A 230686-nucleotide genomic window follows, 5' to 3' on the forward strand; every position below is an offset into this window, starting at 1 on the left:
CTCAACTTTAACCGATTTGGCCTCATCCTTCTACTTTTTTCTTCCTCTTTTGTCCAACATGTATTGTACTCCTACACAGTCATATTTTCTGATTTGAGAAAATAGGTTGACAAGGGCGGCTGTTTTGTGGTACACTGGCACCCAACGTAAGGGAGTAGCCGGTGCGCCTGGCGTACGGCCCGGTCAACACACTGGAAGGGACACCCCTCCTGGCCGGGCCTGAAACGACGAGACTTACCTGTCCATGGGACGGGTGGGTCTTTTTTCTTATCTTCACACAATTTGGGAGGACTTGTTATGCGGCTGTATGAGCTTTTTATTATCGCGGTCAGCCTGTCCATGGACGCCTTTGCCGTGTCTATCTGTAAGGGGCTGTCTACAAAACGTCCCAGGCTGGGGCAATGTCTGGCCTGCGGCGGATGGTTTGGAGGTTTTCAGGCCCTGATGCCCTTTATTGGCTGGCTGCTGGGGGTGCGCTTTCAGCAAATGATTGTCTCTATCGACCACTGGATTGCCTTTTTCCTGCTGGGGCTCATCGGCTTTAACATGGTGCGGGAGTCCCGAAGCGGCCAGGCGGAGGAGCTGGACTGTTCCTTTGGCCCGGCGGCCATGCTGCCTCTGGCGGTGGCCACCTCCATTGACGCCCTGGCCGTGGGGGTCACCTTTGCCTTTCTCAAGGTAGACATTGTACCCGCCGTCCTGTTTATCGGCGTGACCACCTTTGTTCTGTCTGCCGCAGGCGTGAAGGCGGGCTCCGTCTTCGGGGCCCGGTATAAGAGCCGTGCTGAGCTGGCGGGGGGACTGATCCTCATTGGGATGGGCGTTAAAATTCTTGCGGAACACACCCTGCTGGCCTGAGCGGTTGCTTTTTCTGCCAGGATGTGCTAATATAGTCAAAGTACTACAAAAGAATCAAAATGATTCTTTGCGGGTTTGTGTGCCGCAACAAGGGAAAGGAGAAAACTATGAAAAAATCTGACAATCTGCCTCTGAAACTGCTGGTGGGGATCATCGTCGGCATTATTGCCGGCCTGCTCCTGCCAGAAAAGGCCATGACCATTGTGGTCACGCTGAAGTATGTGCTCAATCAGCTCATCATGTTCTGCGTGCCCCTGATTGTGATCGGCTTTATCGCTCCCTCTATCACAAAAATGGGGTCCAATGCCACCCGGATGCTGGGGGTGGCCATTGTTATCGCCTATGTCAGCACCGTGCTGGCCACCCTGATGTCCATGGCTGCGGGCTATATTCTGGTTCCCCATCTGCCCATTGCCTCCACCATGGACGGCCTGAAAGAGCTGCCCGGCGTAGCCTTCCAGCTGGATATTCCCCAGATCATGCCTGTGATGAGCGCTCTGGTCTTTTCCATCCTTGTGGGTCTGGCCGCCGTATGGACCAAGGCCAAGACTGTTATTGCCATTCTGGACGAATTCCAGAACATTGTTCTGTCCGTGGTGAAAAAGGTGGTAATCCCTGTACTGCCTTTCTTCATTGCCCTTACCTTCTGCGGCCTTAGCTATGATGGCACCATCACCAAGCAGTTCCCCGCCTTCCTGCTGGCCATTGTGATTGTAATGGCGGGCCACTACATCTGGCTGGCTGTCCTCTACGGCTTTGCCGGGGCCTACTCCGGCCGCAGCGCCATTGACGTGGTCAAGTACTACGGCCCGGCCTATCTCACTGCCGTGGGCACCATGTCCTCCGCCGCCACCTTGGCCGTGGCCCTGGACGGAGCCCGGAAGAGCCCCTCCCTCCGCCCTGACATGGTGGAGTTCGGCATCCCCCTGTTCGCCAATATCCACCTGTGCGGCTCTGCGCTGACTGAGACATTTTTTGTCATGATCGTCTCCAAGGTTCTCTTCGGCAGGCTGCCCAGTGTGGGCTCCATGATTTTGTTTATCCTGCTGCTGGGCATCTTCGCCATTGGTGCTCCTGGCGTCCCCGGCGGCACAGTGATGGCCTCTCTGGGCCTGATTACCGGCATCCTGTTTACCGACCCCGCCACCTCCGGTGACGCCACCGCATTGATGCTGGCCATCTTCGCCCTTCAGGACAGCTTTGGCACCGCCTGCAACGTCACTGGCGACGGAGCACTTACCCTGATTCTCACCGGCTACGCCGAAAAACACGGCATCAAGGAAGCATAAAAAAGCGGCCCGAAGCTGATCGCTTCGGGCCGCTATTTTAGTCCGCGCCAAATTCCAGATCGACGCTGTCCACCGGGGGAGCGGGGGGGTCGGGCACAAAGGTCCGCTCCGGGGCGGCCAGCATCTTGCTGCTGCCGTCCAGACGACCGTTCTCCACCACCAGGGAGCAGGTGGATACGTCGCCATGGATGCTGCCGGTGCGCTCCAGACACAGATTGTCCCGGGCGGTAATGCTGCCCTGGACCTCGCCTGCCACCCGAACTGAGTCGGCGGTGATGGGGCCTTTGACCTCGCCGGTAGTGGTGATGGTAACCGAGCCTTTCAGCTTGATCTCACCCTCCACACGGCCCTCAATCTGAACAATACCCTCGCCCTCTACTGTACCGATAAAGGTGATCCCCTTGGCAATAATGGTATTGTCCTGGGGCTGAGGCAATTTGGGCAGGGAATCGAAAGCGTCCTCAAAGGTCTCCTCCTCAAAGGAGGGGGTGGTCATAGGCTCCTGCCTGGTCTGTCCTCCGAAAAAACCCATAGTCGATCGCTCCTTACATACTTGATTTCATTGCGCCGCGCAGCCCTTGCCGGACCGTCACGCCGAAGACTACTTGAATTATAACAAACTTCGTCCTTGGGCGCAAGTATAAAAAAGACTGAAATATAAGGCGGAATAAAAAGAAATGACAAATCCAAAAAAAGGCGTATAATGGAGACAGCACTATTTTGGATAAGGAGGATCGATCCATGTCAAACATCGCTTCCACTCCGGCGAAGGGCTCTGTAGAGATGGCCCTTCCCCGCACCATCCATCTGGTCCCACTGAACCGAATCGCCGGCTTTGATGTCCGGCCGGGCTTCTACGAGATCAACGGCGCCACCGCTATCCCCGGCGGCGTTAACTTCACGGTCCACTCCCATGGGGCCACCTCTATCGAGCTGCTCCTGTTCCACCGGGAACAGGACGAGCCCTTTGCTGTTCTCCCTTTCCCGGAGCATTACCGCATTGGCAATGTCTACTCCATGATTGTATTCAAACTGAACATTGAGGAATTTGAATACGCCTACCGGGTGGACGGCCCCTACGACCCCCAGAAGGGCCTGATTTTTGACCGGAGCAAATACCTGCTGGACCCCTACGCCAAGGCGGTCACCGGCCAGAGCCAGTGGGGCTCCAAGGCCCCCTTCGGCCAGCACTACAAAGCCCGGGTGGTGAAGGACGACTTCGACTGGGCGGACATGCCCCAGCCCCTCATCCCCATGGAGGATCTGATTATCTATGAGCTCCATGTCCGAGGCTTTACCAAGGACCCCTCCTCCGGTGTGGCCCATCCGGGTACCTTTGCCGGGCTGATGGAAAAGCTGGACTATTTACAGGACCTGGGCGTCAACGCCATTGAGCTGATGCCCATTTATGAGTTTGACGAGATGCAGGACTACCGGGAGGTGGACGGCAATACCCTGTACAACTACTGGGGCTACAGTACCGTCAGCTTTTTCGCCCCCAACACCAGCTACACCGCCTCCACCGAGTACAACCGGGAGGGCAACGAGCTCAAGCAGCTCATCCAGGCCTGCAACCAGCGGGGGATTGAGGTCTATCTGGACGTGGTCTTCAACCACACCGCCGAGGGAAACGAGAAGGGCCCCTTCTTCTCCTTTAAGGGGTTTGACAACAACATCTACTATCTGCTCACCCCCGACGGACACTATTATAACTTTTCCGGCTGCGGCAACACCATGAACTGCAACCACCCCATTGTCCGCCAGATGATTCTGGACTGCCTGCGCTACTGGGTCACCACCTACCGGGTGGACGGCTTCCGCTTTGATCTGGCCTCCATTCTGGGCCGCAGTGAGGACGGCTCCCCCATGGGGGCGCCCCCTCTGCTCCAGGCCCTGGCCTTTGACCCCATCCTGGGTAATGTGAAGCTCATTGCCGAGGCCTGGGACGCCGGCGGGCTGTATCAGGTGGGCAGCTTCCCCGCTTGGAACCGCTGGGCGGAGTGGAACGGCCGCTACCGGGACGACATCCGCCGCTATTTGAAAGGGGATGAGGGCTGCGCCCAGGGGGCCGCCCTGCGCATTGCCGGTTCGGAGGATATGTACGCCAACCAGGGCCGGGCAAACGCCTCGGTGAACTTTATCACCTGCCACGACGGCTTCCCCCTGTGGGACCTGTACTGCTACAACGAAAAGCACAACCTGTCCAACGGCTGGAACAACACCGACGGCGCCAACGACAACAACAGCTGGAACTGCGGCGCGGAAGGGGAGACGGACAACCCGGAGATCAACGCATTGCGCCGCCGGATGTGCCGCAACGCCTTTGCCCTGCTCATGTGCAGCCGGGGCATCCCCATGTTCCTGGCCGGGGACGAGTTCTGCAATACCCAGATGGGCAACAACAACGCCTACTGCCAGGACAACATTATCTCCTGGCTGGACTGGAACCGGCTGGAGCGCAACCGGGACATGTTTGAATTTTTCCGATATATGACCGGCTTCCGCAAGCGGTGGCGGGTCCTCCGCACCCGGACCGGGGACGGCTCCTGCGGTTTCCCGGAGGTGAGCTTCCATGGGGTCACGCCCTGGCGGGACCGGCCCTTTGACGGCCACGACCGCTATATCGGCGTCATGTTCAGCGGCTGGGAGCGGGATACCGGGCCCCAGGTGGTCTATGTGGCCTCCAACGCCTGGTGGGAGGACCTGAGCATTACTCTGCCTCAGCTGCCCGCCTCCATGTACTGGGAGAAGGCTGTGGACACCTGGCAGGCGGAGCAGTCACCCGAACCCGTCTCCGGAAACCAGACCGTCATACGGGGACGGAGCGTCATGGTCTTTGTGGCGCGGTAGACATCACAAAAAAATGGAAGGGCCCCTCCCGGACGAAACCGGGGGGCCCTTCGCAGCTTTCAGGGGCAAATCAATAGAGAGGATTGTGGGGATAGATGGGGGCGTCTACGCAGGTGCTGATATACTCCAGCAGCTGGTTCATGCCGAACACCGGCACCTGGGCAATCTGCTGAATCATGTGAGTAAAGGGGGCGTAATTGGCGCACTCTAAAACCAGGGCGCCGGTGTCGGGGTACTGCTCCATGTGCTTTTCGGTCATCTCGCGGATGCAGGCGGCCATGGGCTCCCAGTTGCCCTCCGGATTGTCGGCGATAATCATCTGGGAGAAGGCGGAGTCGGCCTCCAGCCCGCTGACATGGACGGGGATATTCTTGGAGGACCAGCCCGCCTGGTTGAAGTACTGCTCGTTCATGCCCTGGGCGTACTCCGACAGGATGCCGATAGAGCGCTTGCGGCTCAGGGCGGTGTAAATCATGGGGACCAGAATCAGGGGGGAGGTAAACACGGGGATATTGACCGCGTCGGCCAGCTGGCGCTGGAAGCCGGCCAAAAAGCCGCAGCTGGTGGCGATGGCCTTGCAGCCCTCGGCCTCAAGCTGGCGGGCGGCCTCAATAAAGGGGGCCAGCAGGCGGCTGTCCGCGTTCTTCTCCGTCATATTGAGGGGGTCCACATCCACAATCTGATACCGGACCGGCATGGAGAAGGTCCTGGCGTTGCCAATATCCCCCACCAGTCGTGGGAAAACGGTGCGCATCATGAGAATGCCGATATCCTGTCCATAATTGGTATAACCACCCTTAATTGCTGTCATATGTGATCTTCCTTTCTTCATTTCAGACCTGGAGAGTTCCTTTGCGGTGAATCTTCGACTATATTTTTAGCAAACTCTTCAAAAAAAGTCAAAGCATAATTGGCCGCATGGTACACTTTGTCGAAAAAACAAAGAATTTTGATACACTTTGTAAGGCGGCTCAGTAGACAAAGTAGTCGTGCAGCAGCAAAGAGATGGACATGTGGAGGCGGCTGTAGTAGTCATCCAGCCGCAGGTCGCTGATCTCCTCAATCTTCTCCAGCCGGTTAATCAGAGTGTGCCGGTGGAGAAAGAGCTGACGGGCTGTCTGGGTCATGTTGCAGTTGTTGGAGAGATAGACCCGGAGGGTTTGCACATAGTTGGTTCTGTTGACCCGGTCGTAGTTCAGTAAAATTTGCAGGTGCTGGTTGTCCAGCACGATAGAGCTCTCCTTGCGGTGAATCTGGCCGAATATCTTTAAAAATTCAATGTGTCCGTAGAAGCAGACTCCCCGCCGGGCCTTAATCAGCTGGAGGGTGGCCAGCGCCTCCACCGCGTGGCTGATGGCGGCCAAGGGGCTGGCGTCCCGGCGCAGCTCCTCCGCCCCCAGGTAGTAGTTGGCCCCAAAATCCTCCGACAAAAGGGTGAATTTAATGCTGAGCCGGTAAAACATGGACAAAAAGCTGCTGAGGGTGGGGTGGGAGATCAGAAACACGCACCGGTTCTGTGACAGCTTCTCCCCCACAAAGAAGCTGCTGTTGGCCTGGATAAAGGACCAGATTTCCATCTGACATTTCTGCCACACCGCCGCCTCCGCCTGGGTGTAGTTGACGGGCTCCAGCAGCAGCACCTGAATGCTCTGCTGCTCCTCCTCTGTGGCCGACTTGTTCAGCACATCAGGCAGGCTGGAGAGCAGCAGGGCGTGAGCCTGCTCCAGGATGGCGTCGGTCCAGTCCCGCTTGGGCTTGTGGTCGATCATGCGGATCATTGTGTGGAGAAACTCCGAGAAGGTCAGCTTTTTAGGCACCAGCAGCACAGGGAAGTCCAGCTCGTCCGCCTGGTCCAGGATATAAGGGGGGATGGCATCGATATAGTACCCCGCCTGGATGGCGATTCCGCACACGCCCCGTTTGGCCAGCTCGGGAATGAAATCCTTATACAGGCATTCATTGTCCAGGCCGTAGCCGGTGGTAAGCAGCAGCTCACCGGGCTGCACCGTTTTGGGGGTATCCGGTATCTCCATGATATTGATCCAGAGAATCTCGTTCCGGATTCCCCTGCTTCCGGCTACCACCGCAACCCCAGGGAAAATTTTCTGCTGAAGAAGATCTTGAATGGTAATAGACATACCGGCATCCTTTCCCCCGTTTCATGTTTGTACAGTGTTAATAATTATAGCACATTTTCCCTCCATTTCAAATGGTTAGAACAGACAAAGTGTTGACCATGACCACAAAATTATACACACTTTGTCCATTGTCGATTTCTTGTGATATTTATAGAATATTAACGAAAGGAGGGGATAGTATCATGAGTTATCGGGTACTAATCACCGAAGCAGTAAATGACAAAGGGCTGGATTTTCTGCGGGAACAGGGCTATGAGCTGGTCATGGGCACTGGTCCCTCAGAGGAGACCCTCTTAGAGGAATGCAAGGATTGCGACGGGGCGCTGACCCGGAACGGAAAGTTCTCCGCCCGGGTGTTTGACGGCTGTCCCAAGCTGAAGGTGGTATCCATGCACGGCATCGGCGTAGACGGCATTGACGTGGACGCCGCCACCGCCCGGGGCATCCAGATCTGCAACGCCGCCGAGTCCAATCAGCGCTCCGTGGCCGAATATGCCATTGGACTGATCCTCATGCTGGCCAAGCAGTCCGTCACCTATAACAACGGACTGAAAAACGGCCAGATGACCTCTGTGCGCCAGGTCTACGGCAACGACGTCAGCGGCAAGACCCTGAGCATTATTGGCATGGGCAATATCGGCACCCAGGTGGCCCGCATGGCGGCCCACGGTCTGGGTATGAAGGTAATCGGCTACAGCCGCCGCATCACCAAAGACCAGGAGATGGACTTCGGCCTTTTGACCCCCGATATGAAAAAGGTCATCTCCAGCGCCGACTATCTGTCTCTTCATCTGCCTGGCACCGGCTCCACCGCCAAGCTGCTGGATGAGGAGAAGCTGTCCTGGCTCAAGCCCAGCGCCTTCCTCATCAACACCGGCCGGGGCGAGGTTATTGACGAGAGCGCCCTGATCCGTATGCTCCAGGAGGGCCGCCTGCGGGGCGCCGCTCTGGACGTGTTCGAGGGCAACCTGCCCAAGGAGGACAACCCCCTGCTGTCCATGGACAACGTGATCGTCACCCCCCATACCGCCGCCTTCACCACCGAGGCCCTGGAGCGTATGAGCTATCAGGCCGCTCTGGGCATTGTAGAGACACTGGAGCACCGCCCCATTACCTATGCGGTGAACAAGCTGTCAGACAACTTTGAGGAGAACAAGGACATTGCCGCCGTGATGGATTTCTTCCGCCACGAGTTCAACTATAAATAATAAAAAAGAGGTTAAAGCATGAAAGTACGCGTGTACGGAGCTCAGCCCGACGAGCTGAGGCTCTATGATGAGGCGGAGAAGCAGGGCGGCCTCACCTTCGATTTCGCCAAGGCCCCGCTGAACGAGAGCAATGTGGACGAGGTTCAGGACTGCGAGGCCATCATTGTGATGACCAACTGCCAGGTCAATGAGAAGGTGGTGGAGATGCTGGCCAAAAAGGGCGTAAAGTATATAGCCACCCGCTCCGCCGGCAGCGACCATGTGGACTACGCCGCCGTGAAGAAGTACGGCATGCACTGCTGCAACGTCCCCTTCTACGCCCCTGAGGCCATTTCGGAGCACACCATTCTCATGGCCCTGCGGGTGCTGCGCCATGAGAAGAAGTGCAGCGCCAAGCTGGCCGCCGGGGACTACACCCTGGAGGGCCTGAAGGGCCGTCAGCTGGGTCAGCTCACCGCAGGCGTGCTGGGCACTGGCCGCATTGGCCGCACCACCATGACCCTGCTCAATGGGTTCGGCACCAGGGTGCTGGGTTGGGACCCCTATCCCAATGAGCCCGCCGCCAAGCTGTGCACCTATGTGGAGCGGGACCAGCTGCTCCGTGAGAGCGACATCATCTTCCTCCACTGCCCCCTCACCCCCGACAGCTACCACGTGATTGGCAAGGAGACCCTGTCCATGATGCGTGACGGCGCTGTGCTCATCAACACCGCCCGGGGCGGCCTGGTGGACCACGCCGCCGTGCTGGAGGCCCTGAAGAGCGGCAAGCTCAGCGGCTTTGGCTTTGACGTCTATGAGGATGAGGCCGCCTTTGTGCGCAAAAAGAAGACCCTGGACGAGATCGGCGACCCTGTGTTTGAGGCCCTGCTGGCCTGTGAGGACGCCATCTACAGCCCCCATGTGGCCTTCTACACCGACGGCGCCATCTACAGCATGATTGAGGTCACCCTGGACAATCTGCGCCAGTATCAGGCCACCGGCGAGTGCCGCAACGAAATCAAGGAGGAGGCCGGACCGGTATGAGAAACATGGTATCTCAGGGCGCGCAGCGGCTGGAGCCCTCCCTGATCCGCACTGTGCTGGACCGGGCGGCCGCCCTCCGGAGCGAGGGCCACAGGGTAATCCCCTTCAGCGCCGGTGAACCCAACTTCAACACCCCCAGCCCCATCAAGGCCGCCGCCCAAAAGGCTATTGAGGAGAATTTTACCCATTATACCTCCAACCGCGGCCTTCCCGGCCTGCGGACCATCATTGCCAAGATGATGGAGCAGACCACCGGCACGGCCTATGATCCCGAAACCGAGATTATTGTCACCTCCAGCGGCGCCGAGGCCCTGAACAACGCTATCCACGCCTTTGTGGGCCAGGGCGACGAGGTCATTATCCCCACCCCCGCCTTTGTCTCCTACAAGAACCTGGTGAAGTTCACCGGGGCTGAGGTGGTAGAGGTTCCCCTGTCTCCCAAGGAGTGCTTCCGTCTGGATGCCAAGGCCATCCAGGCCAAGATCACCCCCAAAACCAAGATGATTATCCTGAACAACCCCAACAACCCCAGCGGTGCCGTCTACACCCGGGAGGACCTGGAGGCGGTGGCCAAGCTGGCGGTGGAGCACGACCTGCTGGTCCTCTCCGACGAGATGTACAGCCGGCTGGTCTACGACGGGGCGGAGTTCGTCTCGGTCACCTCCCTGCCCGGCATGCGGGAGCGGGCCATTGTGGTCAGCGGCTTCTCCAAGTCCTACGCCATGACCGGCTGGCGGCTGGGCTACCTGATTGCTGACAAGGCCCTGGTCTCCACCATGCTCAAGGTCCACCAGTACTCCACCACCTGCTCCCCCACCTTTATTCAGAAGGGACTGGTGGACTCTCTGGAGGACCTCCAGACCGAGAAGGAGGTTCAGGACATGCTGGCCGCCTTCGCCCAGCGCCGCAAGGCCATTCTGGCCGGCCTGGAGAAGATCCCCGGCCTGACCCCCATCACCCCAAGGGGCGCCTTCTACGTGACAGTGGATGTGTCCGCCACCGGGATGAACGGCATGGACTTTGCCACCAGGCTGCTGGAGGAGAAGTATGTGGCCACAGTGCCCGCCGCCGCTTTCGACGGCGACACCGCCAACCTCATCCGCATCTCCTACGCCGCCTCTGACGAGGATATTCAGGAGGGCCTGAAGCGGCTGGAGGACTTTGTCAAGGGACTGAAATAACCCTGGCCAGACTTGAAAAGGAGAATATTCCATGAGCTTTGCTTTGATCGGATCAGGAAAACTGGGGCGGGTGCTGTTTCAGGCCGCTGCGGGACCCCGGCTGGTGATTGATATGCGCCCGGAAAACCTGGAGCCCTTCCGGGCTCAGGCCGAGCTGGGCGTCACCACCCGGCTGGCCGACGCCGCCCAGTGCCAGGTAACGGCGGCGGCTGTCCCCGCCGGGGCCTGTGAAGAGGTGTTTGCCGCCCTGTGTCCCCAGCTGCCTGAGGGGCACATCTTCCTCAACTTCTCCACCAACTGGGATATCCCCCAGGAGCTGGCGGAGCAGTACCCCCATCTCCACCTGCTGAATGTCAAGCTGGTGGGCTCCGCCATTGGCATCTCCCACGGCCTGAAAGGGCTGGCGGTTGTGGCTCAGGCCCCCGGCCAGGTGCTGGAGCAGATCCAGAAGAGCCTGCCCGGCCTGGAGACGATGGCCGGTGACCCCATTGCTGTGCGGGATATCAATACCCGCGCCACCCGGGCGGCCCTGGCTGCTGCGGTGGCTCTGGAGAAGGAGCTGGCCGGTCTGGATGTCCCCGCGCCCATGATCCGGGCGGCGGCGGGCTGCCTGATGCCCGGAGTGATAATCGCCTACCAGAACAATGAGCTGGGTGGTTTTGCCCAAAAGATTGTGGACGAGCTGCGCTGAGCGGCTGTCCACAGGGGAATAATCGAGAGCACAAACAGGGAACACCTCCCTGTCCCTGTAAATATAAGGCAGAAGAAAGGAAAAAAGACATGAAGGTTATCATCGTAGGCGGTGGCTGGGCCGGTTCCGGCGCCGCTATCGCCGCCCGCAACGCAGGCGCCGAGGTCACTGTTCTGGAGCGTACCGACATGCTGCTGGGTACTGGTCTGGTGGGTGGCATCATGCGCAACAACGGCCGTTTCACCGCCACAGAGGAGATGATCGCTCTGGGCGGAAACGAGATTTTTGAGACCATTGACGCAAATTGCCGCCACAAAAATATCGAGTTCCCCGGCCACAAGCATGCCAGCCTGTATGACATCGCCCTCATTGAGCCCGCCATCCGCAATCTTCTGGTGAGCAAGGGCATTGAGGTCCGCCTCCAGGCCCGGATGAAGGACGTGGAGATGGACGGCGAGAAGATCACCGCCGTCATCCTGGACGACGACGAGAAGATTACCGGTGATGTGTTCATTGACGCCACCGGCAGCGCCGGTCCTATGGGCAACTGCGGCAAGTACGGCAACGGCTGTGCCATGTGCGTGCTGCGCTGCCCCTCCTACGGCGGCCGTGTGAGCCTGGTGGGCAAGGCCGGCGTCCCCGAGAAGCAGGGCAAAAAGGCCGACGGCACCATTGGCGCTATGAGCGGCTCCTGCAAGCTGTTTAAGGAGTCTCTCAGCAAGGAGATTGTGGACATGCTGAACAACACCGGCGTGGCTGTCATCCCCCTGCCTGAGGAGCTGCGCAAGGGCGAGGGTGCCCTGGCCAAGAAGGCCTGCCAGCAGTACGCGCTGAAGGAGTTCAACGAGAACATCATCCTGCTGGACACCGGCCACGCCAAGCTGATGACCCCCTACTACCCCCTGGAGCAGCTGCACCAGGTTCCCGGTTTTGAGAACGCCCGGTATGAGGACCCCTACGCCGGCGGCAAGGGCAACTCCATGCGCTACATGGCGCTGGCTCCCCGGGACGACGCTTTGAAGGTTAAGGGCCTGGACAACGTGTTCTGCGGCGGTGAGAAGGCCGGACTGCTGGTCGGCCACACCGAGGCCATTGTCACCGGTACTCTGGCCGGCCACAATGCGGTGCGCTATGCCCTGGGTCAGGAGTTGCTGGTCCTGCCCGAAACTCTGACCGTGGGCGACGCCATCTCCTATGTCCGCCAGGTGATGGACACCGAGGAGGGCATGACCAAAAAGTACACCTTCTCCGGCTCCGTCTACTTCAACCGGATGCAGGAGCAGGGCCTGTACACCACCGATATCGCTACCATCAAGGACAAGGTAGACAAGACCGGTCTGACCGGTGTGTTCTCCAAAAAACTGGCTTGATTTATGTTAGGAGATACATGAAAACAAATTCACTGACTATAATTTAAGGGAGATGTGGCCTACGTGATAGAGCTAACTTATATGCATTATATTTACCTGGCGGTCATTGTGGTTGTCATTGCGCTGATGATTATGAAGCACGACGTAGTGGTGCCCTGTATCGTCGGACTGTTTGTACTGGGCTTCTGCTACAGCGGTTTCAGCCTGATCGGCGGCGCCCAGGCCGTGTTCAACGGCATGATGGCGGCGGGCGGAGACCTGTTTGATATCATGCTGATTATCGCGCTGATGGTGGCTATGCTGAAAGCCATGGAGGCCATAGGGGCGGACCGAATGATGATTGCCCCGGCCACCAAGCTGATTAAAAGCCCCACAATGGCCTTCTTCGTGATTGCCGTTGTGATGTATATCTGCGCCTCCTTCTTCTGGCCCACCCCCGCCACCGCTCTGGTTGGCACGATTCTGATCCCCATTGCCATGAAGGCGGGCCTGGCCCCCATGATGGCCTGTATCGCCATGAATATCGCCGGCCACGGCATGGCCCTGTCCGGTGACCTGGTGCTCCAGGGCGCTCCCGCCCTGTCCGCCGGCGCCTCCAACGCCGACCTGCCCACCGTTGTGGCCAATGGCGGCATTCTGGCCACCATCACCGGCGTGGTAGTAATCGTGATCACTGTGGTCATGTACCGCAAGGAGATTACTACCCGCTACGTCCCCGCGGAGGGCGAGCAGGCCCAGCAGGCTGCTGAGGTGGCCAATCCCCCCAAGTGCGCCAAGGCGTTTGCCGTAATCGTCCCTATTGTGTTCTTTATCATTGTACTGCGCATTATTGCCGGCGCCGCCATCCCCAGCATGTCCAAAATTTTCGGCGGCGACGCCACCGCCCTGCTGGGCGGCGCGGCCTCCATGCTGCTCATCCTGATCTGCCTGTTTACCGACCGCAAAACCTTCCTGGAGAAGATTGGCGACTATCTGCGCACCGGTATGCTGTTCTCCATCAAGATCTTCGCCGTGGTGATTCCCATTGCCGCCTTCTTCTTCCTGGGCAATCCGGAAACCGCCCCCGGCATCCTGGGCGAGGGAGCTCCCGGTTTCCTGTTTGATCTGGGCAACGCCATGCAGAATGTTCTGCCTCTGAACCCCATCACCCTGTCCATTGGTATTGCCATCATTGGCGGCATCACCGGTCTGGACGGCTCCGGCTTCTCCGGTGTGCCTCTGGTGGCCGGACTGGCGGCCGCTCTGGGCGGCCCTCTGGGCTATGATGTGGCCATGCTGGCCGCTCTGGGCCAGGTATCTGCCATCTGGGTTGGCGGCGGCTGTCTGAGCGCCTGGGCCTTTGGCGCTGTGGCCAGCGCAGGCGTGGCGGGAGTATCTCCCGCGGAGCTGGTCCGGAAAAACTTTATCCCCGTTATCACCGGTCTGGCCGTTGCCAGTATTGTAACCGCGTTTATGCTGTAAATAACGCCTTTTAGCTATTGCAGAGCTTCACGGGCCGCCGCACCTCCGCATCAGCGAAGGGGAGCGGCGGCCCGTCCTCATGTTTATCTGATTAAGAAGGGACTGTTTGCTGATCCATGGATTTTGAAAATATCCTCTATGAGGTAGAGGACGGTATTTTGTATCTGACCCTGAACCGCCCCGACGTGCGCAACGCCCTGAGCCCCGCCATGTGGCGGGATATCCAGGGCGCGGTCCAGCGGGCGGGGAGCGACCCGGAGGTCCAGGTGGTTATCATCTCGGGCAAGGGCGGCAAGGCCCTGGCCAGCGGAGCGGATATCCGGGAGATTCATGACCGGGACTACCTCAAGCAGATGGAGGGCACCGCCACCATCTGCCTGAAAATGGTGGAGGACCTGTACAAGCCCACCATCTGCGCCATCAACGGCTACGCCCTGGGGGGCGGCTGTGAGCTGGCCATGTCCTGTGACATCCGGGTGGCCACCAAGCGCTCCAAGTTCGGCCAGCCCGAGACGGGCCTGGGCATCATGCCCGGCGCCGGCGGCACTCAGCGTCTGGCCCGGCTGGTGGGCCTGGGCCGGGCCAAGGAGCTGATCTTCACCGGACGCATTATTTCCGCCGAGGAGGCCGCCTCCATTGGCCTGGTGAACCACGTGACTGAAGACACCGAGGAGGAGTTGATGGCCTGCGCCAAGGATCTGGCCGCTCAGATCATGAAAAAGGGCCCCATGGCCACCAATCTGGCCAAGCTGTGCATCAATCTGGGCTATGAGACCGACATCAACACCGGCCTGATGATCGAGCGGCTGGCCCAGACTATCGCCTTCAGCACCGAGGACCGGAAAGAGGGTACCGCCGCTTTCCTGGAGAAGCGGGCCGCCCAGTTTACAGGAAAATAATTTAGTAAGAGGGGATCATTATGAAACCATTTGAAGGAATTAAAGTTGTGGAGCTGTCCACCATGCTGGCAGCCTCCATGACAGGCCGTATCCTGGCCGAGTGGGGAGCCGACGTCATCAAGGTGGAGTCTATGAACGGCGACGCCTGGCGCAAGCAGGCGGGCACCACCATGTCCCCCTGCACCCCCGACGCCAACCCCAACTTTGATATGCAGAATCTGAACAAGCGCTTTGTGGGCCTGAACATGCGCACCCCCGAGGGCCATGCGGCCATGATTAAGCTGCTGGAGGGGGCAGACATCCTAGTAACCAACTACCGGGTCCAGGCCCTGGAGGGCATGGGTCTGGCCTATGAACAGTTGAAGGACCGCTTCCCCAAGCTGATTCACGCCTCCGTGCTGGGCTACGGCGACAAGGGCCCGGACAAGGACCGCCCCGGCTATGACTACACCGCCTTTTTCTCCCGCTCCGGCCTGATGGCCGACCTGCCTCCCGCCGGCGCCGGACCCCTGGTGCCCATTGGCGGCGTGGGCGACCACAGCGTGGCTGTGGCCCTGGCCGGCGGTATCGCCGCCGCCATGTTCCGCCGGGAGCGCACCGGTTTGGGCGATAAAGTGGACGTCTCTCTGCTCCAGATCGGCTCCTTTATCGGCAGCACCGGCATCCTCAACGGCTTCAACGGCCGCAAACTCCCCCGTGACCGCTACGACTGCGGCCACGCCGGCAGCAACACCTACCAGGGCTCCGACGGCGAGTGGCTCTACCTGGCCGTTATTGACTACCGCCGCTTCCCCGAGTTCTGTGAGCTGATTGGCATGCCTGAGATCGCCACCGACCCCAAGTACTCCACCTCTGAGGCCTACTATAAGAACAAGGCCGAGCTGACCCGTATCTTCGACGGCGTCTTCGCCCAGCACCCCGTGGACTACTGGGACAAGATTCTGGAGGAGCACGACCTGCCCCACGAGGTTCTGCGCCACTTCAAGGACGTACCCAACGACCCCCAGGCCATTGCCAACCACTACGTCCATAACTATGAGTATCCCGACGGCACCAAAACCGTCTTTGTCAACGGCCCTGTCCACTTTGGCAGTGTGGACCCCGAGCAGTTCAGCTATCAGACCTCCGGCCCTATCGGACGGGACACCGCCCAGGTGCTCAAGGAGCTGGGCTACTCTGATGAAAAGATTGCCGAGATGTATGAGGCCAAAGAAATCCGCTAATTTTCTTGAAAGAAGGCAGACGCAATTATGAGTGAACCTGTTGTCAATCCCGGGACGGAGCAGACCGCGCCCCCTCCCAAGCCCAAACGGCCCAAGCCTAAGTCCATGCTGATGATCGGTGAGCAGACCACAGCCCTGTTTGAAAACGCCCGCCTGGCCAAGGAGCGGGGAGAGAAGGTGGGCTGGTCCGCCTCCATCTTCCCCCAGGAGATTGCCGAGACCCTGGGGCTGAATGTCCTCTACCCTGAAAACCACGCCGCCGGTATCGCCGCCCGGCACCAGGCCGACCCCTTCCTCCAGGAGTGCGAGGGCCCTCTGGGCTACTCCAACGACCTGTGTGCTTACGCCAAGCTGAATCTGGCCTACGCCGCCGTTCTCAACGACGAGAGCGAGATTGAGCTGCCCGACGGCGGCAAGATGGTCAAGCCCGACTTTCTGCTGCTGACCAACAACATCTGCAACCAGCTGACCAAGTGGTATGAGAACCTGGCCCGCCAGATGAATATTCCCATCTTCTTTATCGACACCTGCTACAACCCCTTCGACTATGTCACCGAGACACGGGTGCGCTATGTCCGAGCCCAGATTGACCAGCTGATTCAGGACCTGTGCGCTTTTACCGGCAAGACTTGGGATGAGGAGCGCTTCAAGGAGGTCATGGCCATCTCCCAGCGCAACAGCTACCTGTGGGAGCGGGCCAACGGCCTGCTGGACCACAAGCCCGCCCCCATTGGCGGCTTTGAGCTGTTCAACTACATGTCCGCCATGGTGTGCAACCGGGGCAAGACATCCACCACCGCCATTATGGAGCAGCTCAACGCTGAGATGGAGGAGCACATTAAAAACGGCACCTCCACCTTCCCCGTGGAGCAGGAGTTCCGGGTGTCCTGGGACGGTATCGCCTGCTGGCCCTACCTGAGCCACAATCTGCGCACCCTGAAAAAGTACGGCATCAACATGGTGGCCTCCAGCTACGGCAAGGCCTGGGCCATTGAGTATGAGGACCTGGACGGCATGGCCCGCGCCTACTGCTTTGCCTCCACCAACGGAGACAACGCCACCACCATGATCTCCCGCCGCCTGGAGGCCCTGAAACAGTTTGGCTGTGAGGGCACCATCTACCACGTGAACCGCAGCTGCAAAGTGATGGACTGCCAGATGATGGAGGTCCAGCGCCAGCTGTCCGAACAGGCGGGAGTCCCCTTCACCTCCTTCGACGGCGATCAGGCGGACTATCGCAACTACAGCGAGGCCCAGTTTGAAACCCGCATCCAGGGCCTGGTGGAAGTAATGAAGCAGAACAAGGAGGCGAAGACCAATGGCTGAACTGCGTGAAAATCTGGCCCGTCTTCAGGCGGCCTGTGACAACCCCAGGCAGCAGCTGGACTACTACTTAAAGCAGGGCAAAAAGGTGGTGGGCTGCTTCGCCCCCTACACCCCTGAGGAGCTGGTCCACGCCTCCGGTATGGTCCCCATGGGCCTGTGGGGCGGCCAGACCGAATTCCAGAAGGTGACCAGCTACCTGCCCGCCTTCGCCTGCCCCATTATGCAGGCCAACCTGGAGTTTGGACTGAACGGGGTCTATGAGGGGCTGTCGGCGGTCATCATCCCCGCCATCTGCGACACGCTGCGGTGCATGACCCAGAATTGGCGCTTCGGCGTGACCTCCATCCCCATGATCCCCATTGTCTATCCCCAGAACCGCACCTCTCCCGCCAGCGTGGACTACCTGGTCAGCGAGTATGAGACAGTGCTCACCATGCTGTGCACCATTACCGGCCAGATGATGAACGAAAAAGCCCTGTGCCGCACCATTGAGGTGTACAACGAACACAACGCCGCCATGCGGGAGTTTGCCCAGACGGCCAACGACCACCTGGATGTCATTACCCCCCGTGTGCGCCACACCGTATTTAAAAGCGCCTTCTTCTTTGAGAAGGGGGAGCACACCGCCATTGTGAAGGAAATCACCGCCGCTTTGAAGGAGCAGCCCGTCCACAACTGGACCGGCAAAAAGGTTTTGCTCACCGGCATTGCCTTTGAGCCCGGCGAGGTGCTGGACATTCTGGCCGACAACGATCTGGCCGTGGTGGGGGACGACCTGGCCCAGGAGAGCCGCCAGTACCGCACCGACACCCCCCTCAAGGGCGGCGGCGGGCTGAAGCGGCTGGCCCTTCAGTGGAACGTCCGGTACGGGTGCAGCCTGATTCATGAGCTGGACAAGCCCAGAGGGAAGATGCTGGCCAAAATGTGCCAGGAGACCGGGGCTCAGGGTGTCCTCACCGGCCTGATGAAGTTCTGCGACCCGGAGGAGTACGACCTGCCCTTCCTGGAAAACGACCTGCGACAGGCCGGGGTGCACTGCACCACCGTCAGCATTGACCAGCAGAGCTCCAGCGTGGAGCAGCTGCGCACCCGTATCCAGACCTTCGCTGAGCTGCTGTAATTCCCCATTTTTTGAAAGGAAGTCTGTTCCATGGAAAATGTATACATTATGGGGGGCGTACGCACCGCCATTGGCAAATACGGCGGCTCGCTGAAAAGCGTCCCCGCCCACACGCTGGGCGCCCTGGTCATCCGTGAGGCCCTCACCCGCTCCGGCGTGTCTGACGACATGGTGGATGAGGTCATCCTGGGTGAGGTTCGCCAGAGCACCGAGGCCTCCAATATCGCCCGCTGCGCCCTGCTGGAGGCGGGACTGCCTGAGTCCGTCCCCGGCTACACCGTAAACCGGCTGTGCGCCTCTGCCATGCAGGCGGTGTTCAGCGGCTGCCAGGAGATCTGGCTGGACGAGGCGGACACCATTGTGGCCGGCGGCACCGAAAACATGAGCCGCGCCCCCGTCTTCCTGCGCAACGCCCGCTGGGGAGGCAATAAGCCCGCCGTTGTGGACTCCAACATTGAGGCCGGCACTACCGCTCAGCCTGCGTCTATCTACGGCACTCAGCTGAGCATGCCCCGGACGGCGGAGAACGTGGCGGAGCGCTTTGGCATTACCGCCCAGCAGCAAAACGAGTTTGCCGCCGAGAGCCAGCGCCGGGCTGCCGCCGCTATCGCTGCGGGTCATTTTAAAAAGGAGATCGTCCCCGTTGAAGTGAAGGAGAAGAAGAATGCCTTTACCTTTGACACCGACGAGTTCCCCCGTCCCGGCACCACGCTGGAGGTGCTCTCCAAGCTGAAGCCCATTGTGAAGCCGGACGGCACCGTCACCGCCGGCAACTCCTGCGGCCTGAACGACGGTGCCTCCGCCCTGGTTCTGATGTCGGAAAAGAAGGTGGAGCAGACCGGTTTAAAGCCCTGGGCCAAAATCCTGGGCATCACCCGGGTGGCTCTGGACCCCGCTATCATGGGCTACGGGCCGGTTCCCGCCACCCAAAAGCTGCTGGACAAACTGGGCATGACCATTGACCAGATCGACCTGGTGGAGCTGAACGAGGCCTTTGCCGCCCAGTCGGTGGCCTGTGTCCGTGACCTGGGCCTGGACCCCGGCAAGGTCAACATCAGCGGCGGCGCAATCGCCCTGGGCCACCCCCTGGGCTGCACCGGCACCCGGCTGATTGTCACCCTGCTGCACAATTTGCAGCGCACCGGCGGCAAAATCGGCCTTGCCACCCTGTGCATTGGCGGCGGCCAGTCCATGGCCATCATGATTGAGCGGGTAGGCGACAAATAAGCGGAATTCTGCAATAAATTGGAAAGCTGGGATTGCTATGAAAATTGAAGATGTCAAACATGTAACTGTGATCGGTGCTGGAGCCATGGGCCGCCAGATTGCCATGAACACCGCCCTCAACGGCCGCAAAGAGGGCTATCAGGTGTTGCTGACCGACTCCTTTGAGAAGGCTGTGGACAGCGCCAAGGACTGGGCCGCCGGTTATCTGAAGGGCCGGGTGGACAAGGGCCGCATCACTCAGGAGGAGGCCGACCTGGTGTCCTCCCGCCTGACCTTTACCACCGACGTGGACGCGGGGGTGAAGGAGGCCGACCTGGTGGTGGAGGCCATCATTGAGGACCTGGAGATTAAGAAGGAGCTGTTTGGCCGCATCAGCAAAATTGTCAAGGCGGACACCATTCTGGCTACCAACAGCTCCAACCTGGTCAGCTCCAAGCTGGCCGGCGTTACCCAGAACCCCGAGCGGCTGATGAACCTGCACTACTTCAATCCCGCCCTGGTGATGAAGCTGGTGGAGGTGGTCAAGGGCCCCCACACCAGCGACGAGGCCGTGGAGTGCGCCCGGGCCTTTGGAGAGAAGACAGGCAAGTCCCCCATTGTCATCCAGAAGGAGATTGCCGGCTTTGTGGCCAACCGCATCAACGCCGCTGTCACCCGTGAGGCATGCCTGCTGCTGGAAAAGGGCATTGCCTCGGTGGAGGATATCGACACCGCCTGCGAAAAGGGCCTGGGCTACCCCATGGGCCCCTTCAAGCTGATGGATATGACCGGTCTGGATGTGAACTACTATGTCCGCCGGGACCGTTTCGCCGAGAGCGGCGACCCCAACGACGCCCCCAGCCCCCTGGTGATCGACAAGGTTATCAAGGGCGAGTTTGGCCGCAAGACCGGCAAGGGCTGGTATACCTACGAATAAAGTGCTTTCTTAGGCCGGTTCTCCGAAAGAGCGGCGGGGAACCGGCCGCTTTGCAGCATCAAAATGAATGAAGGAGACCAAAATATTTCATGCAAAAATAATTATGACGGAATTCCTTTGCAAAAAGAAAATTATTCCAAGATAGCCGCTATTTATTTTCTGTCACCGTATTAGCGCCTGAAATTTATTCGATTTCCCCATGCATACCACTTATTTTTAGGAAGGATGGTTATTTTGAGCCGATTATCCATTGAAACCTTAAGCGGCGCCCAGGCGATACTCAATCATCTCAACCAGGATATGGAACGGCGGATCAACGCCAGCCAGCCGGGGCTGTGCCCGGTGGACATGTCACTGAACTTTCTTCGCCTGTGCCACGCCCAGACCTGCGGCAAATGCGTCCCCTGCCGGGTGGGCCTGAACCAGCTGGCCGTTCTCATTGAACAGGTGCTGGACCGGAAGGCTACGCTGGAGACCATTGACCTGATCGAGGAGACCGCCCAGGTGATCGCCGACTCCGCCGACTGTGCCATTGGCTATGAGGCGGCCCACATGGTGCTCAAGGGTGTCCGGGGCTTCCGGGAGGACTATGAGGAGCACATCCTCCATGGCCGCTGTATCTGCGGGCTGAGCCACCCGGTGCCCTGCGTATCCACCTGCCCCGCCCATGTGGACATCCCGGGCTATGTGGCCCTGGTGCGGGAGGGCCGGTTTGACGATGCCGTGCGCCTGATCCGGAAGGACAACCCCTTCGTCTCTGCCTGCGCCTACGTCTGCGAGCACCCCTGCGAGGGCCAGTGCCGCCGGCGGATGGTGGACGACGCCGTGAATATCTGCGGCCTGAAGCGCTTTGCCGTGGACAACGCCGCCCCCGCCCCCATAGCCCGGAAGGCGGAGCCCACCGGCAAGACAGTGGCCGTGATCGGCGGCGGACCAGGCGGCCTGACCGCAGCCTACTACCTGTCCCTCATGGGCCACGAGGTCACCGTCTATGAGCAGCGGCCCAAGCTGGGCGGCATGCTGCGCTACGGCATCCCCGACTACCGCCTGCCCCAGGATGTGCTGGACCGGGACATTGCCCACATCCTCACCGCCGGAGTGCAGGTACATACCGGCGTGTCTATCGGCAAAGACCTGACCATGGAGGACATCCAGAACAGCTTTGACGCGGTGTATATCGCCATTGGCGCACACAACGACAAAAAGCTGGGCCTGGAAGGGGAGGACGCCCAGAATGTCATCAGCGCCGTGGCCCTGCTCCGCGGCATTGGCGAGGGGAACATCCCCGACTTCACCGGCAAGAGGGTGTGCGTAATCGGCGGCGGCAACGTGTCAATGGACGCCTCCCGTACCGCCCGGCGTCTGGGCGCGGAGAGCGTCACCTGTGTCTACCGCCGCCGGGTGGCCGACATGACCGCCCTGCCTGAGGAGATTGAGGAGGCCATGCGGGAGGACTGTCAGATCCTGCCCCTCCAGGCCCCCGCCCGCATTGAGGTGGACGAGGAGGGCAAGGTGGCCGCCCTGTGGACCCGCCCTCAGGTTATCGGTGCCTACGACCGGAACTACCGGCCCAAGCCCCGCAACGCAGACGCCAAGGAGTTCCGCATCCCCTGCGACTATGTGATTGTGGCCATTGGCCAGGCCATTGAGGCCCAGGCCTTTGAGCAGGTGGGCGTTACCACCAGCCGGGGGGCTATCCAGGCCGATTTGACCAGCTCCGTCCCCGGCGTGGACAATGTCTTCGCCGGCGGCGACGCGGTGTCCGGCCCTGCTACCGTCATCCGGGCTGTGGCCGCCGGCAAGGTGGCCGCCGCCAATATCGATAACTACCTGGGCTTTGACCACAAGATCAGCTGCGACGTGGAGGTGCCGCCCGCCCACTTCACCAACGCCCCGCCCTGCGGCCGAGTGAATCTGAGAAGCCACGCCCAGCCCCAGTGCAAGGGAGACTTCTCCCTGGTGGTGGACGGCATGACCCCGGAGGAGGCCCAGCAGGAGTCCAGCCGCTGCCTGCGATGCGACCACTTCGGCTATGGTAGCTTTAAGGGAGGGAGGAACACAGAATGGTAAGACTGCGTATTGACAATCTGAGCGTTCAGGTTCCGGAGGGAACCACAATCCTTGCCGCCGCCCAGAGCGCCGGCGTCCACATCCCCCACCTGTGCTATTTGAAGGGGATCAACGAGATTGCCGCCTGCCGGGTGTGCTGCGTGGAGGTGGAGGGCGAGCGGGCCATGGTCACCGCCTGCAACAGCCCTGTAAAGGAGGGCATGGTGGTCCATACCAATTCCCCCCGCGCCCGTCAGACCCGGCGGACCAATGTGGAGCTGATTTTGTCTCAGCACGACTGCAGGTGCGCCGCCTGCGCCCGCAGCGGAAATTGCCAGCTCCAGACCATTGCCAACGATTTGGGCATCCTAACCGTCCCCTACAAGACCCAGCTGCCTGAGGGACTGCGGGGAGCCTGGACCACTACCTTCCCCCTGTACCACGACTACAACAAGTGCATCAAGTGTATGCGCTGTATCCAGATCTGTGACAAGGTCCAGTCCCTGAGCATCTGGGATGTGGCGGGCACTGGCGGACGCACTGTGGTGGATGTGTCCAACAACCGGGTGATTAAAGATTCCGACTGCGCCCTGTGCGGCCAGTGTATCACCCACTGCCCTGTGGGCGGCCTGCGGGAGCGGGATGACACCCAGAAGGCCTTTGCCGCCCTGGCCAACCCGGACAAGATTACCGTGGTCCAGGTGGCCCCCGCCGTCCGCACCGCCTGGGGCGAGTACTTCGGGCTCAGCCGGGAGGAGGCCACCATGGAGCGCATGGCCGCCTGCCTGCGCCGCCTGGGTTTCCGCTATGTCTTCGATACCAATTTCACCGCCGACCTGACTATCATGGAGGAGGGCAACGAGTTCCTCCACCGGCTGAAATCCGGCGGGCTGACCCGCTGGCCCATGTTTACCAGCTGCTGTCCCGGCTGGGTGCGCTTCCTCAAGGGCCAGTACCCGGAGCTCACCGGCCAGTTGTCCAGCGCCAAGTCCCCTCAGCAGATGTTTGGCAGCGTAACCAAGAGCTGGTTCGCTGAAAAGCTGGGGGTAGAGCCAGAGAAGATTTTCTGTGTGTCCATTATGCCCTGCGTGGCCAAAAAGGCGGAGTGCGAGCTGCCCACTATGGCCACTGAGCACGGCCCGGACGTGGATCTGGTGCTCACCACCCGTGAGCTGGTTCGGATGCTCCGGGCGGACAAGCTGGACCCGGCCGCCATTCCGGAGGAACCCCTGGACAGCCCCCTGGGTACCCACACCGGCGCAGGTGTTATCTTCGGAGCCACCGGCGGCGTGATGGAGGCCGCCCTGCGTACCGCCTCCTATGTCCTCACCGGCGAAAATCCGGAGCCGGATGCCTTCGCGGACGTCCGTACAGGCCCCGGTCTGCGGGAGGTCACCTATGAGATCGCCGGCGTCCCCGTGCGGTGCGCCGTGGTCAGCGGGCTGGGCAATGCCCGGCAGCTCATTGAACAGCTGAAGGCCAACAAGGTCCATTACGACTTTGTGGAGGTCATGGCCTGCCCCGGCGGCTGCGTGGGCGGCGGCGGACAGCCTATCTCGGTGGAGGATGAGGAGCGCTACGGCATCCGGGGCCAGCGGCTGTATCAGCTGGACCGGGAGAACCCCATACGTTTCTCCCACGAGAACCCGGACGTGCAGAAGCTGTACAGCGAATTCCTGGGTGCCCCCCTCAGCGAAAAGGCGGAGGAATTGCTCCACACCGACCACAAGGCCTGGAAGATGCCCAATCAACCCTGAGGAGGAAGGTTTTAATTCCACACAAGCCAAGGAAGGATTTCATATCTCTTACATCCATACTGGTCAAGGTGTTCTCTATTTATCTATAATTCGAGCCCTCTATGATAACAGTATTGCAGCCTACAAAACGTCAAAATCTCAGTTAGATATGTGAATTATTTAAAATGTTTACTGTTACTGATACATCGGAGTGTCCCATAAGCTTCTTTGCAACGTTTAGCGGGACCCCGGCTCGTTGGAGGTCGGTGCAGAAGGTATGCCTCAGACAGTATGAATGAGTTTTAATAGAAACACTGTAATATCAAGGCTTTTCGGAGCCTACACCCACAAAAAAATATTATTTGAGCTATCACATTACGCAGAAAGCCGTCCGGCATGAAAAAACGGGCGGCTTTTTTGCGTGGATAGCCGGGAGGGAGGCGAAAAAATAGTAACTAACTTTTAGCGCAAGATTTGTGCAACATTCACGAAATTAAAAAAGGAGGTAACGAATGGCAGACGAAAAATTAAACGTGAGCCCGGAGGAAAATCCCCAGCCCAGCTTGTTCGATGCCGGCCCGGAGGGTGCTCCTGCCCAGGACGCTCCCGCCCCCGAGCCCCCGGCCCCGGAGAACGCCCCCGAGCAGACTGGCGGCGAACCACCCGTCCAGGATGCCCCGGCTGGGGTCCCCGGCGCGGTGAATGTCTCCGCTGACCAGATTGAAAAGCTGATGACAACTTTGCAGAAGCCGTTGAAAGTATACATGATATGTTCCTTGTATGCTTCTGTGCAAGGCATAAATGATTCCCCCTTTCTCCCACATAGGGCGGTGCATGGTTTACAAGTTGCATTTATAAATCATAGGGACGACTGCGCTTAGGCTGTCGCCCTTTGATTATTGATTACAAAAAAGAACCGATAACCGCATTTCTTTACTTCTGCGTGTTATCGGCTCTGCGTCTGTGCGTCTGGCTCTTTGATAACCGAAATATCCTTTTCGCTAAAATTTTAATGCTGTTGCCCTGTTCCAAATACAAGTGAAATTTACAAGATACACTTTCAAATGTGCCGTTTCTTACGTTTTTAAACCCTTGATTTTGTCCGTCATGCTTTGACAGCCTTATACTGTAAATAACTTGAGGACAGGTTCGTCTTTCTAACCAACCGCACAAAATTCTATGGTTTGCAGTTCGGCAGACCGACAGGCACCGACAATTACGATACTATCATAGTCACTGTGAAACGGCAAAAATTCTGCTGATTTTTTAAGGTCAACTCCCTATTCTTGCCACCATCAGTGCATACTGGCCGTGACCATATTTTGCCCATGAAGAACTGCTCCGCCTGCTGCGAACCGAATACGGCCTGCGGTGTGAACGGCGGCCCGATATGCATCCCTATCCCTTCGTCCCCATACTGATATGAGCAATGACCACGCGACTGATTTTGAGCCATTCCCCATTTTGAAAAATTGAACTTTTCACCAGAGTCGCATTACAACAGTTCAGGTGATTTTGGAGCGTATTTTTATGATCTCTTCCTCCAAAGACCTCATCTGATCTAAATAGGGGTTTGTTTCCCGGCTCAGTTCCTTCAAACGCTCGATTTCCCTCAGACATTCGTCCCGCTGTTCTCCGATGCGCTTGGGAAGTTCGTGAAACCATTTCAAAAAATTCAACACACGGCGTGCGTTCCCGGTAGTGGATGGTCCCATGTCGATGGGATAGTCCGCCCCATTGCGGGACAGAACAATATAGGGCTTTTTGGCGTTCTGCTGCTCGACTCCCGGGATTGCAATTCCGAACCCCAAGACCGACAGTTCCGGGGGAGAAGCTGTTCTGCCCAAAATCACATCCTCAGTCAGTACCCCCTTCACATTTTGGTAAGCGGTCTGAAAGTCGTCCTCAGAAATGCCGCCCACATAGCTGATATTCCGTTCGGTAGCCGCAAGCCTCTCTTTGAGAATGGTCAGCTGTTTCTCCTGCTCAGTGATAGTTTGTCGATGGGCTTCCTGTGTGTGAACATAGTTGTTGGAGAGCAGCCGCAAGCGGCGCAGTTCATTTTCTTTCTCAGCCAGCACCTTCATCAGCGGCTGGGAGATGGCCAGGGCCTTGACCTGCGCGTAGGTCAATACATTTTCCTCCAGGTCGGAGGCGGAACGCTGGTATTCCGAGCCGCTCAAAAATTGGGAAATAAACCGCTGTTTGGTCTCCAGCAGCTGCCAGGAGTAGGAATCGAAGCTTCCCTCGGCGATATAGCGGAAAATCTTGATTTCCTGGTACTGGTTTCCTCTCCTGAGGATGCGGCCCTCCCGCTGTACCATGTCGGAGGGCCGCCAGGGTACGTCCAGGTGATGGATGGCCTTGAGCCGGGTCTGCACGTTGGCGCCGATGCCCAGCTTGAAGGTGGAACCCAGCAGGACGCGTACCGCGCCGCGGTTCACCTCTTCAAAGAGCCGCACCTTTTCTGCCTCGGAGCGGCAGCTGTGAATGAAGGCAATTTCTTTGGATGGAACGCCTTGCCTCATCAATTCCTGTTTCAGTTCGTCGTATATATTGAACTTCTCTGTCTTAGGCGTGGAGTAGTCGCAAAATATGATCTGGCTGCACCCGTCGTGCTCCTTGTAAGTCTCCACAACCTGCTGAACGCAGCGCCAGACCTTGGAGCTCTCTCGAGCGGGCTGATTCTGTCTCACCAGACGCAGGTCCAGCGCCGCCTTTCTGCCGTCGGTACTCACTTTAAGCATATTGTCTACAGTCCTGTCCACCTTCCGCGCGCGTATTTTTTCCGAACGCTGGCACAACTGGTCCATGTAGCTCTGCAGCGCTGAATTGCGGGACAGGATCACATCGCTGTAGCGCTCCAACCGAGGAACCCCTTCCTTGTCGTCCACCGCATGAAAGGCGGCAATCTGGGAAAACAGCCTGGAAAGCTCCGGCAGATTGAAAAACCGCGCGAACCGCAGGACAAATCGATATTTGGACGTATCCACATCAATCGCGCATACCCGCTCAGGCTTGGCAAAGGATTTCACCCAGTTGTCAAAGCGGTCCAGGTGCGTTTCCTTCATCTTGTCATATTGCAGGTACATCTGCATGGCATAAGTGTCTGAGATCGAATTGCACAGCGGCGTGCCGGTAGCAAAGACTACGCCCCGGCCCTGATTGCTCTCCTGGACGTACCGCGCCTTGTGGAGCATTTCCAGGCACTTTTGGGAGCCGGTGATATTGATGCCGGAAATTTTCCTTAGATTGCTCCGCAGGGGGATATTCTTGAAGTTGTGGGCCTCATCCACAAACAGCGTGTTGATCTCCAGCTGGTCAAAGGTGAGGGGGACGGTCTCTGTATAGCCCTCCAGCGTGCTGATCAGGTCGAAAATCTGCTTTTTGATATAGACCTTCTCTCGTTCCAGCGCCCTACCGATCCCCGGTGAATAACGTATCTCTCGCAATGAAGCGTCCAACTCCCCCAGCTTCCACTCCAGTTGTTCCATCAGACACTCCTCCGACAGCGGGATCATCTCAAAGCAGCTGTACGCCATGATGATGCCGTCATAATCCCCGCGCTGGATCTGCCCCAGCACCTTCTGCCGGAGCTGAGGCCGAAAGGCCGCGGGGTCCACCGACAGCACCTTGGCCGCAGGATACATCTGCTTGAAGATCAGCTCCCACTGGCCCACGATATGGTTGGGCACCACAAACAGGTTTTTCCGAGACTTCCCCTCCTGGCGCATTTTCATAGCGGCAGCGATCATAATGTAGGTCTTCCCCGCCCCCACGTCAAAAGCCAGCAGCGTGTTTTTTTCCGAGATCACCCGCATGACGGCGTCCTTTTGGTAGTCAAACAGCGTGACATCCGGGCTCATTTCCGGGAAGTTCAGTTCCCGGCCGCTGTATTCTTTGGCCCGGCAGCCCTGAAAGAGCTTGTTGTATGCCTCCTCGATTTCCCAGCGGCGGTCCTCGTCCTGCCAGACCCACTCCTTGAACAGCTTTTCGATGGCCTCCTGCTTTTCCAGCGCCGCCACCGTCTTCTCCTCCGTCTCCCGCCGGATCTCCCGGAGATTCAGCGCGGCTTCCAGAATATACAGCGCATTGTAGTCCGGCAGGCCATAGGTGCTCCTGACCCGCGTCTTGTCCGCGTTCCGGTATGTACACTGCTTGTCCTCCACATGCCAGTATCCGGTCAGGGGCTCGTAGCTGACATACTTGCGGGCCGAGTCATCCTTGCCCGCAAACGCCTCATTTCCCGTGCGGAGAAAATAAGTGAAGTCGTTGATGATCCCTTCCCTGACCCAAGGCACGCCCAGCGAGACCTCAATCTCCGTATAGGGGATGTCGTGGGGCGTCCGCGGAGCCGCCTGCGCCTGCACGAGGCAACGTTCCTCCTTCTCCTTGCTTCTTTGCAGCTCCTTTGCCTGGGCATACAGCGCGATCCACTGGTCCAGGGTCATCTGTCCGAAATTCTGTTCGGACAGGGCATCCACGATCTCCGCCGCTGGCAGGCCGTTCACCGTGATGGGACTGCCCCCGGTCCCCTTCGCTCCGCCGAAATGGAGCGAATAGTCTTTCGCGTCAAACTGCGCATAGTCCCGGCACATCAGCTCATAGGCCACATGCCGCTTAATCTCCGCATGGTCCACGAGCTGTACGATCTGGTCGATGATGTACTGCTTGCTTTTATAAGTGTACAGCGGGAGGCCGGTTTTGATCAGCAGGTTGGTCAGCTCCAGCTTCCAGAGGGCGCCCAGCTGGCTGGCGCAGTCCGGGTTCCCAGCGTGGGCGGGGCGGTTGACAATGACATGGTCGCTTTGAATGGTGATGATCCCCCAGTTGCTGGGCACCTTCCGCTCCGCCGATTGGAGGTGGCGGCCGCCGACGACGATATAGCATTGCTCAAAAAAGCGGTCGTAGGCCTTTATTTGACGACCCAGCCGTTGGTAATTGTCCAAATCGCTTTTGATCTCGTAGCCCGTCAGGCAGTCTGTCACCGACATCAGGTCGCACACCGCGTCGCCGATGCTTTTTTCCTGATAGATCCGGATCTCACGGTTGGTTGCCCTCAGATAGGCAATCAGGATATTCTTGATTTCTTGAGCGTTCATACCGGCCTCCCCCACAATGGTTCCTTCATCAATCTGTAAATCTCAGCTGCTCCAGTAGATCCTCCCGGCCGGTATCGCAGACTCGGGCTCTGTGCGGGCGCAAAAATACCCGAAACAGGTTGAGAAAATCCTCAGCACGCCCATAAGGGATCCGATATCCGCTGCCAGCCTTTGACAAGGGCATCCAGTTTCGCAGCTCTGCGGCATCGGGGACGAAAATCCTTCTGTAAGAGCGGGAAGGTTTTTGATCCCATCCGCCCCGGTTCTCACAGGATACCGCCATGCCCTTGGGGAATATTTGAGAGAAGATCGTAATGACATCTTTCCAGCATTCCTTCCAGCATACTTCTGGAACACTCAAGATGAGTTCCAACGGCGCACCAACCCCCTCATCCCAATCCAGGATTGCCGTGTGTACAGTTCCTGTTGTCACGCCCAGCAGGTATGGGGCATGTGTATATGCGTGAAAAAAGGAACAGTTGTGGGCGATGGTTTGAATTGAATACCCTTTCCCCTGAAGCCCCTGTACCAAACGGCGGCTAATCAGGAAGGCCGAGCAGAGTAATTCATTGTTTTGCAGCATAGCGAGCTCATACTCGATCTGCTCCCGCGCTGTCTCAGGAATGGCACCGCCATACCGCGTTTGGAGCTGCTCACGGCAGAGCTCGGATACGGTCAGAAACGCGTTGGGCAGGATGGGCTGAAGACACCGTATATCCTCTGGGAAAATCCGGACCTCGCTGCATCGGTTCGCCAGACAGTTGGGCGCATGGATCACGATTTTTTCCGCCAGTTCTTTTCCCAGGAAAGAGAAGGCGTCCAGCATCTCCCCTATATAGAGAAGATCTGGCAGGGGCGCATCTAAATCCCCCTCCTCATCCTTTTGAATGCCATAAGCAATGCTGCTCCTGAACATCCCCCAATCCTGATCTGCCGTGCGCACATTTCCTGCTGCGGCCACCGGCCTGCCTGACCGTTTGCCGATGGCAATGGTTTTGAGGATCAAGTCTTTCGTTCCAAGGGCTTCGCGGCCCGGAGCGTGTTCCCGTGTGGACAGCAGTCCGTAATGCTGCGGCGGCAGAACCGACAGATAATCGTAGAACCCGGCGATTTCCTCCAAACAGGCGTCATCCAGATTGTTCAGGATCCCACGATAGACTTCTCCCTCCTCCCCGGGACAGCCCACCAGCAGCCCGGTCCGATGCTCACTGACTTCCGCTTTGCGCAGAAATGGCCGCTCCTCCCGTCCCTGCCAGGCAATTTCCAACAGCCGGTAAAGCTGCGCCAAACCCTCTTGACGCCGCACCAGAAGATGAACAGGGCACCCGTCCTCCAGCACAGTCTCCAGGCCGTAAAGCATTTTGAAGTCAAGCTCTCCCGGCCCCGCTTCCCTACGCAATTTCTCTACAGCCTGTGCCGCCTCCTTAAAACCCTCTACACCTTGAAAATCCGTAATCGCAATTGCCCGGACGCCGGCTCCACGGGCAATGTCAATCCACTCCCGGGGAGAGAGGAGGCCGTCCATTTTGCCAAAGCATGTGCGGCAGCTCAACTCAGCTCTTTCCACAGGTTTCATGCGCATAAAATTTCTTCTGAAATATGCGCGGCAAATCGACAGAACCCCTTTCATTCGTTTCTTACACATAGAATTCCTCCATGGTATCCAAGCACAAACACCCAAGCCGTCCGCCAGAATAGACACAGCCGCAGTCGAGCCCGATCATTGTGCCGCGATGGAAAATCCGATCAGGCTGTTCCGGCTCCCCAATCTGTCTGTGGAGCAGACGTGTGGGAGTGTGTCCAAAAACCAGGGTTTTGTCGGGAAAATAAGTGGTGTCCAGGTCCGGACGGCAAAACAGGAAGTCTTCCAGGTCATACTCCTCCAGGGGGCGGGCAGGGGAAAAGTGCTCCAGCCCGGCGTGAACCAGGACAAATTGCCGTCCCTGTACCATGATTTCCTTATAGGCGGACAGTTTCGGCATATACTTGCACACGGTCTCCGTTTCTTCCCCGCTGAGTTGGAGGAATTGCAGAATCGACGGCTTTCCTCCATTTTGAATCCATTTCTGCATCTGTTCCTGTTCCGTTTTGCTCAATGGCTGTTCCTCTCCCTGCCGCATAGTACGCAAAAGCGAGGGCAGCGCCGCGGCAGCCAACAGCTCATGGTTCCCCAGAAGCCCGACTACGTTGGGCCGCGCCGCCATATCCAGCAAGATTTTGAACCCGTCCGGTCCCCGGTCCAGTACATCCCCCAGCACATAGAGGGTGTCGTCTGCCGCGAACTTGATGGTTTCCAGCATATCCCGGTATTTTTCATAACAGCCGTGAATATCTGACATGGCATAAATCATTGCGTTTCCTCCCGTTCTTCTTTGATGGATTTGCCGCAAGTTTAGCACACCCCCCTGTACCAAAACAAGTACAGGGGGGTGGTTGCAATCTGCGCCGCAGAATGATACAATGGCTTATAAAAAAGAAGGTGCCGCTGTGTCCGTAAACATTCTTCCCTTCCGAGTATATCAGATCCTTTTAGCGCATACAGATGGGGACCACGCCCTGCCTATGGGGGGGCTGCTCCGCCTGCTGCGGACAGAATACGGCCTGCGCTGTGACCGGCGGGCGGTGTACGCCGCCCTGGACAAGCTGCGAGCCGTGGGCTGCCACATCCCGGAGTATCAGGATGATGGCGAGGGCTACCGGCTGCTGTCCCGCCTCCTGGAGCCGTCGGAGGTCCGGCTGCTGTCGGATGCCGTATCCGCCTTTCCCGGCATCTCCCAGCGCCAGTGTGAGCGGCTTCTGGAAAAGCTGGGACGGGGCCTGAGCCGCTGGCAGCGGGAGCAGTGCCGTCCGCTTGTCACTCGAACGCCCTGGCGAGGCGCAAACCAGGAAACGTTCCTGTCCATTGAGGTACTTGAGGAAGCCGTTTCCCGCCGCTGTCAGGTGGAGTTTCAGTATATGGAATACGGCATGGACAAGCGACTTCACCCCCGCCGGGAGCGCCCCTACCGGGTGTCGCCCTACGGCCTGTGCTTCGCCAACGGGAACTACTACCTGATTTGCCGCTACCAGGGAGCGGAGGACATCAGCCACTACCGGGTGGATCGGATCCAGTCGCCGGTTCTGTTAGAGGATCAGCCCATTGAGCCTCTAACAACCGGGTTGGATTTGGCGCGCTATGTCCGGGAGCGGGTGTACCCGTTTCCCGGCGAGACCGTCCGGGCGGTACTGCGCTGTGAGGAGGACTTGCTCGGCGATGTGCTGGACCGCTTCGGCATGGAGACCCAGCTCCGGGACAACGGAGACGGTACATTTGATGCCACGGTCTTCACCGGGGCCGCAGGGCTGAAATTCTGGGCGCTGCAATATGTGACGGTATGCCAGGTGCTGGAACCGCTTGGGCTGCGGCGGGAGATTGGCGAAATTCTGCGGAATGGATGGGAGAGGTATGAAACGATGTCAGAAACTGTTACTGATGTTAGGATAAAATAAAAGAATACAAGATATAATTGGAGGTTCTCAATATGTATCACGGCGTATATGAGGGAGCTGCCGCAGATGCGCAGGAGAAAAAAATCTTGATCCTGGGGGAGTCCCACCATGATCTGGACTCGTCCATAACTACCCAGGAGGTCGTGGAGGACTATTTGTCTCCAGAGAATACCACAAAGCAGAGTCTCCAATTCTTCCACAAGATTGCGCTGGCTTTTGGTGTTGATACCGGGAAGGTCGAGGAAAAGGCGCAGCTCTGGGACAAGGTCTTTTTTGGAAATTATATTAATAAGTCCCTGGATGGCCCCAGTGGGGAGGGGGATGAAACCGCCCAAACGCTGATTGCCGCTAACAAGGATCGTTACAATCAAGATTTGGTGGACTTCATCAAGGCCCATGCGATTGAAACCGTGTTCTGTTTCAGCAATAGGGTATTTGACGCTCTGCCAAACGAGGAAGGCCATGGGTCTTGGACCTTGTTCCAGGATGTGAAGTGCGGCAAAGCTGATTTATGGTTTGGCCGCGGCTATGGGCCGGATTCTCCATTTTGTCGGGAACTCAAAGTTTACGGAGTCCCTCATCCACGGTATTGGAATTGCGCAGGCATAAAGCCGGAAGAACTCGCACAATACATAAGGCCCATTTTTGAAGACTGCTGCGGATAATCTGGCAGGGAAGGAGTTTACAGCGGGGCGGCAGACCAATTGGAAAACCCAAGGCGTCCGCGAGTCGCGGTCGTTTGTTCAGCATTCAGCGTAAAAGCGCAGCTTTTGCGTCAGGCTGTGCCTGCCGCAACGAAGCTTTGCTTCTATGTTCTTTTGTGCCGCCCCGCTGTGCTCATATATGAAAATACAGGGAGATACCATATTTCTGCATCCGTGGGACATGGAAATTATTGTGCAGTATGGCGGCCTAAAGGGGTTCCTGGATGCGGAAAAATCCCATAGGGAACAGACAGCTATGCCGCTTCTGCCGTCCGTTCATCAGGCCGTTGATGTGCTGTGTTCAGAAAATGAAGAACAGGTTTCCTATCTTCGCCACAATTTGAGGCTGCAATTCCTGTATAAGCTGTCTAATTCCTCCACCTTTTGCTACCGTACGGCTGTTATTTCAAAGCGTGACAAAACCAGCCGGATTCTGCACATTCCAGAATATAATCTAATGAGGATTCAGAAGCGCATTTTATCGGAGATTCTCTCTTACGCAAAGCTTCCCGCCTGTGCTACGGCCTATCAGGCGGGGGCAAATCCGAGAGCGGGGACCGCTCCCCATGTGGGGAAGCCTGTGCTTCTGAAAATGGATATTTCCAATTTCTTTGACAGCATAACCTTTCAAATGGTGCTTTCCCGCGCCTTTCCGTCCCAATATTTCCCCAAGCCGGTGGGCGTGCTGCTGGCGAAGCTGTGCTGCTATTGCGACCGCCTGCCCCAAGGCGCGCCCACTTCTCCGGCCCTGTCCAACATTGTCATGGCACCCTTTGACGAGTATATGTCTTCCTACTGCGAAAAACGAGGGATCGCGTATACCCGCTACTGCGATGACATGAGCTTTTCGGGGGACTTCAAGCCGGGACCGTTGATCGAAAAGGTCAGGCGCTTTTTGAATGCCATGGGGTTTGCTGTAAATGAGAAAAAGACGAAGGTGCTCCGGCAGGGGCAGCGGCAGACTGTAACCGGTATTGTTGTCGATCAGAAACAGCAGACGCCGGCCTCTTACCGCCGCCAAATCCGGCAGGAAATGTATTATTGTAAAAAATACGGGGTACGTTCCCACATTATCCGGACAGGGCAGGCGGAGTACATTGCTGACAGTTCAAAATCGCGCGACGGGAAATGGGTCTTTCAGCGGCGGTTTGTGCAGCATCTGCTTGGGAAGATCACTTACGCGCTCTATATAAACCCGGAAGATGCCAAGCTGCACGCTTACCGGGAGGACTGTATGCGCTGGCTGGACCGTTCGTAAGGTGACTCATTTGAGAAAGAAAAAGAATCTGATGGTGTTTGGAGCCTCCGGTGTGGTTGGTGTTATTTCCCATTATATATTCTGAAGCAGTTCATCTGCCCATATAGCGGCAGACGAACTGCTTTTTGAAATTAACCCTTGACAAAAGTTCTCTGAGGACAGCGTGACCGGGCGCATATCGGACGAGCGTTTCACGGAGCTTTCGGCAGACTACGAAGCCGAGCAAAAGGAACTGAAAGAACGTGCCGCTGTTCTGCAGGGCGAGCTTTCACGGACGCTGGAAGCCATGGCAAACGCTGAAAAGTTTATGAAAGTGGTACGCAAGTACACCAGCTTTGAGGAACTCACCCCCACCCTGTTGCGGGAGTTTGTGGAGAAAATCGTAATCCACGAATCGGAAGCCCTTGACGGGAAACGCCGGGGGAAGCTCCGCAGACAGGAAATCGAAATCTATTACTCTTTTGTCGGCAAGGTAGAATTGCCCGACTAAAGCCCGACCCGTCCGGCAGTCAGCCGGACAGGGAACGGCAAAATTTTTTACACTTCTTTTACTTCTTTGTCTCACATGAGCAAAGTCGCAGGGCATCAAGCACTTGACCCCCAAATTGATGTAAAGAAAAACGAGAACAAATGCGTTGTGTATGCCGCAGTTTTTGGAGAAGAATTGCAAGACTGCATTGTGTTTTCTCAACAGAGGCGGTATAATGGTTGATAGACCATAGTGCCAGGGCCGCTACTGCTGACCCTGGCTCTGGAAAGGTGAGAATGACTATGAAAATCAGCTATAAGCCGCTGTGGAAAACACTGATCGACAAGAATCTGACCAAGAAAGATTTACGGCTACAAGCGCATTTGACAACAAATCACATTGCCAATATGGGCAAGGGAGAACATATCTCCATGCAGACCCTTATCAAGATTTGCGAAACTCTGAACTGTGACATTGCCGATGTGATTGCGCTGGTGCCGGACGACGACCCGTAAGGGAGAAAGGGTATCACAATGGAAAACGGATTGACCTATATTCGAGTTGGAGACTACTACATCCCCAATCTGGCATTAGACCCCGAACTGGAGGAACCAGCCAGGGACATTGGCAAATATGGCCGCATGAGATTGACCTATTTGAAGCAGCACCAGCGCAAGCTGTACCGGGAACTGGTATCCACTGGCAAACTCCAGACACACCTGCTGGAGATTAACGACACCGCCAATGACTGGCTGAACAGGATGATGCCGCAGATGGCAAAGGCGGCGGGAGCTACCGAGGAGCTGAAAGCCCGCGATCAGATGGCGTGGGTCGGACTGATGAATAGCTGCGAGGCGCGGGTAGAGGAAATTATTTTTTCGGATTTGATATACTGCTGATTGCTAATAGGCCAGATGGACATATACCCCATCTGGCCTATTATAAATTATCATGGCAATTCGTTCGCAAGGGTTAAGATAGTGATAACGCCTTGATTTAGACTGTTTTTTATCTCCACCGTACCATTGTGTGCCTCTACGATCTGCCTTACCAGCAGTAGTCCCAGCCCATGGCGCAAGTCCAGCCGTTCATCGGTGCTTTCCATATAGTGCGGTTTTTCTTCCAGTTCCCGCAATTTTTCAGCGGATATACCTACGCCATTGTCCGCAACCGTGATAAAAACGTTTTCCGATGAACAATCAAGGGACAGGAAAATATCACACCCCTGCGGATTGTGGTTGATGCTGTTCTGCACCAAGTTATTGATAGCCCTTGAAATCAATCGGGCATCACATTCTTCAACTACGAGTTCCGCTTCGGGAGAAATTTCAACCTCGACGGAATGTTTCTCACCGATACCCGCGTTGAGCAAATCCGCCGCATAGGAGCGCAGTAATTTGGACAGGCGTACCGGCTCTTTATGGAGCGGCTGCATTTCATATTCTAACTGCGATACCAAATTCAGGTCCTGCACCAAGTCTTTGATTTTTGCGCTCTGCGCCCGGATAATCTCTGCCTCCTGCTGAATATTTCCGTTGGCCCCGTGATCTCCGGCAATCCGCTGGGCATACCCCATAATCATAGAAAGTGGTGTGCGGATGTCGTGAGAAACGCCGCTAATCCAGTTGGCGCGGGCCTGGTTTTGTCTGCTCAACACCTGGGACGCCTGACTGACGCTGTCCGCAATTTCCGATAACTCGCCTCGAATGGACAAATCAACAGGTTTTCCCGTGGACAGTGTTTTGATAGAAGCCATAATCGGCTCCGTATTTTTGGAGATTTTTCTTTTAGAGAGATAGTAGACCAAAAACAGAAGCACTATGTCTATTGCCAAAATGCCGGTTATAAAAAGCGGGAAAATCCTAATCGCCCGTATTGGGAAATAGTTTCCTGTCAGCTTCATAAAGCTGTCTTTTGGGTAGCCCAACACCAACAGACCATTATCTGTGTTCCGTACAAAAACAGGGTAGTCTTGCAGATAGCCTTTCGAGAACACGGCCACATCCTGAATGGTGTACTGTGTCGGTATTTCCTCCGGTAAAGATGCCTCCCAAATACAGTGTCCGCTTGCATCTAATAGCATAGCCCAAATCTGATTACGGTTTAACTCTTGCAGCCTTTCTTCCGATACGCCGGATGCTGACAGATCAGCGGCCACGGCCTCTAACATATTTGCCGGTGATACCGAACCGTATTCCCTGAATACGATACCCCCGAATGTCAAGGCAAACGCAAGAATATTGATAAGCAGGAGAACCAGCGCAAAGGCAAAAAAGGAAAGAAGATATTTTGAGATATATTTTCCAAATGCTTTCATCGGTTATTTCCTCGCCAGCAGCTTATAGCCCAGCCCTTTGACTGTCAGCAGGGAAACAGGCTTTGACGGGTCAGCCTCAATCTTCTCCCGGACGCGCCGCACATGGGCGTTCAAGCTGTTTTCATAGCCAAAAGGATTGTCGCCCCATAGGGCCTCACAAAGCGTATCCACTGTCACAATACGGCCCTCATTCTTCGCAAGAGTTTCCAGCAGCCTATGCTCCATCGCTGTCAAGGGAAGTATCTCACCGCCCTTATCCACTTCGGCCCGGCTGAAATCCACCGTACAGCTATCCAGTTTCAAAACCGCTGCGTCCCCTTTGTAACACCGGCGCAGAACGGCGTAAACCCGCAGTAGAAATTCCTGGGGCAGAAAGGGTTTTGCGATATAATCGTCCGCTCCAAGGCCCAGCCCCGCCAGCTTGTCTGCCGCTTCGTCACGGGCCGTCAGAAAAATCACGGGAATATCCGTCCATGCGCGTATCTGCTCCATCAGGGAAAAGCCGTCACCGTCCGGGAGCATCACATCCAAAATCGCCAGATCAGGCTTTTCCACTTTAGCGGCAGCAATTCCCTCTTTCATATTGGCGGCGGTCACAAGGCGCTGAAAGCCCTCGTCCGTTAAAATAGCTGATACCATTTTCAAAAGCTCCGGCTCGTCATCGACCAGCAGGAGTTTTTTGCTGTGTAAAAATGAATTGTCCATCGTGACACCTCCTGTCCGCCCCCATTATAACATACTCATTCAACTTTATGGATAGCCCTTTGAAAAAGTAAGGTAAAAGTAAGGACGAGAGAATGTAGAAGTCAGGTTGATGCTGTACCATAGGGGCAGAAAGGAGATGTGTCTATGGACTATATCATCGCCACAGAGCAGTTGACGAAGAAATACAAAAATTTTACCTCCGTCAACAATGTTTCTCTCCATGTCCGCAGGGGCAGTATTTACGGCTTTCTCGGCCCCAATGGAGCAGGCAAATCCACCACCATGAAGATGCTCCTGGGGCTGACCGCCCCCACAAAGGGCCGGTTCATTATTGACGGGAAGCAGTTTCCCAACGACCGGCTGAAAATCCTGCGGGAGATCGGCTCTTTCATTGAGGCCCCCTCGTTCTATGCCAACCTGACGGGCCGGGAAAATCTGGATGTGATACGCCGGATTTTGGGCCTGCGGAAAAACACTGTGGAGGATGCCTTGGAGCTGGTAGGGCTGTCCGAATTTGGAGATCGCCTCGCAAAGAAGTATTCCCTTGGCATGAAACAGCGGCTTGGCCTTGCCGGGGCGCTGCTGGGCCGTCCGCCTATCCTCATTCTGGACGAACCGACCAACGGCCTTGACCCCTCCGGCATCCATGAAATTCGCAATCTGGTAAAATCCCTGCCTGATCTGTACGACTGCACCATCCTCATTTCCTCTCATATGCTGTCGGAAATTGAGCTGATGGCGGACGACATCGGCATCCTCAATCATGGGCGGCTGCTGTTTGAGGGCAGCTTGGATGATCTGCGGCACAGCGCAAGGCAGGCGGGAATGTCCGCCGATAACCTGGAAGATGTGTTCCTCTCCATCGTGGAGCAGGACAACGCCGCAAGAAAGCAGAGGGCAAAGCTATGAGGGCGCTTGTGATCGAACTGCGGAAAGAGAAGCGGACAGGGGTGATCCCGGTGCTGCTGGCTGTCGGTATTTTAGGCGCGGCCTATGCCTTTGTCAACTTCCTTGTCCGAAAAGATGCGCTGCTCAATCTTCCGCTGGCCCCGATGGACGTACTGCTGACCCAGCTTTACGGCATGATTATGATACTGAACCTGTTCGGTATCGTTGTCGCCTCCTGCATGGTCTACAACATGGAGTTTAAGGGCAGCGCAATCAAAAAGATGTATATGCTTCCCATGAGCGTACCGGGGATGTATCTTTGCAAATTCCTGATCTTGACCGTCATGCTCTTTGTGGCGGTAGCTCTGGAAAAACTGGCGCTAATGAAAATCGGAATGAGCGATCTGCCGCAGGGGACATTTGAAATGGGAACGCTGTTCCGCTTTACGGCCTATTCATTCATCACGTCCATGCCGGTGCTGTCCTTTATGGTGCTGATTTCCTCCCGCTTTGAAAATATGTGGGTTCCCCTTGGTGTAGGAGTTGCCGGTTTTTTAAGCGGGATGGCCCTGGCATCGTCAGCCGCAGCGGTCTTGATGGTGCATCCGTTCATTGTGATGTTCAAGCCTGCGGTGGCTATGAGCGCACAGCCCGATATGCTGGTGGTGCTGTTTGCTCTGGTCGAAACGCTCCTTTTCCTTGGCATTGGGCTGTGGATGGCAAAAAATCTACGCTATGAGTAAAGGAGGAGCCGCATGAACTTTTTGGATTTGCTCGGCATTGAGTTTATGAAAGTGAAACGCTCAAAGATCGTTCCGCTGATTTTTATTGCCCCGCTGCTGGTAGTGGCCTCCGGGGTGGCGGCGTTAAGCCGGTATTTCACGCCGGAGTACACCAACGCATGGCCCGCTATGTTCATTCAAAGCGCCCTGGTCTACGCCTACTATCTGCTGCCGTTCAGCATGATCGTGGTATGCGTGATGATTGCGGGGAGGGAAACACAGAACAATGGTATCCTGAAAATGCTGGCCCTGCCGGTGAGCCGGAAAGCCCTTTCCCTGGCAAAATTTTGTGTCCTGATGTTCTATCTATTTATGGAAATGGTTGTCTTTCTGGCGGTGTTCGTAGTTGCCGGTATGCTGGCTACTTCGACAATGGGTATTACGGAAACATTGCCTGTTCTCTATCTTCTGAAATGGTGCGTGGGGCTTTTTTTGACAATGCTCCCATGCTTGGCGGCGATGTGGGCTATCACGGTATTATTTGAAAAGCCTTTGCTTTCCGTGGGGCTAAACCTGCTGCTGGTTATCCCCGGTATTCTGGTTGCCAACACGCCGCTCTGGATTGCTTATCCCTACTGTTACAGCGGCTACCTGGTGTCCTGTTCTCTGCACGATTTTACGGCGGAAACCTCTGATGCCGCATTTGCGTTGATGCCGTTCCTGCCCTGTGCAATCACTGTATTCGCTGTGCTGCTTGCCCTGTCGGTAAAACAATTTGGAAAAAAGGAAATGAGGTAATCATATGGAAATCACAAAAAAACTTCAAAAGCTCAGTTTGACGGCGCTTATTGTCAGTCTGCTGCCGCTGGCAACACTTGTCCCGGTGTTTCTGAAAATCACTTTGCCGGATGGTGTTCGCATGATTTGGGCGATCTGCAACATCGTCCTTGCGCTGGCGGGTCTCCTGCTCTCCGTGATCTGCGTAAAGAGCGAGGAAAGCCGGAGCATTGTCAATATCATGTCCACGTTAGTCAGTGTGGCGCTGGTGCTGATGATGCTGGGAATTGTCGCCCTTGCCCTGGTTCTCAATTTCTTACAGTAATACCATTTTCATGAACACACCTATATACCCACACATCAAAGAGAGCCTCAAAACAGCAATTCTGACCGGGCGCATTATGCCCGGTCAGAGATTACCATCTACGCGAAAGCTGGCAGAGCAATTCCAGACAACCCCTAACACAGTACAACGTGCAACGACCGAACTGTGCAAAACCGGGTTAGTTACACGTCAGCTTGGTCAGCCTATGATTGTAATCTCAAATGTAGAACAAATCGAAGCAAGCAGGCAGAAAAAAGCGATTATCGTGATACAAGAGTGCATCAGAACATTAAAAAATCTAAATTACCAGGAGGAAGAAATTATAAATTTGATTTCATTATCAGTAGATCAAGAATTAACGGGATAATACGCAAAACAACAAATTACGGTTGCACCAATTATTGAGGAGTTCTATTCAGGAAATCTAAACAGGGAATTATATCTGCCGCACGACGGCAAAAGAAAAAAAGCCGTCGTGCAGGAGACGTATTGTCATGCACATAGGTGGCGGCTTTGAGAGATCAGAGCCGCCATTTTTATGACTATCTGGCGGCACATAGGGGGATGCCGCTGTGCAATTACAGATAAATGGGTACTTATCAAAAAAAGCCTACTCCACGCAGCGGTGGTTATTGCCCGCGATTGCGAAAATAGTCGTTTCCTGTCGGCTCATAATGTTATTCCTAGCGCCCGAATAGTTTCGCACTATCCGGGCGCTTTTGTATTTCCACGACACCGGCCCCGCTGCCGCTCCCCGCCCCCTCCGTTCAGACCCCAAAAATCTGAACGGAGGAAAACACGATGGAGATCACCATCAAAATCAACGGGCGCATGGTGTCTGTTGAGGTCAGCGCCGATGTTGCTGGTTATCTGGAACAAGCCAAGCGGAGCAATCGGAAGCTCTACCGGGAGCGTCAGCGGTATTGGGACGGGCGCGAATATGACGAGTACATAATTGCCACGGAGGGCCGCTTGCCCTACCGGCCAGCAGGAAACGCTGGATGAAATTCTGGCGGTGTTGGCGCTCTGCACCGATACCCAGCGGGAACGGTTTTTGTAGACCGTTTCCCCAAGGACACCGAGCTTTATACCCTGCTCACTACCAAGCCGGAGGACAAGGCCAATGAGCGAAAGAACGAGTAACCCCGCCGGGGCCGCTTCTGGAACGGGAACCCCGCGCAAGCCCAGCAAAGCGGGTTGCGCGGGGAGAGGAGGAGCAAGGGAGCGAACGGAGTTTTCGCCGCAAGGTGGAAACGGAGTAGAGCGGACTTTGCGACGACGAGGCCAGAAGCAGGAAAAATCCAAATTCCGCATGGAGAGCCAGCAGGAGCGTACCGCCAAGGCCAAGCTCCAGATGGAGAAGCGGTGGGACAAGCTGGAAACGGCCCGGAACCGTCTGGCGAACCAGAAGCCCCCCAAGAAGCGCGGCCCCCTCCGGCGGGTGGGCGGGGCCGCCGGGCATGGGGTACACGGCTTTGTGCATGGCAAGCTCTACGAGGTGGAGCATGAGAATGTGGGAACCGAGGGCGCTCACCGCTCCGAGCTGGCGGGCGAGGTGGTAGGTGGGAAAATGGTGCGCTTTGCCAGAAAGCGCATCCGAACCCGCCCGGCCAGGGCCGCCGCCCGCGCCGAGTCCCAATATATCAAGGCACAAGCGGACTATCAGGCCCGAAAGCTGGCCCAGGAACAGCCGGAGGCGTTCAAGAGCGCCGCCGCCCGGCTGTGGCACAGGGAGAAGCTGAAACGGCAGTATCGGAAACAGGCGCGGGAGGCCGCCAAGCAGGGGGCCAGGGCCGCCGAAAAAACCGCCGTCACTTCGGAGAAGCTGGCGGAAAAGGCGGTGGGCGCGGTGCGGCGGCATCCTGTGGGAGCGCTGCTGCTGGCGGCCTGTGTTCTGCTCCTGGTGGTGATGCAGTCGTGTATGTCCTCCCTGGTATCGGTGGGGAATGGGACGGTGGGGGCGGTGGCCGCCAGCACCTACCCCGCCCTGGATGGGGATATGCTGGGGGCCGAGGCCGCCTACTGCGCGTTGGAGGCGGAGCTTCAAAACTACCTGGACACCTACACCAGCACCCACAGCTACGATGAATACCACTTCAATTTGGATGACATCGAGCATGACCCCTATGTGCTGATCTCTATTCTCTCCGCGCTCCATGAGGGGGAATGGACGCTGGCCCAGGTAGAGGGGACGCTCCAGACCCTTTTTGACCGCCAGTATATCCTGACGGAAAATGTTGTGGTGGAGGTGCGCTATCGGACGGAAACCCGGACGGCCCCGGACGGCGGCTCCTACACGGTGCAAGTCCCCTACAATTACTATATCTGCACCGTGACCCTGGAAAACTTCAACCTTTCCCATCTGCCTATTCACATCATGGGCGAGGGCCAGCTCTCCCGGTACGCCCTGTTCATGGCGACCCTGGGGAACCGTCCAGACCTGTTCCCCGGCTCCGGCTATATCGGGAAATATGTCACCAACGGCCCCACCCTCCATGACGTGCCGGAGGCGTACCTGTCCGATCCCACCTTTGCCGCCCTGCTCACCGAGGCGGAAAAGTACATCGGTTATCCCTATGTGTGGGGCGGCCACAGCCCCAGCACGTCCTTTGACTGCTCCGGCTACCTGTCCTATGTGCTGAACCAGTGCGGCTGGGACATCGGGCGGCTGGGGGCGCAGGGGCTTTACAACTACTGCACCAGAACCAGCTCCCCACGGCCCGGCGACCTGGTATTTTTCAAAAACACCTACGCCGCCCCCGACCCCAACGGCGTGACCCACTGTGGCCTGTATGTGGGGGATGGCTGGATGCTCCACTGTGGCGATCCCATCGGATATGCTAACCTGAACAGCAGCTATTGGCAGTCCCACTTCTACGCCTACGGGCGTTTACCATGATTGGAGGTATCTATGGCGACAACGAAAAGCGCGAAAATTTGGGCTGAGATGGAAAAGGTCAAGGCCAAGATCAGCGACCAGCAGACCCGGCTGAAAGAGCTGGAGCAGAAGCACAAGGAGGCCGAAAACGAGGAAATCGTTGACATTGTGCGGGGTATGAGCATCCCCCTGGACGAGCTGCCCCTCCTGCTCCAGAAGCTCCGCGGCACTTCTGGCCAGGCTGGCCAGAAGTCCGCCCCGGCGGAAACGGGGGTGGCGGAATGAGAAAGCCCCGTTTTCTGGCGTCCCTGCTGTGCGCCGTCCTGATGGTGGGGGTACTCACCGTTCCGGCCTACGCCGGGGGCGGTGACGAGTCCGAGGATGGTGTGGGCGAGTACATCCCCTGGGAGGGGCTGGAACCCGCCGAGCCGCTCCCCACGGAGCCGAACCCGTTCACCCCGGACGGGACAGGGACGGTGGTGGACAACGCCACCGATCAGGACGGCAAGGAATTTTTCACCATTACTACGGCAGAGGAGGCAGTGTTCTATTTGGTGATTGACCGCCAGCGGGAGACGGAAAATGTGTACTTTCTGAACGCTGTGACTGTTGCCGACCTGATGGCCCTGGCGGAGTCCTCCGGGGAACCCGCCGCCCCGGAACCCACGCCAGAGCCTGACCCGGACCCCGATCCCACCCCGGAGTCGGAGCCTGTGCCGGAGAAAAAGGGCGGGGCGGGGCCGCTCCTGCTGGCCCTGGCCGTGGTGGTCATCGGCGGCGGGGCCGGGTGGTACTTCAAGATTTACCGCCCCAAGCTCCAGAAAGCGGCGGAGCCGGAGGAGGACTACGGCGGCGATCCCTATGACGGCCCGGAGGACTATGACGGCGAGGCCCCCTGGGATGAAGATGACGGGGAGCCGGAGGAATGAGCCGGGAACTGACCCGCGAGGAAAAGGCGGCCATCCGCGCCCTGGTGGTGAAGTGGTGCGCCAACTATGACCGGGAGTACGGATGCTTGCCTTTGGATTGCGAGTGCTATATGCTGGGGAAGTGCTGGACTTCAAGCTACTGCCGCTACTTCCGGGAGGCCGTCCTCCCCCTTGACCCAATGCTGGAGGCCGCCCTGTCCAGCCAGGGGCCAGCCCCGGAAACCCAGCCCTGCCCTGTCTGCGGGCGGCCCGCCCTCCTGGACGGGCGGCGGCGCTACTGCTCCGAGGCTTGCGCCCGCGCCGCGCTTCGGGAACAGAAGCGGGATTATATGCGAAAACGGCGGGGCTGGTGAGTGGAAAATTAGGCCCCAGGAAACCCGCCTGTATCAAGGCTTTGCCGGGGCCGTTTGGGGGCGGGGCGTATCATTTCACGTCCTGCCCCTGTTTCCGGCTGATACATTCCACATTTTACAGTTTGAGAGGAGGCTACTATGGACGAAAATCAAGGCTATGTCATCCGGCAGTCCATTTTGTTTGACAATGGGCGAGGGATTGCCCTGGGGGAGCATCCCAGGGAGGGCTTTGTGACGTGGCAATTCACCGAGGAGCAGGGCCGCCGGGACTACTACTGGGGCCATTACTACGATGACGGGGCCGCTGCGGAAAAGGACTACGCTGACCGCGCCGCCGACTACCAACGCCGCTTTCGGGTGCGGGCAGTCAAGCGGCCTATCGCCCAGCAGATGCGCGAGGCGGCGGAACAGGCTGGGGAGCGTCCGGCCCCGCCCAGGCGGGAGGCCCCTGACCGGGGCGACAGGTAGCATGGCCGGGAAGAAGCGCGTCCGGGATGTGCCGCTCTATGTATGGGTGCGGCCTGACGAGCTGGAGGCTATCCGGGGGCGCATGGAGGAGGCGGGCATCCGCAATATGAGCGCCTATGTCCGCAAAATGGCCCTCAACGGCTATATCCTCCATGTTGACCTTTCCCCCGTCCAGAAGCTGGTGTCTCTCCAGCGGCGGTGTGCAAATAATCTCAATCAGGTGGCGACCCATGCTAACAGCTACGGGGTGTACCAGGAAGAGATCAAATCTCTGCAAAAGGACTATGCCGATCTGTGGGGGCCGCTGTCCGACCTGCTCCAGAAGCTCTCCGAGGTGGTGCGCCTGTGACAAAAGGGAGCGGTCCCGCGCCGCTCCCTTTTGCTCCAGCTTCTGGTCAGTGTGGCCAGAAGTGAGAAGATTCCATGAAGAAAACACATACGTCTATAATTAAAATCTATAATTAAAAACTGTTCGCTGACTACAAGCCGTATTTTAGTATGGAAATTTTGATAACCTCTTTAGACAAGCCCGGATGTTGGTATCAGACATATTCGCCTTTTTTAATATTAACATATAGGTTATTGCACGAAGCAATTCAGTATCTTTGAACATTAAAGAGGTCAACTGATATGTGTGATTTCCATGATCCAAAGCATTTCTGGTATCTTTTATTCTTTTAGGCATTGTTCTATATTCGGGAGAAAAATCAAAGCAAATATCATCTTCACCATATATTCTAATAAATTCATCAAGGGCAATCTGTAACCTTTTTTGCAAGGTGTCATTGAAATTTTTTAGCCCATTTAATATTGCATCAAAATAAACAGCCTCCGTATCATCATACTCTGTTCGATGTGAGGCAAGGTGATTGACCATTTTCTTTTTTATGTCGCTCTGCGTTTTATCCTTAAATTTGGGTTCGAGAATATCAAATTGTGCCTCAAATGCCGCACAGATATTCATAATATCATAAGTACGAATTATAGCGTCATTTTCATTAAACAAAGATCGAAAATATATTTGATTTCCACTTATTTGATCAAAAATATTCCCTATACACTCCTTAATATCTTTATATTTCAGAACTCGTTCTCTATTGGAAATTGATACATTTTGTTCTGGGCGCATATAGAGCCAAGCGTTATATGGATTTTCAGAGGACATGAAATCAAGTGATACTTCATCCAAATTTATAGTCCGACTTTGAGAAATTAGCTGTAAGAACAGTTTTACAATATTTGCAATCTGCCAAACATCATTAACACCCTGTATATTGGCGTTGTCGATAAAAATAGCATTAAATACATGAAATGGAAAGGGCGCATCGTATTTATACTGACAATAGGTTGGGAAATGGATTTGATACTCTGTTCCGGATAAGGAGAACTTGTGAGTGTGACGATCTGTGCGCGTATCATATGTTCTTGCATCATCGCTCCAACTGCTGAACAAACTTACTATACGTTGTATGTATTCATTGTCACAATCAAAGAGAAAATCAATAACAGGGTGCTTAAACAATAAATTGTGACATGTAAACGGACTATTTCGCTCTGATTTTCTATCAAGATAAAACAATCTAACATATCCAGATATGGCGTAACCATATTCCCCTGGGGATAGATACATTGGGCGTTCAACGCGAAGATATAATTCATTTTGACTTAAATCCCAAATATGAATCCAGCCATCATTTATTATCTGATTACACTGTTCCCATCCTATATGTTGCCCAGGCCTATCACCTGCATGAATTGAAAGAACAAAATCAGAAAAAGTATATGAATATTTTGTCCCATCAATATCAACATAACCATTGAATATATATTTCATAAAAAACTCCATCCAACAAAACCATTTTGAATATTAGTTTATTACGAGAAGGGCTTTTCGTCAATAACATAATTGTAGGATTTGCAACGGGAGGTGAATTTACGGCCACAACCTACATCAAACCCCACAAACAGGCCGCCAAGCGGACGGCCATTCAAAGCCTGAAAGACCGCTTTGACTACGGCCTGAACCCGGAGAAGCTGGGGGCGGTGTCCTCCTACCTCTGCGACCCGGAAACCGCCCACGCTGAGTTTATGCTGGTAAAGGGCCAGTATCAGGCGGAAACGGGCCGGACGGCGGAGCAGGGGGCGCTGTGCTACCAGATCCGCCAAGCCTTTCCCCAGGGGGAAGTTACCCCGGAGGAGGCCAACAGGATCGGCTATGAAACGGCGATGCGGTGGACAAAGGGCAAGTATCAGTTTTTTGTCTGCACCCATACCGACAAAGGCCATATTCACAACCACATTTACTACAATTCCACGGCCTATGACCGCTCCAGGAAATTCCGAAACTTCATCGGCTCCAGCTTCGCCCTGCGGCGGCTGTCTGACCGGGTGTGCCTGGAACACGCGCTGTCCGTGGTAGAGCGGCCCAAGCTCCACAGCAAGGGCCGCTTTCTCCATTATGGACAGTGGCAGGGCGAGGCCCGGCCCCCGTCCCAAAAGGAACAGATACGCTGGGCCATAGACGAGGCCCTGTCCGACCGTCCCGCCGACTTCGCTGATTTCCTCCGGCGCATGGAGGCGGCGGGCTTTCGGGTGGTGCATGGACGGGGCGGGGTGATCTCGTTCCGCGCCCCCGGCCATGACCGGGCGGCCCGGCTCCGGGCATCCACCCTGGGGGCGGGCTATGGGCAGGAAGATATTCAAGCCGTGATTGACGGCAAGGCCCCCACGCGCCAGCCTAAACAGGCGCGGCCCCGGCCCAAGCCCCAGCGCGTCAATCTGCTGATTGACATTCAAGAGAAAATGCGCCAGGGCAAAGGCCCGGCCTATGAGCGGTGGGCCAAGGTCTACAACCTGAAACAGATGGCCGCCGCCCTCCAATTCCTCCAGGAGAACGGCCTGACCGACTATGACGCGCTGGCGGAGCAGACCACGGCGGCGGTGGATCGCTTTCATGCCCTGGCTGGGGAGATACAGTCCACCGAGGCCCGGCTCTCCCAAACCTCCGAGCTGATGGCCGCCGTGGTGAGCTACGCTAAGACCCGGCCCGTGTTCGATGGGTACAAGGCGGCCAAGTATTCAAAAAAGTATCTGGCCCAGCATGAGGCGGAGCTGGCCGACTACCGGGCGGCCAAGGCTGCGATCAATGACATTTTGGGCGGGGCCAAGCTCCCCAAAATGGACGCGCTCAAAAAGGAGCGCCGGGAACTGGCCGACAAGAAAAAGGCCCTCTATGCCGAGTATCGGGAGGCCCAGCGGCAGATGCGTGAGCTGGTGGCCGTCAAGGGCGGTGTGGATCATCTGCTCGGCCTGACGGACGGGCGGGAAAATAAGGCCCAGGAGCGGTGAGCGACAGGGCCGCAACAAGGGAGCTTCTGGCCACACTGGCCAGAAGCTCCAACGGGTTTGGGGGAACCCCAACAAGCATTTTCGCGGCGCGAAAATCGCAAGTGTCTATACACTTGCCTTGCTTGCCGTTTACCGTTTACCGTTTAGCATCATGGCCTAAACACCCCTTTTCTATTGGGCAGTATATGCAGGGAAAAATTTTAATCTTGATAAGCGACCGGTGGTCGCTATATAATTAAAAATAACAAACGACCAATGGTCGCTACAAGGAGGTTTTGTCAGATGCCAAAAGGAATTACACTTACACCAGAACAACAAGCAACACGCCGAGACGAAATAGTTGATATTGCGTTGTGCCTTATTGCTAAAAATGGGTTTCAAAAAACATCTATGCGGGAAATTGCAGATTTAGCGAAAATGGGAAAATCCAGTCTATACGATTTTTTCAAAACAAAAGACGAGATTGCTATATATGCAATGGAGAAAAAATTTGAAGAAGTTATAGAGCAGGTTCACAGAATTATTGACAATGAACCTTTGCCGGAACGATGCCTTAGAAAAATCATGCACAATCAGCTTAAAGTGCCACATCAGTATAGGACTGTACTAATGTGGCTTCATGCCGAATCTGACTACTTAGAAGAAGAGTATCAGAAGCGTCTGAAAACAATACGTTACGAATACCACAATATTATTAAAACCGTGATCGAAAGCGGAGTGGCCGGAGGTGTTTTTCGCAAAACAGATGCTGACCTTATGGTGCGCTTGTTGATTAACTCCATGCTTTCCATTGTCTATACTTCCCGGCCATCAGCCAGTGAGGAAAAGATGCTGGACGAAACAATCAATATATTTCTACACGGAATTATGAATGATGGAGGTGAATTATTATGATTTATTATACTCTACCCTTGTTGCATAAACAGGCAACCCTTGAAATGGTCGGCGGAAAAGGTATGTCTTTATCAAAGCTATTGACAGCGGGTATCCCTGTGCCGGACGGTTTTCATGTTACAACTGCTTCATACCGACTTTTTGTTGAAACGAACCAAATTCAGCCTTACATTAAAGCATTACTAGAGGGCATAGATTCCAACAGTACCAATCAACTTGAAGATATATCCAAACAGATTGGTCAACTTTTTCATAATGGAAAAATGCCGCCGGAAGTGTCGGTGGCAATAAAAACCGCTTATGCCGGATTAGGAAATGTTTCGGTGGCTGTCCGATCCTCCGCGACCGCCGAGGATTTACCCGATGCTTCTTTTGCGGGCCAGCAGGACACTTATCTCAATATACAAGGTGAGAACGAAATCCTTGAAGCTGTAAAGCGGTGCTGGGCATCCCTGTGGACAGCTCGTGCGATTGCTTACCGTATAAAGAATAATATCAAGCAGGAGCTTGTGGCCCTTGCCGTAGTCATACAAAAGTTGGCGTTTTCTGATGCTTCTGGTGTTATGTTTACAATTAACCCCATGAACGGCAGACGTAACGAAATGATTATAAACGCCGCATGGGGACTTGGTGAAGCGGTGGTTTCCAGCTTAGTCACCCCTGATACAATCGTTACGGATAAGAGCACTACCCGAATCGTGTCATATGAAGTGGCAAACAAAGAGATTATGACGGCTCGCACCTTAGACGGAACGGAAGAAATCTCTGTCCCCGAACGGCTCCGTAAAAAACCTGCCCTTACCCGCAATCAAGTCATGCGGCTGACGCAGCTTGGAAATAAAATTGAGAAATATTATCGAATGCCTATGGATATAGAATGGGCGCTGGAAAAAGATAAATTGTATATTGTTCAGGCTCGCCCCATTACTGTCTTACCGCCGGAGTGGGTATTGCCGGAAAAGAATGTAGTTTACACAAAGGGCAGTTTGGCAGAACACCTGCCAAACCCAGTCACACCCCTGTTCGCCACTCTTGGCCTTGAATTAGTCAACCATGCATCGGCGCTTTTATGGGTGGATATGTTTGATACAAGCGCAAAAAAGCTACTGCCAGACAACGGGGCATACACGATAATCAATGGTTATGTCTATCTTTCCGCTAAGGCAAAGCCTCTTCTAATTGCTGTAAAATCTCTTTCCCCCCGCTCTTTGCGCCGGACGCTTACGAACAGCATTATGCGCTTTGAAGCGGCAAGAAAAGAATTTGAAGATGTGGTGAAGCAGTGGGATGAAACGTCCCTGCGTACGTTAAGCGCCCAGCAAATTATGGAGGGCATTCAAGCCGTATTTTACGCCGCATGTATTTATTTCACAAGGATTCAGCTTACATTGCCCGCCGCATCTATCAGCGAAACGTTATTCACAAAATTCTTTCAGGGTACGGCCCGCCGTGCTGGTATAACAGACACTTCCGTTTTCTTGCTTGGGTTTGATACGATTGCGCTACAATCGGAAAAGAACCTGTGGGACCTTTCGGAATGGGCAAAGCAAAATAACACTTTAAGCGTCTATCTGAAAAGCAATCCTGCAACAAAGATAGCAGAAGATTTCAAGTCCTCCATTTTGCCTGCGGAAGTTTCGCAGGAGGTGTGGATAGAGTGGAAAAGTCGAATTAACGCCTATTTCAAAGAATTTGGCTGTACTGCGTATGAATTTGATTTTGCATATGCCACACCACAGGAGATGCTTACTCCAACTTTTGAATCCATAAAAGCATATTTGGAGGAAAAAGGGGAAAATCCGTATTCGCGCCAAATCACATTTGAAAGGCGCAGGAAACAAGCCGAAAAAGAGATTTTGCAACAGATAGGCGGCCACCGAAAAAAGCTGTTTTTGAAGCTGCTCCATTGGGCACAAAATACTGCCCCCATGCGTGAAAACGCTATTTACTTGATGGGGATGGGGCACCCGCTGATTCGCCGTATGTTACAAGAAATTTCTGAACGTCTCTTAACTGGTGGAGCCATTTCACATCTGGACGATATTTACTGGCTCACAAAAACAGAATTGGAAACGCTCATAACACAGCTTGATAAAAATATACCCCTATCCAATCTGAGTGAGGCAATTCCTGCCAGGCAAGCGGAGCATGATACATTCCGAGGTTATGTGGCGCCTTCCATGTTGCCGGAAAAAAGCAAAAAAGCCGTATCACATGCAACCCCAATACAGAAAGATGGGAAAATTGTATTGACGGGCATAGGAACCAGCCCAGGCGTTGTTACGGCTCCCGCCTGTGTACTGAACAGCCCGGCAGATTTTGAGAAATTCCAGCCGGGAAGTATCTTGATTGCCGTTACCACAACTCCTGCATGGACGCAGTTGTTTGCCTCCGCAAGTGCGATTGTAACAGACATTGGCGGCCCTCTTAGCCATTCAAGCATTGTTGCCCGTGAATATGGTATTCCCGCTGTTATGGCAACACACACCGCTACGCGAACCATACAAAACGGACAAATGATAACAGTGGACGGTACGACAGGGGAGGTGACACTCAATGAATAAAAACTCAATGAATAAAACTCCTATTTTTGCCTTGAAGCTTGCAACTTTTGTAATTGCGTTAGGATATAGCATGATCATTCCGGTTATGCCGTTTTACATGAAAAACCTCGGAGCGGGTGGCAAAGAACTTGGCTGGCTCACGGCCATATATGCGCTGACACAAACACTGTGCGCCCCATTTTGGGGAGTGCTGTCCGACCGAATCGGCAGAAAGCCGATTATCAGCATTGGCATGTTAGGCTATACAATTAGCTTATTACTGTTTGGCTTGGCCTCCTCCTTTTGGACACTGTTTATCGCCCGTGCTTTATCCGGTGTTTTGTCATCTGCTACGTCAGTTGCGTCCTTGGCCTATGTGGGTGATTCCAGCACAGAGGACGAACGAAGCAAGAATATGGGCCAGCTTGGAGCTGCAATGAGTGTAGGTGTTATGTTAGGGCCATTGTTTGGCGGTATTCTGGCTGGCTATTCACTTGCACTGCCATTCTTTACAGGAGCCGGAATTTCATTTATTGCATTTTTACTCATTGCAACAGTTCTGCCAGAGTCCATAGAGAGGTCAGGTTATCCGCACAAAAAAGATTCTTTTGATTTTTTAGCCCTGAAAAGCATGCTGTTTGGCTCCGCAGGAATTATTCTGATCCTTATTTTTATCGTAAACTTCTGTCAAACCGGTTTGCAGGGTATTACGGGGCTGTATGTCGTTGATAAGTTTGGATTTACCACCGGGCAAGTTGGTGTTGTTTGGATGGTGGTAGCAGGGGTTTTAATTGTAGTACAGGGGTTTTTTACCGGCCCTTTGGAAAATAAGACGGGCGATAAGCTACTAATACTGATAGGCATATTTTGTAAAGCACTGGTTGCCTTTGCCATGGCATTAACATCTGGCTTTATCAGTGTACTTGTTGTTTTCGGTCTATTTGCAGTATCTTCCGCTTTAACAGTACCCACACTAAACGCAAGCCTTTCCAAGGCGGACAATCAGCGCAAAGGAATACTCATGGGCTTTGCCAGCACCGCCGGAAATCTTAGCAAAGTCATTGCCCCCCTGCTGGCTGGGTATCTGTATGAGCGTAGTATTGAATTGCCTTATATCACCATGGGAGCGATAGCGCTAATTGGAACAATTATATGTTTTATCTGGAAAAAGACTGTGAGGTGAGCTAATATTTTAATGAAAGAAGAATGGTTATTGTGCCCAATCTGCAACGACAAAACAAGATTAAAAGTGCGGTTAGATACAGTGCTTGAAAACTTTCCCCTCTTTTGTCCGAAGTGTAAAAAGGAAATGGCAACTTGGTGTTTTTCTAACAACTCGTTTAGTATTGTGGAGCAAGGGAAAAAGTATATATCGCTCGCTGTATATAGCATCTATACAAAATGATGGAGAACCATATATCAAAAATAAGCCGCTGGGTTTTATGTCCCGCCTGTGGAAGTAAGACCCGTGACAGAATAAGAGCGGACACCATCTTGAAAAACTATCCTCTTTATTGCCCAAAGTGTAAAAAAGAAACCTTAATTGATGCAAAGAATTTGCAAATAACAGTTATCAAGGAGCCAGACGCATAGACGCAGGGCCGATAACACGCAGACTAAAAATGCGGTTATCGGCCTTTCTATTTGAAAGATTCGGCAACCGTTCAAGGAGGTAACGCCGTGTCTTTCCTTTTTGTTCATCCCCCTAACTTGTTAAAAAAAGTTTAGTACCTTTGAGGGGATGCCCCACAGTCAACTGCGAAAATTGTCTTTTCCTGTTGGCCCCTCCGTATAGCTTCACACCTGAAACCAGCCAGTACCTAAATAAGAATAATGCCGTACCTGTCCGCGTGGCTTTGCGCCATGCGGACATTTTTATACCCCACTTCTGGCCATCGTGGCCAGAGGATGTGCGGAACTGCTCCCCCGGATGCCGCTCCCCGCCGCCCCTCCATTTCGATCTGCCGACCCGTCAACCGCCCAACATCGAAATGGAGGCAACTATGAAAACCATTATTCTGAACCACTACTACCCCCACCTGACCGAGCGCGTCATGCTGGAGGTGTCTGACGAGATCGCCGTGACCCTCTCCATTGGCGGCCGCCTGTGCGACAGCTACAAGCGCCGCAAGCGGGAGCATGACGAGTGTTCCCTGGACAGCACCCCCGGCTTTGAGGCGGACGTGACCTTTCCGCCGCTGACCCCGGAGCAGGTGATGGAAACCACGGAAAACCGGGCCGCCCTCTATACGGCCATTGACCAGCTCCCGCCCGTCCAGGCCCGGCGCGTCTACGCCCACTACATACTCGGCATCAGCAGGGCCGACCTTGTGCGGGCCGAGGGCGTGGGGATCAGCCGGATCAGCGGCTCCATTGACCGGGGCTTGCTGAACCTGAAAAATATTTTGGAAAATTCCATTTAGGAGAGAGGACTTTCCCCCAATTTTCCGCCTGATAGGTGAGGAGGGACAAGCCCCTCCCGCTGACAACTGAATACACAGTATTTCAGATACAAAACCCGCGTGATAGCGGCAAAAGGCGCGCCGCCAGGATGGAACGCTCTGAGGAGGTGAAATGGGAGCTGACCGAGCGATCAACGCAAGCCTTTGACCCGGCTGTGGCAAGCCGGGCGCGAGGACAGCGCGGGGGATAATGAAACTTGCTCACGCCCTCCCACAGACTTGAGGGGGAGTCCCTGCGGTATGCGGCAATCGGTACAGTGGGGCTATGCAGCCGAGGCCATCGGCGGTCTGGAATACTCCCCGCACCGGGGATGCGTGGCAAATACGGCGCAGTTATAGATGCAATCGAGGGGGCCGCCCCAGCCGGGGCGTTCTGTCTTGCGACAGCCCAAATTAGCCCGGCGGGGCGGCCCCTGACCTTTGCAGATTGAAATGGAATACAGTCCCCCTCCGCTTCTGGCCATCCTGGCCAGAGGTGGGGGGAGGTCAAAGGGCGGCAGTTTTTCTGCCGCCTTTTGACCTCCCCCCACAGGACAGCGGGAAACTGTATGCAACCGTTCACCGATTTGTAAAGGAGGCTCCGATGGCAGAAACAAGAATTACTTATCACAAAGAGGTCAAGACGGCTTCTTTTCAGGGCAAACCCATCACGCTGGAAAACCTGACCCCCATCCTGTCCCCCAAGGCGCAGGACAAGCGCAAGCGGGAAATTGAAAGCTGTCTTTTCGAGGTCTTTATCAAGTACGCGCCGGGCCGGGCGCAGGTGGTGTAATGCGAGGCATCCTTGTGGAATAGGGCTACCAGAGGTATAATATGAGTGTAAGGTTTGGTAGCTCCTGAAACGGAAAGGAGTACCAAATGAACATTCGGGAAGATGCAATTTACGGACGGCAATCGGTAGACCGCAAGGACAGTATCAGCATTGAAAGTCAAATCGAGTTTTGCAAGTACGAGCTGAGAGGGGGTAACTTCCGCCAGTACACCGACGGGCCTGTTAAAATAGGACTAAATCAGAAACACCCCACAGCAAGGGGCGCTCTGGTTTAGTCCTGTTTTTATTCTATGAACATAGAAGGAGGCCAAAATGAGCAAAACAGCCAAAATTACGGCAATCTGTAACCAGAAAGGCGGAGTTGGCAAGACTGTAACAACGGTCAATTTGGGAATCGGACTGGCACGGGAAGGCAAGAAGGTCCTCCTGGTGGACGTAGACCCGCAGGGTTCGCTTACCGCCAGCCTGGGCTATCAGCAGCCGGACCAACTTGAAGAGACCCTTGCCGATGTGCTGGGATTTATCATTACGGATAAGCCTGTGTCCCCCGGAATGGGTATTATCCATCAGGCGGAGGGTGTTGATCTGCTGCCCGCTAACATTGAGCTGTCCGGTCTGGAGGTCACGCTGGTGAACACCATGAGCCGTGAGACAATCCTGCGGGAGTATCTGAACAGTGTCCGCGAACAGTACGATGTGATTCTGCTGGACTGCTGCCCGTCCCTGGGTATGCTGACCATCAATGCCTTAGCCGCTGCTGACGAAGTAGTAATTCCCATGCAGGCACACTACCTCTCCATCAAGGGCCTTGAACAGCTTATCCATACCATATCAAAAGTGAAGCTGAAAATCAACCCCTGCTTGGATATTGCGGGTATTCTCATAACCATGGCGGATATGCGGACCAACTACTCCCGCGAGATTGTGGAGCTGCTGAGAAGCGCCTATGGTAGCGGTGTGCGGATATTTGACAGCATTATTCCGCTGTCCATCCGAGCGGCAGAAACCAGTGCAGAGGGCCGGAGTATCTACCTCCATGACCCTGCGGGTAAAGTCTCCGCCGCATACGCAGCGTTGACGCGGGAGGTGCTGGCATGAAAAGCAGTGCCAGCAAGATACAGTTGACCGATTATGACGCTTTGTTTCAGACAAGTGATCCGGTAAAGGCCAACGGTGATCTGGTGCAGGAGATTCCGCTGTCAGAACTGTTTCCCTTCAAAAATCATCCCTTTCAGGTGCGGGATGATGAAGCGATGCAGAAAACGGTGGAGAGTATCGCAAGAAGCGGTGTTCTCTCCCCTGGTATCGTTCGCCCCCGGCAAGAGGGCGGCTATGAGATCATAGCGGGCCACCGGCGCAAGCGGGGAAGTGAACTGGCTGGCAAATCCACTATGCCGGTACTCATTCGGACTCTGGACGATGATGAAGCGACTATTATCATGGTCGATTCCAACCTACAGCGCGAGAAAATCCTGCCCAGTGAGAAAGCCTTTGCCTACAAGATGAAACTGGAAGCCTTGAAGCATCAGGGTAAGCGGTGGGACCTAACTTCTGCACCGACGGTGCAGAAGTTGACCACACGGGATAAGATCGCCCAAGATGCCGGGGAAAAATCCGGTATGACTGTTGCTCGGTATATCGCTCTTACCAAGCTAGTTCCTCCATTGCTGGTATTGGTAGACGAGGATAAACTGGCGGTTAGCACTGCCGCTGACTACATTTCCGATCTGACAAAACAGGAACAAACCGATCTTGTATCGGTGATGGACAAGCTGAATGTGATTCCAGGGAGAGGCCAACTAACAAAAATCAAGCAACATAGCAAAGATGGCACCCTGACTATCACCGTTATTGAAACTCTTTTGAAAGCGGAGCATCCCGCCGCTGTGCAGGTGGTTCTCAAACAAGCGAGACTTCATCAATATTTTCCGCAGACCTACACCGCCCAACAGATGGAAGAAGTCATTGTGTCCTTGCTGGAAGCGTGGAGTGTCCAACATTTATAGAGAGGAGAGATTGTATATGGCGATCACGGTTAGCAATATCACCGTAGATGCTCTGCCGGGAATGGTGCGGCAGTACGGAGAGGGGCTTATCATCCAGGACTGTGACATGAACCCCCATGAAGCGGCAAATGTGGTCAATCAGACATTTGCACATGGAGGTATCCTGTTGGAGAGGAGCGAGTTCCAGAAGGTCATGGTTTTCCAGAATGATGGCCGGACCAATCTGTTGTTTCCTTTCTTCAAGGTTAAATTGGAAATGGGGAAACTCGTCATATGGCAGTTTTTCACCTATCAGACCTGTCACAGCGTATTTCTGACCGATTACATCCGAGGTAAGAGAAGCATTTTAGGCGAAAAGTGGTAACAACATCCCAAAACCCGCCCTCAATTGACCAATTATCAGTTGGGGGCGGGTTTTTTGCGTTTACGGACAAACCAACAAGCGGCAGGAGCATGAGCGCCCCGGTGACTATCAACAGTCACCGGGGCGCTTTTTCTGTTTCTCCGCACATCACAAAGGAGGCAATCACCATGCCGTCAAATCTGAATCTGGACTACTACTACGGCAACGAAGCGGAACAGTACAGCTTTTACCGTATTCCCAAGACCCTGCTTACCGACCCTCGCTACAAGAGCGTTTCCATCGAGGCCAAGGTCCTTTACGGCCTCCTGCTGGACCGGATGGGGCTGTCGGTGAAAAACGGCTGGATGGACAGCGATAAGCGCGTCTACATCTACTTCACTCAGGAAGACGCTATGAACCTCATGGGCTGCGGCAAGGACAAGGCCACGAAGCTGTTCCGGGAGCTGGACAAGGACGGCATCGGCCTGATCGAACGCAAGAAGCAGGGCCAGGGACGGCCCACGCGGATTTACGTCAAAAACTTCATCCTGCCCCCGGAACCCGGCCAGCCCCAGCAGCCGGAACAGGCACCGCCGCCCCCGGCTTCTCAGACTGCGGAAAATCAGCAGTCAAGACCGCTGGATCGTGCCGCACTCTTGACTGCGGAAAAACCGCAGTCTGCACCGCTGGAAACGCGCGGTCTTGACGGCGGCTTTTCCGCCCCTAATAAGACTGAAAAGAAAAATACTGATCTGAACGATACTGACCCATCCATCCTTCCCCCTACCCCCGCGCCTCCTGCTTCTCCCCCTGCCGGTCGACCCAAGAGCCGGATGAGGATGGATGAGATGGATAGATACCGAGAGCTGATAAAAGAAAATATCGACTTTGACCTCCTGCTCCAAGAGCATCCCTACGATGAGGAAACGCTGGAGGGCTATGTGGAACTTATGGTGGAGGTCTGCTGTTCCCGGCGGGACTTCATCCGCATTGCTGGTGAGGAAATGGCTGCTGGTGTAGTCAAAAGCCGGTTCCTAAAGCTGAACCATGAGCATATCGCCTACGTTCTGGACAGTCTGAGCCAGAATACCACGCTGGTGAAGAACATCAAGGCATACACCCTGGCGGCGCTCTACAACGCGCCCACAACCATCAGCCAGTATTACGCATCCCTGGTCAGTCATGATCTGGCCCAGGACGCCGCTGGAATATAACAACTGGACAAACGAAGGAGGATTTTCTGTATGGCAAACAAAATCGACATTCTGGTGGTAGAACCCTGCGAGGCTCCCCGCCCCATCCAGGTTGAGGATACGCTGGAAGCCTTTCAGCAGATTGTGGGCGGACCTATCGAGGCCGGGTGCTATCTGCCCCAGCGGGTTATGCTGATCTGCAACGGCGAGGGCAAGAACATGAAACTCATGCCCAACCGGGAAAATCCCACGGACAGCGGGGACTTCATCGCCGGGACGTTCCTGCTGTGCGGCTTTGAGGGGGAACACTTCACCTCCCTGACCCCTGCCCAGCAGCGGGAATTTGAAGCCTACTTCGCCACGTCCGGGCCGGAGGGAGGCGATAAGGATTGACCCACCGCCATCTGCTCCGCCGCCTGCTGGTCCCGCCTTAGTACATAGCACACCCCGGAAAATCCAAAATCTGAAAGGAGGACGCATGAGCATCAAATTTCCCAATCTAAAGCGATTCTTTTCTCTGTTCCTGGCGGCGGTCATGATGGTTAGTCTTTTAGCAGTCAACGCCCATGCCGCCAATGCCAACAAGATCACCGACTACGGTGACGCCTACGGTCATTGGGCCTATGAAGCCCTGACGTGGGCGGTGGACAACGGTGTGTTGGTGGGTACGTCCGAGGACAGGCTGAACCCAGACGGCTATCTTACCCGCGCACAGATGGCCGCTATGATAGACCGGCTGTTTGGCGCCTACAAGAGCGCCGACATTTCCCGCTTCACGGATGTGCCCCGTGGGAGCTGGTACCATGACTACATCGCCCAGGCGGTCCACATGGGGACCTTTGCCGGGTACTCCAACAGCCGTATGGGGCCGGATGAAAATATCACCCGCGAACAGGCCATGGTGGTGCTGGCCCGGACGGTCTGCCTGCCCTCTGCCGGTAACTCCGTTCTGGCCCGGTTCCCAGACCGGAACCAGGTAGGCGCGTGGGCGGCGGACGCTGTTTCCGCCATGGTAGAGCGGGGCTACGTCAGCGGTTACAACGATGGCCGTCTGAACCCCAAGGGCCAGATCACCCGTGCGGAGATGGTGCAGATCATGAGCAATATCTTCCAGAGTGTCCACGATTCCGGTGATCTCACCGGCACCTACCGGGACACGGTTCTGGTGCGGGGCGCGGTAAGCATCAAGGACGCTGTGTTTGAAAGCGACCTGATTCTCGCCAACGGCCTGGGGGAGAAGGCCCTGGACCTCAATAACATCACCGTCAAGGGGCGGCTGGTGGTGTGGGGCGGCTCCGCCGTCAACATCACCGGCAAATCCGCCGTGGCGGGCGTGGTCACGCCCCGGAATGACGGCCCGGTGCAGGTGGTCTTTGACGCTGCGGCCACGGAGCTGTCCGAGAAGGGCTGCTCCATCGTCTACCCCAGCGGCATGGACAAGGGCAATCGGGTGATCTTCACCGACAAGGCCGACAAGCCCACAATCGCCTTTGACCTTCCGGCGTATCGGTATGTGGGGGATTCCGTCTCCGTGAAAACCACGCTCACCGGCGCGGAGGCCGTCACCTGGGAGCTGACCCGTGACGGGAAATCTATCGCCATGCCGGAGGGGTTCACCAAGGACGGCGGTATCTGCTACTTCATGGAGGCTGGGCGGTATGTGCTGCGCGGCACCGTGGAGAACAGCGGCGGCAAAGCCTACTGCGAGAAGGCTGTGGAGGTACTGCCCATCGGGGACATTGCCTTTTCCCTGCCGGAGTACGGCTACACCGACCGGGCGGAGGATGTGAAGCTGCTGACCAAGAATGACCTGACCGGCTCCGTGGTCTGGACGCTGATGAAGGACGGCGCAAACCAGCCCCTCGCCAGCTTCACCAAGGAGGGCGGCACTCTGGCTCTGACCGAGACGGGCAAGTACACCCTGACGGCTACCCTCACGGACGCCGCCGGGAAGCAGTACACCGCCAGCCAGTCCATCACCATCCTGCCGGTGATCGTCCCCACCGTGACCGCCAGCACGGAGAAGGTGCATGACGGCGAGACGGCGGAGATCGGCCTGACGGTGGAGGGCGGCAAGCCCGAATCCGTCCGCTGGACACTGACCAGGGACGGCAAGGAGGTTCCCGTGACCCTCTCCGCCAACGGCGGGACGCTCACCTTTGACGGCGCTGGGGACCACATCCTCACCGCTATCGCCAAGGATTCCCAGGGGCGGGAATTTTCTTCTGAGCCTGTGACAATCCGGGTTATCCCGAACCTGCCCCTTTCCCTGACCTCCGACCAGGAAAAACTGCATGAGGACGAAGCGGCAGAAATCAGCCTGACCGTGGAGCATGGCACACCCTCGACTGTCCAATGGGCCTTGACCCGTGACGGCGAGGGTGTTGCCGTTTCTCTGGACGATAACGGCGGTACGCTCACCTTTGACGGGGCCGGGGCATACGTCCTCACCGCCACCATCACGGATGAGCTGGGGAAGGAATACACCGCCGCCCTGCCGTTGGAGGTCTGGCCGGTGATTGTCCTGACCCTGGACGCGCCGGAGACAGCCCACATAGACCAGCCCGCCGCCGTCAGCCTCTCCGGGACTGACCTGGATGTAGTGTGGGAAGTTGCTTCCGAAGATGGGGCGGCTATCGACAATTCTCTGACCAACAGCGGCGGCGAGATCACCTTCCCCTCTGCGGGTAACTACACCGTAACCGCCAGCGTTACGGATGACCTGGGCCGGACATTCACCGCCAGCGCCACCATCGCCGTATGGGACACCATGAGCCTGTCCTTCAAGCTCCCGGAGTTCGCCCACCCGGACGAGACGGTGAAGGTGAAAATGACCTCCGAGAATGTGGGGGACAGCAAAATTGCGTGGTCCCTGGCCGTGGACGGCCAGCCCGTTTCTCTCCCTGCCGGTATCACCGGGACCCTCGACAACGCTGGGGGTAACGTGAAATTCCTTCAGACCGGCACAAATATCCTGACCGCCTCCGTGACGGACAGCCTGGGTCGTGCGTTCACCTATGAGCAGACCATCGAGGTCTATCCCGTTCTTTCCCTGGGCCTGACGGCGGATGCCGCCACTCATACGGACGAGCAGATCAGCGTCACGCTGGAGAAGGACACCGCTCTGCCTGTGGCGTGGAGCGTAACCCCCTCCAATGACCCCGGCACTCCCGCCACCTACTCCGGCGAGTTGTCCGATACCGGCGGCACCATCCAGATCACCAGCGCCGGGGCCTATGATATTGCCGCCAGCGTGACCGACGCTACCGGGCGGGTGTTCGCCGCTCCCGCTGTCACTGTGGCGGTCTACCCTGTGGCGGGCCTGGACTTCACCCTCCCTGCCGCCGCGTGGACGGACAGCAGCACTCCCGTGGACCTCCTGACCTCCGATTTGCAGGGTCGGAATGTGACGTGGACGCTGACGAAGGACGACGCGTCGGTTTCCCTGACTGGCTCCATGCTGGGCGACCTGGGCAACCTGGGCGGCAAGGTCCGGTTCCCCGAAGTAGGGACCTACACCCTGACCGCCTCCGCTGTGGACGCGCTGGACCGGGAGTATAGCTGTTCGCAGACAATCAAGATTTACCCTGTTGTCGGCCTGAGCGTTTCCGCCAACGATATGAGCCACACCGATACTGCGGAGGATGTGCGGCTGACCACCGAGAATCTGGGCAGCAACGAAGTGGTCTGGACAGTCCTGCGGGACGGCAAGGAGATCGTACCGCCCTTTGACCTGACCGCCAGAGGCGGGCATGGCTTCTTCTCCGAAGCGGGCCTTTATACCTTCACCGCCAGCGTGACGGATGAGCTGGGCCGCGTGACCACCGCCAGCGATTCCATCCAGATTTACCCCGTGGGCGTGTCCGGCTTCTATCTGCCCAAAATGTTCCACACCGATTCTGTTGTCACGCTGGTGACAGGCTTTGAGGAATTGGGCGAGAACCCCCTGCGCTGGTCCCTGACCCGGAACGGCGAGAATGTCCCTGTCTCCGACTATGTGACCGGGGAACTGACCGCTGACGGCGGGAAAGTCCAATTCAAGCAGGCGGGCGAGTATAAGCTGACCGCCAGTTTCAAGGACGCGGGAGGCCGCAGCTATTCCTATGAGCAGGCGTTCACCGTCTATCCCATTCCCACCGTGGCCTGGACGATGCCCAACTACGCCCACACGGACAGCACCTTTACCGTGGCCGTTGAATCCAAGAACGTGGTGGAGGATGCCGCCGTCAAGTGGCACATTGATGACACCTACGGCCTCCGTCAGAATTGGGGGACCTACGTTGCCGGAAACCTGACCACCAATCCCGGCGACATTCGTATCAAACACGCGGGCGTGTTCACCCTCGGCTGTGAGATCACCGACCCCACCGGGCGGGTGTTCTCCTTTGACGGTCCCAGCATTGAGGTTCTGGCCGATCAGGAATTGCAGGTGGATATGGTGGAGCGGCAGGTCTACACCGGCGAGACGGTACAGGTGCGGACCCTGGGCAATAACATTGAGCTGCCTGTGGAGTGGTCCTTGGAGAAGGACGGCAAGCCCGCAGACCTCTCCACCTACGTTACTGGCGATTTGAACAACCTGGGCGGGGCGATTCAGTTCACCCAAGGCGGAGAGTTCCGGCTGATCGGCACTCTGCGGGACGGCCTGGGCCGGACCTTCACCGCCAGCGACACCATTACTGTTCTGCCCGTTGGCTCCCTGCAATTCTCCATGGCGGATATGGAGTATGTGGGCAACCGGGTCCCCGTGGTCATGGATAAGCTCTTTAACCCGGACGGGGCGGTTATCGCATGGTCCGCTCAGAAGGATGGAGCGGCCTGCCTGATTGACCTCTCCAACCTGGACAATGACGGCGGCACTGTGATCTTCCCCGAACCCGGCGAGTACACCCTGACCGCCACCCTCCGGGACAGCAATGGCAAGACCGCCACCGCCAGCCAGAGCATTACCATCATTTTCAAAGCCGCCCTGACCGTCACCGCTCCCGATTCCATCCATATCGGAACCAAGTTCCCCGTGGGCATCAGCGGAGCGGGCAGTCTGCCCGTAAGCTGGGGCGTGAAGCTGGGCGGCAGGCCCGTCACCCTGGACAGCAACACCGGCTTCCTTTCCAATGACGGCGGTGATCTGGCCCTCTATGCCGAAGGAACCTACACCATCACCGCCACAGTGCGGGATGACGCGGGCAACCTGACCAGTGCCTTTGCCAACATCACCGTGACCAACACCGCCCCTGTGATCGAGAGCTTCACCGCCAACGCCACCCGGAACATGAAGGATGGCCGTTTCTATGCTGACCTGAGCGCCGTGGCCTCTGACCCGGACGGGGACGCTGTGCATCTGGAATGGAGCAGCGAGTACCAGCAGGACGGCTATTATGAGGTGGGCACCCATACCATCCGCGTCCGGGCTGTGGATGAGTGGGGCGCGGCCTCCGCCTGGGAGAGCCGGACGATTGAGTTCATCAACAACGCTCCTGTTATCACCAGCTTCACCGCCAGCGTAACCCGGCAGACCAGCGGCAATAACTTCTTTGCCAATGTCTCCGCTACGGCCAGTGACCCGGACGGCGATACGGTCCGGCTGGAATGGGGCGGGGACTACGTTTCCTCCGGCTGGTATTCCCGAAATGGCTCCCATACCATTCGGGTGCGGGCGGTGGATTCCTACGGTGCGGCCTCTCCCTGGCAGGAGAAAACCATTGAATTTGTCAATCAGGCTCCCAGCAAGCCGGTTATCACCAGAAATCCCGCCAACGGCGTGGTGCGGCCCAGCCAAGCGGTGACGATCACCGCCAGCTCCACCGACCCTGAAGGGGACGCTATTACTTATGAATGGGACGGCAGGGACAAGGAAACCACCACCTATGGCTACGGAAAGCATCTGGTGAAGTGCAGAGCTGTTGACGCTTACGGGGCCGCTTCTCCCTGGTCCGCTATCGTGTTCTTTGTGGCGGATGATGTGGGCGGCGGCATGACCCTGACCTCCGCCAACTCCTTCATTGAGGAAACCGGCATCAATTTCCAGGACAATGGGGAGACGATCTACGGTTACATCACCGAGTACACCTTTGATGTTCCCGCCGTCAGCGGTCACAACGGCAGCGACTACGGCAGGGTCGAAGCCTATAACATTCGCACCGGCCAATGGGATGAGATTGCCTATAAGACTACGAATAACGGCGTGACCCTCTCCGGCAAGCTGCCCACCGGCACCTATACGCAGATGCGGTTCTATTACTATACGAACCACGACTGTATGTATAACAAGAGCAACATCACCTATTCCATTGTATTTGACTTTTAAGATAAGGAGATTTGCCTATGCGAAAAACGAAAAACCTTTCCCGCGTAATGAGCATGATCCTGGCGTTCTGTCTGAGTGTGGCCCTGCTGCCTGCCCAGGCGTTTGCCGCCACCACAGATGACGACCCCGCCACATGGCCCGCGCCGGATTCCCACTACACGGCCCCGGACAAGAACCCCGTCTATCTCATGGTGGACTTCACCGATGAGGACAACGGCGGTGTTGCGGCTGCTCACCGCTGTCTCTCCGGCGCGGAGCTGAACCCGGATATTGTCAAGGCCACCGCCTCCACTGGCGGGCGGGTCAAGTACACCTGCGACACCTGTGGAAGCTGGGCGCAGATCAACGTCCCCGCCCTGACCCTGAGCGCGTTTACCCTGGACCCGGCCTATCTTTCCGCCACTACCACGGGCGTGGAGTACAGCGGGAACGCCTACACGGTAGTCTACAACGTGGCCCCGGCTTTCCACCGCTATGTGGGCACTACGCTGGACAACCATGTGTCCGTCACCGCTCCCGGCTCCTATGGCATTATCATCACCGTGGACAGCGCCATCTATGACAATGTGGAGCTGCGGACGGCGGAGCGGCTGCTGGTCTATCCCAAGGCCGTCCCCTGGACGGCTGAATTTGACAGCAAAATCTATGACGGGAACAGTCTGCTGGATGGCAAAGCCGTCACCTATCTGGACGTGAACGGCGTTTCCGTTCCTGCCGCCCTCTCCGCCTGTCAGGTGAAGGTGGAGGGCGGGGAGCTGACGGTGGACACCGCCGCCCCCGTCACCCGGCCCGTGGCCGCTGGTCCCTATGCCATCGGTGCGACCATCACGGATGACAACTACGTCTGGCAGACCGAGGACGGCAAATATAACACTGTCTACTCTCTGGCCTGGATTTTTCCCGCCACCAATCGGATTTATGTGGGCGATACCGTCCAGGCGGTGAGGCTGACCACCGGCAGCAGCCTGTATCCCTCCCCCTACACCTGGACCATTGACCCCAGCTATGCCGGGTTCAATTCCAGCAAGCCCGGAACCACTGAGGTCCAGGCAGTTATTACCAAGGGCGGCACGTCCTTTGGCCGTGTCACCATCCCCGTGACCGTCGTTCCCCGGCCCATTCTCAGCGTGGAGGAAGTGGTGCGGACCGCCCCCATGGGGACGGCGTTCAATAAGCTGGGCCTGCCCACTTCCGTCTCCGTTGTGGCTGAGGGCGGCACGGGCAACGCCCAGACCGTCACCGGCGTTCCCGTCACATGGAGCAGTACCGGCTATGACCCCTATACCCTGACGCAGACGGTCCGTGGAACGCTGAACCTCTCCCGGTTCCCCCAACTCTCCGGCGACAATATCCCCGCTGTCACCGCCACGGTCAATCTGACCTACGGCACGGTGGAGGCCCCCACCGTCAGCGACTACGCCAAGACCTATGATGGGCAGTCCACCGCCCTGCCCATGCCCGGACTGCCGGACGGCATCCGGTCCGTGGCAATTTCCTACAAGGGGACCACGAACAGCGGTCGGCCTTACAGCAGCGCCTCCGCCCCGGTGAATGCGGGCAGCTACACCGCTACTGTCTCCTTTGTTATGGAGCCGGGTTATCCCCAGCTCTCCGGCTTGACTGTCAGCTATACCATTGAAAAGGCGGCGCAGACCTGTCCCGCCCCCACGCTGGCGGCGGCAGCTACCAACTCCCTGACGCTGAACACGGTGGAGAACGCCGAGTACAGCATGGACGGGCAGGTGTGGCAGGACAGCCCCGTGTTCAAGAATCTGGATGCTGGCACCGCCTACACCCTCTACCAGCGGTTGAAGGCCACCGAGGACGGCAACTATGACGCTTCTCCCACCGTCTCCGCGCAGTTCTCCACTGAGTACACCACCGTGGACCCCGGAGATCTGAGCGCGGTCCTTCAGCCGCAGACCCACCCCTATACCGGCAATCCCATTGCCTATCAGGTCCCGGCCATTTCCCACGTTACCAAATCCACCGTGACCTATACCGTGGACGGCCAGACCACCACCGCCGCCCCCACCAACGCGGGGACCTACCCCGTGACGGTCAGCTTCACCATGCAGGCGGGGACCGCTCCCCTGGACCCGGTGACTTCCACGCTGACCATCACGAAGGTGGAGCAGAACGCCCCCGCCGCTCCCCGCGCCAGCAATACCGCTACCAACAGCATTACGATCACCGCCATTCCTGGGGCGGTGTTTTCTATTGACGGCGGCAAAACATGGCAGGCCAGCACCATTTTTGACGGCCTGACCCCCGACACCGCCTACACCATCCAGGCCAAGTACCCCGGCGACCGCAACCATGAGGAAAGCCCGACTTCCTCTGCCATCATCCGCACCACCCGGCAGAACGCTTCCGCCGGTACGGTCCAGTCCGCCGTCTATACCTATGACGGTACGCCCAAGTCCCTTGTGGCGGACGTTCCCGCCGGATGCACCGAAGTGGTCCAGACCTTCACCGGGACCAATGGGACCTCCTACGGCCCCACCACCGAGCCGCCTGTGAACCCCGGCGTTTACAATGTCAAAGTCAGCTATACCATGCAGAGCGGCTACGCGGAGTTGCAGCCGCAGTACGCCACCCTGACCATCAACAAGGCCACCCCCGCGCGGCCCCTGGCCCCTGTGGTCACTGGCGTGACGGATTCCTCCATCACCATTGAAGTGGTGGACGGCATGGCCTATTCCATTGACGGCGGCGTAACGTGGCAGACCACCGGCACCTTCACCGGCCTGACCCGCGACACCACCTATGAGATCAAGGTCAAGGCGGTGGAGACGGCCTGTTACAAGGAGTTGGAGGGTCCCTCCACCATGCAGGCCACCGAGAAAACCACCGTCACCTTTGAGCGGTTCGCGGATCAGACGGTGGAGTACAACGGCCACGCGCAGACGTACACCCTGCCCAAGTCCAACCCCGGCATTGCCTCCATGACTATCACCGGCTATGACGGCATTGCCACCCCGCCCGTTACCGTGGGCGATTATGTGGTCAACATCGACTTTGTAGCAGCGGACGGCTATATGCTCCCCGAAACGCTCCCCGCCCCGGTGCTGCACATCACCCGCGCCTCCGGCGAGGCCGGGACTGTCCGGCCCGTGCTGAAGGATGAGACTGTCACCTACACCGGCGCTCCCCAGCGTTACCACGGTGCGGACGGCATTGAGGGTATTTCCTCCGTTGCCCTGACCTACACCGGCGCGGACGGCGTGGAGAGTACCACCGCTCCCACCAACGCTGGAGTTTACCATGTGACCGCTATTTTCTCCCCGGACGCCAATCATACTCTGGCGGCTGGTGACTACACCGCTACCCTGACCATCCGCAAGGCTGGGCAGGACACCCCCATGGCTGTCCTGGAAAGCAGTTCTTCTCATTCTCTGACTGTCTCCGCCATTCCCGGCGCGGAGTACAGCATTGACGGCGGGACCACTTGGCAGACCAGTAACACCTTTGGAGGACTGGAACCTGACAAGAGCTACACCATCCTGGTCCGTATGGCTGAGGACGAAAATCACACCGTCTCCGGCTCCCGGCCCGTTTCCGGCAGAACCACCGACACGCCGGTGGACATTCTGGATGCGGATATGCCCGCCTATAACACCATTTATAATGGCAACCGCCAGCCCTATCCCTACACCAGTCTGTTGACTGATATGGAGGGTGTGAAGTCCGTCAGTGTTATGTACGTTGGCACTCTGGCCAGCGGCAAGCCCTATGAGACTTCCGAGGCCCCCGTGGACGCTGGTACTTATAAGGTCCGCTTCTACTTGGTTGCCGAGGACGGCTACGATCTGACCGCCGAGCAGGTCTACGCGGATATGACCATCTCCAAGGCCCCGCAGACCATGACCAACCCTCCCACCATTGCCCGCCGCACGACCACCACTATCGCGCTGAACCCCGTTCCCGGCGCGGAGTATAGCATGGACGGCGGCAAGACGTGGCAGGACAGCCCCAAGTTTACCGGCCTGACCCCCGATACCTCCTATACTTTCACCCAGCGGATGAAGGAGACGGACAACCTCACCGCCTCTGACAGCCAGAGCGTGGAGGGCCGGACCGTGGCCGACACGGGGCTGAACTATGAGATTGACTACCGGAAGGAGATCATCACCTTTGACCCCGATGTGGTGGAGGCCGGGAAGGACTACACCCTGACCGATGATCTGTCCAACGGCGGCGAGATCATCCCCGGCTCGACTATCTATGTCCGTCTGGTAGATGATGGCACCGGCAACCCCGGACCCGTGGTCATGGAGGTTCTGCCGGAGCGTCCCACCGCCCCGGACGTGAAGGTGAATCCTTTCGACTTCACCATGAATACCACCACCGGCATGGAGTATTCCGATGACGGCGGCGAAACCTGGAAACCCTGCACCGATAATCAGGACGTGGAGGACCGGCAGGGCGGGACGCTGCTGGTTCGCATCGCTGCCACGGACGATTCCTTTAAGAGCGACCCCACCACCGTGACCGTCCCCGTCCGGGGCGTGGCTCCCGTGCTGACTATTGACAATGCCACTGAGCGTATGGACAGCACCGCCGCTATGGAGTATTCCAAAGACAACGGCGCAAGCTGGATTCCCTGCCTGGACAACATGGACCTGTCCGAGCTGACCAACGCCACATTGCTGGTGCGCTATGCCTGTGACGGCACCAACCCCGCCAGCAACACCGCCACCCTGACCGTCCCCAGCCGGAACGCCGCCCCCACCGCCGACATTGACCGTGTGGCGGAGCTGCTGACCGTCTCCGGCACCGCGCCGGAGTATCGGACGGAGAATGGCTGGACGGCGGTTCCCGCTGCTGGGCTGGATGTGTCCAGCTTCTACGGCGCGGAGTTGACGGTCCGGGAGAAGTACGATTCCGAGCATTTTGCCAGCCTGCCCGTGCTGGTGAAGGTCCCGCAGAAGGGCGCAAAGCCCGACCTGACCATTGACCGGGACAAGCAGACGGTGAACACCACTGCCGCTATGGAGTATCCCACGAACGGCGGCAAAACCTGGACCAAGTGTGACCCAGATATGGATGTTTCCAACCTGACCGGCCAGACCATCCTCGTCCGGGAGGCGGCGACCGAGGATAAATTCGCCAGCGATGCCACCGAACTGCGGATTCCTAACCGTACAGAGAATCCCGTGGTGGAGCTGGACACCGTTACCGAGACAGTGAACACCACCACGGATATGGACTGCTCCATTGACAGCGGCTTGACCTGGAACCCCTGCACCAAGCCCCTGGACGTGTCCAATCTGACCGGGCAGACAATTATCATCCGCAATCACGGGAACAGCGATTCCTTCCCCAGCAGCGGTGTAACCATCCAGATTCCCACTCGCCGGGATGCCCCCAAGGTGGAGGTGGACAGCAAGGCCCAGACCGTCAGCTCCGACAAGGGCGTGGAGTTTTCCGCTGACGGCGGCAAAACATGGGCCGCTCTGGAAAAGCCACTGAACACCGCTGACTACCTGGGCAAGACGGTCCTGTTCCGGTTCCCCGCCACCAAAACGGATTTTGCCAGCCGGACCGTCACCGTGGTGATCTCCAAGCACCCCGGCGCTCCTGTGCTGGTCTTTGACCCTGACAATGAGACGCTGAACACCACGCCGGATATGGAGTACAGCACGGACGGCGGCAAGACCTGGAAGCCCTGCCCGAACCCTCTGGACGTGTCCGATCTGGCCGGGAAGGATGTTCTTATCCGCTACCCCGGCAAGGGTGACGGCCTGCCCGGTGAGACGGTCACGGTGAAGATTCCCGACCGCCGCAAGGCTCCCAGCGTGGGCCACACCGATGAAACCCGGCAGGGCCGGAATGACGGCACTCTCACCAAGACGGATAAGACCATGGAATACCGGCTCCTGCCTGACGGCAAGTGGACCGCTATCGCGGGGAACACCGTGAGGGGACTGGCTCCCGGCACATACGAGGTGCGCTATGCGGCCACCGCCTCTGAAATGGCCTCCCAGGTCCAGAAGGTCACGATTGCCAAGGGCGGCAGCACGGGCGGCATTGGTGATCTGACCACTCCCGGCTCCAAGCTCTCCCTGCTGAACCGAAAGGACCATATCGCTTATATCGCCGGACGGACCAACACCCAGGCCGCCCCCAATGCCGACATTACCCGCGCCGAGGTTGCGGCCATCCTCTACCGGCTGCTGACCCCGGAGGCCAAAGCCGCCTACGGCACCAACATCAACCGCTTTAAGGACGTTCCCGCCGGAGCGTGGTACGGCACCGCCGTCTCCACCCTCTGCAACATGGGCGTGATTACCGGCTACCAGGACGGCACATTCGGTCCCCAGCGGAATATCACCCGTGCGGAGCTGGCAACGATCCTTGCCCGGTTCTGTGACAGCAGCGGCAATAACACCGTTCTGGACCGCTTCACCGATATTTCCCATTGCTGGGCGCGGAAGTACATCAATCTGGCGGCGGAAAACGGTCTGGTCTACGGCTACACGGACGGCACGTTCCGGCCTGACCAGAATATCACCCGCGCTGAGACAATCGTGATGGTCAACCGTATCCTGGGCCGCAGCGCCAGCGCCGACACCGTGGTGAAGGGCTACAAGACCTTCTCCGATGTTCCCACCAGCGCGTGGTACTATTGGGACATTGTTGAAGCGTCCAACGGGCACAGCTTCAGCATGAACGGCTCCACGGAACAGTGGACCGCCCTGGGATAATCCCATAACACTTTCAGCCCCGGAAGGACTTCGCTCCTTCCGGGGCTTATTTTGCGTTTAAGGAGGTATATTTGACGAAAACAAGCGGAAATGAAAACTTTTATCACGCTGTCAGCCTGAGCGGAGGGAAGGACAGTTCTGCGCTCCTGCTGCTGATGATCGAAAAGGGTATGCCGATTGACGCGGTTATCAGCGCCGACACGGGCATGGAGTTCCCGGAGATGTACAACCATCTGGCGAAGCTGGATGATCTTCTCTACCGGGAGCGCGGCATCCATATCACTACCCTGCGCCATCCCCACGGCTTTGAGTGGCTGATGTTTGACGAACCGAAACAGAAGTCAAGCTGCTTGGAAAACCGGGCACGGCTGGGTATCCCGCCCTATGGCAATGGTTGGCCTGGTATTAAGGTGCGTTGGTGTACCGGTCAGCTCAAAACGCACCTGATCTCCAAGGAGGTCAACCGGCTCAAAAAGGAAAAGAATGCCCTGCACTATGTTGGCATTGCTGCTGATGAAGCGTGGCGGTGCAAGGACGAACAGTATCCGTTGGTGGACTGGAAGATCACCGAGGCCCAGGCATTGCAGATTTGTTACAGCCGGGGTTTTGACTTTGGCGGGCTGTATGAGATTTACCGCCGAGCTTCCTGCTGGTGCTGTCCCCTGCAACGCATTGACGAATTGAGGAAGCTGCGGACACACCACCCGGAGCTGTGGGCGCGGCTGCGGGAGATGGACAACCGGGCACGGGCCATGTTCGGTCCCGGCCCTCTGGGACAGTTCAAGAAGGATTGGAGCGTGGAGCGGCTGGAGGAACGCTTTGCCAGAGAAGAAAAAGCACTGTCTGAAGGAACAGGGAAAGCGAATGGGCTATGACCTGATTTACAGTGACCCTCCATGGCCGCAGCAGAAAGGAAATGTTCGGAAGTCCCGCCCCAACCAAGGTAGGCGGCTTGACTATCCAACTATGTCCGTAGAGGACTGTTTTAAGATGCAGGACCCATTTTTTGAGCAGGCGAATGAGCAGCACAATATCTTCATTTGGACAATAGATAAGTTTTTGCTGGAAACATCGGCCCAAATGGAAATGCGTGGGTATAAGCTCCATGCCCGGTTTATCTGGGATAAAGGAAATGGGGTTGCTCCCGCGTTCACTGTCAGATTCAGCCATGAGTATCTGCTGTGGTTTTACAGGCCAAATAAAATCCTGATGCCAAGACGGGAGTGCTTCGGTAAGTACACAACGGTCATGCGGGAACCGGCCACATATCATAGCCGCAAGCCGGTATGTGCCTATGAAATGCTGGAAGATATGTTTCCAGATACCAATAAAATTGAATTATTTGCCCGCAATATAAGGCCCGGTTGGCTCGTATGGGGCAACGAAATTGAGGAAGGGTTCAGCAGCGGCGAGGCCCGCTGAACCCGCCTATAGAAAGGAGGCAGATCATCATGCAGGACGAAGTGCGGGATAAATCCGTAGCCTTGGCAATCAAGGTGGGCAAGACTGGCGGCAGGCTGACCGCCGATCTGCTCAAATGGGCTATTCGGAAGTATCTGGCGCAGTCCCATAATCCGAAAATCCACCACGGTAAACAGAGTGTGAAGCAGCTTGTGGGCCAGGGCGTTGGCGTTAAAAACATTGAGATCAATGAGAAGAACATCAAGAGCTTTGAGAACGTGGCGAAAAAATACGGCGTGGATTTTGCTCTGAAAAAGAACCCGGATAAGGGCGAATACTACGTTTTTTTCAAAGCGCGGGATGACGACGCTATGCAAGCCGCCTTTGCCGAATACGCCGCTAAAACCATGAAACGCAAAGCCCCGGAGAAGCCGTCTGTACGGCAGGCGCTCTCCCACTTCAAGGAGGTTGCACGGAGTATGACCCAGGATACCGTCAAGGACCGGGACAGGGGGGAGCGTGGACTGTGAAATTTGATTTGAAAAAATTCCTGATTCTCAATTTCCCTTATGTGTTCATCTTCTGGTTCTTCAACCGCGTGGGCGAGGGCTACCGGCTGGCCGCTGGCGCGGATATGGTGGCAAAGGGCATGGGGGCAATTTCCAGCCTGGGGGCGATCATTTCCGGCAATCCCCTCCCCAGCTTCCACCCCCAGGACCTTCTTGTTGGGCTGATCGGCGCGGCCTGCATCCGGGCGGCGGTCTATATCAAGGCCAAGAATGCCAAGAAGTACCGCCACGGGGTCGAGTACGGTAGTGCCCGTTGGGGAAATTCCGACGATATTAAGCCTTTCATCAATCCCCAATTCGACCAGAACATTCTCCTGACGCAGACAGAGCGCGTCATGGTGGGGAGGAACAAAATCCCCAAGTACAATATCAACAAAAATGTGCTGGTGATCGGCGGTTCCGGCTCCGGCAAGACCCGCTTCCACATTAAGCCCAACCTCATGCAGATGAACGCTTCGTATATTGTCACTGACCCGAAAGGCACCGTGGTCGAGGAATGTGGTAAGATGCTCCAACGTGGTGGATATGAGATAAAAATACTCAATACTATCAATTTTAAGCAATCCATGAGGTATAACCCCTTCAAATATATCTACTGTGAAAATGATATTTTGAAGCTGGTCAACTGCATCATGGAAAACACCAAGGGAGAGGACAGCAAGGGCGGGGAAGATTTCTGGTCCAAGGCCGAAGCCTTGTACTATCAGGCGTTGATTGCCTATATCTGGTACGAAGCCCCAGAGGAAGAAAAGAACATGACCACGTTGTTGGAAATGTTAAACGCCTCGGAAGTGCGTGAAGATGACGAAAACTTCAAAAATGCCGTTGATTTGATGTTTGAACAGTTGCAACAGCGTGACCCCGAACATTTTGCCGTCCGGCAGTATGTCAAATACAAAATGGCTGCGGGCAAAACAGCTAAATCTATACTTATTAGCTGCGGCGCTCGGATGGCTCCCTTTGATATTAAAGAGGTCCGTCAGCTCATGGAGGGCGACGACCTGGAGCTGGACAAGATCGGGGACCGAAAAACGGCCCTGTTCTGTATCGTCTCCGATACGGATATGACCTTCAATTTCATCTCAGCCATGGTCTACACGCAGATGTTCAACGTCCTGTGCGACAAGGCTTTAGAGAACGGCGGCGCATTGAAAACCCACGTCACCTGCCTTCTGGACGAGTTCGCCAACCAGAAGATTCCCAACTTCCAGCACCTCATCAGCGTGATTCGCTCCCGCGAGATTTCCGCGCACATTGTTGTGCAGACGCAGAGCCAGCTCAAAGCGGTCTACAAGGACCATGCGGAGACAATTATCGGCAACTGCTCCTGCGTTTTGTTCCTCGGAGGTAAGGAAAGAAGCACCTTAAAGGAGATTTCCGAAACTTTAGGGAAGGAAACAATCGACCTCTACAACACCTCTGACACCAGAGGGAGCCAGCGAAGCATGGGCGTCAATTACCAAAAACTTGGTAAAGAATTGATGTCCACCGACGAGCTGGCAGTGATGGATGGCGGCAAGTGCATCTTGCAGGTGCAGGGCGTAAGGCCGTTTTTCTCCGATAAGTTTGACATTACCAAGCACCCGCAGTACAAGTATCTGCTGGATTCCAGCAAGAAGAATTACTTTGATATTGCGAAGTTCCTGGTCCGCAGGCTGACAGTGAAGCCGGATGATGTTTTCGAGTGCTACGAGATGGAAGCTCCGTCCTCCGGGGATTCCCCCTCCTGACGGGGCGGCTCCGCTTTCTCCAATGCTGCCGCCTTTAGCTGGCTGACCCGCTTTGTATCAACGAAGTGCGTGGCATACCAGCGTTCAATTTCTGGATTGCCGTTCTTGCTGAACCGAAGGGGGATTACCGGCTTATGGCCCTGACCCCCCTTTTTCTTTACGCCCCACCGTTTGTAGCAGCAGAAAGACGGCTTTAACCCCGCCTTTTTCGCATACACCCGCATCTGGTGCATGACGGTGGACAGCTTGCTTAAATTGGCCGTACAGACGCGCTCCAAGTAGGAGACGCGCCCATACCGCCAGTTTTCATAGTCCTTTTTGGACAAATAGCCTATCTCCATCAGCACATCCACCGGAGCCGCAAAGCCCCGGTCCCGGCATTGCCGGTACATGGCTGAATTTACCTTGTCAGTCAAATCTCTATTGTTCATGGAGAACCCCATTTATCTGTGTTATCTGCATTATACGGCAGAAACCGGCATTTGTAAAGGCTGGCACAATCTTTGACCGTCTGGCCGGACAAGCTGCTTTTGATAGCTGTTACTCAAAAGCTACGTTCCCGGCCCGGTAGCACCGCCGACTGACACGTTCAGTTGGCGGTGTTTCATATTTCCGGGGAGGATTCCCTGTCACATTCAAAATCAATATTTTACAACATTATGGAGGTATTTTAATGGAATTTTTCACTTCTGCTATCGACACTTTGAAGGTTCTGGTAATTGCCCTCGGCGCTGGCCTGGGCGTGTGGGGCGTCATTAACCTGCTGGAAGGCTACGGCAACGACAACCCCGGCGCGAAGTCGCAGGGCATGAAGCACTTGACCCCCAAATTGATGTAAAGAAAAACGAGAACAAATGCGTTGTGTATGCCGCAGTTTTTGGAGAAGAATTGCAAGACCGCATTGTGTTTTCTCAACAGAGGCGGTATAATGGTTAATAGACCATAGTGCCGGGGCCGCTACTGCTGACCCTGGCACTGGAAAGGTGAGAATGACTATGAAAATCAGCTATAAGCCGCTGTGGAAAACATTGATCGACAAAAATCTGACCAAGAAAGATTTACGGCTCCAGGCGCATTTGACAACAAATCACATCGCCAACATGGGCAAGGGAGAACATATCTCCATGCAGACCCTTATCAAGATTTGCGAAACGCTGAACTGCGATATTGCCGATGTGATTGCGCTGGTGCCAGATAACGACCCGTAAGGGAGAAAGGGCATCACAATGGAAAACGGATTGACCTATATTCGCGTTGGAGACTACTATATCCCCAATCTGGCATTAGACCCCGAACCAGAGGAACCGGTCAGGGATATTGGCAAATATGGTCGCATGAGGTTGACCTACTTGAAGCAGCACCGGCGCAAGCTGTACCGGGAGCTGGTGGACACAGGCAAACTCCAGGCACATCTACTGGACATCAACGACACCGCCAATGACTGGCTGGACAGGATGATGCCGCAGATGGCAAAGGCGGCGGAGGCCACCGAGGAATTGAAAGCCCGCGATCAAATGGCGTGGGTCGGACTGATGAATAGCTGCAAAGCACAAGTTGAGGAAATTATCTTTGCGGAACTGGTATACTGTTGATTAGCTGAAGGCCAGAGGGTGTATCCTTCTGGCCTTTTCTGCGAATAAGCATCTATTTTGATTTCCGCGAACCGATTTAAGGATTCTTTAATAACTCCTATGCTACAATAGGTCCACAAAGCGAAAGGAGCAGTGGAAATGTATTTACGAATACTGAAAAAAGACCTGAAACGAAAAAAGGCGATGAACGTGATCTTGCTTGTATTTATCATACTTGCGTCAATGTTCGTGTCGTCGGGCGTGAATAACATCATAAGCGTTACAACGGCGCTGGACGATTATTTTGAAATGGCGGACGCACCCGACTACATTGCGATGACAAGGAACAAATCAGGTGCGGTCGATGTTGACGGGATTTTAAATTCTGCCGCTTCGGTGGAAAGTTTCGGCAAGGAAAAAATACTGTATATGGAGTCCGCCAATGTCACCTTTGAGGATGAAAGCAAAACTGCATCAAACTTAAGCTATATTTTTCTTCAGAGTGACGAGGATATGTCCATGAATTATATTCTTGACGACGGCAGCATTCTGAAATCGGTAAAGAGAGGCGAGTTTTATACGACGGCGGGCATGGCGGAGGATATTGGACTTGAGGTCGGAGATAAAATGACTGTAAAGCTCGGCGGCATAAGCTGTATATTTACGTTCGCGGGTGGTGTCAAGGATGCGGTTCTTGGCTCAAAGGGAATATCAATACAGCGTTATATCATAAGCACCGAGGATTTTGAAAAATTCATATCTGCGGAAAATGTTGAGAAATTTTACGGCGGCGAGCTGGTTTACATACGTACCTCGGATATGGAAAAAATGCTCTCTGAAGTCAAACCGCTTATCAACGATGCCCTTTTGGCAGGGGACAAGGCGACTATCAAACTTTCTTATGCTTTTGATATGCTGGCGGTCGAGACCCTCCTTATGGTAAGCCTTATTTTTGTAGCCGTCGCGTTTGTGATCCTGCGGTTTACCATTGCGTTCACGCTTTCCGAGGAGTTCCGCGAGATTGGCGTTATGAAAGCAATCGGTATCCGCAATCTGAAGATTAGGAGTCTGTACCTTGTGAAATACGCGGCCCTTTCCGTTATCGGCGCGGTGGCCGGCCTTGCGCTCAGCTTTCCTTTCGGTGAAATGCTGATGAGCGTTGTCCCTAGCTCCATTATCATAAACAATCAGAACGCGGCGCTTTCCAACGTCATTTGCGCGGTGTGCATGGTTGGCGTCATCATGCTGTTCTGCTACGGCTGTACGGGCAAGGTCGGGAAAATGTCCCCCATTGACGCTGTGCGAAACGGTCAGACGGGCGAGCGCTTCCGCAAAAAGAGCATGATGAGCCTTGGGAGATCTAGGCTTCCCGAAACAGTGTTTCTCGCACTGAACGATATCGTAAGCAGTCCGAAACGCTTCAGTATCATAACCTTCGCATTCTTCCTCTGCCTGTCGCTTCTGCTTGTCCTTTCGACAACGGTTTCCACGGCGAAAAGCGGTGTGCTCTTCAACCTTTTCGACCTTGCGGACTTCGACATATCCGCCAAAGGCGAGGTAACGGAGTTTATGACGGAGAACGGCCACGAAAAGCTGGAAGAATACCTTTCGGATATGGAGGAAAATCTCGCCCAAAACGGTATGCCCGCGCTCTGTATGCAGGAAATGATGTTCAAGCTACCTGTGTCACACGATGAAAACGAGAGCAGCATTACAATATATCAGGGCACAGGAACGACTGCGGATATGTATGAGTACATTGAGGGCACGCCGCCGCAGTCTGTCGGTGAGGCTGCGCTGTCCCATCTTTCTGCGGACAAACTGAAAGCGGATATCGGTGATACGATTACAATAAAGACCATCGATGGCGACAAGGAATTGATAATAACAGCAATTTTTCAGTCCATGAACAATATAGGCGAGAGCGTGCGGGTTCACGAGGACGAGAAGATTAATTACATACAAGCGCAGAAAGCACTCTTCACACAGATCAAATTCACCGATGAACCCGATGAAACGGAAACAGCCCGCCGTATGGAAAAAATCCAGAAGCTTTATCCCGAACTCGACGAGGTCAAAAATCGCGGCGAAACTATATCGGATCTGCTCAAAGTTGTGGATACTTTTGATACGACAAAGCAAATGGTCGTTGTTCTCACGTTCATTTTAGCGGTGCTGATTACTGTGCTTATGGAGCGTTCCTTTATCGCTAAGGAGTTGGGCGAAATTGCGTTTATGAAAGCAATCGGCACACGAAACGGAAAAATCTATGCTTACCATACCCTGCGATTTGTTTTCGTCGGATGTATGACGGTAATCGCAGCGGAACTTTTTGCCCTGCCGCTTACGCATCTCTTCATTGATCCGTTTTTCAAGATGATGGGTATGGCGCTTGCTGTTGATTATGTGATAAACCCGTTTGAAATGATCCTTGTTTTCCCGCTGGTTATTCTTGCCGCTACAGCGGCAAGCGCGTTCTTCGCCTCGCTGTATACCAAAACGATAACGGCCTTGGACACGGCTAATATAGAATAAGAAAGGAAATCTGATATGAATATTCTCGAAGTAAAAGATCTCTGCAAAACATATATCGTAAACAAACGGCAGAATAATGTACTGAAAAACGTAAATTTTATGATTGATGAGGGAGAAATGGTCGCCGTTATGGGGCCGTCAGGCTCTGGAAAATCCACGCTGCTGTACGCAGTTTCGGGCATGGATGATCTTACCGCAGGGGAGGTGAACTTCTGTGGAAAAAATATCGCAGGGATGAGCGAAAGAGAACTTGCAGACCTGCGCCTTGACGAAATGGGTTTTATCTTTCAGCAAATGTATATGCTGAAAAACCTCACCATATTGGATAATATCATACTTCCTGCAACGCAATCCAAAAAGCAGCGTGAACCCCGCAGGGAAACGGCGCGGCGCGGCCAGGATTTCATGCGCAGGCTCGGCATTATCGACATTGCCGACAACGACATCAACGAGGTTTCGGGCGGCCAGCTTCAACGGGCGTGTATCTGCCGCAGTATGATGAACAATCCGAAAATGATTTTTGCCGACGAGCCGACAGGGGCTTTGAACCGCACTTACTCCGACGAGGTAATGGAGGAACTTGTAAAATTAAATTCTGAGGGAACAACAATCATGCTCGTTACCCACGATGTTAAGGTTGCGGCAAAATGTACAAGGGTCATGTACATTGTTGACGGGAACATAAAGGGAGAGTACGACTTAAGCGGCTGTTCCACACAGATAAGAGAGCGGGAGCGCGCATTAAATAACTGGCTTCTGGAATTAGGGTGGTAATATGGATATTCTCATTGTTGAGGACAACAAGGAGCTTGCCGATCTGCTGTATGATTTTCTCCGTGCGGAAAATTACACAGTATCGGCGGTTCAAACAGCCGAAGAAGCCTTGCTGCTGTACGAAAGATACGGCGCAAGGCTTGTCGTGCTTGATATCATGCTGCCCGACAGGGACGGGTTTTATGTTCTGGAAAAAATCCGTACAGAAAGCAACACGCCCGTACTGATTGTAAGTGCGAAAACGGAAAAAGAGGACAAGCTGAACGGACTGAATCTCGGCGCAGACGACTACATTGAAAAGCCCTATGATATTGATATCATGCTCGCAAAAATAAGCGGAATTTTTAAACGCCGTTACGCTCTTGATGAAATTACTGATGGCAATATACGCATAAATAAGGCGAGCCGTACCGTTTACAAAAACGGAAAAGAGCTGGAAATGACCACGAAGGAATTTGAACTGCTCCTGCTTTTGATGGAGAATATGGGCAGGGCTTTAAGTAAGGAATACATTTTCGGGCAGGTCTGGGGCAGCGACAGCTTTTCGGAACAGCAGACACTGACGGTACACATAAAATGGCTGCGGCAGAAAATAGAGGACATCCCCAAAAAACCAAAAAGAATAGTGACTGTATGGGGGGTGGGCTATAAATATGAAAGCGTTTAACAGAATTTTCTCGGTAGTTGCGGTTGCCGTGATACTATTGTTTGCTGTCGTGAATTTAATTCTTGCCGCCGACAAGACCAATAACGGCAGACTGTACCGCGTAGAGATAAACCGCCTTGTTCGAGAAATAGAAGCGAACGGTTCTGCCGACATTTCCGAATGTGAGTATGTAACAAATATTGAACGATACGGAAAAGACTTTTACAGCGCGGACAGCGACTATGTTATCCGTGAAATAAACGGAGAACTGTATCGTTTCGATTACCGTGCAAATGGTTATTCCAACAAAGCACATCTTGTAGGAATTGTAAACGCAGTTCTCGGTACTATGGCGATTTTATTTATCGCAGTTATGCTTTACATAAAATTTGCAATTCTTGCGCCCTTTGAACGCTTGAGCAGTATCCCCTACGAACTTTCAAAGGGTAATCTCACCGCGCCAATAAAGGAAACGAAAAACCGCTTTTTCGGAAAATTTCTTTGGGGAATTGATATTCTCCGTGAAAATATAGAGCAGCAAAAGCAGCACGAATTGGAAATGCAGAAAGAAAAGAAAACTCTGCTGCTATCGCTTTCGCATGATATTAAAACGCCACTTTCCGCGATAAAACTGTACTCGGCTGCACTATCGAAAAATTTGTATTCAGACGCAGAAAAACAGCACAAAATCGCTGAAAACATCAATGAAAAAGCGGACGAGATTGAGAGGTATGTTTCGCAGATTGTAACAGCTTCAAGAGAAGATTTCCTGAGCCTTGAAGTGAATATGGGCGAATTTTATCTTTCGGAGCTTGTTGAAAAGATCACAGGATATTATAGGGAAAAATTGGCGCTTATCAAAATTGATTTTACCGTAGGGAGATATAAAAATTGTCTGCTTTCAGGGGATTTAAGCAGGAGCGTTGAAGTGTTGCAAAACATAATGGAAAATGCTCTTAAATACGGCGATGGTCGGCACGTGGCATTGATTTTTCCCGAAGACGACGAATGCGTTCAGATTGCGATCACGAATGGAGGTTGTACGCTCAGCAAGGACGATTTGCCGCATATTTTCGAGAGCTTTTGGCGCGGCGCTAATGCAGAAAACATTCGCGGCAGCGGGCTGGGGCTTTACATTTGCAAACAGCTTATGCGCAAGATGAACGGCGAGATTTATGCGGAGATCAATAATGACATCATCACTGTTACTGCGGTTTTCGCAAGAGTGTAATTGCTGATTTTAGGATGAGAATGAAGTAAACCTGGGAAGGTAGCAATTCTGATCGCATGAAGCTCGTGTTGCAACCCACAGATTGTTACACGGCAACGGAACGTACTATCTTTTCCGCAAACTGCTAAAAGTAACTCAACACCATATCCCATCTGCCCAGCGGCAGAAAAGAAAAAAACCGCTGCTGGGCAGAACGATTATCCATGTCTAAAAGTTGTTTTCAGCGGCGGTTTTGACTTTTCAAAGCCGCCGCTTTTTTATGACCAGTAGGCGGCATATAGGAGGATGCCGCCATGCGATTAAAGGTAGATAGGTACTTGTCAAAAAAAGCCTGGCTCCCGTAGCGGTGTACTCCACCCAGGTTTGCGAAAATAGTCGTTTTCTGACGGCTCATAATGTTGTTCCCAGCGCCCGAATAGTTTCGCACTATCCGGGCGCTTTTGTATTTTCGGGGGAGCGGCACCGGCCCCGCTGCCGCTCCCCGCCCCTCTCGTTCAGACCAGACCCCGACATAAAAATCTGAACGAGAGGATAATGCACGATGGAAATTACCATCAGGAAGCATAGGCGTAATCTGTCTTATGAAGATGCCGCCACCCTAGCCGAGTTTTGGGTGCTGGCTGAACACTTTGACCGGAGCCTTTACCGCGAGTGGAAAGACCACTGGGACGAGCGAGGCTATGACGAGTACATAGTTGTCACCGAGGGCCGTCTGCCCTACTGCGAATCGCCGGAGCAGTATGTGTGCCGCATGGAAACCCGCAGGGAAATCTTGGCGGTGTTGGCCCTCTGTACCGAGAAACAGCGGGAGCGGTTTTTGCTCCACGCTCTCTATGATCTCAGCTATGAGGAAGTCGGAAAGATTTGCAGCTGCTCCAAAAGCTCAGTCCAAGCGTCTATTGATGCTGTCCGAAAGATTTTTCAAAAATTTTGGAAATAGACACATACGATAGGCGGTTCAAAATGGCTATAAGGTGAGGGGCATCACGCTCCATCACCGGGAGGGACAAGCTGTGGCTTGTCCCTCTTGCTATCTGGAGGAGGTCACTATGGCAATCATCAACCTGAGACGCTACTACCCACACTACCCGAAAGACAAATTTCTGGAAGTGCCGGACGAGGTAGCGGACGCGCTGGAAGAAGGTCGGCGCATGGAACACCGGCAGGACAATCGGCAGAGCTACTACCATGTCTATTCCATGGATTGCACCCCCGCTATCGAGAACCATGCCATGTTCCTGGTGCTGTCCCCGGAGGAACTGCTGATCCAGGACGAGGACGAAGCTGCGGCGGAGTTGGTACTGGCAAATCTGGCCGCTGCCATGACCCTGCTCTCCCCTACCCAGGCGCGGCGGCTCCATGCCCGGTACGCGCTAAAAAAGAAATTCCGGGAGATAGCGGCGGACGAGGGGATCAGCGACAGTTGCGCCGCCGCATCCGTCACCGGCGCGATCACAAAGCTGCAAAAGTTTTTCATCAAAAATGGCTGGATGCCAAAGGAGGCTTGATAGCAAATGGACAAAGCATCATTGGAGGCTGAAAAGGCTCACGCAGAGAAAGAAATCTCTCAGCTTGAGAGCCGCCAGAAGATTTTACTGAACCGAATCCGCAAAGAGGAACGCAACGCCAGGACAAGCCGCCTGTGCCGCCATGGGGCAATTCTGGAGGGCGTGTTCCCTGCCGTCCTTGACGCTGACGGCGAGGCGATCAAGGAGTTTCTGATTGCCCTTTCCCGCCTGCCGGGAGCGGGGGAGGTTGCAGAAAAAACGCTGAGCGCCGAGGACGCTGGGTAAGTCACTTCGGAGAAGTGCGCACTTATACACCGTTCCGGTGTCGTGCGCCCTGCCGGGGGCTGTTGCGTCCTTCGGACGCGATGGGGAGCTACGCTCCCCAAACCCCTTGTGCGCCAAGGAAAACAGAACATCCGCTTTGCGTCTGTTCCGTTTTCCCCGGCCTTTATCCCACCGCCGTCAACACGCCGAAAGGAGGTAAAACCGCATAGCTATTTTTCATTGTCCCATTCAGATCATCAAGCGGAGCATCGGCAAATCTGCCGTAGCCGCTGCCGCCTATCGGAGCGGCGAACGACTGGTGAATGAGTGGGACGGCATGACCCATGACTACACGCATAAGGGCGGCATTGTCCATACGGAGATCATGCTGCCAGCCCACGCCCCGCCAGAGTTTCAAGACCGCTCCACTCTCTGGAACTCTGTCGAGCAGATCGAGAAAGCCAGCGATGCCCAGCTTGCCCGCGAGATTGAAGTTGCCCTTCCTGTGGAATTGTCACCGGCTGCACAGTTAGCCCTTGTCCGGTCATTCGTCAAAGACAATTTTGTGGATGCCGGGATGTGCGCTGATTTTGCCATCCATGACAAGGGAACGGGCAATCCTCACGCTCATATTCTGCTGACCATTCGCCCGCTGAAATCGGATGGACGCTGGGGGCCGAAGTGTCGGAAAGTTTATGATCTTGATAGCCAGGGCAACCGCATCCCTGATGGTAAAGGCGGCTGGAAGAATCATCGGGAGGACACCACCGATTGGAATGACCGGGGCAATGCGGAGAAGTGGCGGGCGGCATGGGCCGTTTACGCCAATCGTGTATTGGAGACGGCGGGCCGACCAGAGCGCATCAACCACCGTAGCTACAAAAGGCAAGGTGTTGATAAAATCCCCAGCGTCCACATGGGGCCTGCCGCCTCGCAGATGGAGCGGAGGGGCATCGCCACCGAGAAAGGCAACATCAACCGGGAGATCGCCGCTGACAATAAGCTGCTGAAGGAGATCAAAGCCCGTATCACCCGGCTCTATAACTGGTCAAAGGAGCAGGCCGAGGCCGCGCCTGTCCAGGGCAGGGAGAGCATCATCGCCCAGCTATGGCAGGCCCGTATGGACACCGCCGCCCCCTCCACCCGTTCGGGTAAAATCCGAAAACTCCAGGAGGACGCGAAGCTGTTCAATTTGTTGCAGAAAAACGGCATCACGTCCATGGAGCAGCTACACGAAAAAGTTGCCGCCATGAACAAGGATTATTACGATCTGCGCGGCAAAATTGTCAAGGCTGAACGCCGCCTCGCCGTCCTGGATGAACGCATGGAAATGTGGGCGCAGTACGAAAAGTACAAGCCTATCCGCCAAAAGCTGGACAAGGTGAAACCAGGCAGGCGGGAGAAGTACCAGCAGGAGCATAGGGCAGAACTCGCCGCCTTTGATACTGCCGCTGATTTTCTGAAAGGGCTGAAAGAATCCGGCGAGAAGATCACGCCCAAAGCGTGGCGGGCCGAGGCCGCAAGGCTGACCGCACAAAAGGATTTCGATTATCAGAAAATGCGGGATATACGGGAGGACATCAAGGCTGTTGAAAATCTCCGCAAAACCGCTGACCGGCTGGCCCGCGAGGGACAGCGCCAGCAGAGGGGAACTGAACGTTGACACATCAATTTTATGAAAGGATTTTTGAATTATGGATATGAACCCATGGGAGCGCCGCCAGAAGATTTTGGAGGCTCTGTGCCTCCGGCGGCACGACACTTACGGCAATCTGGCGCATGAGTTTAACGTCAGCACTGGGACAATCCGCCGCGACATTGTGGTGCTGACCTGTTCCTATCCCATCGAGACGGTGAAGGGCGGTCACGGCGGCGTCAGGGTGGCTGAGTGGTTTCACTTGGATCGCCGTTCGCTGAACTCTGCGGAGATCACTTTTCTCCGCAGACTGGGGGAATCGCTGGACGGCCCTGATCTGGAAATGCTCAACCGGATCATTGCCACCTTTTCGCATTGAGGGAGGGCCGGTATGCGTATCAAAATTAGCAGTATCAAAATCAACCCTGGGCGGCGGGAGGCTGAACCCAAGGCCGTGGAGGAACTGGCCCGGAGCATCACCGCCGTGGGTCTGATGAACCCCGTCACCCTCGACCAGAACAACACCCTCGTTGCCGGTCTGCACCGGCTGGAAGCGGCAAAACTGCTGGGCTGGACGGAGATCGAGTGTACCACTATCGGAATGGACAGCGTACAGGCGGAGCTTGCCGAGATTGACGAGAACATTGTCCGCACCAAACTGAACCGGCAGGAGTTGTGCGAACAGCTTTTGCGCCGGAAGGAGATTTATGAGACGCTCCACCCGGAGACACGCCACGGCATGAGGAACGGGCAGACCTCTAAAAATGCCAATTTGGCAACTTTAGAAACGAAATCCTTTGCCGAGGACACCGCAGAGAAAACCGGCATGAGCAAGCGGGCGGTCAGCCGCCTCCTTCAGATCGCCAACAATCTGACCAGGGATGCCCGGAGAATCGTTGAGGCCCACAGCATGACCCAGGACACCGCTCTGAAGCTGTCCCGGCTCCACTACGATGAACAAGTTGAAGCCGCCACCATGCTGGCAGAGGGGACTATGCAATCGGTGGAGCAGTACCAGGAGTACCAGCGGGAGCGGCGAAAGGCAATCGCGTTGTCCCGCCCTCTGTCTGATGAGCCGCCTGTTGATACCCGGACGGAGGAAGAGAAGGAGCGGCAGAAAAAGGAATCCCTGGACGGCCTTGTGCGGGAATTTTCCCGGTTTATTGAACAATTCCTTGACCGGATGAAGATGTACCAGGGCTATGCTGACGATTTTGCAGAAATGTCCCAGTTGCAGATCAGTCAGGTGTGGGACAGCGCCGCCGCCGTGGATATGGCGATCATCGCTTTCTCCAAGGAAGTGAAAGCGTTGCAGGCGGAGAATGAAAACGGAGGACACGACAATGAAAACTGATTACATCACCAGCGACCCCACCCTGCCGCCCTACCTGGTTCTTCCCCAGTTCCTGCTGAACCTGGATGTTCGGTTCACGGCGAAAGAGGTCTATGCGATCCTGCTGGATATGGTGCTGAACTCCGAGGTCGCGCAGACCGACCAGCAGGGGCGGCGGTATCTGGCGTTCTACAACAAGATCATTGCGGAGATCATCGACCGCACTCCCAGCACAGTGGCGCAGTCACTTCGGGAGTTGGAGGACGTTGGGCTGGTGGAGAAGAAGCTGATAGCCCTCCATACCCCCTATCACATCTACATCAAGCTACCTATTGTGGAGAATGAGCCGTGATCCAGCACATGAACTACCAGCAGTACCGGACGGCCCGGAGGCTGGTACATAGCTGCTGCAATTATGATTGCGGGAATTGTCTGCTTCTGGACGATAGCGAGGAATGTGTCTGCCCGCAGAGCATCACATATTCGCTGGTATGTCGCTGGTTCTGCGTTGCCGTTCTGCCCCTGGACGCTGGCCTGTGTGCCGCCCTACTCCATCGGGCAGACAGAAAGAAATGTGTCCTCTGTGGCGGTTACTATCTGCCGAAATCCAACCGGGCGAAATACTGCCCGGAGTGCGCTACTGCGGCCCGCCGGAAGAAGGAGGCAGAGCGCCAGCGCAGACGCTACTACGATTCTACGCATTTAGGGCCTAAAAAGCCCTGATTTTGCAAGGCTTTCCGAGGGCGGCTCGATAGGGGCCTGATACATTCCCTATCCAGCACCCCGGAAGGCCCTCTAGCGGCCCGCAGAGGCCATTCTACAAAGGAGTTTTCCCTATGACCGAGAACAGGCGCTATTACTACCTCAAACTGAAAGAATATTTCTTCAACAGCGAGACGATGATGATTTTGGAGAGTATGCAGGACGGTCTTCTATACTCCAATCTGCTGCTGAAGATGTACCTTATGTCGCTGAAAAGCGGCGGCATCCTCCTGTTGGGAGATCACTTCCCCCACACGCCACAGACCATCGCCACCTGCACCCGGCATCAGATCGGCACAGTGGAGCGCGGTTTGAAAATCTTCTTGCAGTTGGGGCTTATCGAAATCCTGACTGACGGCGCGTACTACATGACCGACATTCAACTGCTGATTGGTCAGTCCTCCACGGAGGGCGAGAGGAAGAAGCGGGAGCGGAGCCGGTTACAGCGTCAAAAGCTGCTGCCCTCTGGTGGAATGGACATTTGTCCACCCAATAGGCGGGTGGACAAATGTCCGCCTATATTAGAGAAAGAGAAAGATATAGAGTTAGAGATAGATAGAGAGATAGAGGGGGGAGAAATCGCCCCCGCCGTTTTGGGCCGCTATCAAAATGTTTTTCTGTCTGCTGGTGAACTGTCCGAACTGCAAAACGACTTCCCCGCCGTCTGGCAGGAGTATATCGAGAGGTTATCCGAGTACATGGCCTCCACCGGCAAACAGTACCGGAGCCACACCGCCACCATTCGTCGCTGGATAGCGGATGACCGCCGCAAGGCCGCTCCCCCTGCCCGTGACCGGGATTACAGCGTGAAGGACGGTGATACCGTATGACGGAGATCCGCGAGGACGAATATCTTGACCCCGCTGACGGTCTTATTCATTGCCGGAAGTGCAGAGGCCCCCGGCAGGCGGTTATCCCCGACCCGTTCAAGGGCGGCAGTTTCAAGCCCAGGTGTGTCTGTTCCTGCCAACAGGAGGCGGAGCGCCGCCGTAAGGAGGCCGAGGAACGCCGCCAGCGCATGGAGCGCATCAGGCGGCGCAAGGCCCAGGGACTGCAAGACCGATACCTCTACGGCTACACCTTCGCCAACGACAACAGCAAGAACCCGGTCATGGAGAAAGCCCACGCCTATGTCGATCACTGGCCCCAGGCGTTCAAGCGGAACATCGGACTACTGCTGTTCGGAGACGTAGGGACTGGCAAATCCTTCGTAGCCGGGTGCATTGCTAACGCTCTGCTTGACCGGGATGTACCTGTACTCATGACCAACTTTCCCACCATCCTGGCCCGCCTGTGCGGGACGTTCGGTGAGGACAGGACGGACTTTCTGGACAGCCTGGGAGACTATGACCTGTTAATCATAGACGATTTAGGCGCGGAACGCAACACCGAATATGCCCTTGAGCAGATGTTCAGCATCATTGACAGCCGCTATCGCTGTAACAAGCCGCTGATCGTGACCACCAATCTGAAGCTGGACGAGTTAAAGCGCCCACCCGACCTCGCCCACGCCCGTATCTATGACCGGATTTTAGAACGCTGCGCCCCCATTCTCTTTGCCGGAAAGAACTTCCGGGAGGACAACGCCGCCAGCACCAAGGCGGCGGCGCGGCGCATCGTATCACCAGAATAATTTTGAAAATTGGAAAGGAGCCGCCTATGGCAAAAGCGAAGGAGCCTGTTATTACCGTCAGCACCGTGTTCGCCGGGAGGCAGACCGACAGGCAAGCCTTTATTGATTTGATTATACAGAAAAAAGAGATTGCTAAATCGCAAGTTGCGCTTGACATTACCGCTCCCACGCGGTATAATGAAATCACTCCAAACTGCGGCATACACAGCAGGACGGAGGTCATAAATGAGGACTAACACTGTGTATGCCAATTCTTACCCGCAGGAGGTGAGAGCCGCTATCTACTGCCGTCTTTCCAAAGACGATGATCTCAGCGGACCCAGCGCCAGCATCCAGAACCAGCGCGAACTTCTGTGCAGCTATTGTGAGGAACAGGGCTGGCGTGTGGCAGGGATTTTCCAGGACGACGGGTACACCGGGCTGAACATGGACCGCCCCGACTTCCAGCGGATGCTGGGTGCGGTGGAGCGTGGGATGTTCGATGTGATCCTGACGAAAGACCTGTCCCGCCTGGGCCGGAACTACTTGCAGACCGGACAGTTGATCGAAGAATTTTTCCCCAGGAACAAGGTGCGCTATATCGCACTCAATGACGCTGTTGACAGCAATATCGAGAACGATATAACCCCGTTCCGCAACATTCTGAACGAAATGTATAGCCGGGATGTAAGTAAGAAAGTCCATTCGTCCTACTTGACGAAAGCCAAGTCCGGCAAGTTTACCGGATGCCTCGCCCCCTTCGGCTACCGTAAAGACCCGGAGGACAAAAACCGCCTTATCATTGACGAGGACACCGCATGGATTGTCCGAAAAATCTATGATTATGCCCGCAACGGCAGCGGCCCGAACCGCATCCGGCGCAGGCTGGAGGACGAGGAAATCCCCTGCCCCGCGTGGTGGAACCGTCAGAAGGGCTTGCGCGATCACGTCACCAAGTTTGAGCGCGAGAACCCGGAGCGCGGACGGTTTATCTGGGACTTCACTACCATCAAGGAAATCCTGTCTAATCCTGTTTACATCGGCGCTATCGCCTCCCAAAAGGTCAACTACCGTTTCAAGATCGGCTGGATGGGGGATAAGCGGCGCGAGGAATGGATTATCGTTGAGGGGATGCACGAGGCGATTATTGACCGGGACACCTACGACATTGTGCAGGAGAAAGTCAAGAGCCGGAAACGGGCGGACGCCTGGGGGAATTTCAGTCTGTTCGCTGGGCTGGTGAAGTGTGGGCAGTGCGGCAGCACCATGAACATCCGCCGCGCCAATCAGAAGGGCAACGACCGCATCTACACCTGTTCCCGGTACAACAAGTATGGAGTGGCCCACTGTACCCAGCACCGCATCAAGTATGACACGCTTTACAATATCGTGCTGGAACAAATTAGGGCCTGTGCGAGAAAGGCCCTCTCTGATGAACAGGAGGCAGCCGCCCAGCTTCGGGAGAACTGCCAAGCGGACGAGCAGGCCGAGCGCGAGGCCATCCAGCGGAGCATTGACGAGGATACCGAGCGCATCACCGCCCTGGAACGCATCATCAGCCGGGTCTATGAGGATATGATCGCCCAGCGCATCAGCGAGGACAATTTTAACCGCATCCTGGAGAACAGCCAGACCGAACAGGCCACGTTAAAGAACCGTGTCACGCTGAACCGGGAGCGACTGTCCCAGCAGACCCAGGAGCAGGAGGACAACACCCGCTGGCTGGAGATCATCAAGGACTACGCTGACATTCAGGAGCTGGACGCTGTGACGCTGAACCGGCTGGTGCAGAAGATTGTCATTCATGAGGACAAGGACGGCGATACCGTCCGGCAGACGGTAGAAATTCACTTTAACTTCAACAATCAGGCGGATAAGCGCAGACTTATCCGAGAACTGTAACAAAATAGAGCCTATCAATCTGGACAGCAGGGGGATCAGGGTGTACCTAACGGGGCCATGCCGCCGCCAGCCGTGGGCTGTTTCACCAATTTTGGAATGAAACAGCTCATGGCGGGCGGCGGCGTGGCCCTGATTGGTATGCAGCTCATCCCCCTGCTGGCGAACCTGTTCGGCTAAGAGGGCGTAGCCAATGCTGAACATCCTCGACATAATCACAGACTGGATCAAGGGCATCCTCCGGGACTGCATTATGGGCAACCTGGACGGGATGTTTGACCAGATCAACAGCGAAGTCGGGGAAGTTGCGGCAAACGTGGGGACGACCCCGGCGGCATGGAACGCCGGGGTTTTCTCCATGATCCGCAATCTGAGTGATAACGTGGTGGTTCCGATAGCCGGGATGATTATTACCTTTGTCCTGTGCTACGAGCTTATCAGTATGCTCATGGAGAAAAATAACTTCCACGACTTTGAAACTTACGCCATTTATAAATGGGTGCTGAAAGCGTTCATTGCCGTTTACCTCGTCACCCACACCTTTGATATTACCATGGCAATCTTTGAGATGGGGCAGAACGTGGTACAACAGAGCGCCGGAATTATCACCGGCACCACCAGCCTTGACTTTGCCACGGTCATAGGGGACGTGTCCGCGCAGTTGGAGGCCATGGAGCTGGGAGAGCTGTTCGGTCTGCTGGTGGAGACGATGCTGCTGAAAATCACCATGCCCATTCTGTCCTTCTGCGTGATGATTGTGCTGGTGGGGCGGATGATTGAAATTTACATCTACTGCTCTATCGGCGCAATTCCCTTCGCCACCATGACCAACCGGGAATGGGGGCAGATGGGGCAAAACTACCTGCGCGGCCTTGTGGCTCTTGGTCTGCAAGGCTTTTTCATTATGATCTGCGTGGCGATTTATGCCGTGCTGATTGGGCAGATCACCAGCGGAACCAACCTTCATATTGCTATCTGGCAATGCGCCGGGTACACGGTACTGCTGTGCTTCTCCCTGTTCAAAACCGGCTCGGTCAGCCGGTCTATTTTCAACGCACATTAAAATGAGAAGGAGGATTGCAATTTGAGTGAGAATAGAGCGCCGGAAACCGGCGCAGAGGTCCCTGCCGTCCCCGGCGTGGACGTGAAAATCTATCTCCCCAAGGACCCGGATAAGGACCATGGCAAGCTGATGGGCTTTGCCAGTGTGAGCCTGGGCGGCGTATTCGCCGTCAACAACATCCGCATTTACAATACGGAGAATGGGCCGTATGTCTCCATGCCCAGCACCAAGGGGCAGGACGGCAAATATCACGACATCTGCTGCCCCACCACCAAGGAAATGCGGCAGGCGCTGAACGCCGCTGTTTTGAGCGCATATGAGAAAGCGGTGGAGCAGGAGCGTCCCCCTTCCGTGCGCGGCGCACTCAAGAGCGCGGCGAAAGAGACGGGGGTGCGAGAAGCGGCGGCTCCTGCCCAGGAGCGGAATACGGACAAAGGGGCGCGGTGATATGCTCACCTTAACCCCGGTATCACTGAAAGAGGCCAACGCTTTTGTAGCTGCCCACCACCGCCACCACAAGCCCACCATAGGCCACAAGTTTTCCATTGGGTGTGCGGCGGAGGGGCGGCTGGTGGGCGTTGCCATTGTGGGCCGTCCCGTGAGCCGCTATCTGGACAATGGCCTGACGCTGGAAGTGACCCGGCTCTGTACCACGGGCGAGAAAAACGCTTGCAGTATGCTGTACTCTGCGGCGGCGCGGGCGGCAAAGGCTATCGGCTACCGCAAGATCATCACCTACACGTTGGACACGGAGGCCGGAGCCAGTATCCGGGCAGCGGGCTGGACGTGTATGGGGCAGGCAGGGGGAAAACGCTGGACCGGCAAACGCTGTCCCGTTGTGGACCTCTGCCCGCCGCAGATGAAATTGCGGTATGAGAAATTATTATAATGGAAGGAGACGTTCATGGACACAGAAAAATTGAATCAGGCACTATATGACAAAATGGCGGCGGAACAGGAGCAGTTCAAGCACGGGCTGTTGGGCATGACAGCGGAGGAAGCCCTGAACCATGCCTATGAGTACGTCATGCGGGAGGATATTCTGATGTCGATGGAGGTGCTGAATCTCCCCGCACCCCAGGCGGAGGCGCTGCTGGAATCCCCCTGCCCTCTGGCGGATATTTACAAGGACTTCCGGGACATGGAGACAGGTCACATGGACAATATCCGGGAGTGCATTGAGGGCAGGGCCGAAAGTTTGATGGAGGCCCAGCGGGAAACTGCCCCCATTATCCCGATTTATCCGCACACCGGCGAATATGCCAGAGAGCATGGAGAGTTGGACGCTTTCCTCGCCTCCCTGGAAACGAATGTTGCCTGCCGGGATGCTATTGAGACGGCAATTAGGGAGGGCTTTGATGGAATGAGTCTCCATGCTGACACAAAGGGCGTACTGGCGGCGTTTGGTGCGGAGCGTGTAAGTCATGTACTGGCTGCTACCCTTCAAGGTATAAGGAGCGATCCCCGTGTTTCCAGCGGCAATCGGGCGTGGGCGGCAACTGTCCCCATGTTTGATACTGCGGGCCGTCACCGAGACTATCTCATCACAAGCCATCCTGGTGTTCTAAGCATCTTCGTTACACAGACACGGAAGGAAATGGACGCTATGCAGAAACAGACGGAGAAGAAGCCCTCCATTAAGGCTCAGCTTGCGGCGAAGCCCGTCCCCGGTGGCCAGCCCGCCGCAAAACCGAAAGGTCAGGAGGTGAGATGAGCTAAGGCGACGCTCTATTCATCATCCCATCCTTCAAGATTGGTTTCTTCAATTTGAATACCATCTTCGTTGTAGATATACCCAACTCTGGAGGAAATTTTATAAAACATTTCCAGTGTGGTCAGACGGTTATAACGATAATCACACTTGCTTAGCATCCAAAAGATTTCTATGTCTGTTTCCCGAATCAGCCGGTAGCTTTTTATATATCTAACAGGTGCAGTATGGACAGTGTAAAGTCGAAAAGTCTCGCCAGCGCAGCGAAGGTCAAGTAATATTTCCAATGCCAACAAACCGATGGGCTTGGAATAATTGACAACAAACACATTGATACCATGAGAAATTGCCCAGGTATATGCTTTTTTAATCTCGGCACGGTAGTGGTCTGCGTTCAAAAAATTCACTCTTTTCTTGTTGCGGCCTCCCCCAAAATACATAGTATTTTGAGGAATTAGGACTGGTTCTGAACGGATATGTTCTTCATACTCTTGTTGTAACCGTTTGTCCAGTTCTCTGAATTCTTCAATTTCTTCTACGGTAGCAGCCAGGTCGTTTGCACTCTCCAAAATTTTATTCAAGGAGAACGGGAAGAGTTTACTTCGCAAAGAGGACGCTGTCCTTCTCATATGAAAGCAAAGCCGGTAAAACTGTTCATTCATGGTATTATTAACTCCTTTGTGTACTTGTTTGGATTTCCCTCATTATATATAACGTAGCACGCTGGCAATTTTGGACACTACAATAAAAATTTTTTGAGTACGCAATCGGAAAATATGAATATGTGAGGTGAGGCAACTTATTTCCCCCAAAAATCCAATTAACATTTCCGTCCCGTGTGTGGCCTATATCATGCAGGGCATCCGGGATGTGCTGCGAAAGGAGGTGTAACCATGCCCTTTGTCCCTGTCCCGAAAGACCTCGCTAAAGTAAAGACGAAGGTTGCGTTCAACCTGACCGCGCGCCAGCTCATTTGCTTCGGTGCGGGCGGTCTGATTGGCGTACCCGCCTATATGCTCACCCGGAACAGTCTCGGCAACGAGGCGGCGGCTCTGCTGATGATCGGCCTTATGCTGCCCTTCTTCCTGTTCGGCATCTACGAAAAGGACGGCCAGCCCTTAGAGAAGGTGCTGGGCCACTTCATCCGGGCGCAGTTCCTCGCCCCCAAGGTCCGTCCCTACCAGACCGACAATCTCTACGCCGCTATGGAGCGGCTGAACCACCACGAAAAGGAGGTACACGCGATTGCAAAAACAGCAGGCAAAGCAGGTAAAAAATCTGCAAGCCGCAAAAAGACAGCACAAAAAAGATAAGGCTGATCTGCGGGACACCATCCGCCTGACCCCGAACGCCAAACTCACCAGCCGCCAGAAGCGGCGGCTGTCCGCTTCCGTCCAGAAGGCCAAGCGGGACGGTAAAATCCCCCGGACTGCCCAGCAGACCATTCCCTACCGGGAGATGTGCCGGGACGGTATCTGCGTGGTGTCGGAGCGTTACTACACCAAGCAGGTGCAATTCTACGACATCAATTACCAGTTGGCGCAGAACGAGGACAAGAACCTGATCTTTGAGAATTGGTGCGATTTCCTCAATTATTTTGATTCCTCCATTCAGGTCCAATTCTCTTTCCTCAACCAGCCCGCCGATATGGAGGAACAGCGCCAGTCCATCCATATCCCCGATCAGGCGGACGCCTTCAACTCCATCCGGGAGGAATACTCGGATATGCTGAAAGGCCAGCTCTCCAAGGGAAACAACGGCCTGACCAAGACCAAGTACATCACCTTCGGCGTGGAGGCGGACAGTCTGAAGGAGGCCAAGCCCCGGCTGGAGCGTATCGAGGCGGACGTGCTGGCTAACTTCAAGACCCTGGGGGTGCGGGCGCACTCCCTCAATGGCTATGAGCGGCTGGCCGTCCTCCATAAGATGTTCCACCCAGCGGACAACCAGAAATTCCGGTTCGCCTGGGACGCGATCTGCAAGACCGGCCTTTCCAGCAAGGACTTCATCGCCCCGGACAGCTTCACCTTCAAGAATGGCCGGATGTTCCAGATCGGCAGGACCTACGGGGCAATGTCCTTCCTGCAAATCCTGGCCCCGGAGCTGACCGACCGGATGTTGGCGGACTTCCTGGACCTGGAAAGCAGCATGGTGGTCACGCTCCATATCCAGTCCATTGACCAGAGCGCCGCTATTAAAAATGTGAAGCGGAAGATCACCGACTTGCAGAAAATGACCATTGAGGAACAGAAAAAGGCAGTCAGATCCGGATACGATATGGACATCATCCCCTCTGATCTCGCCACCTATGGCGCGGAGGCCAAGACGCTTTTGGAGGACCTGCAATCCCGGAATGAGCGGATGTTCCTGGTGACGATGCTGGTGATGAATACGGCGGAGACGCGGCAGAAGCTGGAAAACAACGTATTCCAGGCGGCGGGCATTGCCCAAAAGTACAACTGCGCCCTGCGGCGGCTGGACTACCAGCAGGAGCAGGGGCTTATGTCCTCGCTCCCCCTGGGCCTCAACCAGATCGCCATTCAGCGGGGCCTCACCACCAGCAGTACCGCCATATTCGTGCCCTTTACCACCCAGGAGCTTTTTATGCAGGGTGAAGCCCTCTACTACGGCCTGAACGCTCTTTCCAATAACCTGATTCTGGCCGACCGCAAGCGTTTGAAAAACCCCAACGGGTTAATCCTCGGAACCCCTGGTTCCGGCAAATCCTTCTCCGCCAAGCGGGAGATCACCAACGCTTTCCTTATTACCACGGACGATATTGCCATCATCGACCCGGAGGACGAATATTCGCCCCTGGTCCGGCGGCTGGGTGGGCAGGTGATCGACATTTCCCCCACCTCCGACCAGTACATCAACCCCATGGACATAACCCTCAACTACTCGGAGGATGATAACCCCTTGACGCTGAAAAGCGATTTCATCCTCTCTCTCATGGAGCTGATTGTGGGCGGCAAGGCCGGGTTGGAGCCGGTGGAGAAAACGGTGGTGGACCGCTGCGTCCATATGGTCTACCGGGAGTACCTGCAAGACCCCCGGCCTGAGAAAATGCCGGTGCTGGGGGACCTCCACGCGCTTCTCTGCCAGCAGCCGGAGCCGGAGGCCCAGCGGCTTGCCACGGCGCTGGAAATTTACGTTTCCGGCAGTCTGAACGTATTTAACCACCGGACCAACGTAAAAATCAACAGCCGGATCGTGTGCTATGTGATTAAGAAGCTGGGGAAACAGCTTAAAAAGTTCGGTATGCAGGTAGTCCAGGACCAGGTGTGGGGCCGGGTCAGTGAGAACCGAGAGGCCCACAAGTCCACCCGCCTCTACATTGACGAAATGCACCTGCTTCTCCGCGAGGAACAGACCGCCGCCTACACGGTGGAGATTTGGAAGCGGTTCAGAAAATGGGGCGGTATCCCCACTGGAATTACCCAAAACGTCAAGGATTTGCTTTCTTCCCGCGAAATTGAGAACATTTTCGAGAACTCTGATTTTGTGTATATGCTCAATCAGGCGGGCGGCGACCGGCAAATCCTGGCGAAGCAGCTCAATATTTCCCCTCACCAGCTTGGCTATGTGACCAACTCCAACGCTGGCGAGGGGCTTTTGTTCTTCGGGAGTGTCATTATCCCCTTTGTGGACCATTTCCCGAAGGATACGGAACTCTATGAAATCATGACCACCCGCTTGGAGGACCTTGCGGCGCAGTAAAGGAGGTGCTGACCCATAGACCCATTGCAGAGTAATGAGACGATTCAGCAGTTTATGAAGCTGCTGGAGGAAAACAACCGGCAGGGGCAGGCGCAGGATTTGTCTCTCCTGATGTTCTACATGGACGGCATGACCCGGCAATTCGAGGCCGTATCCCAGGAATTGCAGGAGGTCCGCCAGCAGCTTGCCCAGGCCCAGGAATCCCCGGCGAAAAAGGCCATTGGCCGAATGGTGGAAGCCCTGGGGCACAAGGTAGAGAAGGCGCGGGAGGCTCTGGATAATCTGCGGGAGAAAATCATGGATTGCGCCAAAAATGCCGTGGAGAATTTCAAGGAGGCGGGCGTGTCGGCGCTGGATAAAGCCGTGTCCGCCATTGGCGCGAAAAACGCGCTGGAATCCTTGCAGGAGAAGATCAGCGGCATGATCGCTGATACGAAACAGAACATTGAAAAGGTGGAGAACATCGGCCATGAGCTGCGGAGCGTGGGCGGTCATTTGAAGAACGCCGGACGCGCCATGACCGGCAAGGATACGCAGACGGTGGACGGCGGGCAGGAGGGGCGTTTTCAGTCCGTGGTTTTGGCACCCATGCGGGCCACAAAAAGTCTGCTGTCCAGCATGAACAACGCCACCCTCGCCGCTATCGGCGGGATGGAGAGTTTGGAGCTGTCAGCGGAGGCTGCACGGGAGGCGCGGGCGGAGCGTCAGGCTGAGAAAAAGCCCTCCATCCGGCAGGCATTGGCGGAGAAACGGGCGGAAGCCGCTGCCCAGCCCGCCCCCGCGCCGGATAAAGAGCATAAGACCCCGGAGGCGGCTCTATGAGCGGCAAACGGTTCCAAGCCAGGGCGAAAACGGTGCAGAAGCTGGGCCGGGACGGTCTGGTGGAGCAGAACATGGCTACCGGCGAGGAAAAGCGGGTCAGTCAGCGCACGGCGGATATATCCTTCGGTCCGGCCCGTCCCCAGGAACAGGCGGCGGGCCACCGTGCGGCCCAGCGCGGCGGCGGCGACCCCGCCGCTCCTGCCAAGAAGCGGCGGAAACAGCCCCGGCCCGTCCAGCAGACAGCGGAGGAAGCGGCCTATGCCGCCCAGGAGCCGGTCAGCGTACCGGATGCCCCGGAGGTTTCCTCCATGCGGATGGCGGCGGACGCGCCCATGATGGCCGCTCCCGTCAGTAGCGGGGACCCGCCGCCCCCGCCGCCAACCTCCCGGAAGCGCCGCAAACGGAACAATCGCAAAAAATCCAAACAGCGGCAGGCGACAAAACACACCCCGTCCGCCGCCCGATCTCTGGACGGCCAGCCCATGCGCGGCGCTGGTGACGCTCCCATGCAGAACCGGCCTCCCGGCAAGGGGCCGAAGCCCCCGGCGAAGCGTCCGCCCCGTCCGGTAGAGGGGGGCGGACGGCTGCAATTCAAGGCGGCAGAGGGTGAACAGCTCCCTTCTGACAGCAAGGCCCCCGCTGATGGCAGGGCGAAGATGAAGAAGCGGCAGGCACAGCGGTTTACCCCGGATTCCGCCCGTCCTGCGGACGAACCCCAGCCCTCCCGCCTGATACCTGATGGCGGCAGTCGGCTTCATTTTGAGGGTTCGGAGGTCCCGGCCCCTGACGCAGAAGCACCCGTTGATGAAAGACGGGCGGTGATGAAGCGGCAGGTCACGGACCACGCCGCCCAGCCGGAGCAGTCAGAGGGTGGGGGCGACACCCACCAGCGGGACAGTCCCCCGGCAGGATCGCCGTCCCCCGCGCCGGATGACCGGGCGTATCAGAAGCGGCAGGCGGCAAAGTTCGCTGCCCACTCCGCTGCTGGCAAGGCGGATCGGCCACGGCTGCAATTTGAGGAACCGCCCTCTGCGGCGGACAGCGCCCCCACCCCTGCGCCAAAGGAGGACTCCCAGCCGCCCAGCCGGAACTATCAAAAGGCCGTGCGCCGGGTAAAACGTGCGGAGGGTCAGGTGGAACAGGCGCGGGAGCATCTTCCCACCAAGCGCCGGTTATCCTTCCAGCCGGAGGTGGAGGTTGAGACGGGCAGGACCCGCCGCCGTCTCCACTTTGAGCAGGAGGTTTTGCCGGAATATAGACCACCCTCTCTGCCCGCCCGCGCCGGTGGTATGGTGAAAACGGCGGCAGTGATGAAGCTCCACGGCAAGATACATGAATCCGAGCGGCAGAATGTGGCGGTGGAGGCCACCCACAAAAGCGAATTATTTATGGAGCAGGGTGTGGGCCGTGCCCTGCGCTGGCAGAGAAACCGCCGCCGCTCCAAGCCCTACCGCGCCCTGCGCCAAGCGGAGCAGCGGGCGGCAAAGGAAAATGTCAAACTGGCATGGCAGACTGCCCTCCGGGACAACCCGGAGCTGCGGCGCAAAAATGCCCTCGCCAAGTGGATACAAAAGCAGAAAATCAAGCGGAAGTATGCCCAGGCCGCGCATGAGGCCAAGCAGACGGCGCACTTCACCCAAAACGTGGTACACGCCACCGGGCAGATCGTCCGGGCGGTCCAGCAATACATAGCGGCACGAAAATCTCTGCTGCTGGTTGTGGCAATGCTGGCTATGGTGGTGGTGTTCTTTGCCTCTGGCATGACCTCCTGTACCGCCATGCTCTCCGGTTTCCAGTCCTCCTATATCTCCGCGTCCTATATGGCGAATGAGCAGGACATTTGCAATTCGGACCTCTACTACACGGAAATGGAAACGGATTTGCAGATGGACATTGACCAGACTGAGGAAAATTACTCCGGCTATGACGAGTACCGCTACAACATCGGGGAGATCAGCCACAACCCCTATGAGCTGATGGGCTACCTCTCCACCGTGTTCAACGCCTTCACCTTTGAACAGGTCCAGGCGGAGCTTGCGCGGCTGTTCGGGGAGCAGTACTCCCTCACGCGGGAGGTCATTGTGGAAACCCGCTATGACAGCGACGGCGATCCCTACGATTGGTATGTCCTGCAAACCACGCTGACGGTAACACCGCTGTCCACGATCATTTCCGGTACGCTGTCCCCTGGTGAGCAGACGGACCGCTACAACGTGTATCAGCAGACCCTTGGCAACCGGCAGGCGTATGGGAACCCCTTTGATTTTCCATGGCTGGGCTATGTGTCCAGCAGCTACGGCTACCGGGTCCATCCCATCAGCGGGGAGAAGAACCTGCACCGGGGTGTGGACATTGCCGTGGCGCAGGGTACGCCTATCCGGGCAATCCATGACGGGCGGGTGGTTTCTGCCGGGGACGCTGGCAGCTACGGGTTGTGCGTGGTGATCGAGGACGAAAAGGGCTATCAATCCCGGTACGCCCATTGCTCCAGCCTCTCCGTCAGCGCGGGCCAGGAGGTCAAGCGGGGGGACGTGATTGCCGCCGTGGGCAGTACCGGCAACAGCACCGGGCCGCACCTCCACCTGGAAATCATGCTGAACGGCGAGTACCTGAACCCCTACTATTTCGTGGACACCGGCTATGACGGTTCAACCGCTGGGGCCATTCCCGGCACACCGGGCGGCGTGGAGATACCCGCCTACCCTGGGGAGCCGGTCACGGACGAAACCTACGCCACCATGCTGGAAGAAGCGCAGAAGTACCTCGGTTATCCCTACGTTTGGGGCGGCAGTTCCCCCTCCACCTCTTTTGACTGTTCCGGCTTTGTAAGCTGGGTTATCAATCACAGCGGATGGAACGTGGGACGGCTGGGGGCGCAGGGCCTTTATAACATCTGCACCCCCGTATCCATGGCGAACGCCCAACCGGGTGATCTCATTTTCTTCTGGCACACCTACGACGCGCCGAACCCCAACGGTGTGACCCATGTGGGCATCTATGTGGGCAACGGGCAAATGATTCACTGTGGAAATCCCATCTCCTACGCCAACATCAACAGCAACTATTGGCAGCAACATTATTATGGAATGGGGCGTTTGCCCTAATTTTTATAACTTTTTTGAAGGAGCGTGATATATGAGAATCGGTTTATGCGATATTGATTCCCATAACTGGCCGAACCTGTGCCTGATGAAGCTCTCCGCCTACCATAAGGCGCGGGGCGATCATGTGGAGTGGTGGAGGCCGGAGGGCCGGTATGACCGGGTTTACAAGAGCCGGGTGTTCACCGATACCTACTCCCAGGACACGATCACCGTCACCAACGCTGGCGAGGTGGTCTGCGGCGGCACAGGCTACGGCCCCGGTCCCAACCTCCCGGACGAGGTGGAGCATACCTATCCCGATTACAGCATTTATCCGCAGTTTTCTGGCATTGCCTACGGCTTTCTCAGCCGGGGCTGTCCGCGAAACTGCGGATTTTGTTTGGTGTCAGACAAGGAGGGACGGCGGAGCATCCAGGTGGCCGACCTCGCTGAGTTTTGGAACGGCCAGAAGGAGGTCAAGCTGCTGGACGCCAACCTTCTGGCCTGTCCCGACCATGAAAAGCTGATTTTGCAGCTTGCGGAGAGCCGCGCCTATGTGGACTTCTCACAGGGGTTGGACATTCGGCTCATCACCCCGGACAACGTGGCCCTGCTGAATCGGGTGAGAACCAAGACGGTGCATTTCGCCTGGGATAACCCTGATATGGACTTAACCCCATACTTCCGCCGTTTTTTGGAGCTGACCGCGATCAAGAATTTCCGCAAACGGAAGGTCTATGTGCTGACCAACTACGGCAGCACCCATGAGCAGGACCTCTACCGGGTGGAAACCCTGCGGCACATGGGCTATGACCCCTATGTGATGGTCTACGACCGCCCCAGCGCCCCGCCCATTACCCGCCAGCTCCAACGCTGGGTGAATAACAAGAGAATTTTCCATACGGTCCCCAGCTTTGCCGACTACATCCCCGGCAGGATGGGAGGTGTTCGCCATGCGTAAGCCGAAGGAGACGAAACTTGATAACCTGAAAGCTGACTTGGTTCGGGCGAAAGAGAAGGCAAGCGAGTGGCAGGCCCGTGTCCGGGACATTGAGCGGCAGATCACAGAGCAGGAAAACCTTGAAATCATCCAGGCGGTGCGCGGCATGATCTCCGCACCGGAGGACCTGCGGGCCGTACTGGATATGATCCGGGCGGTAAATGCGCCGTCCACAACCAATTCTGGAAAGGAGATTTGAGCCTATGACAAAAAGAAAACCCTTGCAGCGCACGGCGGCTCTGCTGCTGTGTGTATTTCTGTGCCTGGGGGCGGCATTTTCCATGATGGGCGCGGCCCATGCCGCCGATGTGGAGCCGTCCGGCATTACCATTGAAATCATGCTGCCCCCCGATTGGGCCAGCACCAGCACCGCCGCCAAGGTCTGCGTCACGGACGGGACGGGCGGCGGCTTCGCTTCGGCAGAGGTCCGCATTGACCGGAGCGGCAGTTGGAGAAACATCACCGCCAGTCTGGAACAGCGGGACAGCCGCTACTATGGCACGGTGGACATTACCGCCAACTGCACCATCTATGTCCGCGTCACCGGCCACGATGGGGAGGTCTACGAAAACTCCCGCTACATGGAGTGCTTTGACACCACCCCGCCCACCCTGCGGGCCAGTGTCAGCGGGGATGTGCTGCGGGTGGAGGCTACGGATGATCTCTCCGGCGTGGCGCATATCACCGTAAATGGAACGTGCTATCCCAACCTGACCGGCAATGCGGTGGATGTGCCCCTGAAAGACCTGGGGACTTCTGAGCAGATCACTGTCCAGGCGGCGGACAAGGCTGGGAACTATTCGCGGACATATCAGGTGAAGAACCCCAACTACAACGCCCTGGCCACCAGCCAGCCCAACCAGGACCAGAAGCCCACGGTTACACCTCCGGCAGCTACTACGCCGGTGAAGCCCCCGGCCACCAATACCACCACGCCGTCCAAGACGGACCCCTCCACGACTACACCGCCCTCTGGATCGGCCAGCGTGACCACGGGCACGGAGCAGACGGCCAAGCCGCTGACCCCGGACGGCCAGGGCACGGTGGTGGACAATGTGACCGACCAGGACAGCAAGGAGTTTTTCACCTTCACCACTCCCAGCGAGAACACCTTTTATCTAGTGATTGACAAGCAGCGGGAGAGCGAGAATGTCTATTTCCTCAACGCTGTCACAGAATCCGACCTTCTGGCTCTGGCGGAGAAGGACAAGGAACCGGAGGACAGCAACGTGTCCGCTGTTCCTGACCCTGAGCCGGTCTGCGTCTGCAAGGACAAGTGCGCCCCAGGCGAGGTCAACACCGATTGCCCCGTCTGCGTCCTCTCGCTGAAAGACTGCACCGGCAAGGTCCCCGCCGTTGACCCGGATACCGACCAGGAGCCGGAAAAACCGGAGAAAGGCGGCAGCAGTACCATGATTTTAGTGGTAATCGCCGCCCTGGCCGTTGGCGGCGCGGGGTACTACCTGAAAATCTGGAAGCCCAAGCACGACCTGGACGACGCGGAGGACTTTGACGAGCTGACAGGCGGGGACGAGGAAACCGTCAACGAGGACGATCTGGACCCCACCCCCCGGCGTGTCCCCCGTGACGAACCGGAGGAACCGGACTACCCGGAGGGCTACGGCTACGAGGAACCGGAGGACGATGAATGACCCGTTTCACCGACAGCCCCTATGAGAAAATGATGCAGCAGGTTCCCACGGAGCGGCGGGAGGTCCACGGACCTCCCGCCCTTCCGCCCACTCACCCCTGCCACGGCTGTCCCTACCGCCGGGACGCGCCCTGTCTGGGGATTTGCTACCGAAAACTGATGAAAAGGAGTGATTCACACGCAGTTAGTGATTGCTGAGAAACCAAGTGTGGCAATGTCTCTGTCAAAGGTGCTGGGGGCCAGGAGCCGGAAAGACGGCTATGTGGAGGGTAACGGCTGGCTGGTAAGCTGGTGTGTGGGGCATCTGGTGGAACTGGCCCCGGCTGACGCCTACGACCCCCGCTACTCCAAGTGGGCCTATGACGATCTCCCCATCATCCCCCAGCCGTGGCAGTTCCAAGTGCTGCCGGATACCAGGAAGCAGTTCAACATCCTGCGCCAGCTTATGAGCCGGGATGATGTGGACACGGTGATCTGTGCCACCGACGCGGGGCGGGAGGGAGAACTGATTTTCCGGCTGACCTATGACCTCTGCCAATGCACAAAACCTGTCAAGCGGCTGTGGATTTCCTCTATGGAGGAATCCGCTATCCGCAAGGGCTTTGACAATCTGGTGGACGGTCAGAAGTACAACAACCTCTACGCCGCCGCCCTCTGCCGCGCCAAGGCGGATTGGCTCATCGGTATCAACGGCACTCGCCTTTTTACTACATTATATAAAGGTAAGACGCTGAACGTGGGCCGGGTGCTGACCCCCACACTCACGCTGCTAGCGGAACGGGAAGCGGCGATTGAGCATTTCAAGAAGGAAAAATTTTACACCGTGGAGCTGGACGCACAGGGCATCCGGGCCTCCAGCGGCAAATTCAATTCCAAGACGGACGCGGAAAAGCTGCGCTCCGCCTGCCTGGGCAAGACCGCCGTGGTCCAGTCCGTCACCAGGAAGGACAAGACTGAGCGGCCACCGAAGCTCTACGACCTGACCACCCTTCAGCGGGAGGCCAACCGCCTTTTTGACTACACCGCCCAGCAGACCCTTGACTACCTCCAATCCCTCTACGAAAAGCGGCTGGCAACCTATCCCCGGACGGACAGCCGCTATCTGACCGAGGATATGGCGGAGGGCCTGCCCGCTCTCTGCGCCACCGTGGCCGGTGCGCTGTCTTTCATGGCGGGCCAGCCCCTCCCGGTACACGCTGCCCAGGTGGTAGACAGCAGCAAAGTGACCGACCACCACGCCGTCATTCCCACGGCGGAGATCGCCGGTGCTGACCTTGCCGCCCTGCCCACCGGGGAGCGGAACATCCTCTACATGATTGCCGTCCGGCTGCTGTGCGCCGTGGGCGAACCCCATACCTATGCGGAGACTGCCGTCACGTTGGACTGTGGCGGCGCTTCTTTTATGACCAAGGGCCGCACAGTGGCGGCGGCGGGCTGGAAGGGGACCGAAAAGGCGTTTCTTTCCACGTTGAAGAAGAAAGCCGAGGAACCGGCCCCATCTCTCCCGGTGCTGTCCGATGGTCAGCGGTTGGAGGGTGCGGACGCTCTGTTGAAGCAGGGCACTACATCTCCCCCGGCACGATTCACCGAGGACACTCTGCTCTCCGCCATGGAACACGCCAGCGCAGAGGACTTTGCTGCCTTGGAATCCGTGGAACGGACCGGCCTGGGTACACCCGCCACCCGTGCGGCTATCATTGAAAAGCTGGTGAAATCCGGCTTTGTGGAGCGGAAGAAAAAGCAGCTTCTTCCCACGGAGAAGGGACTGGCGCTGTCCTGGGCCATGCCCGACCAGCTCAAATCCGCTAAACTGACAGCGGAGTGGGAGGACCGGCTGGGTGCTGTGGAGCGGGGCGAGCTGTCCCCGGAGGAATTCATGGCCAGGATCACCGCCATGCTCACCAATCTGGTCCGGTCCTACCGGAACGTGAAGCTGGAATCCACCGCCCTCTCCGATTCTGGGCGGGCAAGGATCGGCAAATGCCCCCGTTGCGGCAAAAACGTGGTGGAGGGTAAAAAGAGCTTCTACTGCGAGGGCTACCACGATACCCCCTCCTGCGGCTTTGCTCTGTGGAAGAATGACCGCTTCTTTACCAGTAAGCGCAAGGAGCTGACTAAGAAAATCGCCGCTTCTCTCTTGAAAACCGGGCGCGCGGCTGTCACCGGCCTGTTTTCCGAGAAGAAGGGCGTTTTCTATGACGCCACGGTGGTCCTGGATGATGATGGCGGCAAATTTGTCCGCTTCAAGCTGGAATTTGACAACAAATCTACGAGAAAGGAAGGGAAATGAATATGAATCATAACAACAATATTTTTGACCGCCGTTTGAGAGGGCTGCTGTCTGCCAGCGGTGTGGAGCGCGGGGAGCTGGCCCGTCACCTGGGCGTGTCCGTGCCCACGGTCAACCGCTGGCTCAACGGTATCAGCACCCCCAACGCCTACCAGCTCCGGGAGATCACCCACTACTTCGGTATGCCCTACGACTGGTTCCTGGAAGCGGACGGCGGCGTCCCCAATGCGGATGATCTGGCCGTCAAGCTGGGTCTGTCCCCGGAGACGGTGGAGGCCCTGCTGGAGCTGGCTGGCTCCGAGAGTGAGGAAGTGCTGACGGCGGTGGACGATGCCGTCTGCGCCGTGATCTCCACCATCAACGCCGTGTACGGCGATCTGCTGGCGATTGCCGAGAACAGCGGGGGTTGAGCCTATGCGTGATGTAGAACAGGTTATTGCGGGGCTGAAAAGTGAGGCGATCCGCGAGATTACCAAGGAAAACGCCCGCCCCGAAGCTCAGTTGGCATGGTATTGGACCTATATTGGTTCCCTGGATATGGCCCAGCAGTTAGGGCTTATCAATGACGCGCGCCGTCAGGCGCTTTACAGGGAGGTGGAGCAATTCAAGCCCGCATATGAAGTAAAGGTCCCCCAGGAGGTGAAGCCGAACCATTTGGCGGCGGCTGAAATGAGCGTGGAGGGCAACTACAACCAGATTGACAGCATCATCAACAATGAAGCCCCCAAGCCGCCCTCTGTCCTGGATAATCTGCGCCAGTGCCAGGAGGAAGCCGGGAAGTCCCAGGGCGGGGCCGCTCCCCCCAGCCGGGACCCGGAGAGGTGACGCCATGCGGCTGACCAACATCGAGAAGGAGACGGTTATCAATTTCAACGAGGCGGAGCGCACAGCCAGTATCTACACCCACAACGAGGCTTTGAAGCATCAGCTTTTGGAGCTGTGCCAGTCCCACCCGGAGCAGGTGCGCCAGACCGCCGCTAACGCCTGGGGCGGGCTGACGTTTGAACTGCCGAAGAAGTGGCTGAAGGTGACGCTGCCCCGTGTCCTCTCTCCAGCGCAGAGGGCTGTGCTGGACAGGATGAACCAGAACAAGCAGACCCCCCTGATTCCTAACAATCATTGACAGGGCCGCGCTTGGCAGGTTATAATTGTTTCGTAGGAAGTAACCGCATCGTATCGAAGGGAGGAACCACTATGAAGCGAATATTTGCCAGCGCGGACGAATTTATCAGGCGGAGTGACTGGAAGGATTTGGCTATTGTCAAGTTCTGTCTGTTTTCCATCGGTCTGCTGGTGGGTCTGCAAATAACGGAGAAGTGCAAGAAGGGTGTGCGGATTGCCGCTTCGGTGGTGTTTACCCTCACATATATTCCCCTGATGGTCAAGTATTTGGGGATTCTCACAGGAAAAGGCGAAAAAGCCTGACCACACAATTTATAAGGCCCGGAGGGGAACAGTCTGACCGCTGTTCCCCTCCGGGCTTTTCTATTCTGAAATAAGGAGGTTTTCATGGCAAGCAAACTACAATTTGTATCCGAGCTGGCAAGCCACACCGCCCAAACCGTCACGCGGGATGTGGACGGCTGGAAGCAGTATTTAACTACCGCCAGCCGCCTTTATAAATACCGCTTTGATGAACAGCTTTTGATCTATGCCCAGCGCCCGGATGCCACCGCCTGCGCCAGCATGGAGCTGTGGAACGACACCATGCGGCGGTGGGTGAAACCCCGCTCCAAGGGCATTGCCCTGATTCGGAAGGACAAGCGGGGCAAGTCTCATCTGGAATATGTCTTTGACGTAGCTGACACCCGCCCCGTCCGTGGGGCGCGTGAGCCGTATCTGTGGGAAATGACGGCGGAGAAATCCGGTGCAGTGGCAGAGGCGTTGGAGCGGCAGTACGGCCCCAGCGAGGAAACGGACATCGGCTGGCAGATCATGGAACAGGCCAAGCGCGCCGTAAGCGAGGTCTACCGGGACCCGCTGGAGGACCTGCGCTATGATGTGCGGGACAGCCTTTTGGAAGAACTGGACGATCTCAATCTGGAGGTACGCTATAAAAACCTCCTGACCGCCAGCGTCCAGTTTACCATCCTGACCCGCTGCGGCCTGGACCCCAGCGAGTATTTGGAGGACGAGGACCTTGCGGGCATTACCGAGTTCTCCACACCCGCCGTCCTGCACCATCTGGGCCGCGCTGCCAGCCAGGTTTCCATGGACCTTCTCAACGAAATTGGCCGCGCCGTCAAAACCTATGACCGGGAACAGGCGAAAAATAAAGAAAAAAATATTGAAAAACCTCTTGCAAAATCGCCCGTGATGGACTATACTAAGGTCAAGGAAGAATTTAACACTGTAAAGCGTGAAAGTGAAGAAAGGAGCGTCAATCATGACGAAGGAGCTGACCTACAAACAGGCGGGCGATTACCTGATTCCCGACCTGACACTGGACGGAGCGGAGGAATTGGAGGAAATGCCCCTGGGCAAGTACGGAATGCTGCGGGAGACGTTTCTGGAAGAACGACACCCAGGGACGTACACCTCCATGCTGCTGACGGGGCGGCTGTACCCCCACCTGCGGGAGATCGACCGGCAGGCGCGGGAGCAGGTGGACCGGATGGTGGCCGAGTTGAAGAAGCAGAACGGAGTGGACGAAGCGATGAAGGCCCGCGATCAGATGGGCTGGGTCCAGGCGGTGAACAGCTTCACGGCCCAGGCGGAGGAAGTGGTTCTGACGGAGATCGTCTACAAGTAAATCCAGAGGGTGAACCGGCGGCGGGCGAACAGCCCGCCGCTTCTGCGTCTGCGGAGGAACCGCCTGTCCCTGGGTCGCCGGACCTCTCCCTGTTCTCCCTGTTCCCCACGGTGGAAGAACAGATTGAGAATATCGCCCAGGCCCAGGCGGAGGATCGCCAGACGGCCCAGCAGCAGACATCCCTCCCTGCCGGTCTTGTGCCGCCTGCGGTCATTGGCCGCGCCCTCACCAGCGGCGGCAATGGGCGGCACAGCATCGAGCATATTGTGGCCTTCTTCCAGAAGGGTCCCACCGGTTCCGCTGCCGCCTCGTTTATGGCAAAAGAGTTTGGCGAGGGCGGCAAGGGCGTTACCATTGACGGACAGGAATATTCTCTGTGGTTTAACAGCGAGGGCTTCCGCATCGCGCCGGGACGGTCCGCATTTGGCCCTGGCAGCACGCTTATATCCTGGGTGAACGCCGCCGCTATGACCTCCAACCTCCTGCGGGATGGAACATTTGCTACGCAGGATAAAGTTGACGCCGCTCCTGATAACGAAGTGCGGGAGCTGGCGGAAAAGCTGTGGTATCTGCGGCAGGATTTCAGCGACAGAGCAAAGGAATTTCACCTTCTGTCCACGATTTCTAGTCATTTTATGCAAAAAGGCTTCCCGGAAGATACAAAGGAGATTGCCCGCCTGCTGAGAATTCCAGCCTACTGGAGCGACATTAAACGCCAAATGGACGTATTTGTGGACGTATATGAATCCGAGCCAGACCTTTTGCGATTCAGGCAGATACATGACCCGCAAAAATTGGCAAATGACCTCCACCTTCTGTTTACGTTCAGAGAACAATTCCAAGGAGCAGAGGGCTTTACTCCGGCAAAGGCCAGCTTCATCACGGAGGACGAGATCACCCGCCTGCTGACCGGAGGCCCCAGCATTGCCGAGAGCAAGCTGCAAATATACTCCTATTTTGTCCAGGGCCACAACGCCAAAGAGTGCGCTGATTTTCTGAAAAGCAGCTATGGCGAAGGTGGACGCTGCTATACCGGCTATGACGAGAACTATGGCACCAAGGGAATCCGTTTCACCCGTTCGGATGAGGAATCCGGCTATAAGGGCTATGATACGGTCACGCTGAACTGGAACCAGGTGCAGAAGCGTGTCCGAGCCTTGATTGACAGCGGGCAGTACCTCAACGATCAGGAAAAGGCGTATCTTCCGGCCTATGAGAAAGTAACCCTTGCCCGGCGGATTTATCATTTTTACAGCATGGACCCCAACCGGACCAATCCCCCCGGCAATGATATGGACGCCGCCGTGAAGAAAATCCGGGCCATTCTGGAATCTGATGATTCCAAGAAACACTCTAAACTGTACGGCGAAATGTTCACCATTATGGCTGCTGTTTCCCCGGACAGCCCGGAGTACCGGCGGATGATCCCCGTCCTGCGGGATATGGAGACATTTACGCGGGGTGAATATTCTCTGTATGAACCTCTGCCGGAAGTTGTTTTGCAAACGGAGCGTCAGGCGAAACAGGCGGCAAAGGAGGCCCAGCGCGCGGCCCCCACGCCCCAACGCACACCTTCCGAAGCCCCGCCCGCTTCCAGCGACCGGCTGGCGGCTGCGGCCCGCGCCCTGGCAAATAAGAAACGGCCAACGGCCCAGGAGGACCAGAGCGGCCAATTCAGCCTGTTCTCCCCGGCAGCGTCCGCTCCGCTGGAACCGGAACCCTCTGCCCCTCCCCAGGCGGCAGAGCATGAGGAAACCTCCCGCTCTCCGTGGTGGGACGGCTACAAGGAGATCAAAGAGGCAAATCCCCACAATATCGTGCTGTTTCAAGTGGGCGATTTCTTTGAGATGTTCGGTGAGGATGCCAAAACCGCCTCTGCCCTGCTGGACCTCAGCCTGACTACCCGGCCCATAGCTGGCGTTGGGCGTGTGGAGATGTGCGGCGTTCCCGTCCACGCGGTAGAGCAGTACGTTGAAAAGCTGCGGGAATTTCATTCTGTGACCCTTGCGCCCGTTGAGGCGCAGACCGGGGAGCGCCAGCCCAGCACCTTGCTTTCCCGGCAGGAACAGGCCATTCAGGACAGCGGCGAACAGGGATGGCAAACTACTGTCACCGAGCGCAACTATCAGGCCACGGTAACTGCGGAGGAAGCGCCGCTTCTGGCAAGGCTCATGCAGACCAATGAAATCAGTGCCGCGCAGTTTAACCATGAGAACGGCGAAGTTACATTCAGCTTCCCAGCGGCGGACCGGGACGCGGTTGAAAATCTGATCGCCAAACTGAGGGCGGAACTGGCGAAAGCGGTGGCGGCATCGTATCCCTCTGAAAAATCCCAAAAGCCCGGACGGACCAAGGTGGAGCTGAATTACCGCAATTTTGTGAAGCTGTTCCCGGAAATCGCCAGCGGTGAGTACCGCTATCTGCGCATGGAGGCAGGCGAGGACGGCGGGGCTATGATGCCCCTCCACCTGGAATGGATTGACACGGACGTGATCGCCGTCAGCCATACCTATACGCAGAATGGCGATCTCATGCGCGACCCGGAAATGACCTTCCGGGTGGACCGGGAGAAGGGGACCCTGGAACCGCTGACCTTCCGGCAGGACGGCTCTATTCAGATTTATCAGGAGGTCTACCCGGAACCCGGCAAGTGGATTCCCAAGCTGCACCGGGATTTGAACACCTTTGCCCAACAGTGGTTGAAAAACATCAGTCAGCAGGGCTACCACAAGCGGGAGGCCGTTGTGGTCCGGGGCGGCGAGGACGTGCGCCTGACCTTTGACCAGGACGGCAAGGCGGTGGAAAATGGCGGTTTAGGCGATAATCCTACCATCAGGCAGATTTATGAGCATTATGCGCCTATGGTCAAGAATCTGGTGCTGGCGGATACAGCATATCGAAACGCTTGCGCCAATTCTGACCAGGACCTTGCCCGTCTGGAGGGCAACGAGGCCATCAAGCGGGCGGTGCTGTCTATCAATGAGACGCCGCTGTTAAAGCAGTATTATGATAATACCGCTTTCCACAACCAACTGCACCAAGAAATCATCGGTGAAACTTACCCCGCGCTGTCCCAGCCGGAGCAGGCTGCAAAAGCGCCCGTTTCAATGGATTCCCCGGAGCGGTTTGAAGTTTCCCGGCTGTGGGGGGACGGTCCTTTTGTCATTTATGACAATGCGCTGGAACGCTTCTACAAGGAAGGAAACCATATACTGCAATTCGTGGAGCAGGGCAGCGCAGAGAATTATCTGGCGAATATTCACCGCACCTCCGGCCAGACAGTCCCCACGGAACCTTCGGCAGATTGGGTGGTCACTCCGGTCACGCTCTATGAGAAAGCATTGACCATTCTGGACCGGACAGTTTGGAATAGTAGCCATTTTAACTTCTTATACGACCGTGATCTGGATTACGATGAAGCGGCGGACGCCCTGAACGCTGAAATGCCCGATCTTATAGAGGCGGCGAGGGGCTATCCCGACATTCTCGCCGCGTTCCACTCTCTCCCCATGTTCCGGGAGTGGCTAGTAGAGGACCTCATGGAGCGCAGCTATCAGGATGTGATTATGGACCCGCGCCTTGCGCCGGAACGGTATGCCGATTCTCCTGATTGCCCGGAGTGGGCGCGGAAGGTTCCCGCCGTGGACCATTCGGAACCAGAACAGGGGGAGGCCGGTACAGAGATACCCCCAACACCGGAGACTGTGCCGGACCCCACCGGGGCGGGTATGCTGGAGCAGGTGGAAAGGGCCGACGCCGCCCCCGCTGAACCTGATCTTACCCCCAATGTTGACGAATATCTGGACCTGAAAGCCCGATACCCGGACAAGCTCGTCGGCGTTCAGGTGGGGGACTATATGCTGTTCTACGGGAAGGACGCCGAAGCAGCGGCCCCCGCCATGGGGAAGGACTTGCTGACGCGGGACATTCCCGGCCTGGGCAGCACCTTTGTTACCGGGACCTCCCTGGGCTGGCAGTCCGCATTGACGGACCTGCTGGAGCATGGGCATAGCGTGGTCATGGCACGGCCTGACCCTGAACGCGGCCCGGACGCGCCCTATGAGATCATCAAGGAGCGGAGCGCGGCGGAGTTCATCCCCCTGGGCATGGAACTGACCATGGACGGGCGGCGCATGAAGATCGACAGCGTGGACTTCCAGGCGGGGACCGTCAGCCTGCTGGACTTGGATATGAAGGGCTGGTTTCCTATTTTCCGCTCAGAGCCGATTCCCTTTGTCCGTGAATTTATAGAGGAAGCCCAGCGCAGAGAGGAATACACCATTGCGGAGGTGGCGGCACACCGTCAACGGCTGGAGGCCGCTGATGAAATCCCCGTGGGCACGGAGCTGACTGTGGACGGACAGCGTGTCAAAATCCACAGTGTAGATGTGGAACATGATATTGTCCGCCTGAAAATTCTGGATACGGCCTATTCCTATCTCCAGCGGTCCATCCAGGCGGTGCGGGACCTTGTTGCCAAAGCCCGCACCGCCATCCTTGGCGCGGATGATTCCCCGCCTTCCCCCGAACCGGAGTCGGAACAGGTGGAGATTGACGGCGGGCAGGTGGTTCCGCCCCCTCCGCCAGCTTCCCGCCAACCGCGCCGGGAACGTCATAATTTCCAGATCACCAATGATAACCTGGGCGTGGGCGGCGAAAAAACGAAATATCAGTACAATGTGGCGGCTATCCGTACCTTGAAACAGATTGAGGCGGAGGGCCGTCTTGCCACGCCGGAGGAACAGGAAACCCTATCCCGCTATGTGGGCTGGGGCGGCATTGCCGGGGCGTTTGATGAAAATGATCCCAAGTGGGTCAAGGAGTATGCCGAGCTGAAGGAGCTACTGACCCAGGAGGAATACGATTCCGCCCGCAGTACGGTCCTCAACGCCCACTATACCAGCCCTACCGTTATCAAGGCCATGTATCAGGCGGTGGAAAATATGAATTTCCAGCCGGGGACCTTGCTGGAACCGTCTATGGGCATTGGCAACTTCTTCGGCCTCCTGCCGGAAAAGCTGGGGGCGGCGAAGCTCTACGGTGTGGAGCTGGACGATCTCACTGGGCGCATTGCCAAGCAGCTCTACCAGAAAGCGGACATTACCCTCGCCGGTTTTGAAACAACGGACCGGAAGGACTTCTATGATCTGGTCATGGGCAACGTGCCCTTTGGTCAGTACCACGTCAACGACCCGGCCTATAACAAGCTGGGTTTCAACATTCACAATTATTTCTTTGCCAAGGCACTGGACCAGGTGCGTCCGGGCGGCGTCGTAGCCTTTGTCACCAGCCGCTACACCATGGATTCCAAGGATTCCACTGTGCGGAAGTATCTGGCGGAGCGGGCCGACCTGCTGGGGGCAATCCGGCTTCCCAACAACGCTTTCAAGGCCAATGCCGGGACCGAAGTGGTGTCCGACATTATTTTCCTGCAAAAGCGGGACCGCCCCGCCATTGAGCAGCCAGGATGGGTGCAGGTGGGAGAAAATGAAGATGGCTTCAAGATCAACAGCTATTTTCTGGAACACCCGGATATGGTGCTGGGACAGCCCACGTCTGAGAGTACGCAGTACGGCAGGCAGGACTATACCGTCGCGCCCATTGACGGAGCGGACCTCTCCCAGCAGCTTGCCGGGGCCATTCAGAACCTTGCCCCGCCCAACCGGGAGCTGCTGGAAATTGAGCCGGAACAGGAGGACGGCAAAGAGATTGAATCCATTCCCGCCGACCCCTCTGTACGCAATTTCAGCTATGCTCTATTCGATGGCAAGCTGTATTTCCGCGAAAATTCCCGCATGAAGCCCGTGGACCTGGGCAAGACCCCCACGGAGCGGGCCATGGGCATGATCGCCATTCGGGACTGCGCCCGGAAGCTCATTGATTTGCAGTTGGAAAACGCCGGGGACGATGTAATCAAGGCGGAGCAGACCAAGCTCAACCGCCTTTATGACGCTTGCACGAAAAAACATGGTCTGTTGAACAGCCTGGGCAACAGGAGGGCCTTTGAACAGGATTCTTCCTACCCGCTTCTGTGTTCCCTGGAAGTGCTGGACGATGAAGGGAATTTGGAGCGCAAGGCGGATATGTTCACCAAGCGGACCATCCAGAACCGGCAGGCCGTCACCAGCGTGGACACGGCGGTAGAGGCCCTGGCGGTATCCATTGGCGAAAAGGCCCGCGTGGACCTGGAGTATATGGCGGGGCTGATGGGCGGACCTGAGAAAATTCCGCAGATCGTGGAGGATTTGAAGGGCATTATCTTCAAGGACCCCGCCACCGGCCCCTTTGATTTTGCCGAGGACGGCGAAAACTGGTCGAAGGGCTGGCAGGCGGCGGACGAATACCTTTCCGGCAACGTCCGGGTGAAGCTGGCCCAGGCCCGCGCCGCCGCAGAAGATAACCCGCAGTTTGCTATCAATGTGGAGAAGCTGGAACAGGTACAGCCCAAGGACCTGACCGCTTCGGAGATCAGCGTCCGCATTGGCGCGTCCTGGGTTTCCCCGGAGTATTACCAACAGTTTATATTTGAGTTGCTGCAAACGCCGGAGCGCCTGCGGGAGAAGAAAATCCGCCTTGATTATTCCGATACGTCCGGCGAATGGCGGGTGCAGGGCAAGAGCGAGGACAGCGCGGATAACGTCCGTGCCTATACCACCTACGGCACCAAGCGCATCAACGCCTATGAAATCTTCGAGGCCACGCTGAACCAGCGGGATGTGCGGATATTTGATAAAAAATGGGAGGACGGAAAGGAGGTCCGCGTCCTCAACGAGAAGCAGACCGCAATTGCCCAGCAGAAGCAGGAGGCGATCTGTGAAGCGTTTAAGGAATGGATTTTCAAAGACCCGGAGCGCCGGGAGGCTCTGTGCAGGAAGTACAATTCCGTATTCAACGCCATCCGGCCCCGCGAGTATGACGGTTCCCATATCCGCTTCGCGGGCATGAACCCGGAAATCTCCCTGCGGCCCCACCAGCAAAACGCCGTGGCCCATATCCTCTATGGAAAGAACACACTGCTGGCTCACTGTGTCGGCGCGGGCAAGACCTTTGAAATGATCGCCGCCGCTATGGAGAGCAAGCGCCTGGGCCTGTGCCAGAAATCCCTATTCGTCGTCCCTAACCACCTGACGGAACAGTGGGGCGGCGATTTTTTGCGCCTTTATCCCGGCGCGAAGGTGCTGGTTGCTACCAAGAAGGACTTTGAACCCGCCCGCCGCAAGAAGTTCTGCGCCCGTATCGCCACCGGCGATTATGACGCGGTTATCATCGGTCACAGCCAGTTTGAGAAGATTCCCCTCTCCCCGGAGCGGCAGAAGGCTGTGATTGAGGACCAGATTGACGAAATTGTTACTGCCATCCGTGAAGCAAAGGAGGAGGATGGAGACAACTTTACCGTCAAGCAGATGGAGAAAACCAAGAAAAAATTGGAGGCCAAGCTGGAAAAGCTGGCGGCAAAAGAGAAAAAGGACAGCGTGGTCACGTTTGAGGAATTAGGCGTTGACCGGCTGTTTGTAGACGAGGCGCACAGCTTTAAGAACCTCTTTTTACACACAAAAATGAGCCGTGTGGCGGGCATCGCTCAGACGGACGCGCAGAAATCCAGCGATATGTACGGCAAATGCCGTTACATGGACGAGATCACCGGCGGGCGTGGTATTACTTTCGCCACGGGGACCCCGATCTCCAACAGTATGGTAGAGTTGTATACCATGATGCGCTACCTCCAATTTGACACGCTGGAACGGAACGGCCACCGTCACTTTGATTCCTGGGCGGCGGACTTTGGTGAGAAGGTGACGGCTATGGAGCTGAAACCGGAGGGAACCGGATTCCGGTCCAAGACCCGGTTCGCCAAATTCTACAATCTCCCGGAGCTTATCAGCATTTGGAAGGAGGCTGCTGATATTCAGACGGCGGATATGTTGAAACTGCCAACCCCGGAGGCTGTCCCCATCACTGTCACCACCGAACCCAGCAAGTTTCAGCAGGAGATGGTGGCGGAGCTGGCTGACCGGGCGGACGCTGTGCGTAACAGGCTGGTGGACCCGTCCGTGGACAATATGCTGCGGATCACGTCTGACGGGCGCAAGCTGGCTCTGGATCAGCGTTTACAGAACCCCCTCTTGCCGGATGACCCAGACAGCAAGGTCAACGCCTGCGTCAAGAATGTTCTCACCGAGTGGCGGAACAGCATGGACATTCGGGGGACCCAATTAGTGTTCTGCGACCTGTCCACGCCCAAGGGGGACGGCAAATTTAACGTCTATGACGATATAAAAGCGAAGCTGATCGCCCAGGGCATCCCCCAGGAGGAAATCGCCTTTATCCACGATGCCAACACCGAAGCGCAAAAGGCGGAGCTGTTCGCCAAGGTGCGCCGGGGGCAGGTGCGCGTCCTCATCGGCAGTACGCAGAAGATGGGCGCTGGCACTAACGTCCAGGACCGGATCGTGGCCTCCCATGACCTTGACTGCCCATGGCGTCCGGCTGATTTGGAGCAGAGGGCGGGCCGTTCTCTGCGCCAGGGCAACATGAATAAGACGGTTAAAATGTTCAAGTACGTTACCAAAGGAACCTTTGACGCATACAACTGGGGTCTGGTGGAAAGTAAGCAGAAATTTATCGGGCAGGTCATGACCGGGAAATCCCCTGCCCGGTCCATTGAGGACGTGGACGCTACCGCCCTCTCCTACGCCGAGGTCAAGGCCCTGGCTACCGGGGATGACCGTATCCGGGAGAAAATGGAGCTGGATGTGCAGGTGGCAAAGCTGAAAATGCTCAAAGCCAACCATACATCCCAGCAGTATGAAATGCAGGATAAGGCGCTGAAATATTATCCGAATAAAATTGCGGAGACAAAGCTGTTTATTGAGGCGCTGGGGAAAGATTTACCCATTGTGCAGGCCAATCCGGTCAAGGACGATGCGTTTACCATGACCGTCATGGGACAGACCTTCACGGAGCGGAAGGACGCGGGCGTGGCCATTATCAAGGCGTGCCTGCTCATGCCCGACCCGGAGAAGCCCCTCGACCTGGGCGAATACCGGGGCTTTCCCATGCAGCTTCATTGTGATGGGTCCAAGTTCAAGATCACCATGAAACAGAATTTGACCTATACGGCGGAGCTGGCCGATGATCCGGTGGGCAATGTTACCCGTATCAACAACGCTCTGGAAGGTATGGCTGAAAAAATCAAGGGGCATGAGGCGCGGCTGGTGACGTTGGAAAAGGAGTTGGTGAACGCCAGGGAAGAATCTGAACGGCCCTTCCCCAAGGAAGATGAATTACAGCAGAAATCGGCTCGTCTGCTCCAGCTTAACCTGGAATTGGAGAAGGCTGACCACAAGTCGGAGGAACAATCTCAGGACGGCGAGGATGAAGCGGATTTAGGGGACGGCGAGACCCCCGCGCCAGAGCCGCCCGCGCTTACCGTATTGAGCGGTGATAAGCCGTCCATCCGGGCGGCGCTACGCTCCTACGTTCCACCCGCACCGGTGGCTGCTGGCGCGGAAAGAGATCAGCGAAGGGAGGCGGCACTGTGAGAAAGTACGAGGGCCGGACGGTGGGCCTTTACACAAAGGTGTCCCCGGAGGAAAAGGAGGTGATTGACCGGAAAATGGCCCTCCTGGGGACCATAAATCTGCGGGCGTATCTGCGGAAAATGGCGGTGGACGGGTATGTGGTCCAGTTGGATATGTCCAGCGTAGTGGAGCTGGTGAAGCTCCTGCGCTCCATTTCCAGCAACGTGAACCAGATCGCCCGCCGCTGCAACAGCACACACAACCTCTACGCCCAGGATGTAGAAGATCTGCGCCAGGGTTATACGGAGGTCTGGCAGGGTATCAGCGAACTGCTGAAGAAATTTGAAACGCTGTGACTATGGTGGCGGCGGGAGCATTTTCGGATGTTCCCGCCGCCTCTGTTTTCGTATTGGGGGTGATTTTATAGCGGGCGTTTCTAAAGAACAGATTGAAAAAGCAAAGGAGTGGGACCTGCTTTCATACCTGGAAACCTACGAACCCCATGAGCTGAAACGGTGCGGCCCCCACGAATACTGCACCCGGACCCATGACAGCTTGAAAATCTCCAACGGAAAATGGTGCTGGAACAGCCGGGGCATTGGGGGCCGGACGGCGCTGGACTATCTGATAAAGGTCCGGGGGATGGACTTTGTTGGGGCGGTGGAGGCTCTGTGCGGCTATCGTGCCCCGCCGCCCCAGGAGCGGCCAAAGCCAAAACCTCCAAAGCCCTTTCAGCTCCCGGAGGCCAGCCGCTTCCCCGCCGCCATGCTTTCCTATTTGCAGAAAAGGGGTATCCACCCGGAACTGCTGCAAGCGTGTATTCAGGCCGGTACGCTCTATGAGAGCCGGAAATATCAGAACTGCGTTTTTGTCGGGAAGGACCCAACGGGCCGCGCCCAGTTCGCCTGCCTCCGGGGGACGCGGGACAACTTTCGGGTAGATGTGGAGGGCAGCGATAAACGGTACAATTTTTCCCTGCTGGCCGCTGACCCGGAATGTCCCCGGCTGGCGGTGGCGGAAAGCCCCATTGACGTGCTATCCCTGGCCTCGCTGGTGAAGCTGTCCGGGGGCGAATGGCGGGACAGTCATTACCTCTCCCTCGGAGGGACCGCGCCCCGCGCCATGATTCAATTCCTCCGCGATCATCCCCACGTTACCCAGGTCAGCTTGTGCCTGGACAATGATAAGGCGGGGCTGGTTGGCATGGAACGGCTGGAACAGGCCATCCAGGAGGACCCGGACCTTTCTCAGCGGGTGAAACTGGTCCACCATAACCCGCCGCCCACCGGACACGGGAAGGACTACAACGAATTTCTCTGTCAGGTAAAGACGGAGTGGCAGAAGCAGTACCAGCGGGAGGGGGACCGGTAAATTATTTACCTGATGAAGCAAACGCCTCAAACAGTTTGTTGATAATATTACACGCAATTTCAAACTGTTCCGGTGGAAGATTGCTCAGGCGCTCAGATATGCTATGGGCATCATTCCCGGTTCCTTCTTCAAAAAGGATAGAATCGCTGGAAATAGAGAGCGTTTCACAAATACGTATCAATGTCCCGATAGAAATACCAACTACTCCCCGTTCTATATCTGAAACATTTTTTGTTGCAAGGGAGACGAGTTCTGCAAATCTGTCTTGTGTTAGGCCCGCAGATTCTCTTGCAATTCGGATTTGGTTGCCAATTCTCACATTGAGGTCCTTTTTCTCTCGCACATCAGCACCACCTTTCACCATTAGTTTATGTAATGGCGGTGTTGACAACAACATGGCCTGTGCTTTATAATTTATGGTGTTTATAACACGACAGAAGCACAAGGCAATAACAGGTGTGAGCGATAAGGGATTGCGCTTAGGAAGGAGGCCAATTCATAGCAATCTCCAACATATTCCCCCGGAAAATCATGCGAAACCGCACCCGGCAGCAGTCCATGGCGGACCGGCACGACTACGACCAGAAAGCAGAGAAAACCAATGATGGCGAGTTGGTGTCCTTCTATATGTGTTCGCCGGAAACCGCCGCAGAAGAATTTGAGATCAGTAAACAACTCTACCACCAGATCACCGGGCGGAAACAGTCTCCTGAACATGATATTATCATGTACCGTATTATCCAGTCTTTCAAGCCAGGGGAAATCAGCCCGGAGGATGCCAACCGGCTCGGCTATGAGCTGGCGATGAAGTTTACTAGGGGCCAGCACCAATTTGTAGTTTCTACCCATGTGGACAAGGCCCATATCCATACACACATAGAGTTTAACAGCACCAACCTCAATTGCGATGCTAAATTTCAGAATGTCAAGAACTCCGCTTTTATTCTGCGGCGGCTCAATGACGAGCTGTGCAGGGCGCACGGCCTCTCTGTGATCGAGAACCCGAAGCCCAGCGCCAAAAAGCAGAAAGAAATGGCGGCGGAAAAATACGGAACCAGCCATAAGGAGCAGCTGCGTCAGACCATTGACCGGGTACTCCCCGACTGTCAGGGCTACGAGAATTTTCTGGCAAAAATGCGGGCCGAAGGTTATGAAATCAGAGAAGGGAAAAAGCTGTCCTTCCGCGCCCCCGGCTGGGACCGCTTCACACGTTCTGACAAGCTGGGAGCCGACTATACCAAGGAGGCCCTGCGGGAGCGCAGTATCCACCGGGGCGGGCGTTCCTCTGCGGCGAGAAAGGCCGTTCCCCATGCTGGCCGGAAAGTCAATATGCTTATTGATATTCAAGCGAAGATGGCCGCTGGCAAGGGTGCTGGCTATGAACGGTGGGCGAAGATTTTCAATCTGAAGGAGGCGGCAAAAACGCTCAATTTCCTGATTGAGAACGATCTGACTGACTATGACGAATTGACGGCACGGGCGGAGCAGGCCGGTGATCGCTTTGACGAGGTTTCCCGCCATATCAAGCAGTTGGAGTGCCGCATGGCCGAGGTTGCCCAGCTAAAAACCCATATCATCAATTATTCCAAGACGCGGGAGGTCTACGCCGCTTATAAGAAGTCCCGCCACAAGAAGGAATTTCTTGCCGAGCATGGGGCGGAGATCGCCCAGCATGAGGCGGCGAAGAAAGCCTTTGACGCGCTGGACGGGAAGCCCATTCCGAAGGTTGCCCAGCTCTCCAAGCAGTACGCCGCTCTGCTGGCGGAGAAGCAGGAGCAGTACGCAGAATACAAGGCGCTCCGGCAGGATATGATCGCCTATCGGACGGCGAAGCAAAACGTGGATAAAATCCTCGGCTTAGTGCCGGAGGAACAGGACCAGAATAGAGAGCAGAAGCCGGAGCGGTGACTGAGAAAAAACTCCCGTGCCGCCTGGCATGGGAGTTTTTTTGTGTCAGAAATCAATAGCCGCAGCGAGATTCATTCGTCAAGTTCAAAATCTGCCTTATTGAAAAAATCCACGTTGTTCCTCACAAACTGCAAAAACAATTTCTTCCGTTTAGGGTTCATATTCTCAATCAAACAATTCAGTTCCTCGCAGAGAGACGCATCGACAACGGATAGATCATCACTCAGTAAAGAGTCAACGCTGACTTCCAAAGCATTTGCAATCGCCACAACTGTTTGCAAACTTGGTATATCGGTCGCTCTCTCAATTTTGCCGATGAAGTCCTCCGATACACCTGCTTTGTCAGCTAAAATTGCGATTTTCCATCCTCGTTCAGTACGCTTTTTTCGTATGGCCGCACCAAGCAATGTATAATCCAAGTATTTACCCTCCCCTCACAAGGTTGGCAAATTTAATATACAAGGCTTTCTCACATTTTCAAAATAGTAATAAACAGCAAACTTGACCAAAACTATTTTTTGGTGTATATTTTAGTGGTATACAGTGAATCAGCGCGGTGACGGTAAAAACCTCCCGTGCCGTCTAGCATGGGAGGTTCTTATATTCAGAAGTACATAGTTTCAACCAAAAATAGCTATGCGCCACTTACGTGGACGCATAGCCATCAAATATTCTTGAACAACTGCATGAAAAGTGCCTGTTGTGTTTCCGTCAACGCAGCCCAACAGTCAAGAAGTTCTTTCTGGCTTTCTGTCAGAGATACCGCATCATCATCGTTGGCAAGGAATTGAGATAGGGTAATTCCAAAGCCCAAACAGACTTTTTCCAATGTTTGTATTGTTGGAACCTGATTCTTTCTATACCAGGTAGAGATTGTTGATTGCGATATACCAGAATGTTGAGCCAACTGGTACTCTGACCAGTTCCGGTTTAAGCGCAGCCTTGTGATTTCAGCAAGAATATCTTTCAAGTTATCACCTCAATTACTTCGGTATACCGTTTATTATACTTTGGGAAAGCCTTGCATTCGAGTTGGCTATGAAGTATAATAAATACGGCATGACGTAGTATCTAAAACTTGAAAATATTAAACCGCTTTAAGAACAAAAATAAAATTCTCACTGCTGATCTTGCAAAAATAAATCTTTTAGCCGATTTACAACGTCCAAAATCGCCTGTTGCTGCTCTTTCCTCAAACCATCTAAATAAAAACAAGAGCGATTGTCAAGCCCCATCATATAGTCCAAAGACGCATTATACAATATCGCCATTCTTGTAAATTGTTCAAGGCTTGGGGTAATAGTGTTACTTTCGTATCCGCTTATTGTGGAGGGAACTACGTTCAGCCGAGTGGCAACATCTTTTTGTGATAGTTTTTTGGCTTCTCGAAGTTCTTTTAGTCTCAACCCAAAATCGTAAACCTCCACTATATCACCCCCTCTTATGGGGAATATTTTATACTACGGATAATCAGTTTCAATGAATAAAGCGATATATTTCTTTATTAAAACTGATTCTTTCTGTTTGTTTGGCAAATGACCATCAATAATCAGTATAGAGCATAACCCATTTGTTGTTATCAATGCACCCCATTTTTAACCACAGAATAGAGGGAGGGATAAAATTGCCACACATTGAAGGTATAGAGACTTCCGAGGAAGAACTACATAGCTGTCATGTAAGCACCGTTCACGTTCAGTCGGAACAGGCGGCGGAAACGCTTCAGAAGCCAATCGGGAGTTACATTACCATTGAGACGGGTAAACCTCTGAGCAGGCATGACCACATCATGAGCGTAGGGGAATGTCTGGCCGAAGTGCTGGACCGGGTGCTGCGACCTCATTATCACGGGAAACTGTGCGTCTGCGGAATTGGAAACAGGGACCGCTCTGCCGATGCTCTGGGGCCAGAGGTAACACGTAATCTGCCGTTGAAGGTACTTTCAGAAATTGGGCTGGAAGAAAATTTTCGAGAGATCGTTTCTCTGGAACCGGGTACAGTGGGGACCAACAACATAAACACCGAAGTGCTTGTAAATGGCGTGGTAAAAGCGGTAGGGGTTGATTGTCTGCTGCTTATAGATTCTCTGACCGCCAAGGAACCGGCGCGGATGTTTCAGACAATACAGCTTTCCACCAACGGGGGCCTCAGCCCCCACCTGACTGGACGAAAAGCGGATTGGTCTGTATTAGGGATTCCAGTGATCTCTCTCGGTGTGCCTATGGCAATCCCCGCTTCCGTCTTTTTGCCAGATCAAGATTTGGACAGCACATTATTTACAAGCACAGGGGTTCAATCCGAGATTGCTGCTGCCGGACGAATTATCGCATATTCAATTCTCCGAGTGTGCTTTCCTTCATACTCCATGGCAGAGTGCTTTATTTGGTCCGGGCTGAACAATGACACCGTTCTTTTTGACCTCGAAGCCTGGAACTCATAAACACGGTCAAGGAACTGCGGCCCACGTCCAGTCAAAGGAGACGGTGCTATGGTCATAGATAAGACAACGGGGAGAGGCTGTGCTTGGAGCATAGTCTCGAAAACGATTATCAGGAAACTGATTGCTGATGGTATGGGCAGTACGCATAAAGAAGTTTTCACTGTTGGGGAGACAACTGTATGATGCGAAAGTGTCATACAGTTGTCTTTTTGCTGTACTGGCTAAATTCCGGGGAAAAATCAATCTCTCCGATAAAATTATAGTGTACGTCAATCCGTTGGACACGGTGGCCGCTGGATTTGTCCGGGGCGTGAACAACCACCTTTTCCACAAACTCACGCAGGAGCGTCGGAGTTAGCTCAGTCGGCTCGGTGTACTTCTTCACGATTTTCATAAAGCTCTGGATATTGACCGTTTGGGCTTCGGCGGTGGCTACAACCTCCCGCAATTCCTCTATGGACTGCTTCAGCTCGGCCTGTTCCTTTTCGTATCCATCGGACAGCTTTGCAAACCGCTCCACGCTCAACGTCCCCGCAACACGATCCTCGTAAAGCCTCTGAATAATCACGTCCAGTTCATTTGCCCGCCGCTCCTGCTTGTCCAGCCTGCGCCTGGCCTGTTCCTGCTCCGCTTGCTGTACGGCGGTTTTGTTCTCAATGACACGCCGTACAAACGCATCCTCGTCATCCTGTGCATAGACAACCACCCTCTGCAAATTTTGAAGCACAAGCTGTTCAAGCACCACGGCCCGGATATAATGGGCGGTACACTGGCGCCTTGTCTGATAATTTGCACAGATATAGTTCTCCTGCTCTTTCGAGTATGAGGAAGTTCTGTGATGGTACAGCTTCGCCCCGCAGTCCGCGCAGTAGGCCAGCCCAGAAAACATACCCATTTCTCCCAGCTTTGTCGGGCGGCGGCGCTGCTCCCGATTCTTCTGTACGAGTTCCCACGTCTCCTTATCAATGATGGCTTCGTGGGTGTTCTCAAATACCGCCCGTTTGTCCGGAGGATTGAAAATCGTTTTTTTGCTCTTATAGGAGAGCTTGGTAGTTTTGAAATTCGTTGTCCGGCCTAAATAGGCGTCCTGTCCTAAAATACTCAGGACAGTGGCGGGGTTCCAGCGGCAGGGGGCGTCTGGGTAATAGCGGCTTGTCTGGCCTGTGCGCCGAAAGGCGATTGTCCCCGGCGTTGGGATTTCCCGCTCTTTCAGCATCCGGGCGATTTTGCCGGGGCCGTTGCCCTCCGCGCATAGCTGGAAAATCAACTCCACCACAGGGGCGGTTTCCTCGTCCACCACCAGATGCCCGTCCTCGCCTTTTATGTAGCCATACGGGGCATTTGACGCCAGCCGTTGGCCGGACAGCCCTTTATTGCGGAAAACCGCCCGTATCTTTTTCGAGGTGTCCTTGGCATACCACTCATTTATGATATTTCGGAATGGGGTGAAGTCATTTCCCCGTTGGTCATCGCTGTCTACGCCGTCATTGATGGCGATAAAGCGGACTCCCATCTCAGGGAAGCGGATTTCCGTATATAGCCCTACTTCCAGATAATTCCTGCCAAACCGAGACATATCTTTGACTACCACCATGCCAACAAGCCCCGCCTCAATGTCGGCCATCATTTCCATAAAGCCGGGACGTTTGAAATTTGTACCGCTCCATCCGTCGTCTTTGTAAACCTTATAGCTGGAAATTTCACGGTCTTGACAATACCTGGTGAGGATTTCGATTTGATGGGATATGCTGTTACTGTCCCCCTCGTTCTCATCGTCGCGGGAGAGCCGGACATAGAGGGCCGCCCATTTTTCGCCTTGGTTGTTGTACTGCCTGTTCATCATAGCCTCCTATCCGGCAGTCACCGTTTCTTTCCTTGTGACACTTATATTATATCAAATGTCAAGCAAAAGCGCAAATTTCGTTAATTTTTCTGCTGATTTTAAGACGGTGACGCTCCCAAAACTGAATATCCGCAATAAAAAATGCGTCTCACCGTGAGACGCATTAACGACAAATTTCGCATTGATTGGCGGTTCTGTATTCCATATGTTCACGATAGAAAGCAAAGGCGGATTCAGACGGCGGCTGGCAGGGCCGCTCCATAGGATTTTTTGTGCCTCCCCCCATTCCCGTGGCGGGGCGCCCTACGCTGTGACGCATAGCCGACGCAAGTATCATCATACCCATATGCAGTTCGTGGCCCGCTGCTGTGCCATAGCAGCTTTGCGGCGCTGGCCCTGTTCGCTCCGTCCTCCCGGTGTCCGGCCTCCTTTCACGGGGGATTCTCCCTGCGTGCCCGCCGTCCGGCTCCGTGCATACAGAATGTATCTGATCGCCTTATTCAGTTTTTGCAACAGGGCCGGGTATCAGCCCCCTCTACCTCTTAATATCCGCGAAAATCGGATTTTGCTCATAATTCGCGGAAAACGCCAAAACTTCCGAAAAAATTTGATAAAGCGACAACCTTTTTATTTCCTGTTGCCTCTCTATACCCTAACTTCCGAAAAATCAAAATAAAATGCAATTATCGTAGAAACGTCCAAAACTTCTAAAAAGGTTATCGAAAACGACAGCTTTTTTAATGCGTCTCACCGTGAGACGCATTTCCGCCATATCAGAACAAAAATAAAAAGGGCCGTCAAAACCCTGACGGCCCTCTGGCACAACAAATAAAAATTACGGCATGAAGCTGTCGGGCGGCTCCTGGAATTGGAAACGGTCAATAGCCCGGAACAGGGCGATCTGCGCTTGATAATAGAGGTCGTCATCCACGATGGAGCGTGTATTTCCGTATTCATCAGTGCAGTCAATCAAACACTGGCTGGCGATGAAGCCCTCAAAGTGACGGAACACCACGTCAACGGCCTCCGGGTCAAAGGTTTTCGCTGCAGCAATAATAGAGAATGGCACCCGCCTCATGGAATGGCCTCCAAATAATCCCGCAGCTTCCGCAGAGCGGACTTGCGCCTGCGCCGTACTGTATCGGGGCTGGTTTTCAGTCTGCGGGCAATCTCATCGGTCTTTACCTGTTGGAAAAAGCACAGCAGAACAATCGCCCTGTCCTTCGGCAGAAGCCAGGAGAGGGCTTGCCCCAGCACCTCTCCATAAACCGGGATTTTCATATCCTGCACGTAAAAGATACGGCAATTTGTTTCCGCCCGGTTTATCTCCCCGTCCTCCGGGGAAGGCACATAGAGCGCGGCGTCTGTCAAAGCGGAAAAGGACAGCTCCAGTTTTCCCCTTACGTTTTTCCTACCCCGTTCTTTCTTAATAGCGTTTCCCACAGCTTTCTTGCAGTAGGCTTCAAAGGTCATTTCGTTGAACGCCTCGTACCGTGTTGTCATCGCTGTTTCTCTTGGTCTTTCTGTGAGGGGTTTGTTATTGCTCACTGTGCATTGAAAGCAGAGAGCTTCCCCAAAAAATAATTAAAATCGGATATTCCTGTTAATGCGTCTCACCGTGAGACGCATTTCTAATGAAATTTAAGATAAATTTACGAACAGCAGATGATGTTCCTACTGTTCTATTTCATACCGCCTCTCTTTCCAGCCGTCCACCCAACCGGCTCAATATTTCATTTGAAATCGTCCCCGCTTGTTCCGCAACATCGCAGGCCATAATCTCTTGCTCCCCGGATGCTCCAATAAACACAGCAGTATCTCCAGAAACAACGGATGGAATATCCGTCACATCCAGCAAGGTTTGATCCATACAAATACGTCCCACAATCGGCGCTACACACCCTTGGACTAATGCGGCTCCGACGCCATTGGATAAGCTGCGGGGTATTCCGTCTCCGTACCCAATGGCGGCGACCGCTATTTTTGTATTTCGCTTTGCTTGGAATTGATGTCCGTACCCAGCACCTTCTCCCTCTGCAATCTCTCTTATCAAGGTTATTCGGGCTTTCAGCGAGAGGACTGGCTTCAACACAACACCAGCTTTCTTCCATTCATCGTTTGTACTCAACTGCCCATAGAGTGCAATCCCGGCTCGTGCGTAGTCACCACCGATTTCAGAACAATGGAGCAGGCCGCTGCTGGCAAGGATGTGAGCCTTGGGGATTTGACAGCCGATGTGTTTTAGATGGCCTATCACCTGATAAAAGGCTTTGCCTTGCGTCAGGGCGGCTTCTCTGTTTGACGGCAGGGTAAGATCATCTTCATATAAATGCGTGTACGCCCCTGTTACACAGAGAAATTGGCAGGTGAATATCCGCTTAATTTTATCCAGATTTTCGCAGCTTTCCCCCAGCCGGTGCATCCCGGTGTCCAATTTAATATGGACATTGATGATCTGGCCGCAGGCGTTCAACTCTAACGCATAGCAGTGGTCTAAAATAGTCTGTGTCAGATGATATTGAACAAGGAGTGGGACATATTGGGGATGCGTATATCCGAGTATCAGGATTTCCCCCGCAACTCCGCCTTGCCGCAGCTCTATCCCCTCAAAAACAGTGGCAACGCAAAATGCGTTTATACCCAGGGTATTGAGTTCTCTGGCAATCAAAACAGCGCCATGTCCGTAGGCATTTGCTTTGACCGCAGGCATCAACGCACAGTTAAGAGGCAGCAGAGCTTGAAGCAGTTCCACGTTATGCCGCAGAGCGGCCCGGCTCAATTCAATCCAGGCGCGGCCCTGATAAAACTCCGTCATGCTCCGGTCCTCCTGACAATAATTATTGAAGGTTGAGACACAACGGTTGAATGGCTCGGCACATCCGTACAGACTACCGCCCCAGCTCCAATTTTTACAAAATCGCCTATTGTAATACCGCCAACAACAACCGCGCCAGCTCCAATCAAACAGTGATCTCCAATCTGAGGGGCTTTCCTATCAACCGAGCCAATGGTGACATTCTGATAAATCCAGCAATCAGCCCCGATATGGGCATAACGGGAAATATAGATGCCGTGAAGTCCGTGAGGCAGGACGGGCCTGCTGTCAAACTTGGCCCCGTTCCCAATGTAGCCGCCATGCCGGTGGGCCATTCGGTTTAGGAAGAAGGTCAACATATCCCGAACAATGCGTACCGAACACTGTTTTCTCCACCAAAAAAATTTCCAGTACAGTCCCAGGTTCTCGCCTCTCGACCAATGGATCAACGCTGCCTGTATCTTCATGCCAGATATTCCTCCAATGTCAGCCCCTTAAAGGCCATGATTTCCGAGTGGGGCGTATTAACATAGCGGAAGTGCCACGGTTCATGGGCGATGCCGGTGATATGTTCCTTATCCGCTGGGTAGCGTTCAATAAAGCCATAGGCGGGGGCCAGTTCCCGGAACCTTTGGCAGATGCCCTCATAGGGGAACGCCGGACGGATAAAGTCTATCTCCGGCTGACGCAGGCCCAGGTCAATGGCTAACCCGGTTTGGTGTTCGCTGTGTCCGGGCATAGCTACAAACTTCGCCGTAAACTCCGGGCCATTCTCCTGGAGCGATTCTTCATAAATCGTCAACTGTTCTTCCAGAGAACGCCATCCGCTCACAGGGACAATAAACCGCCATCCGTCCAATTGCTCCATGATAAGAGAGAGGGCGTGAGCTGCTTCCCGTTCCAGCAGGATATGGGGATAGTCCTTATGAACAGGGATCAGGTCTTGTTCTGTGTCTTGCGAATATGCGTGTCTGCTATTGACCAAAATCAGGCTGTTCATTTGCTCACCGCCAATTCGATCACATTGGAAATGACCTGCTCAAAGGACATTCCAACCGCTTTCATCATGCTGGGATAGCGGCTGTGGGCGGTAAAACCAGGGATGGTGTTGACCTCGTTAAAGACTACTCTGCCGTTTTCATCCAAAAACATATCCACCCGCGCAAAGCCCTGGCAGCCAAGGGCCTTATAGATGCGCTGGGCAGTTTCTTTCATTTCCGCCGCTTTTATTGGAGAAATGCGGGCGGGGACATGGATAACGGAGGTTTTCAACGTGTACTTCTCTGTGAAGTTAAAAAAGCCGTCCGCCAGTTCGATCTCGTCCAGTTCCCCAACCGTCAGGGTATCATTTCCCAAAACCGCACACCCAACCTCAAAGCCGGGAATCGCTTCTTCCAAAATGATGTGACTGTCATATTCGAAGGCCAGTTTTATGGCAGTGGGTAACTCGTCCCGCCCTGTGACCTTTGTAATTCCGTAAGAGGAACCGGCCCGGAGAGGCTTCACAAACAAAGGATAGCCCAGCTTTTTAGCACAAGCGAAAGCGTCCTCCGTGCTGTTTTCCTTTGTCAGCACGGTAGAGGAAGGTATTGTGACACCAGCAGCCTGGGCCAGCTTGTGGGCGCGGTCTTTGTCCATACACAGTGCCGAGGCCAGCACACCACACCCTACCAGCGGAATACCCGCCAATTCAAAAAGCCCCTGCACTGTCCCGTCCTCGCCGTTGCGTCCATGCAGAACAGGGAAAGCGGCATCCAGAGAAATCTTCTCTATGCCTCCGCTTGTCTGAACCAAAAGCGCATGGGCATCCTGGTCAGGGGATACCAGGGCCGGGGCGCAATCGTCAGGATTATTCCAAGTATCCGACTTAATTTTTTCCACCGCGCCGGCGAAATGGAGCCAATTCCCTTTGGGGGAAATACCTACCAGCACAGGGGAATACCGTGTCTGATCCATATGCGTGATAACTGCATGGGCTGACTCCAGCGAAACATTGTATTCCGGGGAACAGCCGCCAAATATGACCGCGATTTTGAGCTTTTTCATGTCACACCTTCTCTGAATGTAAAAATCCGATTGCCCTCGGTATGAAAATCATAGCAAGGGCAATCGGATAATGCTTTAATATTCTGTTGTTGATTTCCTAAGAAAATCCTAACAGGAGATTGATGTTTTCCTAATTTGAGAGCGGCAATGATACTGTAAATACTGTTGCATTTTCATGGCTTTCGGCTGTGATTGTTCCGTGATGGAGGGTGACGATTTCCTTTGCAATCGCAAGCCCAAGTCCGGCCCCGCCCGCGTTGGAGCTGCGAGCCTCGTCCATTCGATAGAAACGCTCAAATATCATGGACAGCTTTTCCTCCGGGATTGTCGGCCCCTGGTTCTCAAAGGAGATCACCATTTGCTTGTCCTTCTTTTCGGCGGAGATAATGATTTCAGAATTTGGAAAGCTATATGCCGCCGCATTTTTCAAAATGTTATTGAATACACGGGCCAGCTTCATCGGATCACCGCAGACGCTTAAATCTTCATTGGCATGGAGAACGGCGGTATTTCCTTTTGCGGACAGGATGGGATAAAACTCGTCCACCATCTGTACCAGCATATAGTAAAGGTCAATCTGCTCTTGCTCCAGCGTGATTTGCTGCAAATTATACCGGGTGATTTCAAAAAACTCGTTTACCAGCCGTTCCAGGCGATTTGCCTTGTCCAGCGCGATATGGGTATATTTTTCTTTCTGCTCTGGCGGCATATCAGGCGCTTCGTCCAGCAGGCTTAAATAGCCAATGACGGAGGTTAAGGGTGTTTTCAAGTCGTGGGCCAGATAAGTCACCAGGTCATTCTTTTGCGCGGCTTCATTCCGAAGTGCTTGTTCGCTGCGGAGCATGGCTGTTCTGATTTCTGCCATCTGTACGGCGATTTCCGCATACTCCTGCGGGAACACATCAGAGCCTTCGTCCGCCCGTCCTATATAGTCCCGGAGCATTTGGCTGATACCGGTTATAGATTTCCGTTTTTCCGCTTTTGCGTGAAAATGTGAAACGATAAATCCAATGATAATTCCTCCCACAATAGTTCCAATAAAAGTCCCAAGCACCAGACGCTTTACCTTCCACCACATCGGTTCATGGATAATCGCCTCTTGTCCGGCCTCTGGAAGATAAGCATTTCGCGTCTGCATGAAGTTCCACTCAAACCAATCCACAAAGCTGCCATTCCATACGATGTCAACAAGGAAATAGAATCCCACGCAAAGTAAGATACTAATTGAGATCACAAGAATCAGATATGGAATTTTTCTTGATTTACGTTTCAATTTTATACCCCACTCCCCATATCGTTGTAATATATTTTGGGCTGTCTATGGTATCACCCAGCTTCTCCCGCAAATGCCGGATATGGACGGTGATTGTATTGTTGCTTTTGCTGTAATACTCGTCCTTCCAAATTTCGTGAAATAGCTCCTCGGAGCTGACAACCTTTCCCTTGCGTTCCAATAAAATGCGTAAAATAGAAAATTCAGTTGGTGTTAGGGGAAGCGGCTTCCCATTCAAAAAGCAAGCATGAGTACCCGTATTCATTTCCAGGCCAGAGTGCAGGAGCAGATCGGATGCTTGTTCCTGACTGGAAGCCTGGGCGGGGTTATATCGTTTATACCGCCGGAGCTGGGCCTTTACTCTCGCTACCAATTCCAAAGGACGAAAAGGCTTTGTGACATAATCATCCGCTCCCAGGGTCAGGCCAGTGATTTTGTCAGTTTCCGCGTCCTTGGCTGTCAACATGATGATGGGATAAGTATGCCGCTCCCTGATCTTCTGGCAGAGGGCAAAGCCGTTCACCTCCGGCAGCATAATATCCAGAATGGCTAAATCAAGCTCCGTGGATTCTATACACGCAAGGGCTTCTTTCGCTGAGTAAAATTTGAACACTTCATAATTTTCGTTTTGAAGATACAATTCCACCAAGTCAGAGATTTCCCGCTCATCATCAACCACTAAAATTTTGTCAGGCATTTGTCAAACCTCTTTTCTACAAATAGGAATTAAAGGTATTGAGCCAAGGATTCCTTGCTCTTAGGACTTATAGACTATTGTCAATACTGCTTATATTATAGCTCACAGTTCCTTGCCATACAAGTAAGTATATCTATTTGAGTACATGCGATAAATCTGCAAGTTAGCAAATGCGTCTCACGGTGAGACGCATTTCTCAGTTCGCAGAGAGATGCCCGCATCCACCCCTCCCGTCTGTAATGACCCCCGCACTTTTCGGGAAACGTGCCCGCCTCCCACAATGGCAAAAACCGGCGCAAGCCGGTTTTGAGGGTATGCCCCCCTTGGAGACGAAAACGCACCGGCGGCCTTTGGCTGTCAAGGCCCGCGCCGGACGCTTGCGGACGGCGCGGCTTGTCTTGGCCTTGACGGACAAAGGGCGGCGGTGTAAAATCCTCCCCATTGAGGGGGCATACCCTGGGTTGTGCCGCTTTATCCCTGTCATAGCGTATCCTTCACCAACCGCCACGCCTGCCGGACTAATGCGGCGGCTTCTACTATCTCCGCTTTTCCGATGCCTTTTGTAGCGTTGGCCCAATACGCAATCTGATTCACATTGTTACCGATAGCAGACAGCTCCCGCAATAGAGCGGCGTAGGTGTCAGGCGGCTTCGGCTGAATGTCCACGTCCATAATACTGTGCCGGAGCAGGGTACTTGTATTGAGGCCGGACAGGGCGCATTGTTTCAGCAGATGTCTGTACTCGGTATCACTCAGCCACAGGCCGATAAATTTTTCACGTTTTCGCATGGATGCCTCCTGTTGTAATTCGTTTCACGGTGAGCTGATAAATGCGTCTCACGGTGAGACGCATTTCCTCGGCGGGGGTTCCAAGGGGGGCTTTCCCCCCTGGCAAGCGGTCGTTTGTGTTTAACAAATGACATACTTGCTCGGACAGCACCACCTTTCGGCGGCGCTGTCCGCTGTGGCGGGGCTGGGCAGTTGTTTCCTTTGTGCGTCCATGAAAAATACGTCTCATCGTGAGACGCATTTCCCCAAAATCGTATTGAACTGTGAAAAAGCTGTATAGGACTGTTGTGGTGGGGACGTTGTAAGATGCTGACAGCAGACAGTTCCTGTTGTGAACGCTTGTACCTGTTATTTTCTTTGCGTTCCTCTCTTAACTCGTATCCATCCATCTCCAGTCGTTCCGCGATGGAGGTAGGGGGATAGATTGATTGATTAGTATGGATAAAATCAGTTTGGTTTTTATCAATATAACTTGGGTTTGCATTTGAAACCTCAAGAGGTCGATTTTCCCGACGGCTTGAAGTCGGATTTTCCGACCTCTGGACGTCGGAAAAATCAGCCGATGGAACGGGCGTGGGGGCTTGGCCGAGTGTCTCCGTATTTTCCTGCACAGTAATCCGCTTGACAAAAATCCTGTCCGGCTTGCCCTGGCCCTGTTTGACGCGCTCAATCAGGCCGATTCCTTTGCTGGTGTCCAACTCTGCCAATAACCGCATGGCCTTGTTTCGCCCGCAGCTAATGGCTTCGCAGACTTCTTTTACAGTAAAGTAAATATAAACCCGCCCGATGTTGTCGTGCCAGCCGTTTTTCGCGGACAGGCTCATGCGGTTCAGTAGCATACCATATAGTAGCTTGGCATCAGCGGACAGGGGCTTGAAATGAGGATAGGTGATAAGCTGGCGGGGGATGCGGAAGTGTGTAAACCGCATTTCTTCATCGCCGCAAAAATAGTCTGATAAGGTCACGCTCGGCATAGATTGCCCTCCTTTTTGAAAGTGAAAAACGCACGATTGACTTTGATTGTCAAATCGTGCGTTTTTCTGCTTGTTTCATTTTGTCACAAAGGTTTGCTTTTTCGGTAACTGCCTTATTATATGTTGTTTTTGGTCTTGTCCTTTATGCGTACTGACCTTATCGTAGGTAAAGCAATTTATAGAAAACCTCGCAAAAACCGATATGAAGTGCTGGCGGTGATTGAGTTCGGAGAGAGGTTACACGTATGGCCCAAGAGAGATGGTGAGTTGGTGGAGGAACCGTTATGGACCCCATCTTTTATTGATGCGGAAATATGGGCGCGGGCGGTCAGCAGATTTCGCACCTGTGAGAGCCTTGATCGAAATGTGGAGAATCATCTGCTCCCAGAAATGGAGGAATATCTACAAAGTATCCCTGATGCGGAGCTGGTTTCTATCACAAGGGACTTCCTGTTAGAGTGTGGTGTAATTCACGTACCTATCTCTCAACGGGCAGGAAACACATATTATTTCAACGAAAATGAGGTTTACTCTCTTGACAAAAAATCAGAACTGTTTCCGTATGAGAAGCAAATTAAACACTGTCTTTTCACGGCTGAATACGAAACCTGCTTTAATGTGAATGTCTGGCGGAAAGCCGTTTCTCAGTTTGAAGTTGGAATGACGCTGCAAGAGTGCATTAGTGCTTTTCTGAAAACAGAGTTGGTTCATCGTATTCCGCAAGAGTTGTCCCACGTTGACAGATTGGTACAGAGCATAGCTCCACCTGCATATGAGCGCGTTCCAGGAAACAATAATAAAACTACATTTGACCATATTCGCATGACTGTGGGCCTTCCCCGCTATCAATTCAATTCATGGGAAGCCCTGCTAAATGAAGTTAAAAAGCATCAGAGGGGAATATATCAGAGAGTTGCACAAAGATTAGAAAAGGATCGCCAATTTAAGAAATATGGTATACCGATGAACTTCCTCAAAGTGAGCGATGTTATATTGCGGCGCGACTTTTCAATGGAGTTTATTTTTGAGTTAAAAGTCACCTTGCCGCAGGATATGGAGAAATAAAATGAATTACAAGTCGAAAAATCGAAACAATATTTGAAAGTGAGAGAAACCACATGAAAAGAGACATAAAAAAAGAGAGGATTGTCGAATTAGAAAAAATTCAAAAATCCTCTCAGGGAAAAATTTTCCCTGCTGACCTTCCTTTTGACCTTACCGTTGAATTGGGGGAGATTGTGGCGGCGGAATTGAAAAGCCCCGGCGTATATTACATCGGAGCCAAGAAAGAGGGAGATGTTCCAAGTAGTACGGAATTATACGTTGTGACAGCTGATGCTCCGGCTATTTCTGAGAAGGCACGAGCCTATGGGAAGGAATTACCTGGGCATCCAGGCTTGCGAATTTATGACATTCTCCAACCGGGCAGCGGTCGATTTGTGATAGATTTTGAAATGCGCCGGTATCAGATAAAATGTCACCTGCCGGAAATTGAGGACAAGGATTCTTTATACACCGCCGCGCTCTACGGAGCAGAAGAACACCCGGATTATTTTGGAGCTTTTCCAGTTCCCTCTTTCACTCCGAGAGGTTTTACAGTACGGCACAAGACAATTCTGAACGGTGTGTATTGGCTGGAAACAGATCACTGTGAGGAAATGCTGGCGATATGCTATCCAATCTGGCAGGCAGACATTACACTTTCCGAACAAAACCATGGTGAACAACTGGAATATGACCGGATACATGGGATAGACAATACTCTTGGTTATCTCTTTTTCTCTAAGCGGAACAGCGTCATCCCGTTGTACGAGCTTTCCCTTCTCCATTCAGAAATGAAGGAAAGCGGTGTGATTGATATGGCTGCGCTACTAAACGCAATCTGCGAATCTTACCCGGAGTATACCGCAATTCATAACGAGGAAGTATCAAAATTTGACAATAGAGAGTTCATAAAGGAAACGCCCGGTGCAGGTACAGATTTTATCAAGTTTTGATAGAGGATACAACGTATTAGCTGAAAGTTGGAGGGAATCATGACTACAAATCAAAATACCTGTGCATTTACCGGGCACCGGCCTAAAAGTTTCCCATGGAAATACAACGAAGCCGCCCGCGAGTGCGTATTACTGAAGGAGGCTCTGTCCGCGCAGATCACTGCTTTAGCAGAACGAGGTGTGACAGAGTTCCTATCTGGTATGGCCTTGGGGGTGGACCTTTGGAGCGCACAGATCGTCCTTGGCCTGCAAGAGAAGTATCCTACAATACGGCTCCACTGTATCCTGCCTTGCGAAGGGCAAGAAATTAAATGGGCAGATTCAGCGCAGGAGCAGTATCGTAGCATCCTGAGACGGTCCAGTGATGTGGTCTATGTAAGTCGAAAATACACCCAGAATTGTATGTTGGAACGAAACCGCTACTTGGTAGACCATGCGTCCATTCTGGTGGCCGTTTGCAATGGGACGCAGCGAAGCGGGACCGGAGCTACTGTGCGGTACGCTCAGAAGCAAGGGCGTGAAATTTTTATTATTGACCCCATCTCACGAACAACCACCTATTTTCCAATGAACTCAGTGCGTGGATAAAAGTCAAAGGGGATTGATAGGAGCATGACAAACCGTGAAACAAGGGAACTTGAAGCCTTGCTGTTTCTGTTCCGGCCTTATATAGACAAAGAGGCCCAGCCCGATTATGACGTTGTATACTCACGAAAATTCGGCTACCTGTTCATACAATTTTATCCAGAGGGAAATGGAGAGGATCAAATTACTTTGCTGGAAACCTCCCATGATCTGCTGTTTATGATGTTCTCATGGGTCACGCTGGATGTACTGGCGCTGGACTTGGAGGGCGAGCATTGGGAAGCGAAGATGAGATTGTTCCCATCGGAGGAAAAGGAAATCAGAAAGCGTATTTGCCCTGTTCTGGAAAAGTGCGGAAAGCGGAGCGAAGAATATAAAAAACTACTGAACAGGTTCTTGAGAAACTACCCGGACATTTTTCTGGATGATACTCCATTTTAGCGGTTGGCCACAGCGTAAAGCCAAGCTAAAAACTGCGCTGTCTGTACGACGCAGCTTTTAGCTTGATTTGCTATCTGAGCAGTTGGCGTGGTATACTAACTTCAGGCAATCGTTATTGGGAATGTCCACGAAACCTTAGCCCGCTTTTGAGGATTCCCCAAGAGAGTAGCCAATCTGAAAAGAGGGGATTTTTACATATGATGAATAGTGTGGTGTCAGGCCCAGCAGAGCGAATGGCGTATAAAGACAGTACCTATGTTATTGTCTCAAAAATTGCCTATCTGATCGGGGTCCCAAAACGAATATTTGAGAATCAGCATGAGCCTCCACAACTTGAAACATTTCAGCAGTTGGAGAATGATAAGAACGCCCGGATTATCCGTCATTTGTGCATCATTCGGACAGCGATTGAACGGAACTTCAAATACATCAATGATAAAATGAGAGTGGAATATAAAACCATACTCACCTTGCCGCAGTTTGTTCCCGCCGATTCAATCAACCAGCTATTGGCGGATGGCGTCAACTTCATCAGAAAATCAAATACAATGCTGGTTGGACATATCATTGAAATCAACCGCATTATTTCAGATCGTATCAATAACTGCAAGCAGTTATTTCCCCTCTGGCTTAACTGGAAATACATTCGAGAGCTTTTTATTATGCCGAATGGCTTGTGCGAAAAAGGGACCCAAGCGGCGGCGGCAGTCTATTATGAACATATACGGCTTTACCCCTATCAAATGTATATTCATTGGATGCCCAGCGATCAGGGCAACATCCTGTTCAACGACAAAAGATTTGTTTCCCTGCTCTACCACTGGCATGATGATGAGTTTACCGAGTATAACAAAGTATCAGATGCTGGCAGTTATATAAAAGATAGCATCTATGATTTTATTGATGCAAGCCAAAAAGCGGTGATCGTAGTCGATTGTGAAAATTCAGACCCCTATAAATTAAGTGCGACCCTGCGGCGGCTGAACAGCGCATACACTGAAAAAATCACTTCGATTATCCTCTTTGACGATATTCACACCGCCACAGCTTGGAGCATTCTGGAGAAGTTCACCTCCATCCCGGTGGAGCATATTTTGATTGAGCGGATCAAGCAAAACAAGTCCCTGGTGGACATTCGCCTAACGGCGAGAGCCTGCCAGGAATATTACGAAAACAAAGTGGATTCTTTTGTCATTGTTTCCAGTGATTCAGACTATTGGGGCCTTATCTCGTCTCTGCCCAAGGCCCAATTCTTAGTAATGATTGAACATGATAAGTGTGGGCCTGATATGAAAGCCGCGCTTGTCAATTCGGGAATTTTTTACTGCTACTTAGACGACTTCTATTCCGGCGATTCAGAAGAACTGAAAACGAATGCTCTGTTTCAGGAAATGCGTGATTACATGGAGAAGTCTGTCCAGTTGAATGTTATTGATATGCTCAATGACGCTCTCCGCGCCACTCGGATAGAAATGACTTCGGCAGAACGCCAACAGTTTTACGACAAGTACGTTAAGACACTTCAACTTTCAATCAGCGATGAGGGAAAAGTTTCGCTGGTTATCAAGGTGAAGTAAAGGCCCATCTGCTGTTCCAGTGGACCTTGTTTAATATGCACGGCTGCACACCAAACTCCTGCGCGAATGTGCGGGAGAGAGCGACCGAAGGGAGCGAAAAAGCCACGCCGTAAGGCGTGTTCGACTGTACGCAGAGCGGACGGTCCGGGGCTTGGGGGAACCCCAACAAGCGAGTGAGAATAGCCAAAAGGATATTCTTACTCATTGCTTGCCTTTTCCATCGGAACCTTTAACCCTGCCTGCGTCCTCAGAAACAACGCTTTTATTCTGGGCGGTGTATTTGACCGAATCTACTTATATTACTTCTGAAAAACAATCTAGAAAAAAGATGCAGAAAGTGGTAAAATAGACAGCATGGAACACGTAGATTTACGAAAATTGAATAGCGGAGAACTCACACAGGTACGCCGTCAGGTCGTACGCCTCAAAAAGATGGGGAAACCCGGGAAAGAGATTGAGGAAATAACCGGAGTACGGCAGAATCGCATTAGCGAAATATGGACGGCGTATCAGCGAGAGGGAGACGGTTCCCTGGAACCGAAGAAACGTGGCTTCCAGAAAGGGACACATCTGCGGCTGACACCGGAGGAGCAGGCAGAAATACGAGAAGCGGTCATAACACGCCATCCAGAGGAATTTGGGATCCCCGGCAGTCTGTGGACGCTGAAGAGAGTGTGCGCATACGTCTGGAAAAAGTATCGGAAAAAGATATCAGACGGCAGTGTGTCGGATTATATGCGGCGCTGGGAATTGACCTGCCAGCGCCCGGTGAAACGCGCCCGGAAGCAGGATCCTTCTCGCATCTAAAGGTGGCAGGAGGAGGAATATCCAGCCATTGCCCAGCGAGCCAGGGCGGAAAATGCCGTGATTTACTGGGGAGACGAGACTGGGATCGACAATTGCTCAAACTGTGAGCGCGGGTTTGCACCCAAAGGGCAGCCCCCGGTTCTGCCAGTGGAGACGAAAAGGGAGCGGCTGAATATGCTTTCCGCCCTGAGCAGGCAGGGGAACGTACGCTTTATGCTGTATGAGGATTCCATGAATCAGCAGCGCCTGATCCAATTTATGGACCGGCTGATTCGGACCTCCAACCAAAAGGTCTTCCTGATTTTGGACAATCTAAAGGTACATCATGGGAAAAAGACCGCAGCCTGGCTGGACAGGCGCCAGGATAAAATCGAACTGTTCTTTTTGCCGCCCTATGCCCCGGAGAGCAATCCGGATGAATATCTCAACCACGCGCTCAAGCTCTCGGTCCATTCTGGCAGCTTGCCTCAGACCAAACGCGATATCCGCCATAAAACAGCTTCTTTTATGCGATCCTTACAACATTGCCCTGATAAGGTCTCCGCTTTCTTTCAACATAGCCAGATTTCCTATGTTCTAATTCGGGAGTAATAATTACTCCTTGTAGGAACAATTTCCCGCAGGAGGCATACGAGCATGAAAATCGTATCATGGAACGTCAACGGGCTTGCCCGGTGCAGACGGAACGGATTCTTGAAATTCCTGGCAGACGCAAAGCCCGATGTGCTGTGCTGTCAGGAAATCAAGGGGGAGTGCCCGCTGAATGTTCCCGGCTATCTGCTGTTCTGGAACCCGGCGAAACGCTCCAACTACTCCGGGACGCTGGTACTGTCACGGCGGCAGCCCCTCTCCTGCCAGTACGGTCTTGGCATTGATAAGTTTGATGATGAAGGACGGCTTATCACGATGGAATACAAGGACTATTTCATCGTCAATGTTTATGCTCCGAACCTCAACACACATTCGTCCCCCGAACGACTGGACTTCCGCATGGAATGGGACAAGGTCCTGCGGGAGTTTGTTACGAAACTGCCAAAGCCTGTTATCATGTGCGGGGACTTCAACGTGACACGGGAGTACATCGACATTTACCCGGAGAACCAGAAGAACACGCCGGAGGAACCGCTGTTTCAATCGGAGGAACGAGCGAGTTTTGAAACGCTTCTCTCTGCTGGCTACATTGACGTATTCCGGGCCTTTTACCCGCAGAAGGAAGGGGCCTATACCTGGTGGGGGCCACGGCCTAAAAGCCGTCAGGAGAACAAAGGCTCACGGTTGGATTATTTCCTCGTTTCTGGGGAACTGCTGGCCTACGTTCAGAGCATTAAGCACCATACGACTACTCTGTGTTCCGACCACTGTCCCATTTCCATCATCCTGGGGGCAATCACCTTTCAGCAGGAAACCACGGATGAAGATATGGCTGTCAGGTGGCGCACGATAGACTGGCCGAAAATGGAAAATGAGCTTTTCCGCAAGCAGAACAAATTGGCTTTTGCCGCTTATAACCGGGATTGGGAAAACGTCAAAATCATGCAGGATAAGCTGGTGGCTTCGTATGCCGCCAGGGTACTTGCCGTCCGCTTCGTTGCCGACACAAATTCAGCAGCGGGTATTGACGGCGTAAAGCTGACCAGTGACGCACAAAAAATGAAAATGGCCTTATCCCTGACCCGCAGAGGATACCAGCCATTACCGAACCGATATGAGAAGGTCACGGAGCGGGGGAAGGAATTGACGTTGCATATCCCCGCCGCCAGGGATAAGGCTATGCTGGTACTGTATTCTTTCTCTCTTGACCCGGTAGCTGAATCCACAGCGGATAAAAAATCCTTTTTCGCCCGTAAAGGCCGCTCGGCTCATGACGCTTACGCTTACATACTCCGGGAGTTGAATCAGGAGAATCCGCCCAAGTTGATCGTCAGGGCCGATGTTGCCGCTTTCTTCGATAACGCTATGCACAACTGGCTCATTGAAAATATTCCAATGGACAAGACGGTGTTGCGGAAATTTCTCCGGGCAGGTGTTGTCAAGGACGGTGAATTGTTTGAAACGAACAAGGGAATTTCCTTTGCGTCCAGCTTGTCCCCTATCCTCGGCAATATGCTGTTGGACGGCCTGCAATCCCATATCTATGACAGTCTTTACCCGATGGGCGGTGTTGATTATTCTAATGGCTGCATGGTCAGGTTTGCCGATGATATAGTGGTTACGGCGAGGTCAGTAGAGAGCGCAGAGCGGATTATGCAGAGTGTCAGCGACTTCTTAGCCAGCCGGGGCCTAGGATTCAATCAGGAGAAAACCTATATCGCCCATATTAGCGAGGGCTTCACGTTTTTGTCATGGCACTTCCAAGAGAAGAAGGGCATTTTGACAGTCGAGCCGACTGACGGCTCCATTAAGAAGATTGAGCGCGAGTTGGAAAATCTGATTTTGAATTTCAAGGGAACACAAAGGGCGCTGATTGAGAAAATTAACGACAAGCTGAGCGGATGGGCGGCGTACCACCGCAGTACGGACGCCTATATGATTTTCCGTCACATTGACGCTGTGGTTGAGGGCCTGCTTGTCGTGAAGATGTGCCAGAAGTATTCACACTGGCACAGGGAAACCGTACTGCGGAAGTTCTGGATTTATGTGGGCGGGTATCACGTTTTTGCCCTGCCCGATGACCCGACTTGCCGGGTGGTTCGGCTGGCTCCTCTCGCCATCGTTCAGCACAAGCCCTGCAAGGTCAGTTTCAATCCGTATCTGGACAAGGATTATTTCTCTCAGCTTCAGCATCGCCGTGACGAGCAGAAAGCCAACGGCAAGTATAAAGCGGTATGGCAGCGGCAAGGGGGCCGCTGTGCGTTTTGCGGAAATCCTATGCTGGCCGACCAGGAGGTTGAGGTAATCGAGAAGGTGATCGGCAAAGGACGGCGGGTACAAAATCTGATTTACATTCACCGCCAGTGCGCCTACGATATGTTCTCGGATTCGGATGATGCTTTTGGGGAGCATATCGACCTCTTTGAACTGCTGGGAGATTTCGTTGACACCGCCCCTTTGAGGGAGTCTCCCTACCTCGAATTGCGGGAATACTTCCGACTGTCTGACAAATCCCCTCTCACTCTGACCTTTCGCCAGATTGAGCAAATCCTAGGAGACAGCTTACCAGCAGAAGCGTACTTCTACGATGCTTTCTGGTATGAGAATATGCCGGGAATGACCTCGCCCATGTGGCGAGAGGAAGGATACCCTTTCCATGCGATTATCCCGGACGAGATTGACTACTACATTTCCGATTCCTGGACAAGTCAGGGATATGAGATAAAGGCCCTCCACCGCCATGACGAGCGTGTGGTGTTCCGCCGGGTGGTCACAGGTGTGTCCGGCGTAAGAATCCCCAAAGCCCTGACCACCCGGAAATTGCCTGACGCGCTCGTCTACAAATTGGAAAAGCTGCTAAAACAGTTTGTTCGGGAGCATGGGTTGTAGCGTTCTTTTGCATAATTTATAGAACCTAGACAATACCCGATTGATGTGGTATGATAATTCCATGTTGAGAATATGCCGAAAGGACATTTCATTGTTGTTCCAGAGGTATCATCAGAGCGGCGACGCTATGTTCCGATGGGCTTTATGGATGATTCAGTGCTGTGTAGCAATAAGGTTCGGCTGATGCCGAACGCAACACTTTATCATTTTGGCATTTTAACCTCAAATGTTCACATGGCTTGGATGCGGGCGGTTTGCGGAAGATTGAAAAGCGATTATGACTATTCGATAAAAATTGTCTATAACAACTTCCCCTGGCCTACTCCCAGGGACGCACAAAGGGCCAAAATTGAGCAGACCTCCCAGGCGATTCTTGACGCCCGCACCCTCTACCCGGATGCCAGCCTTGCCGACCTCTACGATGAAACCACCATGCCCCCGGAGCTGCGGAAGGCCCACCAGCAGAACGACAAGGCGGTGATGATGGCCTACGGCTTTTGGGGCAAACTAAACTCCGAACCAGCCTGCGTGTCGGAGTTAATGAAGATGTACCAGCAAATTGTTTCCCAATAGGGCAAATATGAGGTTGAGAAAACTATAAGTTCGTCAATTTGTTTGCTTTAGAGAATTAAAGATTAAATAGTATTAACTTTCTTGATCTGAAATCATGTGAATAGCAACAGGCATCAAAGGGTACATTCTTTGATGCCTGTTGCATTTATTTATTGCCGACACCTCCATTGCGTAAATATTTTGTGCTTTCAGTGCAAAAACTTTGGGTGCTACTGGCAAATATGCAAATCTAATAGCACAATGTAAAATTGGACTATTAGAATGTAACCAATATTTCCACTAAAAAGGGGGGTGCATAGTTCTTGAAAGGCAAGGAAGTATTAAGAATTGAATTTGGTCAGCGTGTGAAACAATCGCGAGAAAATCTTAACTTATCCAGAAAAGACTTTGCGGAAATTATTGGGATTTCTGAATATTTTCTGGTACAGATTGAATTAGGAAAGCGTGGGGCATCCAATGTAACGCTTTGCAAAATGTCTGAAGCTCTATGTACTACTACGGATTATTTGCTGACTGGGAGAGCAGAATTGTCCAACATTTCTGCAATCACTTCTCTGCTGGCAAAAATAGACGAACCCCTCTTAATCGGGGCGGAAATGTTGCTGAAAGCATATATCAATAGCATTAGTTTTATAAAAGCTAAGGTAAACGAGCAGACGGAAGGAGAGGAATAGCAGCCCCACTAATTTTATTACGTGCGTTTGCACAGGTTTTATTCAAACTTTCTCAATTCTTTTGAACCGTGAGTATCATGCGATTAAGGCATCGAGGGAGACAGCACTCCCTCGGTGCCTTTTTATTTTTACTGGAAGGGGGAAATCTATTGAAGCGGCCCTTTTGAGACAATCTATTTCGACGTAAATTGGGATAATATATATAAACCACCCCCTTGGTTTTTCAAAGAAGCGCGAACAACTTTACGGTTGTTCGCGTCCTTTTTTTCTTTCGACTGGTTTCGACTGTATTCTCTGTTGTATTTCGGTGAATGTAGTCGAAAGCAGTCGAATATTTTTGCTCATTTTTGCAAATATAAGCGGATTCTATTTTATTTTGGCGAAATCAGAAATTTATTTGCTGTCTGTGGCAAATCGTGTTACTACGCTCGTGTCCGCGCTCCTCCCCGGAAATCTGAACCAGGACCTAACCCCATTCAGATTTTCGGAGGCAAGAAAATGTCAAAAAATACACATCTAAAAATTTTTCAAAACTTTTTTCAAAATCACCAAGTGAGCCTTGGTGTATTCCTGTTAGGATTATTTATAGGGCCGGAGAGGAAGGGGGTGAGTACATGGGCGTGTACGAACGCCGCCTGATGATCGTGGAAATGCTATCCGTTGCAAAGCGGATTACATATCATTATCTGGCGCAGGAACTCAATGTTTCCGTGGAAACCATTCGCACGGACATTATCGCGCTCATGTGCATCTACCCTATTGAGATCACCCGTGGCCGCAACGGTGGTGTTAAGCTGGCGGATGGCTACCCTGTCCGCCGCAAACCGCTGGGTGAAGAAGAAACCGCGCTACTTATGAATTTGAGGGCGCAGCTCACTGGCGAAAAACGGGAAATGATGGATAACATCATCCTCCAACTCGCAGCCCAATAACCTACTGGTAGCACCTTGACAAACAGCGGGACAAGCTCCCGCTCATAATCAGTATGTAAGTGCTGTATCCTGCATCAGCCGCACAATCGCCAAGACTGCCTGCGGGCCGGGGACGAACGAAAGGGGGTGGACCCTCGTTCCCTGCCCGTTAAAACGATAGTATCAAAGGTACGAGCGACACCTGGGCGGCTGTCCGGCGTTGGCAACGCCGCAGACGCGGGATGCACCGCAAACACCCGTATCGCAGGGTAAAAGGGAGATGCTGGGGGAACGGCCTGGGCAGCTTAGTCACCTGCCGCCACCGTCTGCTGGCACCGCGCCGACCCGCCATGGTTGGGCTTACATACTCCCGTGCCGGGGGAGAGCAGTAAGGCGGTCATGCCGCCCGATAATACGGCACACATTTTTATAAAGGGTATTCAAGGGAACCCGCGCCGGTCATATTTCCTTACAGAAGAAGGACACAGCCAGGACCGGCGCGGCCCTTCCCCCCCCACCGGATGAAAGACCTGAAGCCATAGGCCAACTGTGGCCCCAGGTGTTCCATCCGGCAAGGATGAACGATAACAGGCCGGCGGCCAGGGAGGTGAAAATATGCTTGTTCCAATCAGTGAAATCAAAGTCAACGCTGGACGGCGGGAGGTGGACCCGGAGGGAGTGCAGGAGTTGGTGGACAGTATTTCCAAGGTGGGCTTGCTCAACCCCATCACCATTGACCGGGAGCATACGCTGATCGCCGGATTGCACCGGCTGGAAGCGGCAAAACTGCTGGGATGGACGGAGATTGAGTGTAATGTCAGCAGTTTGGAGGGCCTACTGGCAGAGCTGGCGGAGGTTGATGAGAACGTGGTCAGGAAGGGCTTATCTGCCGTGGAGTACAGTGATTTACTTCTGCGCCGGAAGGAGATTTATGAAGCCCTTCACCCGGAGACGAAAAATGGCGGAGATCAAAAAAGCGAAAAAATCAGAACGTCAAAATGTCGTTCTGATTCTATGAAATCCTTTGTTCAAGATACTGCCGAGAAGTTAGGCGTCGGTAGAAGGACAGTTGAACGTCAAATTCAGACCGCTAAAAATCTGACTACCGAAGCAAAGGATATTATCCGGGACACCGGCACCAAAATCACGAAAAAGGACGCTTTGAAGCTGTCCCGTCTGGAACCGGAGCAGCAGAGGGACGCGGCCAGCCAGTTAGCAGCGGGGGAAATCAAATCCATGGGTGAGTACCATCCTGCCCCGGCAGAGGAACCGCAGCCCCCGGAGCCTCCAATGCCGCCCTCCGTTCCCTACACCCTGGGCGATAAACACTATGCCAGTATAGAGGAATCCGTAGCCGATCTCAAGAATCCCAATAAAGATTGCAGTTATAACCCGGACACGCTGCTTGCGGATATTGACGGCTTTGTAGATACCTTCCACAAGAATTTCGCATGGTATAACGACCCCTTCTGCACAGTCGTTTTCCCCGACATATCCCTGGTGCAATTTGATTTTGTACGTCAGCGTTTTACCACCATTACCTCTGCAATAGAGGATTTATTAAATCTAATGGAAAGGAATATGAACAAATGAGCTATCGAAAAAAGCGTCATACCTCCAAACCGGAGCCTTTGGAGCGTCAGACCACCATCCCCGAAGTGAAGTACCACAACCCTGGCGTGAGCCGTGACCTCTCCACCGCCAAGCTGACCTCCGGCCTGCCCTATCAGCGGCCTGTGGAGACGGAGGATGTGGACAAGCTGATTGCCAAGTGGAACCCCTGTCTGCTGACCCCCATTGTGGTCAGCTTCCGGGACGGCAATTTCAATGTGGTGGACGGACAGCACCGGATCGCCGCTATGCGGAAGATGGCGGGCGGCGGGGATGTGACCGTCCCCTGCATCATCTACACCGGCCTGACCTACGAGCAGGAGGCCGAGCTGTACTATATGCTGGACCAGACCAGAGGAAAGCTGCGGCTGGGCCACGCGACCAAGGCCCTTGTGGAATCCGGCGCGGACGCGGAGATCATTGACGTGAAGCAGCGGGTGGAGGACGCTGGCTTTGTGTGGGCGCTGGACCGGCCCACCGGGGAACCCTTTGAAATTTCCACCACCCGCGCCGTTATCAACGCCTACCGGCTCCTGGGCGGCGCGGCCTTCTCCCGTATGCTGGGCCTGATTGCCGGGGCGTGGCACGGGACACCCAACTCCCTTAAAGCGTCTATCTTCTCCGGTATGGCGCTGTTCGTCAAGACCTATGAGACGGAGCTGGTGGACCAGATTTTCATTAAGCGGCTGTCCGCCGTGGACCCGGACGAGATCATTCGCCGGGGTAAGGTGGACTTCTCCACCAACAAAGCCGCCCTGCGATTTGCCCGCGTCATTCTCAGCAAGTACAACAGCCAGCAGCGCGGGGGCCGCAAGCTCCCTTACCGCTTCAAGGGCTGATACATCACAAATCGCCGCAGGCCAGAAGGTCTGCGGCGGTATTGATTCATCGCAAAGGAGGTACAAACATGGAACCGTGTGCTTATTCCATGGAACAGATCGAGGCTATGCAGAATGTGGATATTCGGACTGTGGACCCGACCGGCCTGCGGGATATTCGGGAAGTGAAGGTCAACACCGATTTGCCCAAGCGGGAGAGGATTCTGGACTTCATCCGGCAGATCGGCAATCCCTACTGCTACCGCCACGGGAAATATGTTGTGAAGGTCAGTTTTACCGACACGGATGTAACCCTGGAGGACCGGATGCTCTCCTACATACGCTCCAAATGCTGACACAAACTTTTTTGCAAAACACTCTGGACATTGCCGGGAAGTTATGTTAACATGACGGCAACAGGACAAACCGGCGCTCCCCTGGTTGTTAAAGTGTTTTGCTGATTAACTTTAACAATTAGGAGAGAAGAATATGAATATTTCCGCTGAACAGGTATGGAATACCTGCGGTTATGTGCGCTTGTCCCGCGAGGACGGCGACAAGGAGGAAAGCAACAGCGTCACGGGCCAGAAGGATTTGATCCGTGACTACATGACGCGCCACCCGGAACTGCGGGAGTGCGGCATGAAAGTGGATGACGGCTACACGGGGTCCAATTTTGACCGTCCGGCCTTTCATGAGATGATGGCGGAGGTCAAGGCTGGCAAGATTAACTGCATTGTGGTCAAGGATTTGTCCCGCTTCGGCAGGGACCACTTGGGCGTAGGGGAATATCTGGAACAGTTATTTCCCTTTCTGGGTGTGCGTTTTATCGCAATCAACGACAACTATGACAGTCTGCACAGCAACGCGGAATCTGATGAGCTGGTTATCCCGTTCAAAAACCTCATAAACGAGGCATATTGCCGGGATACCTCGGTGAAAACACGGAGCCAGCTTGAGATCAAACGCCAGCGCGGAGATTTCATCGGCTCTTTTGCTGTTTTTGGCTATCGGAAGGACCCGGAGAACCGCCACCGCCTGCTGGTAGATGAATACGCCGCCGGTGTGGTGCGGGACATTTTCAAATGGAAGCTGGAAGGAATCAGCGCGGGCGATATAGCTGACCGCCTGACGGCGGAGGGTATCCTCACTCCCATGGACTACAAGCGGTCCCAGGGGATGCGCTACTCCACGTCCTTCCGGCTGAAAGAGGAATCCGTGTGGGATGCCGGGATGGTGTTGCGGATTCTGAAAAATCCGGTCTACATCGGCGTGTTGGAGCAGGGGCGCGTGACCACCCCCAGCTACCGGGTGAAGCGGCTGGTGGTGAAGCCCCGCGAGGAATGGGCGGTGGTGGAGAACTGCCACGAGGCCATTATTGACCGCTACGACTTTGAGACGATCCAGAAGGTGCTTGCCCTGGACACCCGCACCAGTGTCAGCGGCAGGGCGGTAGAACAGTTTTCCGGTATGGTGAACTGCGGCGAGTGCGGCGGGGCCATGATTCGCAAGACGGTTTCCTCCGGCAAGAAGAAGTATGTCTATTACGTCTGCGCTGCCCACAAGAACGAAAAGAGCTGCTTTGCTCACTCCCTGCGGGTGGAGGTGCTGAACGAGATTGTATTGGAGGCTTTGAAAAAGCACATTCAGGACGTGATCGACCTCTCTGATTTGCTGGAGCTGACCGACACGGCCCAACTTCAGCAGGCGGGTGTGCGGAAGCTCCAAGGCCGTTTGGAGAAGAAGCGGGAAGAAATCGACCGCAATCAGGCCCTTTTGCGCTCCCTCTATGAAAGCCTTGCTGACGGCGTGATCGACCGGGACGAATACCAAGACTTGAAAAGGACCTACTCCCGCCGCCGCGCCGAGGCAGAGGAACAGGCCGAGGCCATTCAAGAGGAAATGAACCGGGAAATGGGCAATCTCTCTGAGGGCCGGGACTGGATAGAGCAGTTTCGCAAGTACCGGAACATTGACGCTCTGGACCGCACGATGATTGTTTCTTTGATTGAGCGCATCCTGATTTTCCGTGATCGCAGGGTTGAGATTGTCTACCGCTGGCACGATGAATTTCAGTGGCAGACAGATTTACTCCGGCAAACGGTCCTTCCCGGAAGGGAGGCGGTCTGAGGTGGCGAGGACGAAACGCAAGGTCAATCCCATTCTGCCGGTAGCGGCCCCCGCAGAAAAGCCCAAGCGGGTATATCAGGCGGGCGGCTATGTCCGGCTGTCGGTGGAGGACAGCGGAAAGCCCGGAGCGGATACGATCATCAATCAGCGGGAATTGATTCAGAGCTACATTGACAGCCAGCCAGATATGCAGGTCTACGACCTCTACTGCGACAACGGACGGACAGGGACCAACTTCGACCGCCCGGAGTTTGAACGGCTGATGGAGGATGTGCGGGCCGGGAAAGTGGACTGCATTGTGGTCAAGGATTTATCCCGGTTTGGCCGTAACTACCGGGAAACCGGCAACTATCTGGAACGGATTTTCCCACTTCTGGATGTGCGGTTTATTGCTGTCAACGATAATTTTGATACGCTGACTGCTGAACGGTCCCAGGACGGCTATATTGTGCCGCTGAAAAATATCATCAACGAGGTTTACAGCAAGGACATTTCCAGGAAGCTGCTGCCTGTATTCGCGGCAAAACAGCGGAACGGGGAGTTTATCGGTAACTGGGCGATTTACGGTTATCAGAAATGCGCCGACGATTACCACCGCATTGAGCCAGACCCGGAAATTGCGCCCGTGATTCGAGAAATCTTTCAATGGCGGCTCTCCGGCATAAGCTATCAGAATATTGCCCGGAAGCTGAACGAGCGGAATATCCCCTCTCCTGGCCGCTATCACTATTTGAAAGGTAATTCAAAATCCGAACGATATGCCAACGCGATTTGGAACGTATGCTCCGTTAAAAACATACTGTCCAGCGAGGTTTACCTGGGTCATATGGTGCAGGGAAGGAAACGCTCCGGGCTTTCTGAGGGCAGAAAGACCTGCCGTGTACCAAAATCCGAGTGGATTATCGTCCGCAATACCCATGAACCTCTGGTGGATGAAGAAACCTTTCAAGCGGTTCAGCGGATGGCAGAGGACGCCAAAAGCACCTATCATGCGCGAGAGGGAAAATATGACGGATTGGGTGCAACACCCAATATTCTCCGAAAGCTGGTCTACTGCGCGGACTGCAAGCGGCCCCTGGTGAGATATAAAAACGTGAACAGCAGTATCGGGAGACGCTACTATGTTTACATCTGCCAGACCCACTCCAATGATCTTGCTTCCTGCCCAAAGAAGTATTTCCATGAGACGAAGCTGATTGAGCTTCTTTGGGACACGTTACAGCAGGAGATCGCACTGGCTGGGGATTTGGATAAGTTGGTGCGCCAGTACAGCACATCAGCAAAAGCGGCGGGTCGGGAGGCGGCTGTCAAGCGGGAGATCGCTGCTGCAAGGCAGGCCCTAAGCCGTGCGGAAATGCTCTATGACAGCTTGTATCAGAATTACGCTGATAAACTGATGTCAGAGCGGGAATACACGGAAATGAAGCGGCAGTACCGCTCCGATATGGAAAGGGCGCAGGCCCGGTTGGATGAGCTGGAACAGCGGCAGAAGGACGAACGCCAGCAGACCATGGAAAACCCCTGGCTCACCGCCTGCGGCCAGTTCCGGGAAGAACAGGCGTTGACGGCGGATATGGCCCACGCCCTGATTGAGCGGGTAGAAATTGACGCAGAGAATCATGTATCCATCACTTTGCGTTACCGGGATGAATACAATGCCCTGCTCCGGCTGCTGGCGGCAGAGGGAGAGGCGGTGTCCGCATGACCGGCGTGACCGCTAAATACATCCGGTTGTCTGCTGAGGACGTTGATTTAGGAAAAGACGGGAAGATCGAATCCAACAGCGTCACGAACCAGAGAAACCTGCTGGACGCTGTTATCAGCCGCACCCCGGAATTGGCGGATTCCCATGTAGTCGAGTTCTGTGATGACGGATGGAGCGGCAAAAACTTCGAGCGTCCCGGCTTTCAAGCAATGATCGCCCAGGTGCGGGCGGGGAAAATCCAATGTATCGTGGTGAAGGATTTATCCCGGTTTGGCCGTGATTATCTTACAGTCGGCAACTACATTTCCAGCGTATTCCCCTTCCTGGGAGTGCGGTTTATCGCCGTCAATGATGGCTTTGACAGCATCCGGCCAGCCGATATTGACAGCCTGGAAACCTCCTTTAAGGCCCTCATATACGACCTATACAGCCGGGACCTGTCCCGGAAGGTGCGGAGCGCAAAGCGTTTCCGCGCCCAGCAGGGAGACTTTCTTTCCCCTTTTGCTCCCTATGGTTACGTCAAGGACCCGGCTGACAGAAGCCGCCTTGTGATAGACCCGGAGGCGGCGGAGACGGTGCGGCGTATTTTTCGCATGACGGCGGACGGCCAGAGGAAGGAACAGCTTGCACGGCAGCTCAACGCGGAGGGCGTACCTACTCCCATGCTTTACAAGCGGGCGGCTGGGTGTACCCGCACCAAATGGAACAATCTGTTTGACGAAAACTTTTGGACGGGCGGTCTGATTTATGGCATCCTGCGGGATGAACGGTATGTGGGCAGGGTTGTCTATGGGAAGCATACTCGTGACCGGATCGGTCATGCCCATGTGGTTCGGGTTGACCGTGAGGACTGGATAGTTGTAGACGATACCCATGAGGGTATTGTTACTCAGGAAGAATTTGACCGCGCACAAGCGGCAATACGAGCCTTGGAATGCGGAGCGGTCAAAAATCATAGGCATCCCTTGCAGAAGAAAGTCCGCTGTGCAACCTGCGGCTATGCCATGAGTCGGGTACAGGGGTCAGCGCCGTATTTCGTGTGCCGTACTTCTCGCATGAATTCCGCCTATACTTGCAGGGTGAGGATACCCGAAGCGGACGTTCTGGATACTGTGTCCGAAGGGCTTCGTATGCAGGCGTTGATAGCGGTGGAACTGAGACGGTTATGGGAGGAACAGTGCCAGGGCCGGAAAAAGGATATTACCGCCACGAGGAAAAAACTCGCGGGACTGCGGGAGAAACACCAGCGGCTTTCCCAGCAGGTCAGCGGCCTCTATGAATCCTTTGCATTGGGCGAGATCAGCAAGGCGGAATATCTCACCGCAAAAGCCGCCGCCGCAAAACAGCGGGACGATGCCGCTGTCCAGATCACCGAGTTGGAGGCCTCGCTGGAGAATATGGACACGGACGGTAGCTTGCGGAACGGTTTTGTTTCTGCCTTTGGAAAGTATCAGGAGGTAGAGGAAATTACCGATGAGATTGTGGCGGATGTTTTGAAAGAGGTCCACATCCACCCTGGCGGGCGAATTGAAACCGTCTGGAATTACCGGGACGAGCTGAAAAAGCTGATACTTGATTTGCAAGGAGATCATCAGGATGGAGAATAAAAGAGCCTGGATTTATTGCAGGGTCGCACACCCTGACGCACACGCGCTGGCGGCTCAACAGGCCAGTCTGGAGGCATATGCGGAAGCGCACGGTTTTAAGGTTGTGGGCACGACTGCTGAACAGGCCAGCGGGTTAGACTTCTCCCGCCGTGGGTTGGCCGAGGTTTCCGGTGCGGTGGCTGATGGGAAAATAGACCTTCTGCTGGTAGCAGACCTCTCCCGCTTGGGGCGGGATGTTGGAAGGACGGACGCTTATCTGCGCTGGCTGGAAGATCAGTTTGTTGAGGTGGTCTGTGCTGACGGCGCTGTGCCACAGACGGCCACCGAGATACTGCGTGAGTTGGTGAACACAAGCAGGACAGATTACAGATAGTCCCAAGCAGGGGCCTCTCCATCCAAGAACTTGGACGGAGAGGCCCTTAATCCGTATAAAATTGGGGTGAAATACCATGGATATTAGATTTGCCGATACGACAGAAGCCGCCTATCAGGACCGGGTTTGCAGTATCCTCGCATCACTCAGCCTAATGGTAGACGCTCAAAAACATTCGGGAGATTGTAACGGAAATCTCCGGTGGCTGTACCGACGTGAAATGGAGTACCATTACAGACGAGCGGTTTTTGAAGCCCTTCGGCTGCTGGGTATTCTGATTCACGACACCGGCATTGTAAATGAAACAAACCTGAACCGACTTTGCGAGAACGGGCACACCGCGCTGGAAGATTTAATTAGCAGATATGCCAAGTGTTTTGATACTGAGGTCGAGTAGTCCCGCAGTTGAAACCATTCGGAAGTGTTCATAGTTTATTTACATTTAATTTTTGTTCCGTGCTTGACATTGGCGGACAAGGGCTATTCCGGCAAGAACACCGACCGCCCCAAATTCCAGGAGCTGATAGCCGACATCAAGCGGGGCCTGATTAAGCGGGTGGTGGTCTACAAGCTGGACAGGATCAGCCGCTCCATTCTGGACTTCGCCACCATGATGGAAACCTTTCAGGCGTACAACGTGGAGTTTGTTTCCTCCACGGAAAAGTTTGATACCTCCACGCCAATGGGCCGGGCCATGCTGAACATCTGCATCGTGTTTGCCCAGCTGGAACGGGAAACCATTCAGAAGCGGGTGACGGACGCTTACTATTCCCGGTGCCAGCGCGGTTTTCACATGAGCGGCGCGGCCCCGTTCGGCTTCCAACTGGAACCCACCACCATTCAGGGCATCCGCACAAAGATGATGAAGCCCGACCCGGAAACGGCGGACATCGCCCGGCTGATGTTTGAAATGTACGCCCAGCCCTCCACCTCGTTCGGGGACATCGCCCGGCACTTCGCGGACGAGGGCATCCTGATTTATGACAAGGAACTGACCCGTGGCTTTATCTCCCAAATGCTCCGCAACCCCATTTACGCCCAGGCCGATCTGGAAATGTACGAATTTTTCAAAAGCCAGGGTACGGTGGTGATTAACGAGGCGGCTGACTTCGCGGGGACAAACGGCTGTTATCTCTACCAGGGCCGGGATGTACAGGCGCGGAAAAACAAACACCTGAAAGACCAGATCCTTGTGGTGGCCCCCAGCGAGGGGCTGGTATCGGCGGATGTGTGGCTCCGCTGTCGGAAAAAGCTGATGGCGAACACCACGTTCCAGAACGGACGCAAGGCGAAAAATACCTGGCTGGCCGGGAAAGTGAAGTGTGGCCGCTGTGGGTACGCCTTAATGAGCGTAGGGAACCCGTCAGGCGTTCAATACCTGCGATGCTCCAAGCGGGCGGACAACAAGAGCTGTCCGGGCTGTGGGACGCTCCGCACCAGGGAATTTGAGCGGTTTATTTACGGCGAAATGGTGAAGAAGCTGGCACAATTCCAAACCCTGACGGGCAAGCGGGAAAAGGTCAATCCCAAGCTCACCGCCTTAAATGTGGAGCTGGCCCGTGTGGAGGATGAAATTGAAAAGCTGCTGAATACCCTGACCGGGGCCAGCGCGGTTTTGATCTCCTACGCCAACACCAAGATTGAGGAATTGGACGCACAGCGGCAGACGCTGTCAAAGGAAATCGCGGCCCTGTCTGCGGAAACCATGTCGCCGGAACAGATTGAGCGGTTGTCGGTGTACCTGAACCGCTGGGAAGAGATTGACTTTGACGATAGGCGGCAGGTGGCTGACGGCCTTATCTCTCAAATCCGCGCAACGGGTGAATGTGTCGCTATTGAGTGGAAAATCTGATTTTCAACTATCCATCGTACTTGACTATGGGCTGTATGCCCTTGTCAAGAGATGTAATTTTAATCTATGCGTTCTGAGCAGTCCCTTTTTCAGCAAAGACATTTTGTATAGATTTTCGCTTACTTGTTGTTAAGTGTCTAATAGTATCTTGGACCTGCTCCGGATACCTTCGTGATAATGCGTTTGCAATTCTTGCAGTGCGAATGCGGTTAGAATAAAGAAGCGAGTCACAGCCTATCGTCATAATATGGAGTATAAAATCCAAGATTTTATCAAACTACAGAGATTGACCATCTACATCATATATAGACTCAATCCCTCACAGGATTCCTGATAACCCATCGTTATCCTTGCTATATGCAGCAATTGTTTGCCGGATTACCGGGAGGCGCTGAAGCAGCGGCAGATCTGGTGTGAGGGTACTTTTGCCGCACAGAAATGGGGACACAACCTGACGCGTCTCCTGCGGCGAGGTTTAGAGGCAGCGGAGGACCACTGTCTCCTTTCCGCCGCGGCCTTGAACCTCAAAAGAATGATTAAACACTCAGTGTGATGCCGAAAGGCGTCTTTTTTCTTGCCTGAAATCTCCCTTGTCTCTATATTTCAGGCACTTTGTCAACAGCTCCATAGACGAGCAGAGTTCCAGCGAATGATTCGCTGGTGCAAACGAGGAAAGATTGACCTCATTTTGACCAAATCTATCTCGCGCTTTGCGCGAAACACTGAGGACTGCCTGCACTATGTACGAATGCTGAAAGCATTGCGGATACCAGTCATTTTCGAAACGGAGCGGCTGGATACTTCGCAGATGGACAGCGAATTTTTCCTGGCCATGTTGGGGGCAAATTCTCAGGCTAAGAGCGAAGCCACCAGCAGCCGGGTCAAATGGGGTGTTCGTGCTGCATTTCGCGAGGGTAAAGTGCGGTACCAATACAAGCGTTGGATGGGTTATCGAAAAGGTGCGGATGGAAAGCTGGAAATCATACCGGAAGAGGCTAGGGTTATACGGCAGATCTATGACGCCTATCTGTCAGGTAAAAGCCTTCAGGACATCAAGCGCATGTTGGAAGATGAGGGCATTGTAACAAAAACTGGGTTGACGGTTTGGTCGATGGGGGGCTATTCAGAACATTCTCCGAAATGAAAAATATGCAGGTGACGCATTGCTGCAGAAGACTTATACCATTGATCCCATTTCTGGTACCAGAAAGAAAAACGAAGGAGAACTCGCACAGTATTTGGTAAAAAATTGTCATCCTGCTATTATTCCCCGCGAGGTATCAGAATCTAGTTGAACAGCAAAAGCAAATTGATGATACTGTGATCACTCTGATTGCTCAGTATGCGGAGCGACAGGACTGGGATGGTGATATAGAACCGTTTCGTATACTTATAAACAAGAGACGAAGATTTTCACCAAGCCGCTATCCAGAACAACTCCCATTACCTCATAGCTTGGAAACATATGATGACGGCATTGCCCGCCGTGTCCTGGAAAAAGTTAAAATTATAGATGGGGAGCATCTGCTGGTAACCTTTAAAGGCGGCATTGAGATGGAGCAAATGTTTTGACATATAGTGAGAATGAGCCAAAACAATTTGGGTAAGCGAAAAGTATCGGCCCAATTGTTTTGGCTCATTCTTGATTATTCGTACCGAATACCGTATAATATAATTGAGGTGAGAACATGGAACGGCGTATCGCAAGGGTAAATATCAGCTCGGCTGGAGGAACGGCCAGCAGCGACTCCAAAACTTGTAAGATTACCTTGCCTACCACATGGGTAGAGGCACTGGGGATTACAGAGAAGCGACGGGAACTGAAGTTGACCTTTGATGGGACAAAAATTATGATGTCCCGCATACTCAGCGGTTCTGAGTTCGCGGAGCAGCAGCTGGCACAAGGCCATGAGGTACGTGCTTTACGTCTCTATGATCGGGATGCCCTATGCTCTACAATTTATGCGGATTTTACCGCACAGACGGTGATCGTAGAAAACCAGGCAGTTCCTACCATAAAAACCGCATTTGGAAATAACCTGCTGCCCAACTGGGAGGATTTCCAGCGTTTCCTTGAGGAGCGTTGTATCCCCCGGCAGCGGGCCGGACTGCGGGAGTATTTAGAAACCTTGGGGTTGGATGAGTATGATCCCTTAGCCATTATTGAGAAAACCGGCGGACGTATGGCGGAGGATCAGCAATGGCTGACCATTGAGGTGCTGAAATGACGATCCGGCTTGTGACAGATGAAAAAATTGCGGAAACCTCCTCGAAAGGGAATCAAGAAAAGTGGTATGACCAGGTAGCGGACTGTTGGTACAAGCTGGATCAGTTTGGCTATGAGGCACTGACGGAAACCGTTGTTTCCGTACTGTTGGAGCGGAGCAATCTTGAGACGGACACGCCCTTCACGTTTGTACGCTATCATGTGGAACGCCTGCAAGTCCATGGCCGGGAGCGCACAGGCTGCTCCAGCAGGAATTTTTTACAACCCGGCCAAGCGCTCATTACAGTCAATCGTCTGTTGTCCAGTCACTTGGGAAAACCTTTGAGAGAGGAACTGGTTCGCCTTTCCAGTGACAAAAAACGGATTGCCTATCTGGCGGAAATGACAGCAGAGATGACTGGTCTGAAGCTGTTCCCGCAATACCTGACCCTGCTTTTTGAGGTGGATGCCCTATTTTGCAACGATGACCGCCACTTGAATAATATTGCGGTCATTGAAAAGAACGGTAAATACGACTATTGTCCAATCTTTGATAACGGTGCGGGGCTTTTGTCCAACACACAGCTGTCTCAAATGGATATCTCTCCGCCTGCTCTGATTTCCGCTTTGCGGGCCAGACCTTTCGGCACTACGTTCACCCGGCAGATGAATACGGCCCGGAGCCTATATGGAACACAATTGACAATACCGAAACTAACACCAAACGATATTCAAAAAGTTTTGCAGCCAATTTTGGAATATTATCCCCGTCGAGACCACGGCATCATCGTGGATCGCGTTGAGGCTTGTATTCTTACAAGACAGAAAAAGTTATGAAATATGGAGGAACTGACATGAATAAACTGCGCAAAACGCTTTTCGTGTTCCTAATACTGTCGCTGGCTCTGCTTGGCGGATGCGCCGGGGACAGCAGCAAGTTGCCAGCCGGGGGTACTCCCGAAACGGAAACAGCAGTTGTCTCCCCTGACCAAGATGGGGCATCTTCGGAGTCCGCACCGTCTGACCAGGAAGAAACGGCCCCTATTTTCATCACTTTTAAGGGAACAGATCTGGATGGAAACACAGTTTCCCAGGAGATTTTCTCCCAGTCCAAGCTCACTATGGTCAATGTATGGGCGACCTACTGTAACCCCTGCCTCAGCGAGATGCCGGGGCTGGGCGAGTTGGCGGCGGAGTATGACCCGGCGGAGTTCCAGCTCATCGGCATCGTCAGCGATGTGATGGAGGGCGAGGACCAGTCGCTCGTGGAAAGCCTGGTCCAGGAGACGGGGGCGAACTATCTGCACCTGCTGGCCAACGATTCCATCGGCCAAGCCATCCTGTCCAGTGTGAGTGCCGTACCCACTACCTTCTTCTTTGACGGAGAAGGGGCATACCTGGGCGGTGTCGTTGGTTCTGCGGAAAAATCAGCATGGGAGGAACTCATCCATGAGCTTCTGGAAAAACAGTAAGAGGTACGCCTGGGTATTAGGGGCGCTTGCCGGAACTCTTTTCCTCGGAGCCGGAGCCTTGCAGGGGCAGTTTGCGGTGATATGGAAAAAGGCAGTGATGATTTGCCTGGAGTGTATCGGGATTGGGTGAGCTATGAAACGAATTCGATTGACAGTACAGATTCTGTTCACCATTGTAACAAACGGGTACATGTATGGCTTCCTGAATGGTAAAATCTACCGCGGCAGCTTAAAATACGCCTGTGTTCCGGGGCTGAACTGCTACTCCTGCCCTGGGGCCGTGGCCTCCTGCCCAATAGGGGCGCTGCAGGCGCTGTTGAACCAAAGGGGCTTTCAAATTCCCTTTGCCGCGCTGGGTTTTTTCTTCCTGTTCGGCAGCCTGCTGGGGCGCTTCGTCTGCGGCTGGCTGTGTCCCTTTGGGCTGGTACAGGATCTTTTACACAAGATCCCCATCTTCCACAAGAAAAAGCGCCTGCCTTATCACCATATCTTAAAGTATGGAAAATACGCAGTGCTGGTTCTTTTGGTGTGTGTCGGCTCCATGTTTTTGTTTGGGGGATTTGCAAAAGTCCCTGCATTCTGCAAATATCTGTGCCCCTCCGGCACCTTGTTCGGTGCAATCCCTCTGCTTAGCACGAATGAGGCTCTCCGAGGCCAAGCCGGCGGTCTGTTTCTGTGGAAGTTGGGGATTTTGATTGCCGTTGTATTGTTGTCTATGAAAATATACCGGCCTTTTTGCCAATATCTGTGCCCGCTGGGGGCAATCTATGGCTGGTTTAACCGGTTCAGCCTTGTGCAAATCCAATGGGAAAAGGAACTGTGCGTCTCCTGTATGGCCTGTGAAAAAGCCTGTCCAGTGGCTCTCTCTCTGCGAGAAATCTCCCGCTCCCCGGAGTGTATCCGGTGCGGAAAATGCGTGGATGCCTGTCCGCAGAAGTGCCTTCATTTTTGCGGCATCAGGACAAAAGGCACAAAGAGTTAATCAAATGATTTACAAATCAAATGTCAGGCGGAGCAATTCCGCCTGACATTTTTTTATTTCTACCACATATTTATGAACTGAGGTGATGCAAATTGGAAAGCGCACAGCGAGAGCTGGTCAGCGTTCTGCTGGATCATATCCGTTCCCTTGGTCTCATATCGAATTCCGCCTATTCCGGCGCGGTGGATTTGGTACATTCTGTGATAGACTTCCCGGAATTTTTCCGGTATCCTGTGTGCTTGACAAAGGAGGCGAACGGACATGAATGTGCTCAGGATACGCAATGAGATGCGCAGTGGGAAAACCATCTTTGACCTTCCCCTGCGGGTGACCTTTTACGCTAGAGTTTCCACCGACAAGGATGAGCAGATCAACAGCCTGGAAAACCAAATTCAATACTACACCGAGCTGATCCAGTCAAAGCCCAACTGGACCTACATAGAAGGGTACATCGACGAGGGCATCAGCGGGACCAGCACCAAAAAGCGGGACAGCTTCAATCGGATGATAAGAGACGCCAAAGCGGGGCGGTTTGACTTCATCATCACGAAGGAGATATCCCGCTTTTCCCGTTCCACTCTGGACAGCATCAAGTACACCCAGGAACTGTTGGAACACGATGTGGGGGTGCTGTTCCAGAACGACAACATCAACACCCTGGACAGCGACAGCGAGTTCCGGCTGGTAGTCATGGCCGGAGTGGCCCAGGACGAGGTGCGCAAGCTGTCGGAACGGCTGAAATTCGGCTTCCGGCAGGCCATTAAAAACGGCCATGTATTGGGCAACGACAAGCTGTGGGGCTACGACAAGAAGGATTGTGTGCTGACCATCAACGAGGAAGAAGCCCAGGTAGTACGGCGGATTTTTGATCTCTACGCTAATCAGCAGATGGGCATCCGGCGCATCTCCCAGACGCTGTACGACGAGGGCTTCACCAGCCGCAAGGGCAACACCTTCAATGTCTTGACCATCCGTCACATCCTCTGCAATCCTAAGTATAAAGGCTGGTACTGTGCCAACAAAAGCCAGACAGTGGACTATCGCAGTAAGCGGAAGGTTTTCCTGGACGAAAGCGAGTGGGTCATGTACCCGGACCCATCCATCCCGGCAATCGTGTCGGAGGAGCTGTGGGACCGGGCCAACGCCCTCTACAAACGCCGCAGCCAGCAAATGATGTCCCACCAGAGCGCGGCGAAGTTCCACAACCGCTACCCCTACAGCGGGAAAATCATCTGCGAGGAGCACGGCACCAGCTTCCACCGGCAGGTGCTGAGAAGCTCCAAAGGCGAAAAAGAGGTTTGGCAGTGCCGGGTATACCGGAACCGCGGCCGGGTGGCCTGCTCCGCCCCCCAACTGCGTACTACAGAACTGGATCAGATCATGGCTCAAATTTTCGACCAGCTGACCCAGAACAAACAAGCTATTATTGACGCAGTGGTGACCGTCCTCCAGTCTGTCCCCGACGAGCACGACTACGCCCAGGACATCCGTCACATTGAGGAAGACCTTTCCTCCATCCAGGCAAAAAAAGACCGCCTGCTGGAGATGAGCATTGAGGGCGTCATCTCCACAGCGGAGTTCAAGCAGCGCAACGATGGGTTCAATGAGCAGGCCAAGGTTCTGGAAGAACGGCTGGCGGTGCTCCAGTCGGAGGCAGAAAAAGGACAGCAGACCACGGCGCAATTACAGGAAATCCGCTCTGCTCTGGAAGAGGAACTAACCTTCCAAAACAGCGTCAATTCTGCTGTGGTCACCACAATTTTAGATAAAATCATAGTCAAAAAAGGCAGTACAAAAGAGGAACTTCATTTAGAAATCCACTTGAAATTCGGCGGCCCCTGCGGGGTCGTTTTTAACCGGGAAAATTCCTCCTTCCGCTTCAACCCTTGTTTAACGGAACAAGCAAAAGGAAGGGAACTCTGGAAAGCCAAGGGGCAAGCCAGTTTCCGAGATTATGGGCGGAATATGGTGTGCCACTATTCTGTAATTTGGGATGGGTCTTTCAAGGATTCCAACAGGTTAGATTGATGTTGCAATCCTCAATGGTTTTACGCGCAATAATCTCCCCATCTTCCTCGAAATGGTTGTCCCGCATCCCGAATTCTTGTGTTGCGCCATACAGAAAGGCTTCCTGATTGTCCAAAATAAACTGCTCCCGGTCATCCGGCTCTAAACGAACGAGAACAATTGTTAGAAAATGCTTGTGTGATCAGTGCCTGATAAATTTTTCATCACGGGTGGGAATCCCGCTTTCATCAAGAACATATCTTTCCACGCTCATGTGCAGGTCATATTTTTCCCGCAGTTGTGAGATGGTTTCCATCATTGGAGACGCATGATGCTGGTCCAGGGACTCCTGATCTCTCCATCTGTCAATGAGCAGAACAGTCTCAGGTTCACTAAAAGGAAAGAAATATTCATACCGCTCATTTCCATCCTCTCCGCGAATCAACGTCGCCGTCCCGCTTGCCTCCATTTCCTCGGCAAACTTGCGGGCGCTGCCGCCTTTCCCCGTATAGGTCAGAAGTACCAGGATGCTCATATGGCAGGTTCCTCCCCCTGATAGATGTTCTTCCCGAATTGATACGCTTTTTCCAAATAATCTGTCTTGTCGATCCGGGGCTTTCCATTCGTATCCCCGCAGCCGCCAGCCAACAGCATCCCCTTGTCGTGGAAGCCGATATAGTTGACGAGGGCGAAGCGGTAATAGGACACCGCCTGGTCGAAGGTCCAGAAGAAGTTATCCGCCGCTGTCATCAGCAGGGCACAGTCCTTCACAGGGTATCGTTCATATCGGCCCAGAGGCGGGTCAGTGTCCTCCTCCGCGATGCAGTAGAACCGTTCAATGAACGCCTTGATCCGGGAGGACAGTGTCCAGAAATACAGCGGGGACGCGAAGACCAGCAGATCCGCCTCCTTGACTTTGGGAACAAGGCCGTTGAAGCTGTCCTTTTGCACACAGGGCTTGCCATAACGGCAGGCGTTACAGCCCAAACATCCCTTTACCTCATGCCGCAGCAGGGAGATTACCTCCACGCTGTGTCCGGCCTCCTCAGCACCCCGCTTGAAGCTGTCTATCAACTGAGCGGTGTTGCCCTTGGGCCGTCCACCGCCCTGAATGACCACGATCCTTTTCATAGCCGCCTCCTGTCGATTGGATTGCAATCATTATACCTGATAAAATAGCCGTATTCAAGATGGATGAAGGAATCGGCGCACAATCGTTGCAAAGACTTCTCACCTAAATCAGTTCACACTTGATACTTTCCTCGGCACGGTTCATAATGCTGTTCATAGCCCTGACCCACTCCCACTGTGACTGGCGCTTCAAGTCCTCGGTGACGCCCTCGGCAGCGGCCATCTGCCTGATGATGAGCCGATAGCGATCCTGCGCCTGCTCGTCCAAATCGGCAAGGTAGGTGTGCAGTCTGCCCGTCAAGGTCAGGTGGTTGAGCAGGAGTGGATTCGTTTCTTCCAGATACGCCCGGTGCATCCGCCCCCACTTCCCGATGGGGTGGTCATCGTCCTCCGGTAATCCGATAGCCGGGATGTAGTAGTCCCCGACCAGGACATAATCAAGGTCGTTCATCTCATCATGTATCCTTGGTTTCAATTCATTCATAGCGTTCCTCCGTCATTTCAGATGTTTTCGGTAGCGGCTACCGATAATGCGATATGGATGTTATTTCCTTTCCTACAACAGCAAGTCCTATTCACCACAAATGAGCCGCAGTCATATGTATTTGGTGGCAGAAACCACCCTCCACATATTAACTCTCAAAAACGGATTTTAGAGGACTATGCAAGAAAAAACGGCTTTTCCAATATCCGGCACTTTACCGATGATAGTGCTATATTAGGACCAAGTCAGAAAGTGCTTATAAAAGAAGCCTTTTTCTGATTTGGTCCATTTTTTTGCGCTAAAAATCAAAACTAAAAAAGAGGGGATGTGCGGAATGGCAATAATTTACAGCGTCAGCAATTTTAAGGGGGGCTGCGGCAAGACATCAACAGCATTAAATCTGGGAGCTGCACTGTCTGCTGCCGGGAAGTCTGTCGCGCTGGTTGACAACGATGTTCAAAGCAATCTCACGGCATCGCTGGGCTATACCCCTGCCGAGCAGCCCCGCACACTGGCAAACCTCTTGCTGGCCGCCATTGACTACCCGAAGGATTTGGACTACCATTTACAGAAGACTGTCATCCATACGGACACCGGCATCGACCTTATACCTGCCAACCACCGGCTGTCGGACGCTGCCGCCCGACTCCAGGTTATGCAACTCTCACAGTACAACGCTGTGGGAGATTCCGGGCGGACCAGTGAAAGAGTCATGGCCGACCTGCTGGAACATCTGCGGTCTTTCTATGATTATATCATCATTGACTGCGGCTTGAAGCATGAACTGCTAACCGTCAACGCTTTGGCGGCGTCGGACTTCTGTATTGTGCCGGTCCAGGCTCACTTTCTAGCCAGCGAGGGTATCCCGGAAGTGCTGGAATTGGTCAGGTCGGTGCGGGAACGGTTCAACCCCAAGCTCCAAATCGCTGGCATCCTGCTGACCATGTACCAGTCCCGGCCTCAGCTGTGCCGCAGCGTCCGGGAGAGTGTGGGCGAGATCTACGGCAAGTCCTTCCACGTCTTTGAGCGTCCCATTGAATACTCCATTAAGGTAGCGGAGTGTCCCACCGCCGGGCAGAGCATTTTTGACTACGCTCCGAAGAATGCCGCCGCCGATTCCTACCGCAGTCTGGCGGAGGAGGTGCTGAGGCTTGCTTAAAGCGAACATGAACGATATGTTGAAACGGCGCATGGCCGCTACCCAGCAGGCGTCAGAGTTACAAACCAGCGATGAAGCCTACCAGCAGATTTTCCGGGAGAAGGCGCCTGTTGGTGCTGCCCAGCTCTGTGATCTCCCGCTGGACAAGCTGGTGGCCTTTTTCACAGCGGACATCGGCTTTCGTCCCTATTCCAAAGATATCCTGAACCGTACCGCGTAAGACAGACGCCAGTGCGGGTGGGAGATAAGCGGTGGCCTCTTGGCCTGAGATGTATCCGGCGTAGAACCGGATGGCCTTCTCGATAAACTCGTTTTGTGTACGGCAGTTGTCCCGAAGACACATCTCTTTGACGAGTTGCTGCGTCTCAGGGGAAATTCGCAGCGCGAACTTGAATTTTTTCTCTTGGCATGATGCTCCTCCTGAAATTCGTATATATCCCCGCCGAGATCCCGCGAAAAACGGGCAACGGCGGGCTTTTTGTGAAAGCAGACCCCCGAATTGACCCCAGGGGGTGAAAAATGACCCCCGCCCGAACGTCCCCGCCCCGCTCTGCGGGGCGGTGTTTCCCGTGCGGAGGGGCGCTTGCGACCCCCGCGCTTTATCCTGCACTTTATCTTGTTGAAACGCTGTCCAAAAGCCGCACCGAAATCATGGACGCCGCATTTTTCTCCACCGAGTTAAGGATGAACCCAGCCAGGTCACAGGCGTAGAACGGCCCCTCAATCTTCAGCCCCCGCTCCCGAATATACGCTTCCAGCGTGACGTAAGCTGCCGAAATATCCCAGTGGCCTCGGCAGCAGACATATAAAAAGGTTCCAGCGGGCTTCTCCTTATAATAGGGGAAGTCCGCTTTTTCTTTGATTCGGGTATAGAGGTGGCTGATGGCCCCTGGCCCGCCCTGCTCCCCTGGCTGGTGGATAGCCCCCAAGAGGAAATCCGTCTGTATCCCGTACCGAGCGCACAACGCTTGGCACCGCTCCAGTACGGTAATCAGCATCTCGTCCTCGCTGGCTCCCGGGGACATCAGCCCCTCCAGCTCCTCCACCGGGAGGGCCAGCAGGTGCTCCGTCTCAAACCAGGCGGTCTGTGGAACCATATCTGAAACCGACCCGAACTCCAGGCTGCGCAGGGCGTTGGATAGTACAAAGTCCATGTGCTCCAGCCTCCGCCGCTCCGCCTCCAGGCAGTCCTTCTGTTCCCGCAGAAGTTCTATGGTTTTGTGAGTATCCTGCCCCCGGAGGCAGCGGCGGATCTCCTCCAGGGGTGTGCCCGTCTGGCGGAAGATAGAGATGGCGTAAAAATCGTAGAACTGCTCCACATCGTAGTAAAAATAGCCGTTGTCCCCCTGGTGGACGGGCAAAAGCAGCCCAATATCCTTGTAGTGACGCAGGGTCTCCTTGGTGGTGCCGCACAGGGCAGCGAAAGCCCCGGAGGTCAGCCAGCCTATTTTCCGCTCCATAAAAATTTCCTCCCCAAAATGAAAAATATCTCTTGACTGCGTGGCTGCCACACGGTTTATGATACCCCTTGCCGAAAAAGATGTCAAATATTAAAACCGGGGAACCGCCGTTCCAGGCAGTCCCCCAATAAACCGGAATTTTATCACTTTAATTTTTCCCATTCTTCACGCTTTATGGCATATGCATATGATATCCCATTCTTTTCATCGGGATATTCTTTCACTTTCCTCATACCGATTGCAATAGCAACAGAATACGAACCAATATTTGTATATTTCATGTAAGAATATAGACAATCGTATTCTGTATTCATAAATGCCCAATTTCTAACTGCGCTTGCGGCCTCACTTCCAAAACCTTTCCTCCAATGATTTTTATGAATGTGATACCCTATTTCAGGCAGGAATTCTCCATCAATATTCTGTATTGTCAGCCCGCAGTCGCCGATAAATTCACCCGTTTCTCTTAAAACAACAGCCCACAAACCGAATCCATATTCCTCGTAGTTTTGGAGATTCCATTCAATCCAATCCTTTGTACGTTTCTCATCAAAAGGTTTGGGATAGTGTCGCATGGTTTCTGGATCTGAAAAGATTTCAAATAATGCCGGAAAATCCTCATGAGTAAATTCTCTTAACAGTAGTCTTTCTGTTTCAATTATCATTATTGTTTCTCCTTAAATCCCGATTTATCGCTCCAATTATATCACTGGCTTTGCGCCAATACAAGCCAGTTTTCTATAATGCCAAATATATTTCATCTGTAACCCAAAAGGAGAAAACCATGGAACAAAAACTGGACTCTTACCATCTGCCGGTCACGGGCAAAAACATCCTGCGCTTTGCATTCCCCACCATTGTCATGACAGTGTTCAACACCTTCTACACCATGGTGGACGGGCTGTTCGTCTCCAACCTGATTGGGATGGAGGCCCTGTCCGCCATCAACCTCACCGCCCCGGCCATCGCCCTGATCACGGCCATCTCCGGGATGCTGGCTACCGGCGGCAGCGCCGTAGTCATGAAGAAAATGGGGGAACACAAGGAACAGGAGGCCCGGCAGGATTTTACCCTGCTGATTCTCACCAACGCCGTTGTGGGCGGGGTGATGATGCTGCTGGGTTACACCCTGATGGACACTCTGCTGGGGACTATGGGCCTCTCCCCGGCGGTGTTCGGCTACTGCCGCACCTATCTGAGCAACTACCTGCTGTTCACCATCCCCATCCTGCTCATGTACAACTTCTCCCTGTACCTCATTGCCGCCGACAAGTCCACCCTGTCCCTGATCTGCACGGTGGCAGGGGGCGTGACTAATATCATTCTGGACTATGTTCTGATTGCTCTATTCGACATGGGTATCCAGGGGGCGGCCATCGCCACCGGACTGGGCTACTCCATCACCGCCGTGGTGGGCTTTCTGGTGTTCCGGAAAAAGGACAGCCTGCTCCACTTTGAAAGACCGGTCTTCCGGGGCGGGGTGCTGTTCCACGCCTCAACCAACGGTATGTCGGAGCTGGCCACCTCCCTGGTGTCCGGCATCACCACCCTGCTGTTCAACCTGGCGATGCTGAAATACATAGGCGAAGACGGCGTGGCGGCCATTACCATCATCATGTATGTGCTGATGTTCGTCAGCGCCCTGTTCATCGGCTACTCCTACGGTGTGGCCCCCATGATCTCCTACTACCACGGGGAGCAGAACCATGAGAAGCTGAAGAAGCTGGTAGGATTCAGCGTCAAATTCATCGTCGGGGCGTCCGTCCTCTGTACGTTGATCTCCATTCTGGCCACCGTCCCCCTGGTGGGTATTTTCACCCGGCCGGACAGCCCGGTGTATGAGCTGGCGGTGACGGGAAACCGCCTGTGCTCCATCGCTCTGCTGTTCGTAGGGCTGAACGTCTTTGCCAGTGGTATGTTTACCGCCCTGTCCAACGGGGTGGTGTCCGCCGTGCTGGCCTTCTCCCGGTCCTTCCTGTTTACCGTAGCCAGCATTCAGATCATGCCCGTCCTGCTGGGGGGTGTCACCGGCGTGTGGCTGGCGACGCCTGTGGCCGAGCTGCTGGGGACAGTCATGGCGGCGGCGCTGCTGCTGAAATACCGGAAGCGGTACGGCTATTGACAGCAATTGTAATCAGGCACCCAATCAGACAGATCAGCAACATGGCTATTGTGGACACCATTAAATTGCAGCAGTAATAAAATGCTGGAGGGCAGCGGCTTTTTGCCGCTCCCTTATGCGCTGTCCTGATACTTCTATGGCCGTCATTTAATTTTTCAAAATTTTAAGCACTTCGGACATTTCTGTGACATTTGCGTTTTACAATGACCTCACCCAAGGAAGCGAGGTGTTGAAATGAGTCCATCAATCAAAAATAAATATTTCTTCAATTGGGGCCTCAACCGCCCTTGAAATGTCAATAGCTAATTTCAGAGAGGGATTGTACTGTGCTTTTTCCAGCCGCATGATGGTTTCCCGGCGCACGCCCACCTGCGCGGCCAGCTGCTCCTGGGTCAGATCCTTCAGCTGCCGGTACTTTTTTAATCTGCACTCAAACTCGGCCATTTCTTATTCCCCGCCTTCCTCCGTCTGGTCGTCGTGGTCATAGCGGTAAAGCAGATACTCCGGGAGAAAAATACCCAGGGCCAATGTCAGGGAGAGTACGATAATCGTGGCAATCAGGGTATATTCCAGGCTGCCGAACAGCCTCCCCTGGCAGAGAATGACCAGCGCAATCAGTGTAATGCTGAACGTGATTTTGTAAGTGTTGAGCCAGGCGCGGGCAACATTCTCGCGGAAGCGTTCATCCATAAAGATCCCGGACATTTTTCCCTCATAGAAAAATCCAAAAAAGCCGAAAAACAGGAAAAACGCAAAGGGGAAAACAGCGCCCATGGCGGAGTAGGTCCAGAAACCCGCAAGGCCCAAAAATCCCAGCAGCCCCAGGAACCCCAGTTTAGGATTGACTTTGCGTGTCATGTTTGTCTTTGCGATGTTCCTCTTGCTTTTCCCAATGCTGATAAACAGCTGGATAAACAGAGCGAGCGCATAGACGCAGGTGAGGGAGATGGATAAAATCATGGGCAGATCCTTCGTGTTGAAGGAGTAACTTCCAAAGTCCATGGGAGCGACCAGGCGGGAGTCGTTAAATGTAACAGCGTACCAGACTGAGAGCAGCACGGCCGCGATGCAGAAGATCCCGCAGCCAACCCAGATTTTTACCTGATTCTTTTTCATGTAGTGCCTCCAATTAACGAGATATATTTATCTCTTGATAGGACAAATATATCACTTCACTTTCTTCGTGTCAATAGGAAAATGAGAAATATTTGTCTCTTTTTATTCCGGGCACTTCGGAGTGACCATTACAAAACATTTCGTGACATTCAAAGAGCATTTCATAACAAACAGGCGGATGGTCATAACAAACAGGCGGATGGCTGCTTGCCAGTGCAGGGCAGCCGTAGTATAATATTCCGTCATAATAATGAGGGAGGTGGATTACCCCATGCTGCGTATTGCCATCTGCGACGATGACAGTGCCACCGTCCAATCCAACCGCAAGCTCGCGGAGGACTGCCTGAAGCAATGCGGGAGCGCCGGCGAGATCGCCGCCTATACTCACAGCGGCAATCTCCTCTACGACATCACCGAGGATGGGTTTTTCTTTGACCTGATCCTGCTGGACATTGAAATGCCCGGCAGCACCGGGATGGAGCTGGCTGGGAAAATCAGGCCCTTTTTGCCCAATGTGAAGATCATCTTCATTACCTCCCATGTGGAGTACGCCATTGACGCCTTTGAGCTGTCCATCTTCCGGTACGTCCCCAAGAACGACATCGCCCGGCGGCTCCCTGGGGCAATCTGTGACGCCATCCGGCTGATCGAGCTGGAGGAGGGGAAGTTCTACACCATCCAGACCAACAGCCGCCTGGAGAAAATTCCGTATAAGGAGATTCTTTACCTCTCGCGGGACGGGAAAAACACCAGCATCGCCACCGCAGGCGGGGCGGCCAAGGTGCGCAAGAGCTTACAGCAGGTCTATGAGGAGCTGGGCGCAGAGGAGTTTATCTTCATCGACCGGGGCTGCATCGTCAACATGATCCACGTCATGCAGGTCAAAGAGGGCATGGCCGTCCTGAAAAACGGCGCCGCCCTCCCCATCAGCCGCTCCCATCTGCAGGAAGTAAAGGCCCAGATCAACGCCTACTGGGGGGCGCACATATGACGGACGTGTTTCTGCTGCTTTCCGGCCTGTTGACCGGGGCGGTGCGGGTTCTGGTGGGCCTGACGCTCGTTCACCGGCTGCTGTCCATAAAGAGACCAGACCGAAAAAGTATCGCGGCGGGGCTGGCCGGGGTGCTGGTTCTCACGGTTTCGCTGTCCCTGCTCCATGCGCCGGATTTCTACCGGATGGCTCTGGAGGCGGTTCTGATTGCCGCCTGCGCCCACCGGCTGCAAGGGGCAGAACTGAGAATGGGCCTGTTTGTCGGCATCTTTTATGAGATCGGCGTCTCTTTCTGGTCGTTTCTCCTGCCGGCATGGATGGGCGTGCTGTTCCGTTCCCAGGACTTTCTGAGCACCAGAACACTGGCCGGACAGTCCGCCCTCTGGCTGCTCCATGGGCTGCTGGCCGTTTTGGCGGTCTGGCTCTCCAGAGGCTGGGAGATCAACCGCAAATCCGCGTTCCAGGCTGTCTCCGCGCTTACGCTGGCGGGATTCCTCGGAGTCATCACACTGTCGGAGCAGACAGTTCTGGCGATCCCCGACGACACCCTTTATATGTGGACCATCCTGGCGGTGGTGCTGATGATGTCGGTGCTGGTGTTCAACATCAACCGGCAGTATGAGGTGGAAAAGGAGCTGGCAAAGCTGAAATCGGAGCAGGCCGAGCTGCTGGAGCGGGACTATACCGCTGTCAACCGGGCCTACCAGGTCAACGCCAAACTGTTCCACGACCTCCACAACCACATCGGCGTTCTGCGGCAGCTCCTCACCCATGAGAAGTATGGGGAGGCTGTCCGCTACCTGGATGAATTGCAGGCCCCGGTGCAAAACCTGACCGCCAACCTCTGGACAGGGGACGAGACAACGGACTACCTGATCAACAGCAAAGCGGCTGCGGCGGGGGAGGCTGGCATCCGGTTCCAGGCCCAGGTGGAGTTCCCCCGCCGCGCCAACATCCGTAGCGTGGATCTGTGCGCGATTTTGGGGAATCTTTTGGACAACGCCATCGAGGCGGCCCGGCAGGTGCCCGACCCGTCGGGGCGGACGGTGGCCCTCACCATCCGCCGCATCCAGCAGATGCTGGTCATCAAGGTGGAGAACAGTTTTTCCTCTGTACCCGTCCAGGAAAATGGCGAGCTGAAAACCACCAAGACCGGGGGCGGTCTCCACGGTTGGGGCCTGAAAAGCGCTCAGACCGCCGCGGAAAAGTACGACGGAATGGTGCAGGCCGGTGTCTCCGGGGAAGTGTTCCGGGCGGTAGCTACACTGTCCTATCAAGGAATGGAGGATTTTTCCTATGAGTAAATACGACGCTTTGTGGGACTATGTGCAAAAGGATGGAAGCCCGGCCCTCAAATTGACCTTTGCGCAGATCCAGGAAATCGCGGGGATACCCATTGACCACTCGTTCCTGAAATACAAAAAGGAATTGACGGACTACGGGTATCAGGTGGGGAAAATTTCCATGAAAGAGCAAACGGTTGTTTTTCATCGGATTGCTTAGAGAACGAGCTTGTGCTATAATCAGAGCGACAAATCGGGATATCCAGGGAGGTCATGTCGTATGTTTGACGAATTAACAACATGCAAACCAGAGGAACTCCAAGAATATGCAGAAAGAATTGCTGAGACGTTGAATGCGGATAATGCAGAAACTTTTATCCGTATTCTTTGGAATCGTGTTTCGGAATTAACAGACGAGCAAGAAAAAAGACTTCATCAATTAGGCAGAAAGGTTCGGAAAAGGTTTAATATGAAGCCAATCCGAGAGTAACAAATGTAAATTACCACTTCAAGTTTATCGGGGCGCTTATCCGCAGAAGGTAAGCGCCCCTTTTCGCGGCCAAAAACCAACCGTTTGCGGACACTCGCGCACAGCGCCCGGTTTTCTGTTATGATGCGGATACATCAAAGGAAGCACTGCTTCAAGGAGGAAACTGTTATGCGTCATGTTTATATTCGTGGTATCCTGGCTCTGATCTGGCTGGCGGCGGCTGTCAGCGGCCTGTATCGTGCTGTCCGGCTTCTCCCTCCAGCTGCGGCCCCATGAAGTGGTGGGGCTGATCGGCCTGAACGGGGCGGGCAAGACCACCTTCCTGAAAACCCTGTCCGGACTCCATGAGGGCTTTCACTGCGACAGCATCCGTCTGAACGGCCAGCTGGTCACCTTCCGAGATAAAGGTTTCAAGCTGTGCCGGTACACTGTCTTTGCCGAGGACAACTCCTTCCAGTATTTCACCTTCCGGGAGTACCTGTCCTATGTGGCGGCGGCGTACAAAACGAAATTGCCCGACGTGTCCGAGTTGGTGCAGGGCTTTCACTTCGAGGACTACACCGACACTCTGCTGAAAGACCTGTCCACTGGAAACAAGAAAAAGGCGTTTCTGATCACCGCCTTCGCCCTGAAACGGCCGCTCCTCCTGCTGGACGAGCCGGTGAACGGGCTGGACTTCCAGAGTACAGAGAACCTGTACCGGCTGATCGCCGGGTATAAGGAGCACGGGACAGTTCTGTTCTCCTCCCACATCCTGGAGAGCATCACCCTGACCTCGAACCGGGTACTGGTGCTGGAGGACGGACAGATCCGCCGGAGCTTTGAGGGTGGCGAAATAAACGCCGCCAACATTCGGGAGGCCCTGCATGATGAAAATGAGCTTTGACGTCACCGCCAAAAAGCTATTTGGCGTGAAATATGAGCGGCTGATTCGGACGCTCTTTCTGGAGCTGGTGGCCTTTTGGGGGCTGCATATCTCTGGACTCCAGGTGGAGATCGCCCCCTCCATCCTGTACCTGATGGCTGGTGCCTTCTCCGGCGGGGTCATGTGGCAGGCCCTTTCCTCTGACGACAACCGGGCCAACCTGGAAAATCTATTCATGCTCCCCTTTGAGGGCCGGACCCTGGTGCTTTCCTATGCAGCCGCTCTGGGGGCCTACACCCTGCTCACCAAGACCGCCGGCCTGCTGGCGGTGGTCTGGGCAGTCGGCCACTGGAGCTGGGCGGAGATTTTGGGGAGTATCCTCTGTGCCCTGGCCGCTATTGTGATCGTGTCCTGTCTCTATCCCCTGCGCCTGGGCCGTACAGATGTATGTCAAGCTGGACGTGACCGACACCGGAAAGGGCATCCCGGAGAGCCGTCAGGCCGCCATCTTCCGGCGTTTTTACCGGGAGGAGGAGGTTCACGACCAGCCGGGAGTAGGTATCGGGCTGTATCTGGCCCGGGAGATCGTCACCCGACAGAGCGGCTATATCAAGGTGACCTCGGAGCCCGGCCGGGGGTCTACCTTTTCCGTGTTCCTGCCCTGGCGATAAACTGTTCACAAAAAATTCATATTCAAAGCTCCAATTCGGACATTTCTGAGACATTTGGATTATGATGATGGTATTTTTGATCGTGGTGTATAGGATGCAGATAGGAGACCTCCGGCAGAACCCAGATTGCCTGTAATGCTGGCAAAAAGCCTAAAGAGTCCCACTCCTTGGGGCCAGAAATAAAAAAGCAGAATGATTTTAAAGTAAAATGGTTGATTATCTCAAAAAAGCCTTGATTTACGGGCATACAAGCAGGATTTCAAGCTGAATTTACTACAAATTTACTGCTTTTGAGGGAAAGAGCCTTGATATGCTGCCCGGAACCCTGCCAGCCCAGCCACCAGCACACAGCATTGAGAAAGAATAAATGAAAACTGAATACGACGCAAACGCGGCGTTTCTCTATCCCTACACGGGAGAACAGGAACGCCGCTTTTTTTATGCACTTATCCTTGCGTATGCCGTGGAGCGGACCGGGGTACAGGACGGGAAGATCAAGGGCAACCTGTACGAGCTGGACTATGAGAAACACTATGTGCGCGTCAAGGACAATACCCTTGCTGCCGGGACGGTAACGCTTGTTTATGAGCATGGGACCCGGAAGCCCTGCAATCCCTGTTGCGGGAGGAAAGGGAAAGCCGGGATAAGCTGAAACCGGAGGATTTAGGAGAGCATATCGCCGCATTGCATGAGGGCATGATCGGACGGGAAGCGCGGCGCATTGTGGCAGATATGAAAAAGCTGTCTGCCCCCAACAGCCCGGATAAATCTCATTTCATGGTGGAGCTGTCCCCGACATTTACGCGCCTTGCGTCCACAAAGGACACCGACCGCCTTTTTTCCATGCTGCCCTATAAGACGCTTTCCTTTTCCGCGATCAAGAACCAGCACATACGCGCTGATCGGCAAGGACGAGAACCGGGACAGGCAGATAAGGAAGCCCCGTCCCTCTGTCCGGGCGCAGCTTGCGCAGGACGCAAAAAGAACCGCCCCGAAGAAAACGGCGGCGAAAACAAAAAATCACGGATTGGAGGTATGAGCAACATTAAGCGGCTCACGCCGCCCCAAAGCTGGAAAGTCAACGCCCTTGTATGCCGGACATGCTGCAATTATGATAGCGGAAACTGTATCTTGCTTGACGACGGGGACACTTGCGTATGCCCACAGCTCATTTCCTATTCCCTGCTTTGTAAATGGTTCCGTATCGCGGTACTGCCCGCAGATAAGGAGCTGTACGCCGAGCTTTACCATGCAGAGGATATGCGCCGTTGTAGTGTGTGCGGTGCGACTTTTGCTTCCAGTTCCAACCGGGCTATTTATTGCCCGGACTGCCGGAAGCGTATCACAAGAATGGAAATAACAACCAATCAAGAAGGAGTTGAAGAAAATGAAGGCAGCACCACAGGAATGACTGAAAGAGTATGTAAAAAGCCAGCACTTCACCAGCACGGCGGAGCCGTGAATCAGGGAGTACGCCATTAAGAAACTCCCTCAGAGAGGGAGTTTTTAAAGGGTCAGATTTTCTCCGGTTCGGGGTAGTCCACGCCAAAGGTGTCCACGGTGACGGACTTCATCACCTGCTTCTGGCGGGGGCGGTCCTGCCAGTCGGTTTTGCCGGAGACGATCGCGTCAGCGGTCTCCATGCCCTCAATAACCTTGCCAAAGGCGGCATAGCTGCCATCCAGGTGAAGGGCCTTGTCTACCATGATGAAAAACTGGCTTCCAGCGGAGTCGGGGTCCATAGCTCGGGCCATGGACAGCACGCCCCGGTCATGTTCCAGGTCATTCTGGAAGCCGTTTTGGGCGAACTCACCCTTGATGGAGTAGCCCGGGCCGCCCATGCCAGTGCCCTGAGGACAGCCGCCCTGGATCATAAAGCCTGGAATACAGCGGTGGAAGATCAAGCCGTTGTAAAAGCCATTTTTAACAAGGGAAATAAAGTTGTTTACGCTGTTGGGGGCCACTTTGGGGTAGAGCTCCGCTTTCATAATGGAGCCGTTCTCCATTTCAATGGTAACGATGGGATTTTGTGCCATATCAATCATCCTTTCTCAGGCTTGTTTACCGATTTCGGGTCTTCATAACCCGGTCCATCTCCCGTTTGGCGTCCCGCCGGGCGGCGGACTCCCGCTTGTCGTAGAGCTTCTTGCCTTTGGCCAGGCCGATTTCCAGCTTTACCCTGGGGCCCTTGAAGTAAATGGACAGTGGAATCAGGGAGTAACCGTCCTGCTTGATTTTTGCGAACAGCCGTAAAATTTCCCGCTTGTGCATCAGCAGTTTGCGGGTACGGCGGGGGTCCTTGTTGAAGATGTTGCCCTTTTCATAGGGACTGATGTGCATGCCAAGAACGGAAATTTCTCCATCTTTAATCAGGCAGAAGGAATCTTTTAAATTCACATTGCCGAGGCGGATGGATTTTACCTCAGTGCCCGCCAGTTCAATGCCGGTCTCATACTTCTCTTCAATAAAATAGTCGTGGTAGGCCTTGCTGTTTTTGGCGACAATCTTCACCGCCTCGCCCACAGCGGACACCCCCTATCCAAAAAAGTCACACAAGTATACCACATCATATCCCAAAAGGCAAGAAAAAAGTGGGCAGCCATTATTATTAGGTTACACAAGGTCAAATGACCGAGTGTAACCTAATTTTTTTATACATAAGCAATGGCCGCTGACAACACAGCGGCCATTAAAAGTGGATTAAAAATCAGGCGACGGGGAAGACGACGCAGGCAGTAAACAGATCCGCCTCGGTGGTGACGGTAAGCTGGCCGCCGCAGGCCCGGGTGAAGGAGTCCGCAATGGACAGCCCCAGGCCGGAGCCGCCGTCGGTGCGGCTCTCGTCCCCCCGGACGAAGCGGGCGGTGTAGTCCGCGCCGGGCTTCAGCTCGGCGGCGGAGGTGTTGCGCACGGTGGCTGTGGCCTGGCCCTCCGCCACAGTGAGGGTCAGGTAGACCCGGGAACCGGCCAGGGAGTATTTTAAGGCGTTGCCAATCAGGTTCTGGAACACCCGGTACAGCCGGTCGCTGTCGGCGGTGATGGGCACCTCCCCATCGGGGATAGAGGGGCGGAGGGTCAGGCCGCTGTTGTCAATGGCCTGGGCCATGTCGGCCAGGGTCTGACGCAATAACCGGGCGTAATCAAGCCGCTCCAGCTTTACGGGCAGTTGTCCAGACGCCGCCTTGCTCACCTCAAATACATCCTGAACCATGGCTTTCAGCCGCTGGGCCTTTTCTCCCATAATCTGGACGTACTCGCTGGCCGGAGGCTCTAGCGGCTCCTGGGAGAGCAGCTCAGTGTAACTGATGATGGAGGTGAGCGGGGTCTTCAGGTCGTGGGACACGTTGGTCACCAGCTCCACCTTCATCCGCTCGCTGCGGGTGCGCTCCTCCACCGCCTGGTGCAGGCCCTGACGGATGTGGTTTAGGTCGTCGGCCAGCCCGGACAGATCGCTGTTTTCCTGTAAAGCAAGTTCCCTTTCCAGCTCCCCCGCCCGAACGGCTGCGGCCTGGTCCGCCACCGCCCCGAAGTCGGTCCATAGCCGTTTCAGCCGCCAAATCAGCACCGCGCACACCAGCATCAGCAGGGCGGCGGGGGTGACGATGACCCAGACGGCCTCCAGGGGCACACCGCCCCGGTAGCTGGAGGCGTAAACCAGCAGGTTCATGTTCACCACCCCCAGCAGGAGGAGCGTCATTGCGGTGATGCCGCACACCCGGCTCAGCCGCTTCTGGACGGGCCGGTCCAGCCCCCAGGCGGCCAGCATGGCGATTACACCCCGTCTCCAGGGCCGCTTATTATACCGCCAGTCGTTGACAATCAGCAGATACAGCCCCCAGAAAACTGCCAGCAGGCCCGGCGTGTGGTCCGCAAGCTCCCGGAGGTACTCCTGGAACAGCCAGCCGCCGTTCTCGCTGAGGATAGCCACCGCCGTGCCGATGCTGGTGGTCTGCTCCACGAGGGGAATATTGTAGCTGTCATAAAAACCATTCTCTGTCAGCCACTCCTCATAGCTGATCCCATTCTGCTCCAGCTCCGCCATGATGTCGCCGTTGAGATAGACATCTCCGGGGATGGCCTCAGCCACCGGCGTATCGCCGTAGGCATAGGTCAGCTCCTGCCAGATATCCCCCAGGTACTCCGGGCGGGGGAGGCAGAAGAACACCAGCAGCAGGGCGGCCAGAATTTTCACCTCAAACCAGACCTTACCCGTCCCTCGGGCCAGGGCCATGTCCGCCCGCTGCTTATCTTTCCGCAGCAGGACGTACACCACCACCAGGGCCAAGCCCACACCCATGCGGACGACGTGCCCCATAATGTCCTCCCGGTAAGCGGCCAGATTCCGTTTTAGATAATACAGCTCGTTGTATTCCTCCGGCCCGGAGTTTCCATAGTTGCCTTTGATGAAAATCTGCGGGCTGTTGATAACGGCCATGGTCACCTTGACCTTGCTCCCCGCCTCGTCCACGGTGAAGTTCTTATAGCCGGGGACATACCACTGATAGGGCTCGTCAATGCTCTCAAAACGGTAGTAGCCGTCGCCGTAGAGGTCCAGTTCGCTGCCATCCTTCCAGGCCCGGACCTTCTCCCCGTCGAATTGCAGGAGGAAGCCGTAGCCCTCGGGCAGCTGGGCCGCTGTGGTAGAGGCGGTCAGCGTGTCGCTGTTGCTGTAAAGGGCTTCTCCTTCCTTCGCCACGGTGTAGAGGACGTTTTTATCCTCCTTCATTTTCTCATGGATGCCTTTGGCCCACCGCTCCGGGCCGGTGGAGGGTACCGGGCCGTTGCCGTCGTCCCCGCTGTAGCTGTAATAGCCGTAGGCCCAGCCCCCGGCCCCCATGGTAATGAGCCGCTCCAGCCGGGAGGAGACAAAGCCCCGAAACTCCGTTGTGTCCCGCCAGTCAGAGGCGAAGCTGTCGGAGATCCACCGCCTGCTGCCCGAGGAGGTCAGCGCTGTGCCGAAGAACAGCGCCCCCTCCAGAAGCAGAGAAACGCCCAGCAGGAAGGCCAGAAAGCCAATGATTGATTTACTTTTTTTCCATTTTGTATCCAATGCCCCACACCACCTTTAAATAGTCTGGCTCACGAGGATTGAGCTCGATCTTTTCCCGAATGCGGCGAATGTGTACCATCACGGTGCCCTCGGAGGACCAGGCCTCCTCCCCCCACACCCGGCGGTATATTTCCTCCGCGGGGAACACCCGGTCCAGGTTGCGCATGAGCAGGTCCACAATGCCCGTTTCGATATTGGTCAGCTTCACTGGCTCGCCGTCCGCCGTCAGGATCCGGATAGCGGGGTCGTAGGACAGCCGCCCGCTGGTGATGGTCCCGTCCGGAACGGCGTTCACGTCCCCCAGGCGGGTGTACCGCCGCAGCTGACTGCGCACCCGGGCCACCAGCTCCTGCATGCTGAAGGGCTTGGTCACGTAGTCGTCCGCCCCCATGGACAGGCCCAGCACCTTGTCGCTCTCCTCGCTCTTGGCGGACAGCACGATAATGGGCAGATTCCGCCGCTCCCGGATGCGCAGCACCGCCGAAAGCCCGTCCAGCCTGGGCATCATCACGTCCATCAGGATCAGCCGCAGTTCCGGGTCTACCGCCTTGTCCAGCGCCTCCATGCCGTCGTAGGCCCGGAGGACCCGCCAGCCCTCCTTCTCCAGGGCGGTGGCAATGGCGCCCACAATCTCCCGGTCGTCGTCCACCACCAAAATCGTCTCGCTCATCAGGTTTGCTCCTTCCTCGTTTGCTGAGGCCAGAATAACAAAAGTTTCTTACAAAGTCCCTGGGTTTTCTCTTACAGATTTCTTACATTTTACGCCGGGACAGCGGAAAACGCAAGAAAAGCCTTCCCCAAGCCGGGGAAGGCCTTTAGCGAAGGACAGAAAATCAGAGCAGACAGAAGTTGATTTACCCGAAACACACCCGCACCGCCCAGGCGGAGGCCAAAAAGCCGGTCAGGTCGGCGCACAGGGCGGCGGGGACGGCGTAGCGGGTTTTTGTAATGCCCACAGCGCCGAAGTAGACAGCGATGGTATAAAAGGTGGTCTCGGTGGAGCCCAGCATCACGGCGGCGGTGCGGCCCAACTGGGAGTCGGGGCCGTGGGTGGAAATCAGCTCCGCCCCCACCCCCAGAGCGGCGGAGCCGCTGATGGGCCGCACCAGCATTAGAGGCAGCAGCTCCGAGGGCAGGCCCAGCCGGTCCAGCACCGGAGACAGCACCCCGGCCAGCAGCTCCAGCGCCCCGGAGGCCCGGAGCATATACACCGCCGTCATCAGTCCCACCAGAGCGGGGATGATACGGGTGAGGGTCTCCAGTCCGGAGCCCGCCCCCCGGACCAGGGCGGAGTAGACGTCAACCCGCTGAAAGGCGGCGTAGACCGCAATCGCCCCAATGGTCAGCGGGACCAGCATGGTAAAGAATAAATCCATAGCTTACCTCCAGAAAGCTCCTTTGCGCAGCCCCAATATTTCCATAGCAATCATCAGATTTGCCCTATATGCAGGGGCGGCAATTTTGCAGATTATTATAGGTGTCAGTAATTATGAATATAGCTCTAATCCCTCCACACCCGGGCAAAAATCTTACAGGCCAAAATCCCCACCCCCACTGACAATACGGAGGCCAGCCAGACGGCGGGGAGGATGTCGAAGGGGGCGGCACAGCCCTCGGCGGCCCGGACAGAGGCCACAGTGGTGGGGATGAGCTGGATGGAGGCGGTGTTGCACACCACCAGCATGCACAAACTGTCGGAGGCCACCCCCGGGCTGGACCGGGACAGCCGGCGGGCGGCCTCCAGGCCCAGCGGCGTGGCGGCGCTGCCCAGGCCCAGCAGATTGGCGGACACATTGGCGGCGATACTGTCCATGGTGCTGGAGTCCCTTGCCGCCTGGGGAAAGAGCCGGCGCAGAATGGGGGTCAGCAGCCGGGACAGCTTGCCGGCCAGCCCCGACTGGCGCATGACCTCCATCACTCCTGTCCACAAGCACAGCATCCCCGCAATGGACAAAGCCAGCTGCACCGCCGCCGAGGTGCCCTCCACCGCCGCCGCAGCCACAGCAGGACCACGCCCCGTGGCCAGTCCGCACAGGACAGAAATTACAATCATTCCGGTCCAAATAACCGTCATAGTCAAGGCTTATCCCTCCCCTCTGCTTCAACTATACGGGGCCAACTGGAAAATCATGTCTGCGGGAAAACCAATAATTTACAAAAAAATCCAGCGCATAACCTCTTTTCCACAAAAATTCTACATTTTTTACCCTATTTTGCCCGATAGAAACAGTTGACATTGCTTTTTTTTACCGCTACAATATAGGAGAGACGAGAATGTGCCGGGGGCGCGCCCGGACCCTGGGTCTGTGATAGATAAAAAGGAGGCATTTACATGAAATCCACTGGCATTGTCCGAAAGGTGGACGAACTGGGCCGCATCGTACTGCCCATCGAACTGCGCCGCACTCTGGATATCGAGGAGAAAGACTCCTTAGAGATCTACATGGACGGCCCATCCATTGTGCTGAGAAAGTTTCAGCCTGCCTGCATTTTCTGCGACAACGAAAAGGACATTATTGAATTCCGAGGAAAGAACATTTGCCCCAAGTGCTTCCAGGAGATGAGCGCCTCCTTTGGAAAGTGAACAAGGATAAAACAGGCCCCCGGCTTACGCCGGGGGCCTGTTTATAGGTTTGATGAAAGATCAGCCGGTGATGGACATGCCGGTAAGCACGTATCCGAACATGTTGTCACAGGGCCGGAGGCTGGCCTGGAAGCTGGCCAGGACCTGGCCGTTTACCTGGTAGACCAGAGAGCCGGTGAGCGTATAGCCCTGGCCGGAGGGCCTGAGGCTGTCTACCCGGACCTGGGCCAGGTCGTCCTCACCGCAGACCACCACGTAGCAGCGGGAGACATTGTCGTAGTTCAGCCGGTCCCGGATGGCGGCGGGCGGATCGCCCAGGCGGCTGGCGTCAAGGTCCAGGGCGGCGGCGTAGTCCAGCACGGTCTCCTCAGGCAGAAGCAGCTCCCCCTGTTCCGAGAGGGCACGGCTGTCCATCTGGCCGTAGAGGGAGAGCATGTTGTACAGCCCCTCCCAGGTGAGGGCGGTGTTGTTAAAGTCGAACCGGCTGGTGTCATGGTTGAGCATGGCCAGCACCAGAGCGTGAAGGGCGGGAGTCATGGACTCCGCCGCGCCCGTCTCAGCGGGGACGTCGCCAGGGAGATAGGCCTGCTCCGGAGACGAGGCCTCCGGGCTGTTGACCGGTCCCGCGCTGTTGACAGGCAAAATGAGCATTGAGGTGATGAGGGCGGCGGTCAGTAATTTTTTAAACATAGGAAGACCTCCTTTCCAGTTTGTGCTTTTATAGCAATCGTCAGAATTGCTGCCGCTTGCAGGGGCGGCCTTTGCCGCCCGCCCGACACAGACAGAGCTATTTGGTTCTGCGGGCTGCAGAGCCGGTGTCAGCAATCTTGAACTTTACTATAGTATAGCACAGGTGTTCTGTTACCTTCTTATCGAACTCATTACGACTTGGTAAATAAATGGTTACAAATCAGTTGCAGCAGCCGGGGAGGGGCTGTCCACTGTCAGTCTATGCGGCAGGAGAGGGGGACATGCCTGTTTTTCTTTGGTTGACCGGAGGGCGGGTTTGGGATACAATGTAAAAGCGGCTCTTGGCCGCCCCTACAGGATGAATCAAACAGTGAAGGATGTTATACATATGCTTAATCAACAGCAGGAGCTTCGATTCTGCAAGGCCCGCCGGGGAGCCATTGCCCGGGACTTTGCCCGGCTGAATCCGGAGCAGCAAAAGGCGGTTCTGGCCACCGAGGGTCCCCTCCTCCTCCTGGCCGGGGCGGGGAGCGGCAAGACCACCGTTTTGATCCACCGTATCGCCAACCTGATGAAGTACGGCCGGGGGTCGGACTGTGAGGAGGTCCCGGAGTTTGTCACAGAGGACGACCTGGCCTTTTTGGAGGAATACGCCCGGACAGGGGCGGGGGACCGGTACCGCCAGGAGCGGCTGTGCCAGCTGGAAAGCGCCGCCCCCTGGACCATTCTGGCCATCACCTTTACCAACAAGGCCGCCGGAGAGCTGAAAGACCGCCTGGCCGCCATGCTGGGCCCCGCCGCCAACGATATCTGGGCCAGCACCTTCCACTCCGCCTGTGTGCGCATCCTCCGCCGGGACATTGACAAGCTGGGCTTCTCCTCCTCCTTTACTATCTACGACAGTGACGATTCCCTTCGGGTCATTAAGGATATCCTCAAGGCGCTGAACCTGGACGACAAGCAGTTTGCCCCCCGGTCCGTTCTGGGATACATCTCCCGGGCCAAAGACGCTATGAAGCTGGCCCCGGAGTATCTGGAGGAGTGTGAGAAGTCGGGGGACTTCCGGCTGATTAAAATTGCCAGGGTCTATATGGAGTACCAGCGCCGCCTGTGGGAGGCCAACGCCCTGGACTTTGACGACATTATTCTCCACACTGTCCGCCTGCTGAAGGGCTTTGAGGACGTGCGGGAATATTATCAGCGGAAATTCCGCTATGTACTCATTGACGAGTATCAGGACACCAACAATCTGCAATATCTTCTGGCGTCCACCCTGGCGGGGGGCTATGAGAACTTCTGCGTGGTGGGTGACGACGACCAGTCCATCTACCGCTTCCGGGGGGCCACCATTGAGAACATATTGTCCTTTGAGAAGCAGTACAAAGGGGCCCGGGTCATCCGTCTGGAGGAGAACTACCGCTCCACCGGCCACATTCTGGACGCGGCCAACGCTGTCATCCGCAACAACCAGGGCCGCAAGGGCAAGGAGCTGTGGACCAGAGCCGGGGCGGGGGAGATGCTTCAGCTGTACACCGCCATGAACGAGAACGACGAGGGGCGGTATGTGGCGGAGAGGATTCTGGAGCAGTTCGGCCAGGGACGGAGGTGGAAGGACCACGCCGTCTTGTACCGGATGAACGCCCAGTCCAACCAGATTGAGCAGGCCTTCAAGCGGGACGGCATCCCCTACCGGATTATCGGCGGCACCCGGTTCTTCGACCGGGCGGAGGTGAAGGACATGCTGGCCTATCTGGCCGTTCTGGACAACCCGGAGGACGACCTGCGCCTCACCCGGATCATAAACAATCCGCCCCGAGGCATTGGGGCCAGGACCATTGAGCTTGCCCAGGAACTGGCCCGCCGGGATGAGATCTCCATCTACGCCGTGATTGACAACGCGGCCATGTATCCGGAGCTGCGAAAGCCCGCCAAAAAGCTGGAGGAATTTACCCGGCTGATCCAGGAGCTGCACATGCTGCTGGTAGAAAACCAGCTGTCCCTTTCGGATTTCTATGAAGAGCTGCTGGCCCGCACCGGCTACGCCGTCATGCTGGAGAGCAAAAACACTGTGGAGGACCAGGGCCGCCTGGAAAATGTGCGGGAGCTGCTCACCTCCATCAACAGCTATCTGGAAAACCGGGCCGATCAGGGGGAGAGCCTGTCCCAGGCCCTGCGCGGCTTTTTGGACGAGATCGCTTTGTACACCGATATCGACAGCCACGACCCCAATCAGGACTGCGTGGTGATGATGACCATGCACGCCGCCAAGGGGCTGGAGTTTCCGGTGGTCTTTGTGGTGGGGGCGGAGGAGGGAATTTTTCCCGGTATCCGCGCCATTGGCGAGACGGAGGAGATGGAGGAGGAGCGCCGGCTGTGCTATGTGGCCATGACAAGAGCCAAGCAACAGCTGTATCTCACCTGCGCCAACCAGCGCATGCTCTTTGGACGCACCAGCGCCAACCGCCCCTCCCGGTTTGTGGACGAGATTCCCCCCGAGCATCTGGAGCGGTCGGGCAGAAGCTTCCTGTCTGATCTGGGCGGGGAGGACTGGGGCGGCATGCCCAGCCGTGCCTCTGGCTACGGCGGGTACGGCCAGCGGCCCGCTTACGGGGCGGGACGGGGGGAGCGGGAGGGCTCCGGCTTGCCCCGCGCCGGCGGACATACTCCTGTGAGCGGTTTGCCGGACCGCCGCTCCATGCCGGCGACGTCACGTCCTGCTGCGGCACCCTCCCTCCAGCTGGCCAAGGGCGATATGGTGGACCACAAGGCCTTTGGAAGGGGAATGGTCCTCTCCGTCCAGCCCATGGGGGGCGACGCCCTGGTGGAAATCGCCTTTGACAACGTGGGTACAAAGCGGCTGATGCTCAAGTCCGCCGCGGCCCATATGACCAAGACTTAGAACCTGTATTCACAGGCGTTGAACGCCGTCTGGCCGGGTCTTTAGCTGCCCTGCCGCGTTAAAAAATCTTGAAATACATCCAGCATTCCTGCGATTTTTTGCCTTGCAGGCCGGCAAAATCCCTCGTCCATCCGGCATCCTCCGCCTATGAATACAGGTTCTTAAAATTATCTCTTGCGTTTGCCATGGCGGCTGTGGTATAATTAAAATGCAAGAAAGGTGAATAGTTTCCAAATGTATGCACCAAGTAAAATGAGAACCCCTGGAGAGATGGCACCTCTCCGGGGGCTCATTTTGCTATGGAGGGGCTTACTTGTCCCTTGCTGTGCCGGTCAAGCCACTTGCAGATATAGTGGCACGCTATACCCGCTGCGACAGACACAAGAAAAGCAAAAATGGTTTCCAAATGATACACCCCCTTTTGTTGCCGGTATCGTTGGGGGCAGCGCAGCTATTATACCAAAGTTCGACACAGACGGCAAGACTGATAAAAATTTCATGCTTTTTATGGAATTTTTTCAAATAGCGGGAACTTTTTTCGTGTTCCTGCGTCTATATAGCAAAGAAAAGTTTTCTTGCTGGAGCAAAGCTGTTTTGAAGCCGTTTCTTAACCAATCCTTAAGAATTTGTAATCACTTTGTAGTTGTCAGTTTACATAGCTGGGGCATATAATAAACACCGATGGACAACCGCAGGTCTGCCCGGAGGCGTAGCGCCCTGGGCAAGACTGTTTTAGATAGGAGGAGACCGAACATGCCAGAAGTAAAAGACAACCAGACTGTCCCCGCGCAGGAGGCAGCCGCCCCCGCCGAGGCCACCCCGTCCACGCCCCCCAGGCCCCCGGTGAAGAGGCCGGCAGGGAGGGGCCGGCAGAAAATTGTAAAGCGGCTTATTGCCCTGGGGGTGGCTGCGGCGGTTCTAGGCGGCGGTGGCTTTGCCCTGTACCGCTTTTTGACAGCCACGGACGACGAAGTGGGGGAGATTTTCCCCGCCATCGCCCAGATTGGCACCATCCAGAGCAAGGTGTCCGGACAGGGCTCAGCCCGAGCTAAGGAGCAGGCCGCCATCACCCTGACCCAAAGCGGCGTGGTTCAGGAGGTCTATGTCACCGGCGGCCAGACCGTTATGGCCGGTGACCCGCTGTACTCCATCTACAGTGAGGCGGCGGAAAAGGCGCTGACCGAGGCCCAGGAGGAGATGAACAAGCTGCTGGAAGAGGCCAGCAACCTCACCGTTCAGGCCCCCTTTGCCGGCAAGCTGATAGATGTGGCGGAGTTCCAGGTGGACCAGGAGGTGGGCAAGGGCGCCAAGGTTGCCACCCTGGTCAACGACAAAAAGCTGAAGCTGTCCCTCTATTTCAGCTACGCCTATGAGGGCGACATCTATGTGGGCCAGAGCGTGGACGTATCCATCCCCGCTGTGATGAAGACCTTTACCGGCCGTGTGGAGAAGATCAACAAGGTGAGCTTTATCTCTCCCGAGGGGGCTGTCCACTTTGAGGTGGTCATTGTCTTTGACAACCCGGGTACCCTCACCGAGAATATGGACGCCTCCGCCATACTTACCGCCTCCGACGGCGGAGAAATCTACCCCTATAAAAACGGCCAGACCCAGTTCTATGAGACCCGGGATGTTGTCACCAAGGCGGCCGGCCCGGTGGTCGGCCTGGGGAATCTGCTCAACTACGCCAACGTCTATGAGGGTGAACCCCTGCTGTACTTAGGCTCTTCCACCATTGACGAACAGATCCGGACCCAGCAGACCAAGCTGGACGAGGCCCAGGAGGCTATGAACGACTTTAACGCTGTGGCCCCCATTGACGGCACAGTGACCTCCTGCAACCTGGTGGAGGGCCAGGAGGTAAAAAGCGGCGACACAGTGGTCATGATCTCCAACAATGTGACTATGCTGGTGACCATCACTGTGGATGACCGGAATATCGCCTTTATCAAGCCGGGCAGCTTTGTGGACCTGTCGGACTGGAGCGGCGGCATGTACCAGGGCCAGGTCACCTCTATCGACATGGCGGGGGCGGAGAGCGGCCAGGGCATGACCAACTACCCCGTTACCCTCACGGTGGACAACTGGGACGGCTCTTTGATGGACGGCGCTTATCTGCAATACTCCTTTGTCACCAGCGAGTCTGAGGCCTGCGTGATGGTGCCCACCGCCTGTGTGCAGTACTTTAGCGAGAAGGAGACCGGCAACCGGCTGTCGGTGGTCTTTGTCCAGATGGACCAGCCCCCCGAGGAGCTGCCCGACCTGGACTATCCCACCTTTGAGCCGGGCCAGAAGCGCACCTTCCCCTCCCAGGAGGAGGGCTACTACCCCGTGGTGGTGGAGACCGGAATCGCCGACACCCAGAACGTGGAGATTATCTCCGGCGTGAACGAGGGGGATACGGTGTTCTACAACTACACCGTTACCGATTACTCCGGTTGGTGAGGTGCGCCATGCTGATCGACATTCGAGACCTCTATAAAATCTACAACGAGGGCAAGGAAAGCGAGGTAAGGGCTCTGGACGGGGTTACCCTCCAGATCAACAAGGGGGAGTTTGTGGCCATTGTGGGCCAGTCCGGATCAGGCAAGTCCACCATGATGAACGTGCTGGGCTGCCTGGACATCCCCACCTACGGGGAGTACTACCTGGACGGCAACGACATAGGCTCCCTGACCGACAAGCAGCTGGCCCGCATCCGCAACCGGGAAATCGGCTTCATCTTTCAGGGCTACAACCTGATTCAGGAGCTGGACGCCCTGGAGAATGTGACCCTGCCCCTGATTTACCGGGGGGTGTCCGTCTTCGACCGGGAGGACATGGCCATGGAGGCCCTGGCCAAGGTGGGCATGGACGACCGGGCCCACCACCGGCCCTCGGAGATGTCCGGCGGCCAGCAGCAGCGGGTGGCCATCGCCCGGGCCATCGCCACCAGTCCCCCTATCATCATGGCTGACGAGCCCACCGGCGCCCTGGACTCCCGGACAGGCCGGCATGTGCTGGAAATTCTCCGGGAGCTGTACCGGGGCGGGACGACCATCCTGCTGATCACCCACGACGACGGCATCGCCGCCACCGCCAAGCGGGTGGTACGGCTGTCCGACGGGAAGATCATCTCAGACAAACCCCAGGAGGTGGATTGGGAATGAACCTTTGGCAAGCCTTTAAAATGGCCTTCAAGTCCATCGCCATGAAGAAGACCCGGTCCTTCCTCACCATGCTGGGCATCATCATCGGCGTGGCGTCGGTGGTCATCATGGTGTCTGTCATGCAGGGCCAGGCCAAGAAGAACATGGAGTATTTTGAGAAGATGGGCGACAACAAGATCACTCTGTACGCCTACTCCTACTACGATGTGGACAACGAGACGGGTCAGAAAATTTTTGACTACTGCCTGTCCCTCAGCGACCTGATTCTGGGCATTACCCCGAATGCGGAGATCAATGACAAGGGGACGGTGCAGTACGGCTCCAAGGTGCTCCCGGTGAACGACTGGGAGGCCCTGGCCACCCCCATGCCCGGAGGGGGCATGATGATGGACGGGGATACCTCCGAGAAAATGCTCCGCTTCAAGCTGGGGTCCGAGAGCTACGGGGTGTGCAACAACTACACCCTGGCCGGCGGGCGGGAGTTTACCTACCTGGAGGTGGAAAAGACCCTGCCGGTGTGCGTGCTGGGCTCCAGCGCCAAGGAGCAGATCTTCGGCTATACCGACCCGGTGGGGGAGACCATCAGCATCAACGGCGACCCCTTCCAGGTGGTGGGCTGGTACAACAGCATGGACCTGCAGTACAGCAACGGGATGGACAGCGCCATCGTAATCCCCTACACCTTTAACCGCAGCATGAACAAGAATAACTCCATGAACCAATATGTCATCAAGGCCAAGGACGGCCCCTCCACCATTGAGGCCACCACCCGGATCGACGCCTTCCTCAACGGCATGTTCCCGAAAAACGCCGACGGCTGGCGGGAAAATGGCGACTACTCTGTGGGCAGCGACGACAGCTGGATGCAGGAGGCCCAGAAGGCCAACCTGATGCAGTCTTTGGTGATGGGGGCTATCGCTGGCATCTCTCTGCTGGTGGGCGGTATCGGTATTATGAACATTATGCTGGTCACCGTCACCGAGCGCACCCGTGAAATCGGTATCCGCAAGGCAATCGGCGCGGAGCGCTCCAGCATTATCACCCAGTTTCTTATTGAGTCGGCGGTGATCTGCTCCCTGGGCGGACTGCTGGGCATCGCCATCGGCTATGTGGGTACTATGATTGCCGGCAAGCTGATGCAGGACGTCTTTGAGGGCATGATCCTTATGCCGGAGCCCACCATTGCCATTGGGGCCTTCCTGTTCTCGGTGGTGCTGGGCATCATCTTCGGTATGTACCCCGCCATCAAGGCCTCCGGCCTCCAGCCGGTGGTGGCCCTGCGGGCGGACTAGGGAATGCACGCAATCCGCAGTCAGCTGACCGCTGACAGCCCCTTTCAAACGGGGTCTTTCCCCTGCGGGGGACGGGGAATGTCCCCAACAATGAACTAAGACAGGAGAGATAGGCTATGAGAACCTTCAAACGGCTGACGGCGGCCCTTCTGACCGTGGCGCTGGCCCTGTCCCTGACCGTACTGCCCTTGGCGGCGGCCCCCGGGTCTTTTACCGACGTGTCCGACGCCAACACCGCTCTGAACGCCGACATTCTGCGGCTGATGGGGGTGGTCAGCGGCACCGGCGGCAACGTGTTCAACCCCGGCGGCAAGCTGACCCGGGCCCAATTTTGTACCATGGTGGTCACCTTCCTCCAGAAGGGGGAGGAGGCCCCCCGCTATGCCACCCGCACCATCTTCTCCGACGTGGGGAGCGGCCACTGGGCCCGCGCCTACATCAATCTGGCGGCCAGCATTTCCGTGGCCGAGAGTGACGGAGAGAACAGCACCTCCATCCCCCTGGTCTCCGGCGTGGGGGACGGCCGCTTCCTCCCGGACGACAATATTTCTATGGCTGAAGCCGTTACCATTCTTCTCCGGGGCCTGGGCTATACCAGCAAGGAGGCGGGCGCCCTGTGGCCCCAGGGCTACATGAATCTGGCCGGCTCCATTGGCCTGACCGAGGGCCTGGACCTGGCAGCCGGGACGGCCATCAGCCGGGCCCAGGCGGCCCAGCTCTTTGTCAACGCCCTGTCCTGCAAGACCAAGGACGGCAAGGCGTACTATGAGACCATAGGCCATGTGGCCAACGCCCAGGACAAGAGCATCATCCTGTCTGTCAACGTGGAGACGGACGACGGCAGTACCATTGGCGCCATCCGCACCACCGGTATGGATAAAAACTCCGAGTCCTACCTCCCCGCCCATGGGGACGGCAATGTCACCGCACTCCAGGGCAAGCGGGGCTACCTGGTGCTCAACGACAAGGATGAGGTAGTGGCCTTTGTGCCCGACAACAGCACCGCCACTACGATTGTCCTCAGCGGCAACGCCCAGGCCGGCTACGTGAAGGCCGACAACGGCAAGCAGTACACCATCTCCAGCGGGACCAGGGTATTTGACTCCGCCTCCTCCGAGGGCAAGGACTATCTGAGCGCTTACAGTTCCCTTACCACAGGCACCCAGATTACCATGTACTCCGAAAAGGGCAAGATCGTGGCCATCTACTCCACTGGCGGCACCAATACCATTGACTCGGGAGCCGTAGTGGTCATGGGCAACGCCACCGCCGCTACCTTCCACAGCATCACCGGCGGTGCCACCAACTTCAACATCATCAAAGACCGCCAGTCCATCCGCATCAGCCAGATCAAGCCCTACGACGTGGCCACCTACGATCCCCTCAGCAACACCCTTGTGGTGTCCGACCTGCGCATGACCGCCGTTTACACCGACCCAATGCCCAACCCCAAGACCCCCCAGACCATCAAGGTGGTGGACAAGGAGCTGGAGGTGCTGGAGAGCGCCTGGGACACCATTGGCGATCTGAAGCCGGGGGACAATGTATCCCTCCTCCTCACCGCCGACGGCATGGTGGCCGGTATTGTCCCCGCCAGCGCCCAGGTCCGTTCCACCGCCATTGGCACCGCCAGCTCGGGCGGCGTGACTGTCTATCTGCCCAACGGCGGCACCCTGGAGCTGTCCGGCAAGGTGTCCAACGCCTCCAGCGTGACGGCCAATGAGCCGGTGGTCATCTCCTCCGTGCGGGATGCCTTTACCGTCAGCCGGCTGGTGACCAGCCGGGCCCCCGGTGTCTTCAATGTGACCAACATGACGCTGGGCGACCTCACCGTCTCCCCCAGTGTCCGGATCTATGAGCAGCTCAAGGGCAGCACCTTACAGCCTGTGGACCGTGGCAGCCTGACCATGGACACCATCCCGGCGGACAAGGTCAGCTACCACACTAACAGCTCCGGCATTGTGGACTATATCGTGCTGGAGGATGTCACCGGCGTGGCCTACATCTACGGCATGATGGTAGGCGGCTACGAGGGTGAGGAGGACCACGAGAAGTACGTCTGGCACCTGCGCAGCGGCAGCCAGGAGATTGACTTTGCCCGTACCACCTCCTACAAGGGCAGCAGCGGCGATATGGTGGGCGTGGTCCTGGGCTCCAATCAGGAGGGCAGCGCCACCATCCGGGAGATTATCAAGCTCCAGGAGGTCAAGCAGGTGAACGCCTCCGACTTCTTCGACAGCCAGGGTGAGCCCTACGTCCGGGTGGGCGCCCACACCTACCGCATCTCCAGTGATGTGGAGTGCTACTACAACCGCACAGGCAACCAGGTGGCCAAGGACAACTGGCTGACCAACGCCAGCGGCACAGACCGCTTCAACGCCATCAAGACCTACTCCCAGACCTATACCATCTATATTGATCCCGTAGGCCAGCAGGTGCGCATTATCGTGGCCAACTGATTCCAAACAGAACAGCCCCCCGGCGAGAGCCGGGGGGCTGTTCTGCGCTATAACGGTTGTTCCGCTGCCAGGTCGATAAAACGACGGACCAGCTCCAGCTGCCCGGCGTTCAAAGTGCGCAGCTTTTCCGCTACCGACCTCCAATCCTCCTCAGGCCAGCGGCTGGTCCCCACCAGAAACCCGTCCGGCGCGGTGTCCAGTGCGAGGGCCAGCTTCATAATAACTTCGGTGGAGGGGATGGATATGGCGCGCTCAATGTTGGACATATATGGGTTGCTTATATCAATGATTTCACTAATATGTTTATTCCTGACCCAATTCCATATATTGATGAAATTATTATGCTGGCTGGTCTTCTAAAATCTGATTGACTGGGGGTAAGTGTAAAAATGGGTTTTTTCAGTATAAACATTAAGGTTTTAGATAGTGTCTACACAAGGCGAAGGGATTGTGATTGAATGGAAGTATCTTAAAAAGACAGGGGAGAGAAAGATGGATGCTTCGTATCATCGGCATGACATAAGCGATAAAGTGTGGGAGTTACTTGAATACATCTGGCCGTGGATGCGAATGGTATGCCAGTCCGAATCCTTGTTACAGAAGGTGCCCGAGCGGATTGTAAAAAAGCTGTCCACCTGATAGAGGGTATTTCCGCAGAAACTCTGCTGGCGGATCAAGAACAGGAGTCCGCCGTTTTGGCGGACTCCTGTGTGCTTGCAATTATTTCAGATGCCAGCGGCAATTACGCCTTGGCCTTCTGCTTCTTGAAGGGCTTGCCGTCCAGGTCCTTCAGGGTGATGCCGGTAACCACGAAGAGGATGTTTATCAGCGGCATCATCCAGTTGAACAGCGCGAAGGGAGCATAGGTAGCCACCTCGATGTCCAGCGTGGAGGAAATGAAGGTACCGCAGGTATTCCAGGGAATCAGGGCGGAGGTCACGGTGCCGGCGCCCTCCAGAGCGGAGGACAGCACGGTGGGATGCAGGCCCATCTTGCGGTACTCCTCGGCGTACATACGGCCGGGGACCACGATGGAGATGTACTGCTCGGGCATGGTGGCGTTGGAGAACACGCAGGTGCCCTCGGTAAGAACGACCAGGCCGACGGGGCCCTTGGCCAGCTTCTTGAGCTGGTCCACAACGACCTCCAGCTGGTGGGTGTACTCCATAATTCCGCCGAACATCATGGCGATGATGGTCATGGAGACGGAGAACATCATGTTCAGGATGCCGCCGCTCTCCAGCAGGCGGGTCATGGTATAAGCGGTTTCTTCGGTGAGGTTGGCTTCAAACATGGCCAGCGCGGCATCGTTAAACTCGTAGCCGTTGATGCCGAAATTAAAAATCGAACCCAGGTTGCAGTTGGGCTGGAAAATCATGCCCAGCGCGCCGCCTACCACAATGCCCAGGGTAATGCCCGGGATGGCCGGGACCTTCATGGCCACCGCCACAATGACGACCACGGGGGGCAGCAGCAGGATGGGATTGATGTTGAACACACCGCCCTCGGCGGCATTCAGAGCCATGGCAAACTCGTTGACGCGGCTCATGTCGGCGTCGCCGCCGTGATACTGCGTGGCACCCATGATGCCAAAGATGACCAGCACAATGCCGTAGGTCACCGCGGTGGGCAGCAGCATGGCCTTCACATGGCTCATCACGTCGGTGCCGGCCATGGCGGGGGCCAGGTTGGTGGTGTCGGACAGGGGGGACATCTTATCGCCGAAGTAGGCGCCGGACAGGATGGCGCCGGCGGTCATGGCGGGGCTCATGCCCAGGCCGAAGCCAATGCCCATAAAGGCCACGCCCATGGTGCCCATGGTGCCCCAGGAGGTGCCGGTGGCCAGGGAGGTGATGGAGCAGATCAGCACAACGGCAATAAAGAAGATAGCGGGGTGCAGGATCTTCAGGCCATAGTAGACCATAGAGGGCACCACGCCGGCGTCAATCCAGGTGCCGATGAGGATACCGACGATAATCAGGATACAGCAGGACTGGAGGGCCTTGTAGATGCCGTCCATCATGGATTTCTCAATTTCATCCCACTTATAGCCCAGATGCATTGCCATCAGGGCCGCAGCGCAGACACCCACAAACATGGGAACATGGGGATCGACCTCATAGTACATGATGCCCACCGCCAGGGCGAGAATCAGGACGGCCAGGGTAATCAGGGCCTCCCAAAGCTTGGGCATGCGGCCGTTCGTTTTCTTTGTTTCACTCACTGATGTTACCAACCTTTCTTAATGCATACACTCCTTTGTCCGGGAATCCGTCAGGTTCCAAGACAAACAAATGCATTTGTGTGGGATAACGTTACGTTTTCTGGTAATCCGTGGGTATTCCGCGCAGAGTTAATCGCAACACCTCTCCTCCCCTGTTCCTCTCCTCTTGCGCCCGTCCGGACGAGGCGGATGGCCCACATCCGGGCCGCGATTTTATTATACTACAGCGCTGACAAAAACGCAAGTATTTTTCCAAAAAGATTCACTTTTCAGAGGTTGAAGTGAAGCTCCGTCTATTTTTGTCGGCGATTTTTACCAAAGTAAAAAGATAACTTCATAGGGCGGTTATGCGTTTATAACAACAACTTGTGCTTGCCGCAACGCGGCAGATGCAGGATTTCCTGCATGTAAAGCACACACCTGTCCCCTGACAGACGGGCACCCGGCCCGTCTGCCAGGGAGAAATCTTGTCTTATTTGCCCAGCTCGGTGAGCGCCTTGTCCACGGCGGCCACAACGATGTCGCACTCGGCCTCGGAGGCAATCAGAGGCGGGATGAAGCGCAGTACGTTGCCGGCGGTGCAGTTGATGAGCACGTTCTGCTCGAAGCACTTGTCCACAATCTTGGGCCCGATCTCATTGTCGGTGAGCTCCACGCCGTTGATCATGCCCAGGCCCCGGACCTCCTTGGCCACGCCGGGGTGCTTGTCGACCATCTTCTGCAGCTCGGCACGGAAGTGCTCGCCCACCTTGACGGCGTTGTCCATCACGCCCTCGTTGAGCATGGTGTCCAGGGTGGCGGCGGCCAGGCCGCAGGCCAGAGGACCGCCAGCGAAGGTGGAGCCGTGGGTGCCGGGAATCAGGGTCTTGGCGGCGTCGCCCCGGGCGCAGACCGCGCCGATGGGCACACCGGAGCCCAGCGCCTTGGCCATAGAGCAGGTGTCGGGCTCCACGCCGTAGTTCTGGTGGGCAAACAGCTTGCCGGTACGGCCGGAACCCACCTGAACCTCGTCGAACATGAGAAGGATGCCCCGCTCATCACAGATGTCACGCAGGCCCTGGAGGAACTCCTGGGTGGCGGGACGGACGCCGCCCTCGCCCTGGACGGGCTCGGTGAGGATGGCGCACACCTTGTCGTCCAGCTGCTCCTTCACAGACTCCAGGTTGTTGAACTCAGCGTAGCGGAAGCCCTCGGGCAGGGGGGAGTACCACTTGGGATTATGGACGATCTCCTGGCCGGTGGCGGTGGCGGTGGCCAGGGTGCGGCCGTGGAAGCTCTTCAGCATACTGATGACCACGTAGCGCTCGGGGTGGCCGTGGTCCACGGCGTACTTACGGGCCAGCTTGATCTGGCCCTCGTTGGCCTCGGCGCCGGAGTTGGCGAAAAGCACCTTCTCAAAGCAGCTGTTCTCCACGATCATCTTGCAGACCTGGATGGCGGGGGCGTTGTAATAGTAGTTGGAGCAGTGGAGCATGGTGTGGGCCCGCTCCTCCATGGCCTTCACAATGGCGGGGTGGCAGTGGCCCAGGCCGTTGACGGCGATACCGCCCACAAAGTCCAGGAACTTGCGGCCGTCCAGGTCCCACACGTAGCAGCCCTCACCCTTATCCATGACAATGGGCATACGGGCATGGTTGCCATACAGATACTTGTCGGCGTCGGCAATGGCGGCGGCGTTGCTGGTGTAATTCTGAAGCATAGGGATGACCTCCTAAATAAATTTTATGTTGCTCCCGCCCCCGCAGGGGCGGGAATTGGATCACTTATTCCACTTGATGCCCACGCTGGGCTGGGCAGTGCCCACAGTGGTGCCGATACCCTCGGTGGAGAAGGCCTCATACAGCATGCTGTGGGGCTGGCGCCCGTCGATAATATGGACGCTGGTGACACCCTCCTCAATGGCCTGCACACAGCAGTCCACCTTGGGGATCATACCGCCGGCAATGGTGCCCTGGTCCTTCAGGCCCTGAACGTCGGCCACGTTCAGGTAGGAGATGACGTCCCGCACCTTGATGTCGTTGCACAGGCCCTCAATGTCGGTGAGGATCATCAGCTTCTCCGCCTTCAGCGCCCCGGCCAGCTTGCTGGCGGCGGTGTCGCCGTTGATGTTGAAGCTGTTGCCCTGGCCGTCGGTGCCCACGGGGGCCACCACGGGGATGAACCCGGCGTCCAGCATGGCCAGCACCGGTTCGGCGTTGACCTTCACCACGTCGCCCACATAGCCCAGCTCCTCGCTGCGCTGGACGCACTGGAACAGGTTGCCGCTGATGCCGGACAGGCCGACGGCCTTGCCGCCCTGGGCGTTGATGCGGCCCACCAGCTCGCTGTTCACCTGGCCGATAAGGACCATCTCCACCACCCGGATAATCTCGGCGGAGGTGTAGCGCAGACCGTTGATGAATTTCACGGGGATATCCAGCTGCTCCAGCATCTTGTTGATGCCGGGGCCGCCGCCGTGGCACAGCACGGGCTTGAGGCCCATGGCCTTGAGGAGGACCACGTCCTTAATGACGTTGGCTTTCAGCTCCTCGTTAATCATGGCGTTGCCGCCGTACTTGATGACCACGATCTTTCCGGCGTACTTGCTCAGGTAGGGCAGGGCCTCCAGCATGGTCTCCACTTTATTGGCGATTTCGTTCATGCGGTCTCCTTCCCATCAAGAGCGGTAGTCGCCGTTGATCTTCACATAGTCGTAGGTCAGGTCGCAGCCGAAGGCGGTGGCCTGGCCGTCGCCGCTGTGGAAGTCCACAATAATGGTGATATCGTGCTCGGTGAGGACAGCTTTGGCCAGCTCCTCGCTGAAATCGGTGCCGAAGCCGGCCTCCATCACCGCCACCTCACCGGCGGCGCTCTTGAGGATGCAGTCGGCCTTGGTGGGGTCCACGTCCGCGCCCGAGTAGCCGGCAGCGGCCATGATGCGGCCCCAGTTGGCGTCCCGGCCAAAGACGGCGGCCTTGAACAGAGTGGAACCGGCGATAGACCGGGCCACCAGGCGGGCGTCCTGTTCGGTGGGCAGGCCCTTGGCCTCCACAATCATCAGATGGGTGGCGCCCTCGCCGTCAGCGGCGATACGGCGGGCCATGTCAATGCAGATGCCGTCCAGCAGGGCGGCAAAGGCCTCCTTGTCCTCCTCAGTCTCAATGGCAACGCCGGAGGCCCCGTTGGCAAACAGGAACAGGGAGTCGTTGGTGGAGGTGTCGCCGTCCACGGTGAGCATATGGAAGCTCTTGTCAGCGGCCCGCTTCAGCAGGGGCTGGAGAACAGAGGCCTCCACCTTGGCGTCGGTGGTGACATAGCTGAGGGTGGTGGCCATGTTGGGGTGAATCATTCCGGAGCCCTTGGCCATGGCGCCGATACGGATGGTGCCGCCGGACAGCTCCAGCTCATAAGCCACTTCCTTCTTCGCCAGGTCGGTGGTCATGATGGCCCAGGCGGCGTCGGTGCCCTGCTCCACAGTCATGTTGGGCACAATGCGGCGCACACCGTCCAGCACCTTCTCCACAGGCAGCTGCTGGCCGATAACGCCGGTGGAGCTGACGAACACCTCGTCCTCCCCCAGGCCCAGCAGCTCCTCAGCCAGGACCTCCACCTTCTTGGCGTTGGCCAGGCCCTGCTCGCCGGTGGCGGCGTTGGCGTTGCCGCTGTTGATAACCACAGCCCGGGCCTTGCCCTTCTTCAGCACCTCCCGGCCCAGCAGCACGGGGGCGGCGCAGAACTTGTTGGTGGTGAACAGGGCCGCGCAGGAGGCGGGCTCCTGGGAGTAGAGGACGGCCACGTCGGGCTTGTCGCTCTTGCGGCTCTTCACGCCCACATAGCAGGCGCCGGCCAGATATCCCTTGGGGCTGGTAATGCTGCCGCCCTCGATCACTTTATAAGCCATAAGCGTTTTGCTCCTTTCTAAATTACAGATGCGAACCAAGCGTAGAATCAGGGGATTTCAGCTGCTTGGCTGACTCTTTCGCTTCATAAGGCCCCCTTCGCAAGGGGGCTCCCGGCGGAGATCAGGGGTACATGGGAGGGATCATCAGGCCGGTGGTCTCGGGCAGGTCAAAGATGATGTTCATGTTCTGGATGGCCTGGCCGGCGGCGCCCTTGCCAATGTTGTCAATGACGGAGCTGATGACGGCTCTCTTGGTGCGCTTGTCGAAGGTGGGAGTGATGCAGCACAGGTTGGTGCCGGCGGTCCACTTGGTCTGGACGGGCTTGCTGGCGGGGAACACGTGGACAAAGGGCTCGTCCTTATAGTAACGATTGTAGAGCTCAAACAGCTCCTCATCGCTGGTATCCTTGTTCAAGGTGGCATACAGGGTGACCTCGATACCCCGGATCTGGGGGGTGAGGTGGGGCTGGAAGTTGATGAACTGCCAGGTCTCAGGCTTCATCAGGTCCTTGCCGGTAATGTAAGCGATATTCTGCTCGATCTCGGGGGTGTGGCGGTGGCTGCCGCCCAGGGCGTAGGCGCAGAAGCTGTTGCTGGCCTCGGCCAGCAGCTTGTTGGGGGCAGGACGGCGGCCGGCTCCGGTAAAGCCACTCTTGGCGTCCACGATGATGGTGTTCTCCACCACCATACCCTCCTTCAGGATGGGCATCAGGCCCAGAGTGGAGGCGGTGGGGTAGCAGCCGGGATTGGAAATCAGGCTGGCTCCCTTGGCCAGGTCACGCATAACCTCGGGGATGCAGTAGACGGCGTCCTTGGTCATCTGATGATCGGGATGGTCCAGGTGGTACCACTTCTCCCAGGTCTTGGCGTCCCGGAAGCGGATATCGGCGCCGAAGTCGATAAACTTCTTGCCCCCGGCCAGCACCTTGGCAGCGATACCGGGCACGGTGCCGGCGTCTACAGCGGTGAAGACCACGTCGCTGTCCCGGACGATCATATCGAGAGTGGCGTCGTCCATGGGCAGGATCTCCTGGTCGTAAAAGCCCACCAGAGCGGGGTGCTCGTCCTGGATCTTGTGGCCGGCGGCGAAGCTGTCGGCCAGGTGTGCCACCTGGGTTTCAGGATGGTTCACCATCAGGCGGAGGAGCTCACCCAAGGCATAGCTGGCGGCGCCGCAAACAGAAAAACGGATCATGATACATTACCTCCTTGAATATTCCGCCCGTATTTTACACGGGCTTTTGGAAACTTTTTGAAGCGTTAAACGCCTACTGCCGCAACCTTTACCGGCTTTTTTGCCCCTTTCTCAAAGACACCGATATAGATTGTGTTGAATTTTCCTGGTTCTTATTATATAATTATTGGACAGAATATACAAGCCATGATTTTTTCTGTCAAACATTCCGTTTTTGAATGAATCTTTGGTTTAAATACACAAAGAAAAGGAGCCGATTTCTTATGAGCATCCAGAAGTACATCGCCTATCTGAAGACCATCGAGACCGGCAGTATCACCCGCGCCGCCGCCCAGCTGGGCTATACCCAGTCCGCCGTCAGCCGCATGATCGCCGACCTGGAAAAGGGTTGGGGCGTCACCCTCCTTACCCGGAACCGCTCCGGCATCGAGATCAGCTCCGAGGGGCTGATGCTGCTGCCCAAGCTCCAGGTCATCTGCTCCGGTTATGAGTCCCTCAATCGCACAGTGGCCGAGCTGCACAGCCATACCTCTGGCTCCATCCGGGTGGGTACCTTCTCCAGCTTCTCCTGCGGCCTGCTCCCCGCCATTATCAAATCCTTTCAGGAGACCTATCCCCACATCAACTTCAATCTGCTTAACGGGGAGTACAACGAGATTGCTGGCTGGCTGCGCAAAGGGCTGGTGGACTGCGGCTTTGTCGCCCTGCCCGCCGCTGATGACTTGGACACCTCCTTCCTGGTTCAGGACAGCCTGGTGGCCGTCCTCCCCCAGGACCACCCCATGGCCGACGCCCCCTATTTTCCCGTGGAAATGCTGTCCAACGAGGATTTTATTAACGTAAGAGAGGAACAGGACTACGAAATCGCCAAGTTTCTGGATGAGCTCCAGCAAAAGCCCAAAATTCGCTACGAGAGCAGCGACGACTACGCCATCCTGTCTATGGTGGAGGCCGGCCTGGGCATTAGCATAATCCATGACCTGATGCTGATCCCCAACCGCTATCACGTGGTGGCCAAGCCCTTCGATATGCCCATCATCCGGGATATCGCTGTGGCGGTCAAAAAGGACGCCGCCCTGTCCACCATCACCCAGTTGTTCGTGGACCACACTAAAAAGTGGGCCAGACAACAGTTCCTCTCCTCCATCCATGGCCAGGTCCCCCCTTGTGGACACATTTAGGGGCAGGCCGGTATGGATTGACAGACAACGAAAAGCCCTTGCCGATGTTGCCATCAGCAAGGGCTTTCTAATACGGTTTTGTCACCCACAAGCCGCAAAGGAGCACCTTTCTCAAAGCAGTCATAAACCCTGCTGCTCTCCCCATAGGATAGAGGGAAAGGGGGAAGCGCTATGGCGTTTGTGGACGACCGGGCCCGTCCCGAGATGGCCCACCACATCATTTTGGAGGAGCGGGAGCAGCTGTCCGTCTCCGGCGTGGAGGAGGTGGAGAGCTTTGATGAGAACACCATCCTCCTCACCACCGCCCAGGGGGCCCTGGAGATCCAGGGGGAGGGACTGCATATCGAAAAGCTGTCACTGGACGGGGGCGACCTGCGGGTGGAGGGCCGGGTGAGCGCCCTGATCTACGAGACCGACATTGGACGCCGGGGCGGCGGATTTTTCTCCCGGCTGCTGGGCGGATGACCGTGGATGTGGTGCAGCAGAGCCGGGCCCTGTGCCAGGCCTTGCTGCTGGGGGGTGCCATGGGGGTGGTGTACGACCTGTTCCGCATCCTGCGGGTGCGGGTGAAGGTCCCGCTGCTGGGGCCGCTGCTGGACCTGCTGTTCTGGCTGACGGCCACAGCGGCCCTCTTTGTCTGGTCTCAGGGGGCCTGGGGCGGACAGGTCCGGCTGTACGGCGCGGCCTTCTGCCTGGTGGGCGGAGCCCTGTATTTCTGGGCAATCAGCCCGTGGCTGCTGCGTTTGGGGTACCTGGGAGCCGATTTGATGGCCGCTCTTTTGGGCATTTTGACCTTTCCGCTGGGGGTAGCGGGGGCACTTCTGAAAAAAATCAGAAAACTTATAAAAAATGTCTTCCTTTCCAGTTCAAAATGGTATAGAATAGATTCCACAACAGAGCAGTTGGATACAGCGGCCCGCCGCCGTACCCTTCGGGAGAGAGGAGAGGATGTTCATGACCTTCAAACGGGCCGGATTTTTGACCAAAATCGTTGTGCTGGTGTTGCTGATTTACATGGCCATCTCTCTGCTGGACCTGAGGGGGAAAATCCAGGACGTTCAGGCTCAGCGGGACAACCTGGCCAGGCAGGTGTCCGACCAGCGTTTGGCAAACAAAAAGCTGGAAGACGCCATCGCAAACAGCTCAGACCCTGAGATGCTGGAGCAGGTGGCCCGGGACCGGGGCTATGTGGAGGAGAACGAAACTCTGTTTATCGACGTGGCCAACTGACTGGCCGCGCCGCCGCAGTACGTGTGTTGCAAATTATACAAGGGAGGATTTGGCCTTCAATGGAGTTAGGTGTAGGGACCATCGTGGATGGCAAGGTGACAGGTATCACAAAGTTTGGGGCCTTTGTGGCTCTGCCGGAGGGGAAATCCGGTCTGGTCCATATTTCGGAGATCGCCTATTCCTATGTGAATGAGGTGAGCGACCATCTGCACGAGGGGCAGGAGGTCAGGGTGAAGATTATCGGGATTGACCAGGCCAAGCGGATCAATCTGTCCATCAAGCAGGTGGAGCCCCCGCCCCAGCGCCCCCCCAGACAGGGTGGCCCCCGTCAGGGCGGCGGAAGCCGTCCCCCCAGACAGGGCGGAGGTTCCTCCCGCCCCATGGGCTTTGTCCACCAGGCCCCCAAGGAGCCTACCGACTTTGAGGACCGGCTCAAGCAGTTTATGCAGTCCTCCGACAGCAAGCTGTCAGAGCTGCGGTACATTGAAAAGAAGGGCGGCAACCGCCGGGGCGGCGGCGGACGCCGGTAGCGTGTATAGTGAAGTGGGGGCCGTCTGCGGACGGCCCCTGTTTGTTTTGTTGTGTGAGGTGACCGACATGGATTGCATGATTCGCAAGTGGAGGATTTCGGACCGGGAGCGTCTGGCCGAGATGCTCAACAACCCCAAGGTGCTGGACAACCTGCGGGACGGCCTGCCCTGCCCCTACACTCCGGAAGACGGGGAGGAGTATATCCGCTCCATGTTGGCGGCAGACGAAACAAAGACCTTCGCCTTCGCCATCACTGTGGACGACGCGGTGATCGGCAGCATCGGCGTGTTCCGGGGGGAAAATATCCACTCCCGCACCGCCGAGCTGGGCTACTACATCGGCGAGCCCTACTGGGGAAAGGGGTATGCTGCCAGCGCGGTGAAGCAGGTATGCCGGTATGTTTTTGACCACTCCGACATACTCCGGATCTTTGCCGAGCCCTTCGCTTATAACGCGGCCTCCCGCCGGGTGCTGGAGAAGGCGGGCTTTCAGCTGGAGGGCACCCTGCGCAGCAACGCGGTGAAAAACGGGAAAGTGCTGGACATGACCATGTACGCCCTGGTGCGGGAATAAAAAAGACGCCCCATTCGGAGCGCCCATGTGCGGGGAGAGACTCGCACAAAGCATATTGGTCGAGCTGGGACAAGTCTACCATAATTTGGAAATCAAGTCAATGGGAACCTTTGTCGGTTTTTGGAGGTCTGATCTATGCCCACCTGGAGCGGCACAAGAAAAAAACTGGAAGAAGACTACCTCTGTCCCGCCCTGCGGGGCCGGGTGCGGTACTTCGCCACCACCTACCGGGAGAGCCACGACCAGGAGGGCCGGGCTGCGATCCTGGTGGACGGGGTGGAGATACTCAAGAGCAATTATTATGATTATGATGGTACATTTTGGAGCATGTATTACCGCTCTGAAGAGGAGCCCAGCGCCATCCAACAGACCGTTCTGGACCAGGGTCTGTTTGACCAGTACGTCTTTTACAACGCCTTTCATGAGTTTGACAACCAGAGCATTGAGGCCAGCCTGACCAGCAGGACACCCCTTGTCCGCGTCTTTGCCCTGCTGGACCGCCGGGTGGGCAAGCGGCGGCTGGCTGCACTGGAGGACACGATGGAACAAGAGCTGGACTGGGTGTGTCCCTTCTACCGCCTGCGCATGGAGGCGGAGGGGCTGAAATTTGGAGGTAATCGCAATGAAACGGATTCCTGATGAGGCGTGTGCGTCCATCTGCGGCCTGTTTTGCGGGGCGTGTCCGTCGTTTCCCGAGGAATGTCACGGCTGCTTTTCGGATTTGGTGCGCGAGGGATGCAGGGGCTGTGCCGACCATGGTTTTTTGGACTGTGCCGCAAGCCACCATATTACGCGCTGCTATGAATGCGAGGAATTTCCCTGTGTGAAGCTGAGAGAGTTCAGCACTAAACCGGTTATCAATGGGATTTGCAATCACGCAAATGTGATTCCGGATTCTTTGCGGATGAAAGAAATTGGAGTTGCCCAATGGATTTGTGAGAAAATTGCAGAACACAAATGTCCCAAGTGCGGCAGATTGAGAAACTGGTTTGAAATGGGGACTCATAGCTGTGATTAAACCATAGAAGGAGAATGATATGCTTATCGTCAACGGAACAGTCCACACCATGGACAGCCCGATTATTGAAAACGGCTATGTGGCCGTCACAGGGAGCAAAATTGCAAAGGTGGGGCCCATGAAGGAGTGTCCCTCGAGTTGGGAGGGAGAGATTATCGACGCCCAGGGGGGGCATATCTGCCCAGGCTTTATCGACGCCCACTGCCATCTGGGGATGTTCGGCGACGCGATCGGCTTTGAGAGCGACGACGGCAACGAGGAGACCGACCCCTGCACCCCTCAGCTGAGGGCCATCGACGCCATCAACCCCCTGGACCGCTGCTTTTCCGAGGCCCGGGCGGCGGGGGTGACCACCGTTCTCACCGGGCCCGGGTCGGCCAACCCCATTGCCGGGCAGTTTGCCGCCGTTAAGACGGACGGCCGCTGGGTGGACGCTATGGTGGTACAGGCCCCGGTGTCTATGAAGCTGGCTTTGGGGGAGAACCCCAAGCAGGTCTACCACCACCGGGATGAGACCCCCATCACCCGTATGGCTACCGCCGCCATCATCCGGGAAAATCTGCGCAAGGCGGTGGAGTATGGCGAAAAGCTGAACAAGGCCGCCCAGGACGAGGACACCGATCCGCCTGACTACGACGCCAAGCTGGAGGCCCTGCTCCCGGTGGTACGGGGGGAGCTGCCCATCCACATCCACGCCCATCGGGCGGACGATATCGCCACCGGAGTACGTATTGCAAAGGAATTTGACCTGAAGTGCGTTATTGTCCACGGCACCGAGGGCCATCTGATCCCGGAGCTGCTGGCCCGGGAGGGCATCCCCGTCATCACCGGCCCCGCCCTGGGGGACCGCTCCAAGCCGGAGCTGGCCAACATGACACTGGAAAATCCAGCGGTTCTCCACCGGGCGGGGGTCCCCTTCGCCATCTGTACCGACCACCCGGAGGTGCCCATCCAGTACCTGCCCCTGTGCGCCGCCCTGGCCGTGAAGGGCGGTCTGGACGAGGAGACGGCCCTGGCCGCCATCACCGTCAACGCCGCCAAAATCGCCAGGCTGGACGGAACGCTGGGCTCCCTCACCCCCGGCAAGGAGGCGGACATTACAATCACCAGCCGCCACCCCCTGGAGTTGCTGGGAGAGGTGAGGGCCGTTCTCATTGGCGGCCAAAGAGTTTAGAAAATTTTAACAAAAACCAGTGGACTTTCCGACTCTTTGTGGTATAATAAGGATAACCGGAGGGGATATCACCCATTCCGGCCTATACCAGCCCTCTGGGCGAAAGGAGCGATTCGATGAAATTCGTATTTACGGACAAAAAGGTGACCCTGCCCGATTCCGTACACAAGTACGCCGAGAAAAAGGTGGGTAAGCTGGACCGTTTCTTTAAGGAGGACGCTACCGCCGCTATCACGTTCAGCGTAGAGAAGGAGCGGAACAACAAGGTGGAAATCACCATCCGCTCCAGCGGCACCATCTTCCGGGTTTCCGAGAGCACCTCCGATATGCACGCCTCCATTGATGCCGCTGTCACCACCCTGGAGCGTCAGATCCGCAAGAACAAGACCCGCCTGGAGAAGCGGCTGCGTCAGGGTGCCTTTGAGCGGGCGGTGGAGGTCGAGGTATCCACCTTCGCCCCCGAGGAGCCGGAGGAGGGCGAGTACCGCATTGTCCGCAGCAAGACCTTCCCCATCAAGCCCATGACCAGGGACGAGGCTATTTTGCAGATGAACCTGGTGGGCCACAGCTTCTTCGCCTTCCGGGATGAGGAGGCGGACGGGGCCTTTGCCGTGGTCTACCGCCGCAACGACGGGGACTACGGCCTGATCCAGGATGAGCAGTAACCCCAATGAATAAGAAGGGTTGCGGGATGCCAGCCGAAAATGAAAGAAAAGATGTTTAAAAGGCCATGGCATACGATTTACTCAAGATCTTCAAAGAAAACCCTGGAAAAGCATACCAATATGAGCAGTTGGAGGCGTTGATTGACGCCTATATCTCCGGAATAAATCAGTAACAGACAACAGGGCCGGGCATCTGCCCGGCCCTTGCCAAAGGAGGAAGCGTCCATGAGCCGGGAACGAGTTTTGGCCCTGCTGCGGGAGCGGCAGGGGGAGTATCTGTCCGGGGAGGCCATGAGCAAGACCCTGGGCATCAGCCGGGCCGGGGTGTGGAAGGCCATTGAGGGCCTGCGTCAGGAGGGGTACACCATTTCCTCCGCCCCCAACCGGGGCTACTGTTTGGAGGACGCCCCCGACCGTCTGCGGGTGGGGGAGCTGTTTGGGCTGCTGTCCGACGCGAAAATCGGCTCCCAGCTGGCCTGCATGGACGTGATCGACTCCACCAACACCGAGTGCAAGCGCCGGGCCATGGACGGGGCTCCCGAGGGTCTGGTGGTCACCGCCGAGGAGCAGACCGGGGGCCGTGGCCGCCGGGGCCGGGGGTTCCAGTCCCCCCGGGGCAAGGGGCTGTATCTGTCCGCCCTGTTCCGCCCGAATCTGGAACCTGCCCAGGTTTCTGACTTTACCGCCTGGGTGGCGGTGGCGGTGTGCGATGGCATTGAGGCCTGCTGCGGCCTCCGCCCCCAAATCAAGTGGACCAACGACATTGTAGTAAACGGCAAAAAGCTGGTGGGCATCCTCACCGAGCTGAACATTGAAAGCGAGACCAACGCCCTGGACTATATGGTCACCGGTATCGGCATCAATGTAAACCATGAGCCTGAGGATTTTTCCCCGGAAATAAGGGACATGGCTACTTCCCTGTCCCAGATTCTGGGCCGGACTGTGCGCCGTTCGGAACTGGCCGCTCAGGTCATCCTGGCGCTGGACCGGATGTACGCCGCCTACCCGGAGGACCGGGCCGAATATCTGGCAAAGTACCGGGCGGACTGCGTCACCACCGGCCATCAGGTCCAGCTTATCACCCCAACCGCCCGCCGTCAGGCCTTCGCCCTGGAGATCGACGAAAACTTTAACCTGGTGGTAGAGCTGTACAACGGCAAAAAGGAGACCATCTGCGCCGGAGAGGTATCCGTCCGGGGGATGTATGGGTATGTTTGAGAAAAAGCCGCTCGTAAGAGCGGCTTTTTCAGGTCAAGTTTGAAAACCAGTTAAATGTCCTTCCAACCAATCTAAAAAAGTCGCTGTACCCAGGCGGTCATAGCTTCCCAGACCACGGCAGGAGTTATAATTCAGCGTCCAGATTTGCTCCCTGGCGGCACCATTGACGACCAGAAAAACGGTTTGCTCCAGCGGAAGATTCCGTTTCTTTTCAACGGTAAGAGTAAGACAGCCGCATTGAACACGCTCCCGCAGTCCGTCTGGGTCGGCGGATATGTTATATTGATATTGCGGCTCTGCCTCTGGATGCCGGCACTGATCGGTGTGAAAAAACCAAGGGGCATCCAAGGGAAAACGCTGGCCAATCCGGTTGGAGCCGCTGTACTCCAGGGGATACATCAGCCTTCCAGGCACAACCTTTGATGCATCATAGCCGTTTCCCACTGTTGTGATAAACCAGATATACTCCCGGGGCAGTGTGATGTGGTATTGCCTCTCAAATTGACGGACCGCGTCCAGCGCGGCGGTTGGATTCAGCCGGACGCGCCCTTTTTGGAGCAGTTTTATAATTTCTTCCTGCTGCTTCATCTATGTCAGCTTACTTTCCAGCCAGGCCAGCAGGTCGTTGAAGACCTCCTGGCGGTTGATCTCGTTGAACATCTCGTGGCGGCCGCCGGGGTAGAGCTTTACAGTCACATCCCTGCATCCGGCGGAACGGAACATTTTTTCCACCTTCCATACTCCCTCACCCATGGAGCCCACCGGGTCGTGGTCGCCGGACAGGAAATAGACGGGGGTATCCCGGTTCATTTTAGACAGATTCTGCCTGTCGGCAATAAACTGCAAACCGCCCATCATGTCCCGAAACATGGCCACTGTGGGCATAAAATTGCAAAGCGGGTCGGCCAGGGCGATATCCACCTGGGCCTCGTCCCGGCTGAGCCAGTCGGAGGGGGTGCGGTTGGGTTTGAAGGCCCGGTTATAGGCCCCCAGGGACAGATCGTTGACCAGCTTGCTCACATGGTCGGGGCCCCGGAGCCTGCACAGAGTGCCGGCCAGAGCCTTCCCCGAGGCCACGGCGGCAGCGGGCTCCTGGCCCGTGCCGGACAAAACGGCGGCGTCCACTGTCCCCGGCCAGCGGATCAGATAGGTCCGGGTGAGGAAGGAGCCCATGGAGTGGCCCAGGATGACGTAGGGCAGGGAGGGGTGCTTCTCCCCCTCCAGCTTCCGCAGGCGGCGGATATCCCCGCAAACCAGGTTCCAGCCCTGTTTGGGGCCAAAGTAGCCGAACTTGCCCCCGGCGGTAAGGCCGTGGCCCAGGTGGTCCTCACCGCACACCAGATAGCCGTGGGAGGCCAGAAAGCGGGCCACAGGGTCGTACCGGCCAATGTGCTCCGCTACCCCATGGACGATCTGTACCACACCTCGGGGAGTACCCTCCGGCACCCACTCCCGGGCGTGGACGGTGTGGATGCCGTCACAGGAAGGATAGGACAGGTCAAAGGTCTGGATCATAGCGCACCTCATTTCCGCTCTGGAGAGCGTTTTCCTTAGTGTAACCCAGAAGGCGGGATCAAGTCAAGCCATCTGTTCCAGTAACGACCGGATGGTTCCGGCGTGGAAGGAGCCCTCCTGAGCCAGCTCCAAGTAGAGCTCCTTCAGGCAGGGGTCGGTGGTGGACTGGGCCCCCTGGCTGTTCTTCTGCTCCCACTGCTGCTCCCACAGGAATTGCTGGCGCAGGGCCAGGGGCAGAGAGGCGGGCAGCTTGAGGGCCTCGCATTTAGGGGTATACCGTTTGGCGGTGATGAGGAAATAGGCGGCGGACAGCCTGCGGAAGGCGGAGCGGTGGTCCCGTGCCAGGGCGGACAGGGCTTTGGCGCAGGCGCCGCTGGCCCGGCGGGCCATGGCTCTTCCGGCGGCGGCCCCGGTACAGGCCAAAGTCATCAGCTCCTCCAGCGGCTGGCTGTCCCCTTGGGAGGCCTCGCCCAGACAGAAGGCCGGAGTTTCCGGAACAGGGGCCGTCCTTGCCGCGGACACCGCCCCAAGGGTACGGGGAGATTCCGGACAGGCAGAACACTCCGGACAGGCGGGGCACTGGCTGTCCGGGGGACAGTCAGGCACGGCGGGCAGTGCCGGGCAGTCAGGCTGGTCCGGCGAAGCGGGACAGTCGGGTACTGTGGGCATGGACGGACAGTCCGGGACAGGAGAGAGGGCGGGACATTCGGGCACAGCGGGAAGATTTGCCGCAGCCAGAGGGGCAGAGGCGGGGGGCTGTTCCTCCGCCGGCTGAGTGGGTACAGCGGGGACAGCGGTATCTGGGATGGATGTATTTTCGGCAGCCTGTTCAGGCATCACCCGGTCCCACACCCGCTGAAAGGTGGCCGGGTCAATATTCTGCCCGGCCAGAGCGGGGCGGTCAACTTTCAGTTCCATAATGTAAGACTCCTTTGCTTGCGAAAATCGTGCGGGGAACTATACCATTCTATGCCCTGCTCCCAAAACCGCGACCCCCGGAACTGCGGGAGTGTCCCTTTCGCAGATTTTAGGGGCGGCCTGTGGCCGCCCGCAAAAAAGATGGCGTTTCCTGTAGCAAGCGGGCTGCCACAGGCCGCCCCAACAGATCATGCCAATTCTGATGCTTGCTATAAAGTGCGAAACAGGACACTTCTTATTTCCCAGGAAAATCCATATTGGAACATCCTGCCATATTTGTAGGGCGGGACAACCTCGGCCCGCCGCAGGTTTGCAGCTGTTGCGGACGGTGCGCCGGGGTCGTTGCGCCCTGCAACGCCAAAATTGATTCCCCTTCTTATTTTCCTGGACGGCTTGCCAGTCAGGGAGAAATATGGTACAATTCCTGAGATTTACAAGGAGGTAAGAGGATATGGAAGAGAAAAGTCATCCAATTCCGGACGTGGTCAACCGGCCCAACCAATTTTCTTACGAAAACGGGATTGTGGTCACCCACGTGGAGCCCGGCCTGGCCCGGGGTGTGCTCCGCGCCGGCCCCACCTCTGTCAATCCCCACGGCATGATTCATGGCGGAGCTATGGCCACTCTGGCGGACACGGTGGGGGGCTGCTGCGCCTGCTCCAGGGGCGGGCGGTGCGTTACCAGCTCCAGCTCTATGGAGTTCCTCCGCCCCGCCCAGGGGGACCTGTTCTGCCAGGCCACACCCAAGAAAATGGGCCGGCAGCTGTCGGTGATTCAAATTGTTATCACCGATACCAGGGAGAAAACAGTGGCCACCGGCACCTTTACCTTCTTTATGGCCGGTCCGGAGGGGGAGAAGGGCTGATTTTCCGTCATCTTTCCAGGGATTTGGGCTTGACATCTGTATCAGTTCGTGGTAGGATATGTCCAATTTCATATGAGGATAGAGGCGCGGCGCTCATGCGTACCGCGGGACAAGGCCAGGCAGCCGTCCCACGGGAGAGGGTGCGCCGCCGAAGGTCAAGCGGCCTGCCTGGGCCGTTTTTCCTGGGCCGGGGGATAACATCTCACGGACTGTCACGAAAGTGGAGCGCTATCCAGAGATCCCCGGTCCAGGACTGGGGATGTCCGGTTTTGCCATGGGGCGCGTTCTGCGCACCATGGTTTTTGTTTTGCGCGAACGGGGGTTTGTGTGCCCCCAAACTACATAGGAGGGAATTACATATGACAACCAGAAGAAATTGGGCCGTGAGGGCCATCGTTCTTGTGATGATGCTCCTGGCCATGGCCTGCACCGCCTTTGCCGCCGGAGACCCCACCGAGCTCAGCGGCACCAAGTATATTGAGTGCCCCGACTGCGGCACGCTGGGCATAGTCCTGTCTGACGAAGGGGAGGCCGTCCCCTGCGACACCTGCGCCGACAGCGGCTATGTGGGCTACATTCAGTCCCCCAGTCACTTTTTCAACACCCCCATGGCCCTGCTGCCCCCGGTCATTGCCATTGCTCTGGCCCTGATTACCAAGGAGGTCTACTCCTCATTGTTTATCGGCATTGTGGTGGGCGGACTGCTCTACTCCAACTTCTCCTTTGAGGGCACCGTGCTACACGCCTTTAACGACGGCATTGTGGCCTCCCTGTCCGACAGCTACAACGTGGGTATCCTCATCTTCCTGGTCATTTTGGGCGCTATGGTGTGCCTGATGAACAAGGCGGGGGGCTCCGCCGCCTTCGGCCGCTGGGCCAAGAAGAACATCAAGTCCCGGGCCGGCTCCCAGCTGGCCACCATCCTGCTGGGCTGCCTGATTTTCATTGACGACTACTTCAACTGCCTCACCGTGGGCTCTGTCATGCGGCCCATCACCGACAAGCAGAACGTCTCCCGGGCCAAGCTGGCCTACCTCATTGATGCCACCGCCGCCCCCATCTGCATCATTGCCCCCATCTCCTCCTGGGCCGCCGCCGTGGCCGGCTTCGCCGAGGACGGCCAGGGCCTGAACCTGTTTATCCAGGCCATCCCCTACAACTTCTACGCCCTGCTGACCATTGTTATGATGGTGGGCATGGTGGTGATGAATGTGGAGTTCGGCCCCATGGCCCGCTATGAGAAGAACGCCATTGAGAAGGGCGACCTCTTCTCCGGCTCCAACCCCTACGCCATGCTTGACGACGAGGTGGACGAATCCAGGGGCTCCGTGCTGGACCTGGTGCTGCCCATAGCCGTGCTGGTGGCGGCCTGTATCATTGGCATGATCTACTCCGGCGAGTTCTTTGTGCCGGGAGCGGATGGTTATCATGACTTTGTGGTCGCCTTCTCCAACTCCGACGCCTCCGTGGGCCTGATGCTGGGCTCCGCCTTCGGCCTGCTGTTTGCCTTTGTCTACTACTTCATCCGCCGGTCCATGACCTTCAGGGAGATGATGGGCTGCATTCCCGAGGGCTTTAAGGCTATGGTGCCCGCCATCCTGATCCTTACCTTTGCCTGGTCCCTGAAGGGTATGACCGATTCCCTGGGCGCCAAATTCTTCGTCCGGGACTTCGTCCGCTCCGCCTCCGGAGTCCAGGTGTTCCTGCCCGTGCTCGTCTTCGTGGTGGGCTGTCTGCTGGCCTTCGCCACCGGCACCAGCTGGGGTACCTTCGGTATCCTGATTCCCATTGTCCAGAGCGTGTTTGAGATGAGCAACCCCATGGCCATCATCTGCATTTCCGCCTGTATGGCCGGTGCGGTGTGCGGTGACCACTGTTCCCCCATCTCCGACACCACTATCATGGCCTCCGCCGGTGCCCAGTGTGACCACGTCAACCATGTGTCCACTCAGCTGCCCTACGCCATCTCCTGCGCGGTGATCTCCGGCATCACTTACCTGGTCGCCGGACTGCTGGTGACAGCGGGTCTGCCCGGCCTTATCTCCCTGCCCGTAGGCATTGTGCTGATGGCCGGCTTCCTCTTCTTCGCCAAAAACAACCGTACTGCCTGAGGTCCCACTGAAATAACAGAGGAGCCGCTTCTTTATGAAGCGGCTCCTTCCGTTTTACAGAGCTGAATGGGGTGACAGCAAGCCAAATTTGACGATATATTAGCTTATTTCTGCCCGATCTGCTATTATGAACCAAACTGGTTCCAATACCCCATCACAAAGATAAACAGCACAATGAGGGGCAGGATATAGCTGACATAGAACCGCACCGCTTTGGGAAAGGCCAGGCCGTCGCCGGTGTTGGCCTCGGCCAGGAAGCGGTTCCAGCCCCAGCCCTTTTTGCTGGTGCAGAACAGCAGATAGACCAGTGAGCCCAGAGGCAGGATGTTCTGGGACACCAAAAAGTCCTCAATACCGGACACATCCATCCCCAGTATGGTGAACCCGGACCACAGGTTGGACCCCAGCACGCAGGGCATGGACAGCAGAAATATCCCAATCAGGTTGATCAGCACCGCCTTCTTCCGTGACAGTCCCCATCGGTCCATGGTGAAGGAGATGATATTCTCAAACACAGCGATCACGGTGGACAGGGCGGCGAAGGACAGGAACAGGAAGAACAGTCCGCCCCACAGCCGGCCCATGGGCATGGCGTTGAAGATATTGGGCAGGGTGACAAAGACCAGAGCGGGCCCCTCCCCTGTGGACACACCGAAGGCGGAGCAGGCGGGGAAGATAATCAGACCGGCCACAAAGGCCACGCAGGTGTCCAGCACGCCAATGCGCAGGGCCTCCCCGGCCAGCCGGTGCTCCTTGCCGATATAGCTGCCGAAGATCGCAATGGCCCCAATGCCCAGCGACAGGGTGAAGAAGGCCTGTCCCATGGCGGCGAATACTGCCTCACCCAGAATCCAGTTCCCCTCCCCGTCGTAGACCAGGTTGCGGAAGTTGGGCTTAAGGTAAAATGCCAGCCCTTCCCCGGCTCCAGGGAGCAGGACGGAGTTTACTGCCAGTACCACCATCAGGGCCAGCAGGCAGAGCATCATCACCTTATTCACCCGCTCCACACCGTTGCGCAGCCCCTGGGCGCACACCAGCATGCCAATGGCAATCACAATGGTCATATAGACCGTCATGGTTACCGGCTGGCTGAGCAGTCCGCCGAAAATTCCGGCCACGCCCTCGGCGTCCAGGCCGGTAAAGCTCCCCCGGAGCATTTCCACAAAGTAGTACAGCAGCCACCCGGCGATAACGGTGTAGAACATCATCAGCAGATAGTTGCCCGCAAAGCCCACATAGCTGTACCAGTGCCATTTGGTACCCTTGGGCTCCAGCCGCTGGAAGGACAGGGCGATGCTCCGCTGGCTGCTCCGGCCCACGGCCAGCTCCATCACCATAACGGGCAGACCCAGGATAATCAGGAACAGCAGATACAACAGCACAAAGGCCGCGCCGCCGTATTTCCCCGTGATATAGGGGAAGCGCCACACATTGCCTAAGCCGATGGCGCACCCCGCCGAGATGAGCACAAAGCCCAGGCGGGAGGAAAATGTCTCTCGTTTCTCCATTAACAAAACCAATCTCCTTTGCTATAATGAGCGTAAGAGGGGCGAGCTGGTGGTGCAGGTCACAGGCCCTTCCTCAAGATTTAGAATCTGTAGAAAAGCCGGTTTCCTGACAGGGGGCCGGTTATTTCTTTGTGATATTGAGGATGCCGAACATAACAACGGCGAGCAGGTTAAGTAGTGCTAAGACTTCCAACGCTGACATCTTGTCACCTCCTCGCGGAGGTCGAGCCGTTCCTCTCTTGCCCGAATACTATACCACAAACATGGTGGTTGGGACAAGTCCTCTTTTTCCGGAAAATTCCCCTTGACAGGGGGATTTTTTGCGTTATAATGATAGTACATAAGTTCTATCGAACGTATTTTCGCAATTCAGGAAGGAGGGCCTGCTATGGAGCTGCTGGACAAGCTGAATATTCTGGCCGACGCAGCCAAGTACGACGCGGCCTGCACCTCCAGCGGACTGGACCGCGGGGGACGTCCGGGAACCATTGGAAACACTACCCTGGCTGGCTGCTGCCACTCCTTCTCGGCGGACGGTCGGTGCATCTCTCTGCTCAAGGTGCTTCAGACCAATTTCTGTGTGTACGACTGCCAGTACTGCGTCAACCGGAAGTCAAACGACGTGCCCCGGGCGGCCTTTACTCCGGAGGAGCTGTGTGAGCTTACCATGGGCTTCTACCGGCGCAACTATATCGAGGGGCTGTTTCTCTCCTCGGCGGTCATCCAAAATCCGGACTACACCACCGAGCTGATGATTCAAACCCTGCGCATCCTGCGGGAGAGGCACCGCTTTGGCGGCTATATCCACGCCAAGGCTATCCCAGGCGCGGACCCCCTGCTCACCCGCCGGCTGGGCCTGCTGGCCGACCGGCTGAGCGTGAACATTGAGCTGCCCTCCTCCCCCAGCTTAGCCCTGCTGGCCCCGGACAAGAAAAAAGAGGCCATTCTCACTCCCATGGGCCAGATTCGGGACGGAATTACCGCCTCTAAGGCAGAGGTGGCCGTCTACCGTCACGCCCCCCGGTTTGCCCCGGCGGGACAGTCCACCCAGATGATTGTAGGGGCCACCCCGGAGACAGACCGGCACATCCTCACCCTCACCCAGGCCCTCTACGACCGCTATCAGTTAAAACGGGTGTTCTACTCCGCCTATATGCCGGTGTCCTCCAGTCCTCTGCTCCCTGTGGCGGAGAATTTTAAGCCGCCCCTGCTCCGGGAGCACCGGCTGTACCAGGCCGACTGGCTGCTGCGGTACTACCACTTTCGGGCGGAGGAGATCCTGGACGAGGACCAGCCCGACTTGGACCCCCGCATGGACCCCAAGTGCTGTTGGGCTTTGCGCCACCTGGAGTTCTTCCCTGTAGAGGTCAACCGGGCGGACTACGAGGCTCTGCTCCGGGTGCCCGGCCTGGGGGTGCGGTCGGCCAAGCGGATTCTCAGAGCCAGGCGGGTGGGCCCTCTCACTTTCGAGGGGCTGAAGCGGCTGGGGGTTGTCCTCAAACGGGCCCAGTACTTCCTCACCTGCTCCGGGCGGATGATGGCCGGCCTCCAGGTCAGTGAGGACGGCCTGCTGCGCCACATGGTCTCCCTGGAGGCCCCCGCCCTGGCCGCTCCCATGCCGGAACAGCTGTCCCTGTTTGACGACGCAGGGTAGGGATGCAAAAGCCTCCCTTCGCAAAGGGAGGTGTCATTTGCGAAGCAAATGACAAAGGGTTTTCTCCGATCGAAATGTATCTGCTTTTTATGGAAAACCCCCACCCGCTTCGCGGGAGCCCCCTTTGCGAAGGGGGCCTTTAGCCCTGCGGGGAAACGAAAGTTTTGAGAGGTGTCTCCACATGCCCTGGACCCAAATTTCCTGCCAATATGACGGCACCTATCCCGGTTTTCTCTGCTGCGTGTTTGACTGCTACGTGGCCAGGGAGGAGCCGGTGGAGTTCCACACGCCGGATGACATGTGCTGTTCCCTCTACCCCCTGCGGACGGTGGACACCGACCAGGCCCACGCCCTGCGGGTGTACCGTTCCTTCGCCAAGTTCGGGGCGGAGGGCCAGCGGCTGGCGGTACGGACCTTTCTCACCTGCCTGCCCGACAAGGAGCTGTGGCTGTGGCGGCTGATCCGCATGGGCTACGAGCTGGGGCCCAAGATTGGCAGCTGCCTCACCGACCCCACGGTGGACCGGGTACGCAAAGCGGTGTGGCACTTAGAGCACGAGGCCCATATGTACAAGGGCTTTGCCCGCTTTTCTGAGCTGGACGGGGTGCTGGTGGGGGAAATCGAGCCCAAGAACCGGGTACTTCCCCTGCTGCGGCCCCACTTCTGCTCCCGGTATCCCCAGGAGAACCTTGTCCTTCACGACCGTACCCATTCAGAAGTTCTTCTCCACCGCCCCGGCCCCAGGAGCTGGACCATTATTCCGGTGGACAGCTTCCAAGCCGGCCCCGCCGGGCTGGAGGAGCTGACCTACCGGAAGCTGTGGCGGGCGTTTTACAACACCATCGCCATTGAGGGCCGGTACAACCCCAAATGCCGTATGACCCACATGCCCAAGCGGTACTGGGCCATGATGACCGAGTTCCAGGAGGACTGGGACACCGCTCTGCCTCAGGTTTCCTCCTTGCCCTGTAAAACGGAAACGTGATAGCAGTCAAAAACACGGCTCCCGGTTTCTGTACCTTTGCTGCCATCAGCATATAGGGAATCCTCGCAAACAGCGCAATCGTTCCAGGTATCAAAATCCAACGAATGGGGCAGATGCCGCCGGATACCATGAAACTGTCAATCCTATTTCTCCAGCATAAAAACTCCCCCTATGATAGCTACTCATAAAACAGTATCAAGCAACAAACTGAAATAGGGTAACTGCCATACAGGGTGCAGAAAAAGACAAGTAAGAAGCAATCCGTTTCTTGCCTGTCTTTTTCATTTTGTTACGCAATAGAACGCCGTTTTTGAGGGCATACATACAAAGCCCTTACCCCGTCATTTCAACGCCCGCAAAGCCGCATAAATCAAGAACAAAATACCTCCTACTGCGTAACAATCCCCATAATAAATCGAGGGCGAAAGCAGTCTACTGATTTCGCCCTCTTGACTACCCATAAGCAAAGGCGGGAAAAGCTGTCAAGGGCGCGAAGCGCGAAGTTTACCCTTGACAGCTTTTCCCGTCTTTGCTATCTCCTATCGGTCGAAGCGGAATTTCAATATGGCTTCAACCAATTTTGCCTTTAACCTGTCCTGTGTATCGTCATTGATATGTCCCTTATACATAGACAGGTATTTGATGTGTGCGGTGTAGTGCCGCAATACTGCGTCTACCGCTTCCGGCTCTCCGGCAACAGCTTTTTGGATTACCTCAAAAGGTATCAGCTTTTTGTTCCTCATTTTCCAATCTCTCCCATTCTTTCCGCAACTGTTTCAGCGCGACATTTCTCCGACTGTTTATTGTACTCCTGCAACGTCCGTACAGTCTGCCTATTGCTTCATCACGATAGCCGACAAAATAATACAATAGCAAGGCTTCCCGACGCAATTTCGGCAGTCTTGATAATGCCGTCGCTAACCGTTCATCATCAACAATAACTTCCTTTCCCAACACAAGAAATACAGTCGGCTTGTCCTGCTTTTCAAAATAGCTATCCATAGCAGAAGGCTCAAAATATCTTTCCGACATTAGGTAGTCAAGGGAAACTTCCCGTTCCTCTTTTCGCTTCAAATCCCGCCATGCGTTGATTGCTTCATGGCGTAGTACAATCTTACAGAACGCATTGAACATATATTCGATATGTTCCATGAACTGTTCAGAATATCTCATTTTCTCTCACCCCCTTTCTTCCCAGTAGGGGGCTATTACAACAAAAACCCATGCAGAATATATCTGCATAGGTTCTTGGGTAATATGAGTTATTAAGACATACTAAATGATATGTGTATTCATACTCATATGAATAACTCTTATTAGGAACACGAAAACGCAAGGTTTTTGACGAAAATTTATGGTGAATTTAGATTATCTCTTTAGAAGTTCTTATATGTCGGTATAGCCCGTATTTTCGGGCTTTCCCGGCATTTTAGATATGGGGAGAAGTTCTCATATACTCTCAAAACCTCTTAGGTTTTCCCTCTCAATGGTAGTAAAAGAAGTAGTAAATCCGTCTGCGGCTATGCAATCAGCCGTTCCATTTCAGCCCTTGCGGAAGCGAATGTTGCGTGTGCGTAGTAGTTCAGCGTCATGGTGATATTGGAGTGTCCCATGATATACTGTAACGCTTTCGGGTTCATTCCGGCATTGGCTAAGTTGGTGCAGAACGTATGGCGTAAGGTGTGCGGTGTCATTACTTTGGGTAAGGCTTCCTCATGGCATTTGTTATACTTCTTTGCAAGTCCCCGGAACATGGTAGCATAGCTTATATTTGTTTTAGGGTTGCCGTCCCGGTTGAGGAAAAGGAAATTGCTGTACCCGTCAATGGTGATCGCTTTTGCGCCCCTGCGGTTCTCTAACACGCGCCCCAACGCTTCATACACTTTTTCACTCATTGGAATCTGTCTGATACCGCTCTGCGTTTTGGGCTTCTCTATGTAGTACCCGGTTTCCGCGCTCCGTAAAAGCTGGTGGTCTACATTGATTACCCGGTTTTCAAAGTCAAGGTCGGTTACAGTCAGCCCGCAGAGTTCGGAAATCCGAAGCCCTGTCCCAAGCAGTATGATAACCTCGTCACGGTATTTCTGATAGACGCTATCACTTTGCATAAAGGATAAAAGGCTTTCTTCCTGTTCCGCTGTGAGGGGTACTTTCGGCTCTGTGTCGTCCTCGATCACGGTGTTAAGCTGGAAGTCAAAGGGGTTTTTCCTTATACAGTCGTCCTGTATCGCCGTATAGAACGCAGCTTTTAAGGATCGCTTGTCGTTGCTTATGGTCTTATAGGATATTCCCTTTTCTTTCATGCGTAACGCCCATTCTTTCGCGTCGGACAGCTTCACACTGTCAATAGGGCAGGAACCAAGTTTATCCGCTTCCAGCAGCTTCATAAGCCGCTTGCGTCCCTGTGTGGTGTTGTACCGAACATTTCCCCGGTGGCGGGTCTGCTTTGCGTAAAGCTCGCATACCGTCATTTTTTTACCGATTGTGTCTATCCCGTCGTCAAGGTCTTTCTGTATCTCTTTTTCCTTTTCTCTAAGGGATATGTCGTCACGTTTCCCGGCTGGGGTCTTGTCCGTAGGTACTAACTTCCAAGCGTAGACAAATTGCACTTTGCCAAAAGTATCAGTATATTTATAAGCATATCTCCCGTCTTTTCTCTGGCTCTCTCCCGAACGCAAAATGCGGTTTCTATTATCACGTCTTTTCTCCGACATTGTTTTGCTCCTTTCCGTGTCGGAAAGAGCCTTGATATGCCTATATCTATTATAGCATATTCAAGGCTCCTTTTCACTATCTTTTTTGCTAAATTGCGTCCAGTGTGTCAATGACTTTTTCAAACTGTTTCCTCTTGATCTGAATACGGTTGCCGTTCAAGATTACCCAGCCCGCCGTAGGGTTTTCCTCTGCAAGTTTCCGCAGCTTGTTTTCACCAATGCGGAAATATTTTGACGCTTCCTCAATAGTAAGCGTGTATTTTTCCCAAATAGGCACGTCAGCATTATTCATTCTATAAATCCCCCTTTCAAAATGGGTAAATGGTTAATAGTGAAATAAGGCTTTAATCGGACGGTTATTAGCATAACCTCACGGGAGTTTCACCCCTGCATGGTTCTCATGCAGCCCTACCCATTGCCTGCGACGCTCTGAACGCTCGGACTGTGGCGGTAAGGGAGTATCATTATATATTCTGCGCTGTCGTCGCCCGCAAGCTGCTAAACTTGCTCCCCGGCGCGGTGTTGGTCGCTCGGCTGTCCCGGTGAAGAAAAGAAAACCTCTCCGGGATAGTGTCATGGCGCACCCGCCGTATAGCTCGGCGCAAAAGGGACGTACCCGATCTGCCCTATCCTGCGCCGCCGTTATCTTGCGCCGCTTTCTTTGTCAAAGTACAAAATTCAAGAGCTTATCGGCTCACGGAAGCATACCGCGCTGGCGGTATGCCCCGGTGAAACGACAAGCAGCCCATAAGCGGGAACACGGAAAGGGGGACGCGCCCTGCAGGGGATAGCCTGTGTTTAGCCTATGTTAAAGGCAAGTGTGCGGGTAATCAGCCGTACTTGCAGCCTGTTCTTCATTTCCTCATCAACGTAGGAATAAGTGTTGCCCGCGTCGTCTTTCAGCGTCCGGATGCAAAGTGCCGCTATGTAGCCCTCGTAATGCTTCAAGACCGCACACATGGCTTCCGTATCACCGCCCGCCGCCGCTGCAATAACAGGGAACGGCAACAGGGCAGAGGATTTGTTATTTCTGTTCATCTGTTTTTCCCTCCATATACAGTTTGATTTTTTCAAGCGCGGTTTTCCTGTGCCGGAAAATCGTACTGCGTACAACATTCAGCAGCTCGCCTATTTCCTCGTCGCTCATTTCCAAGAAGTAGGACAAAAGGATAATGTCACGCTTCTTTTCGGGCAGGGCTTGCAGGGCTTCGCCAAGCAGCTCATTTTTTACAAGCACATCATAGCCGGAAACTTCAAAGCGGTAATAATCGCTCTCGTATTCGTCCAGCGTATAAAGCTGTGCAAGTTCCGCTTGGCTCATTTCTGAAAAATTCACTTCATGTGCGGCGCGTTTAGACAGCTCCCGGTAACAGCTTCTTGCTTCGCCTTTGAGGACTTTTTTTGCAAGCGTGTCATACTGATGTTGGATTGTTTTCATTTCAGAAGAAGATAGCTCCATAGAGTTCACCTCCTTCCTTCGTGGTGTAAAGGACAAAGGGCTTGTCCTTCCGTCCCCTTTCGCACACTATCCGTATGGAAGAAGGTGTTTTGTTGCGTTTTCCTAATGGCTTTTTTAGAAAAATGAAAAGCGCAAAAAAAGCCCGTCCACAAAAAATGTGAACAGGCAAAATAGCATTGAAAACCGTATTATAATGATTAGACAGTTCATACTTATGGGCGTAATTTTCCCCGGCGGTGGACGGGCTTTTTTTAATGTGTCAATGACCGTCAGATTTTGTCGATACGCTCTGTGCTTCATGGCGGCTACCTCCTTTAGCCGCCGCTTTAACAAAAACCGCGTATTACTTTAGAGGATAAAAGAAACGGCGGCTTTGATCTCTCAAAAGCCGCCGTGTAAGAATAGGCGCATGAAAACCTCTGCTGTACGACGGCTTTTTTTCTTTTGCCGTCGTGCGGCAGATAAATTCTTTTTCAATATATTAAATTCTATTTTAAGAATTTAACAAAGAGTAATAGCAAGAAATCCCTTAAATAAAATTCCTATTTTTTCAGTTGGTAGAAATTATAAAATGCTGCGTTTTTTGCAATAAGTGTTTCAAAGGTGCCATGCTCAATGATTTTTCCGTCTGCCATAAAGATAATTTCATCATAGAGTTCAAGAATATCTTTGCTCATATTGTGAGTAATAGTGAGTAGCGTTAAATCAGATATTGCTAACAATCTGCTTTCAATATCATACGCAGTTTGCATATCAATAGCAGACGTACCCTCGTCTAAAATTAACAGCGGCTTTTTACGAATTAAAGCCCTTGCTACAGCAATTCGTTGTTTTTGCCCGCCGGAAAGGTTATTACCGTTTTCCCCAACATGATATTCAAGTCCGTTTGGTACTTGCTCAATGAAATGCAATAAGCCACTATCAGACAGTGCAGATTGTAATTCTTCTTTGCTGTAATCTTCGTGTAAGCAAATATTGTCTAAAATGCTTTCGTCAAACATATAGACGTTCTGATGAATGACAGACGACAAGGCGGTTATTTTATCAATATCCACAATGGAAAGATTATCTTCATCATACAGAACATCACCTTTGAAATCAGAATAATATCCGGCAATCAGTTTGATAAGCGTAGATTTTCCGCAACCACTTTTACCAACAAAGGCATATTTTTTTCCTTTTTTAATGGATAATGAAATACCGTTTATGACTTCATTTTCTTTATCATAGGAAAAATGCAAATCCTCCACACAAATCATCTCATTGAAAGTAGGGGTTTTTTTTGTATCTGTGTCTTGATTCCGGTAATCTGAAAATTCATTTAACTTCTGTGCAATCGGCTTTATACTCTTGATTTTAGGAATATTACTAAAAATGATTAAAAGCGGATTTGCAAGATTACTGCTAACCTGTACCATGCCTAATAAGGCTCCTGCGCTGATACGTCCGATAATAATGAAATATGCTGAAAGAAAAACAACAACAACTTGAACAAGAAGCGCAAGAACCATAGAAACCGCTTCATTTGCAGCAATCGCTTTGTCAACTGAATATTTTGCTTTTATCGTGTCCTCATTACTTGTTTCAAATCGTGAAAGGACATATTTTTTCATTCGGTACGACTTGATAATTTCAAAGCCGGATAACAGGTCTTTTACATGATTTGTAAAAGAGGATAGCATATCAGAATATTTGTCCTGCCGTTTAGAGAGCAGTCCTCCGAACAGACTGGGGACGATAAGCATAATGGCGATTGCAATAATTACGCATATCGTAACGATAATGTCGAAGTAAATCATTACAGCAAGGGACGCTATGAAAATAATCGTGTATTGAATGACTTGCAGGAGAGGAAGTAAAAAATTGTCCTCAATCATTTTTACATCATTCGTAATCGCAGATAAGTAATCTGCGGTATTGTTTTTGGAGTAATCCTCAATCGTGTGTTTCTCAATTCCTATAAAGGTTTTAGAACGGACAGCTTTCATAATCTTGCAGACAAATTTTTTGCTGAACAAAGATTGTAGGTACATAAATACTCCCATAAGCGCAAAGTAGGCTAAAGAAAAGAGTAGTATTCTGATGAAGCCGTCCATATCGCCCATATCTACAATGTCCATAACCTGTTGCAACAAGATAGCGATAAACACATAGGATAGAGAACTGATAGCAGTAAATAGTGCGGTAAGGAAAAGCAGAAATTTGTATTGTTTTAAGTATCGAATCATATAGCGGTGTCCTCCTATTTTCTGTTGAATATCAAATCACAAACAAGCCCTGTCGCACCCAAAACAAACAGACAAGTAGCTGTTGATTTATAGCCCTTTTCAGATAAATGTGCAGCACCTATCATCAGTCCGATTTCTGCCGCAGCAGATACCGATTTAGATACAATGCGGAATGAACGCTTTTTCCATGCTTCATTTGCAACAGCTTCAATTTTGTTTGTAGCATTTTCGATTTTTTGGTCTAAGTTTGACATAGTATTCTCCTTTCATACATTTAGACGGTATGTATATGCTTAAAAAATAATACCTTACGAACGAATGTAAGATTTGAAAATAAAACTGCCTTTCTCAAGGCAATTTTATTTATTCGCCTACGTTTAAGCGTTCAAAGTAATTCTGTGCCATACCGAAAATTTCATCATCAATAATCGGCAAGTTCATACTATCCAACAGGTATTTGATAAATGCAAACTTTGAAATCAGTTCTTCCGGTGTAGCGGGATAGACAGAGGGAATTAACCAAAAGTTTGTAAGCAAGGGCAAAAGTTCGGATAGTTCTTTTGCATACTCGGTCTGGATAGAACCGTCCTCTATCCCCTCTTGAATAAGCTGTAACCAAAGAGGGGCAATCAATTTTCTATTTGTGTCAGCCAGTTCTGCTAACAAACGGGGGTTTTTCAAAAGGGGAATACTTTGTTTGCCAAGCTCTGTCCTATCAATATCAACATGGTTTAGCTTAATGACTTCTCGCATTTTCTGTAGACCATTCAAGTTCTTCTGCTTCTGAACGGTAACAAACGGGTTATTATCAAAAAAGAGTTTTTCCCCCAATGCGTCGATAATTTCCTCTTTTGATTTGAAATGATGATAGATTGCTCCCTTAGTCAGTCCACCAAGCTCATTTACAATATCCTGTATAGTTGTATTGTCGTACCCTTTTTCCAAGAATAATCGCTGTGATACTTCCAATATCTTCTCAACGGTTACTTCTGGATATTTATTTCGTGCCACACCAATCCTCCTTTCTACTATCATTCGTTTGGTATGTAACCCATAATAACAAGTGAAGCAGATTTTGTCAAGATACATTCAGTAGGTATTTATTTCCTTTTTTTACAAAGCTCCTATAATATGTTCTATTTTGGCTAATAGTAGGTACTGTGTAGACATATCCAAAAAGAAAGGTGAACAGTAATATGGGCGTAATTTTCCCCGGCGGTGGACGGGCTTTTTTTGATGTGTCAATGACCGTCAGATTTTGTCGATACGTTTTGCGCTTCATGGCGGCTACCTCCTTTAGCCGCCGCTTTAACAAAAACCGCGTATTACTTTAGAGGATAAAAGAAACGGCGGCTTTGATCTCTCAAAAGCCGCCGTGTAAGAATAGGCGCATGAAAACCTCTGCTGTACGACGGCTTTTTTCTTTTGCCGTCGTGCGGCAGATTATTATTCTATATTCATTTCTAAATGACCCGTAAAGTTATCTCCTGTAATTCCGAAATAGTTTCCACCCTCCGGCAATGTTAATGTTTCTGAATAACCGTCGCTTGCTTCAAGTAAAACTACTGGATCATCACTTCCAGAAATCCAAAATACTTGTGCTGTTCCCTCGGTAATTTCCAAGTTGCAGGAAACGGAGATGTCCTTACCATTTTCGCGCTCAATAGAAGTCCCACCAAAGAGATATTCTGTTTTGGAAAAATCCTTATAGTCTGCTACATAAGTTCCAGTGTAATGATCGTCACCATACGTCCGCTTCCCTTTAAGAGATAAATCCCCTGTCAGTGTTGCATTTCCGGCTGATTGTATAACATTATTGTATTGATCCAGAATTTCATCTTTTGAACACCCTGTAAGGGACAAACCTATTGTGAAAGTACAAACAAGCACAAGAGAAAAAATTTTTTTATGACACATATCATCAACCTTTCCATAATTTATCTGTTTAACAGGCGAGGAATAATTACTGTAACCAAAATTCCTACAACATAAACCGCATTAACACCAAGCGCAATTTTGGTGTTAATATCCCTGAGTTTTATTTTTGCAAAAAGGAAAAGAGCATATATAAAGCTAACCGCAGCGAAAATACAATACCCTATGATAATAGCTGTTGCGGCAGGAGAATCCGGCTTCCATATAAAGGGTGCTGTCAATGGTACAAAGGCAGTAATAAGTGCAATCGTACTTAAAATTTTTTCTTTCATTTGAAAAACTCCTTTCTTGCTATTAGCGTCCATTCATTTTTAAGCGTTCACGTTGTGCAGGACGCAAAGAAATATTGCTTTTTTTATGTTTCGTTTTAGAATTTCCCGGTGTTTTAGAAATCGTAATGATAAATACAGAAATCAACAGCATGATTCCAAGTGAAACAAGCCCTAAAGGAACATTAGCATTGCTTGTTGAATTTATATATGATGTGGTATCAAAACCAATCACCGTGAAAGCGGCTAAAAATGGATAAATATTTCTAAGCAGACCGCTTTTAAAGAACATGCTGCAATATCCTAACACAAATGCAATAATCGAACCTCCCATGAAAAACCCCGGTATTCTTCCGCAAAAAGAAATAATCGGAAGAACAGCAATATAAATACAAATAGATATACCAGCCATATAAAGCAAACCGCTTATCAAGGCAGAAATACTCACGCCGGGCAATCCAGCACAAATACCAACAATAATTGTAATAACGAAGCTGTATATTCCCAATACAAGAGATAACAGACCGATAGCTGCCAATTTCCCGGTCAATAACTTAGAAAATGAAACGGGAACAGTTAAAATATTTTTCAGTGTATCATCGGTATATTCTCTGTTTATCAGATAACCGCCAATCAAGGTAAAAATAATAGGCATGAATATAGTTGCATTGTTCCAAATCGTACTGTCTACTAATGCGCTAATGTTGAAATTAGGGTTTTTGGCTTCCTCAATCGCAACATTCTGTGTAATTACCCCAAGAACGGGAGAAAGCGTCATTCCGATAATACCAATCAGCAGAATATGATACCGTTTTATCTTTTGAAATTCAGTTAAGACAATGGATAACATATAAAACCTCCTATACTTCCTGTTTTTGATAAACTCTTGTAACCAATGCAATACAGACAACGGCTTCCGCAACTAATATCAAAAAAATTACGGGCGTTGATATAAAATACGGACTTAACCGATTATAAAATTCTGTCATAATTTTTCCTTCCGGCACCTTAAACTGATACAGCCATCTAAAGATAATAGGGACAGGAATAAATGTGCTGATGTTAAGCCCTAATGGTTTCATCATAATTGCATCGCTAAGATGTAGCGCATATCCAAGCAGGGTATAAAAAAAGGCGATTATGACAGAAATAATATAGGACTTATTACACCAGACCACTAAAATAATACATGGCAAAGCTGCCGCCCATAATAAAATTCCTGTGCAGAGTGTAAGGAACAACTGCAGCCCTAATCCATTTAAAGAAATGCCCTGTGTAATGGCAAGCAAGACACTGATACAGAATCCCGCAAGTTCATAAACAACAGAAAAAAGCACAAGGACAATAACTTTTGCCATAACCAAGCGGCTTTTTAAGACAGGAACACAAACAAGATTTTTTAAGGTATCGTTATCATGTTCTTCAAAAAACAGGTTGGCAGCTATCATTACCAGTATGGGAATCAGAAGCAAAAAGCCGCTTTCTTCACGGGCAACGCTCGCAAAATCTGCAAAATCTCCGTCAGACAAAAGCATAGCGTAAAAAACCGGGAACAGGACAGAGGTAAAAAGAGCAATTTTAAACAGCCCTTTCCGTTTCAGCTTCCAAAACTCACATTTTACAAGTTTAAGCAATCCCCTCACCCCCCGTTACACGTTTGAAATAATCTTCAAGGCTTTCTTCACAAATATAGGCTTGTGATACTTCTAGCTCGTTCTCCACAAAAGCCGTTACAATCTTCCCAACAGAAATATCTAAATTATGCAGCCGCATATTATGGTCGTCCTGTATGGTAAACTGGTTTTCATGGAAGATACGTTCTAAAATTCTTGCCGCTTGTGCCGTATCAGAAACAGTAAAGCGGATATGCTTGCTGCTTTTTGCTTCCAGTTCTGTAAGGCTTTCTTCTTCCAGCAGTACGCCGTGGTCGATAATGCCTATATCGTCAGCCAATAACGCAATCTCGGAAAGAATATGACTGGAAATCAAAATTGTTTTTCCGCGTTCATTACAAAGGTCACGGATAAAGGAACGTACCTCTGCAATACCGATAGGGTCAAGCCCGTTGATCGGTTCGTCCAAGATTAAAAGCTCCGGGTCGTGCATCACGGCAAGAGCAATCGCCAGCCGCTGCTTCATGCCAAGCGAATATTGGGAAAACAGTTTTTTGTCTTTATAAGGCAGACCGACTAAATCAAGCGCATTTTTAATTGCGTTGCGGTTTGGCACTCCCCGCAGGGTAGCAAAAATCCGCAGATTTTCCGTTGCTGTCAGATTCGGATAAAAACCGGGGGATTCAATCAGACTGCCGATACGGGGGAGCAGCTTTTTTTCATTCGCCGCTAAAGGTTTCCCCCAAATCGTGACTTCCCCGGAAGTGGGCTGTGTCAGCCCAAGCAGCATTTTCATTGTCGTTGTCTTTCCGGCTCCGTTTCTGCCAAGCAGACCATAGATACGTCCTTTCTGAACATGGATATTCAGATCGGCAACGCTTTTCTGTGTTCCGTATTGTTTGGTAAGATTTTTTGTTTCAATTACATATTTGCTCATTGCGAAACCTCCTTTTCATGTCTGCTATTCTATCACGCCAATCTTGCATTAACCTTGCACGAACCTTGCATTAACCTTGCAATTTGGGGAAAACAGATTTTTACAAAGAATTACTCCCGCCATGTAGGGCGGGAGCTGGTTAGTCTGTCAGAGGGAAAAGCAGGGTAAAAACGGTTCCTTTCCCCGGTACGCTGTCTGCTGTTATGGTTCCGTTTAATTTTTCTACAAGCTGGTGTACGATAGACAGACCAAGACCGCTGCCTTTTTCAGACCGCCCTTTATCGCATTTATAAAGCCGCTCGAAAATATGCTTTAAGTCCTCCTTGTCAATTCCCACTCCATTATCACGCAAAAGAATTTTTATGTTCCCGCCCTGCCCGGATAAAGAAATTTCAATTTTATCTGCGTGGCTATGGGAGATTACATTCTGTATCAGATTGTTTAATATCCGCATATATCCGTCCGGGTCAATCCTTACCCGGAAAGGCTGCTCTGGAATATCAATCGAAAAATCCACCTGTGTATCTTCAAATATCGGTATCCAGTCAATCAATATATTCCGTGTCAGTTCTGTTAAATCAATAGTGGATATATTCATGGAAAATTCATTTGATCCCAGCTTAAACCAGTCAAACAACACATCTATATATTCTTTTAAGTCATGTGCTTTCCGTCGGGCAGTTTCTATATAGTCGTCGCGTTCCTTTCCAGTGGCAATTCCTTTATGTGCGGCATCTAAATATCCAATCAGTGTAGTAAGCGGTGTCCTTACATCATGGGAAAGGCTCGTCATAAGCCGCCTGTTTGTTTCTTCTGTCTGATGATAAGCTAAAAGTCTGCTTTCGTAGGAGAGGATAATATCGTTGATCTCATAAGCAAGAGGGGCTACAAGCTCATGTGTTTCTGATAAAATCCGTCTGTTTCCATTCCCTTTTTTTACATCTTCTAAAGCGTCAACCATTTCCAAAATCTGTTTTTTCACACGCCGGACAATAAGCAGGGAGCTGCAAACTGGAAAAAGGACAGCGACAATTATAATCATAATGACAATCTCTATATACACCCCTCATACCTCCTTATTGAAGCGGTAGCCAATCCCTTTTACCGTCTGTATATATTTGGGGGTTCCGGGATTTTCTTCTATCTTTTTTCGCAACCGGCTTATAATTGCCATGATATTGCTATCATCATAAACATAATCTTCTCCCCATACTTTTTCATAAATCTGCTGTTTTGTCAGTATTTTTCCTTGATTTTTGGCAAGAAACAGGAGCAGGTCAAATTCTTTCGGCGGCAGCTCAAATTCTCCGTTTACCGTGATAATGGAACGGCTGTTAAAGTCGATAGTCAATCCGTCAAAATCAAATGTCTGTGACTGTCCCTCTTTTTGATTGAAACGGGTATAGCGTCTTATCAGTGAAACAATGCGGGCAATCAGCTCGTCCATATCAAAAGGTTTTGTTAAATAATCGTCGGCTCCTGCCCGCAGCCCCCGCACTTTTGAAGCACTGTCATTTTTTGATGTGAACATCAAAATCGGCAGGCTGTTTTCTTTTCTGATCTGTTCTAATGTTTCAAACCCGTCAAAACCGGGCATCATTACGTCCAGTATGACA

At 54.7% G+C, this 230686-nt stretch carries 218 protein-coding genes, 14 pseudogenes and 1 riboswitch (1 of these 233 cut by a window edge); of the genes and pseudogenes, 161 read left to right on the top strand and 71 right to left on the bottom strand.

Features of this window, described 5'->3' with window-relative positions:
* Window positions 1-297 precede the first annotated feature (297 nt).
* Together NFS22_RS03760 and NFS22_RS03765 are read left to right on the top strand one after the other, a co-directional pair.
* A complete protein-coding gene (locus tag NFS22_RS03760; RefSeq protein ID WP_251316437.1) occupies window positions 298-858 on the top strand; it encodes a manganese efflux pump MntP in 561 nt (186 codons plus the stop codon).
* Between the two features lie 107 nt (window positions 859-965).
* The gene (locus NFS22_RS03765) at window positions 966-2147 is read left to right on the top strand and encodes a dicarboxylate/amino acid:cation symporter (protein ID WP_251316438.1); all 1182 of its coding nucleotides are present in this window, start codon (window positions 966-968) and stop codon (window positions 2145-2147) included.
* 37 nt (window positions 2148-2184) lie between these two features.
* Here NFS22_RS03765 and NFS22_RS03770 read toward each other — a convergent pair whose 3' ends face one another.
* The gene (locus tag NFS22_RS03770) at window positions 2185-2679 is read right to left on the bottom strand and encodes a bactofilin family protein (RefSeq protein WP_251316439.1); all 495 of its coding nucleotides are present in this window, start codon (window positions 2677-2679) and stop codon (window positions 2185-2187) included.
* Window positions 2680-2930: 251 nt separating this feature from the next.
* On the opposite strand from NFS22_RS03770, the gene glgX reads away from it, so the two are divergent.
* Window positions 2931-4997: a glycogen debranching protein GlgX gene (gene glgX, locus NFS22_RS03775; RefSeq protein ID WP_338147938.1), complete on the top strand. Its 2067-nt coding sequence runs from the start codon at window positions 2931-2933 to the stop codon at window positions 4995-4997.
* A gap of 70 nt (window positions 4998-5067) precedes the next feature.
* On the opposite strand, the gene NFS22_RS03780 is transcribed toward glgX, so the two are convergent.
* Window positions 5068-5808 carry an aspartate/glutamate racemase family protein gene (locus tag NFS22_RS03780; RefSeq protein WP_251316441.1) on the bottom strand — a complete coding sequence of 247 codons (741 nt, stop codon included), beginning with the start codon at window positions 5806-5808 and terminating at the stop codon, window positions 5068-5070.
* 160 nt (window positions 5809-5968) lie between these two features.
* Window positions 5969-7135 (bottom strand): PucR family transcriptional regulator, encoded by a 1167-nt coding sequence (locus tag NFS22_RS03785; protein ID WP_251316442.1) that lies wholly within the window; start codon window positions 7133-7135, stop codon window positions 5969-5971.
* A 182-nt stretch (window positions 7136-7317) separates the two neighbouring features.
* Here NFS22_RS03785 and NFS22_RS03790 point away from each other — a divergent pair, with 182 nt between their 5' ends.
* From NFS22_RS03790 to NFS22_RS03855, 14 genes are all read left to right on the top strand, one after another.
* Window positions 7318-8343, top strand: coding sequence for a hydroxyacid dehydrogenase (locus NFS22_RS03790; protein WP_251316443.1), 1026 nt, complete (start codon window positions 7318-7320; stop codon window positions 8341-8343).
* 18 nt (window positions 8344-8361) lie between these two features.
* Window positions 8362-9366, top strand: coding sequence for an NAD(P)-dependent oxidoreductase (locus NFS22_RS03795; RefSeq protein ID WP_251316444.1), 1005 nt, complete (start codon window positions 8362-8364; stop codon window positions 9364-9366).
* Window positions 9363-10547: a pyridoxal phosphate-dependent aminotransferase gene (locus tag NFS22_RS03800; protein ID WP_251316445.1), complete on the top strand. Its 1185-nt coding sequence runs from the start codon at window positions 9363-9365 to the stop codon at window positions 10545-10547. The genes NFS22_RS03795 and NFS22_RS03800 overlap by 4 nt, the downstream gene beginning before the upstream one ends.
* Before the next feature lie 31 nt (window positions 10548-10578).
* Complete coding sequence (locus tag NFS22_RS03805) at window positions 10579-11238, top strand: NAD(P)-binding domain-containing protein (RefSeq protein ID WP_251316446.1); 660 nt, start codon at window positions 10579-10581, stop codon at window positions 11236-11238.
* Window positions 11235-12608, top strand: a complete 1374-nt coding sequence (locus tag NFS22_RS03810; protein WP_338147939.1) for an FAD-dependent oxidoreductase — start codon at window positions 11235-11237, stop codon at window positions 12606-12608. The genes NFS22_RS03805 and NFS22_RS03810 overlap by 4 nt, the downstream gene beginning before the upstream one ends.
* Before the next feature lie 81 nt (window positions 12609-12689).
* Window positions 12690-14069 (top strand): hypothetical protein, encoded by a 1380-nt coding sequence (locus NFS22_RS03815; protein WP_251316448.1) that lies wholly within the window; start codon window positions 12690-12692, stop codon window positions 14067-14069.
* 116 nt (window positions 14070-14185) lie between these two features.
* Window positions 14186-14968 (top strand): enoyl-CoA hydratase/isomerase family protein, encoded by a 783-nt coding sequence (locus NFS22_RS03820; RefSeq protein WP_251316449.1) that lies wholly within the window; start codon window positions 14186-14188, stop codon window positions 14966-14968.
* Between the two features lie 20 nt (window positions 14969-14988).
* A complete protein-coding gene (locus NFS22_RS03825) occupies window positions 14989-16191 on the top strand; it encodes a CaiB/BaiF CoA transferase family protein (protein ID WP_251316450.1) in 1203 nt (400 codons plus the stop codon).
* A gap of 27 nt (window positions 16192-16218) precedes the next feature.
* Window positions 16219-17517: a 2-hydroxyacyl-CoA dehydratase subunit D gene (locus tag NFS22_RS03830; protein ID WP_251316451.1), complete on the top strand. Its 1299-nt coding sequence runs from the start codon at window positions 16219-16221 to the stop codon at window positions 17515-17517.
* Window positions 17510-18637: a 2-hydroxyacyl-CoA dehydratase subunit D gene (locus NFS22_RS03835; protein WP_251316452.1), complete on the top strand. Its 1128-nt coding sequence runs from the start codon at window positions 17510-17512 to the stop codon at window positions 18635-18637. The genes NFS22_RS03830 and NFS22_RS03835 overlap by 8 nt, the downstream gene beginning before the upstream one ends.
* 30 nt (window positions 18638-18667) lie before the next feature.
* Entirely contained in the window at window positions 18668-19864 is a 1197-nt protein-coding gene (locus tag NFS22_RS03840; RefSeq protein WP_251316453.1) for a thiolase family protein, read from the top strand.
* Window positions 19865-19901: 37 nt separating this feature from the next.
* A complete protein-coding gene (locus NFS22_RS03845) occupies window positions 19902-20780 on the top strand; it encodes a 3-hydroxyacyl-CoA dehydrogenase family protein (protein ID WP_251316454.1) in 879 nt (292 codons plus the stop codon).
* A gap of 234 nt (window positions 20781-21014) precedes the next feature.
* Complete coding sequence (locus NFS22_RS03850) at window positions 21015-22850, top strand: NAD(P)-binding protein (protein ID WP_251316455.1); 1836 nt, start codon at window positions 21015-21017, stop codon at window positions 22848-22850.
* Window positions 22844-24586, top strand: a complete 1743-nt coding sequence (locus NFS22_RS03855; protein WP_251316456.1) for a [FeFe] hydrogenase, group A — start codon at window positions 22844-22846, stop codon at window positions 24584-24586. The genes NFS22_RS03850 and NFS22_RS03855 overlap by 7 nt, the downstream gene beginning before the upstream one ends.
* Window positions 24587-24728: 142 nt before the next feature.
* Here NFS22_RS03855 and NFS22_RS24000 read toward each other — a convergent pair whose 3' ends face one another.
* Window positions 24729-24872: a tyrosine-type recombinase/integrase gene (locus NFS22_RS24000; RefSeq protein ID WP_420908839.1), complete on the bottom strand. Its 144-nt coding sequence runs from the start codon at window positions 24870-24872 to the stop codon at window positions 24729-24731.
* Between the two features lie 205 nt (window positions 24873-25077).
* On the opposite strand from NFS22_RS24000, the gene NFS22_RS24225 reads away from it, so the two are divergent.
* Window positions 25078-25446 (top strand): hypothetical protein, encoded by a 369-nt coding sequence (locus NFS22_RS24225; protein ID WP_478292993.1) that lies wholly within the window; start codon window positions 25078-25080, stop codon window positions 25444-25446.
* 624 nt (window positions 25447-26070) lie between these two features.
* Here NFS22_RS24225 and NFS22_RS03865 read toward each other — a convergent pair.
* Genes NFS22_RS03865 through NFS22_RS03875 form a run of 3 tightly spaced genes read right to left on the bottom strand, consistent with a single transcriptional unit; the run spans window position 26071 to window position 32018 of the window.
* Window positions 26071-29667: a sce7726 family protein gene (locus NFS22_RS03865; RefSeq protein ID WP_251316457.1), complete on the bottom strand. Its 3597-nt coding sequence runs from the start codon at window positions 29665-29667 to the stop codon at window positions 26071-26073.
* 28 nt (window positions 29668-29695) lie between these two features.
* On the bottom strand, window positions 29696-31249 hold the full coding sequence (locus tag NFS22_RS03870; RefSeq protein ID WP_251316458.1) for a PHP domain-containing protein: 1554 nt from the start codon (window positions 31247-31249) through the stop codon (window positions 29696-29698).
* A gap of 55 nt (window positions 31250-31304) precedes the next feature.
* On the bottom strand, window positions 31305-32018 hold the full coding sequence (locus NFS22_RS03875; protein ID WP_251316459.1) for a metallophosphoesterase: 714 nt from the start codon (window positions 32016-32018) through the stop codon (window positions 31305-31307).
* Between the two features lie 136 nt (window positions 32019-32154).
* Between NFS22_RS03875 and NFS22_RS03880 the strand changes: the two genes are divergently transcribed.
* The 6 genes and pseudogenes from NFS22_RS03880 (at window position 32155) to NFS22_RS03905 (ending at window position 36486) form a co-directional block, all read left to right on the top strand.
* Window positions 32155-33156 carry a helix-turn-helix transcriptional regulator gene (locus NFS22_RS03880; RefSeq protein WP_251316460.1) on the top strand — a complete coding sequence of 334 codons (1002 nt, stop codon included), beginning with the start codon at window positions 32155-32157 and terminating at the stop codon, window positions 33154-33156.
* Between the two features lie 32 nt (window positions 33157-33188).
* A complete protein-coding gene (locus tag NFS22_RS03885; RefSeq protein ID WP_251316461.1) occupies window positions 33189-33821 on the top strand; it encodes a hypothetical protein in 633 nt (210 codons plus the stop codon).
* 295 nt (window positions 33822-34116) lie between these two features.
* Entirely contained in the window at window positions 34117-35118 is a 1002-nt protein-coding gene (locus NFS22_RS03890; protein WP_277614740.1) for a reverse transcriptase family protein, read from the top strand.
* Between the two features lie 142 nt (window positions 35119-35260).
* Window positions 35261-35608: pseudogene (locus NFS22_RS03895) on the top strand (DUF4368 domain-containing protein); the annotation flags it as partial.
* A 281-nt stretch (window positions 35609-35889) separates the two neighbouring features.
* Window positions 35890-36102 carry a helix-turn-helix domain-containing protein gene (locus tag NFS22_RS03900; protein ID WP_160572611.1) on the top strand — a complete coding sequence of 71 codons (213 nt, stop codon included), beginning with the start codon at window positions 35890-35892 and terminating at the stop codon, window positions 36100-36102.
* A gap of 18 nt (window positions 36103-36120) precedes the next feature.
* Complete coding sequence (locus NFS22_RS03905; RefSeq protein ID WP_251316463.1) at window positions 36121-36486, top strand: TnpV protein; 366 nt, start codon at window positions 36121-36123, stop codon at window positions 36484-36486.
* Window positions 36487-36536: 50 nt separating this feature from the next.
* Here the strand turns inward: NFS22_RS03905 and NFS22_RS03910 are convergent, their stop codons facing one another.
* The gene (locus NFS22_RS03910; protein ID WP_251316464.1) at window positions 36537-37904 is read right to left on the bottom strand and encodes a sensor histidine kinase; all 1368 of its coding nucleotides are present in this window, start codon (window positions 37902-37904) and stop codon (window positions 36537-36539) included.
* 3 nt (window positions 37905-37907) lie between these two features.
* Window positions 37908-38609 carry a response regulator transcription factor gene (locus tag NFS22_RS03915; protein ID WP_251316465.1) on the bottom strand — a complete coding sequence of 234 codons (702 nt, stop codon included), beginning with the start codon at window positions 38607-38609 and terminating at the stop codon, window positions 37908-37910.
* A gap of 144 nt (window positions 38610-38753) precedes the next feature.
* Between NFS22_RS03915 and NFS22_RS03920 the strand changes: the two genes are divergently transcribed.
* From NFS22_RS03920 to NFS22_RS03975, 12 genes are all read left to right on the top strand, one after another.
* A complete protein-coding gene (locus NFS22_RS03920; RefSeq protein ID WP_251316466.1) occupies window positions 38754-39518 on the top strand; it encodes an ABC transporter ATP-binding protein in 765 nt (254 codons plus the stop codon).
* Window positions 39515-40240, top strand: coding sequence for an ABC transporter permease (locus NFS22_RS03925; RefSeq protein WP_251316467.1), 726 nt, complete (start codon window positions 39515-39517; stop codon window positions 40238-40240). Before NFS22_RS03920 ends, NFS22_RS03925 begins: the two co-directional genes overlap by 4 nt.
* A 12-nt stretch (window positions 40241-40252) precedes the next feature.
* Window positions 40253-41017 carry an ABC transporter permease gene (locus NFS22_RS03930; protein WP_251316468.1) on the top strand — a complete coding sequence of 255 codons (765 nt, stop codon included), beginning with the start codon at window positions 40253-40255 and terminating at the stop codon, window positions 41015-41017.
* Window positions 41018-41021: 4 nt separating this feature from the next.
* Complete coding sequence (locus NFS22_RS03935; RefSeq protein ID WP_251316469.1) at window positions 41022-41321, top strand: hypothetical protein; 300 nt, start codon at window positions 41022-41024, stop codon at window positions 41319-41321.
* A gap of 10 nt (window positions 41322-41331) precedes the next feature.
* A complete protein-coding gene (locus tag NFS22_RS03940) occupies window positions 41332-41688 on the top strand; it encodes a GntR family transcriptional regulator (protein WP_251316470.1) in 357 nt (118 codons plus the stop codon).
* A gap of 434 nt (window positions 41689-42122) precedes the next feature.
* Window positions 42123-42326, top strand: a complete 204-nt coding sequence (locus NFS22_RS03945) for a hypothetical protein (protein WP_251316471.1) — start codon at window positions 42123-42125, stop codon at window positions 42324-42326.
* A gap of 265 nt (window positions 42327-42591) precedes the next feature.
* The gene (locus NFS22_RS03950) at window positions 42592-44220 is read left to right on the top strand and encodes a C40 family peptidase (RefSeq protein WP_478292994.1); all 1629 of its coding nucleotides are present in this window, start codon (window positions 42592-42594) and stop codon (window positions 44218-44220) included.
* A 12-nt stretch (window positions 44221-44232) separates the two neighbouring features.
* On the top strand, window positions 44233-44484 hold the full coding sequence (locus tag NFS22_RS03955; RefSeq protein WP_251316472.1) for a DUF4315 family protein: 252 nt from the start codon (window positions 44233-44235) through the stop codon (window positions 44482-44484).
* Window positions 44481-45128 carry a DUF4366 domain-containing protein gene (locus NFS22_RS03960; RefSeq protein WP_251316473.1) on the top strand — a complete coding sequence of 216 codons (648 nt, stop codon included), beginning with the start codon at window positions 44481-44483 and terminating at the stop codon, window positions 45126-45128. The genes NFS22_RS03955 and NFS22_RS03960 overlap by 4 nt, the downstream gene beginning before the upstream one ends.
* Window positions 45125-45481: a cysteine-rich VLP domain-containing protein gene (locus tag NFS22_RS03965; RefSeq protein ID WP_251316474.1), complete on the top strand. Its 357-nt coding sequence runs from the start codon at window positions 45125-45127 to the stop codon at window positions 45479-45481. Before NFS22_RS03960 ends, NFS22_RS03965 begins: the two co-directional genes overlap by 4 nt.
* Before the next feature lie 138 nt (window positions 45482-45619).
* On the top strand, window positions 45620-45949 hold the full coding sequence (locus NFS22_RS03970) for a hypothetical protein (RefSeq protein WP_251316475.1): 330 nt from the start codon (window positions 45620-45622) through the stop codon (window positions 45947-45949).
* Between the two features lies 1 nt (window position 45950).
* The gene (locus tag NFS22_RS03975) at window positions 45951-46298 is read left to right on the top strand and encodes a plasmid mobilization protein (protein WP_251316476.1); all 348 of its coding nucleotides are present in this window, start codon (window positions 45951-45953) and stop codon (window positions 46296-46298) included.
* 144 nt (window positions 46299-46442) lie between these two features.
* Here NFS22_RS03975 and NFS22_RS03980 read toward each other — a convergent pair whose 3' ends face one another.
* Window positions 46443-47783 (bottom strand): HEPN domain-containing protein, encoded by a 1341-nt coding sequence (locus tag NFS22_RS03980; RefSeq protein WP_251316477.1) that lies wholly within the window; start codon window positions 47781-47783, stop codon window positions 46443-46445.
* Between the two features lie 161 nt (window positions 47784-47944).
* Here NFS22_RS03980 and NFS22_RS03985 point away from each other — a divergent pair, with 161 nt between their 5' ends.
* The 20 genes and pseudogenes from NFS22_RS03985 to NFS22_RS04080 all read left to right on the top strand — a co-directional run bounded on the left by NFS22_RS03985 (window position 47945) and on the right by NFS22_RS04080 (window position 76227).
* Window positions 47945-49297, top strand: a complete 1353-nt coding sequence (locus NFS22_RS03985) for a relaxase/mobilization nuclease domain-containing protein (protein ID WP_251316622.1) — start codon at window positions 47945-47947, stop codon at window positions 49295-49297.
* Window positions 49298-49579: 282 nt separating this feature from the next.
* Window positions 49580-50191 carry a TetR/AcrR family transcriptional regulator gene (locus tag NFS22_RS03990; protein ID WP_033118323.1) on the top strand — a complete coding sequence of 204 codons (612 nt, stop codon included), beginning with the start codon at window positions 49580-49582 and terminating at the stop codon, window positions 50189-50191.
* Complete coding sequence (locus NFS22_RS03995; protein ID WP_251316478.1) at window positions 50188-52755, top strand: PEP/pyruvate-binding domain-containing protein; 2568 nt, start codon at window positions 50188-50190, stop codon at window positions 52753-52755. The genes NFS22_RS03990 and NFS22_RS03995 overlap by 4 nt, the downstream gene beginning before the upstream one ends.
* Window positions 52748-53917 (top strand): MFS transporter, encoded by a 1170-nt coding sequence (locus NFS22_RS04000; RefSeq protein ID WP_251316479.1) that lies wholly within the window; start codon window positions 52748-52750, stop codon window positions 53915-53917. Before NFS22_RS03995 ends, NFS22_RS04000 begins: the two co-directional genes overlap by 8 nt.
* Window positions 53918-53929: 12 nt before the next feature.
* Window positions 53930-54139 carry a cysteine-rich KTR domain-containing protein gene (locus tag NFS22_RS23830; protein WP_081959911.1) on the top strand — a complete coding sequence of 70 codons (210 nt, stop codon included), beginning with the start codon at window positions 53930-53932 and terminating at the stop codon, window positions 54137-54139.
* Window positions 54139-54327, top strand: a complete 189-nt coding sequence (locus NFS22_RS04010) for a cysteine-rich KTR domain-containing protein (protein WP_251316623.1) — start codon at window positions 54139-54141, stop codon at window positions 54325-54327. The genes NFS22_RS23830 and NFS22_RS04010 overlap by 1 nt, the downstream gene beginning before the upstream one ends.
* Window positions 54328-54737: 410 nt before the next feature.
* Complete coding sequence (locus tag NFS22_RS04015; RefSeq protein ID WP_251316480.1) at window positions 54738-55157, top strand: RNA polymerase sigma factor; 420 nt, start codon at window positions 54738-54740, stop codon at window positions 55155-55157.
* A gap of 622 nt (window positions 55158-55779) precedes the next feature.
* Window positions 55780-55968, top strand: coding sequence for a hypothetical protein (locus NFS22_RS04020; RefSeq protein WP_251316481.1), 189 nt, complete (start codon window positions 55780-55782; stop codon window positions 55966-55968).
* A gap of 86 nt (window positions 55969-56054) precedes the next feature.
* Window positions 56055-56183, top strand: a pseudogene (locus tag NFS22_RS04025) (recombinase family protein); the annotation flags it as partial.
* A 97-nt stretch (window positions 56184-56280) separates the two neighbouring features.
* A complete protein-coding gene (locus NFS22_RS04030) occupies window positions 56281-57066 on the top strand; it encodes a ParA family protein (RefSeq protein ID WP_251316483.1) in 786 nt (261 codons plus the stop codon).
* Window positions 57063-57974 (top strand): ParB/RepB/Spo0J family partition protein, encoded by a 912-nt coding sequence (locus NFS22_RS04035; protein ID WP_251316484.1) that lies wholly within the window; start codon window positions 57063-57065, stop codon window positions 57972-57974. Before NFS22_RS04030 ends, NFS22_RS04035 begins: the two co-directional genes overlap by 4 nt.
* A 16-nt stretch (window positions 57975-57990) precedes the next feature.
* Entirely contained in the window at window positions 57991-58338 is a 348-nt protein-coding gene (locus NFS22_RS04040) for a hypothetical protein (RefSeq protein WP_251316485.1), read from the top strand.
* A gap of 167 nt (window positions 58339-58505) precedes the next feature.
* The gene (locus NFS22_RS04045) at window positions 58506-59531 is read left to right on the top strand and encodes a DUF6017 domain-containing protein (RefSeq protein WP_251316486.1); all 1026 of its coding nucleotides are present in this window, start codon (window positions 58506-58508) and stop codon (window positions 59529-59531) included.
* 30 nt (window positions 59532-59561) lie between these two features.
* A complete protein-coding gene (locus NFS22_RS04050) occupies window positions 59562-59903 on the top strand; it encodes a DUF3846 domain-containing protein (protein ID WP_251316487.1) in 342 nt (113 codons plus the stop codon).
* Window positions 59904-59988: 85 nt separating this feature from the next.
* Window positions 59989-65817, top strand: coding sequence for an S-layer homology domain-containing protein (locus NFS22_RS04055; protein ID WP_251316488.1), 5829 nt, complete (start codon window positions 59989-59991; stop codon window positions 65815-65817).
* A gap of 17 nt (window positions 65818-65834) precedes the next feature.
* The gene (locus NFS22_RS04060) at window positions 65835-72527 is read left to right on the top strand and encodes an S-layer homology domain-containing protein (protein ID WP_251316489.1); all 6693 of its coding nucleotides are present in this window, start codon (window positions 65835-65837) and stop codon (window positions 72525-72527) included.
* A gap of 71 nt (window positions 72528-72598) precedes the next feature.
* The gene (locus NFS22_RS04065) at window positions 72599-73402 is read left to right on the top strand and encodes a phosphoadenosine phosphosulfate reductase domain-containing protein (RefSeq protein WP_251316490.1); all 804 of its coding nucleotides are present in this window, start codon (window positions 72599-72601) and stop codon (window positions 73400-73402) included.
* Window positions 73347-73949, top strand: a complete 603-nt coding sequence (locus NFS22_RS04070) for an S-adenosylmethionine-binding domain-containing protein (RefSeq protein WP_251316491.1) — start codon at window positions 73347-73349, stop codon at window positions 73947-73949. The genes NFS22_RS04065 and NFS22_RS04070 overlap by 56 nt, the downstream gene beginning before the upstream one ends.
* A gap of 29 nt (window positions 73950-73978) precedes the next feature.
* Window positions 73979-74458 carry a PcfB family protein gene (locus NFS22_RS04075; RefSeq protein ID WP_160572600.1) on the top strand — a complete coding sequence of 160 codons (480 nt, stop codon included), beginning with the start codon at window positions 73979-73981 and terminating at the stop codon, window positions 74456-74458.
* The gene (locus NFS22_RS04080; RefSeq protein ID WP_251316492.1) at window positions 74455-76227 is read left to right on the top strand and encodes a VirD4-like conjugal transfer protein, CD1115 family; all 1773 of its coding nucleotides are present in this window, start codon (window positions 74455-74457) and stop codon (window positions 76225-76227) included. The genes NFS22_RS04075 and NFS22_RS04080 overlap by 4 nt, the downstream gene beginning before the upstream one ends.
* Here the strand turns inward: NFS22_RS04080 and NFS22_RS04085 are convergent.
* A complete protein-coding gene (locus NFS22_RS04085) occupies window positions 76185-76658 on the bottom strand; it encodes a hypothetical protein (RefSeq protein ID WP_251316493.1) in 474 nt (157 codons plus the stop codon). The two genes, NFS22_RS04080 and NFS22_RS04085, sit on opposite strands and share 43 nt — an antisense overlap.
* A 242-nt stretch (window positions 76659-76900) precedes the next feature.
* Between NFS22_RS04085 and NFS22_RS04090 the strand changes: the two are divergent.
* From NFS22_RS04090 to NFS22_RS04120, 7 genes and pseudogenes are all read left to right on the top strand, one after another.
* Window positions 76901-77047: pseudogene (locus tag NFS22_RS04090) on the top strand (Maff2 family mobile element protein); the annotation flags it as partial.
* Between the two features lie 175 nt (window positions 77048-77222).
* Complete coding sequence (locus tag NFS22_RS04095; RefSeq protein WP_066541662.1) at window positions 77223-77435, top strand: helix-turn-helix domain-containing protein; 213 nt, start codon at window positions 77223-77225, stop codon at window positions 77433-77435.
* 18 nt (window positions 77436-77453) lie between these two features.
* Window positions 77454-77819 carry a TnpV protein gene (locus tag NFS22_RS04100; protein WP_066535599.1) on the top strand — a complete coding sequence of 122 codons (366 nt, stop codon included), beginning with the start codon at window positions 77454-77456 and terminating at the stop codon, window positions 77817-77819.
* Window positions 77820-77957: 138 nt separating this feature from the next.
* Window positions 77958-80333, top strand: a complete 2376-nt coding sequence (locus NFS22_RS04105) for an ABC transporter permease (RefSeq protein ID WP_066535596.1) — start codon at window positions 77958-77960, stop codon at window positions 80331-80333.
* Between the two features lie 15 nt (window positions 80334-80348).
* On the top strand, window positions 80349-81107 hold the full coding sequence (locus tag NFS22_RS04110) for an ABC transporter ATP-binding protein (RefSeq protein WP_066535593.1): 759 nt from the start codon (window positions 80349-80351) through the stop codon (window positions 81105-81107).
* A 1-nt stretch (window position 81108) separates the two neighbouring features.
* Window positions 81109-81774 (top strand): response regulator transcription factor, encoded by a 666-nt coding sequence (locus NFS22_RS04115; RefSeq protein ID WP_066535590.1) that lies wholly within the window; start codon window positions 81109-81111, stop codon window positions 81772-81774.
* The gene (locus tag NFS22_RS04120; RefSeq protein WP_066535581.1) at window positions 81761-82984 is read left to right on the top strand and encodes a sensor histidine kinase; all 1224 of its coding nucleotides are present in this window, start codon (window positions 81761-81763) and stop codon (window positions 82982-82984) included. Before NFS22_RS04115 ends, NFS22_RS04120 begins: the two co-directional genes overlap by 14 nt.
* 220 nt (window positions 82985-83204) lie before the next feature.
* Here the strand turns inward: NFS22_RS04120 and NFS22_RS04125 are convergent, their stop codons facing one another.
* Complete coding sequence (locus NFS22_RS04125; RefSeq protein ID WP_251316494.1) at window positions 83205-83378, bottom strand: hypothetical protein; 174 nt, start codon at window positions 83376-83378, stop codon at window positions 83205-83207.
* Window positions 83379-83525: 147 nt separating this feature from the next.
* Between NFS22_RS04125 and NFS22_RS04130 the strand changes: the two genes are divergently transcribed.
* The 17 genes and pseudogenes from NFS22_RS04130 (at window position 83526) to NFS22_RS04210 (ending at window position 94775) form a co-directional block, all read left to right on the top strand.
* On the top strand, window positions 83526-83924 hold the full coding sequence (locus NFS22_RS04130) for an RNA polymerase sigma factor (RefSeq protein WP_066535578.1): 399 nt from the start codon (window positions 83526-83528) through the stop codon (window positions 83922-83924).
* A gap of 109 nt (window positions 83925-84033) precedes the next feature.
* Window positions 84034-84492 carry a hypothetical protein gene (locus NFS22_RS04135; protein ID WP_066535575.1) on the top strand — a complete coding sequence of 153 codons (459 nt, stop codon included), beginning with the start codon at window positions 84034-84036 and terminating at the stop codon, window positions 84490-84492.
* Window positions 84493-84498: 6 nt separating this feature from the next.
* Entirely contained in the window at window positions 84499-84777 is a 279-nt protein-coding gene (locus NFS22_RS04140; protein ID WP_066535572.1) for a DUF3847 domain-containing protein, read from the top strand.
* A 247-nt stretch (window positions 84778-85024) separates the two neighbouring features.
* On the top strand, window positions 85025-86419 hold the full coding sequence (gene mobQ / locus NFS22_RS04145; protein WP_272482109.1) for a MobQ family relaxase: 1395 nt from the start codon (window positions 85025-85027) through the stop codon (window positions 86417-86419).
* A gap of 31 nt (window positions 86420-86450) precedes the next feature.
* Window positions 86451-86771 (top strand): DeoR family transcriptional regulator, encoded by a 321-nt coding sequence (locus tag NFS22_RS04150; protein ID WP_236757176.1) that lies wholly within the window; start codon window positions 86451-86453, stop codon window positions 86769-86771.
* Window positions 86772-86783: 12 nt separating this feature from the next.
* Window positions 86784-87746 (top strand): ParB/RepB/Spo0J family partition protein, encoded by a 963-nt coding sequence (locus tag NFS22_RS04155; protein WP_066535570.1) that lies wholly within the window; start codon window positions 86784-86786, stop codon window positions 87744-87746.
* A complete protein-coding gene (locus tag NFS22_RS04160) occupies window positions 87736-88077 on the top strand; it encodes a hypothetical protein (protein ID WP_066535568.1) in 342 nt (113 codons plus the stop codon). Before NFS22_RS04155 ends, NFS22_RS04160 begins: the two co-directional genes overlap by 11 nt.
* 8 nt (window positions 88078-88085) lie before the next feature.
* Window positions 88086-88448, top strand: coding sequence for a cysteine-rich VLP protein (locus NFS22_RS04165; RefSeq protein ID WP_066541653.1), 363 nt, complete (start codon window positions 88086-88088; stop codon window positions 88446-88448).
* Between the two features lie 113 nt (window positions 88449-88561).
* Window positions 88562-89317 (top strand): phage replisome organizer N-terminal domain-containing protein, encoded by a 756-nt coding sequence (locus tag NFS22_RS04170; protein WP_066535566.1) that lies wholly within the window; start codon window positions 88562-88564, stop codon window positions 89315-89317.
* Window positions 89314-90120: an ATP-binding protein gene (locus NFS22_RS04175; protein ID WP_066535563.1), complete on the top strand. Its 807-nt coding sequence runs from the start codon at window positions 89314-89316 to the stop codon at window positions 90118-90120. The genes NFS22_RS04170 and NFS22_RS04175 overlap by 4 nt, the downstream gene beginning before the upstream one ends.
* A 26-nt stretch (window positions 90121-90146) precedes the next feature.
* Window positions 90147-90356 (top strand): hypothetical protein, encoded by a 210-nt coding sequence (locus tag NFS22_RS04180; RefSeq protein ID WP_066535560.1) that lies wholly within the window; start codon window positions 90147-90149, stop codon window positions 90354-90356.
* Window positions 90346-92001 (top strand): recombinase family protein, encoded by a 1656-nt coding sequence (locus NFS22_RS04185; protein WP_066535559.1) that lies wholly within the window; start codon window positions 90346-90348, stop codon window positions 91999-92001. The genes NFS22_RS04180 and NFS22_RS04185 overlap by 11 nt, the downstream gene beginning before the upstream one ends.
* 93 nt (window positions 92002-92094) lie before the next feature.
* A pseudogene (locus tag NFS22_RS04190) lies at window positions 92095-92178 on the top strand (Maff2 family mobile element protein); the annotation flags it as partial.
* Between the two features lie 13 nt (window positions 92179-92191).
* Entirely contained in the window at window positions 92192-93061 is an 870-nt protein-coding gene (locus NFS22_RS04195) for a VirB6/TrbL-like conjugal transfer protein, CD1112 family (protein WP_251316495.1), read from the top strand.
* Between the two features lie 21 nt (window positions 93062-93082).
* Window positions 93083-93508, top strand: coding sequence for a SpoVG family protein (locus NFS22_RS04200; RefSeq protein WP_251316496.1), 426 nt, complete (start codon window positions 93083-93085; stop codon window positions 93506-93508).
* Between the two features lies 1 nt (window position 93509).
* The gene (locus tag NFS22_RS04205; protein WP_251316497.1) at window positions 93510-93950 is read left to right on the top strand and encodes an XF1762 family protein; all 441 of its coding nucleotides are present in this window, start codon (window positions 93510-93512) and stop codon (window positions 93948-93950) included.
* A gap of 15 nt (window positions 93951-93965) precedes the next feature.
* A complete protein-coding gene (locus NFS22_RS04210) occupies window positions 93966-94775 on the top strand; it encodes a DUF3848 domain-containing protein (RefSeq protein ID WP_251316498.1) in 810 nt (269 codons plus the stop codon).
* 14 nt (window positions 94776-94789) lie between these two features.
* Here the strand turns inward: NFS22_RS04210 and NFS22_RS04215 are convergent, their stop codons facing one another.
* A complete protein-coding gene (locus NFS22_RS04215) occupies window positions 94790-95434 on the bottom strand; it encodes a hypothetical protein (RefSeq protein WP_251316499.1) in 645 nt (214 codons plus the stop codon).
* Between the two features lie 231 nt (window positions 95435-95665).
* Here NFS22_RS04215 and NFS22_RS04220 point away from each other — a divergent pair, with 231 nt between their 5' ends.
* The 17 genes and pseudogenes from NFS22_RS04220 (at window position 95666) to NFS22_RS04310 (ending at window position 120982) form a co-directional block, all read left to right on the top strand.
* Entirely contained in the window at window positions 95666-96085 is a 420-nt protein-coding gene (locus NFS22_RS04220; RefSeq protein ID WP_251316500.1) for a PrgI family protein, read from the top strand.
* A gap of 67 nt (window positions 96086-96152) precedes the next feature.
* Entirely contained in the window at window positions 96153-98492 is a 2340-nt protein-coding gene (locus NFS22_RS04225; protein ID WP_420908840.1) for a VirB4-like conjugal transfer ATPase, CD1110 family, read from the top strand.
* A 24-nt stretch (window positions 98493-98516) separates the two neighbouring features.
* The gene (locus NFS22_RS04230; protein WP_338147931.1) at window positions 98517-99314 is read left to right on the top strand and encodes a DUF6674 family protein; all 798 of its coding nucleotides are present in this window, start codon (window positions 98517-98519) and stop codon (window positions 99312-99314) included.
* Window positions 99315-100702: 1388 nt separating this feature from the next.
* Window positions 100703-101401 (top strand): annotated as a pseudogene (locus tag NFS22_RS24230) (CD1108 family mobile element protein); the annotation flags it as partial.
* A 258-nt stretch (window positions 101402-101659) separates the two neighbouring features.
* Window positions 101660-102418 carry a peptidoglycan DD-metalloendopeptidase family protein gene (locus NFS22_RS24235; RefSeq protein WP_478292997.1) on the top strand — a complete coding sequence of 253 codons (759 nt, stop codon included), beginning with the start codon at window positions 101660-101662 and terminating at the stop codon, window positions 102416-102418.
* A gap of 31 nt (window positions 102419-102449) precedes the next feature.
* The gene (locus NFS22_RS04240) at window positions 102450-103358 is read left to right on the top strand and encodes a radical SAM protein (protein WP_251316503.1); all 909 of its coding nucleotides are present in this window, start codon (window positions 102450-102452) and stop codon (window positions 103356-103358) included.
* Entirely contained in the window at window positions 103351-103596 is a 246-nt protein-coding gene (locus NFS22_RS04245) for a DUF4315 family protein (RefSeq protein WP_251316504.1), read from the top strand. Before NFS22_RS04240 ends, NFS22_RS04245 begins: the two co-directional genes overlap by 8 nt.
* A gap of 4 nt (window positions 103597-103600) precedes the next feature.
* Window positions 103601-105049 (top strand): CD1107 family mobile element protein, encoded by a 1449-nt coding sequence (locus NFS22_RS04250; RefSeq protein ID WP_251316505.1) that lies wholly within the window; start codon window positions 103601-103603, stop codon window positions 105047-105049.
* Window positions 105046-105246 carry a hypothetical protein gene (locus NFS22_RS04255; RefSeq protein ID WP_251316506.1) on the top strand — a complete coding sequence of 67 codons (201 nt, stop codon included), beginning with the start codon at window positions 105046-105048 and terminating at the stop codon, window positions 105244-105246. Before NFS22_RS04250 ends, NFS22_RS04255 begins: the two co-directional genes overlap by 4 nt.
* Before the next feature lie 16 nt (window positions 105247-105262).
* A complete protein-coding gene (locus NFS22_RS04260; RefSeq protein ID WP_251316625.1) occupies window positions 105263-107338 on the top strand; it encodes a type IA DNA topoisomerase in 2076 nt (691 codons plus the stop codon).
* A gap of 2 nt (window positions 107339-107340) precedes the next feature.
* A complete protein-coding gene (locus tag NFS22_RS04265) occupies window positions 107341-107748 on the top strand; it encodes a helix-turn-helix domain-containing protein (RefSeq protein ID WP_251316507.1) in 408 nt (135 codons plus the stop codon).
* Between the two features lie 4 nt (window positions 107749-107752).
* Window positions 107753-108163 carry a DUF4316 domain-containing protein gene (locus NFS22_RS04270; RefSeq protein ID WP_251316508.1) on the top strand — a complete coding sequence of 137 codons (411 nt, stop codon included), beginning with the start codon at window positions 107753-107755 and terminating at the stop codon, window positions 108161-108163.
* 4 nt (window positions 108164-108167) lie between these two features.
* Window positions 108168-108461 carry a hypothetical protein gene (locus NFS22_RS04275; RefSeq protein WP_160571940.1) on the top strand — a complete coding sequence of 98 codons (294 nt, stop codon included), beginning with the start codon at window positions 108168-108170 and terminating at the stop codon, window positions 108459-108461.
* Between the two features lie 71 nt (window positions 108462-108532).
* Window positions 108533-108763: a permease of phosphate ABC transporter gene (locus NFS22_RS04280; RefSeq protein WP_251316509.1), complete on the top strand. Its 231-nt coding sequence runs from the start codon at window positions 108533-108535 to the stop codon at window positions 108761-108763.
* A gap of 84 nt (window positions 108764-108847) precedes the next feature.
* Window positions 108848-119632: a DUF6908 domain-containing protein gene (locus NFS22_RS04300; RefSeq protein ID WP_420908833.1), complete on the top strand. Its 10785-nt coding sequence runs from the start codon at window positions 108848-108850 to the stop codon at window positions 119630-119632.
* Entirely contained in the window at window positions 119629-119967 is a 339-nt protein-coding gene (locus tag NFS22_RS04305; protein WP_251316513.1) for a MobC family plasmid mobilization relaxosome protein, read from the top strand. Before NFS22_RS04300 ends, NFS22_RS04305 begins: the two co-directional genes overlap by 4 nt.
* Window positions 119954-120982, top strand: coding sequence for a toprim domain-containing protein (locus NFS22_RS04310; RefSeq protein WP_338147932.1), 1029 nt, complete (start codon window positions 119954-119956; stop codon window positions 120980-120982). Before NFS22_RS04305 ends, NFS22_RS04310 begins: the two co-directional genes overlap by 14 nt.
* Before the next feature lies 1 nt (window position 120983).
* On the opposite strand, the gene NFS22_RS04315 is transcribed toward NFS22_RS04310, so the two are convergent.
* The gene (locus NFS22_RS04315; RefSeq protein ID WP_251316514.1) at window positions 120984-121325 is read right to left on the bottom strand and encodes a helix-turn-helix domain-containing protein; all 342 of its coding nucleotides are present in this window, start codon (window positions 121323-121325) and stop codon (window positions 120984-120986) included.
* Window positions 121326-121513: 188 nt separating this feature from the next.
* Between NFS22_RS04315 and NFS22_RS04320 the strand changes: the two genes are divergently transcribed.
* The gene (locus NFS22_RS04320) at window positions 121514-122890 is read left to right on the top strand and encodes a relaxase/mobilization nuclease domain-containing protein (RefSeq protein WP_251316515.1); all 1377 of its coding nucleotides are present in this window, start codon (window positions 121514-121516) and stop codon (window positions 122888-122890) included.
* Between the two features lie 71 nt (window positions 122891-122961).
* Here NFS22_RS04320 and NFS22_RS04325 read toward each other — a convergent pair whose 3' ends face one another.
* The 3 genes from NFS22_RS04325 to NFS22_RS04335 form a co-directional block, all read right to left on the bottom strand.
* Window positions 122962-123309 (bottom strand): helix-turn-helix domain-containing protein, encoded by a 348-nt coding sequence (locus NFS22_RS04325; protein WP_251316516.1) that lies wholly within the window; start codon window positions 123307-123309, stop codon window positions 122962-122964.
* A gap of 245 nt (window positions 123310-123554) precedes the next feature.
* Window positions 123555-123860, bottom strand: coding sequence for a helix-turn-helix domain-containing protein (locus tag NFS22_RS04330; RefSeq protein ID WP_251316517.1), 306 nt, complete (start codon window positions 123858-123860; stop codon window positions 123555-123557).
* Window positions 123861-124008: 148 nt separating this feature from the next.
* The gene (locus NFS22_RS04335; protein WP_251316518.1) at window positions 124009-124317 is read right to left on the bottom strand and encodes a helix-turn-helix domain-containing protein; all 309 of its coding nucleotides are present in this window, start codon (window positions 124315-124317) and stop codon (window positions 124009-124011) included.
* A gap of 197 nt (window positions 124318-124514) precedes the next feature.
* Here NFS22_RS04335 and gpr point away from each other — a divergent pair, with 197 nt between their 5' ends.
* Window positions 124515-125330, top strand: coding sequence for a GPR endopeptidase (gene gpr, locus NFS22_RS04340; protein ID WP_251316519.1), 816 nt, complete (start codon window positions 124515-124517; stop codon window positions 125328-125330).
* 193 nt (window positions 125331-125523) lie between these two features.
* Here the strand turns inward: gpr and NFS22_RS04345 are convergent, their stop codons facing one another.
* From NFS22_RS04345 to NFS22_RS04395, 12 genes and pseudogenes are all read right to left on the bottom strand, one after another.
* Complete coding sequence (locus tag NFS22_RS04345) at window positions 125524-127170, bottom strand: recombinase family protein (RefSeq protein ID WP_420908841.1); 1647 nt, start codon at window positions 127168-127170, stop codon at window positions 125524-125526.
* Between the two features lie 838 nt (window positions 127171-128008).
* A complete protein-coding gene (locus NFS22_RS04350) occupies window positions 128009-128251 on the bottom strand; it encodes a helix-turn-helix domain-containing protein (RefSeq protein ID WP_251316521.1) in 243 nt (80 codons plus the stop codon).
* Window positions 128248-128676: a sigma-70 family RNA polymerase sigma factor gene (locus tag NFS22_RS04355; protein ID WP_251316522.1), complete on the bottom strand. Its 429-nt coding sequence runs from the start codon at window positions 128674-128676 to the stop codon at window positions 128248-128250. The genes NFS22_RS04350 and NFS22_RS04355 overlap by 4 nt, the downstream gene beginning before the upstream one ends.
* A 184-nt stretch (window positions 128677-128860) precedes the next feature.
* On the bottom strand, window positions 128861-129988 hold the full coding sequence (vanT, locus tag NFS22_RS04360) for a serine racemase VanT catalytic subunit (protein ID WP_251316523.1): 1128 nt from the start codon (window positions 129986-129988) through the stop codon (window positions 128861-128863).
* Window positions 129985-130455: a serine acetyltransferase gene (locus NFS22_RS04365; RefSeq protein WP_251316524.1), complete on the bottom strand. Its 471-nt coding sequence runs from the start codon at window positions 130453-130455 to the stop codon at window positions 129985-129987. Before NFS22_RS04365 ends, vanT begins: the two co-directional genes overlap by 4 nt.
* Window positions 130452-130598: pseudogene (locus NFS22_RS24005) on the bottom strand (D-alanyl-D-alanine carboxypeptidase family protein); the annotation flags it as partial. The pseudogene NFS22_RS24005 and the gene NFS22_RS04365, both read right to left, overlap by 4 nt.
* Window positions 130572-130988 (bottom strand): annotated as a pseudogene (locus NFS22_RS04370) (D-alanyl-D-alanine carboxypeptidase family protein); the annotation flags it as partial. The pseudogenes NFS22_RS24005 and NFS22_RS04370, both read right to left, overlap by 27 nt.
* Window positions 130985-132034: a D-alanine--D-serine ligase VanG gene (gene vanG / locus NFS22_RS04375; protein ID WP_251316525.1), complete on the bottom strand. Its 1050-nt coding sequence runs from the start codon at window positions 132032-132034 to the stop codon at window positions 130985-130987. The gene vanG and the pseudogene NFS22_RS04370, both read right to left, overlap by 4 nt.
* Window positions 132035-132164: 130 nt before the next feature.
* A pseudogene (locus NFS22_RS24010) lies at window positions 132165-132839 on the bottom strand (sensor histidine kinase); the annotation flags it as partial.
* A 457-nt stretch (window positions 132840-133296) separates the two neighbouring features.
* Window positions 133297-134004, bottom strand: coding sequence for a VanR-ABDEGLN family response regulator transcription factor (vanR, locus tag NFS22_RS04385; protein ID WP_251316527.1), 708 nt, complete (start codon window positions 134002-134004; stop codon window positions 133297-133299).
* 480 nt (window positions 134005-134484) lie between these two features.
* On the bottom strand, window positions 134485-134793 hold the full coding sequence (locus tag NFS22_RS04390) for a MobC family plasmid mobilization relaxosome protein (RefSeq protein ID WP_251316528.1): 309 nt from the start codon (window positions 134791-134793) through the stop codon (window positions 134485-134487).
* Window positions 134757-135767, bottom strand: a complete 1011-nt coding sequence (locus NFS22_RS04395; RefSeq protein ID WP_251316529.1) for a replication initiator protein A — start codon at window positions 135765-135767, stop codon at window positions 134757-134759. The genes NFS22_RS04390 and NFS22_RS04395 overlap by 37 nt, the downstream gene beginning before the upstream one ends.
* Window positions 135768-135911: 144 nt before the next feature.
* On the opposite strand from NFS22_RS04395, the gene NFS22_RS04400 reads away from it, so the two are divergent.
* From NFS22_RS04400 to NFS22_RS04540, 30 genes and pseudogenes are all read left to right on the top strand, one after another.
* Window positions 135912-136832, top strand: coding sequence for a hypothetical protein (locus NFS22_RS04400; RefSeq protein ID WP_251316530.1), 921 nt, complete (start codon window positions 135912-135914; stop codon window positions 136830-136832).
* 53 nt (window positions 136833-136885) lie between these two features.
* The gene (locus NFS22_RS04405; RefSeq protein WP_251316531.1) at window positions 136886-137764 is read left to right on the top strand and encodes a hypothetical protein; all 879 of its coding nucleotides are present in this window, start codon (window positions 136886-136888) and stop codon (window positions 137762-137764) included.
* 39 nt (window positions 137765-137803) lie between these two features.
* The gene (locus NFS22_RS04410) at window positions 137804-138352 is read left to right on the top strand and encodes an SLOG family protein (protein WP_251316532.1); all 549 of its coding nucleotides are present in this window, start codon (window positions 137804-137806) and stop codon (window positions 138350-138352) included.
* A gap of 24 nt (window positions 138353-138376) precedes the next feature.
* Window positions 138377-138790, top strand: coding sequence for a hypothetical protein (locus tag NFS22_RS04415; RefSeq protein ID WP_251316533.1), 414 nt, complete (start codon window positions 138377-138379; stop codon window positions 138788-138790).
* 197 nt (window positions 138791-138987) lie between these two features.
* A complete protein-coding gene (locus NFS22_RS04420; RefSeq protein ID WP_251316534.1) occupies window positions 138988-140367 on the top strand; it encodes an NYN domain-containing protein in 1380 nt (459 codons plus the stop codon).
* 354 nt (window positions 140368-140721) lie between these two features.
* Window positions 140722-141174, top strand: a complete 453-nt coding sequence (locus NFS22_RS04425) for a winged helix-turn-helix domain-containing protein (RefSeq protein ID WP_251316535.1) — start codon at window positions 140722-140724, stop codon at window positions 141172-141174.
* Between the two features lie 15 nt (window positions 141175-141189).
* Window positions 141190-141765: pseudogene (locus NFS22_RS04430) on the top strand (IS630 family transposase); the annotation flags it as partial.
* Between the two features lie 45 nt (window positions 141766-141810).
* Window positions 141811-144654 (top strand): exodeoxyribonuclease III, encoded by a 2844-nt coding sequence (locus NFS22_RS04435; RefSeq protein WP_251316537.1) that lies wholly within the window; start codon window positions 141811-141813, stop codon window positions 144652-144654.
* A 75-nt stretch (window positions 144655-144729) separates the two neighbouring features.
* Window positions 144730-145227 (top strand): annotated as a pseudogene (locus NFS22_RS04440) (type IIL restriction-modification enzyme MmeI); the annotation flags it as partial.
* Window positions 145228-145529: 302 nt separating this feature from the next.
* On the top strand, window positions 145530-145901 hold the full coding sequence (locus NFS22_RS04445; RefSeq protein ID WP_251316538.1) for a helix-turn-helix domain-containing protein: 372 nt from the start codon (window positions 145530-145532) through the stop codon (window positions 145899-145901).
* Window positions 145902-146515: 614 nt separating this feature from the next.
* A complete protein-coding gene (locus NFS22_RS04450) occupies window positions 146516-146833 on the top strand; it encodes an HTH domain-containing protein (RefSeq protein ID WP_251316539.1) in 318 nt (105 codons plus the stop codon).
* A 594-nt stretch (window positions 146834-147427) separates the two neighbouring features.
* On the top strand, window positions 147428-148405 hold the full coding sequence (locus NFS22_RS04455; RefSeq protein WP_251316540.1) for a ParB/RepB/Spo0J family partition protein: 978 nt from the start codon (window positions 147428-147430) through the stop codon (window positions 148403-148405).
* Complete coding sequence (locus NFS22_RS04460; protein WP_251316541.1) at window positions 148402-149262, top strand: DUF6551 family protein; 861 nt, start codon at window positions 148402-148404, stop codon at window positions 149260-149262. Before NFS22_RS04455 ends, NFS22_RS04460 begins: the two co-directional genes overlap by 4 nt.
* Window positions 149263-149330: 68 nt before the next feature.
* On the top strand, window positions 149331-149597 hold the full coding sequence (locus NFS22_RS04465) for a DUF6870 family protein (protein ID WP_251316542.1): 267 nt from the start codon (window positions 149331-149333) through the stop codon (window positions 149595-149597).
* A 133-nt stretch (window positions 149598-149730) separates the two neighbouring features.
* Window positions 149731-151371, top strand: a complete 1641-nt coding sequence (locus NFS22_RS04470) for a recombinase family protein (RefSeq protein ID WP_251316543.1) — start codon at window positions 149731-149733, stop codon at window positions 151369-151371.
* A 1-nt stretch (window position 151372) separates the two neighbouring features.
* Window positions 151373-153076 carry a recombinase family protein gene (locus tag NFS22_RS04475; RefSeq protein ID WP_251316544.1) on the top strand — a complete coding sequence of 568 codons (1704 nt, stop codon included), beginning with the start codon at window positions 151373-151375 and terminating at the stop codon, window positions 153074-153076.
* Window positions 153073-154683 (top strand): recombinase family protein, encoded by a 1611-nt coding sequence (locus NFS22_RS04480; protein WP_251316545.1) that lies wholly within the window; start codon window positions 153073-153075, stop codon window positions 154681-154683. Before NFS22_RS04475 ends, NFS22_RS04480 begins: the two co-directional genes overlap by 4 nt.
* The gene (locus tag NFS22_RS04485; RefSeq protein ID WP_251316546.1) at window positions 154673-155056 is read left to right on the top strand and encodes a recombinase family protein; all 384 of its coding nucleotides are present in this window, start codon (window positions 154673-154675) and stop codon (window positions 155054-155056) included. The genes NFS22_RS04480 and NFS22_RS04485 overlap by 11 nt, the downstream gene beginning before the upstream one ends.
* A gap of 76 nt (window positions 155057-155132) precedes the next feature.
* Window positions 155133-155453, top strand: a complete 321-nt coding sequence (locus tag NFS22_RS04490) for a hypothetical protein (protein WP_160572788.1) — start codon at window positions 155133-155135, stop codon at window positions 155451-155453.
* Between the two features lie 60 nt (window positions 155454-155513).
* Window positions 155514-156908, top strand: a pseudogene (locus NFS22_RS04495) (recombinase family protein); the annotation flags it as partial.
* 370 nt (window positions 156909-157278) lie between these two features.
* Window positions 157279-157461 carry a transposase gene (locus tag NFS22_RS04500; protein WP_251316547.1) on the top strand — a complete coding sequence of 61 codons (183 nt, stop codon included), beginning with the start codon at window positions 157279-157281 and terminating at the stop codon, window positions 157459-157461.
* Window positions 157462-157482: 21 nt separating this feature from the next.
* On the top strand, window positions 157483-158052 hold the full coding sequence (locus NFS22_RS04505; RefSeq protein WP_277614741.1) for a recombinase family protein: 570 nt from the start codon (window positions 157483-157485) through the stop codon (window positions 158050-158052).
* 19 nt (window positions 158053-158071) lie between these two features.
* Window positions 158072-158203, top strand: coding sequence for a hypothetical protein (locus tag NFS22_RS24015; protein WP_420908837.1), 132 nt, complete (start codon window positions 158072-158074; stop codon window positions 158201-158203).
* 25 nt (window positions 158204-158228) lie between these two features.
* A complete protein-coding gene (locus NFS22_RS04510) occupies window positions 158229-158480 on the top strand; it encodes a hypothetical protein (RefSeq protein WP_251316549.1) in 252 nt (83 codons plus the stop codon).
* 116 nt (window positions 158481-158596) lie between these two features.
* Window positions 158597-159136: a hypothetical protein gene (locus tag NFS22_RS04515; RefSeq protein ID WP_251316550.1), complete on the top strand. Its 540-nt coding sequence runs from the start codon at window positions 158597-158599 to the stop codon at window positions 159134-159136.
* Complete coding sequence (locus tag NFS22_RS04520) at window positions 159133-159951, top strand: hypothetical protein (protein ID WP_251316551.1); 819 nt, start codon at window positions 159133-159135, stop codon at window positions 159949-159951. The genes NFS22_RS04515 and NFS22_RS04520 overlap by 4 nt, the downstream gene beginning before the upstream one ends.
* A 17-nt stretch (window positions 159952-159968) precedes the next feature.
* Window positions 159969-160586 (top strand): TlpA family protein disulfide reductase, encoded by a 618-nt coding sequence (locus NFS22_RS04525; RefSeq protein WP_251316552.1) that lies wholly within the window; start codon window positions 159969-159971, stop codon window positions 160584-160586.
* Entirely contained in the window at window positions 160564-160716 is a 153-nt protein-coding gene (locus tag NFS22_RS04530; protein ID WP_251316553.1) for a CD1871A family CXXC motif-containing protein, read from the top strand. Before NFS22_RS04525 ends, NFS22_RS04530 begins: the two co-directional genes overlap by 23 nt.
* 3 nt (window positions 160717-160719) lie before the next feature.
* Window positions 160720-161568: a 4Fe-4S binding protein gene (locus NFS22_RS04535; RefSeq protein WP_251316554.1), complete on the top strand. Its 849-nt coding sequence runs from the start codon at window positions 160720-160722 to the stop codon at window positions 161566-161568.
* Between the two features lie 261 nt (window positions 161569-161829).
* Window positions 161830-163596 carry a recombinase family protein gene (locus tag NFS22_RS04540; RefSeq protein ID WP_251316555.1) on the top strand — a complete coding sequence of 589 codons (1767 nt, stop codon included), beginning with the start codon at window positions 161830-161832 and terminating at the stop codon, window positions 163594-163596.
* Window positions 163597-163777: 181 nt separating this feature from the next.
* Here NFS22_RS04540 and NFS22_RS04545 read toward each other — a convergent pair whose 3' ends face one another.
* The 3 genes from NFS22_RS04545 to NFS22_RS04555 all read right to left on the bottom strand — a co-directional run bounded on the left by NFS22_RS04545 (window position 163778) and on the right by NFS22_RS04555 (window position 165190).
* On the bottom strand, window positions 163778-164110 hold the full coding sequence (locus tag NFS22_RS04545; protein ID WP_251316556.1) for a putative quinol monooxygenase: 333 nt from the start codon (window positions 164108-164110) through the stop codon (window positions 163778-163780).
* Window positions 164107-164706 (bottom strand): flavodoxin family protein, encoded by a 600-nt coding sequence (locus NFS22_RS04550; RefSeq protein WP_251316557.1) that lies wholly within the window; start codon window positions 164704-164706, stop codon window positions 164107-164109. The genes NFS22_RS04545 and NFS22_RS04550 overlap by 4 nt, the downstream gene beginning before the upstream one ends.
* Before the next feature lie 103 nt (window positions 164707-164809).
* A complete protein-coding gene (locus tag NFS22_RS04555; RefSeq protein ID WP_251316558.1) occupies window positions 164810-165190 on the bottom strand; it encodes a TnpV protein in 381 nt (126 codons plus the stop codon).
* A gap of 334 nt (window positions 165191-165524) precedes the next feature.
* On the opposite strand from NFS22_RS04555, the gene NFS22_RS04560 reads away from it, so the two are divergent.
* Window positions 165525-166349 (top strand): ParA family protein, encoded by an 825-nt coding sequence (locus NFS22_RS04560; protein WP_251316559.1) that lies wholly within the window; start codon window positions 165525-165527, stop codon window positions 166347-166349.
* Window positions 166342-166569: a hypothetical protein gene (locus NFS22_RS04565; RefSeq protein WP_251316560.1), complete on the top strand. Its 228-nt coding sequence runs from the start codon at window positions 166342-166344 to the stop codon at window positions 166567-166569. The genes NFS22_RS04560 and NFS22_RS04565 overlap by 8 nt, the downstream gene beginning before the upstream one ends.
* A 391-nt stretch (window positions 166570-166960) precedes the next feature.
* Here the strand turns inward: NFS22_RS04565 and NFS22_RS04570 are convergent, their stop codons facing one another.
* Entirely contained in the window at window positions 166961-167809 is an 849-nt protein-coding gene (locus NFS22_RS04570) for a MerR family transcriptional regulator (RefSeq protein ID WP_251316561.1), read from the bottom strand.
* Between the two features lie 143 nt (window positions 167810-167952).
* A complete protein-coding gene (locus NFS22_RS04575; protein WP_251316562.1) occupies window positions 167953-168474 on the bottom strand; it encodes a GNAT family N-acetyltransferase in 522 nt (173 codons plus the stop codon).
* 119 nt (window positions 168475-168593) lie between these two features.
* Here NFS22_RS04575 and NFS22_RS04580 point away from each other — a divergent pair, with 119 nt between their 5' ends.
* Window positions 168594-169931, top strand: a complete 1338-nt coding sequence (locus NFS22_RS04580; RefSeq protein ID WP_251316563.1) for an MATE family efflux transporter — start codon at window positions 168594-168596, stop codon at window positions 169929-169931.
* A gap of 243 nt (window positions 169932-170174) precedes the next feature.
* Here the strand turns inward: NFS22_RS04580 and NFS22_RS04585 are convergent, their stop codons facing one another.
* On the bottom strand, window positions 170175-170375 hold the full coding sequence (locus NFS22_RS04585; RefSeq protein WP_251316564.1) for a helix-turn-helix transcriptional regulator: 201 nt from the start codon (window positions 170373-170375) through the stop codon (window positions 170175-170177).
* A gap of 3 nt (window positions 170376-170378) precedes the next feature.
* A complete protein-coding gene (locus tag NFS22_RS04590; protein ID WP_251316565.1) occupies window positions 170379-171047 on the bottom strand; it encodes a DUF2178 domain-containing protein in 669 nt (222 codons plus the stop codon).
* 271 nt (window positions 171048-171318) lie between these two features.
* On the opposite strand from NFS22_RS04590, the gene NFS22_RS04595 reads away from it, so the two are divergent.
* From NFS22_RS04595 to NFS22_RS24245, 8 genes and pseudogenes are all read left to right on the top strand, one after another.
* Entirely contained in the window at window positions 171319-172038 is a 720-nt protein-coding gene (locus tag NFS22_RS04595) for a LytR/AlgR family response regulator transcription factor (protein ID WP_251316566.1), read from the top strand.
* On the top strand, window positions 172035-173342 hold the full coding sequence (locus NFS22_RS04600; RefSeq protein WP_251316567.1) for a sensor histidine kinase: 1308 nt from the start codon (window positions 172035-172037) through the stop codon (window positions 173340-173342). Before NFS22_RS04595 ends, NFS22_RS04600 begins: the two co-directional genes overlap by 4 nt.
* Complete coding sequence (locus NFS22_RS04605) at window positions 173335-173541, top strand: hypothetical protein (RefSeq protein ID WP_251316568.1); 207 nt, start codon at window positions 173335-173337, stop codon at window positions 173539-173541. The genes NFS22_RS04600 and NFS22_RS04605 overlap by 8 nt, the downstream gene beginning before the upstream one ends.
* 60 nt (window positions 173542-173601) lie before the next feature.
* The gene (locus tag NFS22_RS04610; RefSeq protein ID WP_251316569.1) at window positions 173602-173811 is read left to right on the top strand and encodes a hypothetical protein; all 210 of its coding nucleotides are present in this window, start codon (window positions 173602-173604) and stop codon (window positions 173809-173811) included.
* A 238-nt stretch (window positions 173812-174049) separates the two neighbouring features.
* On the top strand, window positions 174050-174697 hold the full coding sequence (locus NFS22_RS04615; protein WP_338147935.1) for an ATP-binding cassette domain-containing protein: 648 nt from the start codon (window positions 174050-174052) through the stop codon (window positions 174695-174697).
* 419 nt (window positions 174698-175116) lie between these two features.
* Window positions 175117-175347, top strand: a pseudogene (locus NFS22_RS04620) (sensor histidine kinase); the annotation flags it as partial.
* 367 nt (window positions 175348-175714) lie between these two features.
* The gene (locus tag NFS22_RS24240) at window positions 175715-175999 is read left to right on the top strand and encodes a hypothetical protein (RefSeq protein WP_478292995.1); all 285 of its coding nucleotides are present in this window, start codon (window positions 175715-175717) and stop codon (window positions 175997-175999) included.
* A 44-nt stretch (window positions 176000-176043) separates the two neighbouring features.
* On the top strand, window positions 176044-176829 hold the full coding sequence (locus NFS22_RS24245) for a cysteine-rich VLP domain-containing protein (protein ID WP_478292996.1): 786 nt from the start codon (window positions 176044-176046) through the stop codon (window positions 176827-176829).
* A 32-nt stretch (window positions 176830-176861) separates the two neighbouring features.
* Here NFS22_RS24245 and NFS22_RS04635 read toward each other — a convergent pair whose 3' ends face one another.
* The 6 genes from NFS22_RS04635 to NFS22_RS04660 all read right to left on the bottom strand — a co-directional run bounded on the left by NFS22_RS04635 (window position 176862) and on the right by NFS22_RS04660 (window position 182471).
* On the bottom strand, window positions 176862-177383 hold the full coding sequence (locus NFS22_RS04635) for a peptidylprolyl isomerase (RefSeq protein ID WP_251316570.1): 522 nt from the start codon (window positions 177381-177383) through the stop codon (window positions 176862-176864).
* A gap of 25 nt (window positions 177384-177408) precedes the next feature.
* On the bottom strand, window positions 177409-177870 hold the full coding sequence (smpB, locus tag NFS22_RS04640) for an SsrA-binding protein SmpB (RefSeq protein ID WP_251316571.1): 462 nt from the start codon (window positions 177868-177870) through the stop codon (window positions 177409-177411).
* A gap of 184 nt (window positions 177871-178054) precedes the next feature.
* The gene (locus tag NFS22_RS04645; protein ID WP_251316572.1) at window positions 178055-180397 is read right to left on the bottom strand and encodes a sensor histidine kinase; all 2343 of its coding nucleotides are present in this window, start codon (window positions 180395-180397) and stop codon (window positions 178055-178057) included.
* Window positions 180372-181067, bottom strand: a complete 696-nt coding sequence (locus NFS22_RS04650; protein WP_251316573.1) for a response regulator transcription factor — start codon at window positions 181065-181067, stop codon at window positions 180372-180374. Before NFS22_RS04650 ends, NFS22_RS04645 begins: the two co-directional genes overlap by 26 nt.
* A gap of 184 nt (window positions 181068-181251) precedes the next feature.
* Entirely contained in the window at window positions 181252-181773 is a 522-nt protein-coding gene (locus NFS22_RS04655; RefSeq protein WP_251316574.1) for a spore maturation protein, read from the bottom strand.
* Between the two features lie 125 nt (window positions 181774-181898).
* The gene (locus tag NFS22_RS04660; protein WP_338147936.1) at window positions 181899-182471 is read right to left on the bottom strand and encodes a nucleoside recognition domain-containing protein; all 573 of its coding nucleotides are present in this window, start codon (window positions 182469-182471) and stop codon (window positions 181899-181901) included.
* Window positions 182472-182729: 258 nt separating this feature from the next.
* Between NFS22_RS04660 and NFS22_RS04665 the strand changes: the two genes are divergently transcribed.
* Window positions 182730-182981, top strand: coding sequence for an AbrB/MazE/SpoVT family DNA-binding domain-containing protein (locus tag NFS22_RS04665; protein ID WP_251316576.1), 252 nt, complete (start codon window positions 182730-182732; stop codon window positions 182979-182981).
* A gap of 60 nt (window positions 182982-183041) precedes the next feature.
* On the opposite strand, the gene NFS22_RS04670 is transcribed toward NFS22_RS04665, so the two are convergent.
* Window positions 183042-183671, bottom strand: a complete 630-nt coding sequence (locus tag NFS22_RS04670; protein WP_251316577.1) for a hypothetical protein — start codon at window positions 183669-183671, stop codon at window positions 183042-183044.
* 388 nt (window positions 183672-184059) lie between these two features.
* Between NFS22_RS04670 and NFS22_RS04675 the strand changes: the two genes are divergently transcribed.
* The 5 genes from NFS22_RS04675 to NFS22_RS04695 all read left to right on the top strand — a co-directional run bounded on the left by NFS22_RS04675 (window position 184060) and on the right by NFS22_RS04695 (window position 193470).
* A complete protein-coding gene (locus NFS22_RS04675; protein WP_251316578.1) occupies window positions 184060-186570 on the top strand; it encodes an ATP-dependent helicase in 2511 nt (836 codons plus the stop codon).
* 753 nt (window positions 186571-187323) lie between these two features.
* Window positions 187324-189015, top strand: coding sequence for an RND family efflux transporter (locus tag NFS22_RS04680; protein ID WP_251316579.1), 1692 nt, complete (start codon window positions 187324-187326; stop codon window positions 189013-189015).
* Between the two features lie 8 nt (window positions 189016-189023).
* Complete coding sequence (locus NFS22_RS04685; RefSeq protein ID WP_277614742.1) at window positions 189024-189719, top strand: ABC transporter ATP-binding protein; 696 nt, start codon at window positions 189024-189026, stop codon at window positions 189717-189719.
* A complete protein-coding gene (locus tag NFS22_RS04690) occupies window positions 189716-191011 on the top strand; it encodes an ABC transporter permease (RefSeq protein ID WP_251316580.1) in 1296 nt (431 codons plus the stop codon). The genes NFS22_RS04685 and NFS22_RS04690 overlap by 4 nt, the downstream gene beginning before the upstream one ends.
* Window positions 191012-191127: 116 nt before the next feature.
* The gene (locus tag NFS22_RS04695; protein ID WP_251316581.1) at window positions 191128-193470 is read left to right on the top strand and encodes an S-layer homology domain-containing protein; all 2343 of its coding nucleotides are present in this window, start codon (window positions 191128-191130) and stop codon (window positions 193468-193470) included.
* Window positions 193471-193517: 47 nt separating this feature from the next.
* Here the strand turns inward: NFS22_RS04695 and NFS22_RS04700 are convergent, their stop codons facing one another.
* The 6 genes from NFS22_RS04700 to argC form a co-directional block, all read right to left on the bottom strand.
* Window positions 193518-193802: a helix-turn-helix domain-containing protein gene (locus tag NFS22_RS04700; RefSeq protein ID WP_338147941.1), complete on the bottom strand. Its 285-nt coding sequence runs from the start codon at window positions 193800-193802 to the stop codon at window positions 193518-193520.
* Window positions 193803-194212: 410 nt separating this feature from the next.
* A complete protein-coding gene (gene nhaC, locus NFS22_RS04710; RefSeq protein WP_338147937.1) occupies window positions 194213-195694 on the bottom strand; it encodes a Na+/H+ antiporter NhaC in 1482 nt (493 codons plus the stop codon).
* A gap of 472 nt (window positions 195695-196166) precedes the next feature.
* Window positions 196167-197393, bottom strand: a complete 1227-nt coding sequence (locus tag NFS22_RS04715; RefSeq protein ID WP_251316583.1) for an aspartate aminotransferase family protein — start codon at window positions 197391-197393, stop codon at window positions 196167-196169.
* A 60-nt stretch (window positions 197394-197453) separates the two neighbouring features.
* On the bottom strand, window positions 197454-198335 hold the full coding sequence (gene argB / locus NFS22_RS04720; protein WP_251316584.1) for an acetylglutamate kinase: 882 nt from the start codon (window positions 198333-198335) through the stop codon (window positions 197454-197456).
* A 15-nt stretch (window positions 198336-198350) separates the two neighbouring features.
* A complete protein-coding gene (gene argJ, locus NFS22_RS04725; protein ID WP_251316585.1) occupies window positions 198351-199574 on the bottom strand; it encodes a bifunctional glutamate N-acetyltransferase/amino-acid acetyltransferase ArgJ in 1224 nt (407 codons plus the stop codon).
* 121 nt (window positions 199575-199695) lie between these two features.
* Entirely contained in the window at window positions 199696-200769 is a 1074-nt protein-coding gene (gene argC / locus NFS22_RS04730; RefSeq protein WP_251316586.1) for an N-acetyl-gamma-glutamyl-phosphate reductase, read from the bottom strand.
* 263 nt (window positions 200770-201032) lie between these two features.
* Between argC and NFS22_RS04735 the strand changes: the two genes are divergently transcribed.
* The 11 genes and pseudogenes from NFS22_RS04735 to NFS22_RS04780 all read left to right on the top strand — a co-directional run bounded on the left by NFS22_RS04735 (window position 201033) and on the right by NFS22_RS04780 (window position 208359).
* The gene (locus tag NFS22_RS04735; RefSeq protein ID WP_251316587.1) at window positions 201033-201950 is read left to right on the top strand and encodes a LysR family transcriptional regulator; all 918 of its coding nucleotides are present in this window, start codon (window positions 201033-201035) and stop codon (window positions 201948-201950) included.
* A 171-nt stretch (window positions 201951-202121) separates the two neighbouring features.
* A complete protein-coding gene (gene yabP / locus NFS22_RS04740) occupies window positions 202122-202415 on the top strand; it encodes a sporulation protein YabP (RefSeq protein WP_251316588.1) in 294 nt (97 codons plus the stop codon).
* A pseudogene (gene yabQ / locus NFS22_RS24020) lies at window positions 202412-202669 on the top strand (spore cortex biosynthesis protein YabQ); the annotation flags it as partial. The gene yabP and the pseudogene yabQ, both read left to right, overlap by 4 nt.
* Before the next feature lie 235 nt (window positions 202670-202904).
* On the top strand, window positions 202905-203180 hold the full coding sequence (locus NFS22_RS04745) for an FtsB family cell division protein (RefSeq protein WP_251316589.1): 276 nt from the start codon (window positions 202905-202907) through the stop codon (window positions 203178-203180).
* Window positions 203181-203239: 59 nt separating this feature from the next.
* Window positions 203240-203710 carry a S1 RNA-binding domain-containing protein gene (locus tag NFS22_RS04750; protein ID WP_251316590.1) on the top strand — a complete coding sequence of 157 codons (471 nt, stop codon included), beginning with the start codon at window positions 203240-203242 and terminating at the stop codon, window positions 203708-203710.
* Window positions 203711-203777: 67 nt separating this feature from the next.
* A complete protein-coding gene (locus NFS22_RS04755; RefSeq protein WP_251316591.1) occupies window positions 203778-204284 on the top strand; it encodes a GNAT family N-acetyltransferase in 507 nt (168 codons plus the stop codon).
* A 135-nt stretch (window positions 204285-204419) separates the two neighbouring features.
* Complete coding sequence (locus NFS22_RS04760) at window positions 204420-204923, top strand: SF0329 family protein (protein ID WP_251316592.1); 504 nt, start codon at window positions 204420-204422, stop codon at window positions 204921-204923.
* Window positions 204907-205302 carry a DUF3795 domain-containing protein gene (locus NFS22_RS04765; protein ID WP_251316593.1) on the top strand — a complete coding sequence of 132 codons (396 nt, stop codon included), beginning with the start codon at window positions 204907-204909 and terminating at the stop codon, window positions 205300-205302. Before NFS22_RS04760 ends, NFS22_RS04765 begins: the two co-directional genes overlap by 17 nt.
* Before the next feature lie 19 nt (window positions 205303-205321).
* Entirely contained in the window at window positions 205322-206476 is a 1155-nt protein-coding gene (locus NFS22_RS04770; RefSeq protein WP_251316594.1) for an amidohydrolase, read from the top strand.
* A gap of 116 nt (window positions 206477-206592) precedes the next feature.
* Entirely contained in the window at window positions 206593-207141 is a 549-nt protein-coding gene (hpf, locus tag NFS22_RS04775) for a ribosome hibernation-promoting factor, HPF/YfiA family (RefSeq protein WP_251316595.1), read from the top strand.
* A gap of 225 nt (window positions 207142-207366) precedes the next feature.
* Complete coding sequence (locus NFS22_RS04780) at window positions 207367-208359, top strand: biotin--[acetyl-CoA-carboxylase] ligase (RefSeq protein ID WP_251316596.1); 993 nt, start codon at window positions 207367-207369, stop codon at window positions 208357-208359.
* Window positions 208360-208392: 33 nt separating this feature from the next.
* Here the strand turns inward: NFS22_RS04780 and NFS22_RS04785 are convergent, their stop codons facing one another.
* From NFS22_RS04785 to NFS22_RS04795, 3 genes are all read right to left on the bottom strand, one after another.
* Window positions 208393-208947 (bottom strand): SMI1/KNR4 family protein, encoded by a 555-nt coding sequence (locus NFS22_RS04785; RefSeq protein ID WP_251316597.1) that lies wholly within the window; start codon window positions 208945-208947, stop codon window positions 208393-208395.
* Window positions 208948-209874 (bottom strand): alpha/beta hydrolase, encoded by a 927-nt coding sequence (locus NFS22_RS04790; RefSeq protein WP_251316598.1) that lies wholly within the window; start codon window positions 209872-209874, stop codon window positions 208948-208950.
* 63 nt (window positions 209875-209937) lie between these two features.
* On the bottom strand, window positions 209938-210792 hold the full coding sequence (locus NFS22_RS04795) for a hypothetical protein (protein ID WP_251316599.1): 855 nt from the start codon (window positions 210790-210792) through the stop codon (window positions 209938-209940).
* Between the two features lie 451 nt (window positions 210793-211243).
* On the opposite strand from NFS22_RS04795, the gene NFS22_RS04800 reads away from it, so the two are divergent.
* Together NFS22_RS04800 and NFS22_RS04805 are read left to right on the top strand one after the other, a co-directional pair.
* On the top strand, window positions 211244-211657 hold the full coding sequence (locus NFS22_RS04800; protein ID WP_251316600.1) for a PaaI family thioesterase: 414 nt from the start codon (window positions 211244-211246) through the stop codon (window positions 211655-211657).
* Between the two features lie 71 nt (window positions 211658-211728).
* Window positions 211729-211896: riboswitch (Lysine riboswitch) on the top strand.
* 120 nt (window positions 211897-212016) lie between these two features.
* Window positions 212017-213768, top strand: a complete 1752-nt coding sequence (locus NFS22_RS04805) for a Na+/H+ antiporter NhaC family protein (protein WP_251316601.1) — start codon at window positions 212017-212019, stop codon at window positions 213766-213768.
* A 125-nt stretch (window positions 213769-213893) separates the two neighbouring features.
* Here the strand turns inward: NFS22_RS04805 and NFS22_RS04810 are convergent, their stop codons facing one another.
* Window positions 213894-215276 carry a sodium-dependent transporter gene (locus NFS22_RS04810; RefSeq protein WP_251316602.1) on the bottom strand — a complete coding sequence of 461 codons (1383 nt, stop codon included), beginning with the start codon at window positions 215274-215276 and terminating at the stop codon, window positions 213894-213896.
* A gap of 388 nt (window positions 215277-215664) precedes the next feature.
* On the opposite strand from NFS22_RS04810, the gene NFS22_RS04815 reads away from it, so the two are divergent.
* A complete protein-coding gene (locus NFS22_RS04815; RefSeq protein WP_251316603.1) occupies window positions 215665-216930 on the top strand; it encodes a putative DNA modification/repair radical SAM protein in 1266 nt (421 codons plus the stop codon).
* A gap of 181 nt (window positions 216931-217111) precedes the next feature.
* Window positions 217112-217915, top strand: a complete 804-nt coding sequence (locus NFS22_RS04820; RefSeq protein ID WP_251316604.1) for a TIGR03915 family putative DNA repair protein — start codon at window positions 217112-217114, stop codon at window positions 217913-217915.
* A gap of 10 nt (window positions 217916-217925) precedes the next feature.
* Here NFS22_RS04820 and NFS22_RS23680 read toward each other — a convergent pair.
* The 18 genes and pseudogenes from NFS22_RS23680 to NFS22_RS04910 all read right to left on the bottom strand — a co-directional run.
* Window positions 217926-218045 (bottom strand): annotated as a pseudogene (locus NFS22_RS23680) (MptD family putative ECF transporter S component); the annotation flags it as partial.
* Between the two features lie 409 nt (window positions 218046-218454).
* Entirely contained in the window at window positions 218455-218658 is a 204-nt protein-coding gene (locus tag NFS22_RS04830; protein WP_151848940.1) for a helix-turn-helix domain-containing protein, read from the bottom strand.
* Window positions 218630-219088, bottom strand: a complete 459-nt coding sequence (locus tag NFS22_RS04835) for an RNA polymerase sigma factor (RefSeq protein WP_251316605.1) — start codon at window positions 219086-219088, stop codon at window positions 218630-218632. Before NFS22_RS04835 ends, NFS22_RS04830 begins: the two co-directional genes overlap by 29 nt.
* 347 nt (window positions 219089-219435) lie before the next feature.
* On the bottom strand, window positions 219436-220629 hold the full coding sequence (locus tag NFS22_RS04840; protein WP_251316606.1) for a tyrosine-type recombinase/integrase: 1194 nt from the start codon (window positions 220627-220629) through the stop codon (window positions 219436-219438).
* An 88-nt stretch (window positions 220630-220717) separates the two neighbouring features.
* Window positions 220718-220921: an excisionase gene (locus NFS22_RS04845; RefSeq protein ID WP_016220868.1), complete on the bottom strand. Its 204-nt coding sequence runs from the start codon at window positions 220919-220921 to the stop codon at window positions 220718-220720.
* Window positions 220922-221427: 506 nt separating this feature from the next.
* On the bottom strand, window positions 221428-221667 hold the full coding sequence (locus NFS22_RS04850; protein ID WP_251316607.1) for a helix-turn-helix domain-containing protein: 240 nt from the start codon (window positions 221665-221667) through the stop codon (window positions 221428-221430).
* Window positions 221654-222088, bottom strand: a complete 435-nt coding sequence (locus NFS22_RS04855; RefSeq protein ID WP_251316608.1) for a sigma-70 family RNA polymerase sigma factor — start codon at window positions 222086-222088, stop codon at window positions 221654-221656. Before NFS22_RS04855 ends, NFS22_RS04850 begins: the two co-directional genes overlap by 14 nt.
* A gap of 542 nt (window positions 222089-222630) precedes the next feature.
* Window positions 222631-224316 carry an ABC transporter ATP-binding protein gene (locus NFS22_RS04860; protein ID WP_251316609.1) on the bottom strand — a complete coding sequence of 562 codons (1686 nt, stop codon included), beginning with the start codon at window positions 224314-224316 and terminating at the stop codon, window positions 222631-222633.
* Between the two features lie 14 nt (window positions 224317-224330).
* Window positions 224331-224570: a hypothetical protein gene (locus NFS22_RS04865; protein WP_251316610.1), complete on the bottom strand. Its 240-nt coding sequence runs from the start codon at window positions 224568-224570 to the stop codon at window positions 224331-224333.
* A 109-nt stretch (window positions 224571-224679) separates the two neighbouring features.
* A complete protein-coding gene (locus NFS22_RS04870; protein ID WP_120421180.1) occupies window positions 224680-225327 on the bottom strand; it encodes a TetR/AcrR family transcriptional regulator in 648 nt (215 codons plus the stop codon).
* A gap of 67 nt (window positions 225328-225394) precedes the next feature.
* Window positions 225395-225598, bottom strand: coding sequence for a hypothetical protein (locus tag NFS22_RS04875; protein WP_251316611.1), 204 nt, complete (start codon window positions 225596-225598; stop codon window positions 225395-225397).
* Window positions 225599-225762: 164 nt separating this feature from the next.
* Window positions 225763-226233 carry a hypothetical protein gene (locus tag NFS22_RS04880; protein ID WP_251316612.1) on the bottom strand — a complete coding sequence of 157 codons (471 nt, stop codon included), beginning with the start codon at window positions 226231-226233 and terminating at the stop codon, window positions 225763-225765.
* 20 nt (window positions 226234-226253) lie between these two features.
* Window positions 226254-226523, bottom strand: a complete 270-nt coding sequence (locus tag NFS22_RS04885) for a hypothetical protein (protein ID WP_120421175.1) — start codon at window positions 226521-226523, stop codon at window positions 226254-226256.
* Window positions 226524-226545: 22 nt separating this feature from the next.
* The gene (locus tag NFS22_RS04890; RefSeq protein WP_120421173.1) at window positions 226546-227370 is read right to left on the bottom strand and encodes an ABC transporter permease; all 825 of its coding nucleotides are present in this window, start codon (window positions 227368-227370) and stop codon (window positions 226546-226548) included.
* 10 nt (window positions 227371-227380) lie between these two features.
* Window positions 227381-228154, bottom strand: coding sequence for an ABC transporter permease (locus NFS22_RS04895; RefSeq protein ID WP_251316613.1), 774 nt, complete (start codon window positions 228152-228154; stop codon window positions 227381-227383).
* Complete coding sequence (locus tag NFS22_RS04900) at window positions 228147-229070, bottom strand: ABC transporter ATP-binding protein (RefSeq protein ID WP_251316614.1); 924 nt, start codon at window positions 229068-229070, stop codon at window positions 228147-228149. Before NFS22_RS04900 ends, NFS22_RS04895 begins: the two co-directional genes overlap by 8 nt.
* 139 nt (window positions 229071-229209) lie before the next feature.
* The gene (locus tag NFS22_RS04905) at window positions 229210-230112 is read right to left on the bottom strand and encodes a sensor histidine kinase (protein WP_420908842.1); all 903 of its coding nucleotides are present in this window, start codon (window positions 230110-230112) and stop codon (window positions 229210-229212) included.
* A 24-nt stretch (window positions 230113-230136) separates the two neighbouring features.
* On the bottom strand, window positions 230137-230686 hold the 3' portion of the coding sequence (locus NFS22_RS04910; protein WP_120421167.1) for a response regulator transcription factor. 143 nt of this gene lie beyond the right edge of the window; only the last 550 of its 693 coding nucleotides appear in the window; its start codon lies beyond the right edge, outside the window; its stop codon occupies window positions 230137-230139.

The organism is Flintibacter muris (genome assembly GCF_943192995.1).
Taxonomy (GTDB): Bacteria; Bacillota; Clostridia; order Oscillospirales; family Oscillospiraceae; genus Lawsonibacter; species Lawsonibacter muris.

Bases quoted from the DNA above. Each gene is read 5' to 3' on its own strand.
- NFS22_RS03760 (WP_251316437.1), top strand. From the start codon at position 298: ATGCGGCTGTATGAGCTTTTTATTATCGCGGTCAGCCTGTCCATGGAC.
- NFS22_RS03765 (WP_251316438.1), top strand. From the start codon at position 966: ATGAAAAAATCTGACAATCTGCCTCTGAAACTGCTGGTGGGGATCATC.
- NFS22_RS03770 (WP_251316439.1), bottom strand. From the start codon at position 2,679: ATGGGTTTTTTCGGAGGACAGACCAGGCAGGAGCCTATGACCACCCCC.
- glgX (WP_338147938.1), top strand. From the start codon at position 2,931: ATGGCCCTTCCCCGCACCATCCATCTGGTCCCACTGAACCGAATCGCC.
- NFS22_RS03780 (WP_251316441.1), bottom strand. From the start codon at position 5,808: ATGACAGCAATTAAGGGTGGTTATACCAATTATGGACAGGATATCGGC.
- NFS22_RS03785 (WP_251316442.1), bottom strand. From the start codon at position 7,135: ATGTCTATTACCATTCAAGATCTTCTTCAGCAGAAAATTTTCCCTGGG.
- NFS22_RS03790 (WP_251316443.1), top strand. From the start codon at position 7,318: ATGAGTTATCGGGTACTAATCACCGAAGCAGTAAATGACAAAGGGCTG.
- NFS22_RS03795 (WP_251316444.1), top strand. From the start codon at position 8,362: ATGAAAGTACGCGTGTACGGAGCTCAGCCCGACGAGCTGAGGCTCTAT.
- NFS22_RS03800 (WP_251316445.1), top strand. From the start codon at position 9,363: ATGAGAAACATGGTATCTCAGGGCGCGCAGCGGCTGGAGCCCTCCCTG.
- NFS22_RS03805 (WP_251316446.1), top strand. From the start codon at position 10,579: ATGAGCTTTGCTTTGATCGGATCAGGAAAACTGGGGCGGGTGCTGTTT.
- NFS22_RS03815 (WP_251316448.1), top strand. From the start codon at position 12,690: ATGCATTATATTTACCTGGCGGTCATTGTGGTTGTCATTGCGCTGATG.
- NFS22_RS03820 (WP_251316449.1), top strand. From the start codon at position 14,186: ATGGATTTTGAAAATATCCTCTATGAGGTAGAGGACGGTATTTTGTAT.
- NFS22_RS03825 (WP_251316450.1), top strand. From the start codon at position 14,989: ATGAAACCATTTGAAGGAATTAAAGTTGTGGAGCTGTCCACCATGCTG.
- NFS22_RS03830 (WP_251316451.1), top strand. From the start codon at position 16,219: ATGAGTGAACCTGTTGTCAATCCCGGGACGGAGCAGACCGCGCCCCCT.
- NFS22_RS03835 (WP_251316452.1), top strand. From the start codon at position 17,510: ATGGCTGAACTGCGTGAAAATCTGGCCCGTCTTCAGGCGGCCTGTGAC.
- NFS22_RS03840 (WP_251316453.1), top strand. From the start codon at position 18,668: ATGGAAAATGTATACATTATGGGGGGCGTACGCACCGCCATTGGCAAA.
- NFS22_RS03845 (WP_251316454.1), top strand. From the start codon at position 19,902: ATGAAAATTGAAGATGTCAAACATGTAACTGTGATCGGTGCTGGAGCC.
- NFS22_RS03855 (WP_251316456.1), top strand. From the start codon at position 22,844: ATGGTAAGACTGCGTATTGACAATCTGAGCGTTCAGGTTCCGGAGGGA.
- NFS22_RS24225 (WP_478292993.1), top strand. From the start codon at position 25,078: ATGGCAGACGAAAAATTAAACGTGAGCCCGGAGGAAAATCCCCAGCCC.
- NFS22_RS03865 (WP_251316457.1), bottom strand. From the start codon at position 29,667: ATGAACGCTCAAGAAATCAAGAATATCCTGATTGCCTATCTGAGGGCA.
- NFS22_RS03870 (WP_251316458.1), bottom strand. From the start codon at position 31,249: ATGCGCATGAAACCTGTGGAAAGAGCTGAGTTGAGCTGCCGCACATGC.
- NFS22_RS03875 (WP_251316459.1), bottom strand. From the start codon at position 32,018: ATGATTTATGCCATGTCAGATATTCACGGCTGTTATGAAAAATACCGG.
- NFS22_RS03885 (WP_251316461.1), top strand. From the start codon at position 33,189: ATGTATCACGGCGTATATGAGGGAGCTGCCGCAGATGCGCAGGAGAAA.
- NFS22_RS03890 (WP_277614740.1), top strand. From the start codon at position 34,117: ATGCCGCTTCTGCCGTCCGTTCATCAGGCCGTTGATGTGCTGTGTTCA.
- NFS22_RS03900 (WP_160572611.1), top strand. From the start codon at position 35,890: ATGAAAATCAGCTATAAGCCGCTGTGGAAAACACTGATCGACAAGAAT.
- NFS22_RS03905 (WP_251316463.1), top strand. From the start codon at position 36,121: ATGGAAAACGGATTGACCTATATTCGAGTTGGAGACTACTACATCCCC.
- NFS22_RS03910 (WP_251316464.1), bottom strand. From the start codon at position 37,904: ATGAAAGCATTTGGAAAATATATCTCAAAATATCTTCTTTCCTTTTTT.
- NFS22_RS03915 (WP_251316465.1), bottom strand. From the start codon at position 38,609: ATGGACAATTCATTTTTACACAGCAAAAAACTCCTGCTGGTCGATGAC.
- NFS22_RS03920 (WP_251316466.1), top strand. From the start codon at position 38,754: ATGGACTATATCATCGCCACAGAGCAGTTGACGAAGAAATACAAAAAT.
- NFS22_RS03925 (WP_251316467.1), top strand. From the start codon at position 39,515: ATGAGGGCGCTTGTGATCGAACTGCGGAAAGAGAAGCGGACAGGGGTG.
- NFS22_RS03930 (WP_251316468.1), top strand. From the start codon at position 40,253: ATGAACTTTTTGGATTTGCTCGGCATTGAGTTTATGAAAGTGAAACGC.
- NFS22_RS03935 (WP_251316469.1), top strand. From the start codon at position 41,022: ATGGAAATCACAAAAAAACTTCAAAAGCTCAGTTTGACGGCGCTTATT.
- NFS22_RS03940 (WP_251316470.1), top strand. From the start codon at position 41,332: ATGAACACACCTATATACCCACACATCAAAGAGAGCCTCAAAACAGCA.
- NFS22_RS03945 (WP_251316471.1), top strand. From the start codon at position 42,123: ATGGAGATCACCATCAAAATCAACGGGCGCATGGTGTCTGTTGAGGTC.
- NFS22_RS03955 (WP_251316472.1), top strand. From the start codon at position 44,233: ATGGCGACAACGAAAAGCGCGAAAATTTGGGCTGAGATGGAAAAGGTC.
- NFS22_RS03960 (WP_251316473.1), top strand. From the start codon at position 44,481: ATGAGAAAGCCCCGTTTTCTGGCGTCCCTGCTGTGCGCCGTCCTGATG.
- NFS22_RS03965 (WP_251316474.1), top strand. From the start codon at position 45,125: ATGAGCCGGGAACTGACCCGCGAGGAAAAGGCGGCCATCCGCGCCCTG.
- NFS22_RS03970 (WP_251316475.1), top strand. From the start codon at position 45,620: ATGGACGAAAATCAAGGCTATGTCATCCGGCAGTCCATTTTGTTTGAC.
- NFS22_RS03975 (WP_251316476.1), top strand. From the start codon at position 45,951: ATGGCCGGGAAGAAGCGCGTCCGGGATGTGCCGCTCTATGTATGGGTG.
- NFS22_RS03980 (WP_251316477.1), bottom strand. From the start codon at position 47,783: ATGAAATATATATTCAATGGTTATGTTGATATTGATGGGACAAAATAT.
- NFS22_RS03990 (WP_033118323.1), top strand. From the start codon at position 49,580: ATGCCAAAAGGAATTACACTTACACCAGAACAACAAGCAACACGCCGA.
- NFS22_RS03995 (WP_251316478.1), top strand. From the start codon at position 50,188: ATGATTTATTATACTCTACCCTTGTTGCATAAACAGGCAACCCTTGAA.
- NFS22_RS04000 (WP_251316479.1), top strand. From the start codon at position 52,748: ATGAATAAAAACTCAATGAATAAAACTCCTATTTTTGCCTTGAAGCTT.
- NFS22_RS23830 (WP_081959911.1), top strand. From the start codon at position 53,930: ATGAAAGAAGAATGGTTATTGTGCCCAATCTGCAACGACAAAACAAGA.
- NFS22_RS04010 (WP_251316623.1), top strand. From the start codon at position 54,139: ATGGAGAACCATATATCAAAAATAAGCCGCTGGGTTTTATGTCCCGCC.
- NFS22_RS04015 (WP_251316480.1), top strand. From the start codon at position 54,738: ATGAAAACCATTATTCTGAACCACTACTACCCCCACCTGACCGAGCGC.
- NFS22_RS04020 (WP_251316481.1), top strand. From the start codon at position 55,780: ATGGCAGAAACAAGAATTACTTATCACAAAGAGGTCAAGACGGCTTCT.
- NFS22_RS04030 (WP_251316483.1), top strand. From the start codon at position 56,281: ATGAGCAAAACAGCCAAAATTACGGCAATCTGTAACCAGAAAGGCGGA.
- NFS22_RS04035 (WP_251316484.1), top strand. From the start codon at position 57,063: ATGAAAAGCAGTGCCAGCAAGATACAGTTGACCGATTATGACGCTTTG.
- NFS22_RS04040 (WP_251316485.1), top strand. From the start codon at position 57,991: ATGGCGATCACGGTTAGCAATATCACCGTAGATGCTCTGCCGGGAATG.
- NFS22_RS04045 (WP_251316486.1), top strand. From the start codon at position 58,506: ATGCCGTCAAATCTGAATCTGGACTACTACTACGGCAACGAAGCGGAA.
- NFS22_RS04050 (WP_251316487.1), top strand. From the start codon at position 59,562: ATGGCAAACAAAATCGACATTCTGGTGGTAGAACCCTGCGAGGCTCCC.
- NFS22_RS04055 (WP_251316488.1), top strand. From the start codon at position 59,989: ATGAGCATCAAATTTCCCAATCTAAAGCGATTCTTTTCTCTGTTCCTG.
- NFS22_RS04060 (WP_251316489.1), top strand. From the start codon at position 65,835: ATGCGAAAAACGAAAAACCTTTCCCGCGTAATGAGCATGATCCTGGCG.
- NFS22_RS04075 (WP_160572600.1), top strand. From the start codon at position 73,979: ATGCAGGACGAAGTGCGGGATAAATCCGTAGCCTTGGCAATCAAGGTG.
- NFS22_RS04085 (WP_251316493.1), bottom strand. From the start codon at position 76,658: ATGAACAATAGAGATTTGACTGACAAGGTAAATTCAGCCATGTACCGG.
- NFS22_RS04095 (WP_066541662.1), top strand. From the start codon at position 77,223: ATGAAAATCAGCTATAAGCCGCTGTGGAAAACATTGATCGACAAAAAT.
- NFS22_RS04100 (WP_066535599.1), top strand. From the start codon at position 77,454: ATGGAAAACGGATTGACCTATATTCGCGTTGGAGACTACTATATCCCC.
- NFS22_RS04105 (WP_066535596.1), top strand. From the start codon at position 77,958: ATGTATTTACGAATACTGAAAAAAGACCTGAAACGAAAAAAGGCGATG.
- NFS22_RS04110 (WP_066535593.1), top strand. From the start codon at position 80,349: ATGAATATTCTCGAAGTAAAAGATCTCTGCAAAACATATATCGTAAAC.
- NFS22_RS04115 (WP_066535590.1), top strand. From the start codon at position 81,109: ATGGATATTCTCATTGTTGAGGACAACAAGGAGCTTGCCGATCTGCTG.
- NFS22_RS04120 (WP_066535581.1), top strand. From the start codon at position 81,761: ATGAAAGCGTTTAACAGAATTTTCTCGGTAGTTGCGGTTGCCGTGATA.
- NFS22_RS04125 (WP_251316494.1), bottom strand. From the start codon at position 83,378: ATGAGCCGTCAGAAAACGACTATTTTCGCAAACCTGGGTGGAGTACAC.
- NFS22_RS04130 (WP_066535578.1), top strand. From the start codon at position 83,526: ATGGAAATTACCATCAGGAAGCATAGGCGTAATCTGTCTTATGAAGAT.
- NFS22_RS04135 (WP_066535575.1), top strand. From the start codon at position 84,034: ATGGCAATCATCAACCTGAGACGCTACTACCCACACTACCCGAAAGAC.
- NFS22_RS04140 (WP_066535572.1), top strand. From the start codon at position 84,499: ATGGACAAAGCATCATTGGAGGCTGAAAAGGCTCACGCAGAGAAAGAA.
- NFS22_RS04150 (WP_236757176.1), top strand. From the start codon at position 86,451: ATGGATATGAACCCATGGGAGCGCCGCCAGAAGATTTTGGAGGCTCTG.
- NFS22_RS04155 (WP_066535570.1), top strand. From the start codon at position 86,784: ATGCGTATCAAAATTAGCAGTATCAAAATCAACCCTGGGCGGCGGGAG.
- NFS22_RS04160 (WP_066535568.1), top strand. From the start codon at position 87,736: ATGAAAACTGATTACATCACCAGCGACCCCACCCTGCCGCCCTACCTG.
- NFS22_RS04165 (WP_066541653.1), top strand. From the start codon at position 88,086: ATGAACTACCAGCAGTACCGGACGGCCCGGAGGCTGGTACATAGCTGC.
- NFS22_RS04170 (WP_066535566.1), top strand. From the start codon at position 88,562: ATGACCGAGAACAGGCGCTATTACTACCTCAAACTGAAAGAATATTTC.
- NFS22_RS04175 (WP_066535563.1), top strand. From the start codon at position 89,314: ATGACGGAGATCCGCGAGGACGAATATCTTGACCCCGCTGACGGTCTT.
- NFS22_RS04180 (WP_066535560.1), top strand. From the start codon at position 90,147: ATGGCAAAAGCGAAGGAGCCTGTTATTACCGTCAGCACCGTGTTCGCC.
- NFS22_RS04185 (WP_066535559.1), top strand. From the start codon at position 90,346: ATGAGGACTAACACTGTGTATGCCAATTCTTACCCGCAGGAGGTGAGA.
- NFS22_RS04195 (WP_251316495.1), top strand. From the start codon at position 92,192: ATGCTGAACATCCTCGACATAATCACAGACTGGATCAAGGGCATCCTC.
- NFS22_RS04205 (WP_251316497.1), top strand. From the start codon at position 93,510: ATGCTCACCTTAACCCCGGTATCACTGAAAGAGGCCAACGCTTTTGTA.
- NFS22_RS04210 (WP_251316498.1), top strand. From the start codon at position 93,966: ATGGACACAGAAAAATTGAATCAGGCACTATATGACAAAATGGCGGCG.
- NFS22_RS04215 (WP_251316499.1), bottom strand. From the start codon at position 95,434: ATGAATGAACAGTTTTACCGGCTTTGCTTTCATATGAGAAGGACAGCG.
- NFS22_RS04220 (WP_251316500.1), top strand. From the start codon at position 95,666: ATGCCCTTTGTCCCTGTCCCGAAAGACCTCGCTAAAGTAAAGACGAAG.
- NFS22_RS04240 (WP_251316503.1), top strand. From the start codon at position 102,450: ATGAGAATCGGTTTATGCGATATTGATTCCCATAACTGGCCGAACCTG.
- NFS22_RS04245 (WP_251316504.1), top strand. From the start codon at position 103,351: ATGCGTAAGCCGAAGGAGACGAAACTTGATAACCTGAAAGCTGACTTG.
- NFS22_RS04250 (WP_251316505.1), top strand. From the start codon at position 103,601: ATGACAAAAAGAAAACCCTTGCAGCGCACGGCGGCTCTGCTGCTGTGT.
- NFS22_RS04255 (WP_251316506.1), top strand. From the start codon at position 105,046: ATGACCCGTTTCACCGACAGCCCCTATGAGAAAATGATGCAGCAGGTT.
- NFS22_RS04260 (WP_251316625.1), top strand. From the start codon at position 105,263: ATGTCTCTGTCAAAGGTGCTGGGGGCCAGGAGCCGGAAAGACGGCTAT.
- NFS22_RS04265 (WP_251316507.1), top strand. From the start codon at position 107,341: ATGAATCATAACAACAATATTTTTGACCGCCGTTTGAGAGGGCTGCTG.
- NFS22_RS04270 (WP_251316508.1), top strand. From the start codon at position 107,753: ATGCGTGATGTAGAACAGGTTATTGCGGGGCTGAAAAGTGAGGCGATC.
- NFS22_RS04275 (WP_160571940.1), top strand. From the start codon at position 108,168: ATGCGGCTGACCAACATCGAGAAGGAGACGGTTATCAATTTCAACGAG.
- NFS22_RS04280 (WP_251316509.1), top strand. From the start codon at position 108,533: ATGAAGCGAATATTTGCCAGCGCGGACGAATTTATCAGGCGGAGTGAC.
- NFS22_RS04300 (WP_420908833.1), top strand. From the start codon at position 108,848: ATGGCAAGCAAACTACAATTTGTATCCGAGCTGGCAAGCCACACCGCC.
- NFS22_RS04320 (WP_251316515.1), top strand. From the start codon at position 121,514: ATGCGAAACCGCACCCGGCAGCAGTCCATGGCGGACCGGCACGACTAC.
- NFS22_RS04345 (WP_420908841.1), bottom strand. From the start codon at position 127,170: ATGAACAGGCAGTACAACAACCAAGGCGAAAAATGGGCGGCCCTCTAT.
- NFS22_RS04350 (WP_251316521.1), bottom strand. From the start codon at position 128,251: ATGAGGCGGGTGCCATTCTCTATTATTGCTGCAGCGAAAACCTTTGAC.
- NFS22_RS04355 (WP_251316522.1), bottom strand. From the start codon at position 128,676: ATGACAACACGGTACGAGGCGTTCAACGAAATGACCTTTGAAGCCTAC.
- vanT (WP_251316523.1), bottom strand. From the start codon at position 129,988: ATGACGGAGTTTTATCAGGGCCGCGCCTGGATTGAATTGAGCCGGGCC.
- NFS22_RS04365 (WP_251316524.1), bottom strand. From the start codon at position 130,455: ATGAAGATACAGGCAGCGTTGATCCATTGGTCGAGAGGCGAGAACCTG.
- vanG (WP_251316525.1), bottom strand. From the start codon at position 132,034: ATGAAAAAGCTCAAAATCGCGGTCATATTTGGCGGCTGTTCCCCGGAA.
- vanR (WP_251316527.1), bottom strand. From the start codon at position 134,004: ATGCCTGACAAAATTTTAGTGGTTGATGATGAGCGGGAAATCTCTGAC.
- NFS22_RS04390 (WP_251316528.1), bottom strand. From the start codon at position 134,793: ATGCGAAAACGTGAAAAATTTATCGGCCTGTGGCTGAGTGATACCGAG.
- NFS22_RS04395 (WP_251316529.1), bottom strand. From the start codon at position 135,767: ATGCCGAGCGTGACCTTATCAGACTATTTTTGCGGCGATGAAGAAATG.
- NFS22_RS04400 (WP_251316530.1), top strand. From the start codon at position 135,912: ATGCGTACTGACCTTATCGTAGGTAAAGCAATTTATAGAAAACCTCGC.
- NFS22_RS04405 (WP_251316531.1), top strand. From the start codon at position 136,886: ATGAAAAGAGACATAAAAAAAGAGAGGATTGTCGAATTAGAAAAAATT.
- NFS22_RS04410 (WP_251316532.1), top strand. From the start codon at position 137,804: ATGACTACAAATCAAAATACCTGTGCATTTACCGGGCACCGGCCTAAA.
- NFS22_RS04415 (WP_251316533.1), top strand. From the start codon at position 138,377: ATGACAAACCGTGAAACAAGGGAACTTGAAGCCTTGCTGTTTCTGTTC.
- NFS22_RS04420 (WP_251316534.1), top strand. From the start codon at position 138,988: ATGATGAATAGTGTGGTGTCAGGCCCAGCAGAGCGAATGGCGTATAAA.
- NFS22_RS04425 (WP_251316535.1), top strand. From the start codon at position 140,722: ATGGAACACGTAGATTTACGAAAATTGAATAGCGGAGAACTCACACAG.
- NFS22_RS04435 (WP_251316537.1), top strand. From the start codon at position 141,811: ATGAAAATCGTATCATGGAACGTCAACGGGCTTGCCCGGTGCAGACGG.
- NFS22_RS04450 (WP_251316539.1), top strand. From the start codon at position 146,516: ATGGGCGTGTACGAACGCCGCCTGATGATCGTGGAAATGCTATCCGTT.
- NFS22_RS04455 (WP_251316540.1), top strand. From the start codon at position 147,428: ATGCTTGTTCCAATCAGTGAAATCAAAGTCAACGCTGGACGGCGGGAG.
- NFS22_RS04460 (WP_251316541.1), top strand. From the start codon at position 148,402: ATGAGCTATCGAAAAAAGCGTCATACCTCCAAACCGGAGCCTTTGGAG.
- NFS22_RS04465 (WP_251316542.1), top strand. From the start codon at position 149,331: ATGGAACCGTGTGCTTATTCCATGGAACAGATCGAGGCTATGCAGAAT.
- NFS22_RS04470 (WP_251316543.1), top strand. From the start codon at position 149,731: ATGAATATTTCCGCTGAACAGGTATGGAATACCTGCGGTTATGTGCGC.
- NFS22_RS04480 (WP_251316545.1), top strand. From the start codon at position 153,073: ATGACCGGCGTGACCGCTAAATACATCCGGTTGTCTGCTGAGGACGTT.
- NFS22_RS04485 (WP_251316546.1), top strand. From the start codon at position 154,673: ATGGAGAATAAAAGAGCCTGGATTTATTGCAGGGTCGCACACCCTGAC.
- NFS22_RS04490 (WP_160572788.1), top strand. From the start codon at position 155,133: ATGGATATTAGATTTGCCGATACGACAGAAGCCGCCTATCAGGACCGG.
- NFS22_RS04515 (WP_251316550.1), top strand. From the start codon at position 158,597: ATGGAACGGCGTATCGCAAGGGTAAATATCAGCTCGGCTGGAGGAACG.
- NFS22_RS04520 (WP_251316551.1), top strand. From the start codon at position 159,133: ATGACGATCCGGCTTGTGACAGATGAAAAAATTGCGGAAACCTCCTCG.
- NFS22_RS04525 (WP_251316552.1), top strand. From the start codon at position 159,969: ATGAATAAACTGCGCAAAACGCTTTTCGTGTTCCTAATACTGTCGCTG.
- NFS22_RS04530 (WP_251316553.1), top strand. From the start codon at position 160,564: ATGAGCTTCTGGAAAAACAGTAAGAGGTACGCCTGGGTATTAGGGGCG.
- NFS22_RS04535 (WP_251316554.1), top strand. From the start codon at position 160,720: ATGAAACGAATTCGATTGACAGTACAGATTCTGTTCACCATTGTAACA.
- NFS22_RS04540 (WP_251316555.1), top strand. From the start codon at position 161,830: ATGAATGTGCTCAGGATACGCAATGAGATGCGCAGTGGGAAAACCATC.
- NFS22_RS04545 (WP_251316556.1), bottom strand. From the start codon at position 164,110: ATGAGCATCCTGGTACTTCTGACCTATACGGGGAAAGGCGGCAGCGCC.
- NFS22_RS04550 (WP_251316557.1), bottom strand. From the start codon at position 164,706: ATGAAAAGGATCGTGGTCATTCAGGGCGGTGGACGGCCCAAGGGCAAC.
- NFS22_RS04555 (WP_251316558.1), bottom strand. From the start codon at position 165,190: ATGAATGAATTGAAACCAAGGATACATGATGAGATGAACGACCTTGAT.
- NFS22_RS04560 (WP_251316559.1), top strand. From the start codon at position 165,525: ATGGCAATAATTTACAGCGTCAGCAATTTTAAGGGGGGCTGCGGCAAG.
- NFS22_RS04570 (WP_251316561.1), bottom strand. From the start codon at position 167,809: ATGGAGCGGAAAATAGGCTGGCTGACCTCCGGGGCTTTCGCTGCCCTG.
- NFS22_RS04575 (WP_251316562.1), bottom strand. From the start codon at position 168,474: ATGATAATTGAAACAGAAAGACTACTGTTAAGAGAATTTACTCATGAG.
- NFS22_RS04580 (WP_251316563.1), top strand. From the start codon at position 168,594: ATGGAACAAAAACTGGACTCTTACCATCTGCCGGTCACGGGCAAAAAC.
- NFS22_RS04585 (WP_251316564.1), bottom strand. From the start codon at position 170,375: ATGGCCGAGTTTGAGTGCAGATTAAAAAAGTACCGGCAGCTGAAGGAT.
- NFS22_RS04590 (WP_251316565.1), bottom strand. From the start codon at position 171,047: ATGAAAAAGAATCAGGTAAAAATCTGGGTTGGCTGCGGGATCTTCTGC.
- NFS22_RS04595 (WP_251316566.1), top strand. From the start codon at position 171,319: ATGCTGCGTATTGCCATCTGCGACGATGACAGTGCCACCGTCCAATCC.
- NFS22_RS04600 (WP_251316567.1), top strand. From the start codon at position 172,035: ATGACGGACGTGTTTCTGCTGCTTTCCGGCCTGTTGACCGGGGCGGTG.
- NFS22_RS04605 (WP_251316568.1), top strand. From the start codon at position 173,335: ATGAGTAAATACGACGCTTTGTGGGACTATGTGCAAAAGGATGGAAGC.
- NFS22_RS04610 (WP_251316569.1), top strand. From the start codon at position 173,602: ATGTTTGACGAATTAACAACATGCAAACCAGAGGAACTCCAAGAATAT.
- NFS22_RS24240 (WP_478292995.1), top strand. From the start codon at position 175,715: ATGAAAACTGAATACGACGCAAACGCGGCGTTTCTCTATCCCTACACG.
- NFS22_RS24245 (WP_478292996.1), top strand. From the start codon at position 176,044: ATGATCGGACGGGAAGCGCGGCGCATTGTGGCAGATATGAAAAAGCTG.
- NFS22_RS04635 (WP_251316570.1), bottom strand. From the start codon at position 177,383: ATGGCACAAAATCCCATCGTTACCATTGAAATGGAGAACGGCTCCATT.
- NFS22_RS04650 (WP_251316573.1), bottom strand. From the start codon at position 181,067: ATGAGCGAGACGATTTTGGTGGTGGACGACGACCGGGAGATTGTGGGC.
- NFS22_RS04655 (WP_251316574.1), bottom strand. From the start codon at position 181,773: ATGGATTTATTCTTTACCATGCTGGTCCCGCTGACCATTGGGGCGATT.
- NFS22_RS04660 (WP_338147936.1), bottom strand. From the start codon at position 182,471: ATGACGGTTATTTGGACCGGAATGATTGTAATTTCTGTCCTGTGCGGA.
- NFS22_RS04665 (WP_251316576.1), top strand. From the start codon at position 182,730: ATGAAATCCACTGGCATTGTCCGAAAGGTGGACGAACTGGGCCGCATC.
- NFS22_RS04670 (WP_251316577.1), bottom strand. From the start codon at position 183,671: ATGTTTAAAAAATTACTGACCGCCGCCCTCATCACCTCAATGCTCATT.
- NFS22_RS04675 (WP_251316578.1), top strand. From the start codon at position 184,060: ATGCTTAATCAACAGCAGGAGCTTCGATTCTGCAAGGCCCGCCGGGGA.
- NFS22_RS04680 (WP_251316579.1), top strand. From the start codon at position 187,324: ATGCCAGAAGTAAAAGACAACCAGACTGTCCCCGCGCAGGAGGCAGCC.
- NFS22_RS04685 (WP_277614742.1), top strand. From the start codon at position 189,024: ATGCTGATCGACATTCGAGACCTCTATAAAATCTACAACGAGGGCAAG.
- NFS22_RS04690 (WP_251316580.1), top strand. From the start codon at position 189,716: ATGAACCTTTGGCAAGCCTTTAAAATGGCCTTCAAGTCCATCGCCATG.
- NFS22_RS04695 (WP_251316581.1), top strand. From the start codon at position 191,128: ATGAGAACCTTCAAACGGCTGACGGCGGCCCTTCTGACCGTGGCGCTG.
- NFS22_RS04715 (WP_251316583.1), bottom strand. From the start codon at position 197,393: ATGCTTCAGAATTACACCAGCAACGCCGCCGCCATTGCCGACGCCGAC.
- argB (WP_251316584.1), bottom strand. From the start codon at position 198,335: ATGAACGAAATCGCCAATAAAGTGGAGACCATGCTGGAGGCCCTGCCC.
- argJ (WP_251316585.1), bottom strand. From the start codon at position 199,574: ATGGCTTATAAAGTGATCGAGGGCGGCAGCATTACCAGCCCCAAGGGA.
- argC (WP_251316586.1), bottom strand. From the start codon at position 200,769: ATGATCCGTTTTTCTGTTTGCGGCGCCGCCAGCTATGCCTTGGGTGAG.
- NFS22_RS04735 (WP_251316587.1), top strand. From the start codon at position 201,033: ATGAGCATCCAGAAGTACATCGCCTATCTGAAGACCATCGAGACCGGC.
- yabP (WP_251316588.1), top strand. From the start codon at position 202,122: ATGGCGTTTGTGGACGACCGGGCCCGTCCCGAGATGGCCCACCACATC.
- NFS22_RS04745 (WP_251316589.1), top strand. From the start codon at position 202,905: ATGACCTTCAAACGGGCCGGATTTTTGACCAAAATCGTTGTGCTGGTG.
- NFS22_RS04750 (WP_251316590.1), top strand. From the start codon at position 203,240: ATGGAGTTAGGTGTAGGGACCATCGTGGATGGCAAGGTGACAGGTATC.
- NFS22_RS04755 (WP_251316591.1), top strand. From the start codon at position 203,778: ATGGATTGCATGATTCGCAAGTGGAGGATTTCGGACCGGGAGCGTCTG.
- NFS22_RS04760 (WP_251316592.1), top strand. From the start codon at position 204,420: ATGCCCACCTGGAGCGGCACAAGAAAAAAACTGGAAGAAGACTACCTC.
- NFS22_RS04765 (WP_251316593.1), top strand. From the start codon at position 204,907: ATGAAACGGATTCCTGATGAGGCGTGTGCGTCCATCTGCGGCCTGTTT.
- NFS22_RS04770 (WP_251316594.1), top strand. From the start codon at position 205,322: ATGCTTATCGTCAACGGAACAGTCCACACCATGGACAGCCCGATTATT.
- hpf (WP_251316595.1), top strand. From the start codon at position 206,593: ATGAAATTCGTATTTACGGACAAAAAGGTGACCCTGCCCGATTCCGTA.
- NFS22_RS04780 (WP_251316596.1), top strand. From the start codon at position 207,367: ATGAGCCGGGAACGAGTTTTGGCCCTGCTGCGGGAGCGGCAGGGGGAG.
- NFS22_RS04785 (WP_251316597.1), bottom strand. From the start codon at position 208,947: ATGAAGCAGCAGGAAGAAATTATAAAACTGCTCCAAAAAGGGCGCGTC.
- NFS22_RS04790 (WP_251316598.1), bottom strand. From the start codon at position 209,874: ATGATCCAGACCTTTGACCTGTCCTATCCTTCCTGTGACGGCATCCAC.
- NFS22_RS04795 (WP_251316599.1), bottom strand. From the start codon at position 210,792: ATGGAACTGAAAGTTGACCGCCCCGCTCTGGCCGGGCAGAATATTGAC.
- NFS22_RS04800 (WP_251316600.1), top strand. From the start codon at position 211,244: ATGGAAGAGAAAAGTCATCCAATTCCGGACGTGGTCAACCGGCCCAAC.
- NFS22_RS04805 (WP_251316601.1), top strand. From the start codon at position 212,017: ATGACAACCAGAAGAAATTGGGCCGTGAGGGCCATCGTTCTTGTGATG.
- NFS22_RS04810 (WP_251316602.1), bottom strand. From the start codon at position 215,276: ATGGAGAAACGAGAGACATTTTCCTCCCGCCTGGGCTTTGTGCTCATC.
- NFS22_RS04815 (WP_251316603.1), top strand. From the start codon at position 215,665: ATGGAGCTGCTGGACAAGCTGAATATTCTGGCCGACGCAGCCAAGTAC.
- NFS22_RS04820 (WP_251316604.1), top strand. From the start codon at position 217,112: ATGCCCTGGACCCAAATTTCCTGCCAATATGACGGCACCTATCCCGGT.
- NFS22_RS04830 (WP_151848940.1), bottom strand. From the start codon at position 218,658: ATGAGGAACAAAAAGCTGATACCTTTTGAGGTAATCCAAAAAGCTGTT.
- NFS22_RS04835 (WP_251316605.1), bottom strand. From the start codon at position 219,088: ATGAGATATTCTGAACAGTTCATGGAACATATCGAATATATGTTCAAT.
- NFS22_RS04840 (WP_251316606.1), bottom strand. From the start codon at position 220,629: ATGTCGGAGAAAAGACGTGATAATAGAAACCGCATTTTGCGTTCGGGA.
- NFS22_RS04845 (WP_016220868.1), bottom strand. From the start codon at position 220,921: ATGAATAATGCTGACGTGCCTATTTGGGAAAAATACACGCTTACTATT.
- NFS22_RS04850 (WP_251316607.1), bottom strand. From the start codon at position 221,667: ATGAACAGAAATAACAAATCCTCTGCCCTGTTGCCGTTCCCTGTTATT.
- NFS22_RS04855 (WP_251316608.1), bottom strand. From the start codon at position 222,088: ATGGAGCTATCTTCTTCTGAAATGAAAACAATCCAACATCAGTATGAC.
- NFS22_RS04860 (WP_251316609.1), bottom strand. From the start codon at position 224,316: ATGATTCGATACTTAAAACAATACAAATTTCTGCTTTTCCTTACCGCA.
- NFS22_RS04865 (WP_251316610.1), bottom strand. From the start codon at position 224,570: ATGTCAAACTTAGACCAAAAAATCGAAAATGCTACAAACAAAATTGAA.
- NFS22_RS04875 (WP_251316611.1), bottom strand. From the start codon at position 225,598: ATGAAGCGCAAAACGTATCGACAAAATCTGACGGTCATTGACACATCA.
- NFS22_RS04880 (WP_251316612.1), bottom strand. From the start codon at position 226,233: ATGTGTCATAAAAAAATTTTTTCTCTTGTGCTTGTTTGTACTTTCACA.
- NFS22_RS04885 (WP_120421175.1), bottom strand. From the start codon at position 226,523: ATGAAAGAAAAAATTTTAAGTACGATTGCACTTATTACTGCCTTTGTA.
- NFS22_RS04890 (WP_120421173.1), bottom strand. From the start codon at position 227,370: ATGTTATCCATTGTCTTAACTGAATTTCAAAAGATAAAACGGTATCAT.
- NFS22_RS04900 (WP_251316614.1), bottom strand. From the start codon at position 229,070: ATGAGCAAATATGTAATTGAAACAAAAAATCTTACCAAACAATACGGA.
- NFS22_RS04905 (WP_420908842.1), bottom strand. From the start codon at position 230,112: ATGATTATAATTGTCGCTGTCCTTTTTCCAGTTTGCAGCTCCCTGCTT.